General features: G+C 63.5%; 196 protein-coding genes, 6 tRNA genes and 4 pseudogenes (2 of these 206 cut by a window edge). 137 read left to right on the top strand and 69 right to left on the bottom strand.

Features of this window, described 5'->3' with window-relative positions:
- A protein-coding gene (locus HD842_RS11375) for a hypothetical protein (RefSeq protein WP_183554457.1) crosses the window boundary here: on the top strand, window positions 1-370 show its 3' portion. The gene continues 317 nt to the left of window position 1, outside the view; only the last 370 of its 687 coding nucleotides appear in the window; the start codon falls outside the window, past its left edge; its stop codon occupies window positions 368-370.
- 14 nt (window positions 371-384) lie between these two features.
- Here HD842_RS11375 and ttcA read toward each other — a convergent pair whose 3' ends face one another.
- The 3 genes from ttcA to HD842_RS11360 are packed head-to-tail and all read right to left on the bottom strand — an operon-like array spanning window position 385 to window position 2,572.
- On the bottom strand, window positions 385-1,338 hold the full coding sequence (gene ttcA, locus HD842_RS11370) for a tRNA 2-thiocytidine(32) synthetase TtcA (RefSeq protein ID WP_183554455.1): 954 nt from the start codon (window positions 1,336-1,338) through the stop codon (window positions 385-387).
- Window positions 1,335-1,733: a dihydroneopterin aldolase gene (locus tag HD842_RS11365; protein WP_183554452.1), complete on the bottom strand. Its 399-nt coding sequence runs from the start codon at window positions 1,731-1,733 to the stop codon at window positions 1,335-1,337. The genes ttcA and HD842_RS11365 overlap by 4 nt, the downstream gene beginning before the upstream one ends.
- A gap of 2 nt (window positions 1,734-1,735) precedes the next feature.
- On the bottom strand, window positions 1,736-2,572 hold the full coding sequence (locus HD842_RS11360) for an SDR family oxidoreductase (RefSeq protein ID WP_183554451.1): 837 nt from the start codon (window positions 2,570-2,572) through the stop codon (window positions 1,736-1,738).
- A gap of 66 nt (window positions 2,573-2,638) precedes the next feature.
- Here HD842_RS11360 and HD842_RS11355 point away from each other — a divergent pair, with 66 nt between their 5' ends.
- The 17 genes from HD842_RS11355 (at window position 2,639) to rpoC (ending at window position 22,622) form a co-directional block, all read left to right on the top strand.
- Window positions 2,639-3,787, top strand: coding sequence for a class I SAM-dependent methyltransferase (locus HD842_RS11355; protein WP_183554449.1), 1,149 nt, complete (start codon window positions 2,639-2,641; stop codon window positions 3,785-3,787).
- 133 nt (window positions 3,788-3,920) lie between these two features.
- A complete protein-coding gene (locus HD842_RS11350) occupies window positions 3,921-4,856 on the top strand; it encodes a J domain-containing protein (protein ID WP_183554446.1) in 936 nt (311 codons plus the stop codon).
- A 146-nt stretch (window positions 4,857-5,002) separates the two neighbouring features.
- Window positions 5,003-6,655 (top strand): response regulator, encoded by a 1,653-nt coding sequence (locus HD842_RS11345; protein WP_183554444.1) that lies wholly within the window; start codon window positions 5,003-5,005, stop codon window positions 6,653-6,655.
- A 2-nt stretch (window positions 6,656-6,657) separates the two neighbouring features.
- Window positions 6,658-8,193, top strand: coding sequence for an HDOD domain-containing protein (locus tag HD842_RS11340; RefSeq protein ID WP_183554442.1), 1,536 nt, complete (start codon window positions 6,658-6,660; stop codon window positions 8,191-8,193).
- Between the two features lie 168 nt (window positions 8,194-8,361).
- Window positions 8,362-8,446, top strand: a tRNA-Tyr gene (locus HD842_RS11335).
- A gap of 36 nt (window positions 8,447-8,482) precedes the next feature.
- Window positions 8,483-8,556 (top strand) — tRNA-Gly (locus HD842_RS11330).
- A 39-nt stretch (window positions 8,557-8,595) separates the two neighbouring features.
- Window positions 8,596-8,670, top strand: a tRNA-Thr gene (locus HD842_RS11325).
- An 86-nt stretch (window positions 8,671-8,756) separates the two neighbouring features.
- Complete coding sequence (gene tuf / locus HD842_RS11320; RefSeq protein ID WP_183554297.1) at window positions 8,757-9,950, top strand: elongation factor Tu; 1,194 nt, start codon at window positions 8,757-8,759, stop codon at window positions 9,948-9,950.
- Window positions 9,951-10,052: 102 nt separating this feature from the next.
- Window positions 10,053-10,128 (top strand) — tRNA-Trp (locus tag HD842_RS11315).
- A 36-nt stretch (window positions 10,129-10,164) separates the two neighbouring features.
- The gene (gene secE, locus HD842_RS11310) at window positions 10,165-10,551 is read left to right on the top strand and encodes a preprotein translocase subunit SecE (RefSeq protein WP_183554440.1); all 387 of its coding nucleotides are present in this window, start codon (window positions 10,165-10,167) and stop codon (window positions 10,549-10,551) included.
- 2 nt (window positions 10,552-10,553) lie between these two features.
- A complete protein-coding gene (gene nusG, locus HD842_RS11305; RefSeq protein ID WP_221290462.1) occupies window positions 10,554-11,225 on the top strand; it encodes a transcription termination/antitermination protein NusG in 672 nt (223 codons plus the stop codon).
- A 113-nt stretch (window positions 11,226-11,338) separates the two neighbouring features.
- The gene (rplK, locus tag HD842_RS11300; protein WP_137172442.1) at window positions 11,339-11,770 is read left to right on the top strand and encodes a 50S ribosomal protein L11; all 432 of its coding nucleotides are present in this window, start codon (window positions 11,339-11,341) and stop codon (window positions 11,768-11,770) included.
- Complete coding sequence (rplA, locus tag HD842_RS11295; RefSeq protein WP_183554438.1) at window positions 11,770-12,468, top strand: 50S ribosomal protein L1; 699 nt, start codon at window positions 11,770-11,772, stop codon at window positions 12,466-12,468. The genes rplK and rplA overlap by 1 nt, the downstream gene beginning before the upstream one ends.
- 308 nt (window positions 12,469-12,776) lie before the next feature.
- Window positions 12,777-13,313, top strand: coding sequence for a 50S ribosomal protein L10 (rplJ, locus tag HD842_RS11290; RefSeq protein ID WP_183554436.1), 537 nt, complete (start codon window positions 12,777-12,779; stop codon window positions 13,311-13,313).
- A 60-nt stretch (window positions 13,314-13,373) separates the two neighbouring features.
- Window positions 13,374-13,748, top strand: a complete 375-nt coding sequence (gene rplL / locus HD842_RS11285) for a 50S ribosomal protein L7/L12 (protein ID WP_183554434.1) — start codon at window positions 13,374-13,376, stop codon at window positions 13,746-13,748.
- Between the two features lie 294 nt (window positions 13,749-14,042).
- A complete protein-coding gene (rpoB, locus tag HD842_RS11280; protein ID WP_183554432.1) occupies window positions 14,043-18,152 on the top strand; it encodes a DNA-directed RNA polymerase subunit beta in 4,110 nt (1,369 codons plus the stop codon).
- Between the two features lie 222 nt (window positions 18,153-18,374).
- Window positions 18,375-22,622, top strand: coding sequence for a DNA-directed RNA polymerase subunit beta' (gene rpoC, locus HD842_RS11275; RefSeq protein WP_183554430.1), 4,248 nt, complete (start codon window positions 18,375-18,377; stop codon window positions 22,620-22,622).
- A 73-nt stretch (window positions 22,623-22,695) separates the two neighbouring features.
- Here the strand turns inward: rpoC and HD842_RS11270 are convergent, their stop codons facing one another.
- Together HD842_RS11270 and HD842_RS11265 are read right to left on the bottom strand one after the other, a co-directional pair.
- Window positions 22,696-23,067, bottom strand: coding sequence for a hypothetical protein (locus tag HD842_RS11270; protein ID WP_183554428.1), 372 nt, complete (start codon window positions 23,065-23,067; stop codon window positions 22,696-22,698).
- Between the two features lie 58 nt (window positions 23,068-23,125).
- Window positions 23,126-23,470, bottom strand: a complete 345-nt coding sequence (locus HD842_RS11265; protein ID WP_183554426.1) for a hypothetical protein — start codon at window positions 23,468-23,470, stop codon at window positions 23,126-23,128.
- Between the two features lie 265 nt (window positions 23,471-23,735).
- Here HD842_RS11265 and HD842_RS11260 point away from each other — a divergent pair, with 265 nt between their 5' ends.
- Both HD842_RS11260 and sodC read left to right on the top strand, forming a co-directional pair.
- A complete protein-coding gene (locus tag HD842_RS11260; protein WP_183554424.1) occupies window positions 23,736-24,302 on the top strand; it encodes a cysteine hydrolase family protein in 567 nt (188 codons plus the stop codon).
- A gap of 140 nt (window positions 24,303-24,442) precedes the next feature.
- Complete coding sequence (sodC, locus tag HD842_RS11255) at window positions 24,443-24,964, top strand: superoxide dismutase family protein (RefSeq protein WP_183554422.1); 522 nt, start codon at window positions 24,443-24,445, stop codon at window positions 24,962-24,964.
- 83 nt (window positions 24,965-25,047) lie between these two features.
- Here sodC and HD842_RS11250 read toward each other — a convergent pair whose 3' ends face one another.
- From HD842_RS11250 to HD842_RS11225, 6 genes are all read right to left on the bottom strand, one after another.
- Window positions 25,048-28,593: a pectinesterase family protein gene (locus HD842_RS11250; protein ID WP_183554420.1), complete on the bottom strand. Its 3,546-nt coding sequence runs from the start codon at window positions 28,591-28,593 to the stop codon at window positions 25,048-25,050.
- A 91-nt stretch (window positions 28,594-28,684) separates the two neighbouring features.
- Window positions 28,685-29,269: a hypothetical protein gene (locus HD842_RS11245; protein WP_183554418.1), complete on the bottom strand. Its 585-nt coding sequence runs from the start codon at window positions 29,267-29,269 to the stop codon at window positions 28,685-28,687.
- Window positions 29,270-29,477: 208 nt separating this feature from the next.
- The gene (locus tag HD842_RS11240) at window positions 29,478-30,533 is read right to left on the bottom strand and encodes an AI-2E family transporter (protein WP_183554416.1); all 1,056 of its coding nucleotides are present in this window, start codon (window positions 30,531-30,533) and stop codon (window positions 29,478-29,480) included.
- On the bottom strand, window positions 30,526-31,377 hold the full coding sequence (locus HD842_RS11235) for an alpha/beta fold hydrolase (RefSeq protein WP_183554413.1): 852 nt from the start codon (window positions 31,375-31,377) through the stop codon (window positions 30,526-30,528). Before HD842_RS11235 ends, HD842_RS11240 begins: the two co-directional genes overlap by 8 nt.
- A gap of 103 nt (window positions 31,378-31,480) precedes the next feature.
- Window positions 31,481-33,112, bottom strand: a complete 1,632-nt coding sequence (locus tag HD842_RS11230; RefSeq protein ID WP_183554411.1) for a M28 family peptidase — start codon at window positions 33,110-33,112, stop codon at window positions 31,481-31,483.
- Window positions 33,113-33,221: 109 nt separating this feature from the next.
- The gene (locus tag HD842_RS11225) at window positions 33,222-35,474 is read right to left on the bottom strand and encodes a M28 family peptidase (RefSeq protein ID WP_183554409.1); all 2,253 of its coding nucleotides are present in this window, start codon (window positions 35,472-35,474) and stop codon (window positions 33,222-33,224) included.
- A 508-nt stretch (window positions 35,475-35,982) separates the two neighbouring features.
- Here HD842_RS11225 and HD842_RS11220 point away from each other — a divergent pair.
- From HD842_RS11220 to HD842_RS11205, 4 genes are read left to right on the top strand one after another with little or no spacing between them, the layout of a single operon-like run.
- Entirely contained in the window at window positions 35,983-36,633 is a 651-nt protein-coding gene (locus tag HD842_RS11220; protein WP_183554407.1) for a response regulator, read from the top strand.
- A gap of 3 nt (window positions 36,634-36,636) precedes the next feature.
- Window positions 36,637-37,608, top strand: coding sequence for a hypothetical protein (locus HD842_RS11215; RefSeq protein ID WP_183554404.1), 972 nt, complete (start codon window positions 36,637-36,639; stop codon window positions 37,606-37,608).
- On the top strand, window positions 37,605-39,152 hold the full coding sequence (locus HD842_RS11210) for a sensor histidine kinase (RefSeq protein WP_229424721.1): 1,548 nt from the start codon (window positions 37,605-37,607) through the stop codon (window positions 39,150-39,152). Before HD842_RS11215 ends, HD842_RS11210 begins: the two co-directional genes overlap by 4 nt.
- Before the next feature lie 26 nt (window positions 39,153-39,178).
- Entirely contained in the window at window positions 39,179-40,870 is a 1,692-nt protein-coding gene (locus tag HD842_RS11205; protein WP_183554402.1) for a M14 family zinc carboxypeptidase, read from the top strand.
- Between the two features lie 29 nt (window positions 40,871-40,899).
- Here HD842_RS11205 and HD842_RS11200 read toward each other — a convergent pair whose 3' ends face one another.
- The 4 genes from HD842_RS11200 to HD842_RS11185 all read right to left on the bottom strand — a co-directional run bounded on the left by HD842_RS11200 (window position 40,900) and on the right by HD842_RS11185 (window position 45,115).
- Entirely contained in the window at window positions 40,900-41,385 is a 486-nt protein-coding gene (locus HD842_RS11200) for a hypothetical protein (protein WP_183554400.1), read from the bottom strand.
- A gap of 175 nt (window positions 41,386-41,560) precedes the next feature.
- Complete coding sequence (locus tag HD842_RS11195) at window positions 41,561-43,384, bottom strand: DUF885 domain-containing protein (RefSeq protein ID WP_183554398.1); 1,824 nt, start codon at window positions 43,382-43,384, stop codon at window positions 41,561-41,563.
- A 24-nt stretch (window positions 43,385-43,408) separates the two neighbouring features.
- Entirely contained in the window at window positions 43,409-44,545 is a 1,137-nt protein-coding gene (locus HD842_RS11190) for a branched-chain amino acid ABC transporter substrate-binding protein (protein WP_183554396.1), read from the bottom strand.
- A gap of 84 nt (window positions 44,546-44,629) precedes the next feature.
- Window positions 44,630-45,115 carry an Lrp/AsnC family transcriptional regulator gene (locus tag HD842_RS11185; RefSeq protein ID WP_183554394.1) on the bottom strand — a complete coding sequence of 162 codons (486 nt, stop codon included), beginning with the start codon at window positions 45,113-45,115 and terminating at the stop codon, window positions 44,630-44,632.
- 149 nt (window positions 45,116-45,264) lie between these two features.
- Between HD842_RS11185 and HD842_RS11180 the strand changes: the two genes are divergently transcribed.
- The 3 genes from HD842_RS11180 (at window position 45,265) to HD842_RS11170 (ending at window position 56,588) form a co-directional block, all read left to right on the top strand.
- Window positions 45,265-46,797, top strand: coding sequence for an aminotransferase class V-fold PLP-dependent enzyme (locus HD842_RS11180; protein WP_183554392.1), 1,533 nt, complete (start codon window positions 45,265-45,267; stop codon window positions 46,795-46,797).
- Between the two features lie 183 nt (window positions 46,798-46,980).
- Window positions 46,981-55,248, top strand: coding sequence for a GH36-type glycosyl hydrolase domain-containing protein (locus HD842_RS11175; RefSeq protein ID WP_229424720.1), 8,268 nt, complete (start codon window positions 46,981-46,983; stop codon window positions 55,246-55,248).
- 185 nt (window positions 55,249-55,433) lie between these two features.
- Window positions 55,434-56,588, top strand: coding sequence for a sensor histidine kinase (locus HD842_RS11170; RefSeq protein WP_183554390.1), 1,155 nt, complete (start codon window positions 55,434-55,436; stop codon window positions 56,586-56,588).
- 18 nt (window positions 56,589-56,606) lie between these two features.
- On the opposite strand, the gene HD842_RS11165 is transcribed toward HD842_RS11170, so the two are convergent.
- The 5 genes and pseudogenes from HD842_RS11165 to HD842_RS11145 all read right to left on the bottom strand — a co-directional run bounded on the left by HD842_RS11165 (window position 56,607) and on the right by HD842_RS11145 (window position 62,435).
- Entirely contained in the window at window positions 56,607-57,512 is a 906-nt protein-coding gene (locus HD842_RS11165; protein ID WP_183554388.1) for a PfkB family carbohydrate kinase, read from the bottom strand.
- A pseudogene (locus tag HD842_RS11160) lies at window positions 57,509-58,497 on the bottom strand (LacI family DNA-binding transcriptional regulator). The gene HD842_RS11165 and the pseudogene HD842_RS11160 overlap by 4 nt, the downstream one beginning before the upstream one ends.
- A gap of 12 nt (window positions 58,498-58,509) precedes the next feature.
- A complete protein-coding gene (locus HD842_RS11155) occupies window positions 58,510-60,840 on the bottom strand; it encodes a GH92 family glycosyl hydrolase (protein ID WP_183554386.1) in 2,331 nt (776 codons plus the stop codon).
- Window positions 60,841-61,042: 202 nt separating this feature from the next.
- Window positions 61,043-61,447, bottom strand: coding sequence for a RidA family protein (locus tag HD842_RS11150; RefSeq protein WP_183554384.1), 405 nt, complete (start codon window positions 61,445-61,447; stop codon window positions 61,043-61,045).
- A gap of 94 nt (window positions 61,448-61,541) precedes the next feature.
- Window positions 61,542-62,435: a LysR family transcriptional regulator gene (locus tag HD842_RS11145; protein WP_183554382.1), complete on the bottom strand. Its 894-nt coding sequence runs from the start codon at window positions 62,433-62,435 to the stop codon at window positions 61,542-61,544.
- 135 nt (window positions 62,436-62,570) lie between these two features.
- On the opposite strand from HD842_RS11145, the gene HD842_RS11140 reads away from it, so the two are divergent.
- The 3 genes from HD842_RS11140 (at window position 62,571) to HD842_RS11130 (ending at window position 67,774) form a co-directional block, all read left to right on the top strand.
- On the top strand, window positions 62,571-64,187 hold the full coding sequence (locus tag HD842_RS11140; RefSeq protein WP_183554380.1) for a CehA/McbA family metallohydrolase: 1,617 nt from the start codon (window positions 62,571-62,573) through the stop codon (window positions 64,185-64,187).
- Window positions 64,188-64,289: 102 nt separating this feature from the next.
- Entirely contained in the window at window positions 64,290-66,146 is a 1,857-nt protein-coding gene (locus HD842_RS11135; RefSeq protein WP_183554378.1) for a M1 family metallopeptidase, read from the top strand.
- A complete protein-coding gene (locus HD842_RS11130; protein WP_229424719.1) occupies window positions 66,143-67,774 on the top strand; it encodes a serine hydrolase in 1,632 nt (543 codons plus the stop codon). Before HD842_RS11135 ends, HD842_RS11130 begins: the two co-directional genes overlap by 4 nt.
- A 111-nt stretch (window positions 67,775-67,885) precedes the next feature.
- Here the strand turns inward: HD842_RS11130 and HD842_RS11125 are convergent, their stop codons facing one another.
- From HD842_RS11125 to HD842_RS11115, 3 genes are all read right to left on the bottom strand, one after another.
- Window positions 67,886-69,313, bottom strand: a complete 1,428-nt coding sequence (locus tag HD842_RS11125) for a nitrilase-related carbon-nitrogen hydrolase (protein ID WP_183554376.1) — start codon at window positions 69,311-69,313, stop codon at window positions 67,886-67,888.
- A 184-nt stretch (window positions 69,314-69,497) separates the two neighbouring features.
- Window positions 69,498-71,078, bottom strand: a complete 1,581-nt coding sequence (locus HD842_RS11120) for a S1C family serine protease (protein WP_183554374.1) — start codon at window positions 71,076-71,078, stop codon at window positions 69,498-69,500.
- A gap of 107 nt (window positions 71,079-71,185) precedes the next feature.
- Window positions 71,186-71,971 carry a class I SAM-dependent methyltransferase gene (locus tag HD842_RS11115; protein ID WP_183554372.1) on the bottom strand — a complete coding sequence of 262 codons (786 nt, stop codon included), beginning with the start codon at window positions 71,969-71,971 and terminating at the stop codon, window positions 71,186-71,188.
- Window positions 71,972-72,322: 351 nt separating this feature from the next.
- On the opposite strand from HD842_RS11115, the gene HD842_RS11110 reads away from it, so the two are divergent.
- The 12 genes from HD842_RS11110 (at window position 72,323) to HD842_RS11055 (ending at window position 89,152) form a co-directional block, all read left to right on the top strand.
- The gene (locus tag HD842_RS11110; protein ID WP_183554370.1) at window positions 72,323-73,957 is read left to right on the top strand and encodes a TldD/PmbA family protein; all 1,635 of its coding nucleotides are present in this window, start codon (window positions 72,323-72,325) and stop codon (window positions 73,955-73,957) included.
- Window positions 73,958-73,969: 12 nt separating this feature from the next.
- Window positions 73,970-75,304 carry a TldD/PmbA family protein gene (locus HD842_RS11105; protein ID WP_183554368.1) on the top strand — a complete coding sequence of 445 codons (1,335 nt, stop codon included), beginning with the start codon at window positions 73,970-73,972 and terminating at the stop codon, window positions 75,302-75,304.
- 139 nt (window positions 75,305-75,443) lie between these two features.
- Entirely contained in the window at window positions 75,444-77,081 is a 1,638-nt protein-coding gene (locus HD842_RS11100; RefSeq protein ID WP_183554366.1) for a TldD/PmbA family protein, read from the top strand.
- 10 nt (window positions 77,082-77,091) lie between these two features.
- Complete coding sequence (locus tag HD842_RS11095; protein ID WP_183554364.1) at window positions 77,092-78,429, top strand: TldD/PmbA family protein; 1,338 nt, start codon at window positions 77,092-77,094, stop codon at window positions 78,427-78,429.
- Window positions 78,430-78,444: 15 nt separating this feature from the next.
- Window positions 78,445-79,068 carry a DUF4159 domain-containing protein gene (locus tag HD842_RS11090; RefSeq protein WP_183554362.1) on the top strand — a complete coding sequence of 208 codons (624 nt, stop codon included), beginning with the start codon at window positions 78,445-78,447 and terminating at the stop codon, window positions 79,066-79,068.
- Between the two features lie 3 nt (window positions 79,069-79,071).
- Window positions 79,072-80,076 carry an AAA family ATPase gene (locus HD842_RS11085; protein WP_183554360.1) on the top strand — a complete coding sequence of 335 codons (1,005 nt, stop codon included), beginning with the start codon at window positions 79,072-79,074 and terminating at the stop codon, window positions 80,074-80,076.
- A 14-nt stretch (window positions 80,077-80,090) separates the two neighbouring features.
- Window positions 80,091-80,975 carry a DUF58 domain-containing protein gene (locus HD842_RS11080; RefSeq protein WP_183554359.1) on the top strand — a complete coding sequence of 295 codons (885 nt, stop codon included), beginning with the start codon at window positions 80,091-80,093 and terminating at the stop codon, window positions 80,973-80,975.
- 6 nt (window positions 80,976-80,981) lie between these two features.
- Window positions 80,982-81,965, top strand: coding sequence for a BatA domain-containing protein (locus HD842_RS11075; protein ID WP_183554357.1), 984 nt, complete (start codon window positions 80,982-80,984; stop codon window positions 81,963-81,965).
- Window positions 81,949-84,036, top strand: coding sequence for a hypothetical protein (locus HD842_RS11070; RefSeq protein WP_183554355.1), 2,088 nt, complete (start codon window positions 81,949-81,951; stop codon window positions 84,034-84,036). The genes HD842_RS11075 and HD842_RS11070 overlap by 17 nt, the downstream gene beginning before the upstream one ends.
- Complete coding sequence (locus HD842_RS11065; RefSeq protein WP_183554353.1) at window positions 84,033-85,568, top strand: hypothetical protein; 1,536 nt, start codon at window positions 84,033-84,035, stop codon at window positions 85,566-85,568. The genes HD842_RS11070 and HD842_RS11065 overlap by 4 nt, the downstream gene beginning before the upstream one ends.
- A gap of 580 nt (window positions 85,569-86,148) precedes the next feature.
- On the top strand, window positions 86,149-87,357 hold the full coding sequence (locus tag HD842_RS11060) for a hypothetical protein (RefSeq protein ID WP_183554352.1): 1,209 nt from the start codon (window positions 86,149-86,151) through the stop codon (window positions 87,355-87,357).
- Window positions 87,350-89,152, top strand: a complete 1,803-nt coding sequence (locus HD842_RS11055) for an ATP-binding protein (RefSeq protein ID WP_183554350.1) — start codon at window positions 87,350-87,352, stop codon at window positions 89,150-89,152. Before HD842_RS11060 ends, HD842_RS11055 begins: the two co-directional genes overlap by 8 nt.
- Before the next feature lie 209 nt (window positions 89,153-89,361).
- On the opposite strand, the gene HD842_RS24535 is transcribed toward HD842_RS11055, so the two are convergent.
- Together HD842_RS24535 and HD842_RS11045 are read right to left on the bottom strand one after the other, a co-directional pair.
- The gene (locus tag HD842_RS24535) at window positions 89,362-89,451 is read right to left on the bottom strand and encodes a 4Fe-4S binding protein (RefSeq protein ID WP_441899318.1); all 90 of its coding nucleotides are present in this window, start codon (window positions 89,449-89,451) and stop codon (window positions 89,362-89,364) included.
- 264 nt (window positions 89,452-89,715) lie between these two features.
- Entirely contained in the window at window positions 89,716-92,139 is a 2,424-nt protein-coding gene (locus HD842_RS11045; RefSeq protein WP_183554348.1) for a TonB-dependent receptor plug domain-containing protein, read from the bottom strand.
- 229 nt (window positions 92,140-92,368) lie between these two features.
- Here HD842_RS11045 and HD842_RS11040 point away from each other — a divergent pair, with 229 nt between their 5' ends.
- Together HD842_RS11040 and HD842_RS11035 are read left to right on the top strand one after the other, a co-directional pair.
- The gene (locus tag HD842_RS11040; RefSeq protein ID WP_183554346.1) at window positions 92,369-92,755 is read left to right on the top strand and encodes a hypothetical protein; all 387 of its coding nucleotides are present in this window, start codon (window positions 92,369-92,371) and stop codon (window positions 92,753-92,755) included.
- A gap of 1 nt (window position 92,756) precedes the next feature.
- Complete coding sequence (locus HD842_RS11035) at window positions 92,757-93,257, top strand: hypothetical protein (RefSeq protein ID WP_229424718.1); 501 nt, start codon at window positions 92,757-92,759, stop codon at window positions 93,255-93,257.
- On the opposite strand, the gene HD842_RS11030 is transcribed toward HD842_RS11035, so the two are convergent.
- The 8 genes from HD842_RS11030 to HD842_RS10995 all read right to left on the bottom strand — a co-directional run bounded on the left by HD842_RS11030 (window position 93,226) and on the right by HD842_RS10995 (window position 103,286).
- A complete protein-coding gene (locus HD842_RS11030) occupies window positions 93,226-94,008 on the bottom strand; it encodes a spermidine synthase (protein ID WP_183554344.1) in 783 nt (260 codons plus the stop codon). The genes HD842_RS11035 and HD842_RS11030 overlap by 32 nt on opposite strands.
- Before the next feature lie 55 nt (window positions 94,009-94,063).
- Window positions 94,064-95,413 (bottom strand): sensor histidine kinase, encoded by a 1,350-nt coding sequence (locus HD842_RS11025; RefSeq protein WP_183554341.1) that lies wholly within the window; start codon window positions 95,411-95,413, stop codon window positions 94,064-94,066.
- Window positions 95,410-96,753, bottom strand: a complete 1,344-nt coding sequence (locus HD842_RS11020; protein WP_183554339.1) for a sigma-54-dependent transcriptional regulator — start codon at window positions 96,751-96,753, stop codon at window positions 95,410-95,412. Before HD842_RS11020 ends, HD842_RS11025 begins: the two co-directional genes overlap by 4 nt.
- Before the next feature lie 29 nt (window positions 96,754-96,782).
- Window positions 96,783-98,015 carry an ABC transporter permease gene (locus tag HD842_RS11015; RefSeq protein WP_183554337.1) on the bottom strand — a complete coding sequence of 411 codons (1,233 nt, stop codon included), beginning with the start codon at window positions 98,013-98,015 and terminating at the stop codon, window positions 96,783-96,785.
- A 31-nt stretch (window positions 98,016-98,046) separates the two neighbouring features.
- A complete protein-coding gene (locus HD842_RS11010; RefSeq protein WP_183554335.1) occupies window positions 98,047-99,354 on the bottom strand; it encodes an ABC transporter permease in 1,308 nt (435 codons plus the stop codon).
- Window positions 99,355-99,363: 9 nt separating this feature from the next.
- Window positions 99,364-100,077 (bottom strand): ABC transporter ATP-binding protein, encoded by a 714-nt coding sequence (locus tag HD842_RS11005; RefSeq protein WP_183554333.1) that lies wholly within the window; start codon window positions 100,075-100,077, stop codon window positions 99,364-99,366.
- A gap of 16 nt (window positions 100,078-100,093) precedes the next feature.
- Window positions 100,094-101,362: an efflux RND transporter periplasmic adaptor subunit gene (locus tag HD842_RS11000; protein ID WP_183554331.1), complete on the bottom strand. Its 1,269-nt coding sequence runs from the start codon at window positions 101,360-101,362 to the stop codon at window positions 100,094-100,096.
- Between the two features lie 145 nt (window positions 101,363-101,507).
- Window positions 101,508-103,286, bottom strand: a complete 1,779-nt coding sequence (locus HD842_RS10995) for a YbhB/YbcL family Raf kinase inhibitor-like protein (RefSeq protein WP_183554329.1) — start codon at window positions 103,284-103,286, stop codon at window positions 101,508-101,510.
- Between the two features lie 222 nt (window positions 103,287-103,508).
- On the opposite strand from HD842_RS10995, the gene HD842_RS10990 reads away from it, so the two are divergent.
- Window positions 103,509-105,092 (top strand): MutS-related protein, encoded by a 1,584-nt coding sequence (locus tag HD842_RS10990; protein WP_229424717.1) that lies wholly within the window; start codon window positions 103,509-103,511, stop codon window positions 105,090-105,092.
- A 288-nt stretch (window positions 105,093-105,380) separates the two neighbouring features.
- A pseudogene (locus HD842_RS10985) lies at window positions 105,381-105,773 on the top strand (VOC family protein).
- Between the two features lie 153 nt (window positions 105,774-105,926).
- Here HD842_RS10985 and HD842_RS10980 read toward each other — a convergent pair.
- The gene (locus tag HD842_RS10980; RefSeq protein WP_183554325.1) at window positions 105,927-106,607 is read right to left on the bottom strand and encodes a PEP-CTERM sorting domain-containing protein; all 681 of its coding nucleotides are present in this window, start codon (window positions 106,605-106,607) and stop codon (window positions 105,927-105,929) included.
- Window positions 106,608-106,625: 18 nt separating this feature from the next.
- Window positions 106,626-108,803, bottom strand: a complete 2,178-nt coding sequence (locus tag HD842_RS10975) for a phosphocholine-specific phospholipase C (protein ID WP_183554323.1) — start codon at window positions 108,801-108,803, stop codon at window positions 106,626-106,628.
- A gap of 808 nt (window positions 108,804-109,611) precedes the next feature.
- Between HD842_RS10975 and HD842_RS24080 the strand changes: the two are divergent.
- Window positions 109,612-109,761: pseudogene (locus HD842_RS24080) on the top strand (IS5/IS1182 family transposase); the annotation flags it as partial.
- Window positions 109,762-109,790: 29 nt separating this feature from the next.
- Here the strand turns inward: HD842_RS24080 and HD842_RS10970 are convergent.
- Both HD842_RS10970 and HD842_RS10965 read right to left on the bottom strand, forming a co-directional pair.
- Window positions 109,791-111,638, bottom strand: coding sequence for a phytase (locus HD842_RS10970; protein ID WP_183554321.1), 1,848 nt, complete (start codon window positions 111,636-111,638; stop codon window positions 109,791-109,793).
- On the bottom strand, window positions 111,638-114,139 hold the full coding sequence (locus tag HD842_RS10965; protein WP_183554319.1) for a TonB-dependent receptor: 2,502 nt from the start codon (window positions 114,137-114,139) through the stop codon (window positions 111,638-111,640). Before HD842_RS10965 ends, HD842_RS10970 begins: the two co-directional genes overlap by 1 nt.
- Before the next feature lie 291 nt (window positions 114,140-114,430).
- Between HD842_RS10965 and HD842_RS10960 the strand changes: the two genes are divergently transcribed.
- The 12 genes from HD842_RS10960 to HD842_RS10905 all read left to right on the top strand — a co-directional run bounded on the left by HD842_RS10960 (window position 114,431) and on the right by HD842_RS10905 (window position 125,852).
- Window positions 114,431-115,300, top strand: coding sequence for a GGDEF domain-containing protein (locus HD842_RS10960; protein ID WP_183554317.1), 870 nt, complete (start codon window positions 114,431-114,433; stop codon window positions 115,298-115,300).
- On the top strand, window positions 115,297-116,331 hold the full coding sequence (locus HD842_RS10955) for an AraC family transcriptional regulator (protein ID WP_183554310.1): 1,035 nt from the start codon (window positions 115,297-115,299) through the stop codon (window positions 116,329-116,331). Before HD842_RS10960 ends, HD842_RS10955 begins: the two co-directional genes overlap by 4 nt.
- 62 nt (window positions 116,332-116,393) lie before the next feature.
- A complete protein-coding gene (locus HD842_RS10950) occupies window positions 116,394-116,888 on the top strand; it encodes a hypothetical protein (RefSeq protein ID WP_183554308.1) in 495 nt (164 codons plus the stop codon).
- Between the two features lie 31 nt (window positions 116,889-116,919).
- Entirely contained in the window at window positions 116,920-117,894 is a 975-nt protein-coding gene (locus HD842_RS10945; protein WP_229424716.1) for an alpha/beta hydrolase, read from the top strand.
- A gap of 51 nt (window positions 117,895-117,945) precedes the next feature.
- Window positions 117,946-118,833, top strand: coding sequence for a LysR family transcriptional regulator (locus HD842_RS10940; protein ID WP_183554304.1), 888 nt, complete (start codon window positions 117,946-117,948; stop codon window positions 118,831-118,833).
- Between the two features lie 272 nt (window positions 118,834-119,105).
- Window positions 119,106-119,489, top strand: coding sequence for a 30S ribosomal protein S12 (rpsL, locus tag HD842_RS10935; RefSeq protein ID WP_005663517.1), 384 nt, complete (start codon window positions 119,106-119,108; stop codon window positions 119,487-119,489).
- 135 nt (window positions 119,490-119,624) lie between these two features.
- Window positions 119,625-120,095, top strand: coding sequence for a 30S ribosomal protein S7 (gene rpsG / locus HD842_RS10930; RefSeq protein ID WP_183554302.1), 471 nt, complete (start codon window positions 119,625-119,627; stop codon window positions 120,093-120,095).
- A 130-nt stretch (window positions 120,096-120,225) separates the two neighbouring features.
- Window positions 120,226-122,331: an elongation factor G gene (fusA, locus tag HD842_RS10925; protein ID WP_183554299.1), complete on the top strand. Its 2,106-nt coding sequence runs from the start codon at window positions 120,226-120,228 to the stop codon at window positions 122,329-122,331.
- An 84-nt stretch (window positions 122,332-122,415) separates the two neighbouring features.
- Complete coding sequence (gene tuf, locus HD842_RS10920) at window positions 122,416-123,609, top strand: elongation factor Tu (RefSeq protein WP_183554297.1); 1,194 nt, start codon at window positions 122,416-122,418, stop codon at window positions 123,607-123,609.
- A gap of 189 nt (window positions 123,610-123,798) precedes the next feature.
- Entirely contained in the window at window positions 123,799-124,113 is a 315-nt protein-coding gene (gene rpsJ / locus HD842_RS10915) for a 30S ribosomal protein S10 (RefSeq protein ID WP_183554295.1), read from the top strand.
- Between the two features lie 231 nt (window positions 124,114-124,344).
- Window positions 124,345-125,235, top strand: coding sequence for a hypothetical protein (locus HD842_RS10910; RefSeq protein ID WP_229424715.1), 891 nt, complete (start codon window positions 124,345-124,347; stop codon window positions 125,233-125,235).
- Entirely contained in the window at window positions 125,229-125,852 is a 624-nt protein-coding gene (locus HD842_RS10905) for a hypothetical protein (protein ID WP_183554291.1), read from the top strand. Before HD842_RS10910 ends, HD842_RS10905 begins: the two co-directional genes overlap by 7 nt.
- Before the next feature lie 27 nt (window positions 125,853-125,879).
- Here HD842_RS10905 and HD842_RS10900 read toward each other — a convergent pair whose 3' ends face one another.
- From HD842_RS10900 to HD842_RS10865, 8 genes are all read right to left on the bottom strand, one after another.
- Window positions 125,880-127,226 (bottom strand): TerD family protein, encoded by a 1,347-nt coding sequence (locus tag HD842_RS10900; protein ID WP_308638356.1) that lies wholly within the window; start codon window positions 127,224-127,226, stop codon window positions 125,880-125,882.
- Window positions 127,223-128,140, bottom strand: a complete 918-nt coding sequence (locus HD842_RS10895) for an HpcH/HpaI aldolase/citrate lyase family protein (RefSeq protein WP_183554289.1) — start codon at window positions 128,138-128,140, stop codon at window positions 127,223-127,225. The genes HD842_RS10900 and HD842_RS10895 overlap by 4 nt, the downstream gene beginning before the upstream one ends.
- Window positions 128,133-129,224, bottom strand: coding sequence for a cysteine protease StiP family protein (locus HD842_RS10890; RefSeq protein ID WP_370660824.1), 1,092 nt, complete (start codon window positions 129,222-129,224; stop codon window positions 128,133-128,135). The genes HD842_RS10895 and HD842_RS10890 overlap by 8 nt, the downstream gene beginning before the upstream one ends.
- A complete protein-coding gene (locus tag HD842_RS10885; protein ID WP_183554287.1) occupies window positions 129,221-129,985 on the bottom strand; it encodes a hypothetical protein in 765 nt (254 codons plus the stop codon). The genes HD842_RS10890 and HD842_RS10885 overlap by 4 nt, the downstream gene beginning before the upstream one ends.
- Window positions 129,963-131,135: a phosphoribosyltransferase domain-containing protein gene (locus tag HD842_RS10880; RefSeq protein WP_183554285.1), complete on the bottom strand. Its 1,173-nt coding sequence runs from the start codon at window positions 131,133-131,135 to the stop codon at window positions 129,963-129,965. The genes HD842_RS10885 and HD842_RS10880 overlap by 23 nt, the downstream gene beginning before the upstream one ends.
- A 2-nt stretch (window positions 131,136-131,137) precedes the next feature.
- The gene (locus tag HD842_RS10875) at window positions 131,138-132,157 is read right to left on the bottom strand and encodes an ATP-grasp domain-containing protein (protein WP_183554283.1); all 1,020 of its coding nucleotides are present in this window, start codon (window positions 132,155-132,157) and stop codon (window positions 131,138-131,140) included.
- A gap of 85 nt (window positions 132,158-132,242) precedes the next feature.
- Window positions 132,243-132,818: a TerD family protein gene (locus tag HD842_RS10870; RefSeq protein WP_183554281.1), complete on the bottom strand. Its 576-nt coding sequence runs from the start codon at window positions 132,816-132,818 to the stop codon at window positions 132,243-132,245.
- A gap of 167 nt (window positions 132,819-132,985) precedes the next feature.
- On the bottom strand, window positions 132,986-134,119 hold the full coding sequence (locus HD842_RS10865; protein ID WP_183554278.1) for an epoxide hydrolase family protein: 1,134 nt from the start codon (window positions 134,117-134,119) through the stop codon (window positions 132,986-132,988).
- A 158-nt stretch (window positions 134,120-134,277) separates the two neighbouring features.
- Between HD842_RS10865 and HD842_RS10860 the strand changes: the two genes are divergently transcribed.
- Window positions 134,278-135,033 (top strand): SDR family NAD(P)-dependent oxidoreductase, encoded by a 756-nt coding sequence (locus HD842_RS10860; protein WP_183554276.1) that lies wholly within the window; start codon window positions 134,278-134,280, stop codon window positions 135,031-135,033.
- 54 nt (window positions 135,034-135,087) lie between these two features.
- On the opposite strand, the gene HD842_RS10855 is transcribed toward HD842_RS10860, so the two are convergent.
- The 5 genes from HD842_RS10855 to ggpS all read right to left on the bottom strand — a co-directional run bounded on the left by HD842_RS10855 (window position 135,088) and on the right by ggpS (window position 140,737).
- Window positions 135,088-136,263 (bottom strand): ATP-binding protein, encoded by a 1,176-nt coding sequence (locus HD842_RS10855; protein WP_183554274.1) that lies wholly within the window; start codon window positions 136,261-136,263, stop codon window positions 135,088-135,090.
- Between the two features lie 122 nt (window positions 136,264-136,385).
- Window positions 136,386-137,276 carry an AraC family transcriptional regulator gene (locus tag HD842_RS10850; RefSeq protein WP_183554272.1) on the bottom strand — a complete coding sequence of 297 codons (891 nt, stop codon included), beginning with the start codon at window positions 137,274-137,276 and terminating at the stop codon, window positions 136,386-136,388.
- A 28-nt stretch (window positions 137,277-137,304) separates the two neighbouring features.
- Window positions 137,305-138,003, bottom strand: a complete 699-nt coding sequence (locus HD842_RS24075) for a mechanosensitive ion channel family protein (protein WP_370660823.1) — start codon at window positions 138,001-138,003, stop codon at window positions 137,305-137,307.
- Window positions 138,004-138,099: 96 nt separating this feature from the next.
- Window positions 138,100-138,417: a hypothetical protein gene (locus HD842_RS24070; protein ID WP_229424714.1), complete on the bottom strand. Its 318-nt coding sequence runs from the start codon at window positions 138,415-138,417 to the stop codon at window positions 138,100-138,102.
- Between the two features lies 1 nt (window position 138,418).
- Entirely contained in the window at window positions 138,419-140,737 is a 2,319-nt protein-coding gene (gene ggpS, locus HD842_RS10840) for a glucosylglycerol-phosphate synthase (protein WP_183554270.1), read from the bottom strand.
- Between the two features lie 404 nt (window positions 140,738-141,141).
- On the opposite strand from ggpS, the gene HD842_RS10835 reads away from it, so the two are divergent.
- From HD842_RS10835 to dsbD, 30 genes and pseudogenes are all read left to right on the top strand, one after another.
- A tRNA-Val gene (locus HD842_RS10835) sits at window positions 141,142-141,218 on the top strand.
- A 276-nt stretch (window positions 141,219-141,494) separates the two neighbouring features.
- Window positions 141,495-142,151 (top strand): 50S ribosomal protein L3, encoded by a 657-nt coding sequence (rplC, locus tag HD842_RS10830; RefSeq protein ID WP_183554268.1) that lies wholly within the window; start codon window positions 141,495-141,497, stop codon window positions 142,149-142,151.
- 3 nt (window positions 142,152-142,154) lie between these two features.
- Window positions 142,155-142,775 carry a 50S ribosomal protein L4 gene (gene rplD, locus HD842_RS10825; protein WP_183554266.1) on the top strand — a complete coding sequence of 207 codons (621 nt, stop codon included), beginning with the start codon at window positions 142,155-142,157 and terminating at the stop codon, window positions 142,773-142,775.
- On the top strand, window positions 142,772-143,089 hold the full coding sequence (gene rplW, locus HD842_RS10820; protein WP_183554264.1) for a 50S ribosomal protein L23: 318 nt from the start codon (window positions 142,772-142,774) through the stop codon (window positions 143,087-143,089). The genes rplD and rplW overlap by 4 nt, the downstream gene beginning before the upstream one ends.
- Window positions 143,089-143,916, top strand: a complete 828-nt coding sequence (rplB, locus tag HD842_RS10815) for a 50S ribosomal protein L2 (protein ID WP_183554262.1) — start codon at window positions 143,089-143,091, stop codon at window positions 143,914-143,916. The genes rplW and rplB overlap by 1 nt, the downstream gene beginning before the upstream one ends.
- A 9-nt stretch (window positions 143,917-143,925) precedes the next feature.
- Entirely contained in the window at window positions 143,926-144,201 is a 276-nt protein-coding gene (gene rpsS, locus HD842_RS10810) for a 30S ribosomal protein S19 (protein WP_119811777.1), read from the top strand.
- Window positions 144,198-144,530, top strand: a complete 333-nt coding sequence (gene rplV, locus HD842_RS10805; RefSeq protein WP_183555278.1) for a 50S ribosomal protein L22 — start codon at window positions 144,198-144,200, stop codon at window positions 144,528-144,530. Before rpsS ends, rplV begins: the two co-directional genes overlap by 4 nt.
- Before the next feature lie 11 nt (window positions 144,531-144,541).
- Window positions 144,542-145,384 (top strand): 30S ribosomal protein S3, encoded by an 843-nt coding sequence (gene rpsC / locus HD842_RS10800; RefSeq protein ID WP_183554260.1) that lies wholly within the window; start codon window positions 144,542-144,544, stop codon window positions 145,382-145,384.
- 2 nt (window positions 145,385-145,386) lie between these two features.
- Window positions 145,387-145,806: a 50S ribosomal protein L16 gene (gene rplP / locus HD842_RS10795; protein ID WP_145653055.1), complete on the top strand. Its 420-nt coding sequence runs from the start codon at window positions 145,387-145,389 to the stop codon at window positions 145,804-145,806.
- A 12-nt stretch (window positions 145,807-145,818) separates the two neighbouring features.
- On the top strand, window positions 145,819-146,010 hold the full coding sequence (rpmC, locus tag HD842_RS10790; protein WP_183554257.1) for a 50S ribosomal protein L29: 192 nt from the start codon (window positions 145,819-145,821) through the stop codon (window positions 146,008-146,010).
- On the top strand, window positions 146,007-146,279 hold the full coding sequence (gene rpsQ / locus HD842_RS10785) for a 30S ribosomal protein S17 (RefSeq protein WP_183554240.1): 273 nt from the start codon (window positions 146,007-146,009) through the stop codon (window positions 146,277-146,279). Before rpmC ends, rpsQ begins: the two co-directional genes overlap by 4 nt.
- Before the next feature lie 233 nt (window positions 146,280-146,512).
- Entirely contained in the window at window positions 146,513-146,881 is a 369-nt protein-coding gene (gene rplN / locus HD842_RS10780; protein WP_183554239.1) for a 50S ribosomal protein L14, read from the top strand.
- 9 nt (window positions 146,882-146,890) lie between these two features.
- Window positions 146,891-147,205: a 50S ribosomal protein L24 gene (rplX, locus tag HD842_RS10775; RefSeq protein ID WP_171085179.1), complete on the top strand. Its 315-nt coding sequence runs from the start codon at window positions 146,891-146,893 to the stop codon at window positions 147,203-147,205.
- A 6-nt stretch (window positions 147,206-147,211) separates the two neighbouring features.
- Window positions 147,212-147,751 carry a 50S ribosomal protein L5 gene (gene rplE, locus HD842_RS10770; protein WP_123069942.1) on the top strand — a complete coding sequence of 180 codons (540 nt, stop codon included), beginning with the start codon at window positions 147,212-147,214 and terminating at the stop codon, window positions 147,749-147,751.
- Window positions 147,752-147,756: 5 nt separating this feature from the next.
- A complete protein-coding gene (rpsN, locus tag HD842_RS10765) occupies window positions 147,757-148,062 on the top strand; it encodes a 30S ribosomal protein S14 (protein ID WP_183554238.1) in 306 nt (101 codons plus the stop codon).
- A 14-nt stretch (window positions 148,063-148,076) separates the two neighbouring features.
- Entirely contained in the window at window positions 148,077-148,472 is a 396-nt protein-coding gene (gene rpsH, locus HD842_RS10760) for a 30S ribosomal protein S8 (RefSeq protein WP_183554237.1), read from the top strand.
- Between the two features lie 10 nt (window positions 148,473-148,482).
- Entirely contained in the window at window positions 148,483-149,016 is a 534-nt protein-coding gene (gene rplF / locus HD842_RS10755; RefSeq protein ID WP_183554236.1) for a 50S ribosomal protein L6, read from the top strand.
- A gap of 11 nt (window positions 149,017-149,027) precedes the next feature.
- The gene (rplR, locus tag HD842_RS10750) at window positions 149,028-149,390 is read left to right on the top strand and encodes a 50S ribosomal protein L18 (protein ID WP_183554234.1); all 363 of its coding nucleotides are present in this window, start codon (window positions 149,028-149,030) and stop codon (window positions 149,388-149,390) included.
- Window positions 149,391-149,402: 12 nt separating this feature from the next.
- Window positions 149,403-149,921, top strand: a complete 519-nt coding sequence (gene rpsE / locus HD842_RS10745; RefSeq protein ID WP_183554232.1) for a 30S ribosomal protein S5 — start codon at window positions 149,403-149,405, stop codon at window positions 149,919-149,921.
- 11 nt (window positions 149,922-149,932) lie between these two features.
- On the top strand, window positions 149,933-150,112 hold the full coding sequence (gene rpmD, locus HD842_RS10740; RefSeq protein WP_123069947.1) for a 50S ribosomal protein L30: 180 nt from the start codon (window positions 149,933-149,935) through the stop codon (window positions 150,110-150,112).
- 28 nt (window positions 150,113-150,140) lie between these two features.
- Window positions 150,141-150,572: a 50S ribosomal protein L15 gene (gene rplO / locus HD842_RS10735; protein ID WP_183554230.1), complete on the top strand. Its 432-nt coding sequence runs from the start codon at window positions 150,141-150,143 to the stop codon at window positions 150,570-150,572.
- Between the two features lie 28 nt (window positions 150,573-150,600).
- On the top strand, window positions 150,601-151,935 hold the full coding sequence (secY, locus tag HD842_RS10730; protein WP_183554228.1) for a preprotein translocase subunit SecY: 1,335 nt from the start codon (window positions 150,601-150,603) through the stop codon (window positions 151,933-151,935).
- Window positions 151,936-151,956: 21 nt separating this feature from the next.
- Window positions 151,957-152,165: pseudogene (gene infA, locus HD842_RS10725) on the top strand (translation initiation factor IF-1).
- A 39-nt stretch (window positions 152,166-152,204) separates the two neighbouring features.
- Window positions 152,205-152,318: a 50S ribosomal protein L36 gene (gene rpmJ, locus HD842_RS10720; protein WP_005663407.1), complete on the top strand. Its 114-nt coding sequence runs from the start codon at window positions 152,205-152,207 to the stop codon at window positions 152,316-152,318.
- A gap of 16 nt (window positions 152,319-152,334) precedes the next feature.
- Window positions 152,335-152,700: a 30S ribosomal protein S13 gene (gene rpsM / locus HD842_RS10715; RefSeq protein WP_183554226.1), complete on the top strand. Its 366-nt coding sequence runs from the start codon at window positions 152,335-152,337 to the stop codon at window positions 152,698-152,700.
- A 14-nt stretch (window positions 152,701-152,714) separates the two neighbouring features.
- Window positions 152,715-153,119 carry a 30S ribosomal protein S11 gene (gene rpsK / locus HD842_RS10710; protein WP_005663404.1) on the top strand — a complete coding sequence of 135 codons (405 nt, stop codon included), beginning with the start codon at window positions 152,715-152,717 and terminating at the stop codon, window positions 153,117-153,119.
- Between the two features lie 249 nt (window positions 153,120-153,368).
- Window positions 153,369-153,992 (top strand): 30S ribosomal protein S4, encoded by a 624-nt coding sequence (gene rpsD, locus HD842_RS10705; protein ID WP_183554224.1) that lies wholly within the window; start codon window positions 153,369-153,371, stop codon window positions 153,990-153,992.
- A 302-nt stretch (window positions 153,993-154,294) separates the two neighbouring features.
- On the top strand, window positions 154,295-155,272 hold the full coding sequence (locus HD842_RS10700) for a DNA-directed RNA polymerase subunit alpha (RefSeq protein ID WP_159627930.1): 978 nt from the start codon (window positions 154,295-154,297) through the stop codon (window positions 155,270-155,272).
- Window positions 155,273-155,460: 188 nt separating this feature from the next.
- Window positions 155,461-155,856 carry a 50S ribosomal protein L17 gene (gene rplQ, locus HD842_RS10695; RefSeq protein ID WP_183554222.1) on the top strand — a complete coding sequence of 132 codons (396 nt, stop codon included), beginning with the start codon at window positions 155,461-155,463 and terminating at the stop codon, window positions 155,854-155,856.
- Between the two features lie 125 nt (window positions 155,857-155,981).
- Window positions 155,982-157,886 (top strand): protein-disulfide reductase DsbD, encoded by a 1,905-nt coding sequence (gene dsbD / locus HD842_RS10690; RefSeq protein WP_183554220.1) that lies wholly within the window; start codon window positions 155,982-155,984, stop codon window positions 157,884-157,886.
- A 42-nt stretch (window positions 157,887-157,928) separates the two neighbouring features.
- On the opposite strand, the gene HD842_RS10685 is transcribed toward dsbD, so the two are convergent.
- Window positions 157,929-158,462, bottom strand: coding sequence for a Spy/CpxP family protein refolding chaperone (locus tag HD842_RS10685; protein WP_183554218.1), 534 nt, complete (start codon window positions 158,460-158,462; stop codon window positions 157,929-157,931).
- A gap of 196 nt (window positions 158,463-158,658) precedes the next feature.
- On the opposite strand from HD842_RS10685, the gene HD842_RS10680 reads away from it, so the two are divergent.
- From HD842_RS10680 to HD842_RS10660, 5 genes are all read left to right on the top strand, one after another.
- Complete coding sequence (locus tag HD842_RS10680; RefSeq protein ID WP_183554216.1) at window positions 158,659-159,387, top strand: response regulator; 729 nt, start codon at window positions 158,659-158,661, stop codon at window positions 159,385-159,387.
- Complete coding sequence (locus HD842_RS10675; RefSeq protein WP_183554214.1) at window positions 159,384-160,739, top strand: ATP-binding protein; 1,356 nt, start codon at window positions 159,384-159,386, stop codon at window positions 160,737-160,739. Before HD842_RS10680 ends, HD842_RS10675 begins: the two co-directional genes overlap by 4 nt.
- A gap of 147 nt (window positions 160,740-160,886) precedes the next feature.
- Window positions 160,887-162,071, top strand: a complete 1,185-nt coding sequence (locus tag HD842_RS10670) for an efflux RND transporter periplasmic adaptor subunit (RefSeq protein WP_183554212.1) — start codon at window positions 160,887-160,889, stop codon at window positions 162,069-162,071.
- Entirely contained in the window at window positions 162,068-165,175 is a 3,108-nt protein-coding gene (locus HD842_RS10665; protein ID WP_183554210.1) for an efflux RND transporter permease subunit, read from the top strand. Before HD842_RS10670 ends, HD842_RS10665 begins: the two co-directional genes overlap by 4 nt.
- A 140-nt stretch (window positions 165,176-165,315) precedes the next feature.
- The gene (locus tag HD842_RS10660; protein WP_183554208.1) at window positions 165,316-166,242 is read left to right on the top strand and encodes a hypothetical protein; all 927 of its coding nucleotides are present in this window, start codon (window positions 165,316-165,318) and stop codon (window positions 166,240-166,242) included.
- Between the two features lie 57 nt (window positions 166,243-166,299).
- Here the strand turns inward: HD842_RS10660 and hemB are convergent, their stop codons facing one another.
- Window positions 166,300-167,307, bottom strand: a complete 1,008-nt coding sequence (gene hemB / locus HD842_RS10655; protein ID WP_183554206.1) for a porphobilinogen synthase — start codon at window positions 167,305-167,307, stop codon at window positions 166,300-166,302.
- Window positions 167,308-167,326: 19 nt separating this feature from the next.
- Entirely contained in the window at window positions 167,327-168,076 is a 750-nt protein-coding gene (gene yihA / locus HD842_RS10650; RefSeq protein WP_183554204.1) for a ribosome biogenesis GTP-binding protein YihA/YsxC, read from the bottom strand.
- Between the two features lie 153 nt (window positions 168,077-168,229).
- Between yihA and HD842_RS10645 the strand changes: the two genes are divergently transcribed.
- From HD842_RS10645 to HD842_RS10625, 5 genes are all read left to right on the top strand, one after another.
- Entirely contained in the window at window positions 168,230-168,901 is a 672-nt protein-coding gene (locus HD842_RS10645; protein ID WP_183554202.1) for a c-type cytochrome, read from the top strand.
- Between the two features lie 111 nt (window positions 168,902-169,012).
- Complete coding sequence (locus HD842_RS10640) at window positions 169,013-171,112, top strand: cytochrome c biogenesis protein ResB (protein ID WP_183554200.1); 2,100 nt, start codon at window positions 169,013-169,015, stop codon at window positions 171,110-171,112.
- Between the two features lie 23 nt (window positions 171,113-171,135).
- Window positions 171,136-172,314, top strand: a complete 1,179-nt coding sequence (gene ccsB / locus HD842_RS10635; RefSeq protein ID WP_183554198.1) for a c-type cytochrome biogenesis protein CcsB — start codon at window positions 171,136-171,138, stop codon at window positions 172,312-172,314.
- A gap of 134 nt (window positions 172,315-172,448) precedes the next feature.
- A complete protein-coding gene (msrP, locus tag HD842_RS10630) occupies window positions 172,449-173,426 on the top strand; it encodes a protein-methionine-sulfoxide reductase catalytic subunit MsrP (RefSeq protein ID WP_183554196.1) in 978 nt (325 codons plus the stop codon).
- Window positions 173,426-174,046, top strand: coding sequence for a sulfite oxidase heme-binding subunit YedZ (locus HD842_RS10625; protein WP_183554194.1), 621 nt, complete (start codon window positions 173,426-173,428; stop codon window positions 174,044-174,046). Before msrP ends, HD842_RS10625 begins: the two co-directional genes overlap by 1 nt.
- Window positions 174,047-174,073: 27 nt before the next feature.
- Here the strand turns inward: HD842_RS10625 and lysA are convergent, their stop codons facing one another.
- Both lysA and lptM read right to left on the bottom strand, forming a co-directional pair.
- Entirely contained in the window at window positions 174,074-175,351 is a 1,278-nt protein-coding gene (lysA, locus tag HD842_RS10620; protein ID WP_183554192.1) for a diaminopimelate decarboxylase, read from the bottom strand.
- A gap of 29 nt (window positions 175,352-175,380) precedes the next feature.
- Window positions 175,381-175,563, bottom strand: a complete 183-nt coding sequence (gene lptM / locus HD842_RS10615; protein WP_258837189.1) for an LPS translocon maturation chaperone LptM — start codon at window positions 175,561-175,563, stop codon at window positions 175,381-175,383.
- A 40-nt stretch (window positions 175,564-175,603) separates the two neighbouring features.
- On the opposite strand from lptM, the gene cyaY reads away from it, so the two are divergent.
- Window positions 175,604-175,933, top strand: a complete 330-nt coding sequence (cyaY, locus tag HD842_RS10610) for an iron donor protein CyaY (RefSeq protein WP_183554188.1) — start codon at window positions 175,604-175,606, stop codon at window positions 175,931-175,933.
- Between the two features lie 174 nt (window positions 175,934-176,107).
- Here the strand turns inward: cyaY and HD842_RS10605 are convergent, their stop codons facing one another.
- Window positions 176,108-178,441: a penicillin-binding protein 1A gene (locus HD842_RS10605; RefSeq protein WP_183554186.1), complete on the bottom strand. Its 2,334-nt coding sequence runs from the start codon at window positions 178,439-178,441 to the stop codon at window positions 176,108-176,110.
- Window positions 178,442-178,803: 362 nt separating this feature from the next.
- Between HD842_RS10605 and HD842_RS10600 the strand changes: the two genes are divergently transcribed.
- The 8 genes from HD842_RS10600 to HD842_RS10565 all read left to right on the top strand — a co-directional run bounded on the left by HD842_RS10600 (window position 178,804) and on the right by HD842_RS10565 (window position 188,691).
- Entirely contained in the window at window positions 178,804-179,826 is a 1,023-nt protein-coding gene (locus HD842_RS10600; RefSeq protein ID WP_221290449.1) for a pilus assembly protein PilM, read from the top strand.
- Window positions 179,826-180,443, top strand: coding sequence for a PilN domain-containing protein (locus HD842_RS10595; RefSeq protein ID WP_183554182.1), 618 nt, complete (start codon window positions 179,826-179,828; stop codon window positions 180,441-180,443). Before HD842_RS10600 ends, HD842_RS10595 begins: the two co-directional genes overlap by 1 nt.
- The gene (locus HD842_RS10590) at window positions 180,440-181,123 is read left to right on the top strand and encodes a type 4a pilus biogenesis protein PilO (RefSeq protein WP_183554180.1); all 684 of its coding nucleotides are present in this window, start codon (window positions 180,440-180,442) and stop codon (window positions 181,121-181,123) included. The genes HD842_RS10595 and HD842_RS10590 overlap by 4 nt, the downstream gene beginning before the upstream one ends.
- Window positions 181,124-181,137: 14 nt before the next feature.
- Window positions 181,138-181,665 carry a pilus assembly protein PilP gene (locus HD842_RS10585; RefSeq protein ID WP_370660822.1) on the top strand — a complete coding sequence of 176 codons (528 nt, stop codon included), beginning with the start codon at window positions 181,138-181,140 and terminating at the stop codon, window positions 181,663-181,665.
- Window positions 181,662-183,878 carry a type IV pilus secretin PilQ gene (gene pilQ, locus HD842_RS10580; RefSeq protein WP_183554176.1) on the top strand — a complete coding sequence of 739 codons (2,217 nt, stop codon included), beginning with the start codon at window positions 181,662-181,664 and terminating at the stop codon, window positions 183,876-183,878. Before HD842_RS10585 ends, pilQ begins: the two co-directional genes overlap by 4 nt.
- A gap of 40 nt (window positions 183,879-183,918) precedes the next feature.
- Complete coding sequence (locus tag HD842_RS10575) at window positions 183,919-185,829, top strand: Ig-like domain-containing protein (RefSeq protein ID WP_183554174.1); 1,911 nt, start codon at window positions 183,919-183,921, stop codon at window positions 185,827-185,829.
- Between the two features lie 106 nt (window positions 185,830-185,935).
- A complete protein-coding gene (aroKB, locus tag HD842_RS10570; RefSeq protein ID WP_229424752.1) occupies window positions 185,936-187,546 on the top strand; it encodes a bifunctional shikimate kinase/3-dehydroquinate synthase AroKB in 1,611 nt (536 codons plus the stop codon).
- Window positions 187,543-188,691, top strand: a complete 1,149-nt coding sequence (locus HD842_RS10565) for a deoxyguanosinetriphosphate triphosphohydrolase (protein WP_229424713.1) — start codon at window positions 187,543-187,545, stop codon at window positions 188,689-188,691. The genes aroKB and HD842_RS10565 overlap by 4 nt, the downstream gene beginning before the upstream one ends.
- A gap of 207 nt (window positions 188,692-188,898) precedes the next feature.
- Here HD842_RS10565 and mutY read toward each other — a convergent pair whose 3' ends face one another.
- The 3 genes from mutY to mutM are packed head-to-tail and all read right to left on the bottom strand — an operon-like array spanning window position 188,899 to window position 192,818.
- Window positions 188,899-190,014, bottom strand: a complete 1,116-nt coding sequence (gene mutY / locus HD842_RS10560) for an A/G-specific adenine glycosylase (protein WP_183554170.1) — start codon at window positions 190,012-190,014, stop codon at window positions 188,899-188,901.
- Entirely contained in the window at window positions 190,011-191,963 is a 1,953-nt protein-coding gene (locus HD842_RS10555) for a dynamin family protein (RefSeq protein ID WP_183554167.1), read from the bottom strand. Before HD842_RS10555 ends, mutY begins: the two co-directional genes overlap by 4 nt.
- A 21-nt stretch (window positions 191,964-191,984) precedes the next feature.
- Window positions 191,985-192,818 (bottom strand): bifunctional DNA-formamidopyrimidine glycosylase/DNA-(apurinic or apyrimidinic site) lyase, encoded by an 834-nt coding sequence (mutM, locus tag HD842_RS10550; protein ID WP_183554165.1) that lies wholly within the window; start codon window positions 192,816-192,818, stop codon window positions 191,985-191,987.
- Between the two features lie 102 nt (window positions 192,819-192,920).
- Between mutM and HD842_RS10545 the strand changes: the two genes are divergently transcribed.
- From HD842_RS10545 to pth, 7 genes are all read left to right on the top strand, one after another.
- Window positions 192,921-194,720 (top strand): tetratricopeptide repeat protein, encoded by a 1,800-nt coding sequence (locus tag HD842_RS10545; RefSeq protein WP_308638346.1) that lies wholly within the window; start codon window positions 192,921-192,923, stop codon window positions 194,718-194,720.
- A 51-nt stretch (window positions 194,721-194,771) separates the two neighbouring features.
- Window positions 194,772-195,398 (top strand): lipoprotein insertase outer membrane protein LolB, encoded by a 627-nt coding sequence (gene lolB / locus HD842_RS10540; protein WP_183555276.1) that lies wholly within the window; start codon window positions 194,772-194,774, stop codon window positions 195,396-195,398.
- A gap of 4 nt (window positions 195,399-195,402) precedes the next feature.
- Window positions 195,403-196,296, top strand: coding sequence for a 4-(cytidine 5'-diphospho)-2-C-methyl-D-erythritol kinase (gene ispE / locus HD842_RS10535; protein ID WP_183554161.1), 894 nt, complete (start codon window positions 195,403-195,405; stop codon window positions 196,294-196,296).
- 82 nt (window positions 196,297-196,378) lie between these two features.
- Window positions 196,379-196,455: transfer RNA gene (locus HD842_RS10530), tRNA-Gln, on the top strand.
- Window positions 196,456-196,600: 145 nt separating this feature from the next.
- Complete coding sequence (locus tag HD842_RS10525) at window positions 196,601-197,551, top strand: ribose-phosphate pyrophosphokinase (protein ID WP_183554159.1); 951 nt, start codon at window positions 196,601-196,603, stop codon at window positions 197,549-197,551.
- Window positions 197,552-197,810: 259 nt separating this feature from the next.
- Window positions 197,811-198,404, top strand: coding sequence for a 50S ribosomal protein L25/general stress protein Ctc (locus HD842_RS10520; protein WP_183554157.1), 594 nt, complete (start codon window positions 197,811-197,813; stop codon window positions 198,402-198,404).
- A gap of 125 nt (window positions 198,405-198,529) precedes the next feature.
- Window positions 198,530-199,114: an aminoacyl-tRNA hydrolase gene (gene pth, locus HD842_RS10515; RefSeq protein ID WP_183554155.1), complete on the top strand. Its 585-nt coding sequence runs from the start codon at window positions 198,530-198,532 to the stop codon at window positions 199,112-199,114.
- A gap of 21 nt (window positions 199,115-199,135) precedes the next feature.
- On the opposite strand, the gene HD842_RS10510 is transcribed toward pth, so the two are convergent.
- Window positions 199,136-200,884 (bottom strand): DUF3857 domain-containing transglutaminase family protein, encoded by a 1,749-nt coding sequence (locus HD842_RS10510; protein WP_183554153.1) that lies wholly within the window; start codon window positions 200,882-200,884, stop codon window positions 199,136-199,138.
- A gap of 106 nt (window positions 200,885-200,990) precedes the next feature.
- On the opposite strand from HD842_RS10510, the gene HD842_RS10505 reads away from it, so the two are divergent.
- The 4 genes from HD842_RS10505 to HD842_RS10490 all read left to right on the top strand — a co-directional run bounded on the left by HD842_RS10505 (window position 200,991) and on the right by HD842_RS10490 (window position 205,585).
- Entirely contained in the window at window positions 200,991-202,091 is a 1,101-nt protein-coding gene (locus tag HD842_RS10505; RefSeq protein WP_183554151.1) for a patatin-like phospholipase family protein, read from the top strand.
- Window positions 202,092-202,233: 142 nt separating this feature from the next.
- A complete protein-coding gene (gene ychF, locus HD842_RS10500) occupies window positions 202,234-203,325 on the top strand; it encodes a redox-regulated ATPase YchF (RefSeq protein WP_183554149.1) in 1,092 nt (363 codons plus the stop codon).
- Window positions 203,326-203,505: 180 nt separating this feature from the next.
- On the top strand, window positions 203,506-204,351 hold the full coding sequence (locus tag HD842_RS10495) for an MOSC domain-containing protein (protein WP_183554147.1): 846 nt from the start codon (window positions 203,506-203,508) through the stop codon (window positions 204,349-204,351).
- A gap of 115 nt (window positions 204,352-204,466) precedes the next feature.
- A complete protein-coding gene (locus HD842_RS10490) occupies window positions 204,467-205,585 on the top strand; it encodes a DUF484 family protein (RefSeq protein WP_183554145.1) in 1,119 nt (372 codons plus the stop codon).
- Between the two features lie 3 nt (window positions 205,586-205,588).
- Here HD842_RS10490 and HD842_RS10485 read toward each other — a convergent pair whose 3' ends face one another.
- Window positions 205,589-207,568: a cation:proton antiporter domain-containing protein gene (locus HD842_RS10485; protein WP_183554143.1), complete on the bottom strand. Its 1,980-nt coding sequence runs from the start codon at window positions 207,566-207,568 to the stop codon at window positions 205,589-205,591.
- 109 nt (window positions 207,569-207,677) lie between these two features.
- Between HD842_RS10485 and HD842_RS10480 the strand changes: the two genes are divergently transcribed.
- The 11 genes from HD842_RS10480 to HD842_RS10430 all read left to right on the top strand — a co-directional run bounded on the left by HD842_RS10480 (window position 207,678) and on the right by HD842_RS10430 (window position 216,730).
- Window positions 207,678-208,700 carry a KpsF/GutQ family sugar-phosphate isomerase gene (locus tag HD842_RS10480; RefSeq protein ID WP_183554141.1) on the top strand — a complete coding sequence of 341 codons (1,023 nt, stop codon included), beginning with the start codon at window positions 207,678-207,680 and terminating at the stop codon, window positions 208,698-208,700.
- Window positions 208,700-209,236, top strand: coding sequence for a KdsC family phosphatase (locus HD842_RS10475; protein WP_183554139.1), 537 nt, complete (start codon window positions 208,700-208,702; stop codon window positions 209,234-209,236). Before HD842_RS10480 ends, HD842_RS10475 begins: the two co-directional genes overlap by 1 nt.
- 5 nt (window positions 209,237-209,241) lie before the next feature.
- Entirely contained in the window at window positions 209,242-209,847 is a 606-nt protein-coding gene (lptC, locus tag HD842_RS10470) for an LPS export ABC transporter periplasmic protein LptC (protein ID WP_183554137.1), read from the top strand.
- 45 nt (window positions 209,848-209,892) lie between these two features.
- Entirely contained in the window at window positions 209,893-210,441 is a 549-nt protein-coding gene (gene lptA, locus HD842_RS10465) for a lipopolysaccharide transport periplasmic protein LptA (RefSeq protein ID WP_183554135.1), read from the top strand.
- Entirely contained in the window at window positions 210,438-211,193 is a 756-nt protein-coding gene (gene lptB, locus HD842_RS10460; RefSeq protein ID WP_183554134.1) for an LPS export ABC transporter ATP-binding protein, read from the top strand. The genes lptA and lptB overlap by 4 nt, the downstream gene beginning before the upstream one ends.
- 14 nt (window positions 211,194-211,207) lie before the next feature.
- A complete protein-coding gene (locus tag HD842_RS10455) occupies window positions 211,208-212,692 on the top strand; it encodes an RNA polymerase factor sigma-54 (protein ID WP_183554133.1) in 1,485 nt (494 codons plus the stop codon).
- A gap of 74 nt (window positions 212,693-212,766) precedes the next feature.
- Window positions 212,767-213,123: a ribosome hibernation-promoting factor, HPF/YfiA family gene (hpf, locus tag HD842_RS10450; RefSeq protein WP_183554132.1), complete on the top strand. Its 357-nt coding sequence runs from the start codon at window positions 212,767-212,769 to the stop codon at window positions 213,121-213,123.
- A gap of 98 nt (window positions 213,124-213,221) precedes the next feature.
- Entirely contained in the window at window positions 213,222-214,298 is a 1,077-nt protein-coding gene (locus HD842_RS10445; RefSeq protein ID WP_183554131.1) for an enoyl-CoA hydratase/isomerase family protein, read from the top strand.
- Between the two features lie 85 nt (window positions 214,299-214,383).
- Window positions 214,384-215,454, top strand: a complete 1,071-nt coding sequence (locus HD842_RS10440) for a DUF5694 domain-containing protein (RefSeq protein WP_183554130.1) — start codon at window positions 214,384-214,386, stop codon at window positions 215,452-215,454.
- 91 nt (window positions 215,455-215,545) lie between these two features.
- The gene (locus tag HD842_RS10435) at window positions 215,546-216,097 is read left to right on the top strand and encodes a DUF1579 domain-containing protein (protein WP_221290446.1); all 552 of its coding nucleotides are present in this window, start codon (window positions 215,546-215,548) and stop codon (window positions 216,095-216,097) included.
- 60 nt (window positions 216,098-216,157) lie between these two features.
- A complete protein-coding gene (locus tag HD842_RS10430; protein ID WP_183554128.1) occupies window positions 216,158-216,730 on the top strand; it encodes a hypothetical protein in 573 nt (190 codons plus the stop codon).
- 52 nt (window positions 216,731-216,782) lie between these two features.
- Here HD842_RS10430 and HD842_RS10425 read toward each other — a convergent pair whose 3' ends face one another.
- The 7 genes from HD842_RS10425 to ilvA form a co-directional block, all read right to left on the bottom strand.
- The gene (locus HD842_RS10425) at window positions 216,783-217,547 is read right to left on the bottom strand and encodes an SDR family oxidoreductase (protein ID WP_183554126.1); all 765 of its coding nucleotides are present in this window, start codon (window positions 217,545-217,547) and stop codon (window positions 216,783-216,785) included.
- A gap of 174 nt (window positions 217,548-217,721) precedes the next feature.
- Entirely contained in the window at window positions 217,722-218,600 is an 879-nt protein-coding gene (rapZ, locus tag HD842_RS10420) for an RNase adapter RapZ (protein WP_183554124.1), read from the bottom strand.
- 59 nt (window positions 218,601-218,659) lie between these two features.
- Window positions 218,660-219,595 carry an HPr(Ser) kinase/phosphatase gene (gene hprK / locus HD842_RS10415; protein ID WP_183554122.1) on the bottom strand — a complete coding sequence of 312 codons (936 nt, stop codon included), beginning with the start codon at window positions 219,593-219,595 and terminating at the stop codon, window positions 218,660-218,662.
- Window positions 219,596-219,660: 65 nt separating this feature from the next.
- Window positions 219,661-220,143 carry a PTS sugar transporter subunit IIA gene (locus HD842_RS10410; RefSeq protein ID WP_183554119.1) on the bottom strand — a complete coding sequence of 161 codons (483 nt, stop codon included), beginning with the start codon at window positions 220,141-220,143 and terminating at the stop codon, window positions 219,661-219,663.
- 99 nt (window positions 220,144-220,242) lie between these two features.
- Entirely contained in the window at window positions 220,243-220,458 is a 216-nt protein-coding gene (locus tag HD842_RS10405) for a hypothetical protein (protein ID WP_183554117.1), read from the bottom strand.
- A gap of 63 nt (window positions 220,459-220,521) precedes the next feature.
- Window positions 220,522-221,358 carry an NADPH-dependent 7-cyano-7-deazaguanine reductase QueF gene (gene queF / locus HD842_RS10400; protein WP_183554115.1) on the bottom strand — a complete coding sequence of 279 codons (837 nt, stop codon included), beginning with the start codon at window positions 221,356-221,358 and terminating at the stop codon, window positions 220,522-220,524.
- Between the two features lie 127 nt (window positions 221,359-221,485).
- Window positions 221,486-223,024 carry a threonine ammonia-lyase, biosynthetic gene (gene ilvA, locus HD842_RS10395; RefSeq protein ID WP_183554113.1) on the bottom strand — a complete coding sequence of 513 codons (1,539 nt, stop codon included), beginning with the start codon at window positions 223,022-223,024 and terminating at the stop codon, window positions 221,486-221,488.
- Window positions 223,025-223,207: 183 nt separating this feature from the next.
- On the opposite strand from ilvA, the gene HD842_RS10390 reads away from it, so the two are divergent.
- The 6 genes from HD842_RS10390 (at window position 223,208) to HD842_RS24065 (ending at window position 230,424) form a co-directional block, all read left to right on the top strand.
- Window positions 223,208-223,711 carry a YqaA family protein gene (locus HD842_RS10390; RefSeq protein ID WP_183554111.1) on the top strand — a complete coding sequence of 168 codons (504 nt, stop codon included), beginning with the start codon at window positions 223,208-223,210 and terminating at the stop codon, window positions 223,709-223,711.
- 65 nt (window positions 223,712-223,776) lie between these two features.
- The gene (locus HD842_RS10385) at window positions 223,777-224,349 is read left to right on the top strand and encodes a flavin reductase family protein (protein ID WP_183554109.1); all 573 of its coding nucleotides are present in this window, start codon (window positions 223,777-223,779) and stop codon (window positions 224,347-224,349) included.
- Window positions 224,350-224,568: 219 nt separating this feature from the next.
- Window positions 224,569-228,582 carry a DUF3683 domain-containing protein gene (locus tag HD842_RS10380; RefSeq protein ID WP_183554107.1) on the top strand — a complete coding sequence of 1,338 codons (4,014 nt, stop codon included), beginning with the start codon at window positions 224,569-224,571 and terminating at the stop codon, window positions 228,580-228,582.
- Window positions 228,579-229,010, top strand: a complete 432-nt coding sequence (locus HD842_RS10375) for an HIT family protein (protein ID WP_183554106.1) — start codon at window positions 228,579-228,581, stop codon at window positions 229,008-229,010. The genes HD842_RS10380 and HD842_RS10375 overlap by 4 nt, the downstream gene beginning before the upstream one ends.
- Window positions 229,011-229,023: 13 nt before the next feature.
- Complete coding sequence (locus HD842_RS10370) at window positions 229,024-229,458, top strand: gamma-butyrobetaine hydroxylase-like domain-containing protein (protein WP_183554105.1); 435 nt, start codon at window positions 229,024-229,026, stop codon at window positions 229,456-229,458.
- Window positions 229,459-229,695: 237 nt separating this feature from the next.
- On the top strand, window positions 229,696-230,424 hold the full coding sequence (locus HD842_RS24065) for an Npun_F0296 family exosortase-dependent surface protein (protein WP_183554104.1): 729 nt from the start codon (window positions 229,696-229,698) through the stop codon (window positions 230,422-230,424).
- Window positions 230,425-230,577: 153 nt separating this feature from the next.
- Here HD842_RS24065 and HD842_RS10360 read toward each other — a convergent pair whose 3' ends face one another.
- On the bottom strand, window positions 230,578-230,686 hold the 3' portion of the coding sequence (locus tag HD842_RS10360) for a cold-shock protein (protein ID WP_183554103.1). Its footprint extends 98 nt past the window's final position; 109 of the gene's 207 nt are visible here — the last part of the coding sequence; its start codon lies off the right edge, out of view; it ends in the stop codon at window positions 230,578-230,580.

Below are 230,686 nucleotides of genomic sequence, written 5' to 3'. Positions count from 1 at the left end.
GGGCCGCTTCTCGGTCGTCAACATGGATGGTTCTGGTAAGCGTGTGGAAAAATGCGGTTATTTTCAATCACCGCAATTCCACATCCTCGTGCCGGCACAGTTCGACCAGTGTGAGGCATTCGCCAAAGAAGGCGCGTTTGCCTGCAAGGACTGCGTCGCCTATTGCTCCGACGCCGATTGCCACGTCCGTGAATTCATCGGTGGACGTGGATTCGTACTTGGCACCGACGGCACGATCAAGCGTGAATTCGCCGTCAAGACGCTGAAGACATATTGTCGCCGCCCAGAGCTGGTGCGTCTGAAGACAACCAATGACGGCACGGTGTCAATTCGTTGCTACGGCCCCGATGACAATCCGTTCGTGATGTAACCACGAAAAGAAAGTCAAAGCTGCGTTAACGAAATCGTCCCCGCCACCGGCGTCGAACACGGCTCCTCATCAAACGCGATATCCCCCAGCGGATTGGCCACGCCATCCGTCTTCAGGTCCGCGAAACCGAACAGGTTACGGTCCATCAGATGCGATGGCACCACGGTCGACAGTGACGAGAAGATGCTTTCCACGCGCCCTGGATGTTTTTTCTCCCACTCGCGCAGCATGTTTTTGATCTGCTTGCGCTGCAGGTTCTCTTGCGAGCCGCACAGGTCGCACGGGATGATCGGGAAGCCTTTTACCTCAGCATAGCGCTCGGTATCAGCCTCTTTCACATACGCCATCGGGCGGATCACCATGTGCTTGCCATCGTCCGACACCAGCTTGGCCGGCATGCCTTTCAGCTTCCCGCCGAAGAACATGTTCAGGAAGAAGGTTTCGAGGATGTCGTCGCGGTGGTGGCCCAGCGCGATCTTGTTGCAGCCCAGCTCATCGGCGACGCGGTACAGGATGCCGCGCCGCAGCCTGGAACACAGCGAGCAGGTGGTCTTGCCTTCCGGGATCAGGCGCTTGACGATGCTGTAGGTGTCCTGGTTTTCGATGTGGTAGTCCACGCCGAGCTTGTCCAGGTAGGCCGGCAGGATGTCGGCCGGGAAGTTCGGCTGCTTCTGGTCGAGGTTGACTGCGACGATGTCGAAGTGGATCGGTGCGCGCTCGCGCAGCGTCAGGAGGATGTCCAGCAGCGCGTAGCTGTCCTTGCCGCCCGACAGGCATACCATCACCTTGTCGCCGTCTTCGATCATGTTGAAGTCGCCGATGGCCTGGCCGACCTGGCGGCACAGGCGCTTGTGCAGCTTGTGGTTTTCGTGGGCGATCTTTTCCTGCTTCTTGGTGTCGATCACGGGGGCAGCCTCGCCCAGCGGGAAGTCCGCCTCGGTCAGGCGCTCGATAACGGTTTCGTTCATGCTTCGTCCTTGATACGGAATACTTCGACACCGACGCCTTCGCAGTCGGCATACACGTCGGGTTTCATCGTCGACACGCCCGCCGCGCGCACGCGCGGATGGGCCAGCATGGCCTGGACCATGTCGTCGCACAGTGTTTCTTGCAGGTGGATATGGCCCTTCGAAATGCGCTGGGCGACCGTCTCGCGCATGAAGTCGTAGTCGACCACTTCAGCCAATTGGTCGGCCTTCGGCGTCGACATCTCGAGCGGAATGTACAGCTCAACATTGATCAGCACACGTTGCTCGCCCTTCTTTTCGAAATCGTGCACGCCGATATTGATCATCACTTCGTAATTGCGCAGGAACAGCCGGCGGCAATTGCGCAAGCTCGGGTGGGACAGGGCGGACAACATGGTTAAGCCTTTTGGATAGATGATTCGGTGCTGCGGTTGTTGGGGTCGTCGTTGCGTGGTTCGGTCAGGAACATGACGTCGCGCGTCGATGGCGTCAGGTGCTGGCCGCCATCGACCAGCAGGGTCGTGCCCGTCAGCGCGCGGGCGCCCGCTGCGTAGACGACCGCGTCGGCAATATCTTGCGGCGTCGAGGAGCGCCCCAGCGGCGTGGCGCGGTGCGCCTGCGTGAAACCTTCCTCGCTCTGCTCGCCCGAGACCAGCGTGATGCCGGGCGCCACGCCCACCACGCGCACGGTCGGCGCCAGCGCTTGCGCCAGCATCGTCGTGGCCGCGTGCAGCGCCGCCTTGGACAAGGTGTACGACAGAAAATCCGGGTTGAGATTGTACAGTTTCTGGTCGAGCAGGTTGATGACCACGGCTTGCTCGCCCTGCGGCGTGGCCGCATGCAGCGCCTGCGCCAGCAGCACTGGCGCTGTGACATTCGCGGCGATATGCGCGTTCAACAGCGCTGGCGAAAAATCGGTGGCGCTGTCGTATTCGAACAACGACGCGTTGTTGACGATGCACGTCAACGCGCCGAGCGCGTCGATGGCGCGGCCCGCCAGCAGGCGTACGGCCGCATCGTCGGCCAGGTCGCACTGCAGCAGCACGGCGCGCCGGCCCAGCGCCAGGATGGCGTCGCGCGTGGCGATCGCATCCTGTTCGGAGTGGCGGTAATGCAGCGCGAGATCCCAGCCGGCCCGGGCCAGGCCCAGCGCAATGGCGCGTCCGAGGCGGCGCCCGGCGCCGGTCACCAGCGCGACCCGGGGCAGGGCGGTTGGAGCTGTGTCGGTCATCATGGGTGATCAAGCCTGAACATCAGGCAGTAAATTGTTGATAAAAGCGAATCTGGCTACAATGCCGGCATGTCCCTGCCCGCCCCCGACCACGACGCCCTCGCCGCGTCCCACGCCCTGCAACAGCGCATCGCTGACGAGATCGAACAATCCGGTGGGCAGATCGCGTTTTCGCGGTTCATGGAACTGGCGCTGTACGCCCCGCGCCTCGGGTATTACAGCGGCGGCGCCGCCAAGCTCGGCGCCGAGGGCGATTTCATCACCGCGCCCGAGATGACGCCGCTGTTCGGGGCAACGGTGGCGCGTGTGGCAGCCGCTATTATCGCCCAAAGCGCGCCCGACATCATCGAGTTCGGCGCCGGCACCGGCCGCCTGGCGCGCGACGTGCTGGCTGCACTGGCGCGCCAGGGCGTGGTCGTCAACTCGTACACGATCATCGAATTGTCGGGCGAGCTGCGCGCACGCCAGCAGGCCAACCTGGCCGATCTGCCGCAAGTGCGCTGGCAGGACGCGATACCCGCGCACTTCAGCGGCGTGGTGCTGGCCAATGAAGTGCTCGATGCGATGCCGGTCGAGCTGGTGATCCGCACCCGGGATGGCTGGCGCCGCCAGATGGTCACGATCGAGGACGGTGCATTCGCCTTTGTTCAGGCGCCGCTCGACGCGGCCCTGCACGAGCAACTGGTGCGCCAGGTGCCCGACCATGAAGAGATGATCGAAGGCTATGTCACCGAGCTGCACCCGGTCGGCGCCGGCTTCATGGGCTCGCTGGCGGCGATGTTCGCGGGCGGCTGCGGCGCGGCAATCCTGTTCGACTATGGCTTTCCAGCCCACGAGTACTACCTCGACCAGCGCATCGGCGGCACGCTGATGTGCCACTACCGCCACCACGCGCATCCCGATCCGTTCTATCTGCCGGGCCTGCAGGACATCACCGCCCACGTCGATTTCACGGCGATGGCGCTGGCGGCCCAGGATGCCGGCCTGCCGGTGTTGGCCTACATGAGCCAGGCTGCGTTCCTGATCGGCGCCGGGATCGGTGAGTTGTTGCTTGAAAACAACCCCGAGGATGCGCTGCGCTTCCTGCCGCAGTCGCGCGCCGTGCAAAAGCTCGTCTCACCAGCGGAAATGGGCGAATTATTCAAGGTGCTGGTGGTCGGGCAGGCTGTAACATTGCCCGATGCACTCGTCCAGGCTGACCGCAGTCATCGCCTGTGATAATTGTGATATCTTGCACAACGGACACAATTGCGTCTAAGCTGTACGACATTCCAGCGCCAGGGTCCGGCCATCCGCCTCGGCCGAGGACGTAGCATCAATGGCAGGCATCAGCGGGCAGATTTGACACACCATGGCCAAGATTCACACACACTATGACAACCTGAAGGTGTCGCGTCACGCGCCCCAGGAAGTCATTCGTGCTTCGTACAAGGCGCTGAGCCAGAAATACCATCCCGACAAGAATCCGGGCGATGAAAAAGCCGCCCGCATCATGGCGGTCGTCAATTCGGCCTACAACGTCCTGGCCGATCCGGTGCGCCGCAAGGAACATGACGAGTGGATCGCGTCCGAAGAATGGGAAGTCGAGTGGCTGGAAAGCTCGAACGCCAAGGACGGCCAGCTGCGCAAGGGCGGTGACGCGGGTGACGCCCCGTCAGCGCACAAGCCGCGCCGCGCGCGCCTGATGCGCGATCCGCGCTGGTGGCTGGGCCTGGTTACCTGTTTCGTGGCTGGCGCCGCCACTGCCGTGCTGCTCTTCCAGCAACCGGGCATGATGCCCGACGCGCTGGCCTGGAGCGGCGTGCAGAAGCCCGTGAGCGTGCTGGCCAGCACGCCGCCGGCCGCAGCGACGCCGGTAACTGCACCGGCCGAGCCCGCGCCCGCGCCGGACTCCTGGGCCGGCCGCGGTACGCCCGCCATTCGCACGCTCGGCATCGCCCAGCTGGTAGTGCCCGACCGCGTGCCCGATTGCAGCACCGACCTGCAAACCCTGACGGCGCCAGGCGGCGAGCCGTGGCCGGCCGAGTCGGCCTATCTGCCGGGCTACCCGGTGGGCAATGAGGGCGCCGGGATGCAGGTGACGATCAACAATAGCGCGAACGCATCGCCGGTGTTCGTCAAGCTGTACGACCTGGAGCGCCGCGCGAACGTGCGCCACGCCTTCGTGCAGCCGCGTGCCACCTTCACGCTCGACAGGCTGACGCCCGGCAAGTACGAGGTGCATTACCAGAACGTCGTCGTCGGCGCCGGCAAGGGTGAGTGCGACAGCCGCCAGCCCGCTCCGTAAGCTGTCGTTTTTTATGCGCCGTGCCTGCCTGCGGCACAGCGCATCATGCCAATTTCATTTAATTCGTTCTGCGCCGTAATATACTGGGTCGATACTGCGTGCCCATGCAGCCGCCCCATGCCCAACGCAGGCCAATACGGACCACAATGAACGAACTGGAAGGCCTGACGGCCCTGATCATCGAGCCCCACGCAGGGATGCGCGCCAGCATCCACAGCATGCTCACGCTGTGCGGCCTGACCCGGATCGAGCACGCCAGCACGTCCAACCAGGCGATCAAGCACCTGGGCCTGCGCCAGTTCGACCTCGTCCTGTGCGAATACGACCTCGAAGGCGGCCAGGATGGCCAGCAGTTGCTGGAAGACCTGCGCCACCACAAGCTGATGCGCCTGGCCACGATGTTCTTCATGGTCACCGCAGAAGGCAACCACAGCAAGGTGGTCAGCGCGGCCGAGCTCGCCCCGACCGACTACGTCCTCAAGCCGTTCACCGCCGACCGCCTGCTCGAACGCATCGGGCGCGCGCTCGACAAGCGCAATGCGTTCCTGCCCGTGTACACGCTGATGGAGGCGGGCGACCAGGTGGAGGCGCTTGCTGCCTGCATCGAGGGCCAGCGCCTGCACACGCGCTATGCCATCGACTTCTTGCGCCTGCGCGCCGAGCTGCACATGTTTCTGGGGCAGGCCGAGCTGGCCGAGCCGATCTATCGGCACCTGGTCGAGATCAAGGCGATTGCCTGGGCCCGGCTGGGGCTGGCCAAGACGCTGTTCGTGCGCAAGCGTCTGGCCGAGGCCAAGGACATCCTCGAAGAGCTGGTCGATACCAACCGCAATTTCGTTGACGCCTTCGACTGGCTGGCGCGCACCCACGCCGCGGCTGGCGAGCTCGACAAGGCGCAGGCCGTGCTTGCCGACGCCGTCGCCGTCTCGCCCCACGCGGTGCGGCGCCTGCGCACGCTGGCCGACATCGCCTTCGACGCAGGCGACATCGACACCGCCGAAAAATCGCTGCGCCAGGTGGTGGGCAAGGCCAAGTATTCCGAGTTTCGCGATCCCGAAGACCACGTCAAGCTGGTGCGCACGCTGGTAGGCAAGGGCGATCCGGTGGGCGCGGCGGCCGTGGTGCGCGATCTCGACCGCACGATGGGCGGGCGCGCCACGACGGCGCTGTGCAGCGCGGTCGCATCAGCCCTGGTGCACGAGTACACCGGCAACGACGTGCGCCTGGGCGAAGCATTGACCACGGCAGTGGCGGCCTGCCAGGATGCGCCGGGCGTGTCGGTCGACATCAAGCTCGAGCTCGCGCGCACGTGCCTCGACCATGACATGGAAGAGGGCGCCTGCTCGGTCGTGCGCGACGTGATGCGCAATGCCGGCGACGAGGCCGTGATGGCGCGCGCGGTGGGCGTTATGGAAAGCGCAGGCAAGGGCGAGCTGGCCCGCTCGATGGTCAAGGAAAGCCGCCAGCACGTGGTCGACCTGGTCGCCAGCGGCGCCGCGCGCGCCAAGAGCGGCGATTACCGGGGCGCGGTCACGCTGATGTTAGAGGCGGCGCACAAGCTGCCGAACAACCCGTCGGTGGCGTTCAATGCCACGCTGGCAGTGCTACGCTGCCTGGAAGCAGGCGGCTGGGACGAGCGGCTCGGTGGCCAGGTCCCGACCCTGATCGGCAATGTACGCAAGCTCGACCCGCTCAATCCCAAGCTGCCGGCGCTGGCCGCGCTGTTCCAGCAAGTGCTCAAGCAGCACGATCAGGGCGTGCGCCAGGGGCTGCGCATGCCGCCGCCCAAAGCAGGCTGACGATGGCCGACCTTCCTCACGGCGCCCAGAGCCACCCTACGTCGGGCCGGGTGCGCGATGCGCTGATGCGCAAGCTGAGCGGCACCGAGCGCATGTTCAGTCTTGGCGGCACCATGACGCGCGTGATCGGCATGGGCTACAGCGTCGACGAAGGCTCGGCCGACCTCGCGTATTACGTGATGGCGGATGTGGCGCTGACCCAGCGCATCCTGCGCCTGTCGAACACGGTGGCGTACCGCACGCAGCTGGGGGCGCCGGTGACGACGATCTCGCGCGCCATTTCCCTGCTCGGTTTTGACAATGTGCGCGCCGCCGCCCTGGCGATGCTGCTGGTCGACGCGCTCGACGTGGCCGAGCACGGCGTGCGGGTCGAACTCCAGGCGGCGCTGTGCGCCAGCCTGGTGGGCCAGGAAATGGCGCACCGCAGCCCCCATCCGGGCGCAGAAGAAGCAGGGATCTGTGCGCTGTTCAAGAACTTGGGGCCAATGCTGCTGGCCAGCCACGAGCCGGAGCGCTACCGCGAGATCGCCGCTCTGGTCGCCACCGGCAAGCACACCCACGCGCAAGCGTCGCGCCTGATCCTGGGCTGCACCTTCGAGACCCTGTCCGAGGCCGTGCTGCGCGAGTGGCAATTGCCTGAGCTGATCATCGAAGCCCAGGCCTCGCCCCCGCCTGGCACGCTCGCAGTGGCACCAGAGCGCGCCGAATGGATGCGCCAGGTGGCCGCGTTCAGCCAGGACGTGGCGCGCCTGATGGGCCATCACCACGATCCGGCCAATGCGCCCGACGCCGAGGCACTGCTGGCGCGCTACGGCGTGGCGCTCGGGCTCGACATGCCGGGGCTGGCAGCGCTGTTCGACACCGTCCAGGAAAGCATGAACGGCATGCTGCAGAGCATGAACATGGAACGCGCCCCCAAGACCGACCCGAAGGCCGGCAGCAGCCTGCCGAACGTGCTGGCGCTGGCAATGCTCGACGCGGGTGAAGCCGATGAAGGCGAGTACTACCCCAGTGGCAAGCCGAAGAATGCGCGCGACCTGCTGCTGGCGGGTGTGCAGGATGTCTCCGTGCTGGGGGGCTCTGCCACGAGCGCCAACGACGTCATCATGGCGGTGCTCGAAACGCTGTACGGCGCGCTGGGCTTTCGCTTCGCCACCATCTGCCTGCGCGACGGCCGGACCGGCACCTTCCGGGCACGTGCTTCGCTGGGGGAGAACAAGGCCGAGCTGCAGGCCGGCTTCACGTTCCCTTGCGCATTCACACGCGACCTGTTCCACCTGGCGCTGGAAAACAATGCCGACATGATGATCCCGGACGCCTTCAGCCCCAAGATCCGCGACCTGCTGCCGGCCTGGTACAAGACGCTGCTGCCGGACGCCGAGAGTTTCATCGTGCTGCCGCTGGTGGTGGGCAAGGCGCAGCTGGGGCTGTTCTACGCGGACCGCATCTTCACGGCGCCCGAAGGCGTGCCGCCGGACGAGACGGCGCTGATCAAGGCGCTCAAGGCGCAAGTGCTGGCCGCACTGGCGCCGGCTTGACGAACAAACCAAGTTTTTTTCACGCCGCGCAAAATGACCCTTGCGGCTTTAGAGTCGGACCGTTACAATCACGCCCCGAAGCAACGCTGTCAGGCGAAGTGGAAAAACCTTCTACCCAAACCTGATTGACAGTACGTTGAGCTTGCTTCATACTCTGCGGTTCTTCGCGGTGGGGTGGCCGAGTGGTTAAAGGCAGCAGACTGTAAATCTGCCCTCTCTGAGTACGCTGGTTCGAATCCAGCCCCCACCACCAAAAGAAGATCGTGAAGTCGAATTGAAGTTGTACCTCGCGGGTGTAGCTCAATGGTAGAGCAGAAGCCTTCCAAGCTTACGACGAGGGTTCGATTCCCTTCACCCGCTCCAGTGTTTTGCGGTGTGCAAGTTGAACATCGCACCAAATCAGCCCTTGTAGCTCAGTGGTAGAGCACTCCCTTGGTAAGGGAGAGGCCACGTGTTCAATCCACGTCAAGGGCACCAGAATTTTGTACGGCAGTCGCGTTGCACTCGTCCGTCAGGTGTGCCTGGTAATTCTCAAAAATATCGTTAGATCTTAGGAGTCTGAAATGGCAAAAGGTAAATTCGAACGGACCAAGCCGCACGTAAACGTCGGCACCATCGGTCACGTTGACCACGGCAAAACCACGCTGACGGCTGCAATCGCGACCGTCCTGTCGAAGAAATTCGGCGGCGAAGCCAAGGCCTACGACCAGATCGACGCGGCACCAGAAGAAAAAGCACGCGGCATCACCATCAACACCGCGCACGTCGAGTACGAGACCGAAAACCGTCACTACGCTCACGTTGACTGCCCAGGCCACGCCGACTACATCAAGAACATGATTACCGGTGCTGCGCAGATGGACGGCGCGATCCTGGTGTGCTCGGCCGCTGACGGCCCAATGCCACAGACCCGCGAGCACATCCTGCTGGCCCGTCAAGTTGGCGTTCCATACATCATCGTGTTCCTGAACAAGTGCGACCTGGTCGACGACGCAGAACTGCTGGAACTGGTCGAAATGGAAGTTCGTGAGCTTCTGTCGAAGTACGAGTTCCCAGGCGACGACGTCCCAATCATCAAGGGTTCGGCACGTATGGCCCTCGAAGGCAAGCCGGGCGAAATGGGTGAAGAATGCATCACCCGTCTGGCTGAAGCCCTCGACACCTACATCCCAACGCCAGAGCGCGCTGTTGACGGTGCGTTCCTGATGCCAGTGGAAGACGTGTTCTCCATCTCGGGTCGCGGTACCGTTGTGACCGGTCGTGTCGAGCGCGGCGTCGTCAAAGTCGGCGAAGAAATCGAAATCGTCGGTATCATCGACACCGTCAAGACCACTTGCACCGGCGTGGAAATGTTCCGCAAGCTGCTGGACCAGGGTCAAGCTGGCGACAACGTCGGCCTGCTGCTGCGCGGTACCAAGCGTGAAGATGTCCAGCGTGGTCAGGTCCTGGCAAAGCCAGGTTCGATCAAGCCGCACAACCACTTCACCGGCGAGATCTACGTTCTGTCGAAAGATGAAGGCGGCCGTCACACCCCGTTCTTCAACAACTATCGTCCACAGTTCTACTTCCGTACGACTGACGTGACCGGTTCGATCGAGCTGCCAGCAGACAAAGAAATGGTCATGCCAGGCGACAACGTGTCGATCACCGTCAAGCTGATCAACCCGATCGCGATGGAAGAAGGTCTGCGTTTCGCAATCCGTGAAGGCGGCCGTACTGTCGGCGCCGGCGTGGTCGCAAAGATTCTGCCTAACTAAGCAGAGCAGAGGGAAACGGAAGTCATTTCCGTTTCCCTCGAACAGCATTGTCAGTGAGCGCGCGCTTGCTGTATAATGTTGGATTCAGCTGGAAGTTTTCGTAGGGGTGTAGCTCAATTGGCAGAGCGTCGGTCTCCAAAACCGAAGGTCGCGGGTTCGATTCCCTCCGCCCCTGCCACCGAATTCTGGTGCCAGGCACCGAAAGTAAAGAAGAATGTCTAATCAATCCGTGCAAACTGTCAGCACCTCGAATGACAAGTTCAAGGTCGCGCTGGCGGTGGTTGCAGCGATTGCAGGCGTCGTCGGGTTCTTTTACCTGACAGGCCAGAACAAACCAGCCTTGGTCGCCGCAGGCGCCCTTTTGGCTGGTTTAGTTTTTGCTGTCCTGCTTTTGTGGACTTCCACCACTGGCCGTGATTTCCTGAGCTTTGCCAAGGAATCGGTGCGCGAGACCAAGAAGGTCGTTTGGCCGACCCGCCGCGAAGCCTTGCAGATCACCGGCATCGTGTTTGCCTTTGTGGTTGTGATGGCGATTTTCCTGTGGGGCACCGACAAGATTCTCGAGCTCCTGTTGTACGACTTTGTCCTGGGTTGGAAATAAACATGAGCGAAAACGTACAAGAAGATACCGCGCCGGAAGAGATTCCGGCGGCCGGCGCTCCGGCGGCCGGCGCTCCGGAAGAAGGCGTTCCAGAGCAGGAAGCAGCACCAGAAGCAGCTGCACCCGTGAGTGTCCCGGTCAGCAACAAGCGCTGGTACGTCGTTCACGTCTACTCGGGTATGGAAAAGAGCGTGATGCGCGCCCTGACCGAGCGAATCGAACGCGGCGGCATGCAAGAACAGTTTGGCCAGATCCTGGTGCCAACCGAGGAAGTTGTCGAGATGCGCAACGGCACCAAGGCCGTTACCGAGCGCCGCTTCTTCCCGGGTTATGTGCTGGTTGAGATGGAAATGACCGACGAAACCTGGCACCTGGTGAAGAACACCAGCAAAGTCACCGGTTTCATCGGCGGCAAGTCGAACAAGCCGACCCCAATCCCGGCGCGCGAGATCGACAAGATCATGCAGCAGGTCCAGGAAGGTGTCGAGAAGCCTCGGCCAAAGACGCTCTACGAAGTGGGCGAACAGGTCCGTATCAAGGAAGGCCCGTTCACCGATTTCAACGGCAACGTCGAAGAAGTCAATTACGAAAAGTCGAAGGTGCGAGTTTCTGTTACCATCTTCGGCCGCGCGACTCCAGTCGAACTGGAGTTCGGGCAAGTCGAGAAAGTCTAAACGCCATAATCGGAGCGTCGCAGCAGGTAGGCGGAATCCGGTAAGAGGAGCCCCGCCGGAGACGAGTAGTCGCGGTGGGGCGCTACTACTCAAGTCAAAGATAGGAGCCTTTCATGGCAAAGAAAATCATTGGCTTTATCAAGCTGCAAGTTCCAGCTGGTAAAGCAAACCCATCCCCACCGATCGGTCCAGCACTGGGTCAGCGCGGTCTGAACATCATGGAATTCTGCAAGGCGTTCAACGCCCAGACCCAGGGTGTCGAGCCAGGCATGCCAATCCCGGTCGTGATCACCGCGTTCGCCGACAAGTCGTTCACCTTCGTGATGAAGACCCCACCGGCAACGTACCTGATCAAGAAAGCCGCTGGCATCACCAAGGGTTCGGCCAAGCCGCATACCGACAAGGTTGCATCGCTGACCCGCGCTCAAGCTGAAGAAATCGCAAAAACCAAGCAGCCGGACCTGACCGCCGCCGACATGGACGCAGCAGTGCGTATCATCGCTGGCTCGGCACGTTCGATGGGCATCACGGTGGAGGGTCTGTAATGGCTAAGCTGTCCAAACGCGTCAAAGCTATCAAAGCTAAAGTAGACCGCAATAAAGTCTACGCCTTCGACAACGGTCTGTCGCTGGTTAAAGAATTCGCCACTGCCAAGTTCAACGAGTCGATCGACGTCTCGGTGCAACTGGGCGTGGACCCAAAGAAGTCGGACCAGGTGGTTCGCGGTTCGGTCGTGCTGCCAGCAGGCACCGGCAAGACCGTGCGCGTTGCTGTGTTCGCAACGGGCGAGAAGGCTGAAGCTGCACGTGCAGCCGGTGCCGACATCGTCGGTATGGAAGACCTGGCCGAGCGCGTCAAAGCCGGCGACATGCCTTTCGATATCGTCATCGCGTCGCCAGACACCATGCGTATCGTCGGTACCCTGGGTCAGATCCTGGGCCCACGTGGCCTGATGCCTAACCCGAAAGTCGGCACCGTGACCCCAGACGTCGCAACCGCCGTCAAGAACGCCAAAGCCGGTCAGGTCCAGTACCGTACCGACAAGGCAGGTATCGTTCACGCAACGATCGGCCGTGCATCGTTCACCGACGAAGATCTGAAGAGCAACCTGGTTGCCCTGATCGACGCCCTGAACAAAGCCAAGCCAACCACGTCGAAAGGTGTGTACCTGCGCAAGGTCGCCCTGTCGTCGACGATGGGGGCTGGCGTGCGCATCGATCACGCTTCGATCGCTGCTGCTTAAGAACGTCATCCCCGCCCTCGCCGGGCGCCTTGGCGGGGACCTAATTCAAGCCCCTACAGTTTATCGTAGGGCATATCTTTGGGCTGTCGCAGTAACTGATCGCTGCGGCAGACAATCAAAGACCGTTGGGCCAAGTGCAGAGGTTGGGCATGCGGTTAAAAGACAACCCAACGCAGATGGTGTACCCGAACAAGTTTTGTAGTCCAGCTGCGTGAATTCATCCGCTCAGTTTAAGGCTTCTTAACTTCGGACGCCGTGTGTTCGAACCGATGTGAACATCTCGTTCTCATCATTTAAGGAGATTGACCGTGGGTCTTAATCTGAATGACAAAAAGGCCGTCGTCGAAGAAGTTTCCGCAAAAGTAGCATCTGCGCAAACCATCGTCGTCGCCGAGTACCGTGGCATCCAGGTTAGTCACTTGACCAAGCTCCGTGCATCCGCACGTGCCCAGGGCGTGTACCTGCGTGTTCTGAAGAACACGCTGGCTCGTCGCTCTGTCGAGGGCACGCAGTTTGCCTCGCTGGCTGATTCCATGACCGGTCCGCTGATCTATTCGATCTCGGACGATGCCGTTGCAGCAGCTAAAGTCATCAATGACTTCGCTAAAACCAACGACAAGCTGGTCATCAAAGCCGGTAACTACGCAGGTAAGCAGCTCGACGTAGCTGGCGTTACCTCGTTGGCAAGCATCCCATCCCGTGAAGTTCTCATCTCGCAGCTGTTGGGCGTTATGTTGGCTCCGGTGTCGGGCTTTGCACGTGGTCTGGCTGCCCTGGCAGCGAAAAAAGGCGAAGGTTCTTCCGAAGCAGCTCCGGCCGCAGAAGAAGCTCCTGCAGAAGCGTAAGCTTCCCTTTTTTTTCAAGTACCAACCTGAACTACATACAAATCAAAACTGGAGTTTCAAATGGCAATTAGCAAAGACGATATCCTGAACGCAGTGAGCGAAATGTCCGTCATGGACCTGAACGAACTGGTCAAGGCATTCGAAGAGAAGTTCGGCGTGTCGGCAGCTGCAATGGCAGCTCCTGCAGCCGGTGGTGGCGCTGGCGCCGCTGCTGCTGAAGAGCAGACCGAGTTCAACGTTGTTCTGACCGAAATCGGCGCGAACAAAGTCGGCGTCATCAAGGCAGTCCGTGAAATCACCGGTCTGGGCCTGAAAGAAGCCAAAGACGTCGTCGACGGCGCTCCTAAGACGGTCAAAGAAGCCCTGCCAAAAGCAGAAGCTGAAGCCGCCAAGAAGAAGCTGGAAGATGCAGGCGCCAAGGCTGAACTGAAGTAATACATAGGCAAAGGGTGCTGTTCGCAGCACCTGATGCGGGAGTCAAAGCTTGCAAAACTTGCCGGAAGGCGGGAATTGCGGCTTTGGCTCTTTTGTCGTCCCTGCGACAGACGTCGCCAAGGAATGACAGAATAGAGGCGGCAACACCGGCTCAGAAATATCGTAACACAGCAGTTTGCTTGTCCTTTTCATCTGGCGCGAAAGAGTAAAGACTTCAGGAATTGTGTGTGGTGGTGGCGCGTGCCACTGGCAAATCCTGAATTCTTCATCCTTTCTGTCACTCACGGAGTGTCCATGCACTACTCATTTACTGAGAAGAAGCGTATTCGCAAGTCGTTCGCGAAACGCGCCAACGTTCACAACGTTCCCTACCTGCTGGCTACCCAGCTGGAATCCTACGAGAACTTCCTCCAGGCTGATGCTGTCCCATCGGGACGCAAGGCCGAGGGTCTGCAGTCGGCTTTTTCTTCGATCTTCCCTATCGTGTCGCACAATGGTTTTGCGCGCCTCGAGTTCCTGTCGTATGTGCTGGGTGACCCTGCGTTTGACGTGAAAGAGTGCCAGCAGCGTGGCCTGACCTTCGCGTCGCCGCTGCGCGCCAAGGTGCGTCTGGTGATCCTGGACAAGGAATCGCCGACCAAGCCGGTCGTCAAGGAAATGAAGGAACAAGAAGTCTACATGGGCGAGCTGCCACTGATGACCACGAACGGTTCGTTCGTGATCAACGGCACCGAGCGCGTGATCGTATCCCAGCTGCACCGTTCGCCGGGCGTGTTCTTCGAGCACGACCGCGGCAAGACGCACTCGTCGGGCAAGCTCCTGTTCTCGGCACGGATCATTCCTTACCGCGGCTCGTGGCTCGACTTCGAGTTCGACCCGAAAGACATCCTGTTCTTCCGCGTCGACCGTCGCCGCAAGATGCCAGTGACGATCCTGCTCAAGGCCATCGGCATGACGCCGGAACAGATCCTGGCGAACTTCTTCGTCTTCGACAACTTCGTCGTGCGCAACGACGGCGGCGAACTCGAGTTCGTCCCCGAGCGTCTGCGCGGTGAAGTCGCGCGTTTCGACATCGTCGATCCGAAGTCGGGCAAGACCATTGTCACCAAGGACAAGCGTATCAACGCGAAGCACGTCCGTGACATCGAAGCTGCCGGCATCAAGACCATCTCGGTCCCTGAAGACTACCTGCTGGGCCGCGTGCTGGCCAAGAACATCGTCGACCAGGACACCGGTGAAGTCATCGCTGTCGCCAACGACGAGCTGACCGAAGAACTGCTGGGCAAGCTGCGCGATGCAGACGTGACCGAAATCCAGACGCTGTACACCAACGATCTGGACCAGGGCGGCTACATCTCGCAAACCCTGCGCACCGACGACACCGCTGACCGCACCGCGGCGCGCGTGGCGATCTACCGCATGATGCGTCCTGGCGAACCGCCAACCGAAGAATCGGTCGAAGCGCTGTTCAACGGCCTGTTCTACATGCCGGAACGCTACGACCTGTCGGCTGTCGGCCGCATGAAGTTCAACCGCCGTATCGGCCGTGATGAACTGACCGGCGACATGACCATGTCGAACGAAGACATCCTGGCCGTGATCAAGATCCTCGTCGAGCTGCGCAATGGCCGCGGCGAAGTCGATGACATCGATCACCTGGGTAACCGTCGCGTCCGTTGCGTCGGCGAGCTGGCAGAGAATCAATTCCGTGCTGGCCTGGTCCGCGTGGAACGTGCAGTCAAGGAACGTCTCGGCCAGGCCGAAGCGGACAACCTGATGCCGCATGACCTGATCAACAGCAAGCCGATTTCGGCCGCGATCCGTGAGTTCTTCGGTTCGTCGCAGCTGTCCCAGTTCATGGACCAGACCAACCCGCTGTCGGAAGTGACGCACAAGCGTCGCGTCTCGGCTCTGGGCCCTGGCGGTCTGACCCGCGAACGTGCTGGCTTCGAGGTGCGCGACGTGCACCCGACCCACTACGGCCGCGTGTGCCCGATCGAAACGCCTGAAGGCCCGAACATCGGTCTGATCAACTCGCTGGCACTGTACGCCCGCCTGAATGAATACGGCTTCCTGGAAACCCCGTACCGCAAGGTCGATGGTTCGAAGGTCACCGATCAGATCGATTACCTGTCGGCCATCGAAGAAGGCCGCTACATCATTGCGCAGGCAAACGCCGCGATCAATGAAAACGGCCAACTGATCGACGAGCTGGTCTCGTCGCGTGAAGCCGGCGAAACGATCCTGGTCTCGCCAGAGCGCGTCCAATACATGGACGTTGCACCAGGCCAGATCGTGTCGGTCGCTGCCTCGCTGATTCCGTTCCTGGAACACGATGATGCGAACCGTGCACTGATGGGCGCCAACATGCAGCGTCAGGCCGTGCCTTGCCTGCGTCCTGAGAAGGCCGTTGTCGGTACCGGTATCGAACGCACCGTGGCAGTTGACTCGGGTACCACCGTGCAGGCTCTGCGTGGCGGTATGGTCGACTACATCGATGCGGGTCGCGTCGTCATTCGTGTGAACGATGATGAAGCACAGGCTGGTGAAGTCGGCGTCGACATCTACAACCTGATCAAGTACACCCGTTCGAACCAGAACACCAACATCAACCAGCGTCCGATCGTGCAGGTTGGTGACCGCGTCGCCCGTGGCGACGTGATCGCCGACGGCGCATCGACCGACCTGGGCGAACTGGCCCTGGGTCAGAACATGCTGGTGGCGTTCATGCCGTGGAACGGTCTGAACTTCGAAGATTCGATCCTGATCTCGGAAAACGTCGTCAAGGATGACCGCTACACCTCGATTCACATCGAAGAGCTGTCGGTCGTCGCACGTGACACCAAGCTGGGCGCGGAAGAAATCACCCGCGACATCTCGAACCTGGCAGAAAACCAGCTGGCGCGCCTGGATGAATCGGGCATCGTCTACATCGGCGCCGAAGTGCAGGCTGGCGACGTGCTGGTCGGTAAGGTCACGCCAAAAGGCGAGACCCAGCTGACACCAGAAGAAAAGCTGTTGCGCGCGATCTTCGGCGAAAAAGCGTCGGACGTGAAAGACACCTCGCTGCGCGTGCCTTCGGGCATGGTCGGCACCGTGATCGACGTGCAAGTGTTCACCCGCGAAGGCATCCAGCGTGACAAGCGCGCCCAGCAGATCATCGACGATGAACTCAAGCGCTATCGCCTGGACCTGAACGACCAGATGCGTATTGTCGAGGGCGATGCCTTCGAGCGTCTGGAGCGCATGCTGATCGGCAAGATCGTCAATGGCGGTCCGAAGAAGATGGCCAAGGGCGCGGCGATCACTGCCGAGTACCTGGCGGACCTGGACAAGTTCCACTGGTTCGACATCCGTCCGGCAGAAGACGACACCGCGAACGCCCTCGAAGCGATCAAGGAATCGATCAACGAGAAGCGTCACCAGTTCGATCTGGCCTTCGAAGAGAAGCGCAAGAAGCTGACGCAAGGCGACGAGCTGCAGCCAGGCGTGCAGAAGATGGTCAAGGTCTACCTGGCCGTCAAGCGCCGCCTGCAGTCGGGCGACAAGATGGCCGGCCGTCACGGTAACAAGGGTGTGGTCTCGCGTATCGTGCCAGTGGAAGACATGCCGTTCATGGCGGACGGTCGTCCTGCTGACGTCGTGCTGAACCCGCTGGGCGTGCCATCGCGCATGAACGTCGGTCAGATCCTGGAAACCCACCTCGGTTGGGCGGCCAAGGGCCTGGGCTGGCGCATCGGCGAAATGCTGCAGGCGCAAGCGAAGGCACAAGACCTGCGCGTGTTCCTGGACAAGATCTACAACGAAACCGGCCGCAAGGAAGACCTGGACAGCTTCAGCGATGAAGAGATCCTGACCCTGGCGGGCAACCTCAAGAACGGCGTGCCGTTCGCGACCCCGGTCTTCGATGGCGCCCACGAAGAAGACATTCGTCGTATGCTGGACCTGGCGTTCCCGGACGACATCGCTGCGAACCTCGGCATGACCCCGTCGAAGAACCAGGTCACGATGTTCGACGGCCGCACCGGCGAAGCATTCGAGCGCAAGGTCACCGTTGGCTTCATGCACATGCTGAAGCTGCATCACCTGGTCGACGACAAGATGCACGCGCGTTCGACTGGTCCGTACTCGCTCGTGACGCAGCAGCCACTGGGCGGTAAAGCCCAGTTCGGCGGCCAGCGCTTCGGTGAGATGGAGGTGTGGGCACTTGAAGCGTACGGCGCATCGTACGTGCTGCAAGAGATGCTGACTGTGAAGTCGGATGACGTGAACGGCCGTACGAAGGTCTACGAGAACCTGGTCAAAGGCGACCACGTGATCGAAGCCGGCATGCCAGAGTCGTTCAACGTGCTGGTGAAGGAAATCCGTTCGCTGGGTATCGATATCGATCTCGAGCGCAACTAAGCAGGCAGCAAGGCCGCCAGCCTTCGGGCACGGCCTGCGCCTTCAAAACGTCGTTCCCGCGCAGGCGGGAACCTAAGCCCGGTAAGTCACCGGCAAACTTGGATTCCCGCCTGCGCGGGAATGACAGTTTTAAGGGTAGTGGGCTTGGCAAGCACTGGCGAAAATCAGTGAGGAGCTGGCGGCAAGCAAGTCAGTAAAGAATTCAATCACCTGGAGTGATACATGAAAGCACTGCTCGATCTATTCAAGCAAGTTCAGCAAAACGAAAGTTTCGACGCCATCAAGATTGGCCTGGCGTCGCCTGAAAAAATCCGTTCGTGGTCGTTCGGCGAAGTCAAGAAGCCGGAAACCATCAACTACCGCACGTTCAAGCCTGAGCGCGATGGCCTGTTCTGCGCCAAGATCTTTGGTCCTATCAAGGACTACGAATGCCTGTGCGGCAAATACAAGCGCCTGAAGCACCGCGGCGTGATCTGCGAGAAGTGCGGCGTTGAAGTCACGCTGGCCAAGGTGCGCCGTGAGCGCATGGGCCACATCGAGCTGGCCTCGCCAGTCGCGCACATCTGGTTCCTGAAGTCGCTGCCATCGCGTCTGGGCATGGTCCTGGACATGACGCTGCGGGACATCGAACGCGTGCTGTACTTCGAAGCATACGTCGTCACCGATCCAGGCATGACCCCGCTCAAGAAGAGCCAGATCATGTCGGAAGACGACTACGCCGCCAAGTACGAAGAGTACGGCGACGACTTCACCGCATTCATGGGCGCCGAAGGTATCCGTGAACTGCTGCGCTCGATCGACATCCACCGCGATGCCGACGCGCTGCGCGTGGAACTCAAAGAGTCGAAGTCCGAAGCCAAGATCAAGAAGTACGCCAAGCGCCTGAAAGTGCTCGAAGCGTTCCAGCGTTCGGGCATCAAGCCTGAATGGATGATCATGGAAGTTCTGCCGGTCCTGCCGCCAGAACTGCGTCCGCTCGTCCCGCTGGACGGTGGCCGTTTCGCCACGTCCGACCTGAACGACCTGTATCGCCGCGTCATCAACCGTAATAACCGCCTGAAGCGCCTGATGGAACTGCGCGCACCAGAGATCATTACGCGTAACGAAAAGCGCATGCTGCAGGAAGCAGTCGATTCGCTGCTGGACAACGGCCGTCGCGGTAAAGCGATGACCGGTGCCAACAAGCGTCCGCTGAAGTCGCTGGCCGAGATGATCAAGGGTAAGGGCGGTCGTTTCCGTCAGAACTTGCTGGGCAAGCGCGTCGACTACTCGGGCCGTTCGGTCATCGTGGTGGGTCCACAGCTGAAACTGCACCAGTGCGGCCTGCCGAAACTGATGGCACTCGAGCTGTTCAAGCCATTCATCTTCAACAAGCTCGAACTGATGGGTCTGGCTACGACCATCAAGGCTGCGAAGAAGCTCGTCGAAGTGCAAGAGCCAGTGGTCTGGGACATCCTTGAAGAAGTCATCAAGGAACACCCGATCATGCTGAACCGTGCGCCGACGCTGCACCGTCTAGGTATCCAGGCGTTCGAGCCGGTCCTGATCGAAGGCAAGGCGATCCAGCTGCACCCACTCGTCTGCGCGGCGTTCAACGCCGACTTCGACGGTGACCAGATGGCTGTCCACGTCCCGCTGTCGATCGAAGCACAGATGGAAGCACGTACGCTGATGCTGGCGTCGAACAACATCCTGTTCCCATCGAACGGCGAACCGTCGATCGTGCCGTCCCAGGATATCGTGCTGGGTCTGTACTACGCATCGCGCGAGGCGATCAACGCCAAGGGCGAGGGCATGATGTTCCCGGACGTGTCGGAAGTCATCCGCGCGTACGACAACAAGGAAGTCGAACTGGCGACCCGCATCACCGTGCGTATCGTGGAATTCCCACGCAACGCCGAAGGTGGCTTCGACCAGACCCTGACCCGCTACGAGACCACGGTCGGCCGTGCGATCCTGTCCGAGATCCTGCCAAAAGGCTTGCCATTCTCGGTGCTGAATCGTTCGCTGAAGAAGAAAGAAATCTCGAAGCTGATCAACACGTCGTTCCGCAAGTGCGGTCTGCGTGCGACCGTCGTGTTTGCCGACAAGCTGATGCAGTCGGGCTTCCGCCTGGCAACGCGCGCCGGTATCTCGATCGCCGTCGACGACATGATGATCCCGGACGTCAAGAAGGGCATGATCGCTGCCGCTGAAGCCGAAGTGAAACAGATCGAGCAGCAGTACAGCTCGGGTCTGGTCACCGCCGGCGAGCGCTACAACAAGGTCGTCGACATCTGGGGCAAGACCTCCGATGAAGTCGGCAAGGCGATGATGGACCAGCTGAAAATCGAGCCGGTCACCAAGCGTGATGGCACCGAAGGCACCCAGGAATCGTTCAACGCGATTTACATGATGGCCGACTCGGGCGCCCGTGGTTCGGCAGCCCAGATTCGTCAGCTGGCCGGTATGCGTGGTCTGATGGCGAAGCCGGACGGTTCGATTATCGAAACGCCGATTACCGCGAACTTCCGCGAAGGCCTGAACGTGCTTCAGTACTTCATTTCGACCCACGGCGCTCGTAAAGGTCTGGCCGATACCGCGCTGAAGACCGCAAACTCGGGTTACCTGACCCGTCGTCTGGTCGACGTGACGCAGGATCTGGTGGTGATCGAGGACGATTGCGGCACCAACAACGGCACGCACATGAAGGCGCTGGTCGAAGGTGGTGAAGTCATCGAAGCCCTGCGCGACCGTATCCTCGGCCGTGTCACCGGTACCGATGTCGTCAATCCTGAAACCCAGGAAACCCTGTTCGAAGCCGGCACGCTGCTGGACGAAGACATGGTCGAAGAGATCGAACGCGTCGGCATCGACGAAGTGAAGGTCCGCACGCCACTGAACTGCGACACGCGCTTCGGCCTGTGCGCCAAGTGCTATGGTCGCGACCTGGGCCGCGGCATGCTGGTCAACAGCGGTGAAGCAGTCGGCGTCGTGGCAGCACAGTCGATTGGTGAGCCGGGTACCCAGCTGACCATGCGTACGTTCCACATCGGTGGTGCGGCATCGCGTGCAGCAGTGGCGTCGTCGGTCGAAGCCAAGTCCAACGGTACGGTTCGCTTCACGGCAACCATGCGTTACGTCACCAACGGCAAGGGCGCGCAAATCGTCATTACCCGTTCGGGCGAAGTGCTGATCACGGACGATCATGGCCGTGAGCGCGAGCGTCACAAGGTGCCGTACGGTGCGACCCTGATCGTCAAGGATGGCCAGGCTGTCAAAGCTGGTATCGCCCTGGCAACGTGGGATCCGCTGACCCGTCCGATCATCACCGAGTACGCTGGTACCATCCGCTTCGAAAACGTGGAAGAGGGCGTCACCGTTGCTCGCCAGGTGGACGATGTGACCGGTCTGTCGACCCTCGTCGCGATCGATCCGAAGCGTCGTGGTTCGGCTGGCAAGGTGCTGCGTCCGCAGGTCAAGCTGCTGAACGAAGAGAATCAGGAAGTCAAGATCGCGGGCACCGAACACGCCGTGGCCATTGGTTTCCAGGTCGGCTCGCTGATCATGGTCAAAGACGGTCAGCAAGTGTCCGTCGGTGAAGTGCTGGCACGTATCCCGACTGAATCGCAGAAGACGCGAGACATTACCGGTGGTCTGCCACGCGTTGCCGAGCTGTTCGAAGCACGCTCGCCAAAAGACGCCGGCATGCTGGCGGAAGTCACGGGTACTGTCGCATTCGGTAAAGAGACCAAGGGCAAGCAACGCCTTGAGATCACCGACATGGACGGCAACAAGCACGAGTTCCTGATCACCAAGGACAAGCAAGTGCTGGTCCACGATGGTCAAGTCGTGAACAAGGGCGAGATGATTGTCGACGGCCCAGCCGATCCGCAAGACATCCTGCGCCTCCTGGGTATCGAATCGCTGGCCCGCTACATCGTCGACGAAGTGCAGGACGTGTACCGTCTGCAAGGCGTGAAGATCAACGACAAGCACATCGAGGTGATCGTTCGCCAGATGCTGCGTCGTGTTCAGATCGTCGAAGCAGGCGACACCGACTACATCATCGGCGAGCAGGTCGAGCGTTCGGAGCTGCTGGACCAGAACGACCGCATGAATGCGGTGGGCAAGCTGCCGGCAACGTACGAAAACGTGCTGCTGGGTATTACCAAGGCATCGCTGTCGACCGATTCGTTCATCTCGGCCGCATCGTTCCAGGAAACCACCCGCGTGCTGACCGAAGCGGCGATCATGGGCAAGCGCGACGGTCTGCGCGGCCTGAAAGAGAACGTCATCGTCGGTCGCCTGATCCCGGGCGGTACGGGTCTGGCATTCCACCGCGCTCGCAAAGAGAAGGAAGTGTGGGAAGCGGAAGAGCGCCAGGCACTGCTGCAGCAAGAGAAGGCCAATATGGCCGCCGAGCTGCAAGCGATGGAAGACCAGCAAGTTGCTTCGGCTTCGGCTGAGCAGCACGACGACGGCGAGTAATCGTCTTAGTTGAAAATGAAACGGCACCCTGAGGGGTGCCGTTTTTTTTTGCCTGCGTTTTCGGTAAGCGCCGTCAACAGATACTGCCACCGATGCTCTTGCCGCTCACAAGGTCGAATCCGAAGCTGCACACGTAGTCGTTCTGTTTGCTCAAAGTGCAAGTCAGATGGTCGTGATCCTTGTGGCGGACTCGCATTCCGCTGCCTTCGGTGCACGGGTCATGCTTGTCCGGCCCAATGGCATCGAAGATCTGCCTGGCCGCATTGCCTTCGATGGAAAACACCACTTTCTTGTCGTTCGGCCTAGGCGCTATTGGATCCCCAAGTCCTCCGCCATAGATCCGGTACGAGGCAGCCGTCTGCAGATACGGCCCGGGATCGGTGTCAGCGGCGATCACAGGAGACGCGAGTAGAAAAATGAACGGGTATAAGCGCTGAATGTTCATGGAGGAGCCTCAACGTAGATCGATATGCACATGATTGCCGTACCTCTGGTGGCCTACGCTAGGCCGCGCTTTTTCGATGCCAGAAATAGCCCGCGAGTAGCCCACACAACGGCATGCCAAAAGCCGCATAGGCCTGCAGGAAGTAAACAGCGCCTTGTTCGAGGCGTAGGTGAGTGCCAACATCAGGTGAGTGAAGTTCCAGGAACAGAATTCCGAACCACAGCGCGACGGGTATGAAGCAGATGATGCCTAGCCACGGTTTTATGCGAGTACCGACGAAACAGACGATTGCTGCAGCCAGACCGATTTTCCAGAAGAGATCTGAAGAAGTCTCCTTGTCACTGACCTCGGCAAACACGGTCGCTGGGTAGACCAGGACGCTCAAAAAGGCGAGCTTCAACATTTTACGGTGAGTGGAATGTAGCATTCCGGACGCCCTTCTGATTGATGCCCTCGTTGGCTGGATGGCTTGATGGGATGCGCCACCCGAGGATAGTCAGCCATTCCGCATCGTTCTGACTTACGCGCAGTCAAGCCGGAAACCTGCTGCGGCGGCAGGCCGGGGCGCTGTCTTGGCTACGGCTCCGGAGCCCGCGACCTATCAGGTTGACCATGGTTGCCGAGCATCCTGTTGTGTTAGTTTGGCTATCTCACTATGGAGAATCCGCATGACCCAGCCACCGGCCCTGATCATCATTGACATGCAACAGGGCATGCAATCCGCGACCCTGCCACCTCGCAACAACCCGACCGCGGAGGGCATGATCGCGCGCCTGCACGCGGCTTGGCGGGTGGCAGGGTATCCAATCGTCAGCGTCCGCCACATCAGCCGCTCGCCGGCCTCCGTCTTCGCACCGGGACAATCCGGCGTTGAATTCCAGCCGCGCTTCCATCCAATGGTCCATGAACACGTGGTCGAAAAGAACGTTCCCGATGCCTTCATCCACACCGGCCTCGAGCGCTGGCTGCATGCGCGCGGCATTACCCACCTGGTGATCGTCGGCGTCAGCACCAACAACTCGGTCGAGGCGACTGCACGCACAGCAGGCAATCTGGGCTTTTCCACCATCGTCGTGTCGGATGCGACCTTCACGTTCGACAAGACGGATTTCGGCGGCACGCACCGCAGCGCCGAGGACGTCCATTTGATGGCTCTGGCGAACCTGCATGGCGAATACGCGGAAGTCATGTCGTCCGACGATGTACTGCGCCGCTACGCAATGGGCATCGCGTGATAGAGAAGTCGCCCCCAGCCCCGACCAGCGTCCCGTGTTCATTCCCTTGAAGCCCTGGTCAGCCGAACACCCCCTCCGCATGGAATGGTCTACACTCACTTGTCTTTTCAATATCCCGAAATTTTGCCAAGGAGTGAACCATGAACAAACAATGGATGAGTGCTGTCCTGTTCGGCGCCGTGTGCGCCTCCGCCAGCGCTGCCGACATGTCGGTCACGCTGAAAATGGCGACCGATAAAGGCGAAGGCGCCAGCATCGGTACCGTGAAGATCAGCGAAACCCAATACGGCGTCGTGTTCACTCCCGAGCTCAAGGACCTGACCCCTGGCCTGCACGGCTTCCACGTGCACGCCAATGGCAGCTGCGCGCCGAACCAGGCGGACGGCAAGACCGTCCCTGCAGGTGCCGCCGGCGGTCACCTCGACCCGGCCAACACCAAGAAACATAGCACCCCATGGGGCGATGGCCACCTGGGCGATCTGCCAGGCCTCTCCGTTGACGCCAAAGGCATGGCCACCAATCCGGTGCTGGCCCCGCGCATGAAAATGGCGGACCTCAAGGGCAAGGCTCTGATGGTGCACGTCGGTGGTGACAACCACGCCGATCATCCAGCACCGCTGGGTGGTGGCGGCGCCCGCATGGCTTGCGGCGTGATCCAGTAATCCCGTAGAAGAACAAGCAGCAAACGCGCAGGGCCCATCGCTTGTACACCAAGCGATGGGCCCTGCGCCATTTCAACCCTTCACTACGGCTGCGGATTCCAGCCTTCTCCGGCCCCAAACGCCGCAAACACCTGGGCGCGGTTCGAGAAGCCCGCTTCCACCTCATCGGCGCGCAGCAGGTAGCCGCCAACACGACGCGACAGGTCCAGCGGCACGCCGGCGAGGTCGGTGCTGCCGTACTCACGCCAGCCGCTCACCGCATTGGGCACCACCGGATTGGGTGCGGGCTGGCTGTTCACGCCCAGTCCGGCCCAGCCTGCGGGCGCCACATGCCGGTCCATCCGGGTGTTAATGAACGCGATGTTGTCGTAGCTCGCCGTGCCGCCCGGGCTGCGCGCCAGCCAGGTGGCGCCATCGGGCACTTCGCTTTTGAGCGGGCCGCGGCCCGGACCACGCGTCAGCGCGCTGTTGAGGAAGACAAAACCCTTGTCGGCCGGATTGATCACGCGTGCCTGCAGCACGTAGCCGCCGCTGGTCGGGCTGGACGTGTCGCCGATCGTGCGGATCTCGCTTTCTTCGAACAGCGCGGCGCGGCTGCCGCCCCAGATGAAGTCGACGTTGCCCGATACCAGGCTGCGGTAGAACCAGTTGAACCCCTTCAGGTTGAGTGTGTCCTGCTCGCTGTAGAACGCGCTGTTTTTGGCGATCAGGCGGCCGCCATCATTGTTGAAGTACAGCGTTTCGGCCTGACCTGTGGTGGGGCCGCGCAGTGTCGTGTTGTCGATGCTGAGGGTATCGAGCACGAGCATGTCCGATGTCTCGACCAGCATCACGGCGCGCCCGCCGGTCGCCGCTGCGGCAGCGTTTGCCACCTGGCTGGCACCGGTGAATGGATTGAGCGTGTTGTGGTTGGTATAGCGGATCACGACGCCATCACGGCTCTGGCCCACGATGCTGACATTGTCCTTACCACGCAAAAAGAGCAGCTCCTCGTACGCGCCATTCATCACCTTGATCGTCACCGGCTCGGCTTTGACGAAGTTCTGCATCGCGTAACTGAGCGCGCCCTGCACGGTGCGAAAATCGGCCACGCCGTCATCATCGACCGTCACGCTCGCGCCAGTCGGTGCAGCTGCGCGGGTGGTGAATGCCCATCCACCAGCCTTGCCGATGCCCCGGAACGGCACACCGCCAAGGCTGGTGCCGGTGAAGACGCCGTCGGCGATCGCCACGTAATACCCCGTGTTGTAATCCAGCTTGTTACTGTGCAACTTGATGGTTACCGTATTGCCGGCAATCTGGATCGGCGTCGTATTGACCTTGCGGATCTGGTCCTGGCCCGGGTAACCGATCATGTCAGTTTCAGCGGTCAGCTTGATCACGTCCACCAGCACATCGTCCGCCTGGCGGAAAATCCGGATCGTGCCGCCCGTGCCGAGGACCGGCGGCTTGTCGAACACCAGCTTGAGCGTGCTGTCGATATACGCTGCACTTTCCATTGCCGCCGGCACGGCGACACCGTCGAGCTGGTACACCTGGGTCGGCTGGACGAATTGTGGAGAAACCGTCACCGCAATCGACCGTGTCATGGTCGCATCCGAACCGGCCCGGAATACGATCTCGGCCGTGCCCGCGCCCACCGGTGCGATCGTGGCCATCGCGCCGTCGAGCGTGACGGTGGCCACCGCAGGATTGCTCGACTCGGTAGTGAAGCTGTCGGGCGTGCCGTCGGCCGCCACCGCAGTGACCTGCACCTGCAGTGGGGTGTCGCCAGCTTCTGCGGCCCAGGCCGGCGTGCCGGGGGCGAGCGTCAGTTGCACCGGTTTCATGCGCGGGTCGCCAATGCGCACGTCGTCGATCTGGAAGCTCTTGTTGGCCGTGTACAGGCCGACCCGACCGCGCGCGGCAAAGCTGCTGTCGGTGACCGAGCCGAGATTTTCACCGTCGAGATAGACCGTCAGCGTGGTGCCGACCATCTCGAATCGCACTGTATAGAACTGGGCATCCATCGCGATCGGTTTGCGCACTGCGCGCTGCCGGTTGAGTGCGCCGGCGAGCAGCTTGACGATCTCTACCTGGGTACTGGTGGTGGCATTCTGCACGTTCAAACCGGCGCCGTACCAGTTGTTGACATCGACGTAGCGGGTGACCAGGAACAGGAACTTGTTCCCGGTGGTGCCATTGGTCATCGGCCGGATGCGGGCTTCGACGAAGTAGTCGCCCGACGGCACGGCGCCCATCTCGCTGTCCTTGATCAGGGCCAGCACGCCGCCGGTGGTGGCCGCGGTGTATAGCAGCACCTTGTTGGCGCTGCCGGCAGCTTCGGTCACCACGCTGAAGGTGCCGTTCGGGCCGGGCAATGGCTTGAGGTCCCATTTGGCGCTGCCGCCAATCTGGAAGTCGTCGCAGAAGTAGAAGCCGGTTGCAGGGCAGGCCAGGGTCGGGCCGGTATCGACGACGACCTTGCCGGTGCCGCTGATGGTCGTCACCAGCTTGCCGCCACCGGCCTGTGCCAGCGCGTTGGCCTTGACCAGCGGGATTGGCCGCGCGCTGAAGGCGTACGGCGGGGTCCAGGTAACGGTCGTCGGCACGCCGCAGGCGCCGAGCGGTTTGGCGTTGAGCAGCGAACCGGTGTCCTTGAAGGCGCCGGGAATCGTGCCGCCGAAATTCTCGACGACGTCGCTGCAGGCGGTGGCGCCCGCGACCTCGAACACATTATTGTGCGACAGGATCTTGGCGGCATGGCCGACGCCAACGTAATAGCTGGTGGCGTAGACCGGGTGCGATGTCGAACCAGCATAGTAGTTGTTAAACAAGTGCACCTGGCCATAGCGCACGCGCGGTGCGCGGCTGGTAACGTCGCGGAACACGTTGTTGCTGAACGTGACGCGCAGCTTGCCCTCGTCAGCCGTTGCGCCGTCGCCGCTGCCGACCAGGTTGTTCTTGTTGTGTTCGCCGAAGACGTTGTACGACACGGTGACGTAGTCGGACGCGTTCGTGATATCGACCGCGCCGTCATGGCACTGCTTCACCTTGCCGTTCTCGACAGGCAGGAAATTGTCGGTGCGCGGCGCGTCGGTAAAGCTGTTGTGGTCGATCCAGACATGGCTCGAGCCCGTCACCGCGATGGCGTCGAAGGCGCTGTTCCAGTTGCCGCTCGAGCCGTCGTTCGGGTCCCAGACGGGCGCGACGTCGCACGGATTGACGAGCTTGAGGTTGCGGATGATGATTTGCGAGACGTTCGACAGGATGATGTGGCCGTTGACGATGCCCGCATTCGCGCCGCCGATCAGTGTCGTATTGCTTTTCAGGCGCACCGCGCCGCGCGCCGCCTGGTCCGCGTTGCTGGCATAGGGCTGGCCTTCGCTCATGTCGAGCACGCCGACGAGCTTGATGATCTTGTTGTCGACGCCGCCGTTCTGGATCGCCGCCAGCAGCTGGGCGCGGTTGGTCACCGTATAGATCTGGGATTCGACGGCATTCGCGCCGCCGACGGTGCCGCCAGCTTGGCTGGCCCAGCCGTCGGCAGGGGCGCCCTGGCGCGCCGGATCGACTGCGGCCGCAGCGTGTCCGCCGCTGGCAAAGAGTAGGGCAGCGCACAGCGCTGCATGCAAACCTGGATAGTGCATGTGGTTCTCCTAGTGGAGGAAATGAGGCCGCGAGCCCGCCGCCGCGCTTGACGCGCTGCCGGACTGTCCTTGAATGGCGAGAGACGCGAGGTCAGGCGCGTGGTTTGCGTCCGCTGCGTCCGTTTTGCACGAGCGCCAGTGCAGCCAGGCCGCCCAGCAGGATCGCGGGCGCGCCGGGTTCAGGCACCGCCACCGCCGTACCGGTTTCCAGGCGCGCGCTCAGTGCGCCGAATTCGCTCCAGTCGACTCCGCTCAGGTCAAGCGCGATCGTGTGACTGTCGATGATCGACAGGCCAGGAATGCCGGTAACGCCGCCCATGCCTGCCAACGTGAACGCCGTGACTGGCAATGCACCGCCAAGATCGAAACGCATACTGTAGGCGCCGGGCGCGACGGCATAGTTGGCGATCACGGTCAGCAAGCCGTCAGTGGAAAAGTCGATCCCGAACAGGAAATCCGACGTGAAGAACTCCACGCCGGTATCGGTAGGGTCGAGCTTGCTGGTATTGGCGCCCGGGCCGGCCACGAAGCCGTGATCCAGTCCGAGCATGCCGTCGGCCGCGCCGTTGTAGGTGGCAGTGATGCTGGTGTCTTGCAGCATCAGGGGCGCCGCGTGCACGGCCCCCTGTCCCAGTGCGACGAGCGCAAGGGCTTGCAGTAGATGTTTGGTTTTCAAGATGTCTCCGGCTTGTATTTTTTTAACTGCGAAGAAGGCTCGATGTCAGAGCCCGTGCCGATCTGGTTGATGCGTCAGGCTACCGGACGATGCATCGCGCCTAACCGGTTCATCGATTCTAGATTGGCCCAACCAAATTCGCAAGTTGGTAAACCAAGACGGGAGATTATTACAACAATTTTAATGTTTGACGCCAGGTGGCCTGGCGTCAGTTCAACCAGCGAATCCGCTTCAACTCGGCTTTGACGAAGGCGTAGATGACGGGTGCCGCGACCATGCCGGCCGGCCCGAACATGATCTCGAACGCGAACAGCACGATCAGCAGCTCCCAGACTTTTGCGCCGATGCGATGGCCCTGAATCCGCGCGCTCAGGAAATATTCCAGCTTGTGGATGACAAGAAGGAACACGGCTGAAATGACCGCGGCCGGAAACGCAACGCTCAGCGCGATCGTGCAGATCAGGGTGTTCGACACGATATTGCCCACGACGGGCAGCAGCCCAAAGAGGAACGTCGCCAGGATGAGGGTTTTGACGTAGGGGAGATGCCAGCCCAGGGCCGGCATCACGGCTAACAGGTACATCCCCGTCAGCGTTGCGTTGATGGCGGCAATCTTGGTCTGCGCCCAGGCCACGTTCTTGAAAGCGGTGGCCAGCATGCTCCAATGGCGATGCCAAGTCCTGTAAAACACGGAATGTCTTGTTTCGTCGGTCGGTGTGACGGTAATGCTCACCGCGGCCAGCACCCCCGTGATCCAGCCGATCACGGTCAACAGCAGGCTGCGCAGGATACCCGAGCCGATGCCCGCGACCGCATTGACATGCTCCTTCAAGGTGTCCGACGCCAGTTCGCGCATCTCGAAGAGTGATTGCGGCACGTACTCAGCCAGCGCCGGCGGCAGAAACTGCTTGATCTGCGTGATCGTCTCGGCCACCTTCAGCGAGAACGCACGCAACGATTCGCCCTCGAGCAGCCGGACCACCAGAACGGTGATGATGGCAAGCACGGCGATCGACCCCAGGCCGACCACGAAGCTCGCAATGAATTCGTGCGAACGCAGCTTTTTGTACAGGTCACGCGTGCGCAGGATGCCCAGCAGGCCCCGTGTGAGCACGAATGCCAGGAGACCGGCCAGCAGCGCGGGTACCGCGTGCAGTGTCAGGGCCAGAAGCAGGCAGGCGACAAAGATCGCGGTAGCGGCGTCGCGCGGGAGATTGAATTTGTAAGTGGTCATGAAGTTCTGGTCAGCGTCGTGTTCAACCATCGCTCGCTTGCTCCCGCAACCACGCCAGCGCCGACGCTGCGCTGTTCAACACCGAGATATGCCCGTCATCCGGCCGCTGCCACAGGCGCGCCGAGCGGCAGCTGCGCGCCAGCCACTCGCTGTGCGCACACGGCACGACGCGGTCCTGCGCCCCATGCACCAGCAGCACCGGCTGCACGATGCGTGCGCAGTCGAAGCCCCATGGCGCGACATACGCCAGGTCGTCGTCGATCAGGCCACCCGGGCCTTCGCTCAGCGCCGGCCGGACCACGCTGTCGAACCACGACCAGGTGCCGGACAGCTCGGCCCAGTCCTCGGGCGTGAACATCTCGCGATCGAATTCCTGATTGAGCCCCTCGTGCTGCACCTTGGCCGCATGACCTTGCGCGGCCGCCCGCAGCGCTGCCGCGCCCGATGCGGTCATGCCCTGGAACCAGTCCAGGCCCGCCGCATCGAACGGCGCCAGGCCCGCGATGCTGACGGCCGCGATGACGCGCTTGGGCAGCAGCGCGGCGCAGGCCAGCGCGTGCGGTCCGCCGCCCGAATGCCCCATCACGGCGAAGTGCTCGATCCCGAGCTGGTCGGCGATGCGCGCGACGTCTTCGGCGCACGAGGCGACATCGCGGCCGCTCTTCGCGCTCGAGCCGCCGTAGCCGGGCCGGTCGTAGCCGATCCAGCGGATGCCCATTTCGAGCGCGGCAGCAAACAGCGGGGCAGGCGGCTTGCCGATGTTTGGCGTGCCGTGGTGCCAGAACACGGTCAGCTCGGGTTCCTCGAACTCCGGCTTCCAGTCGTAATAGTGCAGCACCCGGCCATCGCCCAGCGTCAGTTCGTTCTCCTGCATTGCATGCCTTTCATCGCTCGATGGCGTGATGCTACAACGAGAAACGGGCTGGCGCGCACTCGTCATGCACGCCAGCCCGTTCAGGTCCTGCTACCCAAGCGAATTATTTCGCCGTTTCGCGTGCCTTGCCGAACGGGTCGCCCGCTTTCCAGGTCGGCATCTTCGGCGCATCGGCCACTGCGCGGCCCAGGTTCAGCGTGAACTGCGCCTGCTGCACCATGCCCGACAGATCCCAGCTCGGATCGTACTCGTCGCCCACCTGGTGGTACTTGGCGCGGTAGGTCTTGGCCTTGGCGTTGTTCGCGTCGACGTCTTTCACCCAGCTGCTGCCGGCGCCAACCGAGAAGGCGGGCACGCCGGCCTTGGCGAAGCTGAAGTGGTCGCTGCGGAAGTAGCCGCCGCCCAGGTCCGGCTTGCTTGGTGCAATCACCAGGCCCATCGACTTGGCCACCGTGGCCGCCATCGCGCCCAGTTCGGTGCGCTCGCTGCCCGGCACGCTGACGTCCTTGACCAGGCCGACCCAGTTCAGGCTATCGAGGTTCAGGTTGGCGGCGGTCTTGGCGATCGGCCACAGGGGTGCGGCCACGTAGGCGGCGCTGCCCAGCAGGCCTTGCTCTTCGGCGCCGACCCACAGGAACATCTGGCTGCGCTTGGCCGGGTTCTTCACCGCCTCGGCGGCCATCGCCAGCAGCGCGCCGGTGCCCGATGCGTTGTCGACGGCGCCGTTGAAGATCGTGTCGCCCTCGGTGCCTTGCTTGCCCATGTGATCCCAATGCGCCGAGTAGATCACCACTTCGTCTTTCAGCTTCGGGTCGGTGCCCGGCACGACGCCGGCCACGTTGAACTCTTCCAGCGTGCGCACCTGCGCGCGCGCCTCGCCCTTGACGCGGGCATTCAGCGCGACCGGCTTGAAGTTCTTGTCTTCCGCGGCGGCGCGCAGCTTGTCGAGATCCTGGCCGCCGGCTGCGAACACCTTGCGCGCCGTGTCGTCGGTCATCCAGCCCTGCAGGCCGCTGCCCACTTTGCCTTCGGTGAGCTGGAAGCGCTCGGCGTTGGCCCAGCTGTTCTGCACCACGCTCCAGCCATACGATGCCGATGCATCGGTGTGGATCAGAAGGACACCGGCTGCCCCCTGGCGCGCCGCTTCTTCGAGCTTGTAGGTCCAGCGACCGTAGTAGGTCAGGCCCGCGCCGTTGAAGCGGTTCGCTTCGGCGGCGGTCGGCGCCGGATCGTTCACCATCATCACGATCACTTTGCCCTTGACGTCCATGCCCTTGAAGTCGTCCCACTTTTCTTCCGGCGCCACGATGCCGTAGCCGACGAAGACCATCTCGGCGTCGAGCGTGTGATCGGCCTTGCCATCGCCCGGGCCCCAGACCCAGTCCGCGCCGAACTGCAGCGGCACGGCCTTGCCGTTGGCGACGATGCCGACATTGCTCTTCTCGGGCAGCGAGCGCACGCCGGCGATCTTGACCGGCTGGCGGAAGCTCTTGCCGTTGCCGGGTTTCAGGCCCACGGCGGCGGCTTGCGTTTCAAGATACGTGACGGTCAGCTCGCCGCCGCGCTGGCCGGTACCGCGGCCTTCAAGTGCGTCGGATGACAGGAACGCCATGTGCGCGCGCAGCGGCGCTTCCTGGACGGTGGCCTTGGCCCTGGTCTGGGCATGGGTAGGGAAGGCCAGCGCCAGGCTGCCGGCGAGAGCGGAGAGGATGAGGGAAGAGACGATCTTGTGCATGGAGTCCTGCTGCGAAGTGAATGCCGCGAAGTTGACGCTGCATGGTTAATCAAGCCATTCATCGGGAAGGGCGCACTCGTGGCGCGCGCGGCCATTTTATGACAACTTGTCAGTAAAACCGCAGGATATCGGTCGACATCGTCGTGCCCACCTGCGGCGCCACGTCGTGTGCGCCCGCTGGCATGAGGTGCCGTGGCAGGCCGGGAATGTGTTCCTGCACCGTGATGGCGAAGATCTCGTTGGGCTCACTTTCGATCTCGATTTGCAGCACCCGGTCCTGCATCCCGTACAGCGACAGCGACCACGCGCTTTCCGTCGTGCTGAGCGTCACGCCGTCGACACGCGAGCGCAGTGCCCTGGCGCCCTGCATGGCCAGCGCGATATGCGGGGCGCGATTGGCCGAGCGTACCGTGAATCTGGCCAGCCGCACCTTCCCCACGTGGTTGCGCAGGATGAAGCACTCGGGAAACGCGATCGCATCGTCGCGCGGCGCGACGGCGTACCACTGGGGCGCGCTGCGCAGGCCGAACACCTCGACGAAGACGGTCGGCTTCGCGCGGCCCGCGAACAGGTCGCGGCGCCAGTCGTCAAGCGGCTGCTGCGGCAGCAGCCAGTAAGCGCGCCACGAGTTCATGTCCTTGTAATAGACCAGCCCCTCGAGGTTCCCGGGTTCTGCAGCCTGTTCATGTGGTGCCGCCGCGCCATCCGGCAGTGCCAGGCAGGCGGCCAGCGCCAGTGCCAGCGCGCCCGCGACGGCGGCCATGCCCCGCAGCATCAGCAGGGGGCTGGCAAAGCACAGCATGGGCAGCGCCATCAGCATCGGCGGAACATGCATGTGGCCCGGTGCGAGCAGGATCCATGCATCGCGCAGCGCCGGCGGGAGCAGGCTCGCGGCCGGCGCCAGGCCGGCCAGCAGCACCAGCAGGCGCACGCCGGATCCTTGCCGTTCGCCCCAGCGCGTATGCAGCAGCGTGAATGCGCCCAGCGCCGCCACCAGCGGCCAGGCCAGCAGCGGCGCGAGCGTTGGCAGGAACACCGCGGCGAAAAGCAGCACCAGCGTTGGCCAGGCCAGCGCGCCGAGCACCGTCGCGGCCGTGCCAACACTGCGGCGCAGCAGGTACAGGCCGGCCACGAACACGCCGGCCGTGATGACGGCAACGGTCAAAGGCAGGCGGTGTGCACCGGCCAGGCCGGCGGCGGCCAGCTCGTGATCCCAGCTCCAGGTGCCCACGCGTACCACGAGCAGCAGGAAGCACACGCCGAACGCGCCCTGCGCTGCATCGAGTACACCGTCCTCACCGAACTGTCCGCGCCATGCGCGCGCCAGCATCAGGCAGGACAGGAGCGCCGGCACCCACACCAGCCACGCTGCATGGTGGACGGGCCCGATGATGGGCAGTGAAAAGTAGACGTGCGCTGCCTGCGCGCCTGGTGCCAGCGGCGCCGCGCCATAGGCGCGGGCGAGGCGCAGCATGGCATCGCCCAACTGGCGCGGCGCGGTATCGGCCGCGCGTGGTTCGCCGCCCCCGAACAGCAGCACCGGCGCATCGAGCCGGGTGAGCGGGCCGATATGGGGCGCGTCGCCCAGCAGCCATGCCAGCGTCGCATTCGCGGATGCGCCGCGCAGCTCGGGCGCCGCCTGCATCCAGCCCGCCAGGCCCGGTGCACCCGCGCCCCTCGCCTCCAGCATGTGTAGCGGGCCATCGACGGCGCCATCGAACCGGAGCGCCATGCCGATGCGGCCGGCCAGCGGGTGCTGTTCGACAAATCCTCGGGACCCGAGCATGCCAACCCGCTCGCCGTCGGCAAACAGCAGCACGATATCGTTGGCCGGCGGGGAGGCGCGCAATGCGCGGGCGGTTTCGAGCAGGGCGCTGGCGGTGGCCGCGCCGGGCAGGGCGTCACGCGGCGCCGCGCCGCTGTCGTAGTGGGTTGCCAGTAGCAGGGCAGGACGCTGCGCAGCATCGGGCGCGCTGCCGGGAATCGTCGCGACGACGTTGTGCACGATCCCGATGGTGTGGTGAATGCCGCCGAACAGCCGGGTGACCGATGTGCGGACGGTGGCGGGCTGTACGACAGGCGCCAGCCCCATCGCACGCAGTTGCGTCACCAGATAAGTGCGCGCGTTTGCATTGTCTCTGCCGCCGATCGAGCGAGGATTGGCTGCCAGCACCCGCTGATGTTCGTTGGCGCGCGCGGCCCATGCGGGGGAGGCAACCGATGCGACGGGCGCCGGCACATCGGGCGGGGCCAGCGCCTGCCAGGCGAGGACGGCGAGGGCGGCCAGTGCAGCAGCGCCGGCAAACGCATGTCTGAAACCCGTGATGTGTAAAGCTGGTGCTACGGCGCGGACGGCATCCATCGGTTGTTCTCCATGCACCTGTCATCAGGGCGAAAAAAAGCCCGCCGGGTAGAAGGGGCGGGCGAAAGAGGACGGTTTTGACTACGAGAGTGTCCAGACATAGGCCAGGTCCGGCAATGAGGGCAAACTTGCCGGCTTGCTACCGACGCCATCATGAACGTGAAAACAATGCATATCGACCTCCCTGCGTATTGTTGAAGGGTGCATATTTGCAGCTGATGGAATAAATATATGCTAGGGCCTAGCAATTTGCAAATCTATTATGAAGTAATCTTAATTCTATTCTTCGGTGTTTTGGAGTGCGACGATGTTTCCGGCACGTCCAGCCAACGCGTCCCCGCAGCGCATAGCGCATGCCGTATGCGCCTTTTTACCCATCGCTTCCACGCCCGTTGTGTGAAATAATTCCCCTCTATTCCCGGGGCCCATTGCCCCGGCCGTGCATGCCGCATCAGGCACCGCACGCGCAACGCATGTGCACCATAGGCCCCCGCGCCAGGAGAACAAATTGGCAGATCAGAACAAACCCATCCGCGTCATGCTGGCCGACGATCACCCCATCGTCATGACCGGTTTTGCCATGTCGCTCGAAGCGGCCGGCATGCAGGTGGTGGGCCAGGCCAAGACCCCGAGCGAGGCCACCGCGCTGTACGCGGCCGAGCAGCCCGACGTCGCCGTGCTCGACATGCGCTTTGGCACCGAGCTGACCGGCATGGATGCGGCGCAGGCCATCCTCAAGTCCGATCCGTCGGCCAAGATCGTTTTTCTCAGCCAGTTTGACCAGGATAGTCTGATCAAGGAAACCTACCGCCTCGGCGCCCACGCCTTCGTCACCAAGGATTGCGACCCGGCCGACCTGGCCACCGCCGTGCGTCACGCGCACGAGGGCAAGCTGTACTTCCTGCCGCATATCGCGTCGCGCCTGGCCAGCATGGCCGTGCGCGGTGAAGTCACGCCGCAGTCGCAGCTCGACGAGCGTGGCCTGGAAATCTTCAAGTTCATGGCCGAGGGCATGACCAACGCCGAAATCGCCGAGCGTCTCGATCTGTCGACCAAGACCATCAGCAATATCAGCCAGTCGATCAAGGAAAAGCTGGGCGTGCACCGCCAGGCCAGCATCACCCTGCTGGCCGTCAAGCACGGCCTGATCGAGCCGTAAGCGATGGCCAAGCTCCTGCGCCGGATGCAGAACGCTTCACGCGCGCGTTCACTGGTCCCGCTGATCGCCATGACGCTGGCATTGGCCGCCAGCAGCGCCCATGCCGCCCACGCCGCGCAGGCCCCGCAGGCCACGCAAACGGAGCGCGAGCGCGAAGAAGTACAGGGCTACCGCTTCCAGATCATCACCGGCGACGACAGCGCGGTCACGCACCGCATCGTCGACGACCTGTACAAGCGCCTGGTGCCGACGTTTGCTGCGTTTCGCACCGAGCTCGCGCAAAAGCGCCGCATGCTGTATATCGCGATCGGCCCGACCGCGCTGCGCGATGCGCTGTCGCGCCGCTGCGATTGCGTTGTCATCTCGGCCTACACGTCCAGTCAGGTATGGCGCGGCCTGACGGCGCGCCTGCCCAAGCCACGCCGCATCGCCATCACGGCGGTGTACGCCGAGCCGGCGCCGAACGATCAGATGCGCCTGGCCGAACTCGTGTACGGCCGGCCGGTGCGCGTGGGCGTGCTGCTCGGCCCCGACACTGCCTTCCTGCGCCCGGTGCTGCACGACGCTGCCGAGATCCAGATGTTCACGCCGGGCGACGACCTGAATCACACGCTGAACAGCATGACGCGCGCCGAGACGCTGCTGGCGCTGCCCGACAGCGACATCTACAACGCCGAAAACGTGCGCAACATCCTGCTCTCGACCTACCGCCGCAAGCAGGGCGTGATCGGTTTTTCGGCCGACATGGTCAAGGTCGGCGCGCTGGCCACCACGTATTCGGAAGTCGAAGAAATCAACGCCCAGGTGGCCGAGCTCACGGCCGATTTCGTGCGTACCGGCGAACTGCCTGCGCCGCAGTTCCCGCGCTACTTCCGCACCATCATCAACGAAGGCGTGGCCAGCTCGCTCGACTTGCGCGTGACGGATGCGGCGCGCAACTTCGCCCGCCCAGCGCCGGCGCCGGCGGCGCGATGAACCTGCGTTTCTGGCGCGGCTGGGGTGTCGGGCGGCGCATGGCCGTCATCACGATGCTGCCGGTGATCCTGCTGTTTACGTCCTTCGTCTGGTACTCGTGGTACGCGCACCGCGCGCAGGTGGCCGAAGAGCTGGCCGAGCGTGGCCGCATCCTGGCGCGCGCGCTGTCCGAGACGTCCGAGTACAACGTCATCTCGGGCAACCTGTCCGATCTGCGCCTGACGATCAATGGCCTGGTGCAGTCCGACCGCAGCATCTACCGCGTCGACGTCATCGACGGCAGCGGGCGCGCCGCCGTGCGCGTGGTGTCCGAATCGGCCGCCGACGCCCAGTCGCACTATTACGAAGCCCCGATCCGCAAGCAGGTCGTGTGGATCAACCTGTTCTCGGACAACGGCACGCCGCACGTGTCGGCGTCGAGCGATTCACGTCCGCCCACACTGACCACCGAAGTGGTGGGCTGGGTGCGGGTGACGATGTCGCCGGCGAACATGATGGCCAAGCAGACCGACCGCTTCCAGATCGAGCTGTCGATGGCGGCGCTGGCGCTGGCCGCCAGCGGTATCCTGGCCTGGGTGCTGGCGCGCTCGCTGATCGTGCCGCTGCGCGAGGCGATCGGCACACTACGCCAGATCCGGGGCGGTAACTTCCGCGTCCATCCGCCGGTCACCACCGGCGGCGAGATCGGCGAGCTGCAATCGTCGATCGGCGAGATGTCGCTGGCGCTGGGCGAATCCAAGCGCGACCTCGAAAACAAGGTGGCCGAGCGTACGCGCGACCTGCTCGCCTCGCGCAACGAAGCGCTGCGCGCCGATGCCGACAAGCGCAAACTGATCCAGAAGGTCAATGAAATCATCGAGGACGAACGCAAGAGCATCGCGGTCGAGATCCACGACGAACTCAATGCGTCGCTGATCGCGGCGCGCCTCGAGGCGCAGGCGATCGGCCTGCTGGCGGCCAAGGCGCCTGCCGGCCCCGAGGTGGTGGAAATCAAGCGCAAGTCCGAAGCCATCACCAAGCTCGCGCTCGACCTGTACGCCAACGGCCGGCGCCTGGTGCGCCGCCTGCGCCCCGAGGTGCTCGATATGCTCGGCCTGCACGGCGCGGTCGAAGAGATGGTGCGTCATTACGACACTACATCTGGCTGCCGCTTCGACCTGCACAGCGAAGGCGACTTCGCGCGCCTGTCCAACGAGCTGGCCATTTCGGCCTACCGCATCGTGCAGGAGGCGCTGTCGAACGTCATGAAGCACGCCGCGGCGCGCTCGGCGCACGTCAGCCTGCTGCTCGACGAAGGCAAGGGCATGCTGCGCATTCGCGTGGTCGATGACGGCGCCGGCTTCGATACGGCCAGCGCCTCCGAAGGCATCGGCATCATCGGCATGCGCGAGCGCGCCTACGCGCTGCATGGCACGATCGAGGTGCGCTCGAGCCCCGGCGAAGGCACCGATGTCGCCATCGCCCTGCCATTGACGCTGGCGCCACCGGCGCCGGCCGCGCCCACGGCGACTGCGCCCGCCGCACCTTCCGGCGTCATCCTGTAAGCATCCTTTTTACTAGCGAAGAACACATGGCTACTGCACCCCTCACGCCGTACGAACAAGGCAACCTGAACCAGACCACCACCTGGGCCGACTGCATCGCCTGGTATCACGACCTCGCGCGCCAGTATCCGGCAGTGCTGCGCTTCGAGCAGGTGGGCGTGTCCGATGCCGGCGTGCCGATCCACGCCGGTGTGGTCAGCAGCGACGGCGTGTTCGACCGCGCCGCGATCAAGGCCGCCGGGCGCGCGGTCTTCTTCAACAATAACGGCATCCACCCGGGCGAGCCGGAAGGCGTCGATGGCTGCATGGCGCTGGTGCGCGACTTTTGCGTCGAGCCGGAGCGCCTGGCCACATTGGGTACGACCGTGTTCCTGTTCGTCCCGCTGTACAACGTCGACGGCGCCTTCAACCGCGCCGACACGTCGCGCGTGAACCAGGACGGGCCGGAGCAGTTCGGCTTTCGCGGCAACAGCCGCCACCTCGACCTGAACCGCGACTTCGTCAAGTGCGACACGCTCACGGCGCGCGTGTTCAACGAACTGTTCACGGCCTGGGACCCGGACGTGATGGTCGACACCCACACGTCCAACGGCGCCGACTACAGCTACACGATGACGCTGATCCACACACAGGCCGACAAGCTCGGTGGTGGCCTGGGCGAATTTTTGCGCGCCGAGATGCTGCCGGCGATGTACGCCGGGATGGACGCGCGCGGCTGGCCCACCTGCCCGTACGTGAACCCGGTGCAGGACAGCCCAGACCACGGCATCGCCGAATTTCTGGAAACCGCACGCTTCTCGACCGGCTACGCAGCGCTGCACCACACGATCGGCTTCATGCCCGAGACCCATATGCTCAAGCCATTCCGGGACCGCTACGAATCGATGCGCGCGTTGGTCGACGTCGCACTGGCCTTCACCGTGCAGAACGCACCGCGCATTCAGGCGCTGCGCCGCGCGGCCAAGGATGCTGGTCGCACGCAGGCCGAGTGGCCGGTGCGCTGGAAGATGGACGAAGCCAATCCGTCGAGCTTCCGTTTCAAAGGGTATGAAGCCAAGTATAAAAAGAGCGTGCTGGGCGACTATTCGCGCCTGTACTACGACCGCAGCAGCGTCTGGGAACGCGACATCGCCTATTACAACCGCTTCCCGGTGGATGCGAGCGTGCCGGCGCCGCAGGCGTATGTGGTGCCGCAGCAGTGGCGTGAGGCAATCGAGCGCCTGGAATGGAATGGCGTGCGCATGGAGCGCATCGACGCCGACCGCATGCAGCAGGTCGCGTACTACCAGATCGACAGCGTGACCTCGCGCCCGACCGCGTACGAAGGCCATATGTTCCATGACGACGTGGTGCTCGAACGGCGCCACGCCAGCGTGCAGCTGCGCGCGGGGGATGTTCTGGTGCCGCTGGACCAGGACAATGCGCGCTATGCGGTCGAGACGCTCGAACCGCTGGCGCATGACAGCTTCTTCCGCTGGGGCTTCTTCAACAGCGTGCTGGAAAAGAAGGAAGCGTATTCGGAGTATGTGTTCGAGGACGAGGCCGAGCGGCTGCTGGTGCAGGAGCCCGAATTGGCAGCAAAGTTCGAACAGTGGAAGGGCGAACATCCCGGCTTGCTGACGAACCAGGAAGCGGTGCTGGACTTCATCTTCGCCAACTGCGCGCGCTACCGCGAGCCGGAGTGGCGCCGGTATCCGGTGTTCATGATCGAACGTTGAACTTTACGCGCTGCTATTCTGATTGCAGCTTATTTGTCGCTGGCGAACGGCCGCTCATTGCAGCGCGCAATGACTTGATCGCGCATTGCCGGCGACATGGGCGGCTCTTTCGTTTCCGGATCAGGCTGATCCGGAATTTTTTCGAGGACGCAGTTCTCGGAGCGTAATTCATTCATCTCATCAAGCCACTCCTGGTCCTTGACCTCCGTTTGTTTGCCATTCTCGTAGTGGACCTCTTCGATCAACATTCCTTTGGCAAACCTGCGCTGCTCGCCGTGCAGCTGGCCGGCCTTCTGGTTCTCTTGCAGGATGATTTCCCTGATGCCGTTCCTGACTTCATGGACCTCGCGGGTCCGGATGCCATCCGTGACCGTGATCTTTTCTTGTGTGGTGACGCCGATTGCCGTGCCAGCACCAGCATTAGCATCAGCATGAGCGGTGTCGGTGTTCGGCGCGCAGCCTGCCATCCACAACGCGATCGGGCAGATTGCGATTAGTCGAAAAATAGGGGCCATGACGCTTTCTTGGTGAAGACCGCATTCAGCGATTAACTCGCCAACAGACTCAAAATACGGGCGCGCGATGCGTTCGCGTCGGTAGTTCAGTATCGTTGTCCCGGTTTGCGAGGAGCAGCCCGCTGTTCTTCTCCCCAGCAAGGCTGCTCCGCGAAATCGGCTTTCCCGATCCAGCTTACTTTGACGCTGCAATCCAGCGATCGACCTTCGCCTCCAGCACTGCCAGCGGCAGCGTGCCTTCATCGAGCACCACGCGGTGGAATGCCGGCAGGTTGAACTTGTCGCCCAGTGCAGCCTGCGCGCGCTGGCGCAGTTCCATGATTTTCAGGGCGCCGATCTTGTACGCCAGCGCCTGGCCCGGCATGACCATGTAGCGCTCGATCTGGGCGCGCGCTTCCAGTTCCGAGTAGCCCAGCGTCTCGCGGAAGTACGTGATCGCTTGATCGCGGCTCCAGCCCTTGGTGTGCATCCCGGTGTCGACCACCAGGCGCGCGGCGCGCAGCATCTCGTCGTTCAGGTGGCCGAAATAATCTTCCGGCTTGTCGAACAGGCCCATTTCCTTGCCCAGCGTCTCGGCGTACAGCGCCCAGCCTTCGGTGAACGCCGTGTTGCCGCCGAACTTGCGGAAGTTTGGCAGGCCGAGCTCCTGGGTCAGCGCGATGTGGAAGTGGTGGCCCGGCTGGCCTTCGTGCAGGTACAGCGTGACCATGCCGGTGCTGCCGTACTTGGTCGGATCGTTCACCACCGACCAGAACACGCCGGGGCGCGAACCATCGGCCGCCGGTGACGAATAATGGTCCGACGCCGTCTCGCGCGTCAGCTCCGGTTCCAGGCGCACTTCGAGCGGTGCCTTCGGCATCAGCGAGAACAGCTTCGGCAGCTTGGTGCGCACGTCGGCGTCGATCTTCTCGAACATGGCGATCACCTGCGCATCCGACGTGAACGGCTTGTACTTCGGCTGCTCCGACACCCAGCGCGGCAGGCCGGCCGCAGGGCCCGTGTAACCCATCTTCGGGCCGATCTTGCCGTACTCGCCCTGGATGCGCGCCACTTCCTTCTGGCCGATCTCGTGGATCTGTTCGGGTGTCAGGCTCGTGGTGGTCATCGCTGCCACACGCGCCTTGTACCACTCGGCGCCGTTTGGCAGTGCGCCCCAGCCAGCCGTCGTGCGGGTGGCCGGCAGGTAGTCCTTCTCGACATACGTGGCCAGGCGCGCCAGTGCCGGATTGAGCTTCTCGCCCACCGTCTTGCGGTACGACGCCGTCAGTTTGGTCTTGTCGGCGCTTGAAAAGCCGGCCGGCAGCGCCTTGATCGGGCTGTAGAAGATGCTGGCCTCGGGCGTGGCCGCGACCAGTGCCTTCAGCTGCGGCAGCAGGGACAGCATCGGCTCGCGCGGATGCACGACGCCGCGCTTGACGCCTTCGCGCATATTCGCGATCGCCTGGTCGATGTAGGCGACCATCTGATCCAGGCGGCTCAGGTAATTGCGGTAATCCTGCGGCGTGGCCAGCGGCTGCGCGCCCTGGCCGCCGGCGTAGTTGGCCATGAAGACCGGCATGTTGAACATCTGGTCCACCGGCAGCAGGTGCTCGGGGAAGGCGCCCAGGCGCAGCGCGGTTTCGAGCTCGAACTTGACGATGTCGTAGCTGGCCTGGTCACGCGGATTGAGGCGCTCGCGCGGAATCGTGCCCAGGCGTTTCAGGTAGCCGCGGTACAGCGCAAACTGCGCGTCGCGGTTCTTAGGCGCGATCGGCAGGCCAAGCTGGCCATCGAAGCGGCCGTCACCGGATTCGGTCGCCCACACCGGCTCGAAGCGCGCGTAGGCATCGTAGTACTCGTCGACCAGCTTGTTGATGGCCTTGCCGGCCTGGGTGTCGGCAGCCGATGCCGATGCCGATGCTGGTGCAGATGCGGGGGCCGTGGCCGGCGCGGCGCCGGCACTTGCGCACAGAAGCAAGGCGGCCGTGGCCAGCACGCCGGTTTTGAAGAATGGGTTCATCGTGTTCGAGGTCCTGGTAAAGAATCAGTAGCTGGCCAGCGGCGTGAGGGCGCCGTTCTTGAAGGTGTAGACCGTGACGGCCGTTTTCTTCAGATTGCCCTTGGGGTCATAGCCATAGGTGCCGACTACGCCCTGGTAGCTGATCGTGTGCATCGCCACGCCGACTGCCTTGGCATCGACGGTCTTGGCCGACTGGATCGCCTGCGCGATGAACTTGGTCTGGTCGTAGAACGATGGCGCATACACGTCCGGCTCGCGGCCGAAGCGCTTCTTGTAGCCAGCCAAAAAGGCCGCGCCACCTGGCTGCCTGGCGACGATCGCGCCAGCCTGCGCGCAGCGCACGTTCTCGCCGACCGCAGCGCCGCCGAGCCTTGCCATCTCGGGGCTGCACAGCGTGTCGCCGCCCAGCAGCGGCACGTTCAGGCCGAGCTGCTTCATCTGGCGCACCATCGGCGCGGCCTGCGGTGCGTAGCCGCCGTAGAAGATGGCGTCGACTTTCTTGGCGCGCAGCGCGGTGAGAATCGCGGCGAAGTCGCTGGCCTTGTCGTTGGTGAACTCGTGGCCCGCGACCTTGATGCCGGCCTGCTGCGCCTGGCGCTTGAACTCCATCGCGATGCCCTGGCCGAACGCCGTGCGATCGTCGATCACGCCGATGTTCTTGATCTTGAGTTCCTTGGCCGCGTAGCCGGCGACCGAAGCGCCGACCTGCGTGTCGCTCGCGACGATGCGAAACACGGTGGCGTAGCCGCTGGCGGTGATCTTGGGATTGGTGCCGACCGTCGACATCAGGATGCCACTGTCGTTGTAGACGCGCGAGGCCGGAATCGCCACGCCCGAGTTGTAAGGACCCAGCACGAACTTGACGCCGGCGTCGGCGAATTTCTGGGCCACGGTCACGCCCTGTTTCGGGTCGCCCGCGTCGTCTTCGGATTGCAGCACGAAGCGCAGCACGTTGGCGCCGACCTGGATCTTCTGTGCGTTGAGCTCTTCGATGGCCATGCGCACGCCGTTTTCATTGTCCTTGCCGGCGAACGCATTGGCGCCCGACAGCGGACCGCTGACGCCGATCTTGACGACCTGCTCGGCAGCGTGCGCGTGCACGCCGATGGTGGCAATCAGTGCGGCCAGCGCCAGCGGCGCCATGGTGATTTTCGATGGCATTGACTCAGTCTCCCGTTGATGTGGACGGGCGCCATCATCGCACGATTCGGACGCGCGGCGAAAGCGCACGACGCCTGTAAAGACTCAGGCTGGCGTGCCGTGCGAGATCAGTTCGAGGGGCAGGGCGGTGGTGGACTTGATCTGTTCCATCGAGAAGGCCGACGACACGCCGGTCAGGCGCGCGGTCTTGATTAGCTTTTTGTAGAAGCGGTCGTAGCCGGCGATATCGGTGGTGACGACCTTGAGCAGGTAATCGACGTCGCCGCTCATGCGATGAAATTCCAGCACCTCGGGCAGCGCGATCACGGCGGCGGCAAAGCGCGCCAGCCATTTTTCATCGTGCTCGGGGGTCTTGACGCTGACGAATACGGTGACCGGCAAGCCGACCTTTTCGCGATTGACGATGCTGACGCGGCTTTCGATGAAGCCTTCTTCTTCCAGGCGCTTGACGCGTTTCCAGCAAGGCGTGCTGGACAAACCAACCTTTTCGCTCAGGCCCGAAATGGACAACGTGGCATCCGCCTGCAGGGCAGCGAGGATCGCGCAATCAAACTTGTCGAGTGAATTCATATTCCGCATTGCTGGTTATAAGAATAATTATCCTACTGTTTGATTGAAAACCAGAAAGTTTAGGACGTATTGACCGTCTTTAGCTCGTACCATATTACTGGACAATAACATGTTGTGCGACACCTTTTTTATATTTTTGGCACCTATTCATGCAGACCGAAATTTACCTCGACACCAATGCCACGTCCCCGGTATTGCCCGCCGCCGCTGCCGCCGCCATGGCCGCCATGCAGGATGGCTTCGGCAATCCGAGCAGCAGCCATGCAACGGGCCTGCGCGCCCGGGCGCTGCGCGAGCGCGTGCGCGCCAGTGCGGGCCGGGTGGTCGGCGCCGGGGATGGCCGGTTGATGTTCAACAGCGGCGCCACCGAAGGCATCCAGACGGCCGTGCTCTCGGCCCTGTGCGCGGTGCGCGAGCGGCGCGCGCGTGGTGAAGCCTGCGGCGACATCGTCCTGATCGGCGCGACCGAACACAAGGCGATACCCGAAAGTCTGGCGCACTGGAACCGGCTGCTGGGCACGGACCTCGAGCTGCGCGTGCTGCCGGTCGATGGCGATGGCCGCCACCGGCTCGACGTGCTGCGTGCGCTGGCGCCGCGCGCGGCGCTGGTGTGCACGATGGCGGCGAACAATGAAACGGGCGTCGTGTCCGACCTGCGCGGCATCGAGGCGGTGCTGCGCGACGTTGGGAGTGCTGCACTGTGGCTGGTCGACTGCGTGCAGGCGCTGGGCAAGCTCCCGCTCGACCTGGCCGCGAGCCGCATCGATTACGCGCCGTTTTCGGGCCACAAGCTGTATGCGCCAAAAGGCATCGGCATGCTGTACGTGCGGCGCGGTGCGCCCTACACGCCGCTGATGTGCGGCGGCGGACAGGAAGACGGCCAGCGTTCCGGCACCGAAAACATGGCCGGCATCGCGGCGCTGGGCGCCGTGTTCTCGGCGCTGGAGCGGGGCGACACGTTCCGCGACGGCGCCGCACTGCTGGCATGCCGCGCGCGCCTAGTGGCGGCGCTCGAAGCAGCCTTGCCCGGCATCGTGTTCAATGCGCCCCTGGCGCAGTCGCTCCCCACGACCATCAACTTCTCGGTGCCGGATGTGGCCAGCGCCACGCTGCTCGACCTGTTCGATGCCGCCGGCATGCGCGTCAGCGCCGGCTCGGCGTGTTCGGCCGGGAAGGCCGGGTCGAGCTACGTGCTCGATGCAATGGGCGTGCCGGCCTGGCGCAGCGCGGCGGCGGTGCGCCTGTCGTTTGGTGCGCTGCTTGACGACGCGTCGCTCGACCTGGCCTGCGAGCGCATTGCGCACTGCGGCGCCGCGCTGGCCGCGCCGATGCCTGTGGCAGGCACCGAGCCGGCGATTGATGGCGCCATCGACAGCGCAATGCTGGTGCCCGCCGATGCTGCCCACGACTGGCTCGCTGCGCATCCGGACGCGATCGTGATCGACGTGCGCGACCTGCGCGAACACAGCGTCGCAGGCACGGTCCGCCTGCACGGCCGCGCGGTACGCAACGTGCCGCTGGCGTGCGTTGCCGACCAGGCGCCCCAGTGGCTGGGCGCGACCGCGCCATTGCTGTTCGTCTGCCGCAGCGGCGCCCGCAGTGCCCGCGCGGCGCAAGCCTTGCGCGCCATGGGCCATCCGGGCGCCTGGTCGCTGGTGGGCGGATTCGCGCTCGCCATCTGATCTCGGGTAGCATGGCCCCGATGCCCGTGCATCGGTGGGGTGTGTTCGTCAGCGCACAGTAACGACGCTGGTCTTTGCCTAGCATGAGATCAGCCGTGCGCGCCCAGCGTTTCCTGCCCTGATCCGTCCCGGACGCCACTATGCTCCAGCGGTCTGCTGCGCACGCTCAGTCCCGAGGCCCCGTTGAACGTCAAGAACCACAACCTGCCCGCCGGGCAGCGCACGCCGCATGATGCGGCGCGCGCGACCGGCGACGATGCGCCATGGCGCGCAGCACCTCTCGGCGCGCTCCAGCGCGCGGAACACGCACGCCAGTTGGCGGCGCGCCACGTACTGCAACCCACCACCGCCGGCAAGGGCGGCGCCCAGGCCCTGCGCGCCCTTCTGGGCACGGATGCCGATGCCATCGCTGCCTCGTGCGACGCGCTCGACGAGGCCGCCCGCGCCGGCTTCGCGCTGCCGCCTGCCGGTGCGCGCCTGCTCGACCAGCACCATCTGCTCGACGCCCAGGTACGCCTGGTGCGCGCCGGCTTGCGGCCGGTCGCCGCGACCTTGCCGACACTGGCCCCGGATGGCGCCGTGCGCGCCTGGCGCCTGGTGCTCGACGTAATCGCACATGGCGACGGCCGTATCGACGCCGGGGAACTGGCGTTGTTCGTGGCCGCTTACCAGGAAGGCCCGCAAAGCGCGCTGCTATGCATCGCCGAACTGGATGCGCTGCCGGCGCTCATGCGCCTGGCCCTGATCGACAACCTGCGGCGCCTGGCTGCGCGCGCGGCGCGCGCCTGCGCCGCGCATGAACAGGCCGCCGGGTGGGCCGTGCGCCTGCTGGACACGGCCGAAACGCGGCCCGGTGACCTGATCCTGCTGGTGGCAGACATGATGCGCAGCGTCGAGGCCAGCGACAGCTTCATCGCCGAACTGGCGCGGCGCCTGCACGGCCGCGGCGGCGCCGTGAGCCAGGTACTGGATTGGCTCGACGCACGCCTGGCCGATGCCGACAGCAGCATCGCGCAGCATACGCAGCGCGAACACAGCGAACAGGCCGAGGATGCCATCTCGGCCGGCAACACGCTGGCCAGCCTGCGCCTGCTGGGCGGGATCGACTGGCGCGCCTTCGCCGAGACGCACGGCGTGGTCGACGCGCTGCTGCGCACCGACCCGGATGGCAGTTACGCCGCCATGGACGGCGCCACCCGCGACAGCTACCGGCACGCCATTGCACGCCGCGCCCGGGCTGCCAAAGTCGATGAAGCCGAGGTCGCGCGCGACGCGCTGACGCTGGCCGGCACGCACCGCGCGCCGGGCGAAGGTGGCCTGGACGTGCGCACCCGCCACGTCGGCCACTACCTGCCGGCGCTGGCGCACAAGGCGCCAGTTGCCACGCGCATCGGCGCAACCGCAGTCCTGACACTGCTGCTGACGATCGCCATCCTCGTCCACGCACGCCAGGGCGATGCCGGTGCCTGGTTGCTGGCGCTGATTGGCCTGCTGGCGCTGCCGGGGGCCAGCGCCTTGGCGCTGTCGCTGGTGCGCATGATGGAACGCTGGCGCATCCCGCCGGTCACCACGCCGCGCATGGATTTCAGTGCCGGTATTCCCGACACCTGCCGCACTGTCGTCGCCGTCTGCGCGCAAGCGGGCGACGCTGCCGCGATCGAACGGCTGCGCGAAGAGCTCGAAGTGCGCTACCTCGGCAACCGCGACCCGAACCTGCGTTTTTGCCTGCTGCTCGATTTGCCCGATGCCGCCAGCGAAACGCTGCCGACGGACGACGCATCGCTGGCGCAGGCACGCACTGCCATCGAGGCGTTGAATACCCGGTACGCCCCTGACGGTGACGGGCCATTCATGCTCCTGGCGCGGCCACGCACCTGGAGCGTCGACCAGCAAGCCTGGATCGGCCAGGAACGCCAGCGCGGCCAGATCGCCGACCTGAATGCCTGGCTGTGCGGCGCGCGCGAACGCTTCCTGCTCACCGCCGGCAATACCGCGGCGGGCGCCGCGATGCGCTACGTGATTGCACTGGACGCCAACGCCGGCCTGCCGCGCGACGCGGCGCGCAGCCTGGTGGCTGCGATGGCGCACCCGCTGCACCAGCCGGTGCAGGACGACAGCGGTCGCGTGCTCGAAGGGCACGGCATGCTGCTGCCGGCGCGTGGTCCCGCGCCACCGGGCCATCGCGCGCCGCGCTTTGCCCGCATGGGCGGGGCCGCGCTGGATGCGCGCTACGGCTGGGTCGCAATCCACGATGTCGATGCCTGGCGCCGTGCCTGCGGCGATGTCGTGCGCGACGACGGGCGCGCCTGGCCCGGCGCCGTCGAGCGCGATCGCCTGCGCGCCGGCCGCGTGGCAGACTTGCGCGTGGATGCACTGCGCCCGCACAACTATGGTGAGTACATGCTGCGCCGGCACCGCGCCGTGCGCGCGGCCTGGCAATCGGTGCAGCGCCTCGGTCGCGGTCCCGATTACCTCGAGTACGCGCCCGCGCGCTGGATGCTGTTCGACCAGCTGCGCGCGAGTCTCGTCGCGCCGGCGTCCCTTGCCTTGCTGATCCTGTGCTGGAGCCTGCTGGCCGCGCCCGTGTTCTGGACCGCGGCGGTGCTGGCGGTCGTGTTCGTGCCCGCGCTGGTGGGCATGCTGGTGGCGCTGGGCGACCGGCCGCTCGACGCACCATGGCGCCAGCACCTGGACGGCTGGGTGCGCGGCGCGCGCCTGACGCTCACGCGCAGCGCCTTGTGGGCAGCCTTCCTGCCGCATGCGGCGCTGGTCGATGGCCATGCCCTCGTGCGGGGCCTGTGGCGCCGGCACGTGACGCAGCGCGGCTTGCTCGACACGCAGACGGCGGCGGTCCCTGGCCGTTCTCTAGAAATCAGCGGCCGCGCCATGTGGTTCCCGCCGCTGCTGGCGATGGGTACTGCCACGCTGGTGAGCTTTGCCAACCCGTACGCCTTGTTTGCCACGGCGCCGATGCTGCTGGTGTGGTTCCTGTCGCCGGTGCTGGCCTGGTGGACGGGGCACGTAACCCGCCGCAGCGCGCGCCTCGCCCCGGCGCAGGACCAATTCTTGCGCGCGCTGGCGCGCCGCACCTGGGGCTTCTTCGAACGCCACGGCGCCGATGGTCATGGGCTGGCGCCGCACGCCGTGCTCGAACATCCCGAGCCCGCGGTCGATGCACGGGTCTCGCCCGACGGGATCGGCCTTGGCCTGCTGGCCACGCTGAGCGCGCGCGACTTCGGCTTCCTGCCACTGGGCGGACTGCTGGAACGCAGCGAGCGCGCATTCGCCTCGCTGGCGCTGCTCGAACGATGGAACGGCCATCTGCTGCACTGGTACGACGGCGCCACGCTGGCCCCGCTCGAGCCACACCATGTCGATACCGCCGCCAGCGGCAGCCTGGTGCTGGCGCTGCGCACCTTTGCCGTCGGCATGGACGAATTGCTGGATCAGCCGATCGCCGGCGCTGCGCCGGACGGCATCCGCGCCACGCTGCTGGTCGTGCGCGAGCACGCGCAGGGCGCGCCGGCGTCATTCCTGGATGCGCTGGACGAGATGGATGGCGCGCTGACGCCCGAACGCTGCCGCGCCCTCGATACGCTGCCGGGCCTCGCCGATTGCCTGCGCCTGGCGCTGGCCAATGCCGAACGCTTGATCGCCAGTCTGCCCGAGGCTGCGGCGGCAGAGCCGGCGCTGCTCGCCTGGGTCGAACGTCTGCATGCCGGCTGCAGCGCGCAGCTGGACGACCTGTACGCACTGGCGCCGTGGATGCGCGCTGTCCAGGAATACGTGCTCGGCGCCAGCCTGACCCGGATCCCGACACTGCGCGAACTGGCGCAGCTCGACGCGCCGGCAACGGGTGGCGCCGGCCTGGCTGCTCTGGTGGGTGCGGGCCGCGCTTGCGCGCAGGAGCGCATCGAGCGGCTGGCTGCCCTGGCCGCCGCGGCGCGCGATACTGCCCGCATGGACTTCGGCGCGCTGGTCGACCCCGCCACTGGCCAGCTGGCCGCCGGTTACCACGTGCGCGACAAGCGCCTGGACGGCGACAGTTGCGACTTGCTGGCGTCGGAGTCGCGCATGGCCAGTTTTGCCGCCGTGGCCCAGGACCAGCTGCCGCAGCAGCACTGGTGGTCGCTCGGGCGCCCGCAGCGTATGGCTGGCGGAAGCACGCTGCTGCTGTCGCGCCGTGGCGCCATGGCCGATCTGCTCGCGCCGCAACTCTGGATGCCGGTCTGGCGCGACACGCTGCTCGACGCCGCCGCCCGCGCGCTGGTGCGCGCGCAGGCTGCACATGCCAAAAGCAGGGACGTGCTGTGGGGCTTTTCGCCATCCCGTTGCAATGCCGTGGACGCCGCTGCGCGCTACCGCTCCGGCCAGTTCGGCTTGCCCGCCGCGGCGCTGCAGCGCCAGCGTGATGACGACCTGGTCGCGGCGCCGTATGCCGCCGCGCTGGCGCTGGGCGTGACGCCGGGCCTGGCCAGCACCAATCTGCGCGCGTTCGCGGCGCAAGGCATGCTGGGCGAGCTCGGGTTGTATGAAGCGCTCGACTACGCACCAAGCCGTCTGCCTCAGGGCGAGCGCCAGGTCGTCGTGCGGGCCTATGCTGCGCACCACCAGGCGATGCTGCTACTGGCGCTGGCCCGCCATCTGCTGGGCGAACCGATGCAGCGCCGCTTCTGCCGCGATCCCGAATTCCGGGCCGCGCTGCCCTTGCTGCAAGAACCGGTGCCGGTCTCCGGCGCAGCCGCCGAACGTCGCTACACCGGCGCGGCGACGGCCAGCCAGAGCGTGACGGCGCGCCCGTATGCGCGCGTCATCGGAAGCGAACCCCCGGTGCTGCCCGAAGTCCAGCTGCTGTCCAATGGCCGCTATCACCTGGTCGTGGCCAGCGATGGCACTGGCGCCAGCCGCTGGGATGACAAGCAGATTACCCGCACCGGCATCGGCGACACCGGTTTGACGTGCCATGTGCGCGACGTCGCATCCGGCCAGGTCTGGCCGGGCGTTCTGCCTGACAGCGAGCGCGAAACGGTGTTCTCCGAGGGCCGGGCCAGCGTGCGCTGCCTGGATAGTGGATTGGCCATTCACACCGATATCGTGGTGGCGCCGGACGACGACGTCGAGCTGCGCCGCATCCGCATCGTCAATCAGGGCCCCCAGGCGGTCACGCTGGAGCTGACCAGCAGCGTGGCGCTGGCCGGGCCGGCGCTGGAGCCGGGCGGCCGCAGTCACATCATGATCGAATTCGACGCTCCCCACGACAGCCTGCTGTGCGTCACGGCGGCCGATGCACCCGTCGTCATGCACCGCATGGCGGTGCGCGACATCGCGCCTGCCGTGACGGTGGAAACGGACCGCGCGCGCTTCATCGGCCGCGGCCACGATTTGCGCGCGCCACAGGCCATCGGCGCCGGCGGCGCGCTGCCCGGCCTCGTCGCCGAACCGGATGACGCGTTGCTGGCCTTGCGCCGCACCGTCACGCTGGCGCCGCAACAGGAGATCACCGTCGACCTGGTGCTGGGCGTTGCCGCCAGCCGGGCGATGGCGCGTGAACTGGCGGCCCGCTACAGCGCCGGCCATGCAGTCGACCGCGCGATCGACGCGGCCTGGACCCAGGCCCAGGCCTTCCTGCGCCGCATGGACGTGAGCGAAGCCGACGCGCAGCTGTGCAACCGCCTGGCTGGCTGCCTGCTGCAGCCGGTGCCGGCCCTGCGCGCCGACCCGGCCGTTATCGCGCGCAATGTGCGCGGCCGCGCCGACCTGCTCGCATACGGCATCGATGGCGCGCAGCCGGTGCTGCTGCTGCAGCTGGCGGACGGTCCGGACACTGGCCTGGCACGCCAGGTGCTGCAGGCGCATACCTACTGGCGCAACCGCGGCTTCGCGGTCGACCTGCTGGTGCTGTGCGACAGCCGCGCCGTGCGCGAGGGCGTGATGACGCTGGCGATGGCCCTGGTTGATCCCGACACCTTCGATGCGCCGGGCGGCGTGCACCTGTTCCTGCGCGAAGACGTCGCGCAGGAAGACCGCATCCTGCTGCGCTCGAGCGCAAGCGTGCTGCTGTTGTCCGGCCGGGGCGACCTGGCCGACCAGCTGCGCCGCGCCGCGCGACCCGGCGTCGCCTTGCCGTCGCCGCTGGTGGCTGGTGCAACCACGCCGTGGATGACGGAAGCACTGCCCACCGTGCAGCCAGAGCGACTGTTCGACAACGGCATCGGCGGCTTCACGCCCGATGGCCGCGAATACGAAGTGCGCAGCAGCGCTGCCGTGCCGGCGCCGCAGGCGCCCTGGGCCAACCTGCTGGCCAATCCCGGCTTCGGATCGGTGGTCTCGGAACGGGGCCATGCGGTCACCTGGAGCGGGACGCGCACTGCGCGCCTGAGCGCCGGCAACGACGATGTCGCACCGCAGGATGGCGAAGCGTTCTACCTGCGCGACGAAGACAGCGGCGCCCTCTGGTCGCCCACGCCGTGGCCGGCGCCATCGCCGGAACCCTACCTGACCCGGCACGGCGTCGGCTACACCGTGTTCGAACACGGCGCGCACGGCATCCATTCGGCGCTGCGCTGCTTCGTGGCGCCGGATGTCCCCATCAAATACAGCGTGCTCCGGCTGCGCAACGACAGCGATGCGCCGCGCCGCCTCAGCGTGACCGGATTCGTGGCATGGCAGCTCGACAGCGTCGACGCCACGCCTGGCCTGCAGGTCGTCACCGGCATCGACCTGGCCAGCGGCGCGCTGTTCGCGCGCAATGCGTTCAGCGACGACTTCCGCGACCAGGTGGGGTTCTTCCATGTCGACGCCGAGGATGTCGCCGCAACCTGTGACCGCGACGAATTCATCGGCCGCCAGGGCAGCATCGCGCAGCCGGCGGCGCTGGGCCGCCGCAGCCTGTCCGGCGCCAGCGGCGCGGGGCGCACGCCATGTGCGGCCCTGCAAACGGCGATCACGCTGGCGCCGGGCGAAGAGCGCGAACTGGTCTTCGTACTGGGCGTGGCCGGTCCCGGCACGCTCGACGCCAGCCGTGAGGTGCAAGTGCACGGTGGCGCGCGCGCCGCCGCTGCCGCGTGGGAGCGCCTGCACAACTGGTGGGCTGGCACGCTGGGCGCAGTCCAACTGCATTCGCCCGACGCTTCGCTCGACCTGCGCATCAACACCTGGCTGCCGTATCAGGCAATCAGCGCGGCGTGGGGCGAGCGTTGTCCCGCCACACGCCTGCAGTCGCTGCTCGCCAGCGTGCATGCCCGGCCCGAGCTGCTGCGTGACGCGTTGCTGCAGGCGGCGCGCGATTTCGCCTCGGCGCAGTCCAACCTGCCGGCTCCTGCGGTCGACGATTTCCTGTGGCTGCCCTTTGTGCTGACGCGCTACCTGGCCGTGACGGGTGACCACGCGCTGCTGGCCGTGCTGCCATTCGGCGCCGATCCCGGCGACGCCACGCGGCTGGCCGCCGGGGACGACCTGTACCAGCACTGCGTGCACGGCCTGCGCGGCTGCCTGCGCTTCGGCCAGCGCGGCCTGCCGCCGGCGGCGGCGCGCCTGCACGACGATGACGCCACGGGCCGTGTCGAAAGCGTGCGCACGGGCTTTTTCATGGCGACCGTGCTGCAACGCTTCGCCGACGTGGCGGACCGGCGCGGCGACTTCGGTTTTGCCACCACCTGCCGCGGCGCCGCGCTGGCGCTCCGGGCGCAATGCGAAGAACATGGCTGGGACGGCGACTGGTACCGCTGGACGTGGCTGGACAGCCGCAATGCACTCGGTTCGATCGCCAACGCCGCTTGCCGCGTCGAGTTGTCGACCCAGGGCTGGGCGGTGCAGGCCGACGCCGAACACGGTGCTGCCGCGCTGCGCGCCGCAGCAATGCGCCTGGTCGACGAGGCGCATGGCGTCACGCTGCTGTGCGATCCGGCGGTCGACGGGCACTGGAGCGAGCGCGTCGTGGCCAGCCCCGGCCAGGACCACGGCGCCGTCGCGCTGGCGGCGACAGGCTTCGCGCGGCTGGGCGACGCCGGCCGCGCGTGGCAACTGGCCGGCATGCTCGATCCGCTGGCGCCGACCCTGGCGCCGGACCGCACGGCCGATCACGGCGCGCCGCCATACTTCCTCGCGGGCGGCGTGCGCACGGTGGCGCCGCACATCGGCCGCGCCATCGGCGGCTTGCACACCGCCTCGGCCGGGGCCACCTGGCTGCTGGCAATCGAAGCGCTGCTGGGCGTGGAGCGCAACGGTGCGCGCCTGCACCTGACGCCGCACCTGGCGCCGGGCTGGGAAGGATTCAGCCTGCGCTATCGTTATCACAGCGCGTTCTACGAGATCACGGTGCATGCGGGCGACGGCATGGAAGGCTTGCTGCTCGATGGCCAGCCATGTCCTGACTGGACGTTCGAGATGCAGGATGACCGGCGCGATCACCGGGTGGAGCTGTGGATCGCGGGGACGCCGGCCGGCGCCTAGGGCCAGCGCGCGGGGCGTGGCGGCCCAGCCACAGCCGGCGCTGAAAATCATCGGGGCGGTGGCCGGCCGCGCGGTGCGAATTGGCTTGCGCTATATAATTCGGGAATGGCCCCTGATCGCCGCTGATCTTCCCTTATTCGTGACCGATCGCGCATGCTGCGCACGGCCCTGACACTGACGACCGCATGACACTAGCCACTGACCAGAATGTTGACCGCCACGGTATTTCGCCCACCGGGTTGCAATTCATTTCCATCCGCGACGCCGTCATGGACCGCTGGGAACGGGAAGTGCGCGCGCGCGTCGACGGCGCCCAGAATCTGCTGCGGCCCGTGCTGACCAACACGCTGCCGGCGTTTTTCGACAATATCGCCGAAGCCCTGAGCCCGGACCATCCGCGCACGCAGGCTGCGAGCGGCAACAATTCGGCCAGCGTCCACGGCACCGAGCGCGCCCGCATGACGCCGTTCGGCCCCGACCAGGTGGTCCACGAATACCAGATCCTGCGAGAGTCGATTGCGGTCGTGGCCAAGGGCAGGGTGGTCCTGGACGACGACCACTGGCGCATCATCGACGCGTCAATCAATGCCGCCATGCGCGAGGCAGTGCGCTCGTTCACGCAGATCCATGAAGATCTGCGGCACAAGATGGCGGCCGCGCTGTCGCACGACATGCGCACGCCGTTGTCGGTGGTCGCGCATGGCGCGCAGCTCATGTCGATGACGGCCGACTGGGCGCAGGTGAAAAACGTCGCCGCCCGCATCGGCACCAATGCCGACCGGCTCAACGAGATGATGGCCGAACTGCTCGACGCGCTGACGTTCCAGGGCGCGGCGAAGATCCCGTTGCACCTGACGCACTTCGATATCCTGAGCCTGACGCGCGAACTGGGCGAGCAATACGGGCATGGCCCGCATGGCACGCAGGTTGTCGTTGACGTGGCCGGCGAGCCGGTTACGGGCCACTGGTGCCGCGCCTCGCTCTGGCGCGCACTGGAAAACCTCGTCAACAACGCGATCAAGTATGGCGACGGCGGTACCGTCAGCATCAGGGCGCACCAGACGCGCGGGCGCATGATGCTGAGCGTTCACAACGAAGGCAACGCGATTCCTGAAGAGCAGCACAACCGGATCTTCGAGTACCTGCGCCGCGAAACAGGGCCGTTCTCGGCCACCGGCTGGGGCATCGGTCTGCCGTTCGTCAAGGCCGTGGGCGAAAGCCACGGCGGCAGCGTGTCGGTCGACAGCTCGCCCGAGCTGGGCACGACGTTCCTGATCGACATCCCCGTCGACTGCCGTCCTTTCGTGGGCGACAGCGCCCAGTGCGCCGCCTCGGCGTGATCCCGTCGCAGGTCGCGTTCAGCAGATGACTGCGACCCTGCCTAGCAGCGCCCGGACGGCGCCGAGGTCGGGCGCGTGCGCTCCCGCCCTCCGGCCTGCGGCGCTGCCCGCCGCCACCGCAAACGCCAGGTGCGCAGCCATGCCTGCATCGGGCCACTGCTGCAGCGAATAAATCAGCCCGGCCATCCCTGCATCGTCCGCGCCCAGCGTATCGACCACGTCCACCACATCGACGGCGTCAACGACGGGCGCCTGCGCATGCCATGTCTGCGCGCCGTGATACAGCGACGCGCCGCCGGCGCCGCGCGTGAGCAGCACCAGCGCTGCTGGATTGCGCGCGCGCAGGCGCCCCAGCGAGCCAAGCGTGTCGTGGCTGCGAAACAGCGCGCGCAGGTCGTCGTCGGACACCTTGATGACGTCGGCCAGTTCGGTCATGCGCCGCAGCGTCGCGTCGTAGGCTGGTCCCATCAGGTTGCGCCAGTGCGGGTCATAACTGATGCGCAGCCCATGCGCTTTCGCCTGTTCGGCCAATGCGATCAGCGCGAGGTCGAGCGGTCCACGCGCCAGGCTGGTGCCGCCGAAGTGCAGCCACTGCACCTCGTGCGGCCAGCCGGGCGGCATCATCGTCACATCGAAATGCAGGTTCGCTGCCACGTCGTCGCTGACGATGTCATGCGGCGGCGTGGCCGCGCGCTGCAGGTAGCGCAGGTCCAGGCCTGCCGCTTCACTGGCGCGCCATAGCGCATCGCCGGCCATGCAACGACTGATGGCGCCGGCGAAACCGCTGGCGACGCCCAGCGCAGCCAGTGCCCGCGCCACGTTCCAGGTCGAGCCGCCGGCGTGGCTGCGCCATGTGTCGCCGTCCTGGTGCAGCAGGTCGGCCAGCGCCTCGCCCGCGCAGAGGATGGCCGCGGGCCCGCTCATCGCACCTCGCCGGTGCTGCTCTCGCGGACCATCAGCTGCACCGTGAGTGTCTGTTCGAGACCGGGCGTGGCGCTCTTGTCCAGCAACAGGTCCACGCCCATCCGGCCCAGCAGATCCTTGTCGATATTGATGCTCGAGAGCGGCGGCACCGCGGCCGCGGCGGCGCTGATGTCATCGAAGCCGACGATCGCGATGTCGTGCGGGACCTTCGGGCGCGCGCCAGGCAGTGGCGCATGGCCGCCAGCGCGGCGCTGTCGTTGTAGCAGAACAGCGCGTCGGGCCGCGGTTCGCGCGCCAGCAGGGTGTCGACCGCCCCGTGCAGATTGTCCTGCGTGTCGCCGATGCTGGGCAGCTGGATTTCGAGGTCGGGATCGGCCAGCATGCGCGCCTCGAACAGTGCCTTGCGAAAGCCCCGATAGCGCTCGCTGATGCTGTGATGCGACAGCGGCCCGGTAAGCATCGCGATGCGGCGCCGTCCCAGCGCGAGCAGGTGGCGCGTGGCCAGGTAGCCGCCCAGCGCATGGTCGGGATTGACCGAGCGGTAGCCGGGCAGGCGCATGTCGAGCAGTACCAGCGGCTTGCCGGTGTCGCGCAGCGCGGACACCAGTTCTGGCTCAAAAAAGCCAGCGCACAGCAACGCGTCCGGCTGGTGCAGGCGCACCAGATCCAGCATCGGCTCGGCCGGACCGACCACGACGAACGAGAGCGCGATGCCGTGCTTGCGGCAGGCATCCTCGGCCCCGTGCAGTACCGGCAGGTAGAACGGGCTGGCCGCTTGCGTGTTGTGCTGGCGGTGAAGCAAAAAGGCGACGCGCAGAATCTCGCGCTGGCGCAGATTGCCGACGTCGTACCCCAGCTCGCGCGCCGTGGCGCAGATGCGCGTGCGCGTCTCGTCGGCCAGGCCTTCCTGGTTTTTCAGCGCGCGCGAGACCGTACCGATCGAGTAGCCGGTGGCGCGGGCGATGTCGCGGATCGTCACGGCCATGTAGAGCGCCGGTCAGTACGCGGTCTGCGTGTACGGGCGCGCGTCTTTCGCCGTGCCCCAGTCCTTGTTCGGCGTGGCCTGCATCGTGAAGACGAGTTCACCGCCGGCCATGATGTCCTGATGGCGCAGGAAGGTGCGTGCGAGCGGCTTGCCGTTCAGGGTCACGCGCCCGACGTAGCCATTGGTGGCCGACAGGTTCTCGGCGCGCACGGTGAAGCGCTTCCCGTTGGGCAGGTTCAGCGTCGCCTTGTCGAGGAACGGGCGGCCGATCACGTACTCGTTGCTTCCCGGGGCCACCGGATAGAAGCCCAGCGCCGTGAACGCGAACCAGGCCGACATCTGGCCCAGGTCGTCGTTGCCCGACAGGCCATCGGGCTTGTCGCTGTACTGCGTGGCCATGATATTGGCCAGGCGTTCCTGCGTGCGCCACGGCGCGCCGGCGTAGTTGTACAGGTACGCCACGTGGTGCGACGGCTCGTTGCCGTGGGCGTAGTGGCCGATCAGGCCCGAGATGTCTTCCATGTGTGCGTACAGGTTCTCGTCGACCTTGACGTCGAAGACTTCGTCCATCTTGGCCACGAGCTTCGCGTCGCCGCCCAGGAAGCCAATCAGGCCCGCGTTATCGTGCGGCATGTACCAGGAATACTGCCACGCGCTGCCCTCGGTGTAGTCGCTGCCGAAGTTGGATTGCGCCGGATCGAACGGGGTGCGGAATTCGCCGGTGGATTTGCGGGCGCGGATGAAGCCCGTGTCCTTGTCGAACACATTGCGGTAGTTCTGGGCACGCCGGTAGTAGCGCGCGGCGACGTCCTTCTTGCCCATCTTTTCGGCCATGCGCGCGATGGTCCAGTCGTCGTACGCGTATTCGACGGTCTTGGAGGCTGCTTCCTTTTCCAGGTCGATCGGCACGTAGCCCAGCTTCATATAGTGTTCTAGCCCGCCGTACGGGCCGTATTCGGCGCTGGCGGTCATCGCGGCCAGCGCCTTGTCGACGTCGAAGCCGCGGATGCCCTTCATGTAGGCGTCGGCGATCACGGGCACCGCGTGGTAACCGATCATGGTCCAGGTTTCCAGACCGTGAAACTGCCACACCGGCAGCACGCCGTAGGGGCTGTGCTGCTGCGAGGCGATCAGCGAGTTGACGAAGTCGGCGCTGCGCTGTTCGGGCGCGACTATCGTGAGCAGCGGGTGCAGCGCGCGGTAGGTGTCCCACAGCGAGAACGTCGAGTGGAAGCGGAAGTCCCTGGCCTTGTGCACCGCGTTGTCCGGGCCGCGGTAGCTGCCGTCGAGGTCCATGAACAGCGAGGGCGCGAGCATCGTGTGGTACAGCGCCGTGTAGAACTGCGTGCGCATTGGCGCCGGTGCGTCGACCTTGACGGCGCCCAGCGCCTCGTCCCAGGCCTTGCCGGCGCGGCGGCGCTCGGCGTCGAAATCCCAGCCCGGCATCTCGGCAAGGTTGGCAATCGCATTGTCTTCGCTGACGGGCGAGAGCGCGACCTTTACCAACAGGGTGCCGTCAGCCGGCACGCCGAAACTGAAGTCGCCCATCAGCGCCTTGCCTTCGACCAGTGCGCGGTCGCCCGGCGTCTTGCCTGGCTGGGCAAAGCCCTTGTACTCGACGGCTTCTTCGCGATTGAGCAGCTGGCGCGTGTCGATCGGGCGCGAGAACCGGATCGCGAAGTACAGCTGGCGGCCCGGCGCCCAGCCGCGCGTTTCGCGCATGCCAGTGACGGTGCTGGCATCGCGCATGCGCAGGCGCGACCACAGGTTCTTGCCGTCGTAGTTGTAGATGCTGGTGCGCAGGTCGAGCAGTACCTTGGCCGGCTCGCCGGCCTTGAACTTGTAGCGGTGCAGGCCGACACGCTCGCTCGCGGTCAGCTCGACGTCGACGTCATGGTCTTTCAGGCGCACGGCGTAGTAGCCGGGTTCGGCCTGTTCCTGGTCGTGCGAGAAGCGCGAGCGGTAGCCCGAGAACGGCCGCTCGGGGTAGCCCGGCTCCAGTTTGGTCTCGCCGCTGTAGGGCATCAGGAGCACGTCGCCCAGGTCCGAGTGGCCGCTGCCCGAGAAGTGCGTGTGCGAGAAGCCGAGGATCGAGCCGTCGCCGTGGTTGTAGCCAGCGGCCCACGGATAGCTCTGGCGGAAGTGGCGATGCTGCGTGTCGGGACTGAGCTGCACCATCCCGAACGGGCGGCTCGCGCCGGGGAAGGTATGGCCGTCGCCGCCGGTGCCGATGAAGACGTTGACCGCTGCGGCTGGCGAGCCCGGTTCGGCCGCCTGCATGGGCGCCGCACTAAACAACAGGACGGCGAAGGAAAAGGATCGGGTCTTGAAACGAGCTGTCATTGGTGTCTCCACACGTGGCGGGAGCGCACAGCCCGCCGCCTGTTCTTGATACGCTGCGCCAGAGGCACATCCAGCGCGCGGGCGATGTCGTCAACGCGCGCGCTCGAGCCTGTGTACAGGTTATAGGTGGAGTCAGGTTTCCCGGCAATCATTACCGGATTTTACTCGGCTGTTTAGCCAGTTTACTAAACAAACTGGCCGGTTAGCGCCGAACGATCTTCGCGACGGCCTCGATTTCAACCAGCGTATCGGGTGACGCGAGCGAAGCGACACCGATGCCGGTCAAGGCAGGGCGGGGCAAGCCCAGGTGCTGCACGAGGATCGGCGCGACGGTTTCGAGGTGCTCGCCGATCTCGCCGCGCACGTAGACGCGCAGTTGCAGGATCTGTTCGACCGACGAGCCGGCCGCGTCCAGCACCGTGATCAGGTTGAGCGCCGCGCCTTCGGTCTGCGCGGCCAGCGTGGTGTGCCTGACCTGGTAGTCCCGGTCCCAGTCGACCTGGCCTGAGACGAACACCAGGCCGGTGTCATGGTCGATCGTGGCATGCGACAGGCCGTGCGGCGCGCCGTCGTACAGGGCAGGTGGGTTGATGCGTTCGATGGTCATGAGGCGCTCCTGGGCAGGTGAAGTGAATCGGCCAGCATAGACAGGCCCGCCCTGCGCGGCAATCGGGCGCCGCTTGTAGCCGATACAAGCGGTGCTATTTGCGCATCGCCAGCCGCGCCCGGACGCGCTCCAGCATCCACATCATGAACGGATCGTTCTGCGCCGTCGGGTGAAACGCCGCGACCACGCCATAACCGGGCGGATACTTGGGCAGTGCGATCTCGTGGATGCCGTCGCATGGCAGCAGGCGTGCCGGCATGAAGGCCACCATCGCCGATCCCTTCAGGTACTCCAGCGCCATGAAGAATGACGGCGCCGACGCCACCACGCGCCGCTGCAGACCCTGGCGCGCGAACCAGCCGTCGGCCGATCCCGTGAAACTGGCGCCGCCCGGATTGGTGACGATGAAGTCGTGCGTCACCAGGGCGGCCAGCGACATGGTTCCCGTATCGGCCAGCGCGCGGTCGGCGGTCACGCAGCGGTACTGCTCGAGAAACAGCGGCATCGACACCAGGCCCGGGGCGGCAATGCCCTCGGCCGTGAAGATCACGTCGATCTCGCCCTGGTGCAGCTTGCGCGTCAGGGCACTCACTTCGAGGTCGACCACCGCGACCTTGACCTTCGGCGCCGCGTGGCGCAGGTCGCGCACCAGGTCGGCCACGATCACCTTTTGCGTGTAGTCGGTGCCGGAGATGACCAGCGTGCGCTCGACGTCTTCCGGCCGCACGCTCGATGGCAGCGGAATCGCATGCAGGCCGGCCAGCACCTGCGCGATATGCGGCGCGATCAGCCTGGCGTACGGCGTGGCCGCCATGCCCTGGCCGGTACGCACGAACAGCGGGTCGCCCAGGATGGTGCGGATTTTCTTCAGTTGCAGGCTGACCGCCTGCTGCGACACGTCCAGGTGCTCGGCCGCCGCCGAGATGGTGGGAAAGCGCGCGAGCGCGTCGAGCGTACGCAGGTGGGAGATATCGAGTTGGTCGATCATGCGGCAACATAACCGGCCCCTGGGGCCGCATGCAAGTTGTTGTCCTTGAAACGGATCAAGGCACGTGGTCAAGCTGACAACGCACGGCACGCATTGCGCAAGGTGACAGGGTAGAGAAGTTGCAAGCTTGTCATCATGAAAACTGCATATCTGATCATTCTTGCCCTGTCGTTGTGCTGCAGCCAGGCCAGCGCCAGTCCTGCCGAACACCAGGAGTTCGACGCCACGCTGTACGCGCCATTCCATGCTGGCGCGCTGGCTTCACGCACGTTCACGCTGACGTTCGCGTATCCCGGCCTGGCGCAGCCGGCCGATGTCGACTGGCGTGTCGACCTGCGCGCACCGGGCGGGCAGACCGTGTTGCAGTGGCGCGGCCAGGTGACGCTGACCGGTGACGAGATCACGGTGGCCGTGCCCTGGTCGGGCCGCCTGGGCAAGCAGCCTGCGCCGGACGGCATCTATCGCGTGCGCCTGCGCGCACTGGTGCAACGCGCGGCGCATGACGCGATCGACCAGGAATGGGAGATCGCAGTCGGCACGCCGCGTGGGTTGGCCACGCCCGCCTTTGCACCGCTGCCCGGCGCCTTCATGCCGGGGGCAGTGCAGGCCCCCGGCGCGCTGCCCTATACCGTCTGGTTGGGCAACCTGCACAGCCAGACCAACCACAGCGACGGCGGCGCCGACGTTGCCGACTGCCGGAGCGCGCAGCGGCCGCAGGCAGGGCGGTATGGTCCGGCCGACGCCTTTGCCTATGCCCGTGGACGCGGGCTGGACATCCTCGTCGCCTCGGAACACAACCACATGTTCGACGGCTCGCCAGGCAGCGCGCCCGATGCCGACCCGGCCGCCGCCCGTGCCCTGTACCGCGCGGGCCTGACCGCCGCCAGCACGTTCTCGGCGCAGCATCCGGGCTTTCTGGCGCTGTATGGCCTCGAGTGGGGCGTCATCGAGAAGGGCGGCCATATCAATATCTTCAACAGCGACGAGTTGCTGGGCTGGGAGACGAACGCCAATGGTGCGCCGTTCGCCGACACGATCACGCCGCGCAGCGATTACGCGGCGCTGTATGCGCTGATGCGCCAGCGCGGCTGGGTGGGCCAGTTCAACCATCCGGCGCCAGCGGGCCAGTTCCAGGTGGGCGGCGTGCCGCTCGCCTACACCGAGGATGGCGGCGCCGCAATGGTGCTGTGCGAAGTGATGAACACCAGCGCATTCTCGAACAATGTGACCGAGACCGAAACCCGCCGCAGCAGCTTCGAAGGCGCCTGCGACCGCCTGCTCGAAGCGGGCTACCGGCTGGCCTTCAGCACCAACCAAGACAACCACTGCGCCAACTGGGGCGCGTCGTACGGCAACCGCACCGGGGTGCTGCTGCCAACGGGCGTCGCGCTGAACCGCGCCAGTCTGGTCGACGCGCTCAGGGCGCGCCGCGTGTTCGCGACGATGGACAAGGCGTCCCAGCTGGTGTTGACGGCCAACGGCCACGTGATGGGCGAGCAGTTCACCAACCACGGGCCGCTCACGTTGACGGCGAACTTCGCCAGCGCCGCTGGCCGGCAGGTGGCGGCAGTGGCGATCATGGAAGGCGTCCCGGGCCGCAACGGCGAGGTCACGCGCCTGTCGCAGCAGGCCGAGACCACGATCACGCCGGCACCGGGCGCGCACTTCTATTATGCGAAGGTCACGCAGGACGACGGCAATGTGCTGTGGTCCGCGCCGGTGTGGGTGACGCAGGCAGCATTGGTGTATTGACAGTGGGTCGGCGTGGCCCGGCAGCGCTTTCGCCGGCCTGACGCCCATGCTATTCTGCTTCCGCCTTCAGCCCGGCCGGGCTGTCATTATCCGCGAGAGACCATGAACAAAAGCACCCTGCTGCGCGCCACCACCGCAGCCTTCCTGGGCGCGTGGAGCGCTTACGCGTTCGCGCTCGATCCCCTCAGCTACGCCAAATACGACCAGGTCAAGACCACGGCCCTGCACCTGGACCTGAAGGCCGACTTCGCGAAGAAAAGCCTGGGCGGCTACGCCGAGCTGACGCTGAACTGGATCGACAAGAACGCGACGACGCTCGATCTGGACACGCGCGAGCTGACAATCTCGAAGATCGAAGCGCAGGATGCGAAGGGCGCCTGGCGCAAGGCCGACTACACGCTCGGCAAGTTCGATGAAGAGAAGGGCCAGCCCCTGCAGATCAAGCTGCCGGCCCGCCAGACCAAGGTACGCATCCATTACCGCACCGCGCCGACGGCCACCGCACTGCAATGGCTGCAGCCGGTGCAGACGATGTCAGGCAAGTACCCGTTCATGTTCAGCCAGTCGCAGGCGATCAATGCCCGCTCGTGGGTGCCGATCCAGGATACGCCGGCCGTGCGCTTTACCTACACCGCGCGCATCGAGGCGCCGGAAGGCCTGCGCGTGGTGATGAGCGCCGATAACGACATGAAGGCGACCGGCAAGGGCGGCTGGAAATTCACGATGCCGCAGCCGATTCCGTCGTACCTGCTGGCGATCGGCATCGGCGAGCTCGAAGCGCGCACGCTGGGCGGGCGCACCGGCGTGTACGCCGAGCCGCAGCGCATCAAGGCGGCCGAGTACGAACTGGCCGATACCGAGAAGATGGTCGCCGCGGCCGAGAAGCTGTACGGCCCGTATCGCTGGGGGCGTTACGACATGCTGGTGCTGCCGCCATCGTTCCCGATCGGCGGCATGGAAAATCCGCGCCTGACCTTTTTGACACCCACCATGATCGCGGGCGACCGCAGCCTGGTCGACCTGGTGGCGCACGAACTGGCGCACAGCTGGTCGGGCAACCTGGTGACCAACGCGACCTGGAAGCACTGGTGGCTCAACGAAGGTTTCACGACCTACGTCACCACCCGCATTCTGGAAGAAATCTACGGCAAGGAAGTCGCGCTGATGAACCTGCAGCTCGAGCAGGAAGAAGCGCTCGAGATGCTCAAGGACCTGCCGCCGGCAAAGCAGGCGCTGGTCTCGCGCCAGGCTGACACCAATGCGGCCGATTACCCGGACACCTCGCTGGCCTATCCGAAAGGCGCCTGGTTCCTGCACACGCTCGAGCAGCGCGCCGGCCGCGCCGCGTTCGATCAGTTCCTGCGCGGCTGGTTCGACCAGCACGCGTTCCAGAGCGTGACCAACGAACAGTTCATCGCCTACCTGCGCGCGCAGCTGCTGGCGAAGAACCCCAGGATCATGAGCGACGCGGAACTCGACGAGTGGATCCATGGCCCGGGCATCCCGGCCAGCGGGCAGCGCGCCGTGTCGCAGCGCCTGGCCAAACTGAATGCCGCGATCGACGGCTGGACGAAGGGCACGGTATCGACCGCGCAGTTGAACGCCAAAAACTGGAACGCCGTCGAGTGGATGAAGTTTTTGAACGATATCGACAAGAAGGCCGACGCCGCCAAACTGGCAGAACTCGACCGCGCCTATGGCCTGGCCAAGTCGACCAACAACGAAGTGGCGTTTCGCTTCTACCGCGCGGCGGTGCATGCCGGCTACCGCGACGTGCGCCCGGACATGGAAGCATTCCTGATGAGCGTGGGCCGCCAGAAGTTCGTGGTGCCGCTGTACGCCGCGCTGCGCGAAAAGGCCGAGGACCGCACCTGGGCCGAGGGCGTCTACAAGAAGGCGCGCGAGCGCTACCACCCCGAGACGCAATCGAGCGTCGACAAAGCGATGGGCAAGCCATGATGCAGCGTTCTTCCAGCGGACTCCTGAAACACATCGCCGGCGCGGTGCTGGTCGCGTTCTGCGGCGCCGGCCTGGCCGTCGCGCAAACGGCGGCAGCGCCAGCCACCACGGCCGCAGTCCCCGCCTACAACCTGGACGCCGACATCCAGCGCGTCCTGAAAACCTTCGACGTGCCCGGCATCGCCATCGCGGTGGTCAAGGACGGCAAGGTCGTCGTCACGCAGGGCTTCGGCGTGCGCAAGCTGGGCGACCCGACGCCGGTCGACGGCAAGACGCTGTTCGAGATCGCATCGAACTCCAAGGCCTTTACTGCTGCCGGCCTGGCGATGCTGGTCGACCAGGGCAAGTTGAACTGGGACGACCCGGTCATCAAGCACTTGCCCGACTTTCGCATGTACGACAGCTACGTGACGGCCGAGATGACGGTGCGCGATCTGCTCACGCATCGCAGCGGCCTGGGTCTGGGCGCCGGTGACCTGATGTGGTGGCCGACCACCACCTTCACCAGCGACGAAATCATCCACAACCTTCGCTATATCAAGCCGGCAACGAGCTTTCGCAGCAGCTACGCCTACGACAACCTGCTCTACATCGTGGCCGGCAAGATCATCGCGCAAAAGTCCGGCAAGGACTGGGGCACGACGATGCGCGAATGGATCCTCGATCCGGTCGGCATGACCGCCACCACCACCAGCCTGGCCGCGCACACGGCCGGCATGAACGTGTCGGCGCCGCATAGCAAGATCAATGGCAAGGCGGCGGTGGTCAAGCCGATGCCGGTGGCGAACGCCGTCGGCGCGGTGGGCATCAACACCAATGCCGAAGACATCGCGCGCTGGATGAACGTGCTGCTCGATAACGGCCGCCTGCCGACGGGGGCGGGGGGCAAGGAAGCACGCCTGTGGTCCGACAAGCAGGCGCGCGAGATGTGGACGGCGCAAACGCCGATGACGGTCAGCCAGCCCAAGCCGTCGCTCGCGGCGACCAGGCCCAACTTCATGGCCTACGGCCTGGGCTTCCAGCTGCGCGACTACCAGGGCAAGCTGGTGGCGATGCACGGCGGCGCGCTGCAGGGCTTTTATTCGCGCGTGCTGCTGGTGCCGGAAGCGAAGCTCGGCATCGCGATCTTCACCAACGCCGAAAGCGGCCCGTCGCTCAATGCACTGCAATACCGCCTGCTCGACGGCTATCTGGGTGTCGCGCCGACCGACTGGATCGGCCGCATCGCCGACATCGCGAACGAGGCCAGCGCCAAGGAAGCGGCCCGTGTGAAAGGTGAAAGCACGGGTCGCGCAAAAGCGTCGAAACCGTCGCTGGCGCTGGCCGGTTACGAGGGCGAGTACGAAGACGCCTGGTACGGCAAGGCGACGATCAAACGCGCCGGCAGCAAGCTGGTGATGTCGTTCGCGCGCACGCCGGATCTGACGGGCGAGATGGAGCACTTCCAGCACGACACCTTCATCGTGCGCTGGAAGGAGCGCAACTTCAACGCGGATGCGTATGCGACGTTCTCGCTGGAGCCGGATGGCACGATCGAGCGGCTGCGCATGAAGCCCGTATCGACCGAGACGGACTTCAGCTATGACTTCCAGGACCTGCTGTTTACGCCCGTGAAGAAGGGGAAGTAGACAATCATGGTGAGGCCGCGTGTTCTTTCAGCTCGCCCTGATCGAGCATGCGGCGCTTGTTCATGAAGATGGCCAGACCGATCGCGACGAATAGCGAGTAAATCGCCATATTCACCCCTTGGAGCGTCTGCCAATCGCCATCAAAATGCATCCGGCAAGAGCGCATGACCAGGCAAACAGGTCGCCGATCTGCGTATATAGCGTTGCCCGCGGCGCGCCCACGCGCAGCGTAGCCAGCATGGCGGCGCCCGGCAGTGCTGCGCTGCTGCGTTCGGCGATCACCCGGCCAACACCATCGCTCACGGTGAGCAAGCCCTCACGCGACGAACGCACCACCGAATAGCCGTTTTCGACGCCACGGGTCAAGGTGATACGTGATCCCATCCACCGGTCAAGCTGAAAATCCCATGCGGGCACCAGCATCACCGCCACCCGTCTTTGGCCATTGCTGCGGCCCAGGACGGCGAAATGCATGTCCTTGCAAATTGCCAGTCCATACGCGGCGCCATCGATGCTCGACACGCTGTAGGCGGTGCCCTTGGCAAACTCCCGCTCGGGCGGCGCCATGAAGTGCTTTTGATATTCCGCCGCCAGCGCGCCGGCGGGCGTCCATAGCCAGGCCAGGTTACGCCGCTGCGTGCCGTCGTCGATGCCTATCCCGGCTTCGATCCAGACACGGTGTTTTGCCGCCAGTGCGGCGAGTCGGCGCCGCGTTTGCTGCGCTTCCAGTGGCGCTTGAACCGCTATTTTTTCGGGCAGCACGATGACGTGCGCGCCCTGCGCTGCCAGTTGCGCCACCTGCCGCTCATAGCCGCGCCAGATACGTTCTTTATACGCCGGCGTGGCATGCGGCCCAATCGCGTCGTCGATGGCGACCAATCCAAACGTCGTCTCAAGGCCGCTTGCGTCCTGCTGCAACCTTGCGTGGCCATAACCGAGCGCCATAGACAGCAAGACTGGCGGCATCGCGTACGCCCAGGCAGCGTGGTGCAAGCGGCTGCCAAACACGAAGCTGATCGCCAGCGCGGACGGTATCAGTGCGAGCAGGAACAGTACGCCGGCGATGCCGACCAGCGATGTCACCTGTAATAAAGGTAAAACTTCCACTTGCGAATACGCCAAGCTTGCCCAGTTCCCGTCCGGCAGCAGCGCCGCCATCAGCGTATCGACCATGACCCACAGCAGCGGGTAGGCCAATATCGTCCACCATGCCTGGTATCTGAGCACGATACGGCGAGTCGATCCGACCACGAGAACCCAGAGCAGCACTTGGCCAATTATCGCGACCAGCGTCATCGTCAGTGGCATAACGAGGCGATAGTAATGAAAATTGGCACTGACACCGATCAGCGTAGCAAGTGCCGTCAGCCAAGCCGCTGAAGTTGCGCTGGTCCTGAACGCCAATATCAACAAGGGTACCGGCGCGATCCAGGCCAGCCACCAGAGCGGTTCGAGACCGACCACGAAACGTAGAACGATACCGATCGCCACCGCAGCGGCAAGATGCGAGAAAGCAATTCGGTCGTGCAGGGTTTGCATCTTCCCATCCTGACACGGAGATATTCCAAATGGCAATAAATAAACTTGGCGCCCTCTATCTACCTTGGGTTGGGGGTTCCCAGCCCAAGGTAGATGGCTCCCAGGTTTTGGACACGCAAAGAGATCCCTTGCTGGACGCACAGGGCCCAGCTTCGAATACCAGGCCAGCGCCGACCCGCCCGTTTTATTTGCGCTGCCACACCTTCATCATGTCGTCCGAGCCTTGCGACCGCACCCCGTTGTCCGACAGGATTTCCTCGGTCGCATCGAGCGTCGCCTGGCGCGGCAGGATCATCGTCTCGCCATAGCGCTGATCGAACTTCAGCACCACCTGCTCGTCCTTCAGGTCGCGCAGCAGTGCCACCAGATGCGCCAGGCTGCGTACCGGCTTGCCATTGACCGATTCCACGACTGACCCGAAGCGGTTGCTGTAGCCGCTCACCAGCTTGTGCGGGAAGAACGGCGCGCTGATCACAACCAGCTCTTCGCGCTCTGGCGTGGGCGAATCGCCGCGCTGCGTCACGAGCGGACTGGCGTTGAACGCATATGCATTCATCCCCGGCGCGCTGCCGCTGACAAAGGCCATGAATTCGCTGGTGGCGCGCGAGAACGCCACCGGGCCGTAGATGAAGTACGACGGATAACCGCCATCCAGGTCCGGGATCAGGAGCGGACGCGCGCCGGTGGCCGGCACCTCGACCTTCATCGGCTTGCCACCTCGGATGATCGACATCGGCACCTTGCCGTTCTTCGCCACCTGCTGGATGCGGTACTGGAAGCGCACGCGCAGACTCGAACCCAGCTTGACCATCGCCTGGTTATCGATCGCATGCTCGCCGATGTGCGTGATGACGTCCCACTCCTTCAGCGGCCAGGCGGCGTCGGTGCGGTACGGCCTGTGCACCACCGCGCCCTCGACCGATTTATCGAGCTTGAGGTACTGGCGCAGCGCCGGACTTTCGAGCGTCTGCACGCTGTCATGCAGCAGCGGCTTGCCATCGTAGGTGCCGTCGGCCACGTCGCGCAGGAACAGTTCGATTTCTTCGTTCGGGATCACGTAGCCGATGCTCTGCGCATTGGTCACGTTGGCGAACGCCAGGCCGATCATGCGCTCGCCGGCGATCACCGGCCCGCCGCTGTTGCCAGGGTTGATCGGGGCGTCGATCTGGATGCGCAGGCCCGAGCTGAAGGCGCCGTAGTTGACGAATTCCACGCGCGAGATGATGCCGGTGGTGGTCGAGAGCGAATTGCCGCCGACCGGGTAGCCGTAGGCGAACACCTGCTGGCGCACGTCCGGCAGCACGGCGGCGCGCGGCACCGGCGGGCGCTTGTCAAAGAACGAGGGATCATCGAGCTCCAGCACTGCCAGATCGAGCCCGCGCGCCAGCGCGATGACCTTCGCCGACACCTTGTCGCCCGACTGGCTGGCCTGCACCTCGACCTGGCTGGCGTAACCCACCACGTGGGCGTTGGTCAGGATGCGCTTGCCCTCGATGATGACGCCGGAACCCGTGATGGCGATTGGCGCCGACTTGGTCCAGGGCTTGTACGGGTCGGGCCGGCGCACGGTGGCGAAAATCTTGACGACCGAGTTTTCAACGGCAGGCAGGGCAGGGGCGGGCGTGGTGGTGCGCGATGCGGCTGGTACGGCGGGGGTGGGAACAGCGGTGGCGGCGGCCGGCTGGGCCTCGGGCGGTACTGATTCCTGGGCATGGAGCGCGCCGGAGACGGCCAGCGCGAGAACGGCGAATCGCAAAGTCTTCATGGTTTCCTTCGGTTGCGCGGGAGGGCTATCGACCGAAAGAATATACACGTGCGCCGCAAAAGAAAATACGTGGGAAGGCCTCGGCCTTCCCACGTCATGCAGGCTGCTTACTTCTTGACGAACTTGAGCGTCATGCGATCGCTCTCGCCGATCGCCATGTACTTCTCGCGGTCCTTGTCCTTGTTGGCCAGTACCGGCGGCAGCGTCCAGACGCCTTTTTCATGATCCGCCTTGTCCTTCGGATTGGCGTTCACTTCCGACTTTGCGGCCAGCTTGAAGCCGGCCAGGTCGGCCATGCGGATGACATACGCTTCGTGCATGTAGCCGCTCGATGCCTTGGCATCCTGCGTCATCTTGATCGGCAGGCGGTGCTCGACCACACCCAGCACGCCGTTTGGCTTGAGGACCTTGTGGACTTCTTTGAGCGTCGTGACCACGGCCTCGTCGCCCGCGCCCAGCCAGTTGTGCAGGTTGCGGAAGGTAACGACCATGTCGGCGCTGTTCGGCGCGCCCAGCTCGAAGCGGGTCGGCGGCTCGAACACCACTGGCATCACCTTGTCATACACCTTGGCGTCGGCAGCGAGCTTTTCGCGATAGGCCTTGCCGCCGCGCGATTCCGGCGCACCGGCAGCGCCAATCAGCTTGCCGTTGTCGCGCAGGTAGGGCGCCAGGATCTCGGTGTACCAGCCGCCGCCTGGCGAGAGTTCGATGACCGTCATGGTCGGCTTGATGCCGAAGAAGGTCAAGGTTTCGTAAGGGTGGCGGAAGGCGTCGCGGGCCTTGTTGGCGGCGGCGCGGTGCTCGCCGGCGATGGCGGATTTCAGGGCGTCGTCCGCGTGCGCGGCGCCGGCGATGCCGGTTGCCAGCATTGCGGCCAGGATCAGTCGTTTCATCGTGCGAGGTCTCCATGATGGTTGACGACGGGCGGTGCGCCGTCGTCGCTGCGCTGATGATCAGGGAGGCACGGCGCACAGTCAAGCATTCGTCACATATGCATGTGTGGTGGGCGTTGACGCCCGTATTGACGGGATGCAGGGAGAACAGAAGCTGCGCAAGATACGTACAAATTTGTGCATTGAGGTGGCACAACATTTGCCTATTCAAAGTCTTAAGTTGCTGCTAAGGTTGCGCGGTTTGTCACGTTTTCATCTGTCATAAAACCAAAGCATAAGAGCTGTAATTACAAGAGCGGCCCGAGCTGTTCGCGGAACCGCTGCCCGGACGAAGGTTATTCAGGAGATCTCATGGAACGCCGTACCTTTCTTAATCTCAGCAGCGGGGCAGCCGCCTCGATGCTGCTGCCTTTCGGTCGCGCCATCGCCGCCGAAGAGCTCACCAGCAGCATGCCAGTGGCCGCCAAGAAGGCGCTGGCCGATGTCGCGCTCAACGCCGCCACCAAGGCCGGCGCCAGCTACGCCGACGTGCGCATCGGTCGCTACCTCAACCAGTTCATCACCACGCGCGAGCTGAACGTCGAAAACGTGGCCAATACCGAGTCGGCCGGCGTGGGCGTGCGCGTGATCGTGAATGGCGCGTACGGCTTTGCCGCGACGTCCGACATGTCGACCGATGGCATCGCGAATGCGGCGCGCCAGGCCGTGGCAATCGCCAAGGCCAACGCGAAGCTGCAGACCGAACCGGTGCGCCTCGCACCAGTCAAGGGCGTGGGCGACGTGTCGTGGAGCACCCCGATCAAGAAAGACTGGCGCACCGTGCCGATCGCCGAGAAGACCGACATGCTGATCGCCGCGAACAAGGCCGGCATGGAAGGCGGCGCGAACTTCATGCAGTCGATGCTGTTCCAGGTGAACCAGCAAAAGTATTTTGCCTCGACCGATGGCTCGTACATCGACCAGGACGTGCATCGCTTGTGGGCGCCATTCTCGGCCACCGCCGTCGACAAGGCCAGTGGCAAGTTCCGCTCGCGCGCGGGCCTCAGCTCCCCGGTGGGCAAGGGGTACGAGTACTTCGACGCCCGGCCCGAGCACAAGATCAAGGCCGCCGGCGGCATCGCCACGCTGTACACCGAATCGTATGACATCATCGAAGATGCCCGCGCCGCCGGCCGCGACGCCAAGCGCAAGCTGACCGCCAAGTCGGTCCAGCCGGGCAAGTATGACCTGATGCTGGCGCCCGAACACCTGTGGCTGACCATCCACGAGAACGTCGGTCACCCGACGGAGCTCGATCGCGTGCTGGGCTTCGAAGCCAACTACGCCGGCACCAGCTTTGCCACGCTCGAGAAGCTGCAATCAAAGACCTTCAAGTACGGTTCGCCAATCGTCAACATCTTCGCCGACAAGACCACGCCAGGCTCGCTGGGCGCCATCGGCTTCGACGATGAGGGCGTCAAATCCAAGCGCTGGGACATCATCAAGGACGGCATCCTGGTCAACTTCCAGGCCACGCGCGACCAGGCCCACATCATCGGCGAAAAAGAATCGCATGGCTGCTCGTATGCCGATGGCTGGAACACGGTCCAGTTCCAGCGCATGCCGAACGTCTCGCTCGCACCGGGCAAGACCAAGCTCACGCCCGACGAAATGGTCAAGGGCATCAAGAAGGGCATCTACATCGTCGGCGACGGCTCGTTCTCGATCGACCAGCAGCGCTACAACTCGCAGTTTGGCGGCCAGCTGTTCTACGAAATCAAGGACGGCAAGATCGGCCAGATGCTGGAAGACGTGGCCTACCAGTCGAACACCCAGGAATTCTGGGGCGCCTGCAGCGCCATCTGCGATGAACGCGACTGGCGCATGGGCGGCTCGTTCTTCGACGGCAAAGGACAGCCGCCGCAGATCAGCATCGTCTCGCATGGTTCGTCGACCACGCGCTTTAACGGCATCAATGTGATCAACACCGCTCGCAAGATCGGCTAAGCAGGGGCGCATATGAGTATCTTGACCCAGGAACAAACCAAACGCATCACCGACCGCGTGCTCTCGCTGAGCAAAGCCGATGAATGCATCGTCAACATCGAGGGCAACCGCATCGGCAATATCCGCTTTGCGCGCAATGCCGTCTCGACCGCCGGCCTGGCCGACGACGCCCGCATCCAGGTGCAGGTGGCCTTCGGTAAAAAGCAGGGCACCGCGACGATCAACGAATTCGACGACAAGTCGATCGAGCGCGCGGTGCGCCGCGCCGAGGACCTGGCGCGCCTGGCGCCGGACAACCCGGAATTCATCCCGGCCATCGCAAAGACCGCCTACAAGCCATCGGACACGTTCGTGCAGAAGACCGCCGACATCGATCCGGAATACCGCGCGCAGGCTGCGGCCTATGCGATCGAAGGCTGCCGCAAGCGCGGCCTGGTGTCGGCCGGCTTCTTCACCGACCGCACCAGCTTTGAAACCATCGCCAACTCGAATGGGCTGTTTGGCCACCAGGTGGCAACGTCGCTGGACTTCACGCTGACTGTGCGCACCGAAGACGGCCGCGGTTCGGGCTGGGTCAAGCGCTCGGCGCGCGACGTCGCCAAATTCGATCCGCGCGAAGCGGCCGAAATCGCGATCGAGAAAGCGCTGCGCTCGGTCGACGCCAAGGCGCTGGAACCGGGCCGCTACACGGTCATCATGGAACCGGCCGCCACGTCCGACCTGCTCAGCTTCATGCTGAACGGCTTCGATGCGCGCCGCGCCGACGAGGGCCGCAGCTTCCTGTCGAAAGCCGGCGGCAAGAACCGCCTGGGCGACAAGCTGTTCGACCAGCAGGTCAATATCTGGTCCGACCCGTGGGACAAGGATGTCGCGGTGCTGCCATGGGACGACAACATGCTGCCGCGCGAGCGCGTGGAGCTGGTCAAGGACGGCAAGATCAATGCACTGGACTACTCGCGCTTCTGGGCGCAGCAAAAGAACCAGCGCGCAGTGGGCGCGGCCGGCAACATCATCATGGCCGGCACCAACAAGACCACCGAGGAGCTGATCGCCAATACCAAGAAGGGCGTGCTGGTCACGCGCACCTGGTATATCCGTATGGTCGATCCGCAATCGGTGCTGCTCACGGGCCTGACGCGCGATGGTACGTTCTACGTCGAAAACGGCAAGATCAAGCACCCGATCAAGAACTTCCGTTTCAACGAAAGCCCGGTGTCGATGCTGAACAATATCGAGGAAATCGGCAAGCCGGTGGTCATCGGCGCCGATGAAGCACGCTACTCGATGCTGATCCCGTCGATGAAGATCCGCGACTTCAACTTCACGTCGCTGTCGGACGCAGTGTAAGTACCTCCAGGCCGTCGTTCCCGCGCAGGCGGGAACCCAAGTTCTCATGAGCCGCAATGACGCATGCAAGCTTGGGTCCCCGCCTCCGCGGGAACGACGTGCAGGCGCTCACGCGAGCGCAAACGTAAACGGATAACTCATGGAACGTCGACAATTCCTGCATATCGGCGCCGGCACCGCTGGCGCGCTGTTCATTCCGGTCTTTGGCAACGCGATCGCGGCCGAAGACCTGCTCAATCCGATGGCGGCAAGCGCCAAGAAAGCCCTGGCCGACACCGCGATGAACGCCGCGACGCAAGCGGGCGCATCGTACTGCGACGTGCGCATCGGGCGCTACCTGAACCAGTTCGTCATCACGCGTGACCTGAACGTCGAGAGCATCAACAACACCGAATCGAGCGGCGTCGGTGTGCGCGTGATTGCCGGCGGCGCCTACGGCTTCGCCTCGACCAACGACATGACGACCGACGGTGTGGCCGGCGCCGCGCGCCAGGCCGTGGCGATTGCCAAGGCCAACGCCAAACTGCAGACCGAGCCGGTGCGCCTGGCGCCCGTCAAGGGCGTGGGTGAAGTGGCATGGGCCACGCCGCTCAAGAAGGACTGGCGCACGATTCCGGTCAAGGAAAAGGCCGACATGCTGATCGCCGCCAACAAGGCGGGTCTGGATGCGGGCGCGAACTTCATGACCGCGTCGCTCTTCCAGATCAACCAGCAAAAGTATTTTGCGTCGACCGACGGCTCGTACATCGACCAGGACATCCACCGTCTGTGGGCGCCGATCAATGCCACTGCCGTCGACAAGAAGAGCGGCAAGTTCCGCTCGCGCGGCGGCCTGGGCGCCCCGGCGTCGATGGGCTATGAATACTTCGACGCGCGCGCCGAGAACAAGGTGCGCGCCGCCGGCGGCGTCACGAGCCTGTACAAGAATGCGTACGACATCATCGAAGACGCCCGCATGGCCGGCAAGCAGGCACGCGAAAAGCTGTCGGCCAAGTCGGTCGAACCGGGCAAGTATGATCTGGTGCTCAGCCCTGAACACCTGTTCCTGACGATCCACGAAAACGTCGGCCACCCGACGGAACTGGACCGCGTGCTCGGTTACGAAGCCAACTACGCGGGCACCAGCTTCGCGGGCCTGGACAAGTGGGAAACCAAAAAATTCAAGTACGGTGCAGAGCGCGTCAATTTTGTGGCGGACCGCACCACGCCAGGCTCGCTCGGTCTGATCGGCTTTGACGACGAGGGCGTCGCGGCCAAGAAGTGGGACATCATCCGCAACGGCGTCCTGGTGAATTACCAGGCTACGCGCGACCAGGCCCACATCATCGGCGAGAAGGAATCGCACGGCTGCTCGTACGCCGACAGCTGGAGCACGGTGCAATTCCAGCGCATGCCGAACGTGTCGCTCGAGCCGGGCAAAAGCCGGCTCACCCCGGATGAGATGGTGGCCGACGTCAAGAAGGGCATCTACATCCTGGGCCGCGGCTCGTACTCGATCGACCAGCAGCGCTACAACTTCCAGTTCGGCGGCACGCTGTACTACGAAATCAAGAACGGCAAGATCACGAACCCGCTGGAAGACGTGGCCTACCAGGCAAACACCCAGGAATTCTGGAATGCCTGTACCGCGATCTGCGACGAGCGCGATTGGCGCATGGGCGGGTCCTTCTTCGATGGCAAGGGCCAGCCAAGCCAGGTGAGCGCCGTGTCGCACGGGTCGAGCACCACGCGCTTCAACGGCATCAATGTCATCAACACCGCACGCAAGATCGGCTGAGGAAACCAAGATGAAAGCGCTCAATCAGGACCAAGCAAAACGCATCACCGACCGCGTGCTCGCCATGTCGAAAGCCGACGAATGCACCGTGTCGATCGAAGGCAGCCGTGTGGGCAATGTGCGCTTTGCGCGCAACAGCGTCTCGACCGCCGGCCTGACCGAAGACATGCAGCTCGTCGTGCGCGTGGCCTTCGGCAAACGCAGTGGCACCGCGATCGTCAACGAATTCGACGACAAGTCGCTGGAAAAAGCCGTACGCCGCGCCGAAGAGCTGGCGCGCCTGTCGCCGGAAAACCCGGAGTTCATGCCGGCGATCTCCAAGCAGGCCTACCGCGCCACCAGCACCTTCGTGCCGGCCACCGCAGCGATCGACCCGGATTTCCGGGCGTCGGTCGCGGCCACCAGCATCGAGATGGCGCGTGCCAAGAAACTCGTCACGGCGGGCTTCTTCACCGACAGCACGCGCTTTTCGACGATCGCCAACTCGAACGGCGTGTTCGGCCACCAGGACTTCACCGATCTGTCGTTCAGCCTTACCGCGCGCACGGAAGACGGCCGCGGTTCGGGCTGGGTCACCCGCGCCGCCGTCGATGCGGCGCGCTTCGATGCGCGTGAAGCATCCGAGATCGCCATCGAAAAGGCACTGCGTTCGGTCGATGCCCGCGCCCTCGAGCCAGGCCGCTACACGGTGATCCTGGAGCCGGCGGCAACGTCGGAAATCCTTGGCAATATGTTCAGCGCGTTCTCGGCCCGTTCGGCCGACGAAGGCCGCAGCTTCCTGGCCAAGAAGGGCGGGGGCAACCGCCTGGGCGACAAGCTGTTCGACAGCCAGGTCAATGTCTGGGCCGACCCGTGGGACAAGGACGTACCGGTTGCGCCATGGGACAACGAATCGCTGCTGCCGCGCGAGCGCACCCAGTTGATCAAGGATGGCCGCATCGCCTCGCTGGACTACTCGCGCTACTGGGCGCAAAAGACGGGCAAGCGCGCCACCGCGGAACACGGCAACATGATCATGGCGGGCGGCACCAAGTCGCTGGAAGAGCTGATCGAAGGCACCAAGAAGGGCATCGTCGTCACGCGCACCTGGTATATCCGCATGGTCGATCCGCAGTCGCTGCTGCTCACGGGCCTGACCCGCGACGGCACGTTCTACGTCGAAAACGGCAAGATCAAGTACCCGCTCAAGAACTTCCGCTTCAACGAGAGCCCGGTCACGATCCTGAATAACATCGATGAACTGGGCAAGCCGCAGATCATCGGTGGCGACGAGGTGCCGTTCCAGATGGTGCTGCCGCCGATGAAGGTGCGCGACTTCAACTTCACGTCGCTGTCGGACGCGGTCTGACGGTCGGGCATCGACATGGCCAGTTTTGACTTCTACTTCACACGCCTGATGTACGAATCGGGCAACTGGGACGTGGATGTCCGCATGCCGAGCAACGTGCTGAACTCCCTCGTGGAGTACACCACGTTGCGGGTCGATACGACCGAACGCATGGTGGCCTTGTCCGACCCGAAGATGCTGCAGGCGCCGTTCTGCTACCTGGCCGGCCACAAGCTGGTGCAGTTCACCCCGGCGGAGCGGCGCAACTTCGAACAGTACGTGCGTGGCGGCGGGTTTGTCTTTGTGGACGACTGCAACCACGACATCGACGGCTTGTTTGCCAAGTCGTTCGAGGCCGAGATGGCCAAGATCTTCGGCCTGAACGCGCTGAAGAAAATCCCGAACAAGCACCCGTTGTACTCGTGCTTCTTCAAGTTCGAGGACGGCCCGCCCACGACCGGCATGGAGCTCAATGGCTGGGGCGACGACCTGGTGCACGAGTACCTGAAGGCGATCGAGATCGGCGGGCGCGTGCGCGTGCTGTACTCGAACAAGGACTATGGCTGCGAATGGGACTACGACTTTCGCAACAAGCGTTTTCTGGCGGTCGACAACACCCGCTTTGCAGTGAACATCATTCAATATGCGTTGGGAGCATGACCAGTGGCTGACAGTAATTCGATAGCGTGGGACGAACAGGAAATCGCTGCACTGACGGCGAAAGTGGGCGAGCTGAAAGCCAGCATGGCGCGCGTGATCATCGGCCAGGAAGACGTCGTCAACCTGCTCGTCACGTGCCTGCTGGCCGGCGGCCACGCGCTGGTCGAGGGCGTGCCGGGGCTGGGCAAGACGCTGCTCGTGAAATCGCTGGCGCAGGCGACCGACATGCAGTTCAGGCGCGTGCAGTTCACGCCCGACCTGATGCCGTCGGATATCGTCGGCACCGAGATCCTCGAGGAAGACCAGGCCACGCGCCAGCGCGCATTCCGCTTCCAGCCTGGCCCGGTGTTCACGCAAGTGCTGCTGGCCGACGAGATCAACCGCGCGCCCCCAAAAACGCAGTCGGCGCTGCTCGAGGCGATGCAGGAACGGTCGGTCACCTTCGCCGGCCAGACGCACATGCTGCCACGGCCCTTCTTTGTTCTGGCCACGCAGAACCCGATCGAGCAGGCCGGTACGTATCCGCTGCCGGAAGCGCAGCTGGATCGCTTCCTGCTGCGCATCGATGTCGTGTACCCGACCGAAGACGAAGAAGTGCTGATGGTCTCGCGCACGACGCACGCCGGCTTGCAGGATGCCGAGCCGGTGATGGATGTTGCCACGCTGCTGCGTCTGCAGCAGCTGGTGCGCGACATCGAGATTGGTGACCATCTGGTGCGGTATGCCACTCGCCTGGTACGCGCCACGCGCCCGAGCGAGACGACGGTCGATGCCGTCAAAAAGCACATCGGCTGGGGCGCCGGGCCGCGCGCCGGCCAGGCGCTGGTGCTGGCGTCGAAAGCGCGCGCGCTGATGCAGGGCCGGCTGGCCGTGACCCGCGACGACATCGGCGCGATGCTGCTGCCGGTGCTGGCGCACCGCGTGCTGCGCAACTTCGAGGCCGAAGCCGACGGTATCGCCATTGCGGATGTGTTGCAGGCGCTGCAGCGCGAGATCAAGGTAGCGTAATTGGCGATCGCAAAATGTCGTCCGTGAACCCGGCGCTGATCGCGCACACGACCCGGCTCGATCTTGTGATCCGTCACGTGCTGGCCGGGCTCGGGCACGGCATCCACGCGGGCCGCGAGCGCGGGGCCGGCGTCGAGTTTTCCGAGTACCGCTCGTACGTGCCGGGTGACGAGTGGCGCCGCGTTGACTGGAAGCTGGCCGCGCGTGCCGACCGATATTTTGTGCGCGAGGCGGAGCGCGACAGCCACGTGGCCGTCTGGCTCATCCTCGACGCCAGTGCGTCGATGGCAGAACCGAGCCGCAGCATTGAGGGCATCGACAAACTGACCTGTGCGCGCACGCTGCTGGCCTGCGTGGCCGCCATCGCGCAGCGCCAGGGCGATGCGTTCGGCCTGGTGATCCTGAGCGATGGCAAGGTGACGTTCACGCCTGCCAATCGCGGTCCACGCCATCTGCAGCGTGTGCTGGCGCAGCTGCAGCGCGCCACGCCTGCCGGCCAGTTGCCGGACGCCGCCACGCTCAAGGCCAGCCTGCACTTCGCCCTCTCGCCCAGTGCCATCTATGCGGCGAGCGACTTGCTCGACTGGCCGTCCCCGCTGTCGCTGGCATTGACCCGGCTGCGTCAGATGCGCCACGACGTGCGCGTGCTGTGCCTGCAGACGCAGGCCGAGATCGACGCCAGCTTCCCGGACACGCAGGCGTACCGCGATCCCGAGCATGAAGAAGGGGTGTTCCGCTTCGGCGCCGACCTGAAGGAAGGCTACCGCCGCAACCGCATGGAACACTTCGATCGGGTGACGGCCCAGTGCCGCACGAATGACATCCCGTTGACGCTGGCCGCCATCGAGCAGGCGCCGGGCGACGTACTGCGGCGCTGGCTGCGCCGGCCATCGAGGTAATCGCCCATGAATGCACTCTGGTGGTTTGCGCTTCCCGTATTGCTGTTGCCGGTCTGGTGGCACCGGCGCAAGCGCGTGCAGAGCCAGGCCGCGCTCATGGCCACTGCGCGTTTCCTGCCGCGCACCGAGCCGAAACAGACGCGCGTGTGGCGCTGGAGCGATCCGCTGCTGCTGTTGGTGCGCTGCTTGTTACTTGCGGTGCTCATCGCTTGGCTGGCTGACCCGGTCTACCCGTGGCGCGGCGACACGGTGGTCGTGACCGCGGGCGCTGATAAGGTCTGGGTCGAGCGCGAAGTGGGGCAAGCCGGCCTGGCTGGGGCCGAGCGCGTGACGCTGCCAGCGGCGCAGGCATTGAGCTGGCTGCACACGCACGAACGCGAGTGGACGGGCGACGCACGCCTGCTGGTGCTGGGCGACGTGCCGATGCCGGCCACGAAGCCGGTGTTTGGCCGCGCGGTGACCGTGCGCACGCAGCCGACCGTGCTGGCCAACGTCGAGCGTCACGTGGTGATTGCCAGCGCGCGCCCGCAAGCCTGGCGCCGGCTGTTCGCGGCGCAGGATGGTGTCGAGAAGATCGTCGTGGATGAGGCGCCGGGCGCCAGGACGGACCTGATCATCTGGGACCGCGCCGGGGCGCCGCCTGCCACGCTGCGCGCGGCGCTGTGGTGGGTGACCAACCCGGCGGCGTTCCCCGAGCTGGCCAAGGCGCGTACGCTGAACGGTTTGCAGTACGCCGACAGCGCGCGCGGCCACCTGTGGCATCACCCCGCATGGCCGCCGCAGGATGTCGACGCTGCGCGTGCGCTGCTCGACACCTGGCAGCAGCTGCACATCGGGCCGCGTCCCTATACCTTGCCGTCGCAAACGTTCGCCGCCTCGAAAGGCGCCAACGCACCGGCGCCGAGTGGCGCATTGCGCGATATCCTGCTGGCCATCCTGGTCGGCCTGTTCGTCCTTGAAAGGAGTCTCGCGCATGCACGGAGGCGTTGAGATCACCAAACGCGTATGGCGCGCAGCCCGGCTGCGCCGCATGCCGCTCTGGATCGGCGGGGCCTTGCCCTGGCTGGTCATTCCGTCGGGCCCCGGTTTGCTGGCCTGGGCCGGCTGGTGCGCGCTGGACTGGGTCAAGCTGCGCCGGCGCGTGGCGTATGAATGGCCGGCGTGGCTCGATGGCGCCGTGCCCGAGATGGAAGACAGCGCGGCCCTGCTCGACGCGGCCGACACGCCGATCGCGCGCCTGCAGCAGCAGCGCCTGTTCGCGCGGCTGGATGCGGCCGTCTCGCGCCAGCAGCTGCGCCAGATCGCGCGCCGGCATGTATCGAGCGGTCTGCCGATCCTGCTGGTCAGCGCGGTGCTCGCGGGGATGGTGTGGTACGCGACCACGCGGCCGGCGCAAGAAGGTGCGGTCACGCCGCCCAGCCCCGTCAGCAGTGCGACCGCCGCCACGCTGGCCGGCCTGACGCTCAAGCTCGCGCCGCCTGCCTACACGGGCGTGGCGGCATCCACCTCGGCACCGCGCGATCTGCAGGTGCCGGAGCAGACGGTGGTGACCTGGTGCCTGACCGGTGGCACGGGCGGTAACAATAAAATCGAGCTGGGTAACGGTGAAACACTGGAACCCGGTGAACAGTGCGCGCGCTGGACGGCCACCGAATCGGTCGTCTGGCGCTGGCGTGGCGCGCGCCACACGCTGCGCGTGATTCCCGACGCGCCGCCCGAGATCACGATCAGCGCGCCGGCGCAGATGATCCAGGACCTGCGCGATAACGCGACCGGCACCACGATGACGGTCCAGGTCAAGGACGACTACCGCATCACCCGCGCGACGCTGCACATGACGCTGGCGCAGGGCAGCGGCGAGAACGTGCGTTTTACGGACCGCGAGATGCCGCTGCCGGCGTCAAACAATCCCAGGCTGCGCAACTGGTCCAAGACATGGGCCCTGAGCGAACTGGCGATGGAACCGGGCGACGAGCTGTATTTTTTCGTCCGCGCGACCGACAACGCGGGCCGCGCGCAGACCGTGCAATCGCCGACATATACCGTGCGGCGTCCGGCGCCGGAACAGGAAGCCGAAGAAGAGAGTGCGGCGATGCCGTCGCTGGTGAAGCCGGCGTCGCTGCGCAGCCAGCGCCAGATCATCATCGACACCGAACAGCTGATCGCCGACATGCGCAGCACGAAGCTCGCAGCGGCCGACGTGCGTGACCGCAGCGAGCGGATCGGCGACGACCAGGCGCAGCTGCGCCGCCGCTATGGCCAGTTCCTGGGCGAAGAGTCGACGCTGTTCGGCGAGGAAGCGGCCAAGGCGCCACGCGCCGCCGAGAAGCCTGCCGAAGAAGAAGGCCACGAGGGCCATGACCATGCACCCGGTGGCCATGACCACGATCACGACGAGCCAAATCAGCGCAAGGGCGGCATCGTCAACGAGACGCAGCAGATCCTGGCAACCTACGGCCACGCGCACGACGAAGCCGAGAACGCGACGATGTACGACGAAGGCACCAAGAAGGTGCTGCGGCGCGCACTGGTCGCGATGTGGGACGCCGAAAAATCGCTGCGCGCGGTCACGCCGAAAAGCGCGCTGGCACCCGAACACAAGGCCCTGGAAGCGATCAAGGAGCTGCAGCAGGCCGAGCGCATTTACCTGCACAAGACCGCCTTTACGCCGCCACCGATCAAGGAAGAAAAACGCATGACCGGCGAGATGGACGGCGCCGCAAGCTACCGTCGCACGCAGGCGGAGCAGGCGGCGGCGCTGCCGGAAGAGCTGCGCACGCTGGTGCAGGCCTTATCGGGTGAGGCCGCGCTGCCGGCGCTGTGGATGCGTACCGCGAGCGACTGGGTGCGCACGCGCCTGGTCGAGGACGAGCAGCGTCTGGCAGCGCAGCGCGCGATCCAGGACGTGGCCGACGGCTGCATCGCGTGCCGCCCGGTGCTGCGCGCCTGGTTGCGTTCCGGCGCAGGGCAGGGACAGGTGCTGTTGCAGGCGAAGACCAGCGTCGATACGGCGTTCACGCGCCGCTGGCGCGAGTCGGCTGATGGAGCGACCAAGCCATGAACCAGCAGTGGCTCATCGCCGCCATCCTCGTGGCAGGCATCGTCAGCGCCGGGCTGTATCTGCGCCGCCGCCAATGGCTCGATGCGTTGCTGGTCATCGTCGCCGCCGCGAGCCTGGGCCTGTTCGCGCTGGACTTGCGCATGCCGGGCGAGGGCGGCCGCACGCTGGCCATCGATCCTGCCGCGCCACCGTCATCACTGGAAGGTGTGACCAGCCTGACGCTGAAGGGCGATGGCCTGCGCGCCGCCGAGTGGAACGATTTGCCGGCGCGACCGCTGGCCTGGGAAGCGCCACGCGGCGGTGCGCTGCGGCTCGCGTTTCCAAGCCAGGTAGCACTGGGCCGCCAGTTCACGCTAACGATCACGCGCGAAGACAAGACCGACGCGCGGCTGCAACTGCTGGCCGAGAATGGCCAACCGCTTGCAGAGGCGCGCGGCACCGGCGACCTGCGCGTCGACTGGATGCCACCGGTGGCCGAGCGCGTCGTGCTCAAGGCGCGGCTGCTCGACGCCAAGGACAAGGTCATTGCCGAGGGACCGGTCCCGTTCATCGTGCACGAACCTGCGCCGCTGCAGGTCGTCGGCCGCTTCGGCGCGCCATCGTTCGACCTGCGCGTGCTGAACGACCTGCTGACCAGCAGTGGCGCGCTGCTCGACTGGCAAGTCACGCTGGGCCGCGCAATCACGCGCACCGAAGCGCCACGCACCGAGATGGCCTCGCCCAACCTGATAGTGATCGACGCCGCGCGCTTCGAGCGGATGGCGGCGGGCGAACGCTCCGCGCTGCTGGACCGCGTGGCCAAGGGCATGCCGCTGCTGGTCCTGGGCGGAAACGCGAACGATCCGGGCGTCTGGTCACGCACGCTGCAATTGCCCCTGCGTGCGCAGCCGCTGGGCGCGAAGATCGACACGCCGCTAGAAATGCCAGTGGCCTCGCTGCTGCCCGCATCGCGTGACGCCGGTCCATGGCGCGGCACTGACAATATGGTCTGGACCCGCGACTGGCAACAGGGCCGCATCGCCTGGCTGGGCGTCACCGAATGGCACCGCCACGCGATCGCCGAGCCGCGCGCGCTGGCATTGTGGTGGCAGGGCGTGCTGGATCGCGTGGGTGTCGAAGAGCGGCACAAGACCGAATGGCTGGCACCAGGCGACATGCCACTGGCAGGCCAGCGCCTGGAACTCTGCGCGCGCGGCGTCAGTGGCCAGCTGACACTCCCCGATCTGAAGCAGTCCCTTGGCTGGCAGCGTCGCGCAGATCGCGCCGATGCATCGTGCGCAGCGCTGTGGCCGCAAAAAGCAGGTTGGTTGCAGTTACAGGACCAGAACGCCGGCCCGCATGCAATCTACGTGTACGCCACGAACGACTGGCCCGGATGGCAGGCAGCCGAACGGCGCGACGCAACAGCGCGCTACGCCGCCCGTTCGCAGATCCAGCCGGTGAACGGACCAACACGCCCCGCACCATCCTGGCCATTCGCCCTCGTGTTTGCAGCGGCCATGCTGCTGCTGTGGTGGCGCGAGCGACGCTGAAAAAAGCCGGGGTCAGGTCTGACATTCGGACACGGCCCCAGCCGTAGCGATGCGTTTTCAGAACGGCTATGCAACAACCGTGCGAAATCGATCGCAAAGGCGCGCCTTCGCCTTACTCAATTGAGCAACTAGTGAAGAGGTCGTGTCCGAATGTTAGACCTGACCCCCGCTGTTTTCACGGCAACAATGGATACATCGTCCGATTCAGCTTCATATTAGCATCTACTGTTTTTGTGCCAATCCATAGGATTCTTTCCACGAAAAATCTAAGCCAAGTGCAGTACTCAAGACCGAAATTGAACGTCAGTCACCCGTTTCGAAGACAGTCGTAAAATTCAAGCGCTACAATGATAATATTGTTAAAGAATAAATTCATTTTTTAACCAATAATATTACGTGAAAGTCTCTGCTGGTGTTCTAGCATTCCAGCTTTGCACTATCTGCTCTTACAAATTCCTCGCCTTAGTTACAATTCGATAGATTTCGATCAATTCTTTATGCAAAAATAAATTGCCAAGACTTAAGTGTCTAGCTAACCCAAATTGTCTTAATAACCTTGACATTATATATATCGTGAATTATGAGTCGTACAGCTGACAGCACAATAAAAGGCTTTCTTTACCAGTTTAACAAAACAATAATATCAATAGCCGAGGCTGTTGTGGGTGAAGAGGTGACAGTTGAAGGGTTAGTTGAAGATATTGATATTGAATTTATTAATGGAGACTTGCTTGCGGTACAGTGTAAGTACCATGAATCTGTCGATACTTTCACAGATAGTTTGATTTACAAGCCGATTCTTCAAATGGCTGAGGCGTATTCGAAATCTCCGGCAAAGAATATTAAATACAAAATATATATTCATGTTCCTAGTGAGAAGGATCGTGTGGTCGCGATTTCTATGGCTACTCTCGATGCCGCTATAGCAACCAAAGATCAAAAACTTTCAAAAATATCCGCGAGAATAGTAAATCCATTAAATAAAACTAATTTTCTTAGCAATCTAGAGCTGGAATTTGGGCCATCTATTGATGATCTAGAGAAAAAAGCCAAACTTGCACTGGTATCTTTGGATATTGCCGATTCTGACGTTGACTGTATATTGTATCCAAACGCAATTAATCATATTGCAAAATTATCTAGTCTGCGAGATGAAAGTCAAAGAAAAATAAAAAGAGCAAGTTTTCAGCAATTATTGTTGAGTATAAACACAACCGGAGTTTCTAAATGGGTTTTAGCATCTAAGAAAAAAAAGGAAATACTATTATCGATTCGAAAGCAGCTTGCAGATGGGCTCTCTCAAAATAACCGAAAACGGTCATTTTACTTTTTACCGGACTCGATCAATGGTTTTTCCGATGAAATAATAATTTTTATAGATAATTATATAAAGAAGTATTCATATAAGACTGCCCATACTACCATTCCCACGATCGCAGTAAATTGTGACCAAGACGAAATACATGAGCTCCATCTAAGGCTATATCGAAAAGGAATTAAGGCCAATACAGGATTTATTGGAAATGAAGTAATAGAGTCTGAACTATTTCGCGCTCCAATGAGATCAGGAATTTCCGGAGGATTAGTTAAGAAAGAGTTCGATTTGTGCATGTTTTCGTCGCGACCGGATATGAAATACATAAATCAAAAAAAGTCGAGCGATCTGTTTTGTATATGCGATGTGGTCCCATCGGAAATCGATGTTACAGATTGGAATGTTGTACACCTTGGAGTTAAAAGCTTCAATGAACTTGAGTTTGTTCTTCAATTAAGAGGAAGTTATGAGTAAAATTGGCCGAGTCACATCCAGTGCTCCAGATAAGATTTCCATTGAAATAGATGGGCTACATGTACTGGAAAGGTATAAAAAATCTCTTCAGGTTGGTCAATTTCTTAAGGTAGCAGATGGAAATCATAACTTTGCCGTTGGGTCAATTAATAACGTTTCCGGGACGCATTTGTTGACATCAGAGGGTGACGTGCAATGGCGCTTCGTCTTGGAAATAACTCCGATTGGTGCCCTAGTCGTTGACTGTGGAAAAGCAATTTTTGTCAGGGGAATTCAAGTTCTGCCAGTTCCGACCGAGGAAGTATTCATATTTAATGAGTCGGATCTGAAGTTAATTTTTTCGCAAACAAACGACTTTAATTTTCTTCTTGGGACAATTTCGAATAACGAAAAAGTACCATTTTTTGTTGATGGAGATAAGTTTTTTGGAAAACATATTGGGGTGGTAGGGTCTACAGGCTCTGGGAAGTCATGCACAGTTGCAGGGTTGTTGCAAAGTGTAGTAGGAATTAAAAATGCCAAAAATATTAATTGCACGATGCAAAAAAATTCTCACATTTTGATTTTCGACTTGCATTCAGAATATTCAAGTGCATTTAAAATACACGACGATCAAAACTTTACTCTAAACCTTCTTGACGTCGATGGAATAAAAATTCCGTATTGGCTTATGAATGCAGAAGAATTGGAGTCACTTTTTATTGAGAGTGGTGAGCAAAATTCTCACAATCAAATATCGCAATTCAAAAAAGCCGTAATCTTAAATAAAATAAAGCATAATGTCGATTTAAAAAATATTACTTATGATACTCCGGTATATTTTTCTATTAGAGAAGTTTTTAATTATATAAATAACAAAAATAATTTAACGGTTTATGAGAAGGATTCTAAGATTTATCTTGCTTGTTTAGCTAAGAAGGATATTCCCTATTCAGACGATAGCCTTTGGGGGGAAATTGATTTTGAAGCGTCGACTGGTAATTCCACTCACAAGAAACTTGATGCTAAAGTTTCGAAAGAAGGTGGGTTCAATGGCGAATTTGATAGATTCGTATCTCGACTTGATACACGTCTTCAAGATAAGCGGTTAAGTTTCCTTCTTGAGCCAAAAGATGAGAATGGCAAAGAATATGGAACAAAAGATTTTGATAAGGTCTTAAAGCAATTTTTAGGCTACTTAAATAAATCTAATATCACCATTGTCGATTTAAGCGGGATCCCGTTCGAAGTGCTTAGTATAACCGTTAGTTTAGTTTCTCGACTAATTTTTGACTTTGCTTTTCATTACTCGAAAATCAAACATGCTGAAGATGAGACAAACGACATACCATTCATGATAGTTTGCGAGGAGGCTCATAACTATATTCCGCAAAATGGTGGTGTAGACTATCGCGCTGCGAAAAAATCAATTGAGCGGATTGCCAAGGAAGGTCGAAAGTATGGTTTGAGTTTGATGGTAGTGAGCCAACGGCCTTCAGAAGTTTCGGATACAATATTTTCACAATGCAATAACTTCGTCGCACTACGTTTAACCAATAGAAATGATCAAAACTATATCAGGGCACTTTTGCCGGATAGTTCACATCAACTTGTTGAAATGCTGCCTACTTTAAGACAAGGTGAAGCATTTGTAGTTGGAGACGCGGTGTTAATGCCAAGTCTGGTTCGATTGCCAAAGCCAAATCCCGAGCCGAAGTCTGCAAGTGTGAAAGCTTTCACAGAGTGGCAATCAGATTGGAAAGACGCCTCGTTTGAAAAAGTCGTCAAAAGATGGCGTCGAGATACTGAACATTGATTGTTCGGCTTCAGATTATTCACTATCAATATTCGGAACATAAATGCGTGTAGCCCTACGCGAAGCGGTCCTTAGCGCAGGGTATGGCCTTGGCTGGCCTTGCCATTCCGGGCTGGCACTCTGCGCAAGATCTGGTTACCGTTCATCTCGGCCTTGAGCGAACGAGCGACACCGCAATGCGCGCATGTCGTCGTGATGCTGTGCTCTGCCTAGCAGAGCCAGAGGATGGTGTTCATCGTCAGCGTCGCGGTCGGGCAGGCTTCAACGCAGGTGCCGCACAAGACGCATTCGGAGTCCATCAACGACTGACAAGCGGAATAATTGATGTCAGCTTCGGCGTGAAGACGGCGGCATGCCCCTTCGCGCTGGATTGGTCCCGGTCATACGCGAGCAGTACTTCCTTGCATGCTAAAAGAAGCTCTGGACGCGCCGCTGGTAACGAGGCTCAGGAGGTGATTGCCAGCACCGCGTTCAAATCGGTGCTGGCAGTGCTGCTATGCCACAGTGTTGCATTGTGCAGCACGCGTCCTGACGTGCACGCACTGTTCTGATCCATCAACCCATCAGAACGTGTAGTCCGCCTTCACATACGCCGTGCGGCCATTCATCCCGAACGGGCAGGTCTCCCAGCAATACGTGAAGCCCAGCTGCGGGAAGGGGGCTGCGCGGACCGGGTCCCATTTGGTTGGATACGTGTCGAACAGGTTGTTGATCCCCGCCGACAGGCTCAGGCTCTTGTTGAACGTGTAGCGGCCCGTCAGGTCGACGATCCATTTGGCTTCCCACGTCTGCACGAACGGCGCCGTGAAGCCCTGGCCCTGCACTTCGCCGAAGTAGTTCGCGCGGCCCGTCACGTTCCAGGCGCCGGCCGTGTAATCGGCTGACACGACGTGGTGCTTGCGTGGCTGGCCGCGCTCGATCAGCGTCACCTGTGCATCGTCGAACAGCTGCGCGCCGGTCAGCACGGGCGATTGCGAATTGCGCGCCTTGACCTCGGTCTTGTTGAAGCCCAGCTGACCGGACAGCACCAGGGTCGAGCCTTGGCCGCGGATGGTTTGCTGCGCCACCAGGTCCAGACCCGTGGTCGACGTGTCGATCGCATTGGTGAAGAACTGTGCCTGGCCCACGCGCAGCGGGTCGAGGATCGCGCGGATCGGGCACGCGGCAGGCGTCGCGCAGGCGCCCGACTCCGGCGAGATCGTGCTCGAGAACACGATGCGGTCGTCGATCTTCGTGCGGTACACGTCGGCGGTCAGCGAGAACGTGGTGGTCGGCCGCAGGATCACGCCGATGCTGGCGCTCTTCGACGTTTCTTCTTTCAGCGGCGCGATGCCGAAGGCGCGCGTGACGGCGCTGTCTTCGCGCGCCGTCAGCGTTTCGGTCAGCACGCCGGCCGAATTCAGGTTGGTCGAGACCGAGCTGTAGAACTTTTGCTGAACGCCCGGCGCCCGGAAGCCCGTCGATACGCTGCCGCGCACGCCCAACGAGCGGCTCGGGTCCCAGCGCGCATTGAGCTTGCCGATCGTCGTATTGCCGAAGTCCGAATAGCGCTCGTGCCGCACTGCCGCGCCGACCGAGACATCCGGGCCGAACTTGCGCTCCAGGTCGACGTAGAAGGACGTGTTGTGGCGGCCCTGGTCGACCGCCGTCGATGGCGTGTAACCCGGGAAGCCCTGGATGCCCGATGCAGCGATGCCGCCGGTCTGGTCGCGGATGATGATGGCGGGGTTGTTGGTGCGGCCGTACTGGTACGAGACCGGGTCGCCCGCCTCGATCTCGTAATTGTCGCGGCGCCACTCGACGCCGGCGGCGACGAACAGCTCGCCGCCCATCAGGTTCACCGGACCCTTGAAGTCGAGGTTGAACGTGGTCTGCTCGAACTTGAGCGTGCCCGTGTCGGCTTCGCGCGGCGATTCGCCGTTTTCGTACCAGTAGCTGACGTTGATCGAGTTCCGTTCGTGGAACTGGAGCTGGCTGCGGCCGTGGTTCACGCTCGCGTCCACTGACCAGTCGCGGCTCAGGTCATGGCGGTAGCCGACGGCGAGCGACGCATCCTGCACGGTGGTGACGATGTTCGGCAGGAAGCCTTCCGGGTACACCGCCGGGACGTTGCGCCCATCTTCCTTCGGGCGGAAGAAGCCGCCCGAATCGCCCTTGCGTTTCGAGGCGCCGCCGAACGCATACAGCTCGCCACCGCCCATCGGCAGGGCCGAATTCATCCACAGGTAGTAATCCTTGGCGTTGCTGTCGCCCAGGCGCTGCGTGACGCGTGGCGGATTCACGCGCGCCGTGTCCAGGCCGGCGCGGTTGGTTTCGTCGCGCTTGCGCGCTTCGACCGACAGGTTCAGGTAGCCGCCGTCGCTGCCCAGCGCGAAGCCGCGGCTGGCGCTGGCCGAGTAGGTGTCGCCATCGCCTTCGTCGGTCGTGCCGGCGCTGGCGCTGACGATGCCGTTGCCGACACCCTTCTTGAGGATGATGTTGATGACGCCCGCGATCGCGTCCGACCCGTACTGGGCGGCGGCGCCGTCACGCAGCACTTCGATCGACTGGATCGCTGACAGCGGGATCGCGTTGATGTCGGTGCCGGCCGAGCCGCGGCCGATCGTTTGCTGCACATTGACCAGCGCCTGCTGGTGGCGGCGCTTGCCGTTGATCAGCACGAGCAGCTGGTCGGGGCCGAGGCCGCGCAGCGTGGCGGGGCGGATGATGTCGGTGCCGTCGCTGACGAAGGTCGACGTGAAGTTGAACGACGGGTCGAGGTCTTGCAGCACCTTGCCCAGTTCGAGCGTACCGGCCGACTGGATGTCTTTGGTGCTGATCAGGCCCACGGGCACGGCGGTGTCCAGCGCCGTCTTGGCCTGGGTGCGTGAGCCGAGCACCACGACTTGCGACATATTGCTGTCGGCTTCCTGTGCAGTGGCTGGTGCGAGCGCCGCCAACAAGGCCGACGCCAGCAGGGCGCGTCGTGGCAGTGTTTGTTTCGTCATCCTCTGTCCCCTTTTCATCGATTTTTATGTCGCCCTGTTATCAGAGCATTATTTAATCTTAGCAACGGGGTTGGGGTGCCGACGACTGAGCATGTGAAATAAGTAAGTACGAACGTGTCTCCGGAGCAAATACGTCGTACAAATGAGACAGGTTTGCTCGTTAAACAATACTTTCATGAGCAGCGAATAATGCTTTGAGTATTAAGCACTTTTCTATAAGAAATAATGTTTGAAAAGTATTGTTTTATTGTTACGTTATTTAACAAGTTTTTCAAATGTGCGCGGCTCGCGACAAGCTACGATAGCCATTAACCATGCCAAACAGGCACGGCGGCAGGCGGTTCATTCCGCCGACTGGATTTCACCATGCCCGCGCGCCGCGCGAGCGAAATCCGCCGACCACCTCAGGCAGCACACCATGATCCAGCGACGAACCGACGAGCGAACCGCGCTTGCCACCGAATATGCGTTATTCCTGGCCGAGACGCGCGGCGTCAACGCAGGGCTGGTGTACCTCGAAAGCTGCAACGTCTCACGAGCGATCCTGCTGCGCGCCATGCAGGATCCCGCCGCCCGGCGTGTCCGGGAACGGCGCCAACGGCAACGGAACGATTAGCATGAATATCACCCAGCTTTGCAAACGCTATGGCCTCGAGCATTACGGCAGTCTCGAAAGCGCCTGGGACGCCCACAGCGCAACCGGCATCGTCCTGATGCAGCTGTGGCACGCGCCCAATCAGAAGATCAACGACCACCCCCTGCCGGGCGCGCAGTTGCGCGTGCGCTGCCTTGACGCGTCGGATATTCCGGTGCCGCTGGACGACGCGCGGGCAGCGCGCGGGCGCAGCATCGAAGCAGTGGAGGGCGGCGCGCGCGGCTATGCCGCGATGTCGATTCCGCCGACGCAGTCGCGCGGTGCGGGCGCCTGGGCCAAGTACGCCAATCTGGAACGCGTGTTCCCCGTGCTGGCGCTCGAGCGCGAGTCATGCGGCACCGTGTTCGCGGTGCTGGGCGCACCGGTGCCGGCGTCCGAACTGGGCGTGGCGTCGCCCGAGCCAGGGCATCGGACGGGCACGGCGCGCCATGTCAGCCTTGATGGTCGCGCATCCATTCCTTGAGACCGTTCACCCAGTTCTTGGCCGGCAGGTTCAGGCGCCGCTTGATCTCGCCGGCGCGCTCGTAGAGCACTGAAAAGTCCAGCTGCGGCGCGTCCCTGAACGCCACCACCACCACATTGGCATCGTGCACCTCCGGTAGCCACACGACGGCGTCGAACACCTGCTCCATGTTCAGGAAATTCTTGTCGTAGTTGCTGAAGTCGCCGAACACATTGGCGGTCATGACGCCGCCCGGCGCCAGGCAATCCAGGCAGCCCTGGTAGAACGCTTCCGAATCGAGCACCGGGCCGCGCGCGTCCTGGTCGTACAAGTCCACCTGCAGCACGTCGGCCTTGCCGTGGTTGGCCGGATCGAGCACGAAGTCCATCGCGTCCTGCTCGCGCACGTCAAGGCGCGCATCGTTTTCCGGCAGGCCGAACAGGGCGCGGCAGATCGCGATCACGTTGGGGTTCAGTTCAACGGCCGTCACGCGCGCATCGGGAAAGCGGGCATACGTGAACTTGGTCAGCGCGGCGCTGCCCAGGCCAAGCTGCACGACGTGGCGCGGCGCGCTCTGGAACAGTGTCCACATCATCATCATCTGCACGTATTCGAGCTCGATCGTGTCCGGCTTGGCCAGCCGCATCGCGCCCTGCACCCACGAGGTGCCAAGGTGCAAAAAGCGCACGCCCTCGAATTCGTCGATGGTGGCGGGAGGATGGCCGGGCTGGGCGAAGCGCGGATCGATGACGGTGGGTGACTTGGCGGACATGGCACGAAGTGGTGGAGGGCAAAGCCGATGTTACCAGAGCCGCTACTGCAGGCTCTCAGGTCACCGGCAGCGCCGGCAGGAACAGCGTCACGGCCAGGCCACCACCGTCGCGATTGGCCAGCAGGATGCGCCCGCCGTGCGCCTCGGCGATCTCGCGCGCGAGCGCAAGGCCAAGGCCGGTGCCGGCGCGCTTGGTCGAATAGAACGGCACCAGCGCGTGGGTCAGCACCGCGTCGCTCATGCCGCTGCCGCGGTCCATCACGTCGATGCGCACCTGGTCCTGTACGCGCCGTATCTGCAACTGCACATCGTCAGGCCGGGAACCCGACTCGTGCGCGTTCTTCAACAGATTGAGCAGCGCCTGCTCGAGCTGCGCGGCATCGATCCAGGCTGCATCCGGTGGCAGCTCGCCCGCGATGGTAAAGGACACCTGACCCGCCAGGCGCGTGACCACGGCTGGCCAGCTGCAGGCTTCCAGGCGGGGCGTGGGCAGCTTGGCAAAGCGTGCGTAGCCCGAGATGAAGCTCTCCAGGTGACGCGTGCGTTCGCCGATCGTTTCCAGGATCTGCGGCAGGCGTTCGAGCTGGCCGCGCCGTACCAGCTCGGCGCCGGAGTGCGCGAGCGAGGCCAGTGGCGCCAGTGAGTTGTTCAATTCGTGGCTGATCACGCGGATGACTTTTTTCCAGGTCTGGACTTCCTGGCGGCGCAGTTCGACCGTCAGGTGGCGCAGCAGCAGTAGCTCGTGGCGCCGGCCATTGAGTGTGAAGGTGCTGCGCGCCAGGTGATAGACCTCTTCGGCCTCGCCTTCGCCAGCGGTAAACAGGCCGTCGCCGCCGCGCGCCAGCGCGTCGCGCAGGGCCGCCGAAGCGTCATCGAGCACCGCCTGCAGGCTGTGGCCTTCGAGCTTGCGCCCCTGCGCCAGCAACTGGCGCGCGGCGATGTTGGCGAACACGATGGCGCCGCCGGGCGTCGTCGAATCGGCCACCAGCAGCATCGCCACGGGTGTGTTCTGTACCATCGAGTCGAGCAGCAGTTCGCGCTGGACCAGGCCCAGGCGCTGCTCGCGCAGCACGTTGCCGAGATTGTTGTGGGCGGCGATCAGGTCACGGAGTTCATCGTTGTGCGGCCAGTGCAGGCTGCACGAAAAGTCGCCGTCACGGTAGCTGTCGACGGTGCCCTCGAGTGCCCGGAACAGCGACAGCACCGGGTGCAGCTGCGCGCGCAGCGTGATGACGGCCAGTGGCACCAGCCCAAGCAGGCAGATGGTCAGCACCAGCAGCGGCCGGGCGGGCAGCAGGTGATCCAGCAGCAGCGCAGCGATGACGGCCAGCGCGAGCAGGGTGCCCACCAGCGCCGACAGCCGTGTGACCAGGGAAAACCTGGGCTGGTGCGCGCTGCCCGTCATGGCCGCGCGATGTCCAGCCGCTCCATGCGGCGGTACAGCGCCTGGCGCGACAGGCCAAGATCGGCCGCCGCCTGCGCCACCACGCCGCCCGCACGCGCCAGGGCCGCCACGAGCGCAGCGCGGTCGGGCTCCGGCTCCTGGTTTGTCGCCGCCGCCGGTATGCTCGTCGTTGGCAGCCCCAGGTCGGCCACCATGACGGTATCGCCATGGGACAGCAGGCTGGCGCGCGCCATGACGTTTTTCAGCTCACGCACGTTGCCGGGCCACGGGTAGGCCATCAGTGCCGCTTCGCTGGCCGGGTGCAGCGCCTTGCCGGCGGCCAGGAACGAACGCGCCAGCGGCAGGATGTCGCCGGGGCGCGCGCCCAGCGGCGGCAGGCGCAGCTCGATCACGTTGAGGCGGTAGAACAGGTCTTCGCGAAAGGTGCCGGCGCGGATCATCGCGCCCAGGTCGGCATTGGTGGCGCTGATCACGCGCACGCGCACCTGGCGCTCGCGGTTCGAACCCAGGCGCTCGAAGCGGCCCGTTTCCAGCACCCGCAGCAGTTTCATCTGGCCGGCCAGCGGCAGGTTGCCGATTTCGTCGAGGAACAGCGTGCCGCCATCGGCCGCCTCGAACTTGCCTTCGCGCGCTTTCGACGCGCCCGTGTAGGCGCCGGCGTCGGCGCCGAACAACTCGGCCTCGATCAGCTCTGACGGCAGGGCGCCGCAATTGAGCACCACGAACGGACCGTCGGCCACCTGCGAATTGGCCTTGATGATGTCGGCGATGCGCTCCTTGCCGGCGCCGTTCGGGCCGGTAATCAGCACCGGCACGTCGGCGCGCGCGACCTGGCAGGCCAGGTGCAGCACGCGTTCGGTGGCCGGGTCTTGCCAGACCAGGCCGCGCAGGTCGAAGTTCTGCTCGAGCGCCAGCCGCGCCTTGCGTTCGTGCTGCAGACGGCTGCCCAGCGCGCGGTTGGCTTGCCCCAGTTCGATCAGGTTGGACACGCTGGCCAGCAGGCGCTCGTCGTTCCACGGCTTGGGCAGGTAGTCGGCGGCGCCGGCCTTGACCAGGTCGACCGCCGCGTCCAGGTGCGTCCACGCAGTGAGCAGGATCACCGGCAGGTCGGGATGGCGTGCGCGGATCGCGCGAAACAGCGTCACGCCTTCTTCGCCCGACGTGGTGTCGGCCGTGAAGTTCATGTCCTGGATGATCAGGTCGATCGGTTCGCGCGCCAGCAAATCCAGGCCTTCCGCGGGCGAGAGCGCGCGCAGTGTGGCGATGTCGTGCAGCGAAAACAGCACGTCGAGCGCCATGGCGACGGCGGCGTTGTCGTCAATGATAAGAACGGTGGGCATGGCCGCCAGCATAGCACCCGCGCGCGCCCTCACAAGCTGCGGGTGGCCAGCGCCGGCGACGTGCGCGCCGCACGCCAGGCCGGGCCATACGCCGCCAGGATGCCGATCACCCAGAACATCAGGGCGCCGCCGATCAGGTACGCCACCGGCAGGCGCGCCATCTCCAGCTTCGTCACCAGGAGCTGGTTCAGACCAACGCCCAGCAGCACGCCGCCGATCACGCCGACGCTCGTGATCATCACGTTCTCGACGATGAAGTAGCGCAGGATGTCGATCTTGCGCGCACCAAGGGCACGGCGCACACCGATCTGCTTGCGGCGCTGGGTTACCCACAGGCTGGCCATGCCGACGATGCCGCTGCAGGTCACCAGGAGCAGCAGCACGCTGACCGTCACCAGCATCCACGACAGTGCAAGGTCGGCGCGGTAGCGGTTCTTGCGGTCTTCCTGGGTCGTCTTGATGCGCATGATCATCGGCGTGGCCGACGATGCGCGCAAGGCCCGCTCGGCTTCCTGCATCACGCGGTCGCGCTGCCCCGGTTCGCTGCGCATCGCATACATCGCGCCCCCACTGCCATAGTGACGTGCGGGCATGATCATCGAAAATTCGCCGCTTTCGCCCACTTCGGCGTGGGCGCTTATCAGGCGCTCGACCACGCCGATCACCCGGGCGCTTGGCGTGCTGTCGCCGGTACCGAAGTACAGGGACTTGCCCACCGCCGATGCGCCGGGCCACAGCTTGCTGGCCAGGGCGCGCGTCACGATCATCTGCGTTGGCTCCCCGGCGTTGGTCGTTTCGTTCACATCCAGGATGTCCTGGCTGGAAAAATCGCGCCCTTCGATCAGTTGCAGGCCCAGCGTCCTGACCAGCGAATCGCCCGTAAAATAGGTCGATGCGTAGGCGCTTTCGCGCGCCTGGCGCGGATCGGCCGCGATGCTGGACGTGCCGCCGCTGTTCGACATCGGCATCTGCGACACCTGCGCGACCGCCGCCATGCCCGGCACCGCGCGCAGCACCTGGAGCTCGCGCTTGATCGAGGCGAGCATCTGTTCCGGCGTGTCCTGGTTCAGATGACGCAGCGAAAAATAGAAGGTCGCGGCTTCGTCCTGCAGCCCGGATGGCCGCGCCGCCACGGCGCGCCGCTCATTGACGATGTGCAGGGCGTTGGCAAGGATGGCCAGGCTCAGGGCGATCTGCATGGCCACCAGAATGGGGCCGGTCTTGTTGCGCATGAGCGCCGACAGGATGGGGCGAATTTCCATGGTCAGTCTCCCGTGATGGTGTAGTGAGCGTTCATTGCGATTTGAGCTGGATTGCAGGCGTGACCTGGCACGCGCGCCAGGTTGGCAGCAGGCCCGCAATCAGTGCAGCGGCAATCGACAGCACGAAGGTCAGGGCCAGCATTTGCCAGTCCATGCGCGCCACGGCCGCCATGTCCTTACTCTGCATGCCGATCAGGGCCAGCGCGCCGACGGCCAGCCCCAGTCCCAGCACGCCGCCGGCCAGGCCCACCACGCCCGTCTCGATCAGGAACTGGCGAAAGATGTCGCGCTTCGACGCGCCCAGGGCGCGGCGCACGCCCACTTCGGCCGCGCGTGCCGAGAACTTTGCCAGCAGCAGGCCGACCGTGTTGACCAGGCACAGGGCCAAAAAGCCAAAGGCGAGCCAGGCCGACAAGCGGGTGTCGTTGCCCACCACTTTCTGCTTTTCCATCCATGCCATGACGTCGTACAGTTCGACCGGTGCCAGGCGCGGCAGGCGGCCCAGCTTGCGCTGCTCGCTGGCGTAATTTTCGAGCGCGCTCTGAAGATCGGCGCGATCGGCGCCGGAGCGGGTCTCGAACCAGAGCTGGATCCAGGTGCACTCCGAGGCCAGCAGGCTGGCGTAGCCCGGATCGCGGGCCTGGCTGCAATTGACGCTGCCATAAGGTTGCAGCTCCTTGCGCACGGCAGTGGCCAGCGGGATCATGAATTCTTCACCGGTGGCCGGACCGCTTCCAATCAGCTTGTAGTAGCGCGGCATCGGGTTCCAGTCGCCCAGTACGCCCACCACGGTGAACGGTTCGCCGCCCATGCGCAGGCGCTGGCCCACTGGGTTGGCTTCGCCGAACATTTTTTCGGCCACGGTGCGGTTCAGGATCACCACATTGGCGCCGCGCGCTTCGTCTTCTTCACTCCACGGCTGGCCGTACCGGAACGGCACGTCGAACATCGCGAAGAATGCACGCGTCGGCGCCAGGCCATACGCCTGGAACGGCGCGCTGCCGGCGCGTGGCGGCTCGACCGGCATGCCAGTGGCGAACATGGCCACACCACGTTCGGCTGGCGCGATGCGCAGCAAATTCATCGCGTCCTGGTACGTTGACTGCATATCGATCGGCTCCGATCCAGGGACGTAACCGTTGCGCGCGCCGTTGTCGATGAACGGCACGAACAGGCGCTCGCTCTTGGCCGGAATCGGGTCGCCCGACATCACGTGCAGGATGGTCAGCGTGCTCACGCTGGCCGCCACGCCGATCGCCAGTGTCAGCACCATCAGCACGGTGAGATACGGATTGCGGCGCAGGCTGCGCACGCCAAGCATCAGGTAATAGCCGAACATTTCTGCTCCTTATGCCGTGACGTCGGTATGGGCCTGGTGCAGCGATGGCGCGCGCCGCACCAGATCCGACACCTGGCCATCGATGATGTGCACGTTGCGGTGGGTGCGCACTGCCAGCTCCGGGTCGTGGGTCACCATCAGGATCGTGGTGCCGGCCGCGTTGATCTCTTCGAGCAGTTCCATGACGCCGCGCGCCATCTGCGTATCGAGATTGCCGGTCGGTTCATCGGCCAGCAGCAGTTTCGGACTGCCCGCCAGCGCACGCGCGATTGCCACGCGCTGCTGCTGGCCGCCCGAGAGTTCGGCCGGATAGTGCTTCATGCGCGAGGCCAGGCCCACCTTGCCCAGGGCATCCTCGATGCGCTCCTTGCGCTCGCGCGCATTGAAGCCACGGTAGCGCAGCGGCACGTCGACGTTGTCGAACAGGTTCAGGTCGGGGATCAGGTTGAAACCCTGGAAGATGAAGCCGAGCTTTTCGTTGCGCAGGCGCGAGCGCGCCGCGTCGTCCAGGCCCTTGACGTTCACGCCGTCGAGAATGAACTCGCCCGATGTGAATTCTTCGAGCAGGCCGGCGATGTTCAAAAAGCTCGTCTTGCCCGAGCCGGACGGGCCGGTCACGGTGACGAATTCGCCCTGGCTGACGTGGATCGCGAAGCCGCGCAGCGCGTGCGTCTCGATCATGTGGGTGCGGTACACCTTGCTCAGGTTGGTCATGCGCAGCATAGTCTGGCTCCGTGGTTCATTGATTGATTGAGACGCGTGCGGCATTGTCGAAGGCATCGGTGCCCGACACCACCACCTTGTCGCCGGCTTTCAGGCCGTCGATGATTTCAACTGCCGAGATACTGGTGGCGCCGATCCGGATCGGCGTGCGTACGGCCACGCCGTCGTGCATCACGTAGGCGTGGCGTCCGCCCTCGTTTTCGACGAACGGGCCGCGCTGCACCATCAGCACGTCCGGTTTTTCCTCGATCAGCAGGCGCGCGCTGACGCGCTGGCTCTGGCGCAGGCCGGTCGGCTGCGCGCCATCGAAGCGCACCCGCGCCAGCACCTGGCTCTTGACCACCTCGGGCGACAGCGCCGACAGCGTGCCGGTGGCGCGCCCCGACGGCAGGGTGATCTCGGCGCGCATGCCCAGGCCCATGTCGCCGGCGTAGGTTTCGGGCACTTCCAGTTCGACCTCCAGCCGCGACAGGTCCACCAGCGTCATCAACGGCGCGTTGGCGGCGACCACCATCCGGTTCTGTACATTAAGCGTGCCGATGAAGCCATCGACCGGCGCGCGCACGGTCAGTTCGTCGACGCGGCGCTGGGCGTTGGCCATCGACAGGCGCTGGCGTTCGAGTTCATTGGTCTTGGTCTTGATCGCCAGTTCGACGTCGTCGCCTTCGAGCGCGGCGGCCTGCCTGGCGTGGCGAGCGCGGATGCCAGCCGAATTGACCGCATCCTTGGCCTTCTGGTAGTCGATCTTGGCGATGATGCCGATCTGGCCGACGCTGTCGTAGCGCTCCAGCGTGCGCTGGGCCGACAGGCGGTCGATCTCGGCGGTGTCGGCTTCGCGCTGGGCCAGCAGCTTCTGCTTGCGCGACAGGATGTGCTGGCGCGCGACTTCGGCCTTGAGCTGCTCCCAGGTCGACACTTCACGTTTCAGGGCATCGGTCAGGTCGGGCGATTCGAGCAGCGCCAGCACGTCGCCTTTCTTGACCGTGTCGCCAGCGGCGACCTTCAGGTTGACGGTGGCCGGTGCGGTCGCATACAGCGTGGGACTGACGGCAGCGACGACGCGGCCATTGACGGCGGCGTCGCGCACCAGCGTGCCGCGCGCCACCTCGGCGATGCGGATGCGGCTGGCCGAGACGCTATGTTCGCTGTTGTTCCAAGCAGCGTACAGCGTGGCGCTGACGGCGACCAGCGCAGCAGCCGCGCCGATCATCAAGGCGCGGCGCTTGAATCGTTGCGCCGGGGGCGGCGTCAGGGTGGTGTCCTGCCGGGATGGTTCGGGGATCATGGTGGTCCAGTAACGACGGTGTAATGGTCGTTATTGCACGATCCGTGCCAGGCGTTAAGTCATTGATTGGTATGGCGGACAGTCGCGGGCACCGCTGTCCGCGGTGTCCGTTCGGGCGGCCGCGGACACGGCCGCCGGTCAGGGTTTACTTCTGTGGCTTCTGCTTCTGCGCGTACTTGCCGACGACTTCGCCCTTGGCCAGTACATGGCCCTTCATCGCGGCGAGCACCTGATCGCGGTCGGCGCCGAATGGCACGTCCAGCATCGTGTCGAGCGCCATCACCTGGAAGTGGTAGCGGTGCGCGGCTTCACCCGGTGGCGGCTTCGGCCCGTAGTAGCCCGGCGAACCGCGCGTCGTCAGGCCCTGCAGCACGCCATCCGGATCCGACAGGCGGGCTTGCTCCTGCACGCCTTCCGGCACGCTCGTGACATTGGCCGGGATATTCCACATCACCCAGTGCACGAAGGGCAGGGCCGGTTTGGCGTCCGGGTCTTCCGCGATGATGACGTACGACTTCGCACCGGCCACCGCTTTCCACGACAGCGCCGGCGAGACGCCATCGGCGTACTCGGTATAGCGCTCGTTCATCATGCCGTTGGCCGCAAAGCTTGGCGACGAGACGGTCATTTGCCCCTTGGCCTCGGTCTCGGGGCGCTTGAGCGCTAGCGGCACATTGGTGCCTTTGCTGGTTTGCTGTTCGAGCGGGCCTGCTGGCGCCTTCGGCGGCGTGGCCGCCGTCGCCTTGCCGCCGGTGTAGGCGACCCGATAGATCACGCCGTTGGCATCGTCCGCCATCAAGAGCGAACCGTCCTTCGCCATCGCCAGTCCGACCGGGCGCGCGATGTGGGTCTTGCCGCCATCGGTCAGGAAGCCCGTGACGAACGGCTCGACCTTCGTCGGCTGGCCGTTCTGATAGCGCACGCGCACGATCTCGTAGCCCGATGCCGGCACCCGGTTCCACGAGCCGCGCATCGTGACGAAGGCGTCGCCCTGGTACTCGGCCGGGAACGCGCTGCCGGCGCCGAACACCCATTGCATCGGCGCTGCGTGCGCCGTGTAGCCGAGCACCATCGGCGTGCTGCGTGCTTTCCACTGCTCCTTGGTGATCTCGCCCACGGGCGTGCTTTGCGGGTAGATCTCATTGGCGCCATACACGTGCGGCCAGCCATACTGTTTACCCAGTTCGATCTTGTTGATCTCCTCGGCCTGCACATCGTCGCCCAGGAAGTCGATGCCATGGTCGAAGCCCCACAGCTCGCCCGTCGTCGGATGCCAGGCGTAGCCGATCAGGTTGCGCAGGCCGCTGGCAAAGATGGTGCGCTGCTTGCCGTCCGGCGAAATGCGCAGCAGCGTGGCGTTTTCGGGATTGCTCTCGTTGCAGGTATTGCAGGTGCTGCCCACGCTCAGGTACAGCATGCCGTCAGGGCCGAACGCCATCGTACGGTTCGGGTGCTGGCCCGAGTCGGGCAGGTCGCCGATCAGCATCTTCAGTTCGCCCAGGCGGCCATCCTTCTGGATGTCGGCCACGAACAGCTCCTTGACCGTCACCAGATACAGCTTGTTGTCGCGGATCGCCAGGCCATGCGCGCCGGCGCGGTTGGCCACCGTGATCGGTTCGCCGTCGGCGCGGCCGTCGTTGTTGGTGTCGCGCAGCAGCAGCACGTCGCCCTGGTCACGGCGGCTCACATAAATGTCGCCGCTGGGCGCGACAGCAATGATGCGGGCGTTTTTCAGGCCGGTTGCAAACGCGCTCACCGTGAAGCCGGGCGGCGCCTTGAGTGCACGGATCCGCTCGGGCGTCGCTTCGACCTTGTTGGGCTTCCAGACGTTGATCTTGGTGGAGAACTGCGTGCCATCGCCCTGCTGGGCGGTGGCGGAGCCGAACACGAGGCATAGTGCGGCGGCGAGCGAAGCGCGTTTCATGGAGGGCCTGCCTTTCATGGACATTGTTATAAAGATGGTCAAGAAGGCATCGTGCCAGTGTTTAGCGCCTCGGTATGTTGGGAAACGAACATTGTTTGTAGGAGCGTTCATTATGCAAAAAAGATAATTTCGCCATTGGAACGTTTTCCTTCTTGCAAGTTCGCCATGTCGTCTGCACATGCACCTTGCAACCGGCGCCGCCGGCTCTTTTCAGGACTGACCTTGTCGTCGTTCGACCACCTGCAGCATCTCTGGCGTTCCGCCATCGCCACACTGGCGCCATCGACCGCGCCGCCTCCGAACCACTTCTTCACGCCCCAGGATATCGGGCGTCTGCACGATCAGGATGGTGCCAACTGTGCCAGCATCGATGCCCAGACCTGGGACGATCTGCTGCTGCCATCGTTCGAGGACAAGCTGGCGCCCGATGCCAGCATCTTTGGCCGGCAGGTACTGCACCGGCGCCTGCGCGCGGGCGTGGACGATGCCGCCTGCAGCGCCCAGCGCACGCGCCTGCAAGGCCTGATCGCCGACCCCGCGCACCTGGCCGCGCTGCACGCGCAACTGCGGATGCTGCGCCATGCGGATGTCGACGTCACCGCGCTGTTGTTCAGCGAGACGCCGCCCGTGACGCCGTGGTGGTCAAGCTGGTTGTGGCTGTTACCGGTGCTGCTGCTGGTGTCGGTCGCCGCGCTGGTGACATTGCCGCTGGGCTGGATGCTGACGCTGGCTGCGCTCGCGCCGCTGATGGCGCTGCAGATCCGCTATCACCAAGAGATCGAGGGCTGGACCGCGACCATCCGCTCGCTGGGCGCGCTGCTTGCCACCGTTGGCCTGCTCGGCAAGGGCGGTGGGGCGTTGACCGAACCGTTCGTGGCGGCGCGCGCGGCCGCGGCTCGTCTGCATGTGCGCCTCGACCGGCCATTCGCGCTGCGCATGATCCCGGGCGGCAGGCAGTATGCCGACTGGTTCGCAGCCGGGAATATCGCGCATTACTTCAGGACGGCGCGCATCGTGTTCGGGCAGCGCGCTTTTCTGCGCGAGTGCTATCTGGCGTGCGCCAACCTCGAAGCCGACGTGGCACTGGCGCGGCACCTGAGCGCGATGCCGCGCTGGTGCTGGGCCGAACGTGGCGGGGCGCGTGAACTGCTGCTGGAGGATGGCGTGCATCCGTTGATGGCGCAGCCGACGCCGCTGTCATTGTCGCTGCAGGAGCGCGGCGCGTTCGTCTCGGGCCAGAACGCGTCGGGCAAGAGCACGTTCCTGCGCATGGTGGGCCTGAACCTGCTTGCGGCGCGCGCGTTCGGCTTTTGCTACGCCACGCGGGCGCGCCTGCCGGCGGTGCCGGTGCGCGCCAGCATGCAGAACGAGGATTCGCTGCTCGGCGGCGAGAGCCTGTACATGGCGGAATTGCGGCGCGCCCGCGAACTGCTCGAGGCAGCCGGCCAGCCGGCGGGTGTGTGCCTGATCGACGAGGTGTTTCGCGGCACAAACCATCTCGAGTCGGTGTCTGCTGCCGCTGCGGTGCTCGAGCAGTTGTCGAGGCACGACCTGGTGTTGGTGTCGTCGCACAATCTGGTGCTCGCGCCGCTGCTGCAGGCGGGATTCGACGCGATCTGCATCGATACGACCAGCGGCCGGCCGGTGCTGCAGAAAGGCGTGCTGCGTAATCCGAACGGGATTGCGCTGCTGGCCAGGGAGGGTTTTGGCCCGCAAATCGAGGGCAGGGCGGCGGAAGTGGCGCGCTGGTTGAGTGGCCACTTGCTGGAGCCGGTCACTGGCGCGCCGACGGCGCAGCAGGCCTGACAGGTTAGAACGCATGACAAAATCTGTTACTTCGTCTGGCGGCAACATGTTTGTACACTAAGCCATACTGACCGGCCGCTTGCCAAAAGCAGACCTTGGGACACGCTCAAATCATGCATTCCAAACCGAGGATGACATGGTGCACTTAGGTCGTCCGGTACTTTGGTTTTGTTGGGCAGTCATACCGTGAGCTTATCCCGCTACCATGCTGCACCGCCAAACGGGCACGATTCGTGCAACCAAGCCGCTACCGCGCTACCATACCGCCGTTATAAATCAGGAGGCAATATGCTCAATCACATCATGGTCGGCACCAATGACATCGACCGCTCCAAACAATTTTACGATGCCGTCCTTGGCCTCCTCGGCGCCAGCGAACCCATCCGCAACGTGGCTGCATCGGGCCATACGCGCCTGTTCTACACCCATAACGGCAGCAGCTTCTGCGTCAGCGAGCCAATCAACGATGAACCGGCGACTGTGGCCAACGGCGCGACTGTCGGCTTCAAGTGCAGCTCGCCGGAGCAGGTGCAAGCTTTCCACGACGTGGCAGTCGCCCATGGCGGCTAATCGATCGAACAGCCGCCAGGCGTGCGCGACACGCCGGCCGGCGGCGTCTGCCTTGCATACGTACGCGACCCGGACGGCAACAAGCTCTGCGCGCTGCACCGGATGCCGTAACGGTTACAGCAGGCCCATCTTGAAACGCTTCGTGTGCGGCGCCCAGTTACCTTGGTAGTTTTCCAACACCAGTACCCGCTGTCGAGCAGCGCGCAGCGTCCGCTTTGGGTCGATTCCAGCCTGCCCCTGCATTACGAATCTGCATGGCCCCGATTACGCCTTGCTGGCCGGGTTCCTGTGGCGGCGTGACCACCCCAGCATGCCGGCGCCAAGCAGGAAGATCGACGCCATGGCCGGTTCCGGCACCTCGTTAACGGGCTCCAGCAGGACGAATGACAGATTATCGGCATAGCCATCGTTGTCGCCCGAGACGAGGCGCTCCATTGATAGCCAGAAGGACAGCTTGCGGGTTCCGGTAGGCATGAATCCCGCTGCCTCGCGATAGTACAGGCCGGTCTGGTTGCCGCGATCCGCCGGGGTGACGGGACCGATCGCGGAGCTGCCTATCTCGTTGTCGAGGTCATCAAGAAACTGCACGTAGAACAAGGCGTTATCGTCCTGGTCGGCCCAACCGCCAAGCCAGCCGCTCAGGGAATACGAGATCTTCGTGGTCGTCGACACGCTCAAGTCGAGTGTCTGGAAGCCGACGGCATACTGTCCCAGCCCGGCAAACATGTTGCTGCCGCGATCGGCCGGGCCAGGCTGACTGGGCAGCACCCAGTTGCTGCCATAGTTCACCGACTGGACCATGTTGTAGTCCGGGTAGCCCGTCCAGCCGTTCATGCCCGCTTCGGCATCGCCATTGACAATGAGGTTCTGACGGTAGATGGCTGCGGCCTGGCCGCTGCAAGCCACGGCGAACAAAGCCGCGGCAACAAGAAATCGAGACTTCATAAAAGCTCCTTGTAAAGATCAAACGACGCGGTACTGGTCGAGTTGGGCGGCCCCGCGCATTGCCGGGTCGCTGATTGACGGCGAGCCGTTTTCCAGATGGCCGGCAAAGCGGCGCAGCCAGCCTGGCAGGCCGTTCACGCGCAAGCTGTAGTCGTACCAGTTGGAGCTCGATGCCAGCGGCAACCGGATCGTGCTCGTCGAGCGTGCGACGACTCGCATTTCCATTGGCTTGTTTGCGTAGTACTTGTTGGCGGCGAGCTGGAAGGTGCAGGGCTGCGCGCCGTTGTTAACCAGATCGATTACCAGTTCGCCAGCCCTGCGGTCGGCGCGCATACGCATTTCCGGCCATCCTGCGGTGACTGCGCCGCGCACATCCCCGACGATGTGGCGGTGGAAGCCGTTCGGTCCCAATATCCACAGGTCGTAACCGGTCGCGGTGTTCCAGCGGCCTTGCAGCTGTTTCCCAGGTTCGACGGTATAGCGACGCGGGATCTGGTCTAGCGCGAGACGGTCGTACACATGGAACACCGCTCCGGCTTCGCCGAGGTTTTCGAAGTCGAGCACTACCTGGCCGCCCCCGGCCGGCACCTGGGCCTGTACCTGGAGCTCGTAGGGCAGGGCGCGTGCCGGCCGCACACCGGCTGCCTGGACGGGCGCTGCCAGCGTGGCCGGCGTCGTGGGCACCTTGGTGTTCGGCAGGCCCATCGCCATTGCGCGCCTCGACGCCGTTTCTGGCAGCAGCTGCGCGAAGCCGTTGTCGTTCGGGTTGGTGAAGTCGAAGCAGGACAGCAGGTTGCCGCTCACCGCGCGACGCCATGCGCTGATGAGCGGTTCGCGCACGCCGAAACGCGCCTCGATAAAGCGCAACACCGAGGTGTGGTCGAAGACCTGCGAGTTCACCCAGCCGCCCTTGGTCCAGGGCGAGATGACGTACATCGGCACGCGCGGCCCGAGCCCGTAGGGGCGGTGGTGCGTGCGTGCGTCGGCGCCGTTAAGCACATGATGGTATTCGCCGGTCGTATCGACCGTCGACGCGCCCGCGAGCTGGGACTGTGCAGAGTTGGCGCCGTTATCCGTGTAAGCCGGGACCGACGGCGGCGGCATGTGGTCGAAGAAGCCGTCGTTCTCGTCGAAGTTGATAATCAGGACCGTCTTGCTCCAGCTGTCGGGATTGGCCGTCAGGGCGTCGAGCACGCGCGCGATGTAGTCAGCGCCCGAAGCGGGGCTCGAGGGACCCGGGTGTTCGGAGCCTTCGGCTGTGGCCACGACCCAGCTGACCTGCGGCAGTCGGTTGGCCAGCACGTCGGCTTTGAGCAGGTCGAGGTCGCGTGTGCTAGTGCCTCGGTCGCGCAGCGCTTGCGAATAGCCGGGCCTGCGATACCACGCGTTGCGGAAGGAGCGAAATCCTGCCAGCGAGTTATCGGTGAAGTTGTCCGCCATGTTTTGATAGACCTGCCAGCTGATGCCGGCCGCTTGCAAGCGCTCAGGATAGGTAGTCCACAGGTAGTCGGTGGACGTATCCGGATTGAAGTCGTCGCGGCTGTTGTCGGTCGAGGGGCCGCCTGCCACCGCAAGGGGATCGTTGTGGCCGCTGAACAGGAACAGGCGGTTCGTGTTGGTGCCGGTTTGCGTCGCGCAGTGGTAGTGGTCGCAAATCGTGAAGGCACGCGCGAGCGCGAACTGGAAAGGGATATCGGCCTCGGCGTAGTAGCCCATCGAGTGGTTCTGCTTGACCGTGCACCAGTCGTTCATTCGTCCGTTGTCCCACGCCAGTTGTGCATCCAGCCAGGCGTGCGGTGTCCCGGCCACGCGCATCACCGGGAAGTCCTGCACTGTGTTGAGCCGGAACGGCGCGATGGCGCGGCCCTGGGGCCAGTTCGGCCGGCCCGGCACCGGCGCGCCTCCAACCGAGCGCTGCACGAAGACCGACTTGCGATTGAAGAGGTTCTGGCGGTCCATTACCGGGATCGGAAAGGGATCACCGAATCCGCGCACCCCTTCCAGAGTGCCAAAGTAGTGGTCGAAACTGCGGTTTTCCTGCGTCAGCACGACGATATGCTCGACGTCCTGCAGGCTACGGGTGCGCTGATTGGCGGGGAGGGCCAGGGCTTTCTGTATGGATGGCGGAAAGGTCGCAAGGACGGCGCTAGCGCCACTGGTCTTGCCCAGTGTGCGGAGAAAGTCGCGACGGCTCATGCGTGCGCCTTTGTGCATGCGAACGCGGAATCGAAAATTTGCATTTGATTGATCCAGGTCGGTTGTCAGGGAAACACGAAAACTGCAGCCTTGCGAGGATCAGCTTAGGGATGAAAGATGAACAGTTGATGACGAGTCAAGATAAAGTTCGTAGGTTGCTTGTTTCCGCAGCAATGCAGGACAAGCACAGTACGGCGTGCGGAGCCGCTCTCAAGCGCTCAACATTACTGAGAAAGATGACGCCGAAGTCGCTCAGGTCTACGGGATCGAAGCGCTTTACCGAGCCATTGCAAAGCGATAACAGTCAATGAGGTTGGCTTAGTGATCGAATTGTTCGGCCGTGATGACTGCTATGATTTTGCCGCGTCGTTTATGCATCTGATCAAGGCCATACCTGGTTCGCTGCTCACAGACTGCCTGGAGCAACTGAACGACGAGTGGAAGATCGGGCAGCGGAACCGTGCAATAAGAGACAGTCGCGGCTTTCGGATCTGTGACCCACAACGGCCAAAACCGGACAGTCCCTCATTATCCCGAACCCTACGATGAACGTAAATTTGCTTGCCGACATGAACTGGGAATCAAAGCTCAACCATGCGATGCGGGTTGTAGATTTCAACGAGCTAATCGATGCCGATTACGGCCCCGGCTTATCCGAACTTGTGCTTGTAACCATTTGCCGCGACCCAGTCCATGAGACAGCTGCCGGTCGACAGTGTGTGACTTTCCCAGCTCGGCAAGCTGCAAAGCTGACGCCATCGGAACATTGCAGCTCGAATCGCGCCATGACGTAGCGGCGCACGAACGGCTAGGCCGATGGCGGCGGGTCGTCGAACGTACCTTGGGTTGGCTACACCGCTTTCGCAGACGGCGCATACGACATGAGCGACGAGCAGGCAGCCACCAGGCGTTCCTTTCGCGTGCCTGCTCGCGCATCTGTTGGCGGCATGTCGAACGGGTTTGTCAGGCCCTTTTGGTCGAGCTGCATCAGTCGAGCTGCAAAGCCCTGGCAATATCGTCCCACGCCACTGCCTTGTAGTTCTGTGCCCCGTCCGGCATGCGCTTGTAGCCGTCGTGCACCACCAGCACGCCGCGCGCGAACGGGCCGCCAAGATTCGCCGATGTCACGTCGAGTCCATCGGTCTCGGATGCGCCGTCGATGCCGTTGACCGCATCGAGCCCCACCCGGAACGCGCCGCGCACGGCAAACGGCGCCGCCGCATCGAACACCACGTAGCTGTTATTCCCCTGGCTCGACACCACCAGATAGCTGCGTTTAGCGCCGTGGTAGATGCCCATGCCTTCGACATCGTCGTGCAGCCATTCGCCGACCGGCATGATCATCTTCAGCGTCGCCGGCTGGTCGGCCCGTGCCGATGTCACCCACAGGCCACGGTCTTCTTCGCCCACGAACAGCAGGCCGCTGCGGTCGTCGGCCACGCAACCTTCCGGCTGCGATGCGAGCTTGAACGTGCGCGCCAGCCGCGCACCAAACTGGCCGCCACTGCGCGTGATCTGGTAATGCTCGTAGCGGCCATCCTTGTCGTTGACGAATGCATCGAGGCCACCTTCGGGCGTGCGCAACAGGCAGGTGCCGTAGATGTCGCCCAGGCCCGTGGGCAGGCGCGCCGCTTCGCGCAGTTCGCCCTGTGCATCGATCGCAAACAGCACCATCGCCTGCTCGTCGCGCTGGGTGGCCACCGCCAGGTCGAAGCGCTCGCTGCCAAAGCGCACGTCCTGGCGCAGGTCGACGTTGTTCAGGCGACCGGCAGCGAGCAGTTGCGTCTGGCGACCCTGCAGGTCGTACACCAGCATGCCCTGCTTCTTGTTGGTGCCCAGGATGCGCGATTTGGCAGGATCGGTCGGATGAACCCAGATCGCCGGATCGTCGGCCGCGTCGCCCAGTTGCGCGACGGGTTCGGTCTGCATGCGCGGCAGCACGATCGGCAGGCGTTTGGGCGGCGCGCTGCCGGCTTTCCAGCTCAGCGCCGGGGCTTGCCAGCCTTGCTTCGTGCGCACGGCCAGCTTGTCGGACGCCGGTGCAAGCGCCACCAGTTGCTGCGCGCCGAGCGGGCGGGCCGGCAGCGCGTGCCAGCGCTTGCCGTCACGTTTCCAGGTCAGCAGGGCGCCCTTGTCATCGATCGCGGCCACGCCGCCCGGCAGCACCGCCAGCGCCGTCAGTTCACCCGTCAAGCGACCGTGCGGCGCCTGCAGCGCCACTGGGGCGCGGGCTGGCGGGCCTTCGGCATCGGCGCCATACGCCCACAGGCCCATGCCTTCCTCGGCCGCGAACAGCGTCCCATGCGCATCGTCGACGCGGCATGTCTCTACGCCGGACGGCAGCGCCAGGCGGCGCACCAGGCGGTGTTCGCTACCGCCGCTACCCAGCAGCCATTGCTGCGCCTGGCCATCTTTCGCGACCAGGAACACGTAGTCGAGCTGCTGCGCATCGCGGTACAGGCAGGCCGCCTCGATGCCGAAGCCCGTGTCCGGGAGCACGGGCAGTGCGCGCAGCGTGCCGGCCTTGATGTCGATCTGCACCGGCAGCGCGCGTTCGGCGTTGGCGTCGATGACGATGGCCAGCGCGCCGCCGTCCAGCGGGCGCAGGTCGAGTCGTTCACCACGCAATGGCAGGCTGGCGCGTTCGCGGCCATCGGCGCCGACCAGGCGCAGCGCGCGCTTGTCGAGGGCCAGCCAGCCCCCGCCAGGCAGCGCGGCCAGTTCTTCGGCGTCGTTCAGGGTGGCCGGCACCGTTGGTGCAGCGCCCCATGCCGGCGCGGCCAGGGAGCAGGCAAGCAGGACGGCGTTCAGGATCGGAGAAACGGTCTTGTTCATCAGAAGATGCTCGCTTTCAGGCCGATCTTGTAGGTGCGGCCGTATTGTTCGTGCTGCGCATTGCGCGACTTGTCGCCCAGGTACACATAGTAATGTTCGTTATTCAGGTTGCTGGCGTCGAACGTGACCTGCCAGCGCTTGTCCAGTTTCCACGACATCGACAGGTCCAGCTGCTTCTGGGTGTCGACGAAGCGGTCCTGTGTCGCATCCAGCGTATCCTCGCCCAGCTCCAGCAGATACGGCGACTTGTAGTTCATCGCCAGGCGCGCGCTGAACGGGCCGGCTTCGTAGCCGAGCATCACGTTGCCGACGCGGTTCGACTGGCCCGGCATGCGGATCGTGCGTGCGGCGCGGCCACCGTCGCCATCTGCGCTGTCGATGGTGGCGCGCGAATTGGTGATGCTGCCGTTGATGCCGACCAGCAGACCGTTGAACGGCGCCGGCAGCATGCGCAGCGGCTGCTGCCAGGCCAGTTCGATGCCGCGTACGCGCGCCTTGTCGCCATTCTTGTACGAGATCGCGCTCGCGTAGTCAGCCCAATCTCCGCTGCCCGCCAGGTCGGTGGTGTAGGTGAAGTCGCGGATGGCCTTGGTGAAGACGTAGGCCGAGACCACGCCATCGCCGCCGATCACGCGCTCGATGCCCAGGTCCAGGTTGTGCGAGAGCAGCGGCGCCAGATCAGGGTTGCCGATGGTCGCTTCGTCGTCGCCGTCCAGGCTCACGCCCGGCGCCAGCTGGGCGAAGTTGGCGCGCACGACCGAGTTGCTCCACGCGGCGCGCACGCTGGTGGCCTGGTCGACGTCAAAGCGCAGGTGCACGCCCGGCAGCCAGTTGGTGTACGAGCGGCTGGCGGAGCGTGGTGTGATGTCGTCGTCGGTCACTTGCGAGCCGTCGGCCGTAAAGCGCGTGCGCTCGGCCCGTACGCCGGCCAGCAGCGACCAGGCGCCGCGGCGCAGGCTCGTTTGCAGGTACGCAGCGTCGATGTCTTCCTGCAGCCTGAAGTCGTCCAGCGCCGAATCGACGGCCACGCGGGCCGGGTCGCGTGCCAGGCCGGCCAGGCGCGCACGCACCAAAGCCGGATCGATCGCATAACCAAGATTGCCGAACGGGTAGTTCAGGCGCGTGCCATTCACGAACGCGCTCATCGAGTTCGGGCCGGCGCCGAAGTAATCGTCGTCGGTCGGGTCGTCGCTGCCGTATTCCCAGGCCTCGGTGTCGGTCTTCTTGTCGCGGCGCGTGGTCTTGGCGCCGAACTTGACGGCGCCGTTCCAGTCGCCGGCGTCGAAGTCGCGCTGCAGGTCCAAGCGCAGCTGGCGGGTCGTGTCTTTGGCGGAGGCGCGTTCGAGTGCGAACGAATCGAGTTCATAGTTGGCGGCATCGGCCACGCCGGCGGGCGCGATCAGGTGCGGCGTGCGGGGATTGGTAAAGCCGATGCCATCGAAGCTCTCGAGATTGGTGAAGCGCGCATCGGCAATTGCGTCCGGCGTCTTGTCGGTGGCGCTGCTGGCCGCCGCTTCGGCATGCAGCTTCCAGTACTGGCCCATGCGGCGATCAAGCGATCCCGTGAGCGAGCGGATCTCTTGCGTGTACTTGCGCTGGCGCAGGCGGCGCTCGACGGCGGCGGTGTCCGTTTCACCTTCGAGCACGCCGTCTTCATTGCCTTCGAAGTCGCCGATCGTCATGCGGTCGCGCGATTCTTCGTCCGAGAAGCGGCTGATGAAGCCACGCAGCGCGTAGCTCGTCGCGGCATCCGGGCGGTAATCGAGATTGATCGCGCCGGCGCGGCGTTCGCGCGTGGGCAGGTAGTCGCGCAGCTCGAAGCCGGCGAGGCGCTTGCCGTTCCAGTCGCCGCCCGTTTCCACGTTGTCTGACCCGAACTTGCGCTTTTCGCCCGAGATGCCGGCGGCCACGCCCAGTTTGCCGTCCATGAAGCGCTGGGCCCACAGCAGGTTGGCGCTCGGGCTGTTCTGGCTCGTGTTGGTGTCATGGCCGACCGCCGCGCCGACGTTCAGCAATTTGCCAGGCAGGTCGAAGGCCGACAAGGTCTTGACCTCGACACTGCCGCCCAGCGAATTGGCATCCTGGTCCGGCGTGGCCGACTTGGTCACTTCGAGCGAGCGGATCATCCCGGCTGGGAGCACGTCCAGCGCCACCGCGCGGCGCGTCGCTTCCGGCGACGGCACCAGCGCGCCGTTGATGGTCACGCTGTTGTAGTCCGCATCCAGGCCGCGCACCACGACGTAGCGGCCTTCGCCCTGGTCGCGCTGGACCGAGACGCCTGGCATGCGCGCCAGCGCTTCGGCCGCGTTCTTGTCCGGCAGGTGGCCGATGTCGTCGCTGCTGACGACACTGACGATATTGTCGGCCTGCTCCTGGGCGGCGATGGCGCGCGCCAGGCTGGCGCGCTGGCCGGTGACGATCACGCTGGCCGGTTCGGCGGCATGTACGCCAGCGGCGGCCAGCAGGCCGGCGGTAAGAGCGGGGAGGGCAAAGTGGCGCATGGGGGAGAATCCAATGGTTGGGATGCGGCGGATTCTGGTGCCTGAATGTGACCTATCGGTGACCACGATCGGTCGCCATCCGGTATCTGGCACGGTGCACGGTGTACCTGAGCCGAATTGACCCCGCAGGTTCTGCCCACACCAGGGGGCGGGCAGCGAGCCGGGATGCCCTGCGCGGGTTTATATGAGCTGTTTCGACCCTGTGCGGCGGCGCCACAGTTTTGCCATCCTGTCATCCTGCGGTCATCTGGTTGCGCTATGTTCCGGCGATCTTCCCTGACCGCGCCGCCCATGTCTCCCCTGATCCGCCACGTTCTGTTGATCGCCGGCCTGCTCGGCGCCGTCGTGTTTCTGTTTGCCGGCGCCGGTCCGGCCATCCCGTTCGCGGCATGGGACCTGGTGGACATCGCCAGCGAGGGCGGCACGGCCCTGCTGGCGGCGCTGTGGTGCGGACTGGTGCTGGCCAGCCGGCCCGACGGCGTGGTCACGCGCCTGCTGGCCGGGGGCCTGGCCTGCATCATGCTGGGATCGTGGGCCGATTGCCTCGATGAAGTGTTCGATGTCGAGAAGTCGGCGCTGTGGGACAACGTGCTGGAGGCGCTGCTGCCGCTGGGGATGTTGATTGTGACCGCGGGCATGGTGTATTGGCGGCGCGAGCAGGCCACGCTGTCGGACCACATGCGCAAGCGCGAGCGCCTGTTTCGCAACCACCGGCCATTCGACCGTATCACCCAGCTGGCCGACGCAGCCTACCTGCGCGCGCAACTGCACATCGAGAGCAAACGGACGGACGGCGTTGGCTCGCTGGTGCTGTTCGACATCGACGCCTTCCACCGGATCAATCGCGAACATGGCCAGCCCGAGGGCGACCGCGCATTGCAGGCCGTTGCCCACATGCTGCTGCTGAACCTGCGCAACGACGACCTGCTGTGCCGCTATGCGGGCGACCGCTTTGCCGTGCTGATGCCGGGCCTGGCCGAACCCGAGGCGCGCGCCGCGGCCGACCACCTGTGCCGCATGGTGTCGTCGATGCGCCACCATGCACCGGGCGGCCGGGTGGACATCACGCTGCGCCATGGCTGCGCGCCGGCACGCGGCGCGCCCGATGCGCTCCTTGGCGCGCTGTGTCGGCAGATGGACCGCCAGATGGCCGCAGTGTGATCGCCTGGCAGGCCGCCACGGCAGCCTCGCCCGCGGCGCGCCGGCACAGCGCGCTGGCGCTGGAATACGGCCGCTCGCGCGATGCGCTTGACGCCGACCTGCTGCGCGGATGCGATCCGGACGCGGACAGTGCAACGACCCCTGGCCAGTATCTGCAGCAGCTGGCGAACACCCTGCGCCTGCTGGACAGCCCGGACACGAGCTTCATGCTGGGCCAGCAACTGCTGCCGGGGCACGACGGCGCCGCCAGCCATGCGCTGGCGCAGGCGCCGAACCTGCGCACGCTGCTGCAGACGCTGTGCCGCTTCCACGCGGGCCTGACGCCGCTGCTGCGCCCGCGCTTCGAGACCTGGGACGACGTGGCGCTGCTGTACTGGGTCGATGCGTATGGCGCGCCGAGCCTGCGGCCGGCGCTGGTCGAGATGCACATGACGGCCGTGGTGGCGCTGTGCCGCTGGCTGGGCGGCGAGCGCCTGCCGTGGCGTTTCTGCTTCAATCGCGGCGCGCCGCGTCACATCGAGCAGCATCACGTTCATCTTGGCTTGGAGCTGCGCTTCGGCTGCCAGCTCGACGCGATGCTGCTGCCGGCTGGCTGCCTCGACCGGCCATGGCCGCGCGCCAGCGAGATGGCAGCGCGCCTGGCGCACCAGGCGGCCGACCTGGAGCCACGCGAGGCGCCCGGCCTGCTGGCGGCGCTCTACGATTACCTGCTGGCGCGCGTGCGCGACGCGCCCACGCTCGAGCGCACGGCGGGTGACTTTGGCGTCAGCCCGGCCACCTTCAAGCGCCAGCTGCTGCGGCACCATACCCACTTCCAGGGCGAGCTCGACGGGGTGCGCACGCACGTGGCGCTCTGGCTGTTCCAGGCCGAGGGGGCCGACAACGATGCGGTGGCGCGCCACCTGGGCTTTCATGATGTGGCCAACTTCCGGCGCTCGTTCAAGCGCTGGACGGGCCTCACCCCGGGGCCGATCCGCGCTGCACTGGCCGGGGAGCTGGGCTGGTTCGCGGGGCGCCTGCAGGGCATCTGAATTCGCTGCACTGCCGCGAAAATGGTATCGTGCGCGGTCATTGTCGCCGCCGAAGAAGAGGAATGCGTCCCAGTCCCACCTTGCATATCGTTTGTCCCACCCAGAAACGGGGCTTCCCGGCGTTCATGTCGGTGGTCTTCGTCTGGGTCGTGGCGTCGGGCCTGGGCAATGGCTGGGAGCACGACCAGTCGTTCGGATTCATGCTGCTGACGGTCGGCGCACTCGTTATCATGGTCCTGGCGGCGTGGGCGCTGTACCGCAACTTTGTGTTCCAGGATGCGCTGTACATCGCGCGCGACGGCAACCTGCCGTCGTCGGTGCCGCTGGCGCTCATGGTCCACGACATACGCGCCGTGCGCCTGTTGCCCAAACATGAGGCATGGACGCCGGAAGGCAAATGGGATGCGCTGGGGTTTGGCCAGGGCCGCATCGAGATCGATACTGCTACCCATCGCTACCACTTCGGCATCGGCCTGGAAGAGCACGAGGCCGAGGCTGCGCTGCAGCGCATCATCGAATTTTGCCGTGAGCAGGGCATTGTTGCCGCCGCGGCCTGAAATTGCAGTCCAACCACGCATGAGGGAAGCCATGTCCGCCAACTTTGCCGTTCGTCTTTGCAGCCTGCTGCTGCTCATCGGTGGTATCGCGTCACAGACCCATGCAGCCGAGACGCCGATCACGCTCGACACGCCTACCGGGCAGCTGGCCGGCACGCTCGAACTGCCCGCGGGCGCCGACAAGCCGCGCGTGGCCTTGCTGATCGCCGGTTCGGGACCGACGGACCGCGACGGCAACAGCTCGATGATCCCGGGCCGCAACGACAGTCTCAAGCTGCTGGCCGCCGGGCTGGCCGACGCCGGCATCGCAACAGTCCGCTATGACAAGCGGGGCATCGGTGGCAGCCATGCGGCCGGCTCTGCCGAATCGGCGCTGCGCTTCGAGATGTTCGTCGACGATGCAGCGGCCTGGATCGCCCGACTCAAGGCCGATCCGCGCTTCGCATCGGTGGCCGTGATCGGGCACAGCGAAGGCTCGCTGATCGGCATGCTGGCGGCGCGGCAGACCGATGCGGCGGCATTCGTGTCGATTGCCGGCATTGCCGATGGCGCCTCGACCCTGATGCGCAAGCAGCTCGAAGGCAAGCTGCCACCCGAGCTGGAGAAGGAAAGCGAGCGCATTCTGGTGTCGCTGGAAAGCGGCGTGGTCGTCGATCCGGTGCCGCCGGCGCTGGCAACGCTGTTCCGGCCGAGCGTGCAGCCTTATCTGATCTCGTGGTTCAAGTATGTGCCGGCGCAGCGCATCGCGGAGCTGACGATGCCGGTGCTGGTCGTGCAGGGCAATACCGATATCCAGGTGGACGTGGTGCAGGCCAACCGGCTGCACGGCGCCCGCCCGGGGGCGAAGCTGGCGATCATTCCGGGCATGAACCACGTGTTCAAGCACGTGCGCGCGGTGCCGGAACTGCAGGTGGCCAGCTATGGCGATCCGAACTTGCCGGTCTCGCCCTTGCTGGTGAAGTCGATCGCCGACTTTTTGCAGCAGGGCAGCGCGCCCGCACCTTGATGGCTGGCCCGGCCACATCGATACGCCCATCCATCCATTCTGCGCCTGCCCATGATCGAACGCATTCACCTGTCCATCATCCGCGAGGTCGATCGCCGCGGTTCGCTGACCGCCGCGGCCGATGTGTTGTGCCTGACCCAGTCGGCGCTGAGCCACGCGGTCAAGAAACTCGAAGTGGGACTGGGCACGCCGGTGTGGACGCGTGAGGGCCGCTCGCTGCGCCTGACCCAGGCCGGCCACGCGCTGCTGGCGCTGGCCGAGCGGGTGCTGCCGCAGCTCGAACACGCTGAAGGCCAGATGCTGGCCTACGCGCGTGGCGAGCGCGGGTCGCTGCGCATCGGGATGGAGTGCCATCCCTGCTACCAGTGGCTGCTCAAGGTGGTGGAACCCTATCTGGCGGCCTGGCCCGAGGTCGATGTCGACGTCAAGCAGCGCTTCCAGTTCGGTGGCCTGAAGGCGCTGCTGGGCTATGAGATTGACTTGCTCGTCACGCCCGATCCGCTGTTCAAGCCAGGGCTGCGCTTTGTGCCGGTGTTCGACTTCGAGCAAGTGCTGGTGGTGCACAGCGGCCATCCGCTGGCCGGGCGCGCGCATGCGGCGCCGCGCGACCTGTCCGATGAGGTCCTGATCACGTACCCGGTCGATATCGAGCGGCTCGACATCTATAACCAGTTCTTCGTGCCGGCCGGTTGCGCGCCGCGCGAGCGCAAGGCGATCGAGACGACCGACATCATGCTGCAGATGGTGGCCAGCGGCCGCGGCGTGGCGGCGCTGCCGCGCTGGCTGGTCGAGGAGTACGCGGGCCGCATGCCAGTGGCGCCCGTGCGGCTGGGGGAGGCGGGCGTGTTCAAACAGATTTTCCTGGGCACGCGCGAGGTCGATGCAGGCACCACGTACCTGGATGCGTTTGTCGAGATTGCCCGGCACGCCGAGTTGTAGCAGTGATGCCACATTGACCACGGTCTGCGTCAAGACGGCGAACGACTGCCTGCAAAATCAGCAAACTGGTTGACCCATCATCACAATGCGTCTATACTCGCAGGTTCTCGATTTATTCTGCACATCGTATACGCATTCGCAGCCGCTCCATTTTACTGAGTGGCTTTCGTCGCCTGTCTTTGTCATTGTCATCGGGACTAGGTTTCAGTCCCCGGATCAGCACCTTGCAGGTTCGGGTCATTAATGAGTAGTACTTTGTTGGATTAGGAACGATGCCAACCATCAATCAACTGATTCGCAAACCGCGTGAAGCTGCGGTTGTGAAGAGCAAGTCGCCGGCACTGGAAAACTGCCCGCAAAAGCGCGGCGTGTGCACCCGTGTGTACACCACCACGCCTAAGAAGCCAAACTCGGCGCTGCGTAAAGTCGCCAAAGTGCGTCTGACCAACGGTTTCGAAGTCATTTCGTACATCGGCGGTGAAGGCCACAACCTGCAAGAACACAGTGTCGTGCTGCTGCGCGGCGGTCGTGTGAAAGACTTGCCAGGTGTGCGTTACCACATGGTTCGCGGTGCACTGGATACCCAGGGCGTCAAAGACCGTAAGCAAGCTCGCTCGAAGTACGGCGCGAAGCGTGCTAAGGCTGCCAAGAAGTAATTCTATGGTCGTGTCACAGACACGTCACATTAATTAGATAAGTTGAGCCGGCCGCAAGGCCGAGTAAGTGAAGGGTCAAGAGGGCCTTTCGCGAGTGCACAGCGTGCACTCAACTGAAGACATGAAGGAATCGAAATGCCACGTCGTCGTGAAGTACCCAAGCGCGAAATCCTGCCGGATCCAAAATTCGGTAACCAGGATGTCGCCAAATTCGTCAACGTTCTGATGCTGTCCGGCAAAAAGTCGGTTGCAGAAAACATCATCTACGGTGCATTCGAACACATTCAATCCAAGTCGGGCAAAGACCCGCTGGAAGTGTTCACGACCGCGATCAACAACGCTAAGCCGCTGGTGGAAGTCAAGTCCCGCCGTGTCGGTGGCGCCAACTACCAGGTGCCAGTGGAAGTTCGTCCGGTTCGTCGTATGGCGCTGTCCATGCGTTGGTTGCGCGAAGCCGCAAACAAGCGCAGCGAAAAATCCATGCCGCAACGTCTGGGTGGTGAACTGCTGGAAGCGGCTGAAGGCCGCGGCGGCGCGATGAAGCGTCGTGACGAAGTGCACCGTATGGCAGAAGCGAACAAGGCGTTCTCGCACTTCCGCTTCTAAGCAAAAGGGCGAAGGTAGGGGGATTATTTCCTTGTGCTAACGTCCCCGTAGTATCTGTTGTTCAGGCCGGGCTCATTTTGATCATCAAGATGATGCTCGGTTTTGTCCATTCAAAGATTTAGGAAAAATTATGGCACGCAAGACCCCCATCGAGCGCTACCGCAACATCGGTATTTCGGCTCACATCGATGCTGGTAAAACCACCACCACCGAGCGCGTCCTGTTCTACACGGGCGTCAACCACAAAATCGGCGAAGTGCACGATGGCGCAGCGACGATGGACTGGATGGAGCAAGAGCAAGAGCGCGGCATTACCATTACCTCGGCAGCGACGACCTGCTTCTGGAGCGGTATGGCCAACAACTTCGCCCCGCACCACATCAACATCATCGACACCCCGGGCCACGTTGACTTCACCATTGAAGTCGAACGCTCGATGCGCGTGCTCGACGGCGCCTGCATGGTTTACTGTGCAGTCGGCGGCGTGCAGCCACAGTCGGAAACCGTGTGGCGTCAGGCTAACAAGTACAAAGTTCCACGTCTGGCCTTCGTCAACAAGATGGACCGTACCGGCGCGAACTTCTTCAAGGTCTACGAGCAGATGCGCGCTCGCCTGAAGGCAAACCCGATTCCACTGCAGATCCCGATCGGCGCCGAAGAGAACTTCCTGGGCGTGGTCGATCTGGTCAAGATGAAGGCCGTGTACTGGGACGACGCGTCGCAGGGCATGAAGTTCGACTACCGCGATATCCCTGCTGAACTGCAGGACGAAGCCAACGAATGGCGTGAAAAGCTCGTCGAGACCGCTGCTGAAGCGACCGAAGAGCTGATGAACAAGTACCTGGAAGAAGGCGACCTCTCGGAAGAAGAGATCAAGGCCGCTCTGCGCCAGCGTACCATCGCGTCGGAAATCGTCCCGATGATGTGCGGCACCGCGTTCAAGAACAAGGGCGTGCAAGCCATGCTCGACGGCGTGATCGAATACCTGCCATCGCCAATCGACATCCCGCCAGTCAAGGGTGTGGATGAAGACGACGAGCCAGTCGTTCGTGAAGCCAAGGACGACGAGAAATTCTCGGCGCTGGCATTCAAGATCATGACCGACCCGTTCGTTGGTCAGCTGATCTTCTTCCGCGTCTACTCGGGCACGATCAAGTCGGGCGACACCGTCTACAATCCGATCAAGAACAAGAAAGAGCGTCTTGGTCGTATTCTGCAGATGCACGCTAACCAGCGCGAAGAAATCAAGGAAGTCCACGCCGGCGACATCGCCGCTGCGGTCGGCCTGAAAGATGCAACCACGGGCGAAACCCTGTGCGATCCATCGTCGATCATCACACTGGAAAAGATGGTCTTCCCTGAGCCGGTGATTCAGCAGGCAGTCGAGCCAAAAACCAAGGCCGACCAGGAAAAAATGGGCCTGGCACTGAACCGCCTGGCACAAGAAGATCCATCGTTCCGCGTGCGTACCGATGAAGAATCGGGCCAGACCATCATCGGTGGTATGGGCGAGCTGCACCTGGAAATTATCGTTGACCGCATGAAGCGCGAATTCAACGTGGAAGCAACCGTCGGCAAGCCACAGGTTGCATACCGCGAAACGATCCGCAAGGCAGTCACCGACGTCGAAGGCAAGTTCGTCAAGCAGTCGGGCGGTCGTGGTCAGTACGGTCACGCAGTCCTGACGATCGAGCCGCAAGAGCCGGGCAAAGGCTTCGAGTTCATCGACGCGATCAAGGGCGGTGTGGTTCCACGCGAATACATCCCTGCAGTCGAAAAAGGTGTGCGCGAAACCCTGACCTCGGGCGTGCTGGCCGGTTACCCAGTGGTTGACGTCAAAGTCACCCTGACCTTCGGTTCGTACCACGACGTCGACTCGAACGAAAACGCGTTCCGCATGGCCGGTTCGATGGCATTCAAGGATGGCTGCCGTAAAGCCAACCCTGTCATCCTCGAGCCGATGATGTCGGTCGAAGTCGAAACGCCGGAAGACTACGCCGGTAACGTGATGGGCGATCTGTCGTCGCGTCGCGGTATGGTGCAGGGCATGGACGAAATTCCAGGCGGCGGCGGCAAGATCATCAAAGCCGAAGTGCCACTGTCGGAAATGTTTGGTTACTCGACCTCGCTGCGTTCGGCGACCCAGGGCCGTGCGACCTACACGATGGAATTCAAGCACTATTCGGAAGCGCCTAAGCACGTGATTGACGCTATCGTCACTGCCAAGTCGAAGTAATCAGCAATACAAGCAATTCAAGGGAGACGGGACGTCCTGTCTCCCTTTAAACAGAACATATCGTTTCTTTAAAGGAATCTGGAAATGGCAAAAGGTAAATTCGAACGGACCAAGCCGCACGTCAACGTCGGCACCATCGGTCACGTTGACCACGGCAAAACCACCCTGACGGCTGCAATCGCAACCGTCCTGTCGAAGAAATTCGGCGGTGAAGCCAAGGCCTACGATCAGATCGATGCGGCACCGGAAGAAAAAGCACGCGGCATCACCATCAACACCGCGCACGTCGAGTACGAAACCGAAAACCGTCACTACGCACACGTTGACTGCCCAGGCCACGCCGACTACATCAAGAACATGATTACCGGTGCTGCGCAGATGGACGGCGCGATCCTGGTGTGCTCGGCTGCTGACGGCCCAATGCCACAGACCCGCGAGCACATCCTGCTGGCGCGTCAGGTTGGCGTTCCGTACATCATCGTGTTCCTGAACAAGTGCGACCTGGTCGACGACGCAGAACTGCTGGAACTGGTCGAAATGGAAGTTCGCGAGCTTCTGTCGAAGTACGAGTTCCCAGGCGACGACGTCCCAATCATCAAGGGTTCGGCACGTATGGCCCTCGAAGGCAAGCCGGGCGAAATGGGTGAAGAATGCATCACCCGTCTGGCCGAAGCACTGGACACCTACATCCCAACGCCAGAGCGCGCTGTTGATGGCGCGTTCCTGATGCCAGTGGAAGACGTGTTCTCGATCTCGGGTCGCGGTACCGTTGTGACCGGTCGTGTTGAGCGCGGCGTCGTCAAAGTCGGCGAAGAAATCGAAATCGTCGGCATCATCGACACCGTCAAGACCACCTGCACCGGCGTGGAAATGTTCCGCAAGCTGCTGGACCAGGGTCAAGCTGGCGACAACGTCGGCCTGCTGCTGCGCGGTACCAAGCGTGAAGATGTCCAGCGTGGTCAGGTCCTGGCAAAGCCAGGTTCGATCAAGCCGCACAACCACTTCACCGGCGAGATCTACGTTCTGTCGAAAGACGAAGGCGGCCGTCACACCCCGTTCTTCAACAACTATCGTCCACAGTTCTACTTCCGTACGACTGACGTGACCGGTTCGATCGAGCTGCCAGCAGACAAAGAAATGGTCATGCCAGGCGACAACGTGTCGATCACCGTCAAGCTGATCAACCCGATCGCGATGGAAGAAGGTCTGCGCTTCGCAATCCGCGAAGGCGGCCGTACCGTCGGCGCCGGCGTTGTTGCAAAAATCCTGCCTAACTAATCAGGGCAAGATGGTGTATTGGCTCTCTTTCGGGAGAGTCTGATTGACACAACGATGGGGACAGACTTTTCGGTCTGTCCCCATCTGTTTGGGTGGGAACGATGTTATACTCCCGCCTCTTGTGCAGTAACGAAGTATCTCGACCACATTGCCGGCACCAAGCCGGAACGTTCTTTTAAAGGAAATCGCATGTCCGCTAACCAGAAAATCCGTATTCGCCTGAAAGCATTCGACTACAAGCTGATCGACCAGTCGGCCCTGGAAATCGTCGAGACCGCGAAGCGCACCGGCGCCGTCGTCAAAGGCCCAGTCCCACTGCCAACCCGTATCCAGCGTTTCGACGTGCTGCGTTCGCCACACGTGAACAAGACCTCGCGCGACCAGTTCGAAATCCGTACGCACCAGCGTCTGATGGACATCGTGGACCCAACCGACAAGACCGTTGACGCACTGATGAAGCTCGACCTGCCAGCTGGCGTCGATGTCGAAATCAAACTGCAGTAATCGCATTTAAGTGTTGGCGGCATTGGCCGCCGATGCTGCAAGAAGCCAGGTTGACCGCATTGCGGGCAACCTGGCTTTTGTCATTATGGGGTGGATTCAGCATCATGCCGGGTGCATGATCTGCGCTCTGGCAGCCATCAAGCATTGTCGGCTCTGGCAGGGCGTGATGTAATCGACAGGTTTGCTTAGCTCGATTGCCCGCCCATGCGTCAGATGCATATAGTTTCCCTCTTGCGTGCCACGACGTGGCGCGAACTCGCTGGCCTGGCGATCGGCGCGCTGCTGCTTGCTTCGATCGTCAAGGCACTTGCTCCCGACTCTGCAAAACCACTGCTGCATCATGCCGGTCTAGCACTGCCGTTGCTGCTGCTGATGGCAAAGGACATCGCGCATGCGCCCCAGGCGTGGCAACGGCTGCGTAGCGCCCATGCGGCGCGGGCGCCGTGGCATGCACACGTGACGGCGCTGCTGCCGCCCGAACTGCCGGGACTGTTCAAGCTCGATCGCCTGCTGTGGCTCGGTTGCCTGCGCCGCGTGCAGGGCCAGCCGCTACCGGTCACGCTGCCTGAGGGCGTCGCACTGACTTACCTCGAACGCGGTGCCTACAATACGGCGCGCGCCGTGGTCTTCGTCGCGCTGCTGCTCGAGCTGCCCACGCACGCACTGCTGCTGCACCTGTTCATCAAGGATCCCGATGCGCTGCTGGTGATCCACGTGCTGGGCGCCGTCGCCGTGCTGTATACACTGGCCTGGGTGCTGGGGGACCGCTGGCACATCGGTGCAGGGCGCCATGTGATGACGGCAGAAACTCTGCACCTGTGCGTGGGAGCGCGGGTGGAGGGCACGTTGCCACTAGCGGCGATCGCACGCGTCGAACCGGTAGACCTGCTGCTGCCAACGTGGCGTCATCGGCACGGTGTAGCGCGTAGCGAGACGCTGGTCGTGACGCCTTTCGACAAACCGAACTGCGTGCTGGTGCTGCACCAGGACGCGCAGGTCGACATCCTGCTGCATCAAGTGACGACGCGGCTCCCGCAGTACGTGTTCCTGTATCTCGACCGCCCGGCATTGCTGGCCGCGCACGTCCACCGGATGCGTCCGACTGTCAGCATGCCATGCTGATGCAGGAGCAGGGCGCAAGGAGCCGCGCCGGATCCGTCGCGTTCATCGTGCTGGCGCACGTGCTGTTCGTGCTCGCATTGGTGCACTACGCCAGTCCCCGGCCAGACAACGTCAGCACCCCGGTCGATTACATCGCATTTGCGTTCATCGTGGCGCCGGAGAAGCCGGTGCCGACACCGTCACCGATGCCGCAGGCGCGCAGCGCGCCACCACCAGTTGCCGTCCCGGCCGTGCGGCCAACCCGCATCGCCACACAGCGTGCGACGCCGGCGTCGCCTGAGCCGATAACGATCGTCACGCCGCCAGAGGAAACCCCATCGGCCGCGCCAGCCGAGACGACGACGGCACCTGCATCGGCGCCACCCGGAAAACTGGACATGGAATCGCTGCGCGGCCTGGCCCGGCAGGTGGAAAAAGAGCGGGTGCCAACGGCACTGGAACGCGTGCGCACCGCGGAGCAACTGCGCGGTTCCGATGACAATAACCTGGCGCGCGCGATCAAGAGGGCGAAGAACCCGGACTGTCAGAAAAAGTATGCCGGCGGTACAGAGGCCAACCTGCTGCTGCTGATCCCGCTGGCAATCGATACGATCACTGGCACCGGCTGCACGTGGTAGCGGCCACGTGCAGCCGGCGACACCAGCCTATTTGCTGCCGGTCTTCCAGCGCATGCCGAACCCGAAGTGGCGGTCCATCAGCTCGTGCGCGCTGGTGGTGCCTTGCTGCTGGAAGTATTCGGCCAGTTTGGTGATCACGAGCTGGCCGTTGCGGTTTTCGATCAGCGCGATCGCGCACATGATCTGGCGGTCGCCGCCGTCGAGCTTGACTTCCACCGGCGCCTGGCCTGGCGCGGTGATCGTCACCACGCCATTGGTCACGCTCCAGTTGGCTGCGCCTTCGTAGATGAACGAGAAGATCACGGCGCGCTTGATCTGGTCGAATCGCTCGCCGTTGATGAACAGGTTCTCGCCATTCGCGGCGGCGCCCGTGCGGTCGTCAGCGTCGAGCTTGATGAATGGATCGCGCTCGTAGTCGCCGAACGTGTTGCCCAGGGCCTGGACCAGGCCGCGGCGGCCGTCGGTCAGCTCATACATGCAGCCCAGATCGAGGTCGATGCCGGTGCGGCCCTTGCGTGACGCTTGCGCCTTGTTGGCCATCTCGCCCGCCTTGTGCGCGAGGTCGCCGGCCATGCTGGTCAGGCGGTCGAGGAAGCCGCCGCCTCTTGCTGCGGCAGCCGGTGGCGGCGTGGATGGCGCCGGCGGCGGCGCGATCGCGGCCTGATTCCAGTTCAGGTTGACGTGGATGCGGCCATAGCCGCCGCCCGCGCGCTTGTCGAGCGAGACCTTGTCGCCGCGCTTGTCGAGCGTGATTTTTGATAGCGAGACGCGTGGCGCGGCTGGTGTCGCAACGGGAGCAGGTGCCGGCGTGGACATCGGCGTCGGCGCTGGCGCTGGCATTGCCGGCTTCGATGACGATCCCGCTTCGGCACCGCCAAAGTGCGCGAGCAGCGCCGACAAGCCGCCACTGAAACCCTGGCCGACCGCACCGAAGCGCCACTGGCCGTCGCGGCGATACAGCTCCGCCACGATCACGGCTTTCTCGTCGCCGAAGTCAGCACCCGACCACGGGAAGCGCAGCGCGCTGCCCAGCGTGAGCGAGCTGGCGCCCAGCGTGCGCATGCTGGCCGCGCCGTCGATCGCGGCGACGAACACCAGCTTGGCGATCGATGCGGGCAGCTGGTCGAGGTTCACGGCAAAGCTGGCGCGGCCCGGTGACTGGTTTAGGCGCACCGCGCCTTCCGGGCTGGCCAGCTGGTTGTAGAAGACCATGTAGCGGTCGTCGGACAGCTTGTCGTTGGCGTCCAGGCCGAAGCAGGAGACATCGACCGAGGCGCCGTTGGCGGCAATCTCGACATCGACATTGAAGACGTGGCCGCTGCCCAGATCGGCCAGCTTGCCCTTTTGGCCGCGCGAATAGGTGGTCATGTTCATGAGGGTTCCCCTTCCAGGAATGGTTTGTGATCCAGTTCGGCGCCGTGGAAACCGAACAGGCGCGATTGTTCAACGGTGCGTTCGGCCCAGGCGCGATGGGTGGCGACTTCGCACATGGCGTCGTTCATGCGAAATACGGCCGGCGCCGACTGGTCGAGAATCGCGCGCGCCACCGCCAGGTCTTGCGGCGACACCTTGAAGTGCTGCTCGATCGGCGCGATCTGGGTCGGATGGATGGCGGTCTTGCCGATCATGCCGTGCGCCAGGTCTTCGATGACTTCCTGGTCCAGCAGTTCGGGCAGATCCAGGTATTCGAACACGGGCGCGGTCAGCATGAAACCGTAGGGCCGGAACGTGGTGACCAGGCGCGAGATGACGGGGCCGAGCGGCGTGCGGTACAGCGTCATGCCGCGCGGCCGGCGCAGGCCCAGCAGGGCCAGCAGATCGTTGCCGCCGATGCGCAGCGCCAGGATGCGATGGCGTACGCCGGGCGCTTCGAGCACCGTGCGCAGCCCCTGCATCTCGAGGTCGTCAAAGGCTTCGGCCGTTTCCAGCGTTGGCATCAACACGTGCTCGGTGTGGCGCAGCAACCGGTAGTAGTTGTCGAAGTTGTGGCGGGTGATCTTGGGCAGCACGAAGCCGGTGAGCTTGTCGGCGCCCGGCATCGCCAGCACGCGCTCCAGCACTTCGGTATTGCGTACCCGGACGAAGCGGTCGGCCGCCACATCCACGCGCATATTGGCCAGCACCACCGACAGGTTGAACAGCGAGTAGCTCAGCTCCCGGTCGGCGATGGCGTCCTCGGTGCAGAAGATCAGCGACCGCGCCTGCGGAATCAGATCGCCGTTGGCGATCTCCGCCAGGTCCTTGTGATTGGCCGGCACGTACAACGACGCGCCCAGTGATTTAGCCATCGGATGCACTCCTGATCAGGGATACTGCGTGGTAGGGCAGGCTCGGGTCGATCTCGACCGGGACCTGTTTTTCTTCGGCCAGCGCGGCCAGGTGCGCCACATCCGGCGCATCCGCATTGCGCAGTACCAGCAGGCGCGGCACGCGCCGCAGCAGCACACGCGTGGCTTCGCCGATGCCCGGCTTGATGAGGTTGATGTCGCCCACGCCGTAGCGTCCCATCGCAGCGTCGAGATAGGCTTGCGAGCGTGCGCACGCCGCGTGTGCCTCCACTGGCGGCGTCTCGACGACATCCACCGCCAGCGCCAGCGCGGTCAGGTCATCGGCGAACGTCTGCGAGCGGTCGATGCCGGCAAAGTCTGCATAGAACACACAGCCATGGAAATCGTCCGCGCCCAGATCGTCGGGCATGACGGTGCGGCTCACGAGACCGGACACTGTCGCATTCAGGATGCTTGACGGGATCAGGTAATCGTCGCACGAGGCGGCGCAAGAGGCAGCGCCGGCCAGGTCCGACAGCACGTACAGGCCCGTGTCGATCGTCACGCCGTGGCGCGCATTGAACGCGTCGACCGAGCCGGCCAGTTCGCGCGCGATGACGCCCTTGCCGGTCCAGCCGTCAACGAACACGATCGATTCGGGCGCGTGGCCCTGGGCCAGTATGTGGCGCAGGGCGGCCGCGTCGATGCCGCGGTCGCGCACGATCGACACGCAGTAATGCACGGCGTCGCGCCCGAACCGCTCGCGCAGCAGGCGCGTGACGACCACGCCCACCGGCGTACCGGCACGCGCCAGCGAGACGATCGTGATCTGCTGCGCGCGGCGCCCAGCGATCAGGCCCGCCAGGCGCAGGCAGTCCTGCGCCATGCGCGGGTTGTTGGCGGCGCAGGCGGCGTCGAACAGGCGCATGTAGCGCCCGGACGGTGCGGATTCCGGCGACAGCATCTGGCTGTAGTGACGCTGGCCGCTCTGGATCAGCGCTTCCTTCTCGGCGACATCGACGAAGTCCTGCTGCGGCAGGCGGCGCAGCAGAAAGTCGACGTCGCCATCGCGATAGCTGCCCGGAAAGGGTGCATGCGAGATCACAGCGCCCCCACGGTGACGCCGGCCAGCTGCGTGCCACGCGGGATGATCGCGTAGTCGCAGGCGGCCATGAAGCGCGCATCCGAGCGGCTGTCGCCCATGCCGAAGGTGACGATCTCGCCGTGTTCGGCCTTCAGGCGCGCCGTGATGTGCGCGACCGCATGGGCCTTGTCCAGCGCCTTGGGCAGGATCGCCAGGTTGTTGCCGTTGCGGTGGACGACGTAGTCGCGGTTGCCGTCCGCGATCCACGGCCGCACCACGTGCTCTTCGAGCGGCGCGAGGCGCTCGCTCAGCTTGTCCGGGTCTTTCACGACCAGGAAGAACGGCGTGCCGATATCCTCGATCATGCGCGCGCGGCCGGCGTAACCGGTGCGTGCGCCGTGCGCATCGATGTGGGCTGCCAGCTCCAGGAGGCCAGGCAGGGCGGTGTGCATCGCCGTGCGCACGCCTTCCAGAAAGGGCCGGTCGACCGCGCCGCCCGGTTCGAGCACGACGCCGCCGTAGTTGATGACGGCGTAACTGTTGAATGGCAGGTGCACGCGGCGCAGGCCATCGAGGTCGCGCGCCGTGGTCGGGATCATCGTCATCCCGTCCTGCAGCAGCGCGAGAAATGAGCGCTGGGCCGGGGTGGTGTACGAACAGATGCTGCCATCCTTGTAGTACGCAGCAGGCTGCAGCGCATCGGGGGCATCCCGGTGCGTGCCGCACTTGCCGAAGGTCTGGAACAGCGTGTCGTCCAGGTCAGCGAACAGGAACTTCTTCAACGTGGTCCTCGGACTGGAAGTGGAACAGGCGCGCGCGCAGGGTATCGGCCAGCGCGAACAGCGCGGGGCCGGGGGCAGTCTCAAAGCACAGCAAAACATGGTCGTACTGGCCGGGTGCGACGTTGTACAGGTAGTTGGCGATGCCTTCGCCGTAGTTGTCGGGGAAGCTCAATGCGTGGCCCACCGCGCCCCAGGTCAGGATCGGCGAGCGGGTCGTCGACTGCACCACCACGTCGACGCCGCGCGCCTGCAGGGCTGCGCCGAGCAGCGTGGACGCGTGCATGAATTCACCGGTGCCCAGCACCAGCACGCGGCTGCCAGGGGCGAACTCGCCGGCCAGACGGGTGGCCAGGGCGGTAGGCGCTTGCACAGCGTGGTCGATGCCGAGACGGCCGAACGCGCTGCTGGCGCCGCGGTCGGCGTCGTGCTCGAAGCGCTGGGCCGCGCCCTGGTCCGGCGGCAGCGGGCCTTGCGCGAACGTGAACTGGCCGTCGACCAGCGCGCCGATGGTGGCCGGCAGGCCGAAGCGGGCATCGAGCTCGCCGGGGGCGGCCGGGCCCATGAAATTGGTGATCGTCGCCAGGTGCACGCGCTCAATGCCGGGGTTCAGGCGCTGGCAGGCGGCGGCCAGGTTGACGAAGGTGTTGCCGGTGCTGGCTTCATCGTCGACCATCACGACCGTGCGCGCCGCCATGAACAGCGCGTGCAGCGCCGGATCGGTGGGCTCGTGCAGGAACTGGCGCGGCGCGTGGCTGTGCGCCTCGGCGAATTCGATCAGTGGCCCGGCGCCCACGCGGTAGCGCGTGGTGTACAGGAACAGCGCCTGCTGCGCCGGATGCGCGCGCAGCCAGGCTTCGAACACGCCCTGGCCCAGGCCAATCGCGGTTTCGGCCATCGCGATGAAGAGCACCGGGCCATCGACCGGCGGCACGGTGGCCGCCAGGCGCTCGTGCACGGCCAGCATCGCGCGGGGCGACGCCGGCCAGTGCTTGCCCAGCACCTTGCTCAGAAAGAGAAAACCACGCTTGGCATTGGCGCGCGCGGCAAAGCCAAGCAGCTCGTCGACCCCGGTCGCGCCGCTGTCGATGCGCAGTTCGAGCGTGCCGGTGGGCAGTTCAATGCGCTGCAGGGTGGAGGAGGGCGCAACCATGGTCATGCCAGTTCCGTGGCGACGCTGACTTCGGCCACGCGCATGCCGTTGGCTACCGGCGGTACGGTGACGCTGTCGAAGCCGTCGGCAAAGCAGCGCAGCGCGATGTACGGCAGGTTGGGACCGGCCAGGCAGGCCATGGCGATCCCGCCCGACATGCGCGGGTTGATCTCCAGCAGGCGCGGACGGCCGCCGCCTTCGCGGAACTGGGCATTGAACACGCCGTTCAGGCGGTAGTCGGCGCACAGGCGCGTGGTGGCGTCCAGAATATCCTGACGCATGTCGATCAGCTGGCCGCTGCCTGCCTGCGGCAGTTTGCGGCGCACGACAGCGGTCACCAGGCGGCCATTGTCGCCGACGCAGTCGACGCTGTATTCGGGGCCTTCGAGGAACTCCATCAGGAGCATGGTGCGAAATTCGCCCATCTCGGCCAGGCCGCGGCGCAGGTCGTCGTAGCCGACGTGGTACTCGGCGCCAGCCAGCAGCAGCGCAGCGCTGCTGCGCGCTTCGTCGACGATGGCAAAGCCCAGGCCATAGATCGAATGCGACGGCTTGACGCACAGCTTGGCGTGGCGCGGGCGCAGTTCGGCCCAGGCAGCGTCGAATTGGGCGATGTTTTCAAAGACGCGAAACTCGGCCACCGGCGCATCGGGCAGCACGGTTTCGGCGTAGAAGTCGGCCTTGTCGTGGATGCGTTTGAGTTCGGCCGGCGGCGCGGCCGACAGCACGCGCGTGCCAATCTCGGCAAAGCGCCCCAGTTCGGACGCCAGCAGCGTGGCTTCACGGCCGGGCACGAAGATGTCGATCTTTTGCTCGCGGCAGAAGGCCAGGCACCAGTCGATATACGCCTCGCCTTTCAGGCCGACCGGCTCGATATGGAACTCATGTGCCAGGCGCGCGGCGGGCGCATGGCGGTTGGCGTTGCTGTGAACGATGGTGAAACGGCCGTCGGTATCGGCCTCGCGAATCAGCTTGATCGCAGCATTGACGGACGAAAAAGTCCTGTTGTACCAAACGCGCATGCGCTTTTTCCTGAAGATGTTGCAGACAGGGCCCGCATGTGGCGCGGGCCCGGGGGATTACATGGCGAACGGCGAGACGAACGACTCAGACGTTGACGCCGAACGAGCGGGCCAGAGGACCCAGGCCGCCCTTGAAGCCCTGGCCGACGGCGCGGAATTTCCATTCGCTGCCGTGACGGTACAGTTCACCGAAGATCATCGCGGTTTCGGTCGAGCTGTCTTCGGACAGGTCATAGCGCGCGATCTCGGTTTCGCCGGCGGCGTTCAGGCAGCGAATGTACGCCTTGCTGACCTGGCCAAAGCTCTGGCGGCGCGCTTCGGCATCGTGGATGGTGACGCAGAACGAGATCTTGTCGATGTCGGCCGGCACGCGGTTCAGCTCAACGGCGATTTTTTCGTCGTCGCCCTCGCCCTGGCCGGTGGTGTTGTCGCCTGCGTGGACCACGGAACCGTCGGTCGACTTGAGGTTGTTATAGAAAATGAAGTCGGTATCGCCGCGCACTTTGGCGTCGGTCTTGAGCAGGAAGGCGCTGCCGTCCAGATCGAAAGCGGAACCGTCGGTCGAGCGGGGATCCCAGCCCAGGCCGATAATGACCTTGGTGAGGCCCGGTGCTTCCTTGCTCAGGTTGACGTTGCCGCCTTTTTGCAGACTGATTGCCATACGAACTCCTTGTTCCGTTGAGGGTTGACTGGCCGCCGGTACACTGGCGAACCTCGGGGATGGTCCCGCCAATATAGGCGGTAAGCGATCAATTGTACATGGGGCTGCGGGATGCGGATTTCAACCGTTTTTCATAGGAGGATGTATGTACTTGGGGCCCACAAAAGTCATGCCCGCGTACGTAGCGGGCGAAAGAACGCGCGGATCTCTTCGGCCAGCATCGCAGGCTGCTCGAGCGCCGCGAAATGCCCGCCCGCCGGCATCGGGTTCCACTGCCGCACGTCGAAGCTGCGCGCGACCCAGCTGCGTGGCGGCATCGGCAGCTCGAACGGGAACAGCGCCACGCCCAGCGGCGGCGCAACGCGTGCCGTCAGCGCCATGGGCCGGGCGCGACCTTCGACATACATGCGAAAGGATGACCCGATCGATCCCGTGAACCAGTACAAGCTGATATTGGCCAGTAGCGTGTCAAGGTCGATGGGGCCATCGCTCCATGCCTGGAATTTTTCGGCAATCCAGGCGGCCAGGCCGGCCGGTGAATCGTGCAGGCCAACTGCCAGCGTGTGCGGCTTGGTGCCCTGCAGCCGCGCGTAGGCACCTTCGCGGTCCAGAAAGTCGGCGGCGCGGCGCAGGAAATCCTGCTCGTCGTCCGTCAGCTGTTCGCCATCGGCCAGCGGTGGCCGGAATGAGCCGGGGATGTAGTTCAGGTGCATGCCGATGATCTGCTCCGGGAAGCGCTGGCCCAGCCAGGCGCTCACGCCGGCGCCGATGTCGCCGCCCTGCGCGCCGAAGCGCGGGTAGCCCAGGCCCGTCATCAGTTTGGCCCATAGCCCCGCGGTTTCGAATGCGCCGATGCCCTTGTGCGTGGGTTGCGACGAATAGCCGAAGCCGGGCAGCGATGGCGCCACCACGTGGAAGCTGTCGCGCGGATCGGCGCCGTGCGCGCCCGGGTCGGCCAGCAGCGGGATGATCGCTTCCATCTCGAGAAACGAGCCGGGCCAGCCATGCGTGAGCACCAGCGGCATCGGATCGGACCCGGCGCCGCGCTGGTGGACAAAGTGGATAGTCTGGTCCTGCACGCGTGCACGGTACTGCGGCAGGCGATTCAGCCGTGCTTCGACCGTGCGCCAGTCGAAGCCGTCGCGCCAGTGCGCCAGCAGCTGCGCCAGGAAGGCGGGATCGATGCCTTCGCTCGATCCCTGGCCGGCGATGGACGGCGCGAGGCGGGTGCGCGCCAGGCGCGCTTGCAGGTCGGCCAGGTCGGCCTCGGGAACGGCGATATGAAACGGTTCGATGTGCATGGCGGCCGGGGGCTGGGAAGGTAGCGCCGATTGTAAGGTGCCCTGGAGACGGAGCACGATTTGGAGGATCAGGCAAACACCTGCCAGCTTCCGGCAACGGCGCGGGCGGCGCGGCTCACATACTGGTGGCCCTCTCCAACCCACAAGGAATCACCATCATGACCACGATCGCTCTCGTTACCGGCGCCAGCCGCGGCCTGGGACGCAACACCGCACTGCACATCGCCCGCCGCGGCGGCGACGTGATCATCACCTACCAGAGCCGCCAAGCCGAGGCCCTGGCCGTGGTCGACGAGGTACGTGCTTTGGGCCGCCAGGCGCTGGCGCTGCAGCTCGACGTGGGCGACGTCGCCAGCTTCCCCGCGTTTGCCGCCAGCCTGCGCGCGGCGCTGGCAGACACCTGGGGCCGCGAACAGTTCGACCACCTCGTCAACAATGCCGGCCACGGCGCCATGGCGCCCATCGCCGACACCACCGAGGCGCAGTTCGACCACCTGGTCGACGTCCACTTCAAGGGCGTGTTCTTCCTGACCCAGGCGCTGCTGCCGCTGCTGGGCGACGGTGGGCGCATCGTGAACCTGTCGTCGGGCCTCACCCGTTTCGCACTCCCGGGCTTTGGTGCGTATGCGGCCGTCAAGGGTGCGGTCGAGATCCTGAGCCTCTATCTCGCCAAGGAACTGGGCGAGCGCGGCATCGCGGTCAATACCGTGGCGCCGGGTGCGATCGAGACGGATTTCATGGGCGGCGCGGTGCGCGACACGCCGGACCTGAACGGGGTATTTGCCGGCATGACGGCGCTGGGCCGGGTGGGGGTGCCGGACGATATCGGGCCGATGATCGCCAGCCTGCTGGGGCAGGACAATCGCTGGATCAACGGCCAGCGCATCGAAGTCTCGGGCGGGCAGGCGATTTGATGCTGGCGATTGCGGTCGCATTTTTCAGTTCACGCAAGTGCTTGCAAGTGTGACTCACACAATAATGGCCAGGTTGCGTATCAGGTAGTTGTTGAACATTGGTACAGTGAAAGCGATATCGCCGTGAGAGGGGCTGTAGATCATGCCCTTGCTGATGATTTGTGCCCGGCGCGGCCCAAGGCTCTGCGCTGTTTCACCAAGTGCATCGGCAATGTCGGAAGATCGATAGGGGCCGTTGCCTAATTTCGCCATGGCGATAACGTATTCGCGCTCTTTCGGCGTCAGGCGATCAAAGCGCACTTTGAAGAACCCCTCGTCCAGTCGTTTGAGTGTTCTCGCTTCCGCCTGCCGCGCGTCGTTCAGCGTGATGGTATCGCCTTGCGCGAGGTTCCAGGATTGATGCCCCCACTCCTGTAAGAAATAAGGGTAACCCCGGGTCTTGAGAAAAATTTCGGTCAGGGCATCATCCTCGATACGAGCACCTTCATCATTGACGGGCTGACGAATTGCCGCCTTGGCATCTGACTCTGAAAGAGCGCCGATGTCCGGGTAATGAAATAATCTTTCCGCATATGATTTGGCTTCGCCGGATAGTGCCGCAACTTGTGGCAGACCGGCGCCAAAAAACAGTACGGGTAGATTGGCTTGATTGATTTTGTGTAGCGAAACGATGAGTGCGGCCAAGTCTTTTTGGCCAAGATACTGTACTTCATCGATCAGGAGCGTCCAGGCTTTACCCGCTGCCTTGGCTGCCTCGCCGACACGTACGAAGAGTTCCGGAAGATCATTTTCCAGATCTCCGCTATCTGCTATTCCCACCTCCGGATCGACAGCAATGGCGAGATCTCCATATTCAAACTTGAATGCCGAGGCGAACGAGCGCAAGGCTCGCATTGCATCGTGGACCTTGGCTTTGGCGTTGTCGGTCAGGGAGAGTTTTCGTAGAACCTGATGCACGCGTGGCAGAAGTAGCTCTCCCAGCGGCTTGCTTTCAGGCGCTTCAATGATTGACGTGAAATGGCCGCGCTCTTTGGCCATGGTTTCGACAGCGTTTAGTAATACTGTCTTGCCGACACCGCGCAGTCCCAGGAACATCTGGGAGCGGCTGGGCTTACCCAGCAAGGCTCGTTCGATGGCGACACGTGCATCTTCGATAATCAGCTGACGGCCAGCGAGTTCCGGTGGCTGGCTACCCGCTCCGGGCGCAAAAGGATTTCTGACGGGATCCATGGAGATTTCTATGTCTAGAGATATATAAGAAAGTATATTCCATCATGCTTATACATGGTTATACTTTAATAGATGTGCGTAGATCATGTAAGAATCATATTGATATTGTCTCAGGCACAAAGTCACGCCGCACGTTGCGCAACTGCCCTCCTCATGACGTCGCGCACCGGCGGCAGCCCGAACATGCGCCCGTACTCGCGCGTGAATTGCTGCACGCTTTCATAGCCGACCGCATGGGCGGCCGTGCTGGCGTTGACGCCGTCGGCGAGCATCAGGCGGCGCGCCTCGATCAGGCGCAGCTGCTTCTGGAACTGCAGCGGTGTGAGCGACGTTACCGCGCGAAAGTGCTGGTGGAACGAGGAAGGACTCATGCCGGCCAGGGCGGCCAGCTGCTCCACCGGGAGCCGGCGTGCATAGTCGGTGCGCAGCAGCGCGACGGCGCGCGCCACGCGGCGCACGTGACTGTCGGGCAGGCCAAGGCGCCGCACTGCCGCGCCATGGCGACCGGCCAGGAGCCAGTAATGGAATTCGCGCACCAGCGCGGCCTGCAGCACCGGCAGCGCGGCGGGCCGCTCGATCAACCCCACCAGGCGCAGGGCGGTGTCTGCCAGGTGCGCATCGGTCGGCGCGCTGCGTACCGGCGCGCCGGTGGTTTCTTCGATCGTCGCCATGTCTGTGGCCAGATCGGCAATCACGGCCGGATTCAGGTCCAGCACCAGCGAACAATAGGGCGCCGCGCTGCTGGCCTGCGTGATCTGGCTGAGGGTGGGCACGTCGGCCATGATCAGGAGAGAGTCGCCCGCATGGAACGTGAGCGTTTGCCCGCCCGTGCTGACCTCTTTGCTGCCTTGCAGGACCAGGCAGGCCAGCGGGCGGGCAATCTGGCTGGTCAAAGCGCTGCGCTCGTTCACGCGGATCGCGACCAGGCCGGCGATCGGCGTGGGTGCGATGCCGTCGCGGTCGGCCTGGAGGGCTGCGTAGCGCAGGACGCGGGCGAGAAGTGGCGTGTGCATGCGCCAAGTGTAGCGCGAGGATGCCGCGTCAGGCAGCCTTTCCGAGCGATGCATCGGCGTCGTTGCCTGCCTGGGCGCTGTCGTGCGGCCGCGCTTCACGCGTCAGCTGCACGGTCTGCACTGGCAAGGCCAGCGCCACGTCCTGCGCCTGCAGCAGCGCCACGATGCGCAGATAGATCTCCTGCTGGATATCCATGTAGATCGTGTAGTCGGTGTTGTCGACGTAGTACACGACTTCGTAGTTGAAGCTCGGCGCGGCCAGGCCGCTCAGGTGGGCGCGGTCGAAGCGTACCTGCGGCTGGGCGCGCACGATCTCTTCCAGCAGGGCCGGCAGCGCGCGCAGGAGCGGTTCCGGCGTGCGGTGCGACACGCCAAATCCGAACACGACGCGGCGCGACGCCATCCGGCGCAGGTTCTGGATGCGACTCTTGAGCAGGTCGTTATTCGAAAACACGATCTGCTCGCCGCCCAGGCTGCGCACGCGGGTGGTCTTCAGGCCGATCTTCTCGACCGTGCCGAGCATCTTGTCGACGATGATGAAGTCGCCCACGACGAACGGTTTGTCGAGCACGATCGAGAGCGACGCGAACAGGTCGCCCAGGATGCTCTGCACCGCCAGCGCGATGGCGATACCGCCGATACCCAGGCTGGCCACGAGCGTGGTGATGTTCACGCCCAGGTTGTCGAGCACCATCAGGGCGACGATGGCCCACAGCGCGACGCGCACTAAAAAGGTGACGGCGGCCGATGAGGTGACGCGGTCCGGGTCTTCGCTGCGCTGCGCGCGCGTGACGCGCAGCCAGGTGCGCAGGCCCGTATCGCCCTACAGCGCGACCTGGATCAAGAGCGCCGTGATGGCGAAGCGGCCGATGAACAGGTCCGCTTTCGCGGGCAGGGTCAGCAGGCTGGCGCCGACATACAGGCCGACAAAGCCCAGCACCACCAGCTTCGTCGAGCGCAGCGTGGCGGCGGCGATGTCGTGCAGCAGCGCGGGCGTGCCCGTTTCGGTCTGCGTGGCGCCCGCACCCAGGCGCCGTGCGATGATCGACTTGAGGGCGTCCAGGCCGATGGTGACGGCCACCATGGCCGCCAGCGCGATCAGCCAGTCGGCCACGGGATTGGCAAGGATGATGTAGTTCATGTCAGGCCGCGGCGCGCTCGTTGATCGGTTGTTCATTACCCGGCGCCGGCAGTGCCGCCAGCGCGGCCAGGAAGTCGTCGCCCCAGCGCGTCACGTCGTGACCGCGCACGATCGCCGCCATGCGCCCGGCGCGGTACGCCACTTCGTCGGCGCCCATTGTCAGCGCGTCGTACAGCGTCGCGCTCATCGCGTTGGCGTCGTACGGATTGACCAGCAGCGCGCCGTGCAGCTCGACGGCGGCGCCGGCGAATTCGGACAGCACCAGCGTGCCGGGCCGGCCCGTTGCATGGCGGGTGGCGACATATTCCTTGGCCACCAGGTTCAGGCCATCGCGCAGCGGCGTGATCCAGGCGATGTCGCAGGCGGCGTAGTGGGCCACCACCTGCTCGAACGGCAGGCTGCGGTAGAAGTAGCGCACCGGCACCCAGTCCATCGTGGAGAAGCGCCCGTTGATGCGCCCGACGATGCGGTCCAGGTCTTCGCGCAGGCTGTCGTAGATGTCCATGCCGCTGGCGGCCGGCGTGATGATGTTCAGCAGCGTGACCTTGCCCAGCAATTCCGGGTGCTGTTCGAGCATGCGTTCATAGGCCTGCAGCTTTTCCAGCGAGCCTTTCACGTAGTCGAGGCGTTCGATCGAGACGATGCCGGTCTTGCCGTCCAGGTAGGCGTCGATCTCCGCGATCTGCTGCTGCACGGCGTCGGTTTGCACCAGCGTGTCGATCAGGTCCGTGTTGGTGCCGACCGGATGGGCGCCCAGCGCGACCTGGCGGCCATTCACCTCGAGCGCGGTGGTCATGTGATCTACGCCCAGTGCGCAGCCGAAGGTCAAAAAGCGCGGCGCGCAGCCCACGCCGTCGACGATCTGCACCGGCGCGCACGAACGGGCGGCGTCGACGAAATTCTCGACGTAGCGCGGGATGTGAAAGCCCACGTAGTCACATTGCAGCAGGCTGCCGATGATGTCGCGCCGCCATGGCAGGATGTTGAAGACGTCGCTCGACGGGAACGCCGTGTGGTGGAAGAAGGCGATCTTCAGGTCGGGCCGCAGCGGGCGCAGGAAGGCCGGTACCATCCACAGGTTGTAGTCGTGGATCCAGGCCGTGGCGCCGTACGCCGCTTCGCGCGCGGTCTGCTCGGCGAACAGGCGGTTGATCTCGAGGTAGCGTTCCCAGTGGTCCTGGCGGAACACGGCTTTGTCGGGGAACGAAAAGATGATCGGCCAGAACGCCTCTTTCGAGAACTTCTTGTAGAACTGGTCGATGTCGTCCGGCGTGAGCGCGATGCGGGCTGCTTTCAGGTGCGGATAGCGCGCCGCATCCACGGCGACGTGCGGGACAAAGCCGGCCGGTGTGCGGCTGTTCTGCTGCGACCAGGCGACCCACGAGCCCTTGCGCCCGCCGGCGAAAAAGCTCAATAGCGTGGGCATGATGCCGTTCGGGCTTTTCGGGCGCCGCGCGCAGGTCACCCCATCCTCGATTACTTCGTCGTAGGGCAGGCGGTGATACACCATCACCAGCTCGGCGTCGCCGCAGGCTGGGGCAGCGGCAGGGCTGTCGTCGCCATCGAAGCGCAGGCCATGACGGCTGAGGGCTTCGAGGATGCCGCCGCAGCCGGCGGCGTCGGCCACCACCACGCGCGGCGACTTGCGCACGGCTTCGACCAGCGCCGGTTCGGCGGCGCCCACGACCACGCCGCGAAAGCCCGCCTCGAACATCGACAGGTCATTCAGTGTGTCGCCCGCTACCAGAATATGGGCCGGATCGAACCCGGCCACCTCGGCCAGGCGGCGCACGGCGGCGCCCTTGCCAACGCCGCGCGGCAGCACGTCCAGGTATTGCCCGGCCGAAAACAGCAGATCGCAGCCGAGGGCGTCGACTGCCGCGCGCAGCTCCGGCGTGATGGCGGACTCGGTCGCATAGAACGAGCAGCGCCGCTCCTGCGGCACGAGCTGGCGCACCAGTTGCGGGAAGCCACTGAGCGCGCGCAGCACTTCATGGGTGCCAGGCCACGTGGCAGCAATTTCGTGCGCGAGCGGCTCGACCGGGCGCAGGTCGGCATCGACGATCGTGGCGCCGACGTCGGCAATGATGTAATGAGGGCGCGGGACGGTGGGATCGCTCAGCAGCGGAATGACGGTTTCCAGGCCGCGGCCGGTGACGAAGACCAGCTTGGCGCCAGGCAGGGCGCCCGAGAACAGTTCGCGGATGCGGCGCCGCGCCTCATGGGTGCCGGCCAGCAGCGTGCCGTCGAGATCGGTAGCGAGGACAAGGCGGGAAGGGTCGAGCAGGCGGGGCCAGCGTTGTGTATCAATGACAGTCATGTTGTACATCCTTGCAGCAATGCGTCCGCCAGCAGACCAGGTGTGGACTGACGGCGCAGGTCGGGGCCCGCGAAGTCGCCGGGGAGGCGCGCGGGCCGGGGAAAGGCGGATGACGCGAAGCGCGCTTTGTTGTACGAAGAAGTGCGCGTTCGACAGGGCCGGGGCCGCCAGGCGGAAAAGAAAGGGCAGCGCCGGCATGGGTGCCGGAGACCACGTGCGCCAGGTGCGCACGACGAAACCCGTCCTCGAAATACATTTGTACAATAACATTTTGATGGGGCAGGCACAACCGGCGATTCGCCTCGGCCGCTGGCTTCCGGTGATGCCAATCTTCTGCCGAAAGTTGAAACACCGAAAAAAGCTATTGCAAAAGTTCCAGCATGCCTCGTATAATTCGGCTCCCCGGGCGGTTAGTTCAGTTGGTTAGAATACTTGGTCGACATCCAAGGGGTCGCAGGTTCGAATCCTGCACCGCCCACCAGAAATTCAAGTCGCAGGCTCCCAGCAATGGTTGATGCCTGTAGAGACAAGGCGCACGATGCTGTGCCTGTCTGTGCCGTTCAGCTCGAACGGATTCTTCATTCTCCAGATACTGCGAAAAGCGCAACAGGACCGGTCTCGATGCCGATTTTTCCTGTTGCGCCGTTGCCGTTTGCGCGCTATACTAGCCGGCTTCGGTACGGGTGCGTCTTTTATTGCCCGTATTATTTAGTAGTTCAACTACCCCCGCCCAATCGTAGGTGGGAATGGAGAAAAAATGAGCTTGGGCCTTCTCGGTCGCAAGGTTGGCATGATGCGTATCTTCACGGACGAGGGTGATTCAATCCCTGTCACCGTGCTGGATGTGTCGAACAACCGTGTCGCACAAATCAAAACCCCTGAAACTGATGGCTACACCGCAGTTCAGGTCGTCTACGGTCAACGTCGTGCTTCGCGCGTGACGAAAGCCGCTGCCGGTCACTACGCCAAAGCTGGCGTCGAAGCCGGTACGATGCTGAAAGAATTCCGCATCGATTCCACCAAAGCCGCCGAACTCAAAGCCGGTGACACCATCGATGCTTCGCTGTTCGAAGTGGGCCAGAAAATCGACGTGCAAGGCACCTCGATCGGTAAAGGCTACGCCGGTACCATCAAGCGTCACAACTTCGCATCGGGCCGTGCTACCCACGGTAACTCGCGTTCGCACAATGTTCCTGGCTCGATCGGTATGGCCCAGGATCCAGGCCGCGTGTTCCCAGGCAAGCGCATGACCGGTCACATGGGCGACGTCACCGTCACCACCCAGAACCTGGAAGTGGCTCGCATCGACACTGAACGTCAGCTGCTGCTGATTAAAGGTGCCGTACCTGGCGCGAAGAACGGCCAAGTGGTCGTCAAGCCTGCTGTTAAAACCAAACTCAAGAAAGGAGCGTAAGCCATGGAACTGAAGCTCCTGAATGAGCAAGGTCAAGACGGCGCCAATGTTGCAGCCGCCGATGAAGTGTTCGGTCGTGAATACAACGAAGCCCTGATTCACCAAGTCGTCGTCGCCTACGCTGCTAACGCACGTGGCGGTAACCGCAAGCAGAAAGATCGTGAAGAAGTCCACCACACGACCAAGAAGCCATGGCGCCAAAAAGGTACCGGCCGCGCTCGTGCTGGTATGTCGTCGTCGCCACTGTGGCGCGGCGGTGGTCGTATCTTCCCGAACAGCCCAGAAGAAAACTTCACGCACAAAGTTAACAAGAAGATGTTCCGCGCAGGTATCTGCTCGATCTTCTCGCAACTGGCCCGCGAAGGCCGTCTGAGTGTCGTCGAGAACCTGTCGATCGAAGCACCAAAGACCAAGCTGCTGTCGCAGAAACTGCTGGGCATGGGTCTGGACTCGGTCCTGGTGATCACCGATACCATCGATGAAAACCTCGAGCTGGCATCGCGCAATCTGCCGCACGTTCTGGTCGTTGAGCCTAAGCACGCTGACCCGATGTCGCTGGTGTTCTACAAGAAAATCCTGGTCACGAAAGCTGCTCTGGCCAAGATCGAGGAGATGTACGCATGAGCGCCGCAATCAAATTTAGCGAAGAGCGCCTGATGAAGGTGCTGCTGGCTCCGATCATTTCCGAGAAGGCTACCTTCGTCGCGGAAAAGAACGAGCAGATCGTGTTCAAGGTCATGCCTGACGCGACCAAGCCAGAAATCAAGGCTGCTGTCGAACTGCTGTTCAAAGTCGAGGTCGAATCGGTCCAGACGTTGAACCGTGAAGGCAAGCAGAAGCGTTCGGGCCGTTTCAACGGTCGTCGCAACCACACCAAGCGTGCTTTCGTGTGCCTGAAGCCAGGCCAGGAAATCAATTTTGTCGAGGAGGCTAAATAATGGCACTCGTTAAGATGAAGCCAACCTCCCCAGGCCGTCGCGGCATGGTGAAAGTTGTGACTGAAGGCCTGTACAAAGGTCGTCCATTCGCAGCCCTGGTTGAAAAGAAATCGAAAACTGCCGGCCGTAACAACAACGGTCACATCACCACCCGTCACATGGGCGGCGGTCACAAGCAGCATTACCGTCTGGTCGACTTCAAGCGCCAGAAGGACGGCATCCCTGCCAAGGTCGAGCGTATCGAATACGATCCAAACCGTACCGCGCACATTGCACTGCTGTGCTACGCGGACGGTGAGCGTCAGTATGTCATCGCCACCAAGAACATGGCTGTCGGCGATAGCATCATGAATGGCTCGGAAGCGCCGATCAAGGCCGGTAACTGCCTGCCGATCCGCAACATCCCAGTCGGTACCATCATGAACTGCGTCGAAATGCTGCCAGGTAAGGGTGCCCAGATGGCCCGTACCGCCGGCGCCGGCGTCGTGCTGATGGCACGTGAAGGCACCTACGCTCAGGTCCGCCTGCGCTCGGGTGAAGTCCGTCGCGTGCACATCGAGTGCCGCGCTACCATTGGCGAAGTCGGCAATGCCGAACACAGCCTGCGCAAGATCGGTAAAGCTGGCGCGATGCGCTGGCGTGGTGTTCGTCCAACCGTTCGCGGTGTGGTCATGAACCCTGTCGATCACCCGCACGGTGGTGGTGAAGGTAAAACTGCAGCCGGTCGTCACCCAGTGTCCCCATGGGGCCAGCAGACCAAGGGTAAGAAGACGCGTTCGAACAAGCGTACTTCGTCGATGATCGTTTCGCGCCGCGGCAAGAAATAAGGATAAAAAATGACTCGTTCATTGAAAAAAGGGCCGTTTATTGACGCCCACCTGGTGAAAAAAGTCGAAGCCGCGCAAGCGAACAAAGACAAAAAGCCAGTCAAAACCTGGTCGCGCCGCTCGACGATCTCCCCAGACTTCATCGGTCTGACGATCGCTGTTCACAACGGCAAGCTGCACGTTCCTGTGTATGTGTCGGAGAACATGGTCGGCCACAAGCTCGGCGAGTTCGCGCTGACCCGTACGTTCAAGGGCCACGCCGCTGACAAGAAGGCGAAAAAATAATGGAAACTAAAGCTATCCTCAAAGGCGTGCGCCTGTCGGAACAAAAAGGCCGCCTGGTGGCCGATCTGATTCGCGGCAAGAAAGTTGACGCAGCACTCAACATTCTGCAATTCAGCCCAAAAAAGGGCGCGACGATCATCAAGAAGGTTCTCGAGTCGGCAATCGCCAACGCGGAACACAATGATGGCGCGGACATCGACGAACTGAAAATCGTTCAGATCTATGTCGAAAAGGGCCCGATCCTGAAGCGTTTCACGGCACGTGCAAAAGGCCGCGGCGATCGTATTTCTAAACAATCCTGTCACATTTACGTGACTGTCGGTAACTAAGGAGTCACAGAATGGGTCAGAAAATCCACCCAACCGGCTTCCGCCTGGCGGTCACCCGTAACTGGTCGTCGCGTTGGTATGCTGGTAACGGCAACTTCGCAGCCATGCTGCTGGAAGACCTGGAAGCACGCGCTTTCCTGAAAAAGAAGCTGAAGAACGCTTCGGTCGGTCGCATCGTCATCGAGCGTCCTGCCAAGAACGCGCGTTTCACCATTTACTCGTCGCGTCCTGGTGTCGTGATCGGTAAAAAAGGCGAAGACATCGAAGTGCTGAAGTCGTCGCTGGCGAAGATCATGGGCGTGCCAGTGCACGTCAATATCGAAGAGATCCGCAAGCCTGAGATCGATTCGCAGCTGATCGCCGATTCGATCTCGCAACAGCTCGAAAAGCGCATCATGTTCCGTCGTGCAATGAAGCGCGCGATGCAAAATGCAATGCGTCTGGGCGCTGTCGGCATCAAGATCATGTCGTCGGGTCGCCTGAACGGCATCGAAATCGCACGTACCGAATGGTACCGCGAAGGTCGCGTGCCACTTCACACCCTGCGCGCCGATATCGACTACGGCACCAGCGAAGCATCGACCACGTACGGCATCATCGGCGTCAAGGTCTGGGTCTACAAGGGCGACCGTTCGGTCACCGGCGAAGCACCAGTCATCGACACCCCGCCGGACGACAAGAAGCCACGCGGCCCACGTCGTGACGATGGCAAGCCATCGCGCGGCCCACGCCCAGCAGGCGGCGCACGTCCAGCCACTGCAGCACCAGTTGTCCGCGCTCGTCCAGCTGTCAAGCTGGCGACCCCGGCTGCCGCTGCACCTGCTGCTGCCCCAGCTGAGAAAGCAGGAGAATAAGCATGCTGCAACCATCGCGCAGGAAGTATCGTAAAGAGCAGAAAGGCCGTAACACCGGCATTTCGCACACCCGCGGCACCGCGGTCTCGTTCGGTGAATTCGGTCTGAAGGCAGTTGCCCGCGGCCGTATCACTGCACGTCAGATCGAGGCGGCACGTCGCGCCATGACCCGTCACATTAAGCGTGGCGGTCGTATCTGGATCCGTATCTTCCCGGACAAGCCGATTTCGAACAAGCCAGCTGAAGTTCGTATGGGTAACGGTAAAGGTAACCCGGAATACTACGTCGCTGAAATCCAGCCAGGCAAAGTCCTGTATGAGATGGACGGCGTTGATGAAACCCTGGCGCGCGAAGCATTCCGCCTGGCCGCTGCCAAACTGCCACTGGCTACCACGTTCGTGGTTCGCCAGGTCGGTCAATAACAGGAGTTGTATATGAAAGCATCGGAACTCCGCGGCAAGGACCAGGACGCGCTGCAGAAGGAGCTGAACGAGCTGCTCAAGGCCCAATTCGGTCTGCGCATGCAAGTCGCCACCCAGCAGCTCGGGAATACCTCGCAGCTCAAGAAAGTACGTCGCGATATCGCGCGTGTGAAGACTGTGATGAACACGAAGGAAGCCAAATGAACGACACCACTAAAACGGCGCTGAAGCGTACGCTGGTCGGTAAAGTCGTGTCCGACAAAATGGACAAGACGGTAACCGTACTGATCGAACGTCACGTCAAGCATCCGCTGTACGGCAAGATCATCGTGCGCTCGAACAAGTATCACGCGCACGACGAAGCGAACGAAGCGAAAATTGGCGACACCGTCGAGATCGCAGAAGGTCGCCCGATCTCGAAGACGAAAGCCTGGACGGTCACCCAGGTGCTGTTGGTAGCACCAGTCCTCTAAGCTTTAAAAATTGTCTTGCGTGGCCCGCTGGTATCTGAGATACTAGCGGGCTTCGTTCATGTGTTGCCGCAGTTTGTCCCCCTCGGCAAGTGCGGCCTGTAACGAAGAGCGTTATTGGAAAGTCCAATCACCCAATCGTGGTGCTCCAGCAGGGGCGTTACGGCGGGACCAAGACTGACCGCAGGCCCACAAATTGTGGGGTTTCTTCGGCTTAAGTTGGGAAAGAAAATACTATGATTCAAACCGAAAGCCGGCTCGAAGTAGCCGACAACACGGGTGCAAAGGAAGTTCTGTGCATCAAGGTGTTGGGCGGCTCGAAGCGCCGTTACGCGAGCATTGGCGACATCATCAAGGTCACCGTTAAAGTCGCAGCCCCACGTGGCCGCGTCAAAAAAGGTGAAATTTACAATGCCGTGGTTGTGCGCACCGCAAAAGGTGTGCGTCGCCCGGATGGTTCCCTGGTCAAGTTCGACGGCAATGCCGCTGTCCTGCTGAACGCCAAGCTGGAGCCAATCGGTACCCGTATCTTCGGACCAGTGACGCGCGAGCTGCGCACTGAAAAGTTCATGAAGATCGTGTCGCTGGCACCTGAAGTTCTGTAAGGATACGACATGGATAAGATTCGTAAAAACGACGAAGTCATCGTTCTGGCCGGGAAAGACAAGGGCAAGCGCGGTGTCGTTCAACAGCGTGTAGACGCTGAACACGTCATCGTCGAAGGCGTCAACGTCGCTAAAAAAGCGACCAAGCCTAACCCGATGACCGGTGTTACTGGTGGTATCGTCGACAAGACAATGCCGATTCACGTGTCGAATGTCGCGCTGTTCAACGCAGCGACCGGCAAGGCAGATCGCGTTGGCTTCAAAGACCAGGACGGCAAAAAAGTCCGCGTCTTCAAGTCGAGCGGCGAAGTAGTGAAGGGGTAAGAATAAATGGCCCGTCTCCAAGCAATTTACAAAGAAAAAGTCGTCGCCGAGCTGACCGAGAAATTCGGTTACAAGTCGGTGATGGAAGTGCCACGTCTGACCAAGATCACCCTGAACATGGGTCTGTCGGAAGCAGTCGCTGACAAGAAGATCATCGAGCACGCCACTGGCGACCTGACGAAGATCGCCGGCCAGAAGCCAGTGATCACCAAGGCACGCAAGGCAATCGCTGGTTTCAAGATCCGCGAAGGCTACCCGATCGGCACGATGGTGACCCTGCGCGGCGCCCGTATGTACGAATTCCTGGACCGCTTCATCACCGTGGCTCTGCCGCGCGTGCGTGACTTCCGCGGTGTTAATGGTAAATCGTTCGATGGTCGCGGCAACTACAACATCGGTGTCAAGGAACAGATCATCTTCCCAGAGATCGACTACGACAAGATCGATGCACTGCGTGGCATGAACATCTCGATAACCACGACTGCTAAGACCGACGAAGAAGCCAAAGCGCTGCTCGCCGCCTTCAAATTCCCGTTCAGGAACTAAGAGCAATGGCAAAACTTTCACTGATTAACCGCGAAAAGAAGCGTGCAGACCTGGTGGAGAAATTCGCCCCGAAGCGTGCCGCTCTTAAAGCGATCATCGACGACCAGTCGAAGACGGAAGAAGAACGCTACGAAGCGCGTCTGAAGCTGCAGGCTCTGCCGCGCAATTCGGCGCCGACCCGTCAGCGTAACCGCTGCGCCATCACTGGCCGTCCACGTGGCACATTCCGTAAATTCGGTCTGGCACGTACCAAAGTCCGCGAATTCGCCATGAAGGGCGAAATTCCTGGTATGACCAAAGCAAGCTGGTAATAGGAGAATATGCAATGAGTATGAGCGATCCTATCGCCGATATGCTGACCCGCATTCGCAACGCACAAGTTGTTCAGAAAACCACGGTCGCAATGCCGTCGTCAAAAGTCAAGGTTGCCATTGCCAACGTCCTGAAGGACGAGGGTTACATTGAGGATTTCGCTGTCACCTCCGAAGGTGGTAAAGCGGAACTGAAAATCGGTTTGAAGTATTACACTGGCCGTCCGGTCATCGAGCGCCTTGAGCGCGTGTCCCGTCCAGGCCTGCGTATCTACAAAGGTAAAGACGAGATCCCAACCGTCATGAACGGCCTGGGCGTGGCAATCGTGTCGACTCCGCAAGGCGTCATGACTGATCGCAAAGCGCGCGCTACCGGTGTCGGTGGCGAAGTGATTTGCTACGTGGCTTAAGGAGTAGACGATGTCTCGAGTAGCTAAGATGCCTATCGCCGTCCCTGCCGGTGCCGAAGTCGCGATCAACGCGTCGTCGATCACCGTCAAGGGCCCGCTGGGCTCCCTGACCCAGGCCCTGAACGGCCTGGTCAAAGTGGAAAACAACAATGGCACGCTGACCTTCGACGTAGTCGATGATTCGCGTGAATCGAACGCCATGTCCGGCACCCTGCGTGCTCTGGTCAACAACATGGTAACCGGCGTGACCAAGGGCTTCGAGAAGAAGCTGAACCTGGTCGGCGTGGGCTACAAGGCAGCAGTGCAGGGCAACGCCCTGAACCTGTCCCTGGGCTTCTCGCACCCGGTGCTGCACGCAATGCCAGAAGGCGTTACTGCAGCAACTCCGACCCCGACCGAGATCCTGATCAAGGGTATCGATCGTCAAAAGGTCGGCCAGGTTGCCGCTGAAGTTCGCGCTTACCGCTCGCCTGAGCCTTACAAAGGCAAGGGTGTCCGTTATTCGGACGAAGTGGTGAAGCTTAAAGAAACCAAGAAGAAATAATCGGAGCTGACATGGACAAGAAAGAATCACGTCTGCGTCGTGGACGTCAGACCCGCATCAAGATCTCGCAGCTGGGCGTGAACCGTTTGTCGGTTCACCGCACCAACCTGCATATCTATGCGAACCTGATCAGCCCGGACGCAAAAGTACTGGTGTCGGCTTCGACTCTGGAAGCTGAAGTGCGCGCCGAGCTGGCAGGTCAGACTGGCGCCGGCGGCAACGCTGCAGCAGCCGCTCTGGTCGGCAAGCGCGTCGCAGAAAAAGCACTGAAAGCAGGAATCACCGAAGTCGCGTTCGATCGCTCCGGTTTCCGTTACCACGGTCGGGTGAAGGCGCTGGCGGAAGCCGCGCGTGAAGCCGGTCTGAAGTTCTAAGGAAGAATCGTCATGGCAAAAATGCAAGCGAAAATGGCAAGCGACAAGCCGGATGATGGCATGCGCGAGAAAATGATCGCGATCAACCGCGTGACCAAAGTGGTCAAGGGTGGTCGTATCATGGGTTTTGCAGCGCTGACCGTTGTCGGTGACGGCGATGGCCGCATCGGCATGGGCAAAGGCAAGTCGAAGGAAGTTCCAGTCGGCGTGCAAAAAGCGATGGAAGAAGCCCGCCGCAACCTGATCAAGGTGCCACTCAAGAACGGTACGCTGCACCACACCGTGTCCGGTCGTCATGGCGCCTCGCGCGTCATGATGATGCCAGCTAAGCCTGGTACCGGCGTGATCGCTGGTGGCGCAATGCGCGCTATCTTCGAAGTGATGGGCGTGACGGACGTGGTCGCTAAATCGACCGGCTCGTCGAATCCATACAACCTGGTGCGCGCAACTCTCGACGGTCTGTCGAAAATGAGCACTGCTTCCGACATCGCCGCCAAGCGTGGCAAGTCGGTCGAAGACATCCTGGGTTAAGGGGAAATCACATGGCTAACACCGTTAAAGTTCAGCTCGTCAAGGGCCTGATCGGTACCCGTCAGGATCACCGTGCCACCGTGCGCGGTCTGGGTCTGCGTCGCGTCAACTCGGTCTCCGAGTTGCAAGACACCCCGTCCGTGCGTGGCATGATCAACAAAGTATCGTACCTCGTGAAAGTGGTTTCGTAAGCCCTCGGGCTTGCGAACGGAGAAATCAATGGAACTCAATACCATTCAACCAGCTGACGGCGCCAAGCACTATAAGCGTCGCGTCGGCCGCGGTATCGGCTCCGGCATCGGCAAAACTGCCGGCCGTGGTCACAAGGGTCAAAAGTCGCGTTCGGGCGGCTTCCACAAAGTCGGCTTCGAAGGCGGTCAAATGCCTCTGCAGCGTCGTCTGCCAAAGCGTGGTTTCAAATCGCTGAACGCAACGTTCAAGGCTGAAGTGCGTCTGTCCGATCTGAACAACCTGGCCGTCGGCGAAGTCGACATCCTGGTGCTCAAAGCGGCTGGCGTTCTGTCGGTTCTGGCACGTGACGTGCGCGTCATCCTGTCCGGCGAGATCACCAAAGCGGTGAACCTCAAAGGCCTGAAAGTGAGCGCCGGCGCTAAAGCGGCAATCGAAGCAGCTGGCGGCTCGGTCGCGTAAAGCGATCGCTGCCTGATCGGAGCAAAAATTGGCGACTAATTCACAACTTGGTAAAAGCGCCGCTTCCGGATTCCCATGGGCCCGGCTGTGGTTTTTGCTTGGCGCGTTGGTCGTGTACCGCATCGGTGCTCATATTCCGGTCCCCGGGATTGACCCGGTGCAGCTCGCTGCGCTGTTCAAGCAGAACGAAGGCGGCATCCTGGGCATGTTCAACATGTTCTCGGGTGGCGCCTTGTCCCGCTTTACCGTGTTCGCGCTCGGCATCATGCCTTATATTTCGGCTTCGATCATCATGCAGCTCGCATCGATCGTTTCGCCGCAACTCGAGGCGTTGAAGAAAGAGGGCGAGTCCGGCCGCCGCAAGATTACCCAGTACACCCGTTACTTCACGGTTGCGCTGGCACTCTTCCAGGCGTTCGGTATCGCTGTCGCGCTCGAAGCGCAGCCTGGCCTGGTCATTGACCCTGGTCTCGGCTTCCGTTTCGTCACCATCGTGACCCTCTTGACCGGCACCATGTTCCTGATGTGGCTGGGCGAGCAAATTACCGAGCGTGGTCTTGGCAATGGCATTTCGATCATCATCTTTGCCGGCATCGCAGCAGGTTTGCCGTCGGCGCTGGGTGGCTTGTTCACCCTGGTGTCAAACGGTTCGATCGGCAGCTTCTCGGCCATCCTGATCGTTCTGCTGATCGCTGCGGTGACGTATGCGGTGGTGTTCGTGGAACGCGGACAGCGCAAGATTCTGGTTAATTACGCGAAACGCCAGGTCGGCAACAAGATCTACGGTGGCCAAACCAGCCACCTGCCCTTGAAGCTGAACATGGCAGGCGTGATCCCGCCGATCTTCGCGTCGTCGATCATTCTGTTCCCGGCGACGATTGTCGACTGGTTCACCCGTGGCAAGGATTCCAGCGGCCCGGTGATCGGGTTCCTGAAGGATCTGGCGGCGTCGATGGCGCCGGGCGAGCCAATCCACGCGTTGCTGTATGCGGTGGCGATCGTGTTCTTCTGCTTCTTCTATACTGCGCTGGTATTTAACAGCAAGGAAACGGCGGACAACTTGAAGAAAAGTGGCGCGTTTGTACCGGGCATCCGTCCGGGTGATCAGACCGCTCGCTATATCGACAAGATCCTGATGCGCCTGACCCTGGCTGGTGCTGTCTACATCACCCTGGTGTGCCTGGTGCCGGAGTTCATGACCGCCCAGTGGAAGGTTCCCTTCTACTTCGGTGGCACGTCGCTCCTGATCATCGTTGTGGTGACGATGGACTTCATGGCACAAGTACAGAACTACGTCATGTCGCAGCAATATGATTCACTGCTGCGCAAGGCGAACTTCAAGGGTGGCGTCCCGACGCGATAAGTAGTCGGGTGCATGGCGCGAATGGCAGAAGACGATGTCATCCGAATGCAAGGGGAGGGTCGAAAGACTCTCCCAAACGCGACGTTCCGCGTGAAGCTGGAAAACGAAATGTGAGCCTGGGGTCGATCTCGGGTAGAATGCGTGTTCGCTTCTGCCTGCGTGACCCGGTAATGGTGAAGTTGACCCCGTTATCGTGGTCCCGGGCCCGCATCGTATTCGGCACCAAGTAAAAACACATCATCAAGTAAACGAACCGAAGAGAGTGCAAAATGAAAGTTAACGCTTCAGTCAAGCGGATCTGCCGCAACTGCAAGATCATCAAGCGCAAGGGCGTGGTCCGTGTGATCTGCGTCGAGCCGCGTCACAAGCAGCGTCAAGGTTAATTTCGAGGAATAACGAATGGCACGTATTGCAGGGGTTAACATCCCAAATCATCAGCACACTGTTATCGGCCTGACGGCGATCTACGGTGTTGGCCGTCCGCGTTCGCAGAAAATCTGCGACGCAACCGGTATCGCGACCACCAAAAAAGTCAAGGACCTGGACGATAACGAACTCGAGAAGCTGCGTGACGAAGTCGCGAAGTTTGTCGTGGAAGGCGATCTTCGCCGCGAACTGTCCATGAACATCAAGCGTCTGATGGACTTGGGCTGCTACCGCGGCATGCGTCACCGTAAGGGCCTGCCGGTCCGCGGTCAGCGTACCCGCACCAACGCGCGTACCCGTAAGGGCCCGCGTAAGGCAGCTCAATCGCTCAAGAAATAATCTAGGAACCGACTATGGCCAAGCAACAAAGCAGCGCGGCAGCAGCGCGCGTCCGCAAGAAAGTCAAGAAGAACGTTGCCGAGGGTATCGCCCACGTGCACGCGTCCTTCAACAACACGATCATCACGATCACCGATCGTCAGGGCAATGCTCTGTCGTGGGCAACTTCCGGCGGCGCCGGCTTCAAGGGTTCGCGCAAATCGACCCCGTTCGCAGCGCAGGTTGCTGCCGAAGCTGCTGGCAAGGTCGCTCAGGAATCGGGCGTGAAGAATCTGGAAGTGCGTATCAAGGGCCCAGGCCCAGGCCGTGAATCGGCTGTGCGCGCACTGAACAACCTCGGCATCAAGATCACCGAGATCCAGGACGTCACCCCAGTTCCACACAACGGTTGCCGTCCACCAAAGCGTCGCCGTATCTAAGTTGCAGGGGAGGGCGGCTTGCCGCCAGCCCATGTACTTGGTAATCGATGCTCGGGGCGCATAGCCCCGTTGTGTTTTCAAGAAAAGCCGGTGCAGTTGCCCGTAAATGGGATATACTGCCCGGCTCTTGTCGCCTGCTGCTCTAGCGGTGGGTGATGCAAGCCACGTCCGGCCTGACTTTCCAGAGCTGGACTAGCGCCTGGGTGCTTCTGCACTCTGGGGCGTGATCAATTATTAAAGGAATCTAACGTGGCACGTTATATCGGACCAAAAGCAAAACTGTCGCGCCGTGAAGGCACTGACCTGTTCCTCAAGAGCGCACGTCGCTCGCTCGACTCGAAGTGCAAACTGGACATCAAGCCAGGCCAGCACGGTGTCAAGTCGGGTGCCCGCACCTCGGACTACGGCAACCAACTGCGCGAAAAGCAAAAAGTCAAGCGCATGTACGGTATCCTGGAGCGCCAGTTCCGCCGCTACTTCGCAGAAGCGTCGCGTCGCAAGGGTAACACCGGCGAAACGCTGCTGAAGCTGCTGGAAGCGCGTCTGGACAACGTGACGTACCGCATGGGTTTCGGTTCGACCCGCGCTGAAGCACGTCAGCTGGTCAGCCACAAAGCCTTCACCGTCAACGGCCAGGTCGTGAACATCGCTTCGTACCAGGTCAAGACCGGTGACGTCGTCGCTGTGCGCGAAAAAGCCAAGAAGCAAGTACGTATCGCTGAAGCCCTGTCGCTGGCTGAGCAAATCGGTTTCCCAAGCTGGGTGTCGGTCGATGCCAAGAAGCTGGAAGGCACCTTCCGTTCGTTCCCAGAGCGTAACGAAATCGCTGCTGACGTCAACGAAGCGCTGATCGTCGAACTGTACTCGCGTTAATCGACCGCGTCAGAGCCGACTTTGTCGGCTCCCAGCGGTCGTCCCCGCGCAGGCGGGGATCCAAGTTTTGCATTCGAAGTCGCAAACTTGGGTTCCCGCCTACGCGGGAACGACGGAGTGGTTGTGCAAGCGCAGCGATCCCGGATCGGCACTTGCAAAGAACAGCGAATTCTCTGGAATCAAAGTTTCCTCTTCACCGTCGTAACCCAATTCGTTTTACCGCCTGCTCCGGCAGGCGTTTTCCATCAAGCCATCAGCCTTATCGGTGTAACGAGCCGAGGGTATTGAAAAGGACTACGTTCATGCAAAATAGTTTGTTGAAGCCACGTATCATCGACGTCGAAGCACTGGGCGCCGGCCACGCGAAAGTCGTGATGGAGCCGTTCGAGCGTGGCTATGGCCACACCCTCGGCAACGCACTGCGTCGCGTGCTGCTGTCGTCGATGGTTGGCTACGCGCCGACCGAAGTGACGATCGCTGGTGTCGTGCATGAATACTCGTCGCTCGATGGCGTTCAGGAAGACGTCGTCGACCTGCTGCTGAACCTGAAGGGCGTGGTCTTCAAAGTCCACAACCGTGACTCGGTCAACCTGACCCTGAAGAAGGAAGGCGAAGGCGCCGTCCTGGCATCGGACATCGACCTGCCGCACGACGTCGAGCTGGTCAACCCGGATCACGTGATTGCTCACCTGACCGCCGGTGGGAAGCTGGACATGCAGATCAAGGTCGAAAAAGGCCGTGGCTATGTGCCAGGTAACGTCCGTCGTCTGTCGGAAGACACCAACAAGACCATCGGCCGCATCATCCTGGACGCTTCGTTCTCGCCAGTGCGCCGCGTGTCGTACGCTGTTGAATCGGCACGTGTCGAACAGCGTACCGACCTGGACAAGCTGATCATCAACATCGAAACGAACGGCGTCATCACGCCAGAAGAAGCGATCCGCCAGTCGGCCCGCGTTCTGGTCGATCAGCTGAACGTATTCGCTGCTCTGGAAGGCACCGAAGCCGCTGCGGAAGCGCCATCGCGCGCACCGCTGGTCGATCCGATCCTGCTGCGTCCAGTCGACGACCTGGAACTGACCGTCCGTTCGGCCAACTGCCTGAAAGCAGAAAACATCTACTACATCGGCGACCTGATCCAGCGTTCGGAAAACGAACTGCTCAAGACGCCAAACCTGGGCCGCAAGTCGCTCAACGAAATCAAGGAAGTCCTTGCTTCGCGTGGCTTGACCCTGGGCATGAAGCTCGAGAACTGGCCACCTGCCGGTCTGGAGAAGTAAGAATATTCACCCGAAAGTACACACCTACTTTCGGGTGGAACAGCCAAAAAGGACTGGCAGAGCCAGATCCTTTTTGTATGAAAAAGCGTAGTAAAACAACCCTAACTGAACCGGTCCGCGGACGTGCCTTGTAATCAGGGCATGAACGATCGAAGAACTGGCATTGAAAACACCCGAAAGGAATTACCATGCGTCACCGTCACGGCCTTCGTAAGCTGAATCGTACTTCGTCCCACCGTCTGGCAATGCTGCGCAACATGACTGTTTCGCTGCTGCGTCATGAAGCCATCAAGACCACCGTCCCAAAAGCCAAGGAACTGCGTCGCGTCATCGAACCGATCCTGACCCTGGGCAAGACCGACACCCTGGCAAACAAGCGCCTGGCCTTCGCTCGCCTGCGCGACCGCGAAATGGTCCTGAAGCTGTTCGCTGAGCTGGGTCCGCGCTACGCAAACCGCAACGGCGGCTACCTGCGTATCCTGAAGATGGGTTTCCGCGTTGGCGACAATGCACCAATGGCTTACGTTGAACTGCTGGATCGTCCAGAAGTGACTTCGGAAGAAGAAGCACCGACCGCCGAGTAATCGACTGTCGTTGAAAAGACCAGGCTTCGGCCTGGTTTTTTTTCGCCTGTCGATCGAGCCTCTTCTGCGCACCTTTGGCAGCCGGTGTACCATGCCCGTGCCTTATTACAACTGACTCGACCTCCATGCTCCGATTCCCTGCACGGCACTGGCTTGCTGCCTGCCTGACGCTGTTCGCCTTCTTCACGCTGTTCGTTGCCGCACCAGGCCGCGCCGCCGAGGAATTTCTCGATCCCGCCATCGCCTTCAAGTTCGAAGCACGCATGGCCGATCCGCAGACGGCCGAAGTCACGTACACGATCGCTCCGAAGTACTACATGTACCGCGAGCGCTTCGCCTTCAAGTCGAGCAATCCGGCGGTCAAGCTGGGCACGCCGGCCATTCCACCGGGCACCGTGAAGTACGACCAGACGTTCGAGAAGGACGTGGAAACCTACAAGGGAACACTGACGATCCGCATCCCGGTCGAGGGCGATGGCGCGTTCACATTGACGGCCACGGGCCAGGGCTGCGCCGACGCCGGCCTGTGCTATCCGCCGCAGGATCACACGGCCAGCCTGAGCGCAGGGCAGGGCGGCGCCGCCGCACCGGCGCTGCCAATCGGCGCCGCAGCCCCGCAGGGCGGCATGTCGACACCGCTGTCGTCAACGCCCACCGCCGAGAGCGCGCCGACCGCGTTAGCCGCCGCCGCAACTGCCACCCCGCCAGCCGCCGCAGTAGTACCAGCAGCAACCCCGGCAGCAGCCCCGGCAGCAGCACCAGCACAATCCGACCTCTCCAACATCGCCGGCATCCTCGGCGGCGGCAGCCTGCTCGCCATCGTCCCCGCGTTCATACTGCTGGGCCTGGGCCTCGCGTTCACGCCATGCGTGCTGCCGATGGTGCCGATCCTGTCGTCGATCATCGTGGGCGAAGGCAAGAACGTCAGCCGTGCGCGCGGCTTTTTGTTGTCGGTGACGTACTCGCTGGGCATGGCAATCGTCTACACGCTGCTGGGCGTTGGCGCAGGCCTGGCCGGCGAAGGCCTGGCCGCAGCATTGCAGAACCCGTGGGTGCTGGGCACCTTCGCGCTGCTGATCGTGGCGATGTCGCTGTCGATGTTCGGTTTCTATCAGTTACAACTTCCAGGCGCATTGCAGACCAGCCTGAGCAATGTGTCGAACCGCCAGCAGTCCGGCAAGCTGGCCGGCGTGTTTGCAATGGGCGCCATTTCGGCGCTGATCGTCGGTCCCTGCGTGGCGGCACCGCTGGCCGGCGCGCTCGTCTACATCAGCCAGACGCGCGACGTGTTTCTTGGCGGCGCAGCGCTGTTCTCGATGGCGGTGGGCATGAGCATTCCGCTGTTGCTGGTGGGCGTGTCGGCCGGCTCGCTGCTGCCGCGCGTGGGTGCATGGATGGAGTCGGTCAAGCGCCTGTTTGGCGTCCTGATGCTGGCGATGGCGATCTGGCTCGTTTCGCCCGTGATCCCGCCGGTCGCGCAGATGCTGCTGTGGGCCGCGCTGCTGCTGGGTTATGGCTTTTATCTGCTGCGCCACACGCGCCACTGGGCGTCGATGGCCTTTGGCGCCGCGTTCGCGCTGATGGGCGGTATGCAGCTCGTCGGCGTGGCCAGTGGCGGACGCGATGCATTCGCGCCTCTGGCGCACCTGAGCGGCACGCCGCAACACCACGGGCTGGTGTTCACCCGTATCAAAACGGTGGATCAGCTCGACGCCGCACTGGCCGCCAATGCCGGCAAGACCGTCATGCTCGACTTCTATGCGGACTGGTGCGTGTCGTGCAAGGAGATGGAAAAGTTCACCTTCGTCGATCCGAAGGTGCAGGCCAAGCTGGCCAATACCGCGCTGCTGCAGGTTGACGTGACCGCCAACGATGCGGCCGACAAGGCAATGCTCAAGCGCTTTGGCCTGTTCGGGCCACCGGGCATCATCCTGTTTGATGCGCAGGGCAAGGAGATTGCCGATAGCCGCGTGATCGGCTACCAGAATGCAGAGAAGTTTTCGACGTCGCTGGAACGTCTGAAACAATGAATGCCGGCGGCGTGGGTCGCCGGCTTCAGGTGAGGCAAGCGCTTATGCGTTGGCGCGATGGTGTTGCTGATGACGCCCGCCCTTGCGCTGCTGGGCCTGCGCATCAAACGTCTTGCGCTGCTCTGGCGTGAGCACCGCGTAGAAGCTGTTCAGGGCGGTGAGGCGCGATTCCATGTGCGCGGTGCGCGCTTTCTGCATCGCGATCTGCTTTTCCATGCGTTGCGGCGCGCTCAGGCTGGCCCAGGCGGCGCGGTCGCCGCGGCCGGCGCGCTCACCGTGTTTCACGGGCGCGCGGCTGGCCACGAAGGCATCCCAGGCCGGTTTTTGCTGGGCCGTCAGATTCAGCGACGCCTGCAGCTTGGCCTGATGCTCGGCGCGCTTTTGCGCCATCCTGGCGTGACGCTCGCCCGCCTTGGCTTGCCACTCGGCCTTCTTGGCCAGGCGTTGTTCAGCCGTCAATGTCGATGCCTGGCGGCCCTCGGCCGGGGCAGCGCTCTGGGCCTGGGCGCCGACAGTAGCGCCGAACAGGCCGGCAGCGGTGAAAGCGATCACGAGGTGTTTGCGAAGGGTGTTCATGGTAGGTCCTTTGTGTGAGAGTCTGGTGAAGTGCATCCGAAACGCTCGCTGCACAGGACCCATCCTGGGTCAAAACTGTAACCATGGGATTTCCCCTGCCGGGCACTTTGTATCCATATGTTTCGCGCCTGTCGGCATATACACAGCGATACAAATACTTCCGCCGGGGTTGTCATAAATTCGGATAATTGCGGTTATGGATAATCCCTCTACGATTCTGATCGTCGACGACGACCGCGACATCCGCACGCTGCTGGCCGACTACCTCGAGTCCAACAGCTACCGGACGCTCGGCGCCGCCGACGGCACTGCGATGTGGAAGACGCTCGACGAAACGCGTCCCGACCTCATCGTGCTCGACCTGAACATGCCCGGCGACGACGGCCTGACGCTGTGCCGCAAACTGCGCGCCACCTCGAGCCTGCCCGTCATCATGCTCACCGCCCGCAACGAACCCCTTGACCGCATCCTGGGCCTGGAAATGGGCGCCGACGACTACCTGCCGAAACCGTTCGAGCCGCGCGAGCTGCTGGCGCGTATCCGTAGCGTGCTGCGCCGCTCGCACGCGATGCCGTCGAATACGCCATCCGAAAACGTGCAGCAAATGCGCTTCTCGGGCTGGACGCTCGACCTGACCGCGCGCCACCTGCTCAACCCGGACGGCATCGTCATCATGCTCTCGGGCGCCGAGTTCCGCCTGCTGCGCGTGTTCCTCGAACACCCGAACCGCGTGCTCAATCGCGACCAGCTGCTCAACCTCACACAGGGCCGCGACGCCGATCCGTTCGACCGCTCGATCGACATCCAGATCAGCCGCCTGCGCCAGAAGCTCGGCGAAGACGCGCGCATGCCGCAGATTATCAAGACCGTGCGCAACGGCGGCTACGTGCTGGCCGGCCAGGTCACCGTGGAGCCGGCGGCGTGAAAGCCTTCTTCGGGTCGATGACCGGGCGCGTGTTCCTCACGCTGCTGCTGGGCATTCTGACCTCGGCCGCGCTGACGCAACTGGCGGCCGACTACCAGCGCCTGCGCGACTTCGAAAACCAGCGCGATGCGCACGTGCTCGAACGCGCCGAGCAGCTGATCATGGCCACCGAGATCGTCCCGGCGTCGGCCCGCTCGATCTACCTCGATGTCGCCAATCGCCCGGGCCTGCAGCTGCAGGTGGGCGACATGCCGCCGGAAGCGGTGCCCCTGACGCCGTTTGCCGCGTCGTTGGCCAAGCGTCTGGGCAAGGGCTATCTGGTTGCCTCACGCGCAACGCGCCCGACTGCCTGCGGTGTCGTGCAAACGCAGCCGGTGATGTACGGCTTGCTGAGCATGAAGTGGGAGGGCGCCTGCGAGTCGATCGACGTGCGGCTGCGCGATGGCGCCGAGCTGCAACTGTCGGTGTTGCCGCCGCGCCTGGTCGGTGAGGATGTCGACACGAGCATCATCCTCGGGATGTTCCTGGTCAGCATCGCGGTGCTGGCCTACTTCGTGGCACGCATGACCGCGCGCCCGTTCAAGCAGCTTGCGCAAGCCGCGCAAGACCTGGGCCAGGACATCAACCGCCCGCCGCTCGACCTGGTCGGCGCGATCGAGATCCGCCAGGCCAGCGCTGCCTTCAATGCGATGCAGGCGCGTATCCGCCAGTACATCTTCCAGCGCACGCAGATGCTTGCCGCGATCACGCACGACCTGCAAACGCCGCTCACGCGCATGCGCCTGCGGCTCGAGAAGGTGAGCGACACCGACCTGCAGGACCGCCTGATCGGCGACCTGTCGGCGATGCAGGAAATGGTGCGCGAAGGCCTGGTGCTGGCGCGCAGCATGGACACGACCGAGACGATGCAGATGCTCGATCTCGACTCGCTGCTCGAAGCCGTGTGCGCCGATGCGACCGATGCGGGCCAGACCGTGACGCTGGCCGGCAAGGCCTCGATCGCGGTGCTGGGCCGGCCGATCGACATGCGCCGCTGCCTGGTCAACCTGATCGACAACGCGGTCAAGTACGGGCGCGATGCACGCGTCTGCGTCGACCGCACCAATGGCACTGCGCGCATTCGCATCCGCGACAGCGGGCCGGGCATTCCGCGTAGCGAGCTGGTGCGCGTGTTCGATCCGTTCTACCGCGTGGAGACATCGCGCTCGCGCGAATCTGGCGGCACGGGTCTTGGCCTGACGATCGCACGCAATATCACGGAGCAGCACGGCGGCAGCATCAGCCTGGCCAACCATTCGGAAGGCGGATTGGAAGTCACGCTGATGCTGCCCACGTATTACCCGAACAAATAGAAAAAAACCAACAAGCAAAATAAAGCCGTAACGACAGTGTGGGACAATGCGCGCGCGCAATGGCCACATCAACAAGCAGCATCACTAAGCAACATCACCAGGCAGCATCACTGAGAGAGCCGTCGGCACTGGCGGCAAGGGACAAGCATGAACAAGAAGAATGTCGGCGTCATCGCCGTCGTGGCGGCGCTGGTTGTCGCTGGCGGCTGGTACTTCAATCAGGGCCATGAGGCCAAGGCGGAGGGGCCTGGCGCCAAGGGGGCCGGCGGCGGCCAGCCACCGGTGACCGTCAATGTGGTCAAGCCCGAGCGGCGCGATGTCGGCGTCGAGCTGTTTGCCAACGGCACCGTCACGCCGGTGCGCACCGTGAACCTGCATCCGCAGACCGTCACCACCATTCGCAAGGTCCATATCCGTGAAGGCCAGTTCGTCAAGGAAGGCGAATTGATGTTTTCGCTCGATGACCGCGCCGACCAGGCCAATGTCGCGCGCGCCGAGGCGCAGGTGGCGCGCGACCGCGCCACGCTGGCCGACCTGGACCGCCAGTACAAGCGCAGCCAGGAACTGGTGTCGCAGAACTTCCTGGCCCAGAGCGCGCTCGACTCGCTGCTGAGCCAGGTGGAAGCCCAGCGCGCCCTCGTGCAGTCGAACCAGGCCGCGATGCGCGCCACCCAGGTCAGCGCCAGCTATACATCGATCCGCGCGCCGATGTCGGGCCGGGTAGGCGCCATCGATGTCCATCCGGGCGCTCTGGTGCAGATGACGACGTCGCTGACCACCGTCACCCAGCTCGACCCGATCAATGTCTCGTTCACGCTGCCGGAATCGACGCTCGGCGCCTTGCTCGGCGCTCAGAAAGCCGGCAATGTCGACGTCCACGTGACGAGCGGCGCCGACGCGAAACCGGTCGCCGGGCGCCTCAGCTTCATCGACAACGCTGTCGATGCGCAGGCCGGCACCATCCGCGTCAAGGGTGAATTCTCCAACAACAACACCAGCCTGTGGCCGGGCCAGTACGTGACCGCGCGCGTGGTCGTGCAAACGCTCAAGGACGCCCTCGTGATCCCGCAGACGGCGATCATCACGTCGACCAACGGCACCTTCGTCTATGTGCTGGCCGAAGGCAACTCGGCGCGCCAGGTGCCGGTCAAGCGCGTGTATGCGTTTGGCGACCACGCCGCCGTCACGGGTTTGACCGGCGCCGAGCAGGTGATCACCGAAGGCAAGCAGAACCTGCGGCCGGGCGGCAAGGTGCGCCTGGCCCAGGCGGCCAAGCCTGCCACCGAAAAGCCGGCTTCCACCGCGCAACCCAAGCAGGGTGAACAGGCATGAACCTGTCCGAACTGTGTATCCGCCGTCCCGTGATGGTGGTGCTGCTGTCGATCAGCCTGGTGCTGGTGGGCATCCTGTCGTACATGAAGATTCCGGTCGCCGCGCTGCCGAGCTATAACACGCCGGTCATCAACGTTTCGGCCAACCTGCCGGGCGCGAGTCCCGAGACGATGGCCTCGTCGGTCGCGCTGCCGCTCGAGAAACAGTTCTCGACCATTGCCGGCATCAAGCTGATCACGTCGAGCAGCACCCAGGGCGACACCAATATCACGCTGGAATTCGACACCGCCATCGATGTCGACAAGGCCGCAGTCGACGTCCAAGCGGCGCTGCTGGTCGCGCAGCGCCGGCTGCCGCTCGAGATGACGGAACTGCCGGCCTACCGCAAGGTCAATCCGGCCGACGCCCCGATCCTGTTCATGCACCTGACCTCGCCGTCGATGGACTTGTCGGAGCTGAACGATTACGCAGAGAATCTGATCTCGCCAGCGATCTCGACCGTGCAGGGCGTGTCGCAAGTCTCGATCAACGGCGGCAAGCGCTTTGCCGTGCGCGTGCGCGCCAAGTCCGATCTGATGAACGCGCGCAATATCTCGATGGACGAGCTGGCAGCAGCACTGCGCGCGGCCAACTCGAACACGCCGCTGGGTATCCTCGATGGCCCGACCCAGGCGCTGACGATCCAGGGCGGCGGCCAGTTGATGAAGGCGGCCGATTTTGCCAACCTGATCGTCGCCACGCGCGAAGGCATGCCAGTGCGCCTGCGCGACATCGCCGACGTCCAGGACAGCTATCAGTCGGTCAAGGCCATGGGTAGCCTGAACGGCGAACGTTCGATCTCGCTGATGGTGCAGCGCCAGCCCAACGCCAACACGGTCGAGGTGGTTGACGCCGTGCGCGCGCTGATTCCCCGCTTCGAAGGGCAATTGCCGGCCTCGATCAAGATCGAGCTCGTCAACGACCGCTCGCTGTCGATTCGCGAAGCGATCCACGACGTCAACCTGACCCTGCTGGGCACGGTGATGCTGGTGATTCTGGTCATCTTCCTGTTCCTGCACCGCGCGGCGGCCACGTTCATTCCAGCCGTGACGGTGCCGATCTCGCTGCTGGGTGCGCTCTCGCTGCTGTACTGGCTGGGTTATAGCCTCGACAATATTTCGCTGCTGGGCATTACGCTGGCCGTCGGCCTGGTCGTCGACGATGCGATCGTGGTGCTGGAAAACATCGTGCGCCACATGGAGATGGGCAAAAAGCCGATGCACGCGTCGCTCGTCGGCGCGCGCGAAATGGGCTTTACCATCATCTCGATCTCGATTTCGCTGGTGGCCGTGTTCATCCCGATCTTCTTCATGCCGGGCGTGATCGGCCTGCTGTTCCGCGAATTTGCCGTGATCGTTGGCCTGGCCGTGATGGTGTCGGCGATCGTGTCGCTGACCCTCGTGCCGATGCTGTGCTCGCGCCTGCTCAAGGATGGCGGCCACGTGGATCCGAAGGACATGTCGTGGATCGGGCGCCGTTTCGAAGCCATGTTCACCAATGTGCATAACGGCTACGGCCGCACGCTCGACACCGCGCTGCGCCACCGCTTTTTGGTGTTGATGCTGGCGCTGGGCACCTTCGTGCTGACCGCCGTGCTGTACATGACGATGCCAAAGGGCTTCTTCCCCGAAGAAGACATCGGCCAGATCCGCGTGAACGTCGAAGCGTCCGAAGACACGTCGTCGGTCGCGCTGGCCGAATTGCAGGGCAAGGTGGTCGACATCGTCCGCGCCAATCCGTACGTGCAGGACACGACCTCGTTCAGCGGCGGCGGCAATACGGGCCGCATGTTCCTGGTACTGAAACCCCGCGGCGAGCGCCCACCGATGGACCTCGTGATCGACGACCTGCGCAAGGCCACACGCGCCGTGCCGGGTGTGCAGGTATTCATGTCGCCCCAGCAAAACCTGCAGCTGGGCGGCCGCCAGAGCAAGGCGCGCTACCAGTACACGCTGCAAAGCGTCTCGGGCGGCGAAATCGGCGGCTGGGCCGAACGGTTCCTGGAAGGCATGCGGCAGGATGCGCGCTTCCGCGACGTCAACAGCGACTCGCAGAACAAGGCCCTGCAAGCGACCGTGGACATCGACCGCGACAAGGCTGCACTGCTGGGCCTGGAGATGGACGACATCCGCACCGTGATGTACGCGTCGTTCGGCGAGCGCCAGGTTTCGACCATTTACTCGACGGCCGCCAGCTACTACGTGATCCTGGAAGCGGCCGCCAGCGACCGCTACTACGACGAAGCGCTGTCGCGCGTGTCGGTGCGCAGCAAGTCGGGCGACCTGGTCAAGCTGTCGAGCATCGCCACCGTGCGCCGCACGGTCGGTCCGCTGCAAGTGAATCACCAGGGGCAATTGCAGGCGATCACGCTGTCGTTCAACCTGGCGCCGGGCGTGCCGCTGGGCGACGCCACCGCCGCCATCGAACAGATGGGCACGGCGATGAAGTTGCCAGCCTCGGTGATTGCCACCTATGGCGGTGACGCGGCCGTGTTCCAGGACACGCAGTCGAGCCAGCTGATTCTGATCCTGACGGCCATCGGCGTCATCTACGTGCTGCTGGGCGTCTTGTACGAAAGCTATATCCACCCGCTGACCATCCTGGCCGGCCTGCCGTCGGCAGCGGTCGGCGCGCTGCTGACGCTGTGGATCTTCGACAAGGACCTGACGCTGATCGCGATGATCGGCATCCTGATGCTGATCGGTATCGTCAAGAAGAACGCCATCATGATGATCGACTTCGCGCTCGATGCGCAGCGCACGCTGGGCATGAGTCCGCAAGAGGCGATTCGCGAAGCGTGCATCCTGCGCTTCCGGCCGATCCTGATGACGACGCTGGCTGCGCTGATGGGCGCGCTGCCGATCGCACTGGGCATCGGCGCCGGCGCCGAGCTGCGCCAGCCACTGGGCCTGGCGGTGTGCGGCGGCTTGATCTTCTCGCAAGTCATCACGCTGTACATCACGCCGGTCATCTACCTGTACCTGGACCGCTTCAGTGGCACGGGACCGATGACGGACGACCAGCTCGCGAAGGCCGACGATGTTCCGGTTGCCCATCATGCTTAATCTTGGAAACATTTGGTAACAACCATCAACGCCAGCAGCGGTGCAGTCCACTCGCTGGCGTGATGCGTTGGTACTGTAAAACGGTTAGACTGCCCCCTCTGCTGTTTTTTTAGACGTCGCTTCCAGGATACCGATCTACCTTGCGTGACCATCCCCACTCCTACAATCAGGACAGCGAAGTTTGCTCCCACTGCGGGCAGCCACTGGTACGCCCGGGGCCGCATTACGAGCGCGAGGGCTCCAAGCGCGGCGGCCTGATCGGCACAATCGTGCTGCACTTGCTGCTGCTCGCGATCTTCATCTTCAAGCCGCCCGAAAAAGAACAAAAGACTGCGCGTCCGGCGTCCGACCGCGAAACCGACGTCTTCTTTGTCCAGCCGCTGCAGCAGCCGACCAAGGCGCAGCGTGAGCAAAAGCCCAAGCCGGCGCCGAAGCCAACGCCCCGGCAAGAAACGCCGCGGCCAACGCCGCCGGAGCGCGTCATCGTCAAGCGCCTGCCCGATACGATCACGATTCCCGACGAAAAGCCGGTCGAGCGCAGGCCGCCACCACCACAGCCGCCGCAGCCAAAGACCGAAGTCCCGCCCGACATGGACATGGCCGCCTACGTCAAAGCGCAGCGCGAGCGCCGCGGCGCGCCGACCGGCAGCGAAGTGGAAACCCCGGAAAGCGACGCCGTGCGCGGCAACCGCAACGCGCTGGCCAACATCGCCGCAATCAACGGCCGCGGCCGCGATGACAGCAACGAGTCGGGCGGCATCTTCTCGGTGTCGAACAAGACGTTCAACTCGATGGACCTGAAGTTCCGCGGCTGGAACCCGAGCTTCAAGCGGCGCTGGCTGACGGCGGTCACGGTGGAGCAGGGCAGCGCACGCGACATCGAAACAGCCGTCATCAAGAAAATGATCGAGCTGATCCGCAAGGAAAAGACCGGCGACTTCGAGTGGGATTCGCACCGCCTGGGTCGCGTGGTCAAGCTCAGCGCGCGGCCTGCAGACGAAGCACGCCTGACCGAGTTCTTGTACAAAGAAATGTTCCCGGAGTACCGCCCGCCACCGGGAGGGTAATGGGACCGACGTAAAAAAACCGTGCCTTGGCACGGTTTTTTGTTGGTATGGAGACGATCAACCCGCTTTCAACTTGCGGGCAATATCCAGCGCGAAGTACGTCAGCACCCCATCGGCGCCGGCGCGCTTGAACGCCATCATCGATTCCATCATGACCTTGTCATGGTCCAGCCAGCCATTGAGCGCGGCTGCCTTGAGCATCGCGTACTCGCCGCTGACCTGGTAGGCAAACGTCGGCACCCTGAACTCATCCTTTACGCGGCGCACGATGTCCAGGTACGGCATGCCTGGTTTCACCATCACCATGTCGGCGCCTTCGGCCAGGTCCAGCGCCACTTCGCGCAGCGCTTCGTCGCTGTTGGCCGGGTCCATCTGGTAGGTGTTCTTGTCGGCCTTGCCGAGATTGGCCGACGAGCCGACCGCATCGCGAAACGGTCCGTAGAACGCCGACGCATACTTGGCCGAATACGCCATGATGCGCGTGTGGATATGGCCCTGCGCCTCGAACGCGGTGCGAATTGCGCCGATGCGCCCGTCCATCATGTCCGACGGTGCGACGATGTCCACGCCGGCGTCGGCGTGGGTGAGTGCTTGCTTGACCAGCATCTCGATCGTCTTTTCATTGACGATATAGCCGTTCTCGTCCGGCAGGCCGTCCTGGCCGTGGGTCGTGTACGGGTCGAGCGCGATGTCGGTGATGATGCCCAGCTCGGGGAAGTTGCGCTTGAGCTCGCGGACCACGCGCGGCACCAGCCCGTCCGGGTTCGTTGCTTCGACGCCGTCATAGGTTTTCACCGACTGGTCGACCAGCGGGAACAGGGCCAGCGCGGGAATTCCGAGCGCGACGCATTCTTCGGCTACCTTCAGCAGCAGGTCGAGCGAGACGCGGGCCACGCCCGGCATCGAGCCGACTTCCTGGCGCACGTTCTGGCCTTCCAGAACGAACACGGGATAGATCAGGTCGGATGCGGTAATCGTGTTCTCGCGCATCATGGCGCGGGAGAACGGATCGCGGCGCATGCGCCGCGGCCGGGCCGCCGGATAGGCGGAAGTGATGATGCTCATCGAATGGCTCCTTGCAGGATCAGGCGGAGGTTTGATCGTCGTCCGCCGACGGCGCGCCAGATTCGTCGTGCTCTTCTTCTTCGTCACCCTCGTACTCGCCAGCAACGCCGTCCAGCCCGGCCAGCGCCAGGATCTTGGCGTCGGCTTCTTCGATGCCGATGCGCTTGAGTGCCGAGAACAGCTGCACCGTGAACGGGAAGCCCACGCCATCTTCATCGACGTAGCTTTCGAGCACGCCGCGCGCTTCGCGCAGGGCATTGGTCGACTCGTTGCGGTTGAGCTTATCGGCCTTGGTCAGGATGCAGTGGATCGGCTTGCCGGTAGGGGCGAACCATTCAAGCATCTGGACGTCCAGGTCGGTGAACGGCCGGCGCGAATCCATGATCAGGATGAGCGCAGCGAGCTGGTCGCGGCGCTGGACATAATCGCCCAGCAGCTTTTGCCAGTGCAGCTTGGCCGTGCCCGACACTTCGGCGTAACCGTAGCCCGGCAAGTCGACCAGCAGCGCTTCAATTTCATCGACCCGGACCGCGTCCTTGCGGTGCTGGCCCACGTGGGCGCCGCCGATCGAGAAATAGTTGATGTGCTGCGTGCGACCTGGCGTCTTCGACGCGAACGCCAGACCCTTCTGGTTCGTGAGGATATTGATGGCTGTGGATTTGCCGGCGTTGGAGCGCCCGGCGAAGGCGATTTCCGGCACATTGGTGTCGGGAAGGTCGCGCAACTGATTCACGGTCGTAAAGAACCGGGCTTGCCATAATCTGGACATTGGGGGAGAAGGTATAAGAGGACTACGAAATGGCGTTGGAGAAACAAAGCTATTGTACAATAAGGGGTTGATTGCTGCCTGCCAGCCCTATGGCCCAAGCAATCAAGGGCGCTGCACTGAACCTTCAATTATTGACTTTTTCAAGGTGCTAGTATGAACCGCTTGTCGTCCCCCCTGCTCAAAACACTGTTGGTCACACTAACTGTTTTCGGGGGACTCCCGGCGGCAACAGCAGCGGCGCCCGCTGCAGCGCCTGCCGTCAAGGCCGATCCGGCCCGGGGCGGCGCGCTGTACGATGCGGGCGACCCGGCGCGCGGCCTGCCAGCCTGCGTGTCATGTCATGGCGCGGCGGGCAATTCGTCCATCGTTGCCAATCCCAAGCTGTCGGGCCAGTTCGCCAGCTACACGCACAAGCAACTGGTCGATTTCACGACCCCGAACCGCCAGCAGCCGATCATGACGACCTACGCCAAGATGCTCACCGACGCCGAGAAGAAAGACATCGCGGCGTGGCTGGCGGCGCAGGCGCACAAGCCGGGCGCGGCCAAGAACAAGGACACCGTTGAACTGGGCCGCAAGATCTATCGCGGCGGTATCGCCGAGCGTGGCGTGGCGGCCTGTGCCAGCTGTCATGGCGCCAACGCCAGCGGCATCCCCGCCCAATATCCGCGCCTTGCAGGCCAGCACCAGGATTACACGACCGCCCAGCTCGAAGCATTCAAGAGTGGCACCCGCGCCAACAGCCCGCAAATGACCACGCTCTCGCAGCGCATGTCGACGGCTGAAATGCGCGCGGTGGCCGACTATATCGCCGGCTTGCGCTAAGAGACTCCACGATCTCGCATAAGCAACATTGAACGCAGGAAGGGCGGCAGCAACGGGCTGACCCCCTTCCTGCAAGCGGCTACCCGCCGCGCAGGAAGAAAGTTGTAAAGCATGAGCACCACCGGAATTACACTGAACACCCGCCGCCGTGGTCTGGCCGAGGCGGTCGAACTGATCTCATCGATGCGGTTTGCGATCAGTCTTCTCACCATCATCTCCATCTCGTCGATCATCGGCACCGTGCTCAAGCAAGCCGAGCCGATGTCGAACTACGTCAACCAGTTCGGCCCGTTCTGGTTCGAGATTTTCAACAAGTTCGGCCTGTACAGCGTGTATTCCAGCTGGTGGTTCCTCGTGATCCTGGTGGTGCTGGTCATGTCCACCGGGCTGTGCCTGATTCGCAACGCGCCGAAAATGATGCGCGACATGCGCAGTTGGCGCGAAAACGTGCGCTTCGATTCGCTGCGCAACTTCCACCACAAGCTCGAATGGCAGGCGCCGCTGCCGAAAAACGCGCTGGCCGAGCAGAGCGCACTGCGCCTGCGCCACGCCGGCTACGCCACGAAAATTGTCGAGAAGGATGGCGGCACGCTGGTGACGGCCAAGAAGGGCGCCGGCAACAAGTTCGGCTACATCTTCGCGCACTCGTCGATCATCGTGATCCTGGTGGGCGGCACGCTCGACTCGGATCTGCCCGTGCGCATCCAGCAGTGGCTGTTCAACAAGACGCCGTTCACCGGCAGCGGCGTGATTGCCGATATTCCGGCCCAGCACCGCCTGGGCACGGGCAACCCGACCTTCCGTGGCAATACCGCCATTGCCGAAGGGCAGGCCAGCCGCACCGCCATCCTGAACCAGCCGACGGGTGTGCTGGTGCAGGAGCTGCCGTTCTCGCTGCAGCTCAAGAAATTCCATATCGAGTTCTATTCGACCGGCATGCCGAAACTGTTTGCCAGCGACGTGGTCGTGCGTGACCTGGAAAACGGCCACACGTTCGAATCGACCATCAAGGTCAATCACCCGCTGATCTACAAGGGCATTGCCGTCTACCAGTCGAGCTTTGACGATGGCGGCAGCAAACTGCGGCTGACGGGATACCCGATGAACGGCGCCGCCAGCGCCAGTTTCCCGATTGAAGGCGAAGTCAACAGCGCTACCGAACTCAAAATCGGCGGCGACACCTATGCGGTCGAGTGGTCGGGTTTCCGCCCGTTCAACGTCGAAAACATCAGCCAGGGCAATGACGTGCGTGCGGTGAGCAAGGGCAAAACGTTCAACGAACAGTTCGCCGCTACGCTGGGCAAGGCCTCGGGCGCGGCTGCCAATCCGGACGCCACCAAGGACCTCAAGAACGTCGGCCCCAGCGTGCAATACAAGCTGCGTGACGCCAGCGGCCAGGCACGCGAATTCATGAACTACATGCAGCCGATGACGCTCGATGGCGCGCAAGTCTATCTGGCCGGTGTGCGCGCGAACCCGTCGGAAAGCTTCAGCTTCCTGCGTATTCCGGTGGACGAGCGCTACGGCGTGGGCGACTGGATGCGCCTGCGCGCAGCGCTGGCCGATCCCGAAGCACGCGCCGTGGCGGCACGCCGCTATGCTGCGAGGGCGCTGGGCGGCAACTCAGGCAGCGCCCTGGCTGGCCAGTTGCAGGAATCGGCGGCGCGCACGCTCGGCATCTTTGCCGGCGGCGACGGTCGCGGCGGCTTTGTCGGCGTGGCCCAGTTCCTGGAAAAGATTCCGCAGGCCGAGCAGGAAAAAGCAGCCGGCATCTTCATGAAGATGCTCAACGGCACGCTGTGGGAACTGTGGCAAGTGGCGCGCGAAAAACACGGCGACGCCGCGGCCGCGCCCACGGACGCCAATGGCCGCTTCCTGCAACTGGCCACCAATGCGTTGTCGGACAGTTATCTGTACGGCGCGCCGGTGTATCTGCAGCTCGACGATTTCACCGAAGTAAAGGCCTCGGTGCTGCAATTGACGCGCTCGCCGGGCAAGAACGTGGTCTACTTCGGCTGTCTCCTGCTCGTGCTGGGCGTGTTCGCGATGTTCTACATTCGCGAGCGGCGCGTCTGGATCTGGGTGCGCGACGTGCCGGGTAACCCGGAGGCTGGCGCCGAGGCGCTGATGGCCATGAGCACGCAACGCAAGACGCTCGATTTCGAGCGCGAGTACGAAGACTTGACTGTAAAGCTGCCACAACCGGCGTAAGCTGCGCGGGCCTGGAGAAAACAATGGAACTGTCACAACCCAAGACTGGCGCCCCGGCGCGCCCGACCGATCAATACCAGGAAGCGCCGGGCTATTTCCGCCGCCTGGGGCCGGCCGACTGGCTGTACGCGCTCGCCCTGTGCGCTGCGGCGCTGTTTGCGCTGAACCGGTACGGGCACTTCATGGACATCTATGAAGAGGTGATCCTGGTGTGCACGGCGCCCGTGTTTGCCGTGCTGGGCTGGTACTGGAAACCGATGCGCTGGCTGCTGCCGCTGGTCGCCGTGCTGTCGCTGGGCGCGATCGCGCTGTACGACGGCAACCTTGCCGCTGCCGAGCAAAAATTCTTCCTGAAGTACATGCTGTCGAGTCAGTCGGCCATCCTGTGGATGAGCGCGTTGTTCGTGTTCTCGACCGTGTTCTACTGGGTTGGCCTGTTAAGCTGCGGCAAGTTCGGCGGCGGCGTGGGCGCGGCGCTGTGCTGGGCCGCAGTCGTGATCGGCGCGGTCGGCATGATGGTGCGCTGGTACGAGTCGTACCTGATCGGTCCAGACGTCGGCCACATCCCGGTGTCGAACCTGTACGAAGTGTTCATCCTGTTCGCCCTCATCACCGCGCTGTTCCACCTGTATTACGAAGAACACTACGCCACGCGCCAGCTAGGCCCGTTCGTGATGCTGATCATTGGCGCCGCCGTCGGCTTCCTGCTGTGGTACACGGTCTCGCGTGACGCTGCCCAGATCCAGCCGCTCGTGCCGGCGCTGCAGAGCTGGTGGATGAAAATCCACGTGCCGGCCAACTTCATCGGTTACGGCACGTTCGCGCTGGCCGCGATGGTCGCGTCGGCCTACCTGCTCAAGTCGCATGGCATGCTGGTCGACCGCCTGCCTTCGCTCGAGGTGCTCGACGACGTGATGTACAAGTCGATTTCGGTCGGTTTCGCGTTCTTCACCGTTGCCACCATCCTCGGCGCGCTGTGGGCGGCTGAAGCATGGGGCGGCTACTGGTCGTGGGATCCGAAAGAGACGTGGGCGCTGATCGTGTGGCTCAACTACGCGGCGTGGCTGCACATGCGCCTGATGACGGGCCTGCGCGGCCGTGTCGCGGCCTGGTGGGCGGTGGTCGGCCTGCTGGTGACCACGTTCGCCTTCCTGGGCGTGAACATGTTCCTGTCGGGTCTGCACTCGTACGGCGAGCTTTGATGAGTCAGAGGCGCTCGCTGTCCGTGTGAGCGTGCTGCTAATGATCACCGCGTGGACGGCGGAGCCGTCCACCCTAACGCCAGCTTAAGGGAACTTCGTGTAATGTGAAGCTTCCCAAGCTCGCGAGGCCAGCCATGCTCTTCAAACGCAATCCCAACGGACTCGATCTTCCGTACCCTTCCGAAATCACGCCGCAAGAGATTTATACCGGCCGGCGTGAATTCATCACCCGCATGGCCGCCACGGCCGCTGTCGGCAGCGTCGTCTGGGAGATGGCCAACCGCGAAGCCTTTGCCCAAACCGCCGGCCAGAAGCTCGCGGCGCGCGCCAATGTGGCGCTGTCCACCGACGAAAAGCAGACCCCGTTCAAGGATGCTGCCGGCTACAACAACTTCTACGAATTTGGCCTCGACAAGGGCGATCCAGCCGAGAACGCGCACACGCTGCGCACCCGGCCCTGGACCGTGCGCATCGAGGGCGAGGTCAAGAAGCCCCTGACGCTCGACATCGACAGCCTGCTGAAACTCGCGCCGCTTGAGGAGCGCGTGTATCGCCTGCGCTGCGTCGAAGGGTGGTCGATGGTCATTCCGTGGGTCGGTTATTCGCTGTCGAACCTGCTCAAGCAGGTCGAACCAACGGGCAACGCCAAGTTCGTCGAATTCACGACGCTGGCCGACGCCAAGCAGATGCCGGGCCTGCGCAGTGGCGTGCTGGATTGGCCGTACGTCGAGGGCCTGCGCATCGACGAAGCCATGCACCCGCTGACGATGCTCACGATGGGCATGTATGGCCAGGTGCTGCCGAACCAGAACGGGGCGCCGGTGCGCCTCGTCGTGCCATGGAAGTATGGTTTCAAGTCGGCCAAGTCGCTGGTGCGCATTCGCCTGCTCTCACGCCAGCCGAAGACCGCCTGGAATGATATGGCGCCGCGCGAATACGGCTTCTTCTCGAACGTGAATCCGAACGTGGACCACCCGCGCTGGTCGCAGGCCAGCGAGCGCCGCATCGGTGAATCGGGCCTGTTTGCACCAAAGCGCAAGACCCTGATGTTCAATGGCTACGACCAGGTGTCGTCGCTGTATACCGGCCTGGATCTGAAGCGTTATTTCTGATGGCAGGGTTGAACAGCAAACAGGTGGGGTGGGTCAAGGCCATTGTTTTTGTGCTGGCGCTGATCCCCTTCGCACGCCTGGTGTGGGGCACTGCCAGCGGCAGTTTTTCGGATCCGCTGGCAGCGATCACCAAGGGCAGCGGCGAATGGGCGCTGTACTTCCTGTGCATCACGCTGGCGGTGACCCCGCTGCGGCGCCTGACGGGCTGGAACTGGCTCGTCAAGCTGCGCCGCATGATCGGCCTGTTCATGTTTTTCTATGCACTCGTGCACTTCACGGCATTCCTGTGGTTCGATCACTTCTTCGACGTGCCGGCGATGCTGGCCGACGTCATCAAGCGGCCGTTCATCCTGGTGGGCTTCATCGCCTTCGTGCTGCTCATTCCGCTGGCCGCAACCTCGACCAACGCGATGATCAAGCGCCTGGGCGGCAAGCGCTGGCAATGGCTGCACCGCCTGATCTACGTGATCGCGCCGCTGTCGATCCTGCACTTCTGGTGGATGAAAGAGGGCAAGAACGATTTCGCCAGACCCATCATCTTCGGCTCGATCATTGCGTTGCTGCTTGCATGGCGCGTCTGGTGGAATGTGAGGGGCAAGTCGCAACCGGTACGTCCATAAAAAAAGCCCGCATCGCGCGGGCTTTTTTTATTTGATGAGCGTCTCGAGCGCGAACGTCTCGACGGGCGTTTCGCGGCGCCGCACCAGGTGGATGGTGTCGCCATCGACGATCACTTCGGCTGCACGGCCACGCGTGTTGTAGTTCGACGCCATCGTCATGCCATAAGCGCCGGCTGTCATCATGGCCAGCAGGTCGCCCGGCTCCAGGGCCAGCTCGCGCTCGCGCGCCAGCCAGTCGCCCGATTCGCAGATCGGTCCCACGACATCCCACATCAGTGCTTCGCTCTCGCGCTGCGTCACTGCCTGCAGGCCCATCCAGGCTCCGTACAGCGTCGGGCGCATCATGTCGTTCATCGCGGCGTCGACGATGCAGAAGTTCTTCTCGGCGCCCGGTTTGAGGTATTCCACGCGCGTGAGCAGCACGCCGGCCTCGGCAACGATCGAGCGGCCCGGCTCGAAGATTACCTTGAGCGGCTGGCCGTCATACTTTGCCGCGCGCCAGGCGTCGATGCGCGCGAACAGGCGGCCCAGGTAGTCGCCCACCGGCACTGGCGGCGCGTCGCCCGCCACGCCGTAGTCGACGCCGATGCCGCCACCGATGTCCAGATGGTGCAGGTGGATGCCTTCGGCGTGCAGCGTGTCGATCAGGTCGATCAGCTTGTCGAGCGCCTCGAGCAGCGGCGCGTCGTCCAGCAGCTGTGAGCCGATATGGCAGTCGATGCCGACCACGTCCAGGTGCGGCAGTGCAGCGGCTGCGCGGTAGGTGTCGAGTGCCTCGTCGAAGGAGACGCCGAATTTATTGGCCTTCAGGCCGGTGGCGATGTACGGGTGGGTCTTGGCGTCCACGTTCGGGTTCACGCGCAGCGAGACCGGTGCGCGCATGCCGAGTTTGCCGGCCACGGCGTTCAGGCGGTGCAGTTCGGGGATCGATTCCACGTTGAAGCACAGGATGCCTTTTTCCAGCGCCAGCGTCATCTCGGCCTCGGTCTTGCCCACGCCCGAGAAAATGGTCTTGCCAGGATCGCCGCCGGCAGCGATCACGCGCAGCAGTTCGCCGCCCGAGACGATGTCGAAGCCCGCACCCTGGCGCGCCAGCAGGTCGAGCACGGCGAGGTTTGAGTTGGCCTTCATTGCATAGCAGACCAGCGCGTCGCGCTCGGCGCAGGCATCCTGGTAGGCGTTGAAGTTCTCGAGCAGCGTGGCCTTGGAATAGACATAGGTCGGCGTGCCGAATTCGTCGGCGATGGCGGACAGGGAAGCGCCTTCGGCGTGCAGCACGCCGTCCTGGTACAAGAAGTGGGGCATAAGGTAAAAGCGAAGGTGGAAGCGGACGGTTAGCGGTATGGCGCCGGGGTGGACGCGTTGTTCGACGGGACGGGCTGGGCTGGCTGGTCGACGACGACCGGCGCGGGCCTGGCGGGTGGGTTGGGCATGTACAGCGGGCCGGTCTGGCCGCAGCCGGCGAGGGCAGAAGCGAGCAGCGCAGCGCCGAAAGGAAGCGCGAGGGAGGACTTCACGATTAGAATCAAGGTTTGATTAGCAGATTTGGAGTGTAGCATGACCGAAACCGAATTTTTGGACCTGGCCGACCTGACCCTGAAACGGATCGAAACGGCCTTTGATCGCCTGAACGACGAGGACATCGTCGACGTCGAGTGCAAGCGCAGCGGCAACGTGCTCGAAATCGAGTTCATCGACAACGGCACCAAGATCATCATCAACAGCCAGGCGCCGCTGCAAGAGATGTGGCTGGCGGCGCGCTCGGGCGGCTATCACTACAAGCGCGTGGGTGACGAATGGCGCAACACGCGCGACGACAGCGAGTTCTTCGCGGCGCTCGGGCGCTATGCGAGCGAGCAGGGCGGGGCGCCGGTCACGCTGGTGTAACGGGGCTTTGTCATTTGCTCAGGTAGGGTGGACGGGTATCCCGTCCACGCGTTCAACGAACAATGCCGTGTCACGAAGCCAGCCTCGTTTGAACGCGTGGACGGCATAGCCGTCCACCCTACGCCTAAAACAAAGGCGGCCATTGGCCGCCTTTGTCGTTTCATGTCCGGGTGATCAGAACAACTCGTTCCGTACCGCGTCGCGTTCCTGCTGTTGCTGCGCCGGCGGCGGCTGGCCGACGTCGAGCGCTTCGACGCCGCTGCCTGGCGGCGTCTCGGCGTAGTAGTACTCGGACCCGTACTGCACCAGGCCGGCCGGCACCTCGCGTTCGACCATCGGCTGGTCCTTCAGCGCCTTTTGCATGTAGCCGATCCAGATCGGCAGGGCCAGGCCGCCACCGGTCTCGCGCGCGCCCAGGTTGCGCGGCTTGTCGTAGCCCATCCAGGCAATGCCCACCAGCTTTGGCTGGTAGCCCGCGAACCAGGCGTCGATCGAGTCGTTGGTGGTACCGGTCTTGCCGGCCAGGTCGGTGCGCTTCAGGGCCATCGCCTTGTTCGCGGTGCCGTGGCGGACCACGTCCTTGAGCATGCTGTCCATCAGGAAGGCATTGCGCGCATCGATCACGCGGTTCGCTTCGTCACCCGCACGTGCCGGCCGCGCTTCGGACAGCACCTTGCCGTCGCTGTCGGTGACCTTCGAGATCAGGTACGGGCTGACGCGGTAGCCGCCGTTGGCGAACACCGCGTAGGCGCCGGCCATCTGCAGCGGGTTGGTGGCACCCGCGCCCAGGGCCAGCGTCAGGTAGGCCGGATTGCGCTCCGGATCAAAGCCGAAGCGGGCCGCGTATTCCTGGCCGTAGCGCGCACCGATCTTGTTCAGGATGCGGATCGAGATCATGTTCTTCGACTGCTGCAGGCCGCGTCGCATCGTCATCGGGCCGTCGTACTTGCTGTCGTAGTTCTTCGGTTCCCACGCCTGGCCGCCGGTCTGGCCGGCATCGAAACTGATCGGCGCATCGTTGATGATGGTCGCTGGCGACAGGCCGCGCTCGAGCGAAGCCGAGTAGATGAACGGCTTGAACGACGAGCCGGGCTGGCGCCAGGCTTGCGTCACGTGGTTGAACTTGTTGCGGTTGAAGTCGAAGCCGCCCACCAGCGCGCGGATCGCGCCATCTTCGGTATTGGCCGCCACAAAGGCCGATTCCACTTCGGGCATCTGCGTGATCAGCCACTTCGATTCGTCATCCTGCATCACGCGGATCACGGCGCCGCGGCGCACGCGCCGGTTCGGCGCAGCCTTGTCCGACAGCCAGGCTTTGGCAAACGCCAGGCCCGGGCCCGACAGCGTGATCGTCTCGCCCGAGGCGATCGCTGCCTGGACCTGCGTGCTCGACGCCTGCAGCACGACGGCCGCGATGATGTTGTCGCTGTCCGGATGCTCGGCCAGTTCGGCTTCGATCGCTTCGTCGGCCGCTGCTTTACCCGATGGCAGGTCGATGAACGATTCCGGGCCACGATAGGCGCGGCGGCGTTCATAGTCCATCACGCCACGGCGCAGCGCCAGGTAAGCCGCATCCTGGTCAGCCTTGGTGATAGTCGTAAAGACGTTCAGGCCGCGCGTGTAGGTGTCTTCCTTGAACTGCTCATACACCAGCTGGCGCGCCATTTCGGCCACGTACTCGGCGTGCACGCCGAAGGCGGCGCTGTCGGTCTTGATCTTGAGCGGTTCGACCTTGGCCTGGGCGAACTGGGCGTCGCTGATATAGCCCAGCTGGTGCATGCGCACCAGGATGTACTGCTGGCGCGTCTTGGCGCGGGTCGGATTGACCACGGGGTTGTAGGCCGACGGGGCTTTCGGCAGGCCGGCCAGCATGGCTGCTTCGGCCACGGTGATGTCGCGCAGGTCCTTGCCGAAATAGATCTGGGCCGCCGACTGGAAGCCGAAGGCGCGCTGGCCCAGGTAGATCTGGTTCATGTACAGCTCGAGAATCTGGTCCTTGGACAGGTTCTTCTCGATTTTCCAGGCCAGCATCGCTTCGTATGCCTTGCGCTTGAAGGTCTGTTCCGACGACAGGAAGAAGTTGCGCGCCACCTGCTGGGTGATGGTCGAGGCGCCCTGGCGCGCGCCGCCGGTGGCGTTGCGCACGGCCGCGCGCATGATGCCCAGGTAATCGATGCCGCTGTGTTCATAGAAGCGGTCGTCTTCGATCGACAGCACGGCCTTTTTCATGACATCCGGGATGTCCTTGAAGTGGACCAGCGTGCGGCGCTCTTCGCCGAATTCGCCGATCAGGACGTTATCGGCCGTGAAGATCCGCAGTGGCATCTTGGGCCGGTAATCGGTGATCGTGTCCAGCGCCGGCAGGTTCGGGTACGCCATGGCCAGGGCGAACACGAGCACGAGTACGCCAATCGCACCCAGACCGAACAGGCTGGCGAATGCAATGAGGATCAGGCGCTTTGGGCTGAACTTCGAGGAGGAAGAAGGTGCTGCCTGTTTCTCTTTCATGCTGACTTTCGCTTTGTTGATCCGCCTCATTATAAGACAGCAGTTTGGCACCCGATACTGGCCCGAGCTTAATCGAACTACAGAGCAATATTTAGCTGGCAACGAATCGACAAAGTGTGGTGCGCATGCCCCGCATTCTGATGTTCCCAAGTAGAAATATCTTGTCCGGCATCATCCTTTATTGCTACGATCCGAGACGGTGCTTTCACGTAAGTATCGGATTTTTATAAGAAAATAACAGGTGTTTGGTTAACGACAACGACCCTTGCAAGGGCGTCTACAGCCAGATTCTGCCCCAATCGGTGTCAAGGAGTGTTTTGGTGATCAATCTGGGTTCCTTGTTTGGAAAGTCGAGTCCGCCAATGATCGGGCTCGATATCAGCACGTCCGGCGTTCGCCTGGTCGAGCTGGCCGACGCCGGCAAGGGACTCGTGCGTCTCGAGCGCTATGCGACCGAATCGCTGCCGCGCGGCGCCGTGGTCGATGGCAATATCGAAAACATGGACCAGGTGGCCGACGCCGTGCGCCGGGTCTGGAAAAAGAGCGGCACGCGTGCCAAGCACGTTGCGCTGGGCATGCCGCCAGCGGCCGTGATCACCAAGAAAATCATCCTGCCGGCCGGTTTGTCGGAAGACCAGCTCGAAGTACAGGTCGAATCCGAAGCCAGCCAGTACATCCCGTTCGCCCTCGATGAAGTCAGCCTCGACTTCGACGTGATCGGCCCGGCGCTCAACTCGGCGGACGACATGGAAGTGATGCTGGCCGCCGCCCGCCGCGAAAAAGTCGAAGACCGTATCGCCATCGCCGAAGGTGCCGGCCTGCTGGCCACCGTGATGGACATTGAATCATACGCCGCGCGCAGTGCGCTGGAAAACGCCGCCGGCCTGCTGCGCGACCAGATCGTCGCGCTGTTCCAGATCGGCGCCCAGGCCACCCACGTGTCGGTGCTGTTCAATGGCGAAGCGGTCTACGAGCGCGAGCAGCCGTTCGGCGGCAACACGCTCACGCAGGACATCGTGCGCGCCTATGGCATGGCCTTCGAGGAAGCCGAAACGCGCAAGAAGGCGGGCGACCTGCCGGAAAACTACCGCGCCGACCTGCTCGCCCCGTTCCTGGAAAACGCGGCGCTGGAAGTCACGCGCGCGATCCAGTTCTTTTATACGTCGACGCCGTACACGCGCATCGACCGCATCTACCTGGCCGGCGGCTGCGCGCTGCTGCCTGGCATCATGGAGATCGTGGCCGGCCGCACCCGCATCGCCACCAGCCTGGCCTCGCCGTTCGAGAATATGGCGTTCGGCCCCGGCGTGCGTGAACACCAGCTGCGCCAGGAAGCGCCGGCCTACCTGGTCGCCTGCGGCCTGGCCTTGCGGAGGTTCGGCTGATGATCCGCATTAACCTGTTGCCTCACCGCGAGGCAAAACGCAAGCAGAAGCAATCGGCGTTCGTGGCGCTGATGGCGCTTGGCGGCCTGGTCGGCGCTGGCATCGTGCTGCTGGTGGGTGGCTACAACGCCAGCCAGATTTCGGTCCAGAACGAGCGCAACGAGGTGCTCAAGCAGGCCAGCGCCGAACTCGACAAGAAAATCGGCGAGATCACGACGCTGAAGGAAGAAATCGCCGCCCTGCAGGCACGCCAGCAGGCGGTCGAAGACTTGCAGGGCGACCGCAACCAGCCGGTCTACCTGCTCGACGAACTGGTGCGCCAGGCCCCCGACGGCGTGCACCTCAAAACCGTCAAGCAGGATGGCCAGCGCGTGATCCTGACCGGCGCCGCCCAGTCGCAGGAGCGCGTCGCCGAACTGCTGCGTAATCTGTCGAGTCATTCGGCATGGCTGGAAAAGCCCGACCTGACCGAAGTGCGCGCCGCCACCGTCACCCAGAGCAAGAGCGCGCGCAAGGTGGTGGAATTCACGCTGGCCGTGTCGATCAAGCGCGCCCGCAACAGCGATGCGCCTGACGACGGCGCCGCAGCCAAACCTGGCGCGTCGGGGAAATCATGAACATCGATATCAAGGCGCAGTTCGCCCAGCTCGCGGCGCAATTCGAAGACCTGCAAGGCCGCCAGCCGGGCCAGTGGCCACTGGCGCCGCGCCTGTTATGCGCGGCCGGCGTGGTGGCGCTGGTGGTCGGCCTGGGTTACTACTTCTACTGGAGCGACCAGTTCGCCGAGCAGGAAACGCTTGCGCAGGAAGAAGTGCGGCTGCGCGGCGAGTACGAAACCAAGATGGCGCAGGCGATCAACCTGGAAGCGCTCAAGGCGCAGAAGGCCCAGGTCGACCAGTACGTGGTACGCCTGGAGAAGCAGTTGCCGAGCAAGTCGGAAATGGCTGCGCTGCTGTCGGACATCAACCAGGCGGGCGTGGGCCGCGGCCTGCAGTTCGAGCTGTTCAAGCCGGGCCAGGAAGTGGTGCGCGATTACTACGCCGAACTGCCGATCAGTATCAAGGTGAGCGGGCAGTACCACGACATGGGCGCGTTTGCCGCCGACATGGCGAATCTGCCGCGCATCGTCACGCTCAACAACCTGTCGCTGGTAAGCGTCAAGGAAGGCAACCTCGAGATGGAAGCGATCGCCAAGACCTTCCGCTATCTCGACCAGGAAGAACTGATCGCCCAGCGCGCCGCGCGCGCGGCCGAGAAGAAGGCGGCCAAAGGCAAGGGTAAAGGCAAAGGCAAGTGATGATACGAGCTCACGTGATTACGCTGTTCGCCATGGCAGCTTTGCTGGCCGGTTGCGGCGATGGCGGCGTCGGCGAAACCCGCGCCTGGATGAAAGAGGTCGAGGGCCGCACCGTCTCGAAGGTCAAGCCGCTGCCGGAACCGAAGACGTTCCAGCCGCACGCCTACCTGCCGGGCGAAGCGCTCGACCCGTTCGACCAGACCAAGCTGCTGGGTGAACTGGCGCGCATGGCGCAGTCCAGCCCCAACGCCAACCAGCCTGACCTGAACCGCCCGAAAGAGCCGCTCGAGAACTTCCCGCTCGACACGATGCGGATGGTCGGCACGATGAAAAAAGGCGGCGTGAGCTACGCGCTGGTACAGATCGACCGGGCGCTCTACCGCGTCCGGCCCGGCCAGCGGCTGGGACAGAATTATGGCCGCGTCACCCGCGTGAGTGACGAGGCGATCGAAATCAGGGAATCGGTGCAGGACGCCACCGGCGATTGGGTGGAACGACTAGCCAACATCGAGCTGCAGCACAACCAGGAGAGCAGTAAATGACCCCCAACGTCCAGATTCGCTTCGCCATGCCGGCCTGGCTGGCGCGCGCTGCCACCGCACTCGTGCTGTTGACGTGCGCCGGCGCCGCCCTGGCCCAGGGCAATGCGATCGAATCGATCACGGCCAACCAGCAAGGCAGCAATGTGGTCATCAACGTGACCATGCGCGATGTACCAACCCGTGCGCCGATCGGTTTTGCCATCACCAACCCGGCGCGCATCGCGCTCGACTTCGGCGCCACCGCGAACGCCACCGGCAAGAACATGCAGGAGCTGAACCTGGGCGACGTGCGCAGCCTGAACCTGGTGCAGGCCGGCGAGCGCACCCGCATGGTGGTCAACCTGGCACGCGCGCTGAACTACGCGACGGCCATCGATGGCAAGTCGATCATCGTGACCGTCGAAGGCACGGGCGGCGTGGCGCGCGCGGTCAACGCCAGCGGCCTGCCGGTCGCGGCGCCCGCCGCACCGGTGGCTTCAGCGCTGGCGGCGCGGCCGCAATTGCGCGACCTCGACTTCAAGCGCGGCGCCAACGGCGCTGGCCGCGTCGTGGTCGACCTGCCGAACAACCAGGTCGCCGTCGACGTGCGCCAGACCGGTACCGGCGTGACGGTCGACTTCATCGGCGCCCGCCTGCCTGAATCGCTGCGCCGCCGCCTGGACGTGACCGACTTCGGCACGCCCGTCACCCGCGTGGCCACCAGCGCCCAGGGCGACAACGTGCGCATGACGATCGAGGCACAGGGCGCCTGGGAGCAGTCGGTATTCCAGAGCGACTCGCAACTGGTGGTCGAAGTGCGCCCGGTCGTGGAAGACCCGAACCGCAACAGCCCCGGCTCGAGCAACAATCCACAGGGCTACCGCGGCGAAAAACTCTCGTTCGATTTCCAGAACGTCGAAGTGCGCGCCGCACTGCAGGCCGTGGCCGACATCTCGGGCCTGAACATCATCGCCAGCGATTCGGTGGCGGGCTTTCTGACGCTGCGCCTGAAGGACGTGCCATGGGACCAGGCACTGGACGTGATCCTGACCGCCAAGGGCCTGGACATGCGCAAGAACGGCACCGTGCTGTGGATTGCGCCGAAGGAAGAACTGCTGACCAAGGAAAAGCTCGAACTCGAGCAGCGCGCCCAGATCGCCGAACTCGAGCCGCTGCGCTCCGAGATCTTCCAGCTCAATTACCAGAAAGCCGAATCGTTCCGCAACGTGTTCGGCCTGGACCAGGGCGGCGTGGGCGCCGGTGCGGGCGCTGCCGGCGACGCGGGCCGCAACCGCGTGCTGTCCCGGCGCGGCAGCGCGATCATCGATCCGCGCACCAACCAGCTGTTCGTGACCGACATCGCGTCGAAGATCGAAGACATCCGCAAGCTGATCCAGAAAACCGACGTCGCCTCGAAGCAGGTCCTGATCGAAGCGCGCCTGGTGGAAGCCAATGACGGCTTCTCGCGCAACCTCGGCGCCAAACTGGGCTTTGCCGACATGCGCACGATGCGCGGCGGCGATTCGGGCTGGCAGGTCAATGGCAACGAACGCATCGCCATCGGCGGCAACCTGGTCGGCGTGGGCCAGACCACCGGCCAGGTGGCCAACAGCGCCGACAGCTTCAACAACACAACGATGGTCAACCTGCCGGCGGCCGGCATCGGCGGTATTCCGGCCTCGTCGCTGGCGTTCTCGCTGTTCTCGTCGGCGGCCAACCGCTTCCTGAACCTGGAACTGTCGGCGCTGGAAGCGGACGGCAAGGGCAAGATCATCTCGAGCCCGCGCGTGGTCACCGAAGACAAGCAGGTCGCATTGATCGAGCAGGGCGTCGAGCTGCCTTACGAAAACAGCACCAGCAGCGGCGCCACCGCGATCGAATTCAAGAAGGCCAACCTGCGCCTGGAAGTCACGCCGCAGATCACGCCGGACGGCAACGTGGTGCTGGAAGTGGACGTGAGCAAAGATTCGAAGGGCGAAGACACCCGCGCGGGCTTTGCCATCAATACCCAGCACGTCAAGACCAAGGTGATGGTCGAAAACGGCGGCACCGTGGTACTGGGCGGGATTTACCAGCAGACCGAGCGCACCAATGAGAGCAAGGTGCCGTTCCTGGGCGACGTGCCGCTGCTGGGTTACCTGTTCAAGACCACTGCACGTGAAAGCAGCAAGACCGAACTGCTGGTCTTCATCACCCCGAAGATCGTGAACGACAACGTGGCGGGCGCACGCTGATTCTTGTTTCATCAACGACCGATAACAACAACGAACCGATATGAAAAACCAGACAATCACCTACAGCAGCCTGGCGCTGCTCCTGGCTGCCACTCTCAGTGCATGCGGCGGCGGCGGCGGCAACCCGGGCACTGTTGGCGGCGGCACAGCGCCAACCACACCGACCACACCGACCACGCCAGCCAGCCCGACCGTTGGTGTCAGCCTCGTCAATGCCAGCGGTCAGGCCAGCACGGCCTTGAGCGGCGCCACGCCATTGACGGTGCGCGCTGTGGTGCGCGATGCGGCCAACCAGCCGGTGCCAAATGCGCTCGTGACATTCACTACCGATGCCGACCTGGCCGTATTTGCGCCAGGCGCGGGCACTGCACTGGCCGATGCGAGCGGCACGGCCACCATCACGCTGCGCAGCGCCAGCCTGGCTGCCGGTGGCGCCGGTCGCGTGACTGCGAGCGCGAGCGTGGCTGGTGTTACCGTGACGGGTGATGCCGCGTATTCGGTCAACGCCACCTCGCTGGCGTTCAGCGCCCTGACCCTGGCCCCGACCAGCATCGATGCCTATGGTTCGACGGTGATCTCGGTCGATCTGCTGGCCAATGGCGTCAAGTACACCAGCCAGCAGGTCAACGTCCGCTTCAGCTCGGCGTGCGTCACATCCGGCAAGGCGACCCTCGCGGCGACCGTCGCCACCAACAATGGTACTGCCCAGACCGTCTACCGCGACCAGGGTTGCGGCAATAACGACATTATTACTGCGACCGCTGACGGTGTCGCCACGGCGGCCTCGGCCGCACTGGCCATCGCGCCGCCGAGCGCTGCTTCGGTCCAGTTCGTTGAAGCGCTGCCGACCGACAAATCGATCGTGATCCGTGGCCAGGGCGGTATCAATCGCACCGAGACCGCCACGCTGCGCTTCCGCGTGTTCGACGTGTTCGATCGTCCGCTGGCCGGTCGTCGCGTCGATTTCAACATCGTGCCAAGCGGTGCCGTGGCCCTGAACAAGGCCACCGACAGCACCGACCAGAATGGCGAAGTGATCACCACGGTCAATTCGCTGGACGTGCCGACCACCTTCCGCGTCCAGGCCGTGTTGCCCGGCACTGCGAACGCCAGCCGCCCGGATATTTCGACGACGTCCGATTCGATCGTCGTGACCACAGGCCTGCCGGTGCAGCGCGCCTTCTCGCTCAGCGTCAGCCAGGGCAATGTGGACGGCTGGTCGTATGACAGCGGTCCGACTACCCCGGCCGCCACGGTCAATGTGCTGTTGGCCGATAACTTCGGCAATCCTGTCGCGGATGGCACGCCGATCGTGTTCCAGACCAACCTCGGCGCCATCGGGTCATCGAGCAAAGGCGGCTGCAATACCGTCAATGGCGGCTGCTCGGTTGCTTTCCGTACCCAGAATCCCCGCGTCGCCGCGCCCGGCACGCCAGTCACGCCGTGCAATTCCGGAACTGGTTCGACCGCCGACACCACGCGGGCTGGTGTTGCCACGATCTGCGCCAGCACGACCGACGGTCTGAACACCCAGTTCGCCAAGACCACGATCACTTTTAGCGATGAATCGGTGGCTGCTGTGTACGTCAATGGCGCCGCCAGCCCCAGCACCGTGTTCCCGATCAGCCTTGGCAATGCCAGCGCAAACGAATCGAAGGTGTTCTCGGTCCAGCTGGTTGATCTGAATGGCAACGCGCTGCCTGCTGGCACCACCATCGCGGTCAGCGGTGCAGTCAATGCGACCAGCGTCGAAGTGGCGCCCGAAACCGTGCCGAGCATCTTTGCTGCGCCTGGCAACGGTCCACAGGGATCGAATCACCGGATCACGGTGGCTGCTACCGGTGCCAAGCCGTGTACCGCCGCCAGTGTGGCCAACTTCAGCGTGCGTGCGACCACACCGCGCGGCGCGGTCACCTCGATCCCGTTCACACTCAACTTCACCTGCCCGTAAAATTGGCGGAATGAGAGGCGGCCAGTCTATACTGGCCGTCTTTTTCATCTCAACGGGTCTGGTTGTGCCACATCCCAAGAACAACAATATCTTCCTTGTTGGCCTGATGGGGGCAGGGAAGACCACGATCGGTCGATTGCTTGCTCGCAAGCTCAATCGCCGCTTCGTCGACGCCGATCACGAGATCGAAGCGCGCACCGGTGCGACCATCCCGTGGATCTTCGAGATCGAGGGCGAAGCCTGCTTTCGCCGGCGCGAAGCCGATGTGATCCGCGACCTGTCGGCGCAGCAGGGCCTGGTCCTGGCCACTGGCGGGGGTGCCGTGCTCAATCCGGCCAGCCGCGCCTTGCTGGCTGAGCGCGGCACCGTGATCTATCTGCGCGCGTCGATCGGCAGCATCCTGCAGCGCACCGCGCACGACAAGAACCGCCCGCTGCTGCAGACCGCCGACCCGCGCGGCAAACTCGAGCAACTCTGGACCGAACGCGATCCGCTGTACCGCGAGATCGCCGACCTCGTCATCGACACCGGCAGGCCTAACGTACAATCGATGGTTCAAACCATATTGGACCAGCTGGCCGCGCAGGAAAACGCCCGCGCGCGCAAGCATGCAAGGACTGTAATGAACGAACAGGCACACATCACTCTCAACGTCGAACTCGGCGAGCGCAGCTACCCGATCGAGATCGGCGCCGGCTTGCTGGACGACGCCGCGCTGCTCGCGCGCCACATCGGCGGCCACAAGGTGGCCATCGTCACCAACACCACGGTGGCCCCGCTGTACCTCGAGAAGGTCGCGGGCCACCTGCGCGCGGCGGGCCGCGACGTGCTCGAAATTATTTTGCCGGATGGCGAAGAGCACAAGAACTGGCAGTCGCTGAACCTTGTCTACGACGCGCTGCTGCAGCACAAATGCGACCGCAAGACCACGCTGGTGGCGCTGGGCGGCGGCGTGATCGGCGACCTGACCGGCTTTGCCGCGTCGAGCTACATGCGCGGCGTGCCATTCGTGCAGATTCCGACCACGCTGCTGGCGCAGGTCGACTCATCGGTGGGCGGCAAGACCGGCATCAACCACCCGCTGGGCAAGAACATGATCGGCGCGTTCTACCAGCCGCGCGCCGTGATTGCCGATACCGCCACGCTGGCGACACTGCCGGCGCGCGAGCTGTCGGCCGGCCTGGCCGAAGTGATCAAGCATGGCGCGATCCTCGACGCCGATTTCTTCGACTGGATCGAAGCGAACATCAAGCCGCTCATTGCGCGCGACCGCCACGCCATCGGCTACGCGATCGCCCGTTCGTGCGAAATCAAATCCGACGTCGTGCGCAAGGACGAGCGCGAAGGCGGCCTGCGCGCGGTGCTGAACTTCGGCCATACCTTTGGCCATGCGATCGAAAATGGCCTCGGCTACGGCGCCTGGCTGCACGGCGAAGCAGTCGGCTGCGGCATGGTGATGGCGGCCGACATGTCGGCGCGCCTAGGCCTGATCGAGCCGGCCGCCGTGGAGCGCGTGCGCGCGCTGGTACGCGCCGCCGGCCTGCCGGCCGTGGCGCCGGATCTGGGCGAAACACGCTGGATCGAGCTGATGGAAGTCGACAAGAAGAACGAGGGCGGCGAAATCCGCTTCATCCTGCTCAAACCACTGGGCAGCCCGTCGATCACGACCGCGCCGCTGGACGTGCTGCGCTCGACGCTCGCGGCCTGCAGCGCATGAGTAGCCTGATGCGCGACTTCGACGCGGGCCTGGCCCCGTATGCGGCGCATTCGGCCCAGTCGCGCGGGCGCACGCATGCCGAGCCGGGGCCCGGTTCGCGCAGCGAGTACCAGCGTGACCGCGACCGCATCATCCACTCGACCGCGTTTCGCCGTCTTGAGTACAAGACGCAGGTCTTCATCAACCACGAAGGCGACCTGTTTCGCACGCGCCTGACGCACAGCATCGAGGTGGCCCAGATCGGCCGCACGCTGGCGCGCAGCCTGCGCCTGAACGAAGACCTGGTCGAAGCGACGGCGCTGGCGCACGATCTTGGCCATACGCCGTTCGGCCACGTCGGCCAGGATGTGCTCAACGAATGCATGAAGGACTTCGGCGGCTTCGAGCACAACCTGCAAAGCCTGCGCGTGGTCGACCATCTCGAAGAACACTACGGCGCCTTCGATGGCCTGAACCTGACGTTCGAGACGCGCGAAGGCATCCTCAAGCACTGCTCGCTGAACAACGCGCGCCAGCTGGGCGACCTGGGCCAGCGCTTCATCGAGCGCAGCCAGCCCAGCCTCGAAGCGCAGCTGACCAACCTGGCCGACGAGATCGCGTACAACAACCACGACATCGACGACGGCCTGCGTTCGGGCCTGATCACGATGGCGCAGATGGAAGAAGTCGAGCTGTTCGCGCGCCTGCATCGCGAAGTCGAGGCGCGCTATCCGGGCTTGCCGGGCCGGCGCGCGCTGTACGAAACGATCCGCCTGATGATCACCGCGATGACGGCCGACCTGGTCGACACATCAGCGGGCCTGATTGCCGAGGCGGCGCCAGCGACCATCGACGACGTGCGCGCCGCGCCGCCGCTGATCCGCTTCTCGGACGCGATGCGCGCCGAGACCGTGGCACTCAAACGCTTCTTGTACGCGAACCTGTATCGCCATTTCCAGGTCAACCGCATGCGCGTGAAGGCCAGCCGCATCGTGCGCGAACTGTTCGAAGCGTTTCTGGCGGATCCGGTGCTGCTGCCGGGCGACTATCAGGTGCAGGGCGATCCGCACAAGCAGGCGCGCAAGATCGCCGATTACATCGCCGGCATGACTGACCGTTATGCGATCCGCGAGCACCGGCGCATTTTCTCGCTCGATCACTTTTAAGGCCGCGCATTCCACTCGCCTTCGCATGCCACGGAGCAAGGGTGGTTTGAACGCGTGGGCGGCATAGCCGCCCACCCTACGAAATCCAGCCACGTAGGGTGGACGGGTTTCCCGTCCACGCGTTCAACTCGCCTTCGCATACCAGAGATCGAGGTTGGTTTGAACGCGTGGGCGGCGCAGCCGCCCACGCGTTCAAACCAATGAGTCTTACTGGCTGAACAGGCTTGGCTGCGACAAATCCAGCAACAACTTCTTGACCGGCGCCGGCAATGGCGCATCAGCAATCGCATCGAGCTTCCACCACACGTGCCCGGCGCCATGCTCACCACGCGTGGCCAGCGTCACCGCAAACGGCGCGATGTGCAGCTTGTAGTGCGTGAACCCATGCATCAACGGCGTGAGCGCGCGCACTTCGTCAATCGTGCCGAACGCGCTGCTGGCGGCCGCGATGTCCGCCGTGCAGACGGGATCGGCATCGCCGTCCATCGCCACATGGCCGCCCACTTCCGGCAGCGACAAGAGGCCGCCCCAGATGCCTGTTTGCGGACGCTGCTTGAGCAGCACTTCACCGCGATCGATCAGCACCAGCATCGCGGTGCGTTTTTCGGGCGTCGTCTTCTTCGGTTTGCGCACCGGCAGTTCGGCCGTGCGGCCGGTGGCGAAGGCCACGCAGCGGGCCTGCAGCGGGCAGCGGCCGCAGTCGGGGCGCGAGCGCGTGCACAGCGTGGCGCCCAGGTCCATCAGGCCCTGCGTGTACGACTCGATGCCGCCATCTTCGGGCAGCAGCGCTTCGGCGCGGCGCCACAGCGCATCCTCGACCGGCTTGATGCCGGGGTAGGCGTCGATCCCGAACACGCGCGCGAAGACGCGCTTGACGTTGCCGTCCATGATCGCGGCGCGCACGCCGCCCGAGAAGGCGGCGATGGCGGCGGCAGTCGAGCGGCCGATGCCGGGCAGGTCGGCCAGCAGCGCCGGATCGCTCGGGAACACGCCGTCGTAATCCGCCACGACGCGCTTGGCGCAGGCGTGCAGGTTGCGCGCACGGGTGTAGTAACCCAGGCCGCTCCAGTGGGCCATGACGTCTTCCGCCGGGGCTTCGGCCAATGCGTGCACGGTCGGGAAGCGCTCCAGGAAGCGCGCGTAGTAGCCCAGCACCGCGGCGACCTGGGTCTGCTGCAGCATGATTTCGGACAGCCACACGCGGTAGGCGTCGGTGGTGTTTTGCCATGGCAGGGTGTGGCGGCCATGGCTGCGCTGCCAGTCGATCACGGCCCGGGAAAAGGTCGGATCGGCCAGCTGGTCAAACTCGGTCAGTCGCTTCATGCAGTCGTGTAGTGGGCGTCGGCGCTGGTGGCCGTCGCGGAGTTGGGTAGGGTGTCGGACAAGGTCGCAGTCACGCCGGCGGCCAGCGCACCAAGGCGCGTGCGCGTGACGTCGAGTTCGGCCTGGCCGCTCTCGAAGGCGCCGATTTTTTGTTCCAGGCTGTCGCTCGCTTCGTGGATGCGTTTTACGGTCGCCTGGCGCTGGCGCAGGTTGTCGCGGTGCTGGCGGATCTGCGCTTCGAGCGGCGCGTTGGCCACTTTCAGCCAGGCTTCGATGTCGGCGTTGGCGGCGCGGTACACGCGGCGCACGCGCGAAGCGATCGAATCGAAGAAGCGCTCAAGCAGTGTGGCGCGGCTGTTCATCCACAAGGTGGCGGTGCCGAACTGGCGCGAAAAGAGTTCTTCGATGGCGTCGATCTCGTCGCGGTGGCGCGCCAGCGTCAGGGTCGGCGGCAGGCCCAGGCTCATGCCATGCTCTGCGGCGAACTTGCGATGCATCGCGTCCATCATCGACGTGATTTCCGTGAGCTTGGCGTCGGCATCGGCCAGGCCGGCGCGGGCGCCGTCGAAGTAGTTGCGCACCGGCGCGCGCATGCCGGTGGCGAAGCGCACTGCGCTCATCGCCACGCGCACGGTCTCGGTCCGGTCCTGCAGCACGTCCATGCCCAGCAGCGTATACAGTTCGGTCGACAGGCGCGTGAACACGGCGCGCGTGCCCTGCAGCTTGAACAGGCCGGCGTCGAATTCCTTCTTCTCGGCCTCGACCCGGCGCACCATGTGCGCGATCACGCCCTGGTTCTTGCCGCGCAGGCTGCGCAGTTCCTGCAACTGCTCGATCAGCTCGCGCAGGCGCGTGGCCACCAGCATCTGCTGGCTCGCCACCAGCGCTTCGAGATCGGCGTGCAGCTGGCGCTCGACGATCGCGCGCCGCGCCGGAATCAATTCGTGGAACAGCGCCGCTTCGAGCGCGCCCAGGCGGCTACGCTCGAACAGGGCCATGTCGCCACCGATGCGGCCGACCAGCGCCTTGTGCGCCGACACCGGATACACTTGGCCAGCCGAAAGGCCCAGCTGGCGCGCCACGTCGTGCTGCTGGCGCGCGATGTCGGCGTCGACGGCCTCTGGCGACTTGAGCTCGTCCCACATCGCATCGATCTTGTTGAGCACGGCCAGGCGCCCCGGCCCGGCGCCGATGTGCGTGCGCCAGACTTCGATGTCGCTCTTGGTCACGCCCGTCTCGGCGGCCAGCACGAACAGCACCGCGTGCGCGTTCGGGATCAGGTTCAGCGTCAGTTCGGGCTCGGTGCCGATGGCGTTCAGGCCCGGCGTATCGAGGATCACCAGGCCCTGTTTGAGCAGCGGGTGCGGCAGGTTGATGATCGCGTGGCGCCAGCGCGGGATCTCGATCGTGCCGTCCGGGTCGAGGCTGGCGGCCAGGTCGGGATCATCGGCATCGTACAGACCGTAGCGCTGCGCTTCGACGGTCGAGACGCGCCGCGTCTGGCTGACCTGGCGCAGCGTCTCGTGCATGGCCGCCGGCGAGTCGAGATCGAGCGGGAACACGGTCCAGGCGGCGTCGTCGTCGCGGTAGTCGCCGGTGGACAGGTGGCCGGCGCGGGTGTCGATCGGCAGCAGGCGCAGGCAGGGCGGCAGGCTCGCATCCCATAGCAGTTCGGTCGGGCACATGGTGGTGCGGCCGGCGCTGGACGGCAGGATGCGCTGGCCGTAGTCGGCGAAGAACAGTGCGTTGATCAGCTCGGTTTTACCGCGCGAGAACTCGGCCACGAAGGCCACCGACAGGCGGTCGTCACGCAGGCGCCCCAGCGCGCGCGCCAGCAGCTGCTCGCCGGCCGCATCGATCAGCCCGGCGTCGCGCAGTGCGCTGCCGTAGCCGGTGAGGGAGGCGGCGACCCGGGCGCGCCAGGCGCCGTACTGTTGTAAATCCTGCATCGTGTTTGCTCGTAGGGATGACTAGCGCTGGCACTGGGCGCAGTAGAACGTCGAACGTTGCCCCTGCTTGATCTGGCGTACCGGCACCGCGCATTGGCGGCAGGGTACGCCTGCACGATCATAGACGAAATATGTCTGCTGGAAATATCCAGACTGGCCATTTACAGCAATAAAGTCACGCAGCGTGCTGCCGCCCTGGACGATCGCTTCGGCCAGGATGACGCGGATCGCTTCGGCCAGCCGGTCGTAGCGTGCGCGGCTGATGCGCGAGGCCGCCGTTTTCGGGTTGATGCCGGCCCGGAACAGGCTTTCGCACGCGTAGATATTGCCCACGCCAACGACGATGTCGCCGGCCAGCAGCACCTGCTTGATCGGGGCGCTGCGGCGGCGGGTTTCGCGAAACAGCAGGGCGCCGTCGAAGCCGTCTGCCAGCGGCTCGACGCCCAGGCCGCGCAGCAGCACGTGCTCGGGCAGGGGGCCGTCTTCATTGGCATGCCACAGCACGGCGCCGAAGCGGCGCGGGTCATTCAGGCGCAGCACTTGCCGGCCCTCGGGGCCGTCCACGACCAGGTCGAAGTGGTCGTGCGTGCGCGGCTCGATGCCCGGGGGCAGCACGCGCAGGTGGCCCGACATGCCAAGGTGGATGATCAGTGTGCCATGCTCAAAATTGATCAACAGATATTTGCCGCGCCGTCCGATGTCCAGGATGCGGCGGCCTTCCAGCAACGCGGACAGGCCGGGCGGGAAGGGCCAGCGCAATCCTTCGCGACGGCAAATGACGTGCTCGACGATGCGGCCTTCGAGATGGGGCGCGACGCCGCGCCGGGTAACTTCGACTTCTGGGAGTTCAGGCATGCCTAAGGGGATTCGTGTAGAGTCAGTTGACGGCGCAGCGCATGCGCGGCAGGTCTGCGCATGAGCGTAGAATCAAACTCACTTTGGACTTCTGGACTTGCTTTGAAAAACGCTTTCGCCATTGTAACCCTCTCCGGTCTGTTGACGGCATGTGCTGTCGTACCGCAACAGCACTCCGTCGCCGCCGATGTCCAGGCCGCGTCCACCCCCGCCGTCGAGCCCTTGCTCGATGACGAAGCGCAGGCCGCCAAGCAAAAAGCCGAGGAAGAAGCCCGCCTGCCGAAGGTCGAAATGACCCCGGTCATGCTCGACCAGTTACTTAAGGCCGAATTTGCGTTTCGCAATGGCGACTGGCAAGGCCCGTACCTGACGGTGCTGAGCCTGGCCCAGCAAACGCGCGATCCGCGCCTGGCCCGGCGCGCTGCCGAGATGGCCGTCGCTGCCAAGCAGGCTGACGACACGCTCGCCGCGGTGCGCCTGTGGTACCGGCTCGATCCCGAATCCGACGAAGCGACCCAGTACTTCGTCGGCATGGTGGTCACGTCCGAAAAGATCGCCGAGCTCGAGCCCGTGTTCGAAGAGCGCCTGCGTGAAGCGCCGGCTGCCCGGCGTGGCGTCCTGATGTTCCAGGTCCAGCAGTTGCTGGGCCGGGCCAAGGACAAGGACGCTGCGCTGGCCATGCTCGAGCGCCTGATCGAGCCGTACGACAAGATGATGGAAGCGCGCATCGTGCGCGCCCAGATCGCGCTGGTGCGCGGCGACAAGGCACTGGCCCGCACGTACGCCCAGTCGGCGCTGGCCGCCAAGCCCGACGCCGAGATCGCCCTGTTGATGCTGGCGCAGGTCACCGACGACGAGGCGCAGGTGGTGGCCATGATGGAGAAATTCCTCAAGACCTATCCGAAGGCGAACGATGTGCGCGCCGCCTATGCCCGCGTACTGGTCAACCGCAAGGATTATCCGGCCGCGCGGCGCGAGTTCGAGTCGCTGCTCAAGGTGCAGCCGGACAATGCGGCGACGCTGTATGCGCTGGGCATCCTGGCCACGCAAACGGACGATGCCCCTGGTGCCGAAACCTATTTCACGCGCTTCGTGGACGTGCTCGGTCGCAATCCGAACGACGAACGCGATCCGTCGCGCGCGCTGCTGATCCTGTCGCAGCTGGCTGAAGAGCGGGGCGACCTTGCCGGCGCGCTGCTGTGGCTGAACAAGGTGCCAGAGAACACCGATGAGCAAACCCGCTTCAACGCGCAATTGCGCCGCGCGCATTTGACGAACAAGGGCGGCGACCTGACTGCTGCGCGTGCGCTGCTGGCCGAGGTCAAACCGACCGAGCCGGCGCGCCAGGCCCAGTTGATGGCGGCCGACGCGCAACTGCTGCGCCAGGCCAACCAGCTGCCGGAGGCGTATGCGGTGATGGAAGCAGCGGCGCAGCGCTTCCCGAAGAATCCCGATCTGCTGTACGACTTCGCGCTGCTGGCCGAAAAAATGGGCAAGGTCGATGTGATGGAGGCGCAGTTGCGCGAAGTGATGGCGCAGGCACCCGACAATCACCATGCCTACAATGCGCTCGGCTACTCGCTGGCCGAACGCAATGTGCGCCTGCAGGAAGCCTACGGGCTCATCGCGAAGGCGCTCGAGATGGCGCCGGACGATCCCTTCATCATGGACAGCATGGGCTGGATTCACTACCGCATGGGCAACTTGAACGAAGCCGAAAAGTTCCTGCGCCGCGCGTATGGCGTGCGCAAGGATGCTGAAATCGGCATTCACCTGGGTGAAGTGCTGTGGCAGAAGGGCGATAAGTCGGCTGCCCAGGCACTCTGGCGCGATGCCCGCGCCAAGGACCCGCAGAACGAGGCCTTGCGCGAGACGCTGACCCGCCTTGGCCTGTCCTTGTGAAATAATCCATCTCTGTTCAATTGATTTGCTGCGATTTTTTGCTGCCCCATGATGCTGCTTACCCGACGCCTTGCCATTCTCGCCCTTGCTGCCACGGTCCTGACCGGTTGTGCGACAAGTACCGCCAACCTGTCCACCGCCACGGTCGGCGCGTATCGCGAAACCATTGACCTGGCAGGGCGCCTGTCGGTGAATTACCAAAAGGATGGCCGGCCCGAATCGATCAGTGGCAGTTTCAACTGGGAGCAGCGTCCGGGCACGATCGACGTCACCTTGATGTCGCCGCTGGGCCAGACGGTCGCTGCGATCAATGTCACGCCAGGCTCGGCCACGCTCACGCAGGCCGGCCAGGAACCGCGCACAGCGGCCGACATCGATAGCCTGACCCAGCAGACGCTTGGCTGGCCTTTGCCCGTGTCGGGCTTGCGCGACTGGCTGCAGGGCTATGCGGTCGATGCACAGGGTCAGCGTTTTCGCGCTTCGCCGGCCAGCAACAGCGTGACGACCAAGGATGGCTGGCGCCTGCGCTTCGTCGACTGGCAGGCGGCTGGCGGTAGTGACGCTGCTGCCGGTGCTGCTGCCGCTGCGCCAGTGCCGCGCCTGATCCAGGCCGAGCGCGCCGCGTCGGGGGATATCCAGGATCTGGCGATCCGTATCGTCGTCAATCCGGCGGCCTGATTCCATGCGCTCCCTGCACGATTGCCCGGCCCCGGCCAAGCTCAACCTGTTTTTGCACGTCATTGGCCGGCGCGCCGATGGCTACCACCTGCTGCAAAGCGTGTTCCAGCTGATCGACCGCGCCGACCGTCTGCACTTCGACCTGCGCGACGATGAGCGCATCGTGCGCACGACCGACGTGCCCGGCGTGCCGCATGACCAGGATCTGATCGTGCGCGCGCTGCGCCTGTTGCAGGCAGAATACGCGCGCCGCCATGGGCGCCTGCCGCCGGGCATCGATGTGGCGGTCGAGAAGGTCCTGCCGATGGGTGGCGGGCTGGGTGGTGGTTCGTCCGATGCCGCCACGGCGCTGATGGCGGCAAACCACTTGTGGCAGGCGGGTCTCACGCGCGAAGAATTGATGGCGCTGGGCTTGCCGCTGGGCGCCGATATCCCGTTCTTTCTGTTTGGCGAGACGGCGTTTGCGGAAGGGGTGGGGGAGGCCTTGCAGGCTGTAGACGGCCCCGATTGCTGGTACGTCGTGCTCGAACCCGGTGTTGCGGTGCCAACGCCTGCCATTTTTTCTGCGGCAGATTTGACAAGAGACGCAAAGCCGGTCAGAATAGCGGACTTTTCCAGCCACATCAATTCAGGCAGCATGGTGGGGTTTGGTAAAAATGATTTGCAGAACGTGGCGATGCGCCTGTTCCCGCCGGTAGCTGAAGCGGTTGAATGGTTGAGCAGCTATGGTGATGCCAGGATGACTGGCTCAGGGGCATGCGTGTTTTGCGCAGTCTCCAGCGAAGACGCTGCCGACCAGGTGTTGGCGCAGGTGCCGCAGAAGTATGCGGCATGGAAAGCGAAGTCGTTGAAGATACACCCGCTGAAAAAATCGCTCTTGCAAATCAGTGAGTTGTAGAATAAAATTTTGCCTGTCGCGACGCTGAGCAGCACAGAAGATGTGCAGCACAATGTGAAGCGGCAAGCACTACAGGTCGTGTAGGGGAATCGCCAAGTTGGTTAAGGCACCGGATTTTGATTCCGGCATTCCAAGGTTCGAATCCTTGTTCCCCTGCCAAAGTTTTCTTGTTCTGTCGATGCTGATGCGTCCAGCAAGAGAATCGCGATGCGGTGCCAAGCGCCACATCAGCATGTTAATCAGCCGGTATAGCCGGCTGATTGTTTTTCTACTGTATTAACGCTTCTTACCTTTTGGGACTCCCATGGCTTACGAAAACCTGATGGTTTTTACCGGCAATGCCAATCCGGCGCTAGCAGAAGGGGTCGCAAAAAGCCTCGGTATTCCACTCGGCAAGGCTGTCGTCTCGAAGTTTTCTGACGGCGAAGTCATGGTCGAAATCAATGAGAACGTGCGCGGCAAGGATGTCTTCGTCCTGCAATCGACCTGCGCCCCGACCAACGACAGCCTGATGGAAATTATCCTGATGGTCGACGCTCTCAAGCGCGCCTCGGCTGGCCGTATCACTGCAGCGATTCCTTACTTCGGTTATGCCCGTCAAGATCGTCGCCCGCGTTCGGCGCGTGTTGCGATCTCGGCCAAGGTCGTGGCGAACATGCTGGAAAAAGCCGGCGTCGAGCGCGTCCTGATCATGGACCTGCACGCTGACCAGATCCAGGGTTTCTTCGATATCCCGGTCGACAATATCTACGCGTCGCCAATCCTGCTGAGCGATCTGCAGAAGCGCAACTACGACGACCTGCTGGTTGTCTCGCCAGACGTCGGCGGTGTGGTGCGCGCACGCGCCCTGGCCAAGCGCCTGGGTTGCGACCTGGCGATCATCGACAAGCGTCGTCCGAAGGCGAACGTGTCCGAAGTGATGAACATCATCGGTGAAGTCGAAGGCCGCAACTGCGTGATCATGGATGACATGGTCGACACCGCAGGCACGCTGTGCAAGGCTGCCGAAGTGCTCAAGGAGCGCGGCGCCAAGAAGGTGGTTGCTTACTGTACGCACCCGGTGCTGTCCGGCCCAGCGATCGAACGCATTGCGAACTCGCCGCTGGATGAACTGGTCGTCACCGACACCATCCCGCTCAGCGCTGCCGGCGCCGCTTGCGGCAAGATCCGCCAGCTGACCTGCGCACCGCTGCTGGCCGAGACCTTCAAGCGGATCGTCAAGGGCGACTCGGTGATTTCGCTGTTCGTCGACTAAGCTTCATATCGACGTCGTTTTTCACGGCGCGCCTGGCTAAACAGCCGGCGCGCCGTTGGTGTAAATAACACTTGGGTCCCCGCCTGCGCGGGGACGACATGTACGGTGAGGCCGTACATGTCGATTTCCGTATCTTTTGAGCGCGTAACAATGCGCTCTTTCCTGACTGCCCCTGGTCGCGGGGGTGGTCGCCACTTGGCTACCGGGCTGTTGATTGTTTTCTTCGGCATTCGGGCCTGTTTTATTTTTGGAGTATCACATGAAAGTAGTCGCATTCAACCGCACTCTGCAGGGGACCGGAGCGAGCCGCCGCCTGCGTAAAGCTGGTCAAACGCCAGGCATCATCTACGGTGGCGCAGGTACGCCTGAGCTGATCGCCCTGGACGGCAACGCCCTGTGGCACGCGCTGAAAAAAGAAGCGTTCCACGGTTCGGTTCTGGACCTGGAAATCGACGGCAAGACCCAGCAAGTCCTGCTGCGTGACTTCCAGATGCACGCGTTCAAGCAACTGGTCCTGCACGCTGACTTCCAGCGCGTCGATTCGTCGAAGCCAGTGCACACCAAGGTCGCTTTCCACTTCGTCAACGCCGAGAACTCGCCAGCCGTCAAGCTGAACAGCGCTGTCATCTCGCACGTGCTGAACGAGCTGGAAGTGTCGTGCCTGCCAGGCCAACTGCCAGAGTTCATCGAAGTCGACCTGGCAAACCTGGAAGCCGGTAACTCGATCCACACCGACGACCTGGTCCTGCCAGAAGGCGTCACCGCACTGACCCATGGCCAGAACCTGACCATCGTCACCGCAACCATCCCACGCGGCGCAGTCACCGCTGAAGAGACCCCAGCTGCCGAGTAATCGCAGCTGACGCGTCGCTCCGGCGGCGCATCGCACAGAAACCCGCCGCGGCTTGCCCGGCGGGTTTTTATTTTTTGATTTGCACGTTTCGGCGATAATCGCCTTTTCTCGACAGAATCTCACGCATGCCCATTCGACTGATCGTTGGCCTCGGCAATCCCGGCCCCGAGTACGAACAAACCCGCCACAATGCCGGCTTCTGGCTCGTGGACAATCTCGCCAATGGCTTGCCCGGCTGCCGTCTGCAGCGCGAATCGCGTTTCAACGCCCTGGTCGCCAAGACGTCGATTGCCGGCAACGACGTCTGGCTGCTCGAGCCGCAGACTTATATGAACCGCTCCGGCCAGTCGGTGGGCGGCCTGGCGCGCTTTTATAAAATCAATCCGGATGAAGTGCTGGTCGTGCACGACGAACTCGACCTGCCACCGGGCGTTGCCAAGCTCAAGAAGGGCGGTTCGTCCGGTGGCCACAACGGCCTGAAGGACATCACGGCGGCGCTGGGCACCCAGGATTACTGGCGCCTGCGCCTTGGCATCGGCCACCCGCGCACGATGAACCTGCAGCAGGTGGTGGCTGACTTCGTGCTGCAACGCCCGCGCCGTGAAGAGCAGAGCCTGATCGAAGAATCGATCGACAAGAGCCTGCACATCATTCCGCTGGTCTGTGAAGGCAAGTTCGACACGGCCACGATGCGGTTGCACACCGCCTGATTCGCTGGCGCACTGCCATCGTCATCCACGTTTGAAAACGACCTGCGAGCGCAGGTCGCGCAGCATGCGCTCGAGAGCTGGCCGCATGCGCCGGTAGTCGTCGGGCGTGCAAGTTGCCGCCGTGTGGCGAAACTTGAGCTGACGCTGTACCGTCACCAGCGCGCCGCGCCGCGCATAGCGCGAGTGATAGGCAAAGTTGGCGTCGTCTACATGCACGGGGCGCGGCAGTGTCAGCACGCGCGAGCGCGTCGGTAAATGAAAGCGCAATTCGTCCTCGGCATCGATCGCCGGACACACGAAATCCTGGTGTCGCTCGGGTTCCTGCGCGAACGTCAATACGGCATCACCCAAGCTACCCTTCAGATCGTAGGTCGTGGCCAGCCGCGCCGGGTCGGGCAGTTGCGTGAAGCCGTTGCTGGCGCCGCGCAACGATCTTGCGACATTGCCGCCCGGGACGCGCCGGTACTGTTCTGCCAGGGCGCCGCTGCCGGTGCGCGTGACCCTCAAGCGGCTGCTGCCATCGGGCTGGATGGTGAACTGCGTGAGCGTGCGGCTATGCGCCTGCTGGAAGAAGGGAAGCATCGCGAACTCGCCCGAGCGCGTCAGTACTGCGGGTTTGCCGAGCAAGGCTGCAGGCAAGAAGCCGCCTGCCACGTTCTTGGCCGTCGGATCGAAATACAGCTGTAGTGCCGGAACGTAGACGATCGCGTGATTGAGCACGCCCAGCGTGGGCACGGCTGGCAGCTGGTAGGCGTTGCCGTTGTTGACGAGGGCAACGGTGCTGTCAATGCCGGCGCTGGCCAGCAGGGCGACGAGCAGCGTTGTGTGGTCCTTGGCGTCGCCGTAGCGATTGGCCAGCACGCTGGCCGCCGCGTGCGGCACGACGCCGCCAGGGCCGAGATATCCGGCCACGTAACGCACGTTGTGGCGCACCCAGTCGGATAACGCGATCGCACGCGCACGGGGCTCGACCACATTACCGGTCACGCGCGCTGCAAGTGCCGCCACCGTGTCGTCGGGCACCGCGCGTGCGCCCACGTGGTTCTGATAGGCACGGGCAAGGGCGGCGTAATCGGCGAAGGTGGAGACGGCGAGCCGCTTGCCGTAGTCAAGTTCGCTGACCGAGCCGGCCTCTGGTCGGGCATTGTCGCCATCGAGATAGCACCAGGCGTAGCGGCGCTTGCCGGCTGCCGGCGGGGGCAGGTCGGTAATCGTCGTGGGCAAAAAACCGATGGCGTCGGCGTGCAGCAGCATAGCGACCGGCATGTCATAGACCACCCGGAAGTCGCACTGGCGCTGGAGCCGGGCACTGGACAGGTCTTCGAAATGGCCGGGAAACAGCGGCGTGTGGCGCCGCACGACATAGCGCACCGCCACCCGGTCTCCGGCGTCGGCGTCGGGAAACTCGACAATCTTCAGGCGTGTGTTCTGGAACATCGGGGCGTTGATCGAGGCGGCTTGTTGCTGGTCGCGGATCTGATGCGGCTGCACGGCGAGCAGGCGTCCGTCGGCCTTCTCGGTATGCGCTTCGACGGCGATGATGTCGTCGAGCGCCTGGTTGTAGCCGATCTCGTACCGGGCGTGGTCGTGCAGCGCATCGCGCTGCACGACGGTCCTGATTTGTTCGACCGTGAGCAGATAAGCGCCACTGGGCTTGACGACAAAGTGGCGTACGTGGCGCTCGACGCCCGTATCACGCGCGCATGCCGGCTGCAGCCCAAGTAAAGGCCACAGAAGCAGACACAGCATGACGATAAAGCGCAGCATCATGGCAATCTCCCGACACACGACCGACCCATGGTACGGGGCGGCACCGGTGCAGGATTGATGTCGCGCAAGCGGCTGCTGTCGGCCGGACTTCTGCGATAATTTCACGATGAGAGCGCTTACCTTCCAGGCCGGCCCACTTGCCATGGCCCAGATCGCCGCGCATGGCATGCGCGCGCAGGACATTGCCATCGTGCCTGCTGCGGCGGGCGGCCCCAAGGGCCTGATCTTCGCCTCGCTCGATGCATGGCTGTTCGGCGAGTGGTTGCCGACGGCGCCGCGAGAACGCACCCTGATCGGCGCCTCCATCGGCGCCTGGCGCATGGCGGCCGCGTGCCAGAAGGATCCGGTGAAAGCGTTTGCCCGCCTGGCCGAACTCTACACCGGCCAGCGCTACACGCGCCTGAAACCCAGTGCGCAAGAAATCGACGATGTCGTGCAAGCCCTGCTGGCCGAACTGGTCAGCGGGCACGAAGACGACATCGTCGGACATCCCCATCATCGCCTGCACATCCTGGCCGACCGTGGCCTGCGTTCGCTGGCTGCGCCGGTCGGCCGCCACGCCGAACTGCGCGGCTTCGCTTCGGCCGCGCTGCACAATGCCGGCTCACGGGCCTGGCTGGCGCGCTTGATGGAGAGGGTGGTCATCGGTGGCCCGCGCGCAGGCGACCTGCCATGGCTGCACGAGCCGTTCGACCGTTTCACGACGCATTTCGCGCCACTGACCCGCGCCAATCTGGCCTCTGGCCTGCTGGCCTCGGGCACGCTGCCCTTGATCATGAAAGCGGTGACGGACATCGCCGAGGCGCCTCCCGGTAGCTATTGGGATGGCGGCATCATCGACTACCATCTGGCCTTGCCGTATGCGCGCGCGGCCGGGGCGGACAAGAGCGAACTGGTGCTGTATCCCCATTTCACCGATCACATCGTGCCCGGCTGGCTCGACAAGAGCATGCCGTGGCGACGCACAGCGCGCGGTCCCAACCGCAGCTGGCTGGAGAATATGCTGCTTGTGACGCCTTCCGCAGAATTCCTGCGCTCACTGCCGCGCGGAAAATTGCCGGACCGGACCGACTTCACGTCGTTCGGCCTCGACCACGACGAGCGCATCCGCGTGTGGCGCCACGCGATCGGGGAGGGCGAGCGCCTGCGCGATGAGCTGGCCGAATTCGCGCTGCGGCCCGACCTGGCGCGCATCCAGCCAATCTAGCTTGTCATTGAGGCAACCACGGGCATTGCAGCAAGTGGGCGGTGCGCCTTTTTTTTCAGCAGAAAAGCCGGTCCGGGTTACAATGCAGGGTTTAGAGCGGTTCATTGATCGCTCGCTTTTTACCGAATCAGAAAGAGTTCTCATGACCCTCAAATGCGGCATCGTCGGCTTGCCAAACGTCGGCAAGTCCACCCTGTTCAACGCGCTGACCAAGGCCGGCATCCCGGCTGAAAATTATCCGTTCTGCACCATCGAACCGAACGTCGGCGTCGTCGAAGTGCCGGATCCACGCATGGATGCGCTGTCGGCCATCGTCAAGCCTGAGCGCATGGTCAATGCCATCGTCGAATTCGTCGACATCGCCGGCCTGGTCGCCGGTGCATCGAAGGGCGAGGGCCTGGGCAACCAGTTCCTGTCGCACATCCGCGAAACCGACGCCATCATCAACGTCGTGCGCTGCTTCCAGGACGATAACGTGATCCACGTGGCTGGCAAGGTCAGCCCGCTGGACGATATCGAAGTCATCCAGACCGAGCTGGCGCTGGCCGACATGACCGCCGTCGAAAAAGCGATCCACCGCGAAGGCAAGAAAGCGCGCTCGGGCGACAAGGATGCCACCAAGCTGGTCGCCGTCTGCGAACGCCTGATGCCGCATCTGGATCAGGGCAAGCCAGTGCGCACGCTGGGTCTGGACGCCGACGAAATGGAAATGATCAAGACGCTGCACCTGATCACGGCCAAGCCGGCGATGTTCGTGGCCAACGTGTCCGACACGGGCTTTACCAATAACCCGCTGCTGGATCTGCTGACCGCGTACGCCAAGGAGCAGAACGCCCCGATCGTCGCCATCAGCGCCGCGATCGAGTCCGAAATCGCCGAAATGGACGATGCCGACAAGGCCGACTTCCTGTCCGACCTGGGCATGGAAGAGCCGGGCCTGGATCGCCTGATCCGCGCCGCCTACAAGCTGCTCGGCCTGCAGACGTACTTCACCGCCGGTGTGAAGGAAGTGCGCGCCTGGACCATCCACGTGGGCGACACCGCACCACAGGCGGCCGGCGTGATCCACACCGACTTCGAACGCGGCTTCATCCGCGCGCAGACGATCGCGTATGACGACTTTTTGGCGTACAAGGGCGAGGCTGGCGCGAAGGAAGCGGGCAAGATGCGCGCTGAAGGCAAGGAATATGTCGTCAAGGATGGCGATGTGTTGAACTTCCTGTTCAACGTCTGATCCGCGTCCGGGATGCCCGGCGCGCTAGCAAAGTAGGGTGGACGGCTATGCCGTCCACGCGTTCGAACCCACTTCGCTTCGTGCTATGGCGAAGCGGGTTGAACGCGTGGGCGGGAAACCCGCCCACCCTACGACATTGGCCCTGCGGGGCCTTTTTTTACGCCGCCCGAGATTGAGCACATGGCCACCCTCACCGAACTCGTTATCTACCCGATCAAATCCTGCGCCGGCCTGTCCGTCCCTGAAGCCCGTCTCGCCCGCGACGGTCTCTCGGCCAACGGCGTGCACGACCGCGAATGGATGCTCATCACGCCCGACGGCCTGTTCCTGACCCAGCGTGAAGTGCCGCGCATGGCCACGATCACCCCACGCATCGAAGCCACAGAGTTAATCGCCGACGCCCCCGGCATGCCACCCCTGCAGCTGCCACTGGCGCACGACGCTGCCGCACCCACCGTCGAGGTGCTGCTATGGGAAGACCGCATCCCAGCCGCCGATTGCGGTGACGCGGCCGCGAGCTGGTTCACCACCGCCCTGAACGCCCCGTGCCGCCTGGTGCGCTTTCGCCCCGACGTGCACCGCCCGACCAGTACCAAATGGACGAAAGGCGTCCCGGCCGCCACGCGCTTTTCAGATGGCTATCCGATTTTGCTGATTGGACAGGCCTCGCTCGACGATATAAATGCAAAACTCGCGCAGGCCGGCCGCGCCAAGCTGCCCATGAACCGCTTCCGCCCGAACGTCGTCGTGGATGGCATCGCCGCGTTCGAGGAAGATTTCGTCGCAGCTTTCCGTAGCGATGGGATGACGCTGCGCCCCGTCAAGCCGTGCGCGCGCTGCCCGATCCCGGCCGTCGACCAAACCACCGGCATCCCCGGCCCCGATCCGCTCGACATCCTGCAAGCCTGGCGCGCCAATCCGCGCATGGACGGCGCCGTCACGGTGGGCATGAACGTGATCGTGCAGGAGGGCATCGGCCAGACGCTGCGCGTCGGCCAGCCATTAAACGTCGAGCTGGCGTTCTAGCTCGAGCGCGCCACTGTCGCAAAATCGCCTAACCGCCTGCGTGATCAGGCGGTTTTTCGTATCCAAGCCCGGAAGGATGGCGTAATGTTACGGTTATTGCTGAAAGGAATTCTTCATGCACGAGCCGGGCATTTCGTCGCGGGAACTGATGGCGGAAAACGAGACCTTGCGCGCACGCATGGCGTATCTGCTCGAACAGGCCGAGCGCAATCACGAGATCATGTGCCGCCACCAGGCGTTCGACCTGCAGATCGTCGGCGCCAGCAGTTTTCCTGACCTGGTCGGCACGATCTTCAGCACGCTGCCGGTGATCTCGGACCTCGATATCGTCACGCTGTCGCTGATCGACCAGAACGCCGATATCTACACGGTCATGCACCGCTTGGGCGTCGATTTCGAAACGCTGCCCAACCTGATGTTCTGCGAGCATGCGGTCGAACTTGGCTTTGACATGGCGCCGGAGCGCCAGCCGCGGCCCACCCTGGGCCCCTATGCGCCGGGCCGGCATCGCGCGATGTTCCCGCAGCCGCCGGCCGATCTGCGCAGCGTGGCGCTGGTGCCGCTGCTGCGCAACAAGCGCCTGATCGGCAGCCTGAACCTGGGCAGCGTGGACGCAAGCCGGTTCACGCCGGCGCTGGGCACCGATTTCGTCGAGCATATGGGCTCGATCATCGCGATCTGCCTCGAGAACGTGATCAGCAACGAGATGCTCAAGTACATCGGCCTGACCGATTCGCTCACCGGCGCCTATAACCGGCGCTACATGGACCGGCGCCTGGCCGAAGAAATCGCGCGCGCGCGGCGCCAGGGCTACCGCCTGTCCTGCATGTACATCGACATCGACCACTTCAAGCGCGTCAACGATACGGTCGGCCACCAGGGCGGCGACGACGTGCTGCGCGAGGTGTGCACCCGCATCAAGGCCGAATTGCGGATGTCCGATACGCTGTGCCGCTTCGGCGGCGAAGAATTCGTCGTTCTGCTGATCGACGCCGACCTGGAAAACGCCAGCATCGTCGCCAACCGCATCCGTACGAGCGTGGCCGGCTTGCCGGTGGACCTGAGCACGGGCGAGCAGGTGGCCGTGACGGTGTCGATCGGCGTGGCGGCGCTGACCGATTTCGAACGCGATCACGCCATCGAAGGCGTCGCGCAGGAGCTGATCGCATCGGCTGATGCGGCGCTGTACCAGGCCAAGGCCGCGGGCCGCAACCAGGTCGTCACGGCCGCCTGATGGCTACAGCAGCCGCTCTTCGGCGCGGCTGACCGCTTCGCTATCGCCGCGCAGCACCACGACGTCGCCCGCCGCCAGCAGCACGGCCGGGCCGGGCGCGATATTCTGGCCGCCGCGCCGCAAGGCGGTGACCTCCACCGCCACATCCTGCAGCTGCAACGCGCCCAGCGACAGACCGATCGCGCCGGCCTGCGCGTGCAGGCGCACCGAATGCAGCTTCACCTGGCCATGTTCGAGGTCCGCACCGCTGTCGTCCGCACCGTGGAAGTAGCCGCGCAGCGTGGCGTAGCGGCCCTTGCGCGCAGCCTGCACGCGGTGCACCACGCGGCGCAGCGGCACCCCCAGCGTGACCAGCGCGTGCGAGGCGAGCATCAGGCTGCTCTCCAGCGCTTCGGGCACCACCTCGGTCGCGCCAGCCGCCTTGAGCACGTCCATGTCGCCATCGTCGTGGCTGCGCACGATCACGGGCAGGGCGGGCGCCAGTTCGTGCACCAGGTGCAGCACCTTGAGCGCCTGGCGCGTGTCGGCAAAGGTGATCACCAGCGCGCTGGCGCGGTGTACACCGGCCGCGATCAGGCTTTCGCGGCGCGCCGCATCGCCGTACGAGACCGACGCGCCGGCTGCCTGCGCCTTCTGCACGCGCTCCGGATCCAGGTCGAGCGCGTACCACGGCAAGGCTTCTTCTTTCAGCAGCGTGGCCAGGCTCTGGCCACTGCGCCCGAAGCCGGCAATGATCACGTGCTTCTGCGTGGTCATGGTGCGCGTGGCCAGCTGCGTCAGTTGCAGCGACTGCATCATCCATTCGTTGGCCGCGACCTTCATCACGATCCGGTCCATGTAGCCGATGATGAAGGGCGCGAGCAGCATCGACAGCACCATCGAGGCCAGTACCAGCTGCATCACGAACGGATCGATCAGCTTCGAGCCGGATGCATGGCTGAGCAGCACGAAGCTGAACTCACCGGCCTGCGCCAGCGCGAGACCCGTGCGCAGCGCGGTGCCCAGCGGCGCGCCGAAGGCGCGCGCCATCAGCACGATCAGGCCGGCCTTGAGCAGCACCACGAGCGCCAGCAGCAGCGTGACCTGCCACCAGTACTGGCTCACCAGACGCAGGTCGAGCAGCATGCCGATCGTGATGAAGAACAGGCCAAGCAGCACGTCGCGAAACGGTTTGATGTCTTCTTCCACCTGGTGCTTGTAGGGTGTTTCGGAAATGAGCATGCCGGCGACGAACGCGCCCAGGGCCAGCGACAGGCCGGCCTGCTCGGTGATCCAGGCCGAACCCAGTGTGACGAGCAGCAGGTTGAGCATGAACAGCTCTTGCGAGCGGCGCTTGGCCACGATCGTGAACCACCGGCCCATCAGCTTCTGGCCGAAGAACAGCAGCAGTGCCAGCACCAGGCCGGCCTTCAGCGCGGCCAGGCCCAGCGTGATGGCCATGTCTTCCGGATCGCGCGCCAGCGCCGGGATCATGATCAACAGCGGCACCACCGCCAGGTCCTGGAACAGCAGGATGCCGATGATGCGCCGCCCGTGTTCGCTCTCGAGCTCGAGGCGCTCGGTAAGCAGCTTGACGACGATCGCCGTGGACGACATGGCCAGCGCGCCGCCCAGCGCGAACGCGGCCTGCCAGGCCAGCGTCAGGTGCGGCATCAGGTAGGCCGCCAGCAGGCCGATGCCCATGGCTGCAGCGACCGTCGACACGACCTGGCCGAGGCCCAGCCCGAACACGATGCGCCGCATCGAGCGCAGCTGGCCGAGCGAGAATTCGAGCCCGATCGAAAACATCAAAAAGACGATGCCGAATTCGCCCAGCGCGTGGGTGGTGGGGCTGTCTTCGGCCAGGGCCAGGGCGTGGGGGCCGATCAGGACGCCGACGGCCAGGTAGCCGAGCATCGGCGGCAGTTGCAGGGTGCGAAAGGCCACCACGCCAAGGACGGCGCAGCCAAGCAGCAACAGGGTAAGTTCGAGACCAGAATGCATGGGGTGAAGCGGGCGGTGGTTGTGGTGGCGATGCGCCGTGAGGCGTGCTTGTCATCGAATGTTACGACTGGCAAGTTTTTTGCTTTCGCAATTCGTTTATACTTCTGGAATGAGTGTAACTGATGACCAAATAATGCTGAAAAGTTTTGACGAAACCCTGGCGCAGCGCGTGCTGGAACTGGGTCGCCAGACGCTTGCCATCGAGGCCGACGCCATCGTGGCGCTGCACGCGCGTCTGGGCGACGACAGCAGCTTCGTCGATGCCGCGCAGCTGATCTACGCCGGCACCGGCCGCGTGGTCGTTTCGGGCATGGGCAAGTCGGGCCACATCGGCCGCAAGATCGCCGCCACGCTGTCGTCCACCGGTACGCCGGCGTTCTTCATGCACCCGGGCGAAGCCGCGCACGGTGACCTGGGGATGGTCACCGCGAATGACATCCTGATCGCCATTTCCAATTCGGGCGAATCGTCCGAACTGCTCGACATCCTGCCGGCCGTGAAGCGCCTGGGTGCGCGCGTGATCGCCATGACCGGCAAGCCGGCCTCGCGCCTGGCCAGGCTGGCCGACGTCCACCTGAACATCGCGGTGGCCAAAGAAGCCTGCACGCTCAACCTGGCGCCGACCACCAGCACCACCGTCACGCTGGCCATGGGCGACGCGCTGGCCGTGGCGCTGCTCGACGTGCGGGGTTTCCGCGAGCAGGATTTCGCGCTGTCGCATCCGGGCGGCGCGCTGGGCCGGCGCCTGCTCACACACGTGCGCGACGTGATGCGCACCGGTGACGCCATTCCGTCGGTGGGCCTGGATGTCCCGCTGGTCAAGGCGCTGCTCGAGATCAGCCAGAAGGGCATGGGTATGACCGCCGTGGTAGATGCCGCTGGCCGCCCGCTGGGCGTGTTCACCGACGGCGACTTGCGCCGCGTGATCGAGCGCATGCACGATTTTTCGAACGTGCTGATTCGCGACGTCATGCACGCCAATCCGCGCAGCGTGCGCCCCGAGCAGCTGGCGGTCGACGCGGTCGCCGTGATGGAAGAATTCCGCATCAACCAGATGCTCGTGATCGATGAGGCGGGCCAGCTGGTCGGCGCGCTGCACATCCACGACCTGACCCGCGCAAAGGTAATCTGATGAACACTCCTGTATTGGCCCACATCGAGCGCGCCGCGCGCATCAAGGTCATGATCTTCGACGTCGACGGTGTGCTCACCGACGGCAGCCTGACCTACGGCCCAGATGGCGAAGTCACCAAGACCTTCAATGTGCTCGATGGCCTGGGCATCCAGATGCTGAATAAATCCGGCGTGCAGACCGCGATCATCAGTGCGCGCCTGTCGCCGATCGTCGTGCGGCGCGCCGCCGACCTGGGCATCTCGCATGTCTACCAGGGCAACCACGACAAGCGCATCGGCTTTGCCAATCTGCTCGAAGCCACCGGCTTTACCGCCGACCAATGCGGTTACATCGGCGACGACGTGATCGACCTGCCGCTGTTCGCACGCGTCGGCTTTGCCGTTGCGGTGCCATCCGGCCATCCGGACGTGCAGCACCGCGCGCATTACGTGACCAAGAACGGTGGCGGACGTGGCGCGGTGCGCGAGATCTGCGACCTCGTCATGCGCGCGCAGGGCACCTATGACCAGGCGCTCGCGCCGTATTTCGCCTGAGCGCCATGGCCACGATCGCCTCCAACAAACGCACCGCGCATCGCTGGAATCTGCTGGCGATGATCGTGATCGGCGTGTTCTTCGCCTTCGGCAGCTTCTGGCTGCTGCAGCTGATGCAGGCGACCGACATCGACGCGCAGCTGGGCGGCCCGCCCGACGAACCGGATTACATCGTCGAGAATTTCTCGTTCGTCCGCATGACGCCCAACGGCCAGCCGAGCTACGTGGTGTCGGGCAAGCGCCTTGCTCATATTCCGCTGGGCGATGTGTCGAACGTCGAGCAGCCGCTGATGCGCGGCGTCGAGCCGGGCCGTCCGCCGATGACGGTGGTGGCCAAGAACGCGCGCATCTTCCATGAAGAACACCGCGTCGAACTGTTTGGCGACGTCGATCTGCAGCGCCCGAAGACGCCCGCCAGCGAAGCGCTGCGCGTGCGCACGCAGGCCATGACCGTGTTGCCCGACGAAGAAATCGTCAAGACCGACCAGCCGATCGACATGGAGCTTGGCGCGTCCAGCCTCAAGGCCACCGGCATGATGGCCAACAACGCGACCATGCAGATGCAATTGTCCGGCCGCGGCCGTATCGTCTATCCGCCACGCCAGCGCTGAAGGCCACCAGCCATGCGCGCGTGCTAACCCAGGACCAGCACCATCATGAAAAAACTCTTTGCTGCCGCTTTTTTGTCACTCCTTTCCTTGACCGCCATGGCCGAAAAGGCCGACTCGCTCAAGCAGGCGGCACTTGAATACGATAACGGCGACCTCGATGGCGTCGCAGGCGTTCGCACCTTCACCGGCAACGTGATCCTGACCCGCGGCACGCTGCTGGTCAAGGCTGAACGCGCCGTCGTCAGGGAAACGCCCGAAGGCTATATGAGCGTGACGCTCACCGCCGCCAACGGCAAGCCCGCCACGTTCCGCCAGAAGCGCGACGGCGGCCCGAACCTGTGGGTCGAAGGCCAGGCCGAACGCATCGAATACGATGAGCGTTCCGAGCTGGTGCGCCTGTACTCGAACGCCGTCGTCAAGGAACTCGAAAACGAACGGATGACCAACCAGATGACTGGCCCGTTCATCTCGTACGACAACCGCAAGGAAGTCGTCGCCGTGCGCAATGACGCCAGCGGCGAGAGCAAGGTTGGCGGCGGACGCGGCACGCTGATCCTGGCGCCCAAGCGTGCGCCGGCCGGAGGCACGCAATGACGGAACTGAACGATCGCAGCACACTGGTCGTCAAGGGCCTGCAGAAAAGCTATGGCAAGCGCCTGGTCGTGCGCGATGTGTCGCTCGATGTCGAATGCGGCGAAGTAGTAGGTTTGTTGGGCCCGAACGGCGCCGGCAAGACTACCTCGTTCTACATGATCGTCGGCCTGGTGCCGTCGGACGCCGGCTCGATCAGCATCAACGGCACCGACATCACCAGCCTGCCGATCCACCGCCGCGCGGTGCTCGGCCTGTCGTACCTGCCGCAGGAAGCATCGGTGTTTCGCAAGCTGACGGTGGAAGAAAACATCCGCGCCGTGCTCGAACTGCAGAAGGTTAACGGCAAGTCGCTGACCAAAACCGAGATCAGCGACCGCCTCGATACCTTGCTGGCCGATCTGCAGATCGAAAAGCTGCGCGAGAACCCGGCGCTGTCGCTGTCGGGCGGTGAGCGGCGCCGCGTGGAGATTGCACGCGCACTGGCGACCAACCCGCGCTTCGTGCTGCTCGATGAACCGTTTGCCGGCGTCGATCCGATCGCCGTGATCGAGATCCAGCGCATCGTGCGCTTCCTCAAGGAGCGCAAGATCGGCGTCCTGATCACCGACCACAATGTCCGCGAGACGCTTGGCATCTGCGACCGCGCCTACATCATCAATCAGGGCGCGGTGCTCGCATCCGGCCGTCCCGACGATATCATCGCCGACGAGTCGGTGCGCCGCGTGTACCTTGGTGAACATTTCCGCATGTAAGCCATACTCAATTGATGAAACAGTCCCTTCAGCTCCGCACTTCGCAGCACCTGGCGCTCACGCCACAGTTGCAGCAATCGATCCGGTTGCTGCAGCTGTCGACGCTCGAACTGCATCAGGAGATCGAGCAGATACTGGGCGATAACCCGCTGCTCGAAAGGCTCGACGATCCGCTCGATCATTCGGTGCGCTTGCTGGCCGATGGGGCGATCAACAATGCGCCGGCACCGGGCGAGGCGCCGCCGGCGCCGGGCCAGCAGGCCGAAGGCGAGGGTAGCGCGCCGGCCGAGGGCGAGGGCGCTGAAGGCGGCGCGGCCGATGGCGACCGGCCCGACACCGACTGGAACGAGGGCAGCGGCACGTCGTCCGGGAGTAGCAGCAGCGACGATGAAGACGGCCGCCCGCAGCTGGAGGCATGCGCCATCACGCTGCGCGAACACCTGATGGAGCAGGTGCGCGAAACGCTGCTTTCCACCCGCGACCGCGCGCTGGCCGAACTGGTGATCGACGCGCTCGACGACAACGGCTACCTGGAAGAACCGCTCGACGACATCCACGCGCGGCTGCCCGAAGAACTCGAGGTCGACCTCGACGAACTGCGCTGCGCGCTGGCGATGGTGCAGAGCATGGACCCGGTGGGCGTGGGCGCGCGCAGTGCGGCCGAATGCCTGGCGCTGCAGATCCGGCGCATGCCGGGCGTGCCGATGGTCACGCGCCGCATGGCCCTGAAGATCGTCGAAGGCTACCTGACCTGGTTCGCGCAGCGCGAATACAGCAAGCTGAAAAAAGCGCTCGATTGCGACGACGAAGACCTGCGCGAAGTGCAGGCCGTGGTCCGCCAGTGCAACCCGCATCCGGGCGCCGCGTTCGCGTCGAACGTGTCGGATTACGTGGTGCCGGACGTGATCGTGCGGCGCGCCAAGAACGGCTGGGCGGTCACGCTGAACCCGGATGTGATGCCGCGCCTGCGCGTGAACAGCCTCTACGCCACGATGCTCAAGCAGGGCCGCAGCGAGAGCCAGATGGGCGCGCAGATGCAAGAGGCGAAGTGGCTCATCAAGAACATGCGCCAGCGTTTCGACACGATTCTGCGTGTGGCCGAGGCGATTGTTGAACGCCAGCGCAACTTTTTCAGCCATGGCGCGGTTGCCATGCGGCCCCTTGTTTTGCGCGAGATAGCTGATACACTAGGTCTGCACGAGAGCACGATCTCTCGTGTCACAACCCAGAAATACATGCTGACCCCGCACGGCATGTTCGAGTTGAAGTATTTCTTCGGTAGCCACGTTGCCACCGAAGCGGGAGGCGAAGCATCCTCAACGGCAATCCGTGCGCTCATCGCACAATTGACAGGAGCAGAAGACCCTAAGAATCCATTATCCGACAGCAAGATCGCGGAAATGCTCGGGGAACAAGGCATGGTCATTGCGCGCAGGACGGTCGCAAAATACCGTGAAGCGCTCAAGATCCCCCCCGTCAGTCTCCGCAAAGCCTTGTAACAACGCCGCTCATACAGTCTGTGCCTTCAGCTCCTGTATGGTGCAAGCGACGTGACATCTTCAAAGGAGTGTGTATGAACCTCACCATCAGTGGTCACCATCTCGAAGTAACCCCTGCCATCCGTGAATACGTTCAGAATAAGCTGGAACGCATTATTCGCCATTTCGATCAAGTCATAGATACCCACGTCTTCCTGGCCGTCGATAACCTCACTGAAAAAGAAAAAAGGCAAAAAGCTGAAATCAATGTCCAGGTGTCGGGCAAGACCCTGCACGTGGCGAGCGTCGCGCAAGACCTGTATGCCGCGATCGACATGTTGATGGATAAACTGGATCGACAAATTCTGAAGCACAAGCAGATGCTGAAAGACCATAACCGCACAGCGATCAAACGCCTGGACGTCGACGAAGCAGACGTCGCTGCCGCCTGATCGAGCGCAGGTCACCACCGCCAGGGGCGTCTTTTCGGGACGCCCTTTTTGCATCCCGCTGCCGGTAAAATACGTGTTTCCTTTCGATGGATCACGCCATGTCCGAACACGTCCTGACCCGCATCGCCAACCGCACCGGCATCATCACCCTCGACCGGCCCAAGGCGCTCAATTCGCTGTCGCTGGACATGGTGCGCGCGCTGACCGCGATCCTGCTCGACTGGCAGCTTGACGCTGCGGTCGATGCGGTCGTGATCACCAGCAGCAGCGAAAAAGCGCTGTGCGCGGGTGGCGATATCCGCTTCTTCCACGACGTCGGCAACGCCTCGCCGCAAGGCGGCAGCGCACTGCTCGAGGATTTCTTCACCGAAGAATACGCGCTGAATCACCTGATCCATTTTTATCCGAAACCGTATATCGCACTGATGGACGGCGTGGTCATGGGCGGCGGCATGGGCATCGCGCAGGGCGGGCCCGATTGCGGTCTGCGTATCGTCACCGAGCGCACGAAGATGGCAATGCCCGAGGTGAATATCGGCCTGTTCCCCGATGTCGGCGGCAGCCATTTTCTGTCGCACGCGCCGGGGCAGTTGGGGATGTTTTTGGGCTTGACCGGCCTGACGATCGGCGCGGCCGACGCGCTGTACGTGGGCCTGGCCGATGTGTTCGTGCCAAGCGCAGACCTGGCGGCATTACAGGCGCTGATCGAGGCGACGCCGGGCGCGGATCTGCCGGCGGCGATCCGCGCGTTCGCCATCCAGCATGCCGGCGAGAGCGAATTGCAGGCCAACCGTGCGCGCATCGATGCGCACTTTGGCGCGGACTCGGTGGCGGCGATCATGGCGTCGCTCGAGGGGGACGACACGCCATTCGCGCAGAAGGCATTGAATGCAATGCGCCAGCGTTCGCCATTGATGATGTGCGTGACGCGCGAACTCCTGCTGCGCGGCGCATCGCTCGATGTCGCCGACTGCCTGCGCCTGGAACGCTTGCTCGTGCGCCGCAACTTCGAGCATGGTGAAGTACTCGAAGGCGTGCGCGCGCTCGTCATCGACAAGGACAATGCGCCGCAATGGAATCCGCCGTCGCTCGACCTCGTGACCGACGCGATGGTCGCGCGCTTCTTCGCGCCGGTGTGGCCGGCGCACGCGCATCCGCTGCGCCATCTCGCGTAAGCCTCTACATGCATATCCGTTTGCGCGTGACTTTTCGCGCAGGCGGTGCAAACATCGTGGCTTCATGAACCGATGAGGACCCCCGATGCGCATGACCGCCTTGCTGTTGTCGATGACCTTGTGCGGCGGCGCCGCCGCCCAGGCCTGGCAGCCTGACTTCAATGCGAGCGCATTCAAGGGCCCGGCCTCCGGGCCTGCCAACGAGGTGCTGGTGCTGGGCTCGCCCCATCTGTCGCAATTGCCGAAAACCTTCCAGGCCGCCAGCCTGACGCTGTTGAACGACCGCTTGGCCGCATGGAAGCCGCAGGCGATTGCGATCGAGGCGGTATCCGGGCCGCAGTGCGACTTCATGCGACGCTACCCGGCCCGCTACAAGGACTCGATCGATTCCTACTGCCGGGATACCGCGCCGGCCCGTCTGGCCACGGGACTGGATGTCGCAGCGGCGACCGAGGCCGCCGAGGCCTTGCTGGCAGCCTGGCCCGCTGCGCCTACACCCGCGCAGCGCCGGCGCCTGGCGGCGCTGTTCTTTGCTGGCGGCGAGGAGGCATCGGCGCTGGTGCAGTGGCTGCGCCTGCCCGAGGCCGAGCGCCGTGCCGGCGACGGTCTGGACGCTGCATTGGTCGGCGTCCTCGTGAAGCTGGAAACCAGGACGGACGAAAGCCTGATGATCGGTGCACGTCTGGCCGTCCGGCTTGGCCTTGAACGCCTGTACGCGATGGACGACCACACCGCCGATAGCGCGACGGGAGACGAGAAGGCGTTTGGCGATGCCCTGATGAAAGCGTGGGACAACCCGGCCACGAAGCAGCGCACGGCGGTGGATAAGGCGCAGGAGGGCTTGCTGGCCAGTGCCGAAGGCGTGCTGGCGATGTACCGCGCCGACAATGCGCCTGGTCAGGGGGCTTTGGTCTACCGCAGCGACTTCGGCGCGGCGCTCAACGAGCCGTCAGTGCAGCGCTTCGGCCGTCAGTACGTGGGTTACTGGGAAACGCGCAACCTGCGCATGGCAGCCAATATCCGGGACGTGCTAGGCATGCGGCCCGGCCAGCGCATGCTGGTCATCGTCGGCGCGTCGCACAAGGGGTATCTGGAATCGTATCTGCACCAGATGCATGATGTGCGGATCGTGGATGCGGCGTCGGTGCTGAAGTGACGAGGCGCCATATTGATGTCGGCGGCGGTCATCCGTGGTCGGTGGCGACGGGTGTGCGGGCCGACAGACCACCTATTATTCAAGGAGTGGCATGGCACTGGAACTGATGAGTTCAGCACCGACTGACTTCGATTTTGTTATTGGGAATTGGGTTGTCAGGCATCGGCGGCTCAAGGAGCGCCTGGCAAACTGCAATGAATGGGTTGAGTTTGATGGCGAGATGTCGACCCAAAAAATTCTGGGTGGCTTCGGTAACCTTGAAGACAACATCTTGCGCCTGAATGACGAGGTCTTTCGCGCTATCGCGTTACGCTCCTACGATCAGAAAACGAAGAAATGGTCGATCTGGTGGCTCGACGGTCGTCTTCCGAGTCAGATCGACGTTCCAGTGGTAGGCGAATTCATTGATGGCGTTGGTACGTTCTTCGCCAACGATACTTTCCAGGAAATCCCGATTCTCGTCAGATTCATCTGGCGCCAGATCGATCGAAACTTGCTGTACTGGGACCAGGCTTTTTCTGCCGATGCGGGAAATACATGGGAAACCAACTGGACGATGGAATTTCGTCGCCAGCGTCAGACGTGTGACAGGGCAGGCAGCAAGCCTGCGCCGCCCCATGCTTCGGCTGCTCGCGATGCCTGATTGCGGGGCCGGTGCGGAAATAATGTGACGGTCGCAGTACGTTAAAAGCAGAGCCAATCAATGAAAATAGTCAGACTATTCCTGTTGTTGTCGATGGTCGCGAGCAGCAAGCTGCAGGCTGCTGACGGCACTATGCAAACGGTCAAGGCTGCCGTGCAGGAGCAAAAACTGGCGATGTATTCGTATCCGACCAGGCTGGGCGAGCTGAAGTTCGTTGCCGCTGATGGCAAACCCGGCGCGGATGCACGCACGATCACGCTGAGAGGCAAGCCGCTCCTGGCGATCAAGGACGAGAAGGATGCGCAGGGTAATGCGCTGTCGCTGATGATTGAAGACTTGAAGCCAAGTTCAACAGAATACGAAGCGAAGATCGCCGGCCAGGCCGACCGGCCGAAAATCCGCCGCATGGTGGTGTTGCTGGGGCCCGTGGCGAACTGCGTCAAGCAATTCATCATTCTCGACTTCACCGGGAAGGACGCGTTCGTGTCAGAACGCTTCGGCCATAACCCCGGCGCTACCGCTTGCCTCGCATTCAAGCGCGCCACATGGGGCAAGAAAGAATCGGAGATTACCCTCGGTGGACCGCTGACCTACGTGTACTACACCGGTGGGAAGGTGATCGGTCCGATCTGACACGACGGCGGCATTCGCATCAGAGATGGTGGTGTCACTGGCATTTCTTCTACTACGTGCGGTTGATTGACACGCCACCGTCCACCAACAGCGTCGAGCCAGTGCTGAAGCTGGAGGCATCAGAAGCGAGATAGAGTGCCGAGCGGGCGATTTCCTCTGCCCGTGCAATGCGTTTGAGGGCGTGCAAGCCTTTTACAAAAGCCAGTGCCTCAGGCGTATTGGCGCTCGCTCGGCCCATCGGTGTATCGGTTCCTCCGGGGAGTAAAGCATTGGCGCGAATACCGTGCATGCCATATTCCACGGCGATGACCTGCATCAGACCGATCAGTCCTGCTTTACTGGCAGCGTACGCCCCCATTCCTGGAAAACCCACAGTGCTTCCGACGAATGTCGACGTGAAAATGATCGAACCACCGCCGCGTTTTATCATTGCGGGCAGTTGGTACTTCGCACCAAGAAAAGAGCCCGTCAAATTTGTATCGAGCGTAGCTTGCCAGGCGTCAGCCGATATATCGGCCACTGGGGCGGGATACCCTGTCGTACCAGCGTTGTTGAAAGCAATGTCGAGTCCGCCAAAATGGTTTTCTGCCATCTCAACCAATGAGCGTGCAAGGTTCTCGTCCCTGATGTCCCCGGCAATGGCAACTGCCTCACCGCCATGGCGCTCGATGTCCGCGACCAGTTTGGCAAGTTCGCTGTGGCGGCGAGCGGTGACGACCAGCTTCGCACCTTCGCTTGCGAATAGCTTGGCCGTTTCGTAGCCAATGCCTGAACTTGCGCCAGTGACGATTGCTACTTTCCCTGATAACTGCAGCATCGTGAATCCTTTGAAAGTATGGAGGAGATTCACAGCCTAACCAGCTAACGGGTGACGATCTATTCGTTTATTGCTTTCAAATAATTTGATGATGCGACCGCTGGTCGTCCACAAAGGGAGACGGCACCAGATCGAGGCAACGCAGACTCATCGACGCCTGGTTCTGACGTCGAATTACGCCGCCCGATGCTTCGGCTGTTCGCGATGCCTGACAATCACGCGCTCGGTCGCGCCGAAATGCGCACCCAGGTGTTCGGCCATGTACACCGAGCGATGCTGTCCGCCCGTGCAGCCAACCGCCACCGTCAGGTAGCTGCGGTTGTCGGTCTTGAACGACGGCAGCCACTTGGCGACGAAGTTCTGGATGTCAGACAGCATCTCGACGGCGCTTGGTTGCGCATCAAGGAAGGCGATCACGGGCGCATCCTTGCCGGTGAGCGGGCGCAGCGCCAGGTCGTAGTAAGGATTCGGAATCGCGCGCACGTCGAACACGAAGTCGGCGTCGAGCGGCACGCCGACCTTGAAGGCGAACGACTCGAAGAACAGCGTCAGCGGCGCGTGGTCGATCTCGGCGAGTTCCTTGATCCAGCCGCGCAGCTTGTTCGACGAGAGCTCGGACGTGTCGATCACGTGGCCCAGGTTCTCGATCGATGACAGGCGCTCGCGTTCTTCAGCAATGCACTCGATCAGGGTACGGCGCGATGCCGGGTTTTCACCCGGACGCAGCTCGTGCGACAGCGGGTGGCTGCGGCGGGTTTCGGAAAAGCGCGCCACGAGCGAATGGGTGCTCGCGGTCAAAAACATGACCTTGACCGAGTGGCCGTCATCGCGCAGGCGCCGCACGCTCACGGGCAGTTCGGCCAGCGATTCGGCACTGCGCGCGTCGACCGCGACGGCGATCTTGCCGCCGCCGCTTTCGCTGACGGTATTGACGAGGGCCGTCAGCAGGGCCGGCGGCAGGTTGTCGACGCAGTAGTAACCGGCGTCTTCCAGGACATTCAGGGCCACGGATTTACCCGAGCCGGAAATTCCGGTGATGAGGACGATGTGCATAGACGCGATGATACCGCAAGCGCCGGTCAGCCGTACACCCGCGGGCCGCGGGCACCGGGTCAATCGGCGCTCATGGCCTGGCGCTGGCGCTCCATGAATTCCTGCAGCGTGTCGATGCCGCGCAGTTGCAGGATCGTGTTGCGCACGGCGGCCTCGAGCAGCACGGCGATGTTGCGGCCGGCCGCCACCGGGATGACGACCTTGCGGATCGGCAGGCCCAGCACGTCTTCGGTCGGGAAATGGAAGGGAAGGCGTTCGACTTCTTCGTCCAGCGCGCCGCGCTTGACCAGGTGGACGATGAGTTTCAGGCGCATCTTGCGGCGCACCGCCGTCTCGCCGAAGATCGCCTTGATGTCCAGCAGGCCCAGGCCGCGCACCTCGAGCAGGTTTTGCAGCAGGGGCGGGCAGCGGCCCTCGATCATGTTCGGTGCGATGCGCGAGAATTCCACCGCATCGTCGGCCACCAGGCCGTGCGAACGCGAAATCAGTTCCAGCCCCAGTTCACTTTTGCCTAAGCCGGATTCACCGGTGATCAAGACGCCCACCCCCAGCACGTCCATGAACACGCCGTGCATGATCACGCGCTGGGCCAGCTTCTTGGACAGGTACACGCGCAGGAAGTCGATCACCTGCGCGGCCGGCAGCGGCGTGGAAAACAGCGGGATGTTCTGCTCGTCGCAGATCGCGAGGATGTCGGGCGGCGTTTCGAGACCCTGCGCAATGATCAGCGCCGGCGGTCCTCCGCCGATCAGTTCGCCAATCACGTGGGTACGCGAATTGGCTTTCAGGCGGTGGTAGTAATTGAGTTCCTGGTGTCCGAAGACCTGGATGCGGCCCGGGTGGATCAGGTTCAGGTGGCCGACCTGGTCGGCGGCCGACGCGGCATCGCCGGCGATCTGGCGTTCGCCGCCGGGAAAGCCCGCAAACCAGCCGAGCTGCAGGCTGTCGCGGTTATCGTCGTACAGCCGTTGAATGGTCAGCGGGGACTGCAGCATGGGCATCGTCTTCGTCACAAAAAAAGGCGCGCGACATCATTGCCGCGCGTGCAGTGACGTGAAGTTTAACCCAGAGCTTGCAGGCTGGGTTGCCAGTTGATAATGCGCTCGTGGACAGCCTTCGGATCGGCGTCGGTCGCCAGCGCAGTGCGGATGGCTTCGTCCGAGAACAGCTCGGCGATTTCCGACAGGATCTCGAGGTGCTGCTGCGTGACATGGTCCGGAATCAGCAGGAAGAACAGCAGGCTCACCGGCTGGCCGTCGGGCGATTCGAACGGAATCGGTTCCTTCAGGCGCACGAACGCGGCCAGGGGTGCCTTCAGGCTCTTGCTGCCCTTGATGCGGCCATGCGGGACGGCCACGCCATGGCCGAGGCCAGTGGAACCGAGACGCTCGCGTGCGAACAGGTTGTCGGACACAATCGAACGGGCAATACCGCAATTGTTCTCGAAGATCAGGCCGGCTTGCTCGAAGGCGCGCTTTTTGCTCGACACTTCGATGTCGAGCTGGACGTTTTCGAGCGAGAGGATTTTGCTTAAATTGGTCATAACATGGGGTGCGTGGCACAAGTGCGCGGCACAAGTGGCGTGCTTGCGAGCACGGATTATAGGCCTGTTTTATGCCTGGGACACTCGAAATCGCGAGCGTCAGGGCAGTTGGCGGGACGGTCGTTCGATACCCGTCGAAACAGGGCAACAGCAGCGTTGATTCATGTTAACGCCACCACGCAATTTTTTTAACAAATCGCAGAACGCGACCAGTAAATACATGCTTGCGCTGAGATTGGCCGATTTTTGCACATGATCTGCTGAAAAAACAAGCAGTTTCAGCAGCGCGTCATGGCTGCGCAAACTGCCAGCCACGGCGCACGGCTGTCGCCAAAAACGTACAGGCGTGCGAGTCGCATCCTGTCAGAAACGCGATATTTACTGGCGCGCGCCACGCAGATTCGGCGGTTTACCGGTGGAAAAATTGGCGCGCCACGGGTTGATATCCAGGCCGCCGCGCCGCGTGTAACGGGCATACACGGCCAGTTTGGTCGGCTTGCACTGGCGCAGCACGTCCATGAAGATGCGCTCGACACACTGCTCATGAAACTCGTTGTGTTCGCGGAAGCCGATCAGGTACTTCAGCAAGCCTTCCTGATCGATCTGCGGGCCGACATAGCGGATCTGCACCGTGCCCCAGTCCGGCTGGCCCGTGACCAGGCAGTTCGACTTGAGCAGGTGCGACACCAGCGTTTCTTCGACTTGGCCGTTTTCGTCGTCTGCGCTGAGCAGTTCCGGGGACGGTGAGTAGCCGTCGATCTCGACATCGAGGCGGTCCAGCAGCACGCCGTCGAGTTCGCCCATCTTGATCGCACCGAACGCTTCCGGGCTGGTCAGCGTGACGTGGACCGGCGCACCGAAGCCGTCCGACAGATCGTCGCGCAGCAGGGCGAGCAGGGCGTCCGGACCGGCCAGGCGGGTCTGGTTGAACGAGTTCAGGTACAGCTTGAACGATTTCGACTCGACGATGTTCGGTGAGTCGGCCGGGACCGTAATCGTCGCAATCGCCACCTGCGGCTTGCCGCGCATGTTCAGCCACGACAGTTCGTAGGCGTTCCAGATGTCGACACCGAAGAACGGCATGGTGCCGGCATCCGCAAACAGGCCGAGCTCATCGCGCTTTTGCTGGCGCGCGATCGGAAACAGCAGCTCGGGCGCGTATTGGCTCTGGTAGGCGGAGGATTTGCCGAGGGGCGATTGGTCAGGTGTATTCATAAAAGTAGGAACCAGATAGTAAAGTCAGGCACGTAGGGTGGACGGGTTTCCCGTCCACGCGTTCACCCGCCTTCATTTACCACGGAGCGTGGTTGGTTTGAACGCGTGGGCGGCATAGCCGCCCACCCTACGCGCCCAAAAACAATTTATAGACGGGATTGCTGCTTTCGTCCCAGTAACGGTAACCGAGTGACGCCAGGAATTGCCGGAACTCGGCCATTTCGGTCGGCGGCACTTGCAGCCCCACGAGAATGCGGCCCACATCGCCGCCCTGGTTGCGGTAGTGAAACAGCGAGATATTCCAGTTCGGCGCCATGCTGTCCAGGAAGCGCATCAGTGCGCCCGGCCGTTCAGGGAACTCGAAACGATACAGCAATTCATCGTGGGCCAGCGAACTTTTGCCGCCCACCAGATGGCGGATATGCAGCTTGGCCAGCTCGTCGCCGGTCAGGTCGAGCGTCTTGTAGCCATGCTCTTCGAACGTGCGCGCCAGCAGCCCGGACTCGCTGCGGCTGCCCACCTGCACGCCGACGAACACATGCGCTTCGCTGGCATCGCTGATGCGGTAATTGAATTCGGTCACATTGCGCGGGCCGACCAGGCCGCAGAAACGGCGGAAGCTGCCCCGCTGCTCGGGCACAGTGACCGCGAACACGGCTTCACGCGACTCGCCCAGCTCGGCGCGCTCGGCAACGAAGCGCAGGCGGTCGAAGTTCATGTTGGCGCCGCAGGCCACGGCCACCAGCGTTTCACCCTTGATGGGCTCGCGGTCCATCTGCGAACGCTCGATATACGCCTTGGCGCCCGCCACGGCCAGCGCGCCAGCCGGTTCGAGGATGCTGCGCGTGTCCTGGAACACGTCCTGGATCGCGGCGCAGATCGCATCGGTGTCGACCAGGATGATCTCGTCGACCACCTTCTGCGCGACGCGAAAGGTTTCTTCGCCCACCAGGCGCACCGCGGTGCCGTCCGAGAACAAACCCACATCGTTCAGCGTGACGCGGTGCCCGGCCTTCAGGCTGCGCGCCATCGCGTCCGAATCGAGCGTCTGCACGCCGATGATCTTGATGTCCGGGCGAATTTCCTTGACGTAGGCGCCGATGCCCGCGATCAGGCCGCCGCCGCCGATGGCGACGAAGATTGCGTGGATCGGGCCGGAATGCTGGCGCAGGATTTCCATGCCGATCGTGCCCTGGCCGGCGATCACGTCCGGATCGTCGAACGGGTGCACGAAGGTCATGCGCTGTTCTTTTTCCAGCAGCAGGGCGTGGTTGTAGGCGTCGGTGTACGAGTCGCCGTGCAGCACGATCTCGACACTGGCGCCGCCGCGCGCCTTGACGGCGTCGATCTTGACGCCCGGCGTGGTCGTGGGCATCACGATCAACGCGCGGCAGCCGAGACGGCACGCCGACAGGGCCACGCCCTGGGCGTGGTTGCCGGCCGAGGCGCAGATCACGCCGCGGGCGCGCTGCTCCGGCGTCAGGTTGGCCATCTTGTTGTAGGCGCCGCGCAGCTTGAAGCTGAACACGCTCTGCATGTCTTCGCGCTTGAAATAGATGCGGTTGCCCATGCGCGCGGACAGCGTGGGGGCCAGATCGAGCGGCGTTTGTTCGGCAACGTCATAGACGCGCGCGGTCAGGATTTTTTTGAGATAGTCGGTAGTCATGGTCGAAACACAAGGGTCAGGCCAATGGGGCTGGCGGGACGGACGACGCAAACTGTTCCGCTAGGGTGGGTGACCGTGGCGCGCAGTACGATCCGGCGCGCTGGGTGACAGGCGATCGTATCGTGTCGTGACGAAAGTTCCGGACCATTATAATGGACGCCTATTTCCCTCGCCTAAGCTCGCATGATCGAAACCGCTGTCCAATGGCTGCTTGACCTCGTTGCGGCGCCGACGGTTGGACTGACCTCCGTCTTCATCATCAGTTTTATTTCCGCTACGCTGCTGCCGCTGGGTTCCGAGCCGGCCGTGTTCGCGGTGATCAAGGCCAATCCCGCGCTGTTCTGGCCGGCGATCCTCGTTGCGACCCTTGGCAATACGCTGGGCGGCGCAGTCGATTATTTCCTTGGCTACCGCGCCAAGGTGGCGTTTGCCAAAGAGCGCCAGAGCCGCTGGTTTGGCTGGCTCAAGCGCTACGGCGCCAAGACGATGCTGCTGTCGTGGCTGCCAGGCGTGGGCGATCCGCTGTGCACGCTGGCCGGCTGGCTGCACCTGCCGTTCTGGCCGAGCCTCATGTATATGGCGATTGGCAAGTTTGCGCGCTACCTGACCATGACGCTGGCGCTGCTGTACGTGCCGGACAGTTTCTGGAAGTCGCTCGGCGACATGCTGACGCGCATTACCGGCTAGACCCGGGGAGGCAATGCCTGAACAGGTGGGCATCCTGCCGGCACCATCACCTCAAGGATACTTGCATGACCAACCGCGTTCCCGTACCCCTCGCCAAAGCCTATCGCCTGATGAACCACGGGCCGACCGTTCTCGTGTCCAGCCGTCACGGCGACGCCGTCAACGTGATGGCGGCCGCCTGGTCGATGCCGCTCGACTTCGATCCGCCCAAGGTCGCAGTCGTGATCGACAAGAACACACTCACCCGCAGCATGATCGAGGGGTCCGGCGAATTCGCGCTGAACATCCCGTCGCGCGAGCTGGCGCGCCTGACCCTGCAGGTGGGCTCGACGTCGGGCCGCGAGGTGGACAAGTTCGCGGCGTTCAATGCGGGCGCCTGGACCGGTGAGCAGGTCGGTGCGCCGTTGCTCGACGGCTGCCTGGCCTGGCTCGAATGCCGCGTACTCCCTGAACCACATATCCAGAACACGTATGACCTGTTCCTGGGTGAGGTCGTGGCGGCCTGGGCCGACCCGGCGGTGTTTGCCGATGGGCACTGGAATATGGCGGCAGGTGGCAAGAAAAGCATTCACTATGTGGCCGGTGGGCATTTCTTCGAGACTGGCGAGGCGTTCGAGGTGCCGGACAGTCCACGATAACGGTGCAAACCAGGCCGGACGACATATGTCATTCGCGGCGGCGTGCTTGATAAATACCGTGCCCCCGCGCCTGTGGCTGAATAATGTTTGTATATCCGACACAGTATGAATATTTTGTTGCGTCGCACGCAACGGCGGGCGGGGCCGTCCCAAGCGTGGTGCAACGCAATACGATAGAATGAACGTCCTTCGGGCCTGTCCGACTGTCGACGAGTATTCATGAACGCCCCCGCACACATCCATACCCTGCTAGCCGATAACGCCCCCGCGCGCCTGCGCGAGATTCCGTACAACTACACCTCGTTCTCGGACCGCGAAATCGTGATCCGGCTGCTCGGTGAGTCGTCGTGGGAGTTGCTGGGCAGCTTGCGCGGCGCCCGCCAGACCGGCCGCTCCGCGCGCATGCTCTACGAGGTGCTGGGCGACATCTGGGTCGTGCGGCGCAATCCATACCTGCAGGACGACATGCTGGACAACCCGAAGCGCCGGGCCAACCTGATCGAGGCGCTGCACCACCGCCTGGCCGAAGTCGACAAGCGCCGCACGACGGTCGACGCCCAGGATGACGGCGACCCGGCCGTAGTCGCAGCGCGCAGCAGCGCCGTCGAGCAGTTGCTGGCGGCCGCGCGTCGCGCGGTCGACGACTTCGGCCGCGAATTCTCTGAGACCTACGACCTGCGCAAGCGCGCCCTGAAGGTGCTGGGCGCGTACACCGACAAGCGCAATATCCGCTTCGACGGCATGCACCGCATCTCGCACGTGACCGACGCCACCGACTGGCGCGTCGAGTACCCGTTCCTGGTGCTGGTGCCGGACACCGAAGACGAGATGGCCGGCCTGGTCAAGGGCTGCATCGAGCTCGGGCTGACGATCATCCCGCGCGGCGGCGGCACCGGCTACACGGGCGGCGCGATTCCGCTCACGCCCATGTCGGCCGTGATCAATACCGAAAAGCTGATCGGCATCGGCGAAGTCGAAATGACCGCCATGCCGGGCCTGGACCGTGAGTACGCGACCATCCACACCTATGCGGGCGTGGTCACGCAGCGCGTGTCGCAGGCGGCCGAGAAGGCCGGCTTCGTGTTCGCGGTCGATCCGACCTCGGCGCACGCATCCTGCGTGGGCGGCAATATCGCGATGAACGCGGGCGGCAAGAAGGCCGTGTTGTGGGGCACTGCGCTCGACAACCTGGCCTCGTGGCGCATGGTCGACCCCAATGGCGACTGGCTCGATGTCACGCGCATTGCCCACAACCTGGGCAAGATCCACGATGCGCCGAAGGCCGAGTTTTTGCTCGAATGGACGCATCCGTCGGTCAAGGGCGCACCGAAAGGCGCGCCGTTCCGCACCGAGACCTTGATCATCGACGGCAAGCGCTTTCGCAAGGAAGGCCTGGGCAAGGACGTCACCGACAAATTCCTCTCCGGCCTGCCGGGCATCCAGAAAGAGGGCACTGATGGCCTGATCACGTCGGGCCGCTGGATCCTGCACAAGATGCCGAAGTTCACGCGCACCGTGGCCCTCGAATTCTTCGGCCAGGCGCGCGATGCGATTCCGTCGATCGTCGAGATCACCAATTACCTCAATGGCTTGCCGAAGAACGGCGACGCGGCGTTTTCCACGCTGCGCCTGGCGGGCCTGGAACACCTGGACGAGCGCTACCTGCGCGCGGTCGGTTACGCCACCAAGTCCAAACGCGGCGTGCTGCCGAAGATGGCGCTGTTCGGCGACATCGTCGGCGACGACGAAAACGCGGTGGCGCTGGCTGCGTCAGAAGTGGTGCGCATCGCGAATACCCGCGTGGGTGAAGGCTTTGTCGCCGTCAGCCCCGAGGCGCGCAAGAAGTTCTGGCTCGACCGCGCCCGCACGGCGGCCATCGCGCGTCACACCAACGCCTTCAAGATCAATGAAGACGTGGTCATTCCGTTACCACGCATGGGCGAATACACCGACGGCATCGAGCGCATCAACGTCGAGCTGTCGATCAAGAACAAGCTGCAGCTGGCCGACGGCCTGCGCGACTACCTGGCGAGCGACCATCTGCCGCTGGCCAAGAGCGACGACGCGAGCAGCGGTGAAGGCGTCGAGCGCGACGAAATCATGGGCGACCGCCCGCTGCAGGCACGCGCGCTGGTCGATCTGGTGACCAAACGCTGGAGCTTCATCCTGGCCAACCTCGACATGCCGCTGCCAGAGGCGCGTGAGCAGCTCGAATCGCTCGGGCTCGACCATCTGTCGGCCGCCTTCGATGCGCGTCTGGCGATCCAGCCCGATGCATGCCTGTTCGACCTGGTGCAGGACCACACGGTGCGCATCTCGTGGAAAGCAGAGCTGCGCGCGCCGCTGCGCCAGATCTTCAACGGCAGCGCCTACACCTGCATCCTCGACGAGAGCACGGCGATCCACAAACGCATCCTGCGCTCGCGCGTGTTCGTCGCGCTGCACATGCACGCCGGCGACGGCAACGTCCACACCAATCTGCCGGTGAACTCGGACGACTATGACATGCTGCAGGATGCGCACAAGGCGGTCGAGCGCATCATGAAGCTGGCGCGCTCGCTCGACGGCGTGATCTCGGGCGAACACGGGATCGGCATCACCAAGCTCGAATTCCTGAAGGACGAAGAAATCCAGGAATTCCGCGACTATAAGATCCGCGTCGATCCGGAAGGGCGTTTCAACAAGGGCAAGCTGCTCAATCTGGAAGGCGCCCACGCCGACCTGCGCAACGCCTATACGCCGTCGTTCGGCCTGATGGGCCACGAGTCGCTGATCATGCAGCAAAGCGATATCGGCGAGATCGCCCACAGCATCAAGGACTGCCTGCGCTGCGGCAAGTGCAAGCCCGTCTGCACGACCCACGTGCCGCAGGCGAACCTGCTGTATTCGCCGCGCGACAAGATCCTGGCCACGTCGGCCCTGATCGAAGCGTTCCTGTACGAAGAGCAGACCCGCCGCGGTGTCTCGATCCGGCACTGGGAAGAATTCGAGGACGTCTCGGACCACTGCACCGTGTGCCACAAGTGCGTGACGCCATGCCCGGTCAATATCGACTTCGGCGATGTGTCGATGAACATGCGTAACCTGCTGCGCAAGATGGACAAGCGCAGCTTCAAGCCGGCCAACCGCGCGGCGATGTTCTTCCTGAACGCGACCGACCCGACCACCATCAATGCCACGCGCAAGGTGATGGTCGATTTTGGCTTCAAGGCGCAGCGCTTCGGCAACCGCATGCTCAAGGGCTTTGCCAAGCCGCAGCTGGCCGCGCCCGCGCCGACGACCGGCAAGGCGCCCGTGCGCGAGCAGGTCATCCACTTCATCAACAAGAAGATGCCGGGGAACCTGCCGAAGAAAACGGCGCGCGCCTTGCTGGATATCGAAGACGACAAGATCGTCCCGATCATCCGCAACCCCAAGAAGACCAATGCCGACACCGAGGCTGTGTTCTACTTCCCGGGCTGCGGGTCGGAGCGCCTGTTCTCGCAGGTGGGCCTGGCCACGCAGGCGATGCTGTGGGAAGTGGGCGTGCAGACTGTGCTGCCGCCGGGCTACCTGTGCTGCGGTTATCCGCAGCGCGGCGCCGGCCAGTTCGACAAGGCCGAGAAGATGGTGACGGACAACCGCGTGCTGTTCCACCGGATGGCCAACACGCTCAACTACCTGGACATCAAGACGGTGCTGGTCTCGTGCGGCACCTGCTACGACCAATTGGCAACGTACCAGTTCGAGAAGATCTTCCCGGGTTGCCGCATCATGGACATCCATGAATACCTGTTAGAGAAGGGCGTCAAGCTCGAAGGCGTGAACGGCACCCGGTACATGTACCACGAGCCGTGCCACACGCCGATGAAGCTGCAGGATTCGATCAAGACGGTCAACGCGCTGGTGTCGACGGTGGACAACGTGAAGATCGAGAAGAACGACCGCTGCTGCGGCGAGTCGGGCACGTTTGCCGTCTCGCGGCCGGACATCGCGACCCAGGTCCGTTCGCGCAAGGAAGGCGAGATGGTCAAGGGCGCCGACAAGCTGCGCGAAGACGGCTTCAAGGGCGACGTCAAGATCCTGACCAGCTGCCCGTCGTGCCTGCAGGGCCTGAGCCGCTACAACGATGATTCGGGCACCACGGCCGACTACATCGTCGTCGAAATCGCCAAGCACCTGCTGGGCGAGAACTGGCTGCCCGAGTACGTCGCACGCGCCAATGCTGGCGGCATCGAGCGGGTGCTGGTATGACGGCGTTGCGTGAACCGGGTTGCGAGCTGTGCGACCTGACAATGCCTGCTGCATGGGCTGGCGAGAAGTTCAGCGTCATCGTCGTCGACGACGCGAACTATCCCGGCTTTTGCCGCGTGATCTGGCACGAGCATGTGCGCGAGATGAGCGACCTGTCGGCGGATGACCGCTTCTTGGTCAACGACGCCGTGTTCCAGGTGGAGACGGCGGTGCGTGAGGTGATGCAGCCATTGAAGGTCAATGTGGCCAGCCTCGGCAACGTGGTGCCGCACCTGCACTGGCACATCATCCCGCGCTATGCCGACGATGCGCATTTCCCGGCGCCTGTATGGGCGCAGGCGGTGCGTGCGACGGAACCTGCTATCCTCGCGGCGCGTCGTGCGCTGCACGACCAATTGGGCGCTGCCATCGCGCGCCGTTTTTCCTGATATAGAGAGTCCCATGCCACATCCAACCGAATTGACTGTCCACCAGAAATCGCGCGTGCTCGACGTCGCCTACGACGACGGCAGCGCCTTTTCGCTCCCGTTCGAATATCTGCGCGTGTATTCGCCATCGGCCGAGGTGAAGGGCCACGGCCCGGGCCAGGAAGTGCTGCAACTTGGCAAGCGCGAAGTCGGCATCGCCGACGTCGAGCAGGTCGGCAACTACGCGATCAAGCCGACCTTCTCGGACGGCCACGATTCCGGCATCTTCAGCTGGGATTATCTGTATGAGCTGGGCCGCAGCCAGGAATCGCTGTGGAAGCAGTACGTGGCGCGCCTGCAGGCGGCTGGCTACGACGAAGAAAGTGGCCGTGCACCTGGCATCCAGCTGGCGGCAGCGCCGAAGAAATCCGGCGGCGGCGGTTGCGGCTCGGGCAGCTGCGGCTGCTGATTGCCAGCGGCGCATTCGTGGCGCTGCAAACAGGGGCGTGACCGTCGATCGCCGGCAGAAACCGCCCCCTTCATGTCCGCCGCGAAATACAGGTAACGTAAAGTATATAAAAGTAACATACTGTCGATAACAATTACGTTGCCGCAAGGATTTATTTCTAAGTATTTGTTTATGATAGATTTTTATCGGTGGCATGGTTAGTGCTAATTACCATGTCTCAACCACCGGAGACCTATCATGAATAAAGCCTTGGTTCCTTGCCTGGCATCGGTATTGCTGATGTCGGCTTCTGTGACACAAGCTGTAGAAATCACGTACGCCTCGGCAGTCGCGGCGGACGGGTCTGGCAAGACGAGTCTGCAAACACACAATGTGTTTGTCGAAACGTTCGATGCCCCCGGTGGCGGACCAACAATGCCAGCCAATATGGTTGTCTCCACCGTATCGGGCGGCGGGTTGGGGTATGCGAAAGGTAACCTGTCGGGCGTGTATGCAGCACCAGCCAACGACAAAACGCATTTTGCTTACGGCCCGGGCGTTGGCAGCGGCGCGAGCACGTCAGAAGTCAATTTTAACTACACTGGCTTGCTGAACTCGCTCGGCAACGACGCTACGCTGAATTACCTTGGCCTGTATTACGGATCGATCGATACTTACAATGATCTGATCTTCTACAACGCTGTCGGCGCGGTCATCCAGACGGTGACAGGCGCATCGTTGATCGCCATGTTCCACGGCGAGACGGGTAATCCGAATGCGGATAGCTCGAACATCTACGTCAACCTGTTCTTCAAGCCCGAAGAAGAGTTCACGTCGTTCAGCTTCCGGACCAGCGGCCACGCGTTCGAGTTCGATAACCTGGTGGTTGGCTATGATGTCGAGCCGGTTCCCGAACCAGCCTCGCTCGCATTGCTCGGCCTCGGCCTGGCCGGTCTCTGCCTGGCACGTCGTCGCATCGGCAAATAACCCTGCAGCGCAGGATCAGGAAACCTCCTTCACGGGAGGTTTTTTTTTGCGCAGCGCGCAAGCGTCGATCAAAACGGTCGCCAGAAAGACAAAGAGCACATCCGAAGATGTGCTCTTTTGCGTTGCTTGCCCGCCGTGACGGGCCAGCGGACCTTAAGCTTGCGGCTGGATGTTCGAAGCCTGCTTGCCTTTAGGACCGGTGGTGACGTCGAACGTCACGCGCTGGTTTTCTTGCAGCGACTTGAAGCCGTTGGCGTTGATC

This window comes from Massilia aurea (assembly GCF_014200505.1).
GTDB lineage: Bacteria > Pseudomonadota > Gammaproteobacteria > Burkholderiales > Burkholderiaceae_D > Telluria > Telluria aurea_B.
This window is presented reverse-complemented; position numbering and strand designations above follow the sequence as displayed.

Bases quoted from the DNA above. Each gene is read 5' to 3' on its own strand.
- lysA (WP_183554192.1), bottom strand. From the start codon at position 175,351: ATGCCCCACTTCTTGTACCAGGACGGCGTGCTGCACGCCGAAGGCGCT.
- rpmC (WP_183554257.1), top strand. From the start codon at position 145,819: ATGAAAGCATCGGAACTCCGCGGCAAGGACCAGGACGCGCTGCAGAAG.
- HD842_RS10385 (WP_183554109.1), top strand. From the start codon at position 223,777: ATGACCAACCGCGTTCCCGTACCCCTCGCCAAAGCCTATCGCCTGATG.
- HD842_RS10555 (WP_183554167.1), bottom strand. From the start codon at position 191,963: ATGCAGGATTTACAACAGTACGGCGCCTGGCGCGCCCGGGTCGCCGCC.
- lptA (WP_183554135.1), top strand. From the start codon at position 209,893: ATGAAAAAACTCTTTGCTGCCGCTTTTTTGTCACTCCTTTCCTTGACC.
- HD842_RS11115 (WP_183554372.1), bottom strand. From the start codon at position 71,971: ATGAAACGACTGATCCTGGCCGCAATGCTGGCAACCGGCATCGCCGGC.
- rplF (WP_183554236.1), top strand. From the start codon at position 148,483: ATGTCTCGAGTAGCTAAGATGCCTATCGCCGTCCCTGCCGGTGCCGAA.
- HD842_RS10625 (WP_183554194.1), top strand. From the start codon at position 173,426: ATGGCAGGGTTGAACAGCAAACAGGTGGGGTGGGTCAAGGCCATTGTT.
- HD842_RS10850 (WP_183554272.1), bottom strand. From the start codon at position 137,276: ATGCACACGCCACTTCTCGCCCGCGTCCTGCGCTACGCAGCCCTCCAG.
- HD842_RS11170 (WP_183554390.1), top strand. From the start codon at position 55,434: ATGACACTAGCCACTGACCAGAATGTTGACCGCCACGGTATTTCGCCC.
- HD842_RS10495 (WP_183554147.1), top strand. From the start codon at position 203,506: ATGGCCACCCTCACCGAACTCGTTATCTACCCGATCAAATCCTGCGCC.
- HD842_RS10605 (WP_183554186.1), bottom strand. From the start codon at position 178,441: ATGAAAGAGAAACAGGCAGCACCTTCTTCCTCCTCGAAGTTCAGCCCA.
- rpsS (WP_119811777.1), top strand. From the start codon at position 143,926: ATGACTCGTTCATTGAAAAAAGGGCCGTTTATTGACGCCCACCTGGTG.
- rpsH (WP_183554237.1), top strand. From the start codon at position 148,077: ATGAGTATGAGCGATCCTATCGCCGATATGCTGACCCGCATTCGCAAC.
- HD842_RS11005 (WP_183554333.1), bottom strand. From the start codon at position 100,077: ATGCTGCGCATGACCAACCTGAGCAAGGTGTACCGCACCCACATGATC.
- HD842_RS10575 (WP_183554174.1), top strand. From the start codon at position 183,919: ATGAAAAACCAGACAATCACCTACAGCAGCCTGGCGCTGCTCCTGGCT.
- HD842_RS11165 (WP_183554388.1), bottom strand. From the start codon at position 57,512: ATGAGCGGGCCCGCGGCCATCCTCTGCGCGGGCGAGGCGCTGGCCGAC.
- HD842_RS11345 (WP_183554444.1), top strand. From the start codon at position 5,003: ATGAACGAACTGGAAGGCCTGACGGCCCTGATCATCGAGCCCCACGCA.
- mutY (WP_183554170.1), bottom strand. From the start codon at position 190,014: ATGAAGCGACTGACCGAGTTTGACCAGCTGGCCGATCCGACCTTTTCC.
- secE (WP_183554440.1), top strand. From the start codon at position 10,165: ATGTCTAATCAATCCGTGCAAACTGTCAGCACCTCGAATGACAAGTTC.
- HD842_RS10375 (WP_183554106.1), top strand. From the start codon at position 228,579: ATGACGGCGTTGCGTGAACCGGGTTGCGAGCTGTGCGACCTGACAATG.
- rpsJ (WP_183554295.1), top strand. From the start codon at position 123,799: ATGTCCGCTAACCAGAAAATCCGTATTCGCCTGAAAGCATTCGACTAC.
- HD842_RS10975 (WP_183554323.1), bottom strand. From the start codon at position 108,803: ATGAGCCGTCGCGACTTTCTCCGCACACTGGGCAAGACCAGTGGCGCT.
- HD842_RS10510 (WP_183554153.1), bottom strand. From the start codon at position 200,884: ATGATGCTGCGCTTTATCGTCATGCTGTGTCTGCTTCTGTGGCCTTTA.
- HD842_RS11195 (WP_183554398.1), bottom strand. From the start codon at position 43,384: ATGAACCCATTCTTCAAAACCGGCGTGCTGGCCACGGCCGCCTTGCTT.
- pilQ (WP_183554176.1), top strand. From the start codon at position 181,662: ATGACCCCCAACGTCCAGATTCGCTTCGCCATGCCGGCCTGGCTGGCG.
- HD842_RS11210 (WP_229424721.1), top strand. From the start codon at position 37,605: ATGAACCTGCGTTTCTGGCGCGGCTGGGGTGTCGGGCGGCGCATGGCC.
- HD842_RS24070 (WP_229424714.1), bottom strand. From the start codon at position 138,417: ATGAACTACATCATCCTTGCCAATCCCGTGGCCGACTGGCTGATCGCG.
- HD842_RS10860 (WP_183554276.1), top strand. From the start codon at position 134,278: ATGACCACGATCGCTCTCGTTACCGGCGCCAGCCGCGGCCTGGGACGC.
- HD842_RS10380 (WP_183554107.1), top strand. From the start codon at position 224,569: ATGAACGCCCCCGCACACATCCATACCCTGCTAGCCGATAACGCCCCC.
- HD842_RS10490 (WP_183554145.1), top strand. From the start codon at position 204,467: ATGCACGAGCCGGGCATTTCGTCGCGGGAACTGATGGCGGAAAACGAG.
- HD842_RS10595 (WP_183554182.1), top strand. From the start codon at position 179,826: ATGATCCGCATTAACCTGTTGCCTCACCGCGAGGCAAAACGCAAGCAG.
- HD842_RS11025 (WP_183554341.1), bottom strand. From the start codon at position 95,413: ATGACGGGCAGCGCGCACCAGCCCAGGTTTTCCCTGGTCACACGGCTG.
- HD842_RS10950 (WP_183554308.1), top strand. From the start codon at position 116,394: ATGCGTCCCAGTCCCACCTTGCATATCGTTTGTCCCACCCAGAAACGG.
- hprK (WP_183554122.1), bottom strand. From the start codon at position 219,595: ATGCTGCAGTCCCCGCTGACCATTCAACGGCTGTACGACGATAACCGC.
- HD842_RS11340 (WP_183554442.1), top strand. From the start codon at position 6,658: ATGGCCGACCTTCCTCACGGCGCCCAGAGCCACCCTACGTCGGGCCGG.
- HD842_RS11125 (WP_183554376.1), bottom strand. From the start codon at position 69,313: ATGCAAACCCTGCACGACCGAATTGCTTTCTCGCATCTTGCCGCTGCG.
- HD842_RS11270 (WP_183554428.1), bottom strand. From the start codon at position 23,067: ATGAACATTCAGCGCTTATACCCGTTCATTTTTCTACTCGCGTCTCCT.
- rpsE (WP_183554232.1), top strand. From the start codon at position 149,403: ATGGCAAAAATGCAAGCGAAAATGGCAAGCGACAAGCCGGATGATGGC.
- HD842_RS10600 (WP_221290449.1), top strand. From the start codon at position 178,804: ATGATCGGGCTCGATATCAGCACGTCCGGCGTTCGCCTGGTCGAGCTG.
- sodC (WP_183554422.1), top strand. From the start codon at position 24,443: ATGAACAAACAATGGATGAGTGCTGTCCTGTTCGGCGCCGTGTGCGCC.
- rpoB (WP_183554432.1), top strand. From the start codon at position 14,043: ATGCACTACTCATTTACTGAGAAGAAGCGTATTCGCAAGTCGTTCGCG.
- HD842_RS11240 (WP_183554416.1), bottom strand. From the start codon at position 30,533: ATGGTTGAACACGACGCTGACCAGAACTTCATGACCACTTACAAATTC.
- HD842_RS11020 (WP_183554339.1), bottom strand. From the start codon at position 96,753: ATGCCCACCGTTCTTATCATTGACGACAACGCCGCCGTCGCCATGGCG.
- HD842_RS10435 (WP_221290446.1), top strand. From the start codon at position 215,546: ATGGCACTGGAACTGATGAGTTCAGCACCGACTGACTTCGATTTTGTT.
- HD842_RS11080 (WP_183554359.1), top strand. From the start codon at position 80,091: ATGTCGTCCGTGAACCCGGCGCTGATCGCGCACACGACCCGGCTCGAT.
- rplR (WP_183554234.1), top strand. From the start codon at position 149,028: ATGGACAAGAAAGAATCACGTCTGCGTCGTGGACGTCAGACCCGCATC.
- HD842_RS11000 (WP_183554331.1), bottom strand. From the start codon at position 101,362: ATGATCCCCGAACCATCCCGGCAGGACACCACCCTGACGCCGCCCCCG.
- HD842_RS10945 (WP_229424716.1), top strand. From the start codon at position 116,920: ATGTCCGCCAACTTTGCCGTTCGTCTTTGCAGCCTGCTGCTGCTCATC.
- HD842_RS10520 (WP_183554157.1), top strand. From the start codon at position 197,811: ATGAAAGTAGTCGCATTCAACCGCACTCTGCAGGGGACCGGAGCGAGC.
- HD842_RS11225 (WP_183554409.1), bottom strand. From the start codon at position 35,474: ATGGATGCCGTCCGCGCCGTAGCACCAGCTTTACACATCACGGGTTTC.
- HD842_RS11250 (WP_183554420.1), bottom strand. From the start codon at position 28,593: ATGCACTATCCAGGTTTGCATGCAGCGCTGTGCGCTGCCCTACTCTTT.
- HD842_RS10865 (WP_183554278.1), bottom strand. From the start codon at position 134,119: ATGCACATCGAACCGTTTCATATCGCCGTTCCCGAGGCCGACCTGGCC.
- HD842_RS11095 (WP_183554364.1), top strand. From the start codon at position 77,092: ATGAAAGCGCTCAATCAGGACCAAGCAAAACGCATCACCGACCGCGTG.
- rplL (WP_183554434.1), top strand. From the start codon at position 13,374: ATGGCAATTAGCAAAGACGATATCCTGAACGCAGTGAGCGAAATGTCC.
- HD842_RS10875 (WP_183554283.1), bottom strand. From the start codon at position 132,157: ATGCGCGTTTGGTACAACAGGACTTTTTCGTCCGTCAATGCTGCGATC.
- HD842_RS10670 (WP_183554212.1), top strand. From the start codon at position 160,887: ATGAACAAGAAGAATGTCGGCGTCATCGCCGTCGTGGCGGCGCTGGTT.
- HD842_RS11190 (WP_183554396.1), bottom strand. From the start codon at position 44,545: ATGCCATCGAAAATCACCATGGCGCCGCTGGCGCTGGCCGCACTGATT.
- HD842_RS10480 (WP_183554141.1), top strand. From the start codon at position 207,678: ATGAGTGTAACTGATGACCAAATAATGCTGAAAAGTTTTGACGAAACC.
- aroKB (WP_229424752.1), top strand. From the start codon at position 185,936: ATGGGGGCAGGGAAGACCACGATCGGTCGATTGCTTGCTCGCAAGCTC.
- HD842_RS10485 (WP_183554143.1), bottom strand. From the start codon at position 207,568: ATGCATTCTGGTCTCGAACTTACCCTGTTGCTGCTTGGCTGCGCCGTC.
- HD842_RS11130 (WP_229424719.1), top strand. From the start codon at position 66,143: ATGATGCAGCGTTCTTCCAGCGGACTCCTGAAACACATCGCCGGCGCG.
- HD842_RS11145 (WP_183554382.1), bottom strand. From the start codon at position 62,435: ATGATCGACCAACTCGATATCTCCCACCTGCGTACGCTCGACGCGCTC.
- yihA (WP_183554204.1), bottom strand. From the start codon at position 168,076: ATGTCCAGATTATGGCAAGCCCGGTTCTTTACGACCGTGAATCAGTTG.
- HD842_RS10895 (WP_183554289.1), bottom strand. From the start codon at position 128,140: ATGGCTAAATCACTGGGCGCGTCGTTGTACGTGCCGGCCAATCACAAG.
- HD842_RS10590 (WP_183554180.1), top strand. From the start codon at position 180,440: ATGAACATCGATATCAAGGCGCAGTTCGCCCAGCTCGCGGCGCAATTC.
- HD842_RS11185 (WP_183554394.1), bottom strand. From the start codon at position 45,115: ATGAATTCACTCGACAAGTTTGATTGCGCGATCCTCGCTGCCCTGCAG.
- rpmJ (WP_005663407.1), top strand. From the start codon at position 152,205: ATGAAAGTTAACGCTTCAGTCAAGCGGATCTGCCGCAACTGCAAGATC.
- HD842_RS10505 (WP_183554151.1), top strand. From the start codon at position 200,991: ATGAGAGCGCTTACCTTCCAGGCCGGCCCACTTGCCATGGCCCAGATC.
- HD842_RS10455 (WP_183554133.1), top strand. From the start codon at position 211,208: ATGAAACAGTCCCTTCAGCTCCGCACTTCGCAGCACCTGGCGCTCACG.
- rpsK (WP_005663404.1), top strand. From the start codon at position 152,715: ATGGCCAAGCAACAAAGCAGCGCGGCAGCAGCGCGCGTCCGCAAGAAA.
- rplE (WP_123069942.1), top strand. From the start codon at position 147,212: ATGGCCCGTCTCCAAGCAATTTACAAAGAAAAAGTCGTCGCCGAGCTG.
- queF (WP_183554115.1), bottom strand. From the start codon at position 221,358: ATGAATACACCTGACCAATCGCCCCTCGGCAAATCCTCCGCCTACCAG.
- HD842_RS10900 (WP_308638356.1), bottom strand. From the start codon at position 127,226: ATGAACATGACCACCTATTCGCGCGGCCAAAAGGGCAAGCTGGCCGAT.
- rplK (WP_137172442.1), top strand. From the start codon at position 11,339: ATGGCAAAGAAAATCATTGGCTTTATCAAGCTGCAAGTTCCAGCTGGT.
- rplW (WP_183554264.1), top strand. From the start codon at position 142,772: ATGAGCGCCGCAATCAAATTTAGCGAAGAGCGCCTGATGAAGGTGCTG.
- nusG (WP_221290462.1), top strand. From the start codon at position 10,554: ATGAGCGAAAACGTACAAGAAGATACCGCGCCGGAAGAGATTCCGGCG.
- HD842_RS11135 (WP_183554378.1), top strand. From the start codon at position 64,290: ATGAACAAAAGCACCCTGCTGCGCGCCACCACCGCAGCCTTCCTGGGC.
- rpsM (WP_183554226.1), top strand. From the start codon at position 152,335: ATGGCACGTATTGCAGGGGTTAACATCCCAAATCATCAGCACACTGTT.
- lptB (WP_183554134.1), top strand. From the start codon at position 210,438: ATGACGGAACTGAACGATCGCAGCACACTGGTCGTCAAGGGCCTGCAG.
- HD842_RS10390 (WP_183554111.1), top strand. From the start codon at position 223,208: ATGATCGAAACCGCTGTCCAATGGCTGCTTGACCTCGTTGCGGCGCCG.
- rplO (WP_183554230.1), top strand. From the start codon at position 150,141: ATGGAACTCAATACCATTCAACCAGCTGACGGCGCCAAGCACTATAAG.
- lolB (WP_183555276.1), top strand. From the start codon at position 194,772: ATGCTGCTTACCCGACGCCTTGCCATTCTCGCCCTTGCTGCCACGGTC.
- HD842_RS11010 (WP_183554335.1), bottom strand. From the start codon at position 99,354: ATGTTCGGCTATTACCTGATGCTTGGCGTGCGCAGCCTGCGCCGCAAT.
- rplB (WP_183554262.1), top strand. From the start codon at position 143,089: ATGGCACTCGTTAAGATGAAGCCAACCTCCCCAGGCCGTCGCGGCATG.
- tuf (WP_183554297.1), top strand. From the start codon at position 8,757: ATGGCAAAAGGTAAATTCGAACGGACCAAGCCGCACGTAAACGTCGGC.
- HD842_RS10475 (WP_183554139.1), top strand. From the start codon at position 208,700: ATGAACACTCCTGTATTGGCCCACATCGAGCGCGCCGCGCGCATCAAG.
- ychF (WP_183554149.1), top strand. From the start codon at position 202,234: ATGACCCTCAAATGCGGCATCGTCGGCTTGCCAAACGTCGGCAAGTCC.
- rpsL (WP_005663517.1), top strand. From the start codon at position 119,106: ATGCCAACCATCAATCAACTGATTCGCAAACCGCGTGAAGCTGCGGTT.
- HD842_RS11155 (WP_183554386.1), bottom strand. From the start codon at position 60,840: ATGACAGCTCGTTTCAAGACCCGATCCTTTTCCTTCGCCGTCCTGTTG.
- HD842_RS10430 (WP_183554128.1), top strand. From the start codon at position 216,158: ATGAAAATAGTCAGACTATTCCTGTTGTTGTCGATGGTCGCGAGCAGC.
- rpoC (WP_183554430.1), top strand. From the start codon at position 18,375: ATGAAAGCACTGCTCGATCTATTCAAGCAAGTTCAGCAAAACGAAAGT.
- HD842_RS11200 (WP_183554400.1), bottom strand. From the start codon at position 41,385: ATGGCCCCTATTTTTCGACTAATCGCAATCTGCCCGATCGCGTTGTGG.
- HD842_RS11110 (WP_183554370.1), top strand. From the start codon at position 72,323: ATGGAACGCCGTACCTTTCTTAATCTCAGCAGCGGGGCAGCCGCCTCG.
- rplP (WP_145653055.1), top strand. From the start codon at position 145,387: ATGCTGCAACCATCGCGCAGGAAGTATCGTAAAGAGCAGAAAGGCCGT.
- HD842_RS10665 (WP_183554210.1), top strand. From the start codon at position 162,068: ATGAACCTGTCCGAACTGTGTATCCGCCGTCCCGTGATGGTGGTGCTG.
- ggpS (WP_183554270.1), bottom strand. From the start codon at position 140,737: ATGACTGTCATTGATACACAACGCTGGCCCCGCCTGCTCGACCCTTCC.
- cyaY (WP_183554188.1), top strand. From the start codon at position 175,604: ATGACCGAAACCGAATTTTTGGACCTGGCCGACCTGACCCTGAAACGG.
- HD842_RS10880 (WP_183554285.1), bottom strand. From the start codon at position 131,135: ATGGTTGCGCCCTCCTCCACCCTGCAGCGCATTGAACTGCCCACCGGC.
- rpsN (WP_183554238.1), top strand. From the start codon at position 147,757: ATGGCAAAACTTTCACTGATTAACCGCGAAAAGAAGCGTGCAGACCTG.
- msrP (WP_183554196.1), top strand. From the start codon at position 172,449: ATGCTCTTCAAACGCAATCCCAACGGACTCGATCTTCCGTACCCTTCC.
- HD842_RS11360 (WP_183554451.1), bottom strand. From the start codon at position 2,572: ATGATGACCGACACAGCTCCAACCGCCCTGCCCCGGGTCGCGCTGGTG.
- HD842_RS11055 (WP_183554350.1), top strand. From the start codon at position 87,350: ATGAGTAAAATTGGCCGAGTCACATCCAGTGCTCCAGATAAGATTTCC.
- HD842_RS11060 (WP_183554352.1), top strand. From the start codon at position 86,149: ATGAGTCGTACAGCTGACAGCACAATAAAAGGCTTTCTTTACCAGTTT.
- HD842_RS10425 (WP_183554126.1), bottom strand. From the start codon at position 217,547: ATGCTGCAGTTATCAGGGAAAGTAGCAATCGTCACTGGCGCAAGTTCA.
- rpsC (WP_183554260.1), top strand. From the start codon at position 144,542: ATGGGTCAGAAAATCCACCCAACCGGCTTCCGCCTGGCGGTCACCCGT.
- rplC (WP_183554268.1), top strand. From the start codon at position 141,495: ATGAGCTTGGGCCTTCTCGGTCGCAAGGTTGGCATGATGCGTATCTTC.
- HD842_RS11015 (WP_183554337.1), bottom strand. From the start codon at position 98,015: ATGGAAATTCGCCCCATCCTGTCGGCGCTCATGCGCAACAAGACCGGC.
- HD842_RS11365 (WP_183554452.1), bottom strand. From the start codon at position 1,733: ATGTTGTCCGCCCTGTCCCACCCGAGCTTGCGCAATTGCCGCCGGCTG.
- lptC (WP_183554137.1), top strand. From the start codon at position 209,242: ATGGCCACGATCGCCTCCAACAAACGCACCGCGCATCGCTGGAATCTG.
- HD842_RS10685 (WP_183554218.1), bottom strand. From the start codon at position 158,462: ATGAACACCCTTCGCAAACACCTCGTGATCGCTTTCACCGCTGCCGGC.
- HD842_RS10855 (WP_183554274.1), bottom strand. From the start codon at position 136,263: ATGGATCCCGTCAGAAATCCTTTTGCGCCCGGAGCGGGTAGCCAGCCA.
- HD842_RS10645 (WP_183554202.1), top strand. From the start codon at position 168,230: ATGAACCGCTTGTCGTCCCCCCTGCTCAAAACACTGTTGGTCACACTA.
- HD842_RS10640 (WP_183554200.1), top strand. From the start codon at position 169,013: ATGAGCACCACCGGAATTACACTGAACACCCGCCGCCGTGGTCTGGCC.
- HD842_RS10445 (WP_183554131.1), top strand. From the start codon at position 213,222: ATGTCCGAACACGTCCTGACCCGCATCGCCAACCGCACCGGCATCATC.
- HD842_RS11120 (WP_183554374.1), bottom strand. From the start codon at position 71,078: ATGAAGACTTTGCGATTCGCCGTTCTCGCGCTGGCCGTCTCCGGCGCG.
- rapZ (WP_183554124.1), bottom strand. From the start codon at position 218,600: ATGCACATCGTCCTCATCACCGGAATTTCCGGCTCGGGTAAATCCGTG.
- HD842_RS11140 (WP_183554380.1), top strand. From the start codon at position 62,571: ATGAAAACTGCATATCTGATCATTCTTGCCCTGTCGTTGTGCTGCAGC.
- HD842_RS11205 (WP_183554402.1), top strand. From the start codon at position 39,179: ATGGCTACTGCACCCCTCACGCCGTACGAACAAGGCAACCTGAACCAG.
- rpmD (WP_123069947.1), top strand. From the start codon at position 149,933: ATGGCTAACACCGTTAAAGTTCAGCTCGTCAAGGGCCTGATCGGTACC.
- HD842_RS10680 (WP_183554216.1), top strand. From the start codon at position 158,659: ATGGATAATCCCTCTACGATTCTGATCGTCGACGACGACCGCGACATC.
- HD842_RS11075 (WP_183554357.1), top strand. From the start codon at position 80,982: ATGAATGCACTCTGGTGGTTTGCGCTTCCCGTATTGCTGTTGCCGGTC.
- HD842_RS11215 (WP_183554404.1), top strand. From the start codon at position 36,637: ATGGCCAAGCTCCTGCGCCGGATGCAGAACGCTTCACGCGCGCGTTCA.
- HD842_RS11350 (WP_183554446.1), top strand. From the start codon at position 3,921: ATGGCCAAGATTCACACACACTATGACAACCTGAAGGTGTCGCGTCAC.
- HD842_RS24065 (WP_183554104.1), top strand. From the start codon at position 229,696: ATGAATAAAGCCTTGGTTCCTTGCCTGGCATCGGTATTGCTGATGTCG.
- rplD (WP_183554266.1), top strand. From the start codon at position 142,155: ATGGAACTGAAGCTCCTGAATGAGCAAGGTCAAGACGGCGCCAATGTT.
- HD842_RS10440 (WP_183554130.1), top strand. From the start codon at position 214,384: ATGCGCATGACCGCCTTGCTGTTGTCGATGACCTTGTGCGGCGGCGCC.
- HD842_RS11105 (WP_183554368.1), top strand. From the start codon at position 73,970: ATGAGTATCTTGACCCAGGAACAAACCAAACGCATCACCGACCGCGTG.
- rplX (WP_171085179.1), top strand. From the start codon at position 146,891: ATGGATAAGATTCGTAAAAACGACGAAGTCATCGTTCTGGCCGGGAAA.
- hemB (WP_183554206.1), bottom strand. From the start codon at position 167,307: ATGAGCATCATCACTTCCGCCTATCCGGCGGCCCGGCCGCGGCGCATG.
- mutM (WP_183554165.1), bottom strand. From the start codon at position 192,818: ATGCCTGAACTCCCAGAAGTCGAAGTTACCCGGCGCGGCGTCGCGCCC.
- HD842_RS10970 (WP_183554321.1), bottom strand. From the start codon at position 111,638: ATGAACAAGACCGTTTCTCCGATCCTGAACGCCGTCCTGCTTGCCTGC.
- HD842_RS11265 (WP_183554426.1), bottom strand. From the start codon at position 23,470: ATGTTGAAGCTCGCCTTTTTGAGCGTCCTGGTCTACCCAGCGACCGTG.
- ccsB (WP_183554198.1), top strand. From the start codon at position 171,136: ATGGAACTGTCACAACCCAAGACTGGCGCCCCGGCGCGCCCGACCGAT.
- HD842_RS10940 (WP_183554304.1), top strand. From the start codon at position 117,946: ATGATCGAACGCATTCACCTGTCCATCATCCGCGAGGTCGATCGCCGC.
- rplQ (WP_183554222.1), top strand. From the start codon at position 155,461: ATGCGTCACCGTCACGGCCTTCGTAAGCTGAATCGTACTTCGTCCCAC.
- ispE (WP_183554161.1), top strand. From the start codon at position 195,403: ATGCGCTCCCTGCACGATTGCCCGGCCCCGGCCAAGCTCAACCTGTTT.
- HD842_RS10960 (WP_183554317.1), top strand. From the start codon at position 114,431: ATGTCTCCCCTGATCCGCCACGTTCTGTTGATCGCCGGCCTGCTCGGC.
- HD842_RS11090 (WP_183554362.1), top strand. From the start codon at position 78,445: ATGGCCAGTTTTGACTTCTACTTCACACGCCTGATGTACGAATCGGGC.
- tuf (WP_183554297.1), top strand. From the start codon at position 122,416: ATGGCAAAAGGTAAATTCGAACGGACCAAGCCGCACGTCAACGTCGGC.
- hpf (WP_183554132.1), top strand. From the start codon at position 212,767: ATGAACCTCACCATCAGTGGTCACCATCTCGAAGTAACCCCTGCCATC.
- HD842_RS11260 (WP_183554424.1), top strand. From the start codon at position 23,736: ATGACCCAGCCACCGGCCCTGATCATCATTGACATGCAACAGGGCATG.
- ttcA (WP_183554455.1), bottom strand. From the start codon at position 1,338: ATGAACGAAACCGTTATCGAGCGCCTGACCGAGGCGGACTTCCCGCTG.
- rplA (WP_183554438.1), top strand. From the start codon at position 11,770: ATGGCTAAGCTGTCCAAACGCGTCAAAGCTATCAAAGCTAAAGTAGAC.
- HD842_RS11035 (WP_229424718.1), top strand. From the start codon at position 92,757: ATGAATATCACCCAGCTTTGCAAACGCTATGGCCTCGAGCATTACGGC.
- HD842_RS11100 (WP_183554366.1), top strand. From the start codon at position 75,444: ATGGAACGTCGACAATTCCTGCATATCGGCGCCGGCACCGCTGGCGCG.
- HD842_RS10995 (WP_183554329.1), bottom strand. From the start codon at position 103,286: ATGAAACGCGCTTCGCTCGCCGCCGCACTATGCCTCGTGTTCGGCTCC.
- rpsQ (WP_183554240.1), top strand. From the start codon at position 146,007: ATGAACGACACCACTAAAACGGCGCTGAAGCGTACGCTGGTCGGTAAA.
- HD842_RS11355 (WP_183554449.1), top strand. From the start codon at position 2,639: ATGTCCCTGCCCGCCCCCGACCACGACGCCCTCGCCGCGTCCCACGCC.
- fusA (WP_183554299.1), top strand. From the start codon at position 120,226: ATGGCACGCAAGACCCCCATCGAGCGCTACCGCAACATCGGTATTTCG.
- HD842_RS24535 (WP_441899318.1), bottom strand. From the start codon at position 89,451: ATGGACTCCGAATGCGTCTTGTGCGGCACCTGCGTTGAAGCCTGCCCG.
- HD842_RS10565 (WP_229424713.1), top strand. From the start codon at position 187,543: ATGAGTAGCCTGATGCGCGACTTCGACGCGGGCCTGGCCCCGTATGCG.
- HD842_RS11230 (WP_183554411.1), bottom strand. From the start codon at position 33,112: ATGCACAAGATCGTCTCTTCCCTCATCCTCTCCGCTCTCGCCGGCAGC.
- HD842_RS10370 (WP_183554105.1), top strand. From the start codon at position 229,024: ATGCCACATCCAACCGAATTGACTGTCCACCAGAAATCGCGCGTGCTC.
- rpsG (WP_183554302.1), top strand. From the start codon at position 119,625: ATGCCACGTCGTCGTGAAGTACCCAAGCGCGAAATCCTGCCGGATCCA.
- HD842_RS11030 (WP_183554344.1), bottom strand. From the start codon at position 94,008: ATGTCCGCCAAGTCACCCACCGTCATCGATCCGCGCTTCGCCCAGCCC.
- HD842_RS11180 (WP_183554392.1), top strand. From the start codon at position 45,265: ATGCAGACCGAAATTTACCTCGACACCAATGCCACGTCCCCGGTATTG.
- HD842_RS11070 (WP_183554355.1), top strand. From the start codon at position 81,949: ATGCACGGAGGCGTTGAGATCACCAAACGCGTATGGCGCGCAGCCCGG.
- pth (WP_183554155.1), top strand. From the start codon at position 198,530: ATGCCCATTCGACTGATCGTTGGCCTCGGCAATCCCGGCCCCGAGTAC.
- HD842_RS10525 (WP_183554159.1), top strand. From the start codon at position 196,601: ATGGCTTACGAAAACCTGATGGTTTTTACCGGCAATGCCAATCCGGCG.
- HD842_RS11150 (WP_183554384.1), bottom strand. From the start codon at position 61,447: ATGACCATCGAACGCATCAACCCACCTGCCCTGTACGACGGCGCGCCG.
- HD842_RS11235 (WP_183554413.1), bottom strand. From the start codon at position 31,377: ATGCAGGAGAACGAACTGACGCTGGGCGATGGCCGGGTGCTGCACTAT.
- HD842_RS10700 (WP_159627930.1), top strand. From the start codon at position 154,295: ATGCAAAATAGTTTGTTGAAGCCACGTATCATCGACGTCGAAGCACTG.
- dsbD (WP_183554220.1), top strand. From the start codon at position 155,982: ATGCTCCGATTCCCTGCACGGCACTGGCTTGCTGCCTGCCTGACGCTG.
- HD842_RS10965 (WP_183554319.1), bottom strand. From the start codon at position 114,139: ATGCGCCACTTTGCCCTCCCCGCTCTTACCGCCGGCCTGCTGGCCGCC.
- HD842_RS10905 (WP_183554291.1), top strand. From the start codon at position 125,229: ATGCTGATGCAGGAGCAGGGCGCAAGGAGCCGCGCCGGATCCGTCGCG.
- ilvA (WP_183554113.1), bottom strand. From the start codon at position 223,024: ATGACTACCGACTATCTCAAAAAAATCCTGACCGCGCGCGTCTATGAC.
- HD842_RS10980 (WP_183554325.1), bottom strand. From the start codon at position 106,607: ATGAAGTCTCGATTTCTTGTTGCCGCGGCTTTGTTCGCCGTGGCTTGC.
- HD842_RS10410 (WP_183554119.1), bottom strand. From the start codon at position 220,143: ATGACCAATTTAAGCAAAATCCTCTCGCTCGAAAACGTCCAGCTCGAC.
- HD842_RS10870 (WP_183554281.1), bottom strand. From the start codon at position 132,818: ATGGCAATCAGTCTGCAAAAAGGCGGCAACGTCAACCTGAGCAAGGAA.
- rplN (WP_183554239.1), top strand. From the start codon at position 146,513: ATGATTCAAACCGAAAGCCGGCTCGAAGTAGCCGACAACACGGGTGCA.
- HD842_RS11065 (WP_183554353.1), top strand. From the start codon at position 84,033: ATGAACCAGCAGTGGCTCATCGCCGCCATCCTCGTGGCAGGCATCGTC.
- HD842_RS11045 (WP_183554348.1), bottom strand. From the start codon at position 92,139: ATGACGAAACAAACACTGCCACGACGCGCCCTGCTGGCGTCGGCCTTG.